Here is a 227,266-nt window from a genome sequence, read left to right on the forward strand (position 1 = left end):
AGCTAAGCCTCACAGCGCCGATGGTACTGCAGGGGGGACCCTGTGGGAGAGTAGGACACCGCCGGACTTCCTTTAACAGAAAGGCCACCCAACGCAGGGTGGCCTTTCTGCGTTAACATGCTCGAACGGAAGGAGTCACGACATGGCCGATGACGGCAAGCCCTCGCGCGACCGCAAGGACGGGAACGCGGAGCGTCCCCGTCGCTATGTCGATGGCGACCGTTCTGAGCGCGGCTTCCGTCGCGACTCGAGTCGGGACGACCGTCCGCGTCGTGATGGTGACCGCCCGTTCCGTGGCAATGACGAGCGCCCGCGCCGCGACGGCGACCGCCCCTACCGTGGCAATGACGACCGTCCCCGTCGTGACGGCGACCGCCCCTACCGTGGCAATGACGACCGTCCTCGTCGTGATGGTGACCGCCCGTACCGTCCCGCCGGCGAGCGGACCGACCGTCCTCGTCGTGACGGCGACCGCCCGTATCGTCCTGCGGGTGAGCGGACCGACCGTCCTCGTCGTGACGGCGACCGCCCGTATCGTCCTGCGGGTGAGCGGACCGACCGTCCTCGTCGTGACGGTGACCGCCCCTACCGTCCCGCCGATGAGCGCAGCGACCGTCCGCGTCGCGAGGGTGACCGGCCGTACCGTCCCACGGGCGAGCGCAGCGACCGCCCCTATCGCGGCAATGACGACCGTCCGCGTCGCGACGGTGACCGGCCGTACCGTCCCGCGGGCGAGCGGACCGACCGCCCCTACCGTGGCAATGACGACCGTCCGCGTCGCGATGGCGACCGACCCTATCGTCCCGCTGGAGAGCGCAGCGACCGGCCGTACCGTCCCGCGGGCGAGCGTAGCGACCGCCCGTACCGCGGCAACGAAGACCGCCCGCGCCGTGACGGCGACCGTCCGTACCGTCCCGCGGGGGAGCGGACCGACCGTCCTCGTCGTGACGGCGACCGCCCCTACCGTCCCGCCGGAGAGCGCAGCGACCGTCCGTACCGTCCCGCCGGAGAGCGCAGCGACCGTCCGTACCGTCCCGCCGGAGAGCGCAGCGACCGTCCGTACCGTCCCGCGGGTGAGCGTACCGACCGCCCGCGTCGCGATGGAGACCGCCCCTACCGGAGCAACGATGACCGGCCCCGTCGCGATCTCCGTGCGAGCGATCGTCCGCGTGATCCGGAGCTTCCCGACGAGATCACGGCTCGTGACCTTCATCCCTCGGCGCGGAACGAGCTGAAGACCCTCAGCAAGGAGAACGCCGAGCAGGTGGCGCGCCACCTCGCCATGGCGGCGCAGCTCATCGACGAGGATCCGGAGCGCGCCCATCTGCACGCTCTGGCGGCCTCGCGCCGCGCGGGTCGGGTCGCGGTCGTCCGCGAGTCCGTCGCCATCACGGCCTACGCCATGGGCGACTTCGCCCTCGCACTGCGCGAGCTGCGCACCTACCGCCGGATCTCCGGGAACGACGACCAGATCGCGCTCATCGTCGACAGCGAGCGCGGTATGGGGCGTCCCGACCGCGCGCTGGAGGAGGCGCGCTCGGTCGACCGGGCGGCGCTGCCGACCGCGACGCGCGTGGCCCTTGCGATCGCGATGTCCGGTGCTCGCCTGGACCGCGGCGAGACCGAACTGGCGCTCGGAGAACTCGAGATCCCCGAGCTCAACCCCGACCTGGCGTTCGATTGGAGCCCGGCGCTCTTCTTTGCCCGCGCCGCAGTGCTCGAGGATCTCGGGCGTGCGGAGGAGGCGGCGTTCTGGCAGGAGCGCGCCGAGGTCGCCGCGGCGGCGCTGGGTCATGGCGACGACGAGGAACTGATCATCGAGGACGCCTACGAGGAACTGGCCCAGGAGCCGGACCGCATCGAGCTCGCAGAGTCGGAGCTCGCCGAGCCGGAGACCCCCGAGCCGGAAGACATCGCGCTCGCAGAGTCGGAGACCGTAGTGTCGGAAACTCCCGAGCCGGAAGATATCGAGCTCGTAGAATCGGCGACGGCCGGCTCGGGGACCGCAGAGCTTCCGGAGCCGCCGGAGAATCCCGAGCAGCCGGAGGACGCGGAGAAGTCCGAGTGAGCCTGTTCTCCCGGGACAAGCGCACGCCGCTGACCGATGTCGACGTCGTGCTCGCCGACCTCGACGGCGTCGTGTACGCCGGTGCGGGGGCGCTCCCGCACGCGATCGAGAGCCTGAAGAAGGTCGAGGCGTCCCGTCGTCTCGGCTACATCACGAACAACGCGTCCCGCACCGATGCCTCGGTGGCTGCGCACCTGACGGAGCTCGGCCTCACGGTCGCCCCGGACGAGGTCGTCACCAGCCCGCAAGCGGCGATGCGTCTCGTGAGCGGCCTGATCCCCGCCGGATCCACGATCCTGGTCGTGGGAGGGGAGGGGCTCGTCCATGAGGTGCACAAGGCCGGGTTCCGGGTCACGCGCAGCGCCGACGACGCTCCCGCAGCCGTCGTGCAGGGATTCGCGCCCGAGGTGGGCTGGAAGGATCTCGCGGAGGCGGCGTTCGCGCTGAAGGTGCCCGAGGACGAGGGCGGGATCCCCTGGATCGCGACCAACACCGACTGGACGATCCCGCAGTCGCGGGGCGTCGCGCCGGGCAACGGGACCCTGGTCTCCGCCGTGCACACCGCGATCGGCCGGCTCGCGACCGTCGCGGGCAAGCCGGAGACTCCGATCTTCGAGGAGGCCGTCGCGCGGTTCGGCGCGAAGCACCCTCTCTTCATCGGCGACCGCCTCGACACAGACATCGCCGGGGCATCCCGCGCGGGCATCGAGTCGGCCCTGGTGCTGACGGGCATCGACCGGCCCAAGCACGTTCTCGCGGCCGCCGAGGGCTCGCGCCCGACGTACATCCTCGGCGATCTGCGGGAGCTGGACGAGCCGTACCCGCAGACGCAGATCAAGGGCGACACGGTCACAGTGCGCGGCGCGTCCGTGCGCGTGGACGGCCCGGACGTCACGATCCTCAGCGAGGGCGACCGCCCCATCGACCTCGTCCGCGCAGGTGCCGAGGCGATCTGGCGCACCGGACGGCAGATCTTCGGCTTCCGGGTTCCAGAGCGCCTGTACGCGGATCCGTTCCATCGGCCCTGATCCCGCGGGATCGAGGTGATCCCCCGTAGGCTGGAGGGGTGAGCGAGAACACCGAACCGGACCCTGCGGACGGGCTCTGGAGCCGGCTGCGCCTCATCGAGGGACAGCCCCTGGACTCGCGCGCGGACGCCTACCAGGCGCTGCACGACGACCTCGCCCGGCGACTGGAGAGCGCCCCGAAGACCGCCGCCGACCGCGGATGACCCTCCGTCTCGATGCCGCCCTCGCGGAACGGGGCCTTGCCCGCTCCCGCACGCACGCGGCAGTGCTCATCGCCGACGGCGTGGTGACGGTCAACGGCCGGCCCGTGGTCAAGGCGTCCACGAAGATCGACGACGCCGACGAGCTCGCGGTGGAGGGCGCGGACCACTACGTGAGCCGTGGGGCGCACAAGCTCGTCGCCGCCCTCGACGGGTTCGGCATCGACGTCGACGGCTCCCTCGCGCTGGACATGGGGGCATCGACCGGCGGATTCACGCAGGTGCTGCGCGAGCGCGGGGCGCGCCGGGTGCTTGCCGTCGACGTGGGGCACGAACAGCTCGCGCCGTCCGTCCGCGCGGATCCCGGGGTCGTGGCCGTCGAGGGCTTCAACGTCCGGAACATGGACGCGCAGATCCTCGCCGATGCCACGGGGGAGGGCGAGCGGCCCGAGCTTGTCGTGGGCGACCTCTCCTTCATCTCGCTCGCCCTCGTGCTCCCCGCGGTCGCGGCGACCGCGGCCGAGGGCGCCGACGTCGTCCTGCTCGTCAAGCCGCAGTTCGAGGTCGGGCGCACCGCGGTGCGCGGCGGGCTCGTGACCAATCCCACGATCCGCGCCGACGCGGTGGCGCGGGTGCTGTGGAGCGCCTGGGATCAGGGCTTCGGGGTGCTCGGGATCCTGCCCTCGCCGATCCTCGGCACGCACGGCAATGCGGAGTACCTGGTGCACCTCGCCCGCGGGCGGGGAAGCAATCCGACAGAATGGTTGAGCACGATCGATCAGTTGGCAGGAGGCCGATGAACGAGCGCAGGATCCTCGTCGTCGCACACGCGCGCCGGGACGAGACCGTGCAGGCCGCCCATCGGGTGGTCGCCGCACTGCGTGCGGCCGGCGCGGTCCCGGTGCTCGCGGCGGACGATCGCGACGAGCTCGCCGCTGCGGACGCGCTCTTCACCGACGTCGACGTGCTGGCCGAACGCCCCGGCGACGCCGGCATCCCGGTCGAGGACATCGAGCTCGCGATCGTGCTCGGCGGCGACGGCACGATCCTGCGCGCCGCGGAGCTCGTCCGTGACGGGACCGCCCCGATCCTCGGCATCAACATGGGCCACGTCGGCTTCCTGGCCGAGATCGAACGCGACGACATGGACGCCGCCGTCGCCCGCGTCATCGATCGCGACTACTCGGTCGAGGAGCGCATGGCTCTCGCGGTGCGGGTGAAGGATTCCGACGGCGCGGTCGTCTACAGCACCTGGGCGCTGAACGAGGTGACCGTCGAGAAGGCGAGCCGGGAGCGCATGATCGAGGTGGTCGTCGAGATCGACGGGCGTCCGCTCACGAGCTTCGGCTGCGACGGCATGGTGGTGTCCACCCCGACGGGCGCGACCGCCTACAACTTCTCCGCCGGCGGTCCGGTGATCTGGCCGGGGGTCGAGGCCATCGCGGTCGTGCCCCTGTCGGCGCACGCCCTGTTCGCCCGCCCTCTCGTCGTCGCCCCCGGCGCGCCGGTCGCGATCGAACTGCTGGACCGCAACGACGGCAACGCCATCCTGTGGTGCGACGGCCGCCGCTCGCACGACCTGCCGCGCGGAGCGAGGGTCGTGGTGCGCCGCTCGTCGCGCCCGGTGCGCCTCGCGCGGCTGCACCCCAGCGTCTTCACCGACCGCCTGGTCCGCAAGTTCCACCTTCCGGTCTCCGGGTGGCGAGGAGCCGACGCATGATCGAGGAGATGCGCCTGCGCGATCTCGGTGTGATCGCCGAGGCCGTGCTGCCGATCGGACCCGGGTTCACCGCGATCACCGGCGAGACCGGCGCGGGCAAGACGATGGTCGTGACCGGCCTCGGTCTGCTGCTGGGCGCGCGTGCCGACTCCGGCGCCGTGCGGGCGGGTGCCGCCCAGGCCTCGGTCGCCGGGGTATGGATCGTGCCGAGCACGGGATCCGTGGCCGACACCGTGGCCGATGCCGGCGGTGAACTCGAGCCCTACGACGACGCGCGCGGAGAGCTCTACGTCTCCCGCACGCTCACCGCCGAGGGGCGCAGCCGTGCGAGCGTCGGCGGCCGTGCCGCGCCGGCCGGCGTGCTGGCAGACCTGGCCGACGACCTCGTGGTCGTGCACGGGCAGTCCGAGCAGCTGCGGCTGCGGTCCGCGGCCGCTCAGCGCGATGCGCTCGACCGGTTCGGCGGATCCGTGATCACCCTCGCCCGCTCTCAGTACGAGGCGGCATGGGAGGGCTGGCGCGCCCTGTCCGCCGAGCTGGAGGAAATCTCGGGAAACCGGGAACGCCGCCAGGCCGAGGCCGAGGACCTGCGGCAGGCGCTCGCGCTCATCGAGGCGACCGATCCGCAGCCGGGGGAGGACGACGCCCTCACCGAGCGCGCGGAGCGCCTCGCGAACGCGGAGGAGCTGCGCCAGGCCGCGGCGATCGCACGGTCGGCGCTGTCGGACGAGGACGGCGGCAACGACGTCTCGAGCCTGGCCGCCGAGGCACGGCGTGCGCTCGAGCGGGCGAGCGATCCCCAGCTCGCCGGCATCGCCGAGAGCATCGCCGAGATCGGCTACCGCGCCACCGACATCGCCGCCGAGCTGAGCGGCTATCTCGCCGATCTGGACGAGTCGGGCCCGCATGAGCTCGCGGCGGTGGAGGAACGCCGATCCGCGCTGGCGGCCCTCGTCCGCGCCCACGGGACGCTCGATGCCGCCCTCGAGCTCTGGAACACGGGATCCGCGCGCCTCGCCGAGCTCGACGACGACTCCGACCACATCGAGCGGCTCGCGGTCGAACGAGATGCCGCCCGTGCCGTGCTGGACGAGGCCGCCGCCGCGCTCACCGCGATCCGGACGGAGGCCGCCGGCCGGCTCGGCGCCGCGGTCACCGAGGAGCTGCACGCCCTGGCCATGCCCGATGCCCGTCTCGTGGTCTCGGTCGCCGAGGGCGTCGAGAGCGCGCACGGACGCGACGACGTCGCGATCCTGCTCGCCCCGCACCCCGGTGCGGAGCCGCGTTCCGTCGCCAAGGGCGCCTCGGGCGGCGAGCTGTCGCGCGTGATGCTCGCGATCGAGGTCGTCATCGCCGGTACGGATCCCGTTCCGACCTTCGTGTTCGACGAGGTCGATGCGGGCATCGGCGGCGCCGCCGCGATCGAGGTGGGCCGCCGGCTGGCGCGGCTGGCGCGCACCTCGCAGGTCATCGCCGTGACGCACCTCGCCCAGGTGGCCGCGTTCGCGAACAACCACCTCAGCGTCGTGAAGGCGAACGACGGACAGGTGACCGCGTCGAGCGTCCGCCGGCTGGACGGCGAGGACCGCGAGGCCGAGATGGCGCGGCTGCTCTCCGGCCTCGCCGACTCCGGCGCTGCCCTCGAGCACGCGAGGGAGCTGCTCGCGCTGCGGGAGGACTGAGTCCGCCGGCGCCGATCCCGGCGCGTCAGCGCAGGTCGCGGACCGATTCCCGCACGATCACGGGCATGGGCACGAGCTCATGGGCCAGGTCGCGCTCGCCGAGGAGCATCTCCACGCCGACGCGTGCCATGTGCTCGTAGGGCAGCCGGGCGGTGGTGAGACCGGGCCGGACGAGTTCGGCGAGGTCCTCGTCGTCGAAGGAGACGACGGAGATGTCGGCGGGGATGCGCAGGCCGCGCTCGCCGAGGGCCTGATAGATGCCGAACGCGACGCCGTCGGTCGCGGCGATGAGGGCCGTCAGCTCGGGATGCTCGTCCAGCAGCCGCTGGCTCTGCACGAACCCGATCGCCGTCTTCCAGTCCTCGACCACGACCTCGATCGGGCCCGGGATGCCGCGCTCGGCGAAGGCGTCGCGCATGCCGGCGAGACGTCGCGCGATCGTGACCGAGCGCCGCGGATCCCCGGCGATGTGCGGGATGTCGCCGATGAATCCCACGTGCGAGTGACCGGCGTCCAGCAGGACCGAGGCCATCGCGTGGCCGGCGGCATACTCGTCGGGGAGCACGCTGGGCAGGTCGTCCGGGGTGCAGCCGTTGACGATCACGACGGGGACACCGCGGGGCGCGGCGGGGAGGTCGACCATGCGCGCCGCCATGAGGCCGACGATCACGCCGTCGACGCGTCGGCCGATGAGCTCGTCGAAGGCCGCAGCCAGTTGTGCGGGGTCGTCGCCGGTCTCGGTGATGAGCACGGTGTGATCGAGTTCCTTCGCGGCGCGCAAGGTCCCGCGCACCATCGCCGACGCGAACCGGGTGATCGTGACCTGATCCGAGATGAACCCGATCGTGCGGGTCTTTCCGAAGCGCAGACTCTGCGCGGCCGGATTCGGCTTGTAGCCGAGCTGCGCCGCTGCGGTGCGAATGCGTTCCGCCGCCTCCGCGGACAGACGCGATGGTCGGTCGTTGAGGACGAGGCTGACGGCCGTCTTGGACATGCCGGACAGCTCGGCCACGTCGGCCAGCGTCGGTCTCGAGGTGTCGGCCATCCTGCGCCCTTTTCTCTTCGTCTCCAACGTATCGTGTCGATCCTCATGCTGAATCAATTTATCGTGCACGCTTGTGCGCTCATTCATCCCCCTGCTACGATCTGATAAATCGGTTCATCATCGGTTGGACGACCAACGGAGGTCTTTTCTCGATGGCAATCAACTTCAGGCTGTTCCGCAACGGCGCCTACCTGCAGAGCTCGGTGACGCTGTTCGTCTTCTTCGCCGGGTGGGGCATCTGGTGGTCGTTCTTCTCCACGTGGCTGGATAAGACCCTCCACCTCAGCGGCGAGCAGATCGGCACCGTGTATTCCGTGAACTCGCTCACCACGATCGCGGTGATGATCGCCTACGGTCTGATCCAGGATCGGATCGGTCTGAAGCGGTACGTCGTCATCCTGTCTTCGGCCGTCATGGCGTGCCTGGCTCCGTTCGTGATCTTCGTCTACCAGCCGCTCCTGACCGGCGCGTTCGGGTGGGGAGTCTTGCTCGGAGCCGTCTATCTGCCCTTCGGCTATACCGCCGCCGTGGGTCTCCTCGAAGCGTTCTCAGAGCGCATGAGTCGCACCTACGGCTTCGAGTACGGCCAGGCGCGCGGCTGGGGTTCCCTCGGTTATGGTGTCGCAGCGCTGTTCACCGGATTCATCTTCACGATCAATCCGCAGATCAACTTCTTCGTCGGCTCGGCGCTGGGCGCCATCTGCCTCGTGGTGCAGGTCTTCTGGAAGACGGACAAGGTCCCGCTCGCGCCGGGGCACACTTCCCACCCGCACACGCCGAGCCTGCGTGAGATGGCGTCTGTTCTGAAGCTGAAGAGCCTCTGGGTGGTCATCGGCTTCGTTATCTTCAGCTGGACCTTCTACAACCTGTACGACGGCCAGATGTTCCCGAACTTCTACCGGAGCCTGTTCCCGAACGAGGACATCGGTCTGCACACCTATGGCGTCCTCAACTCCGTGCAGGTGTTCGCCGAGGCCATCTGCATGATGCTCGTCCCGATCCTCATGCGCCGGATCGGCGTGCGGAACATCCTGCTGCTCGGCGTCACGGTGATGACGTTCCGGATCCTGGGCGCCGCGGTCTTCAGCGATCCGGTCATCGTCTCGGTTGTGAAGATGTTCCACGCCATCGAGGTGCCGCTGTTCATCCTCGGCATCTTCCGCTACCTCACCCTGCACTTCAATTCCGCTGTGTCGGCCACGCTGTACCTGGTCGGGTTCGAAGTCGCGGCGCAGGTCGGAAACACGCTCTTCGCCATTCCGTTCGGTGCGCTGCGCGACCACATCGGGTATCAGCCCACGTTCTACGTGATCGCCGGAGTGGTGGCCTGTGCAGGGATCTGGGGCTTCTTCGCGCTGAAGAAGGATGATCAGGACGTCCAGGGGGATCCGTTCATCCGCTCCGGCCGGTCCGGCGTGACGGGCCTGGTGAGGACGGCCAGGTCGTGAGATACGCACCCGCTCGCGCTGCGGGAGGGCGGGGTTCCCTCTCGTCGGCCGATCCGCGGCGCGTCAGCGCAGGTCCCGCACGGAGTCTCGCACGATCAGGGGCATGGGGATCCGCTCGTGCGCCAGGTCGCGCTCGCCGACGAGCATCTCCACGCCGCGGCGCGCCATCTCCTCGTAGGGGAGATGCGCGGTGGTCAAGCCGGGACGCTGGTAGGACGCGAGCTCCTCGTCGTCGAACGAGATGACGGAGACGTCGTCGGCGACACGGAGACCGCGCTCGGCCATCGCCTGGTAGACGCCGAAGGCGACGTTGTCGTTGCCGGCGATGATCGCCGTGACCCCCGGATGCGCATCGAGAAGCCGATGCGTGTACTCGTAGCCGATCTCCGGCCGCCATTGCGGAACGGCAAGCCGCACGACGTCGACATCCGCGGTGGACAGGACCTCGTCCAAGCCGGCGAAGCGCTCCGCGATCGTGGCGGAACGCCGCGGGTCGGCTGCGATGTCGCGCACCTCGCCGATCACTCCGATCCGGTGGTGTCCGCGTTCCACGAGGTGGCCGGCTACCTGCGCTCCTGCCGCCCTCTCGCTGGGGAGCACACTCGGGTGATCCGCGCTGGAGACGCCGTTCACCAGCACCACGGGCACGCCGTGCGGCACGGCGGGGACATCGATCTCGCGTGCGGCCATCAGGCCGATGATCAGCCCATCGACGCGCCGATCGGTCAGCTCCTGCACCGCGCCGGCAAGATCCCGGTTCCCCATCTCGTTCATGAGCACGGTGTGTCCGTGCTCGCGCGCGCTCTCCAGGACGCCCTTGATCATCCCTGAGGCGTATCTGGTCAGCGTGACCTGGTCCGAGATGAAGCCGATCGTGCGCGTCTTGCCCAGGCGGAGGCTCTGCGCGGCCGGGTTGGGGCGATAGCCGAGTTCGTCCGCAGCGGCGCGGACGCGTTCGGCGGCATCGGCGGAGAGACGGGATCCCGGGCGGTCGTTCAGGATCATGCTGACTGCAGCCTTGGACATGCCGGAGAGCTCCGCGACATCGGCGAGCGTGGGTCTGCGACGAGCGATCACAGCTGTCCTCCGTTCCAGCAGGCGAAACCCCACAGTAGCGCGTGAGGTCGGGTGGGGCGCCCTGACGATGCTGAATTGGTTCAGCAAAAGTCTTGCTGTGGGATTCTGCGTGTGCTTTACTGTGCTGAATCAATTCAGCACCACGGTTATCCGGGTCGGCTGAACCCACCGCCGCAACAGCGGCATCAGACTCATCGGGAGAGCTTCAATGAGGAAGAAATCGGTACTGACGGTTGCCGTCGCGGCCGTGGCCATCGGGTCCGTGCTCGGGCTCGCAGGGTGCAGCAAGGGCGGCGCGTCCGCCGGGGAGTCGGACGGACAGGTGACGCTCTGGACCCACAACGCAGGCAACCCGGGTGAGCTCGAGGCCGTGAACGAGGTCGTCGACGCGTTCAACAAGAGCCAGAGCAAGGTCAAAGTCAAGGTCCAGGCCTTCCCCCAGGACTCGTACAACCAGTCCGTGACCGCGGCGGCCGCGTCGAAGAAGCTGCCCTGCATCATGGACATCGACGGTCCGAACGTGCCGAACTGGGCCTGGGCGGGCTACCTCGCGCCGATCACCGGCATGGACGACACCCTCTCGAAGTTCCTGCCTTCGACGGTCGGGAAGTATGAGGACAAGACCTACTCCTTCGGTCTCTACGATGTCTCCCTCGTCATGATCGCTCGTAAGAGCGTGCTCGACGAGAACGGCATCCGGATTCCGACGATCCAGCAGCCCTGGACGGCCTCGGAGTACGAGGAAGCGCTGGCCAAGCTCAAGGCCACCGGCAAGTTCGAGCAGGCGGGGGACCTCGGCACGGGGCAGACCGGAGAGTGGTGGCCCTACGCGTACTCGCCGTTCCTGCAGAGCTTCGGCGGAGACTTGATCAACCGGTCGGACTACAAGACCGCGGACGGCGCGCTCAACGGTCCGGCGGCGGTCGCCTGGGCGAACTGGTTCCACGGGCTCGTCGACAAGGGATACGTGTCGGCGAAGTCCGGTGCCGACCCGGTCGCCGACTTCGTGAACGGCAAGACGGGCATCGTCTATTCGGGAAGCTGGGCGGCGCAGCCGGCCCGCGACAAGTTCGGGGACGACGCCCTGTTCCTGCCGTCGGTCGACCTGGGCAAGGGCCCGAAGGTCGGCGGCGCGTCCTGGCAGTGGGGTATGTCCAAGACCTGCGCGAACCCGGACGGAGCGGCGGCCTTCCTGAAGTTCCTCGCGTCCGACGACAACATCGCACTGATGGCCAAGGCCACGAAGACCATCCCGACCACGGCGGCGGCCGCGGCCAAGGTGCCGGGATACGAGACCGGGGGGCAGGACGACATCTTCCGGCAGTACTCGAAGGACTACGCAGTGCTCCGGCCGGTCACGCCCGGGTACCCGTTCATCGCCACGACCTTCGGCAAGGCGGCGCAGGACATCATCAACGGGGCCGACCCGAAGCAGACCCTCGACCAGGCGGTCAAGGACATCGACGCGAACCAGAAGCAGAACAACTACTTCCAGTGAGCGTCCGCGGGGCCGGCCGACCGGCCGGCCCCGCCCTCCCCATCTCCCTACAGACACCACCGGTCCTCAGATACAAAGGAGTATTCCGTGACGACGCAGACATCGATCGCGCATCACAGGATGCAGGGGCAGGGGCGGGAGAAGGCCATGGCCGTGGCGATGTTCGTCCCGGCCGGCGTCCTCATCCTGACCTTCCTCATCGTGCCCGTCCTGCTCACCTTCTGGCTCGCCTTCACGAACACGAGGCTCGTCTCGCCGGATCCGCCGCAGTTCATCGGACTCGACAACTTCGCCAACCTGTTCACCGACGACACGTTCTGGGCGTCGCTGCGCAACACCATCGTTTTCACGATCGTGATCGTGCCGCTGCAGTCCGGCCTCGCGCTCCTCCTCGCGGTGCTCGTGAACGGCCGTGCCCGGGGCACGACGTTCTTCCGCACGGTGTACTTCCTTCCCGTCGTCACGTCGATGGTCGTCGTGTCGATGCTCTGGCTGTTCATGTATCAGAAGGACGGTCTCATCAACGTGCTGCTCGCGAAGGTCGGGATCACGGGACCGGACTGGCTCGGCGACCCGCACTGGTCGCTGATCGCGATCATCGTGATGTCGGCGTGGCAGGCGATGGGCTTCCACATGATCATCTGGCTGTCGGGGCTCCAGACCATCCCCGCCGAGCTGTACGAGGCGGCCTCGCTCGATGGGGCGAGTACGTGGCAGAAGTTCGCGAACGTCACGTGGCCGGGGCTGCGGGCGACGCGCACGTTCATTCTCATCACCATCACCATCGCCGCGTTCGGTCTGTTCACCCAGATCAACGTGATGACCCAGGGCGGGCCGCTCAACTCGACGACCACGCTCGTCTTCCAGGCCGTGAGATCCGGATTCCAGCAGCAGCAGACCGGTTACGCGTCCGCGATCTCACTGGTGTTCTTCGTCCTGGTGCTGATCGTCACCATCATCCAGACCCTGCTCACTCGAGACAAGGAGGCGCGTCGATGACCACCGAAGCCGTCGTCACGGGGCGAACCGCCTCGTTCGACCAGAAGAAGGCCTCGTTCGACCAGAAGAAGAAGGGCCGGGGCACCCGGATCGTGCTGCTGGTCTGCAAGATCCTGCTCGCACTCGTGTTCGGGCTGCCGCTCGTCTTCATGATCGTCTCGAGCTTCAAGCCCGATCTGCAGATCTTCTCCGATCTCGGGGGGCCGCAGGCCTTCCTCCCGGTCGGGGATCTGACGCTCGACAACTACACCGGCGTGTTCGACCGCGTGCCGTTCTGGCAGTTCATGATCAACTCCATCCTGATCTCGGTCGTCACGGTCGGGCTCGGTCTCATCGTCAACTCGATGGCGGCCTTCGCGCTCTCGCGGATGCAGCTCCCGGGGCGGCGGATCCTCCTCGCCGTAGTGCTCGCGACCCTCATCGTGCCCTTCGAGGTGATGGCGCTGCCGATGCTGTGGGAGGTCAACCAGCTGCCCTACATCGACGGATCGCAGGGATGGCTCGACACCTACGCGGTGCAGATCGTGCCGTTCATCGCCAACGCGTTCTCGATCTACCTCTTCTACACCTACTTCGATTCGATCCCGAAGGAACTCGATGAAGCGGCCAGGGTGGACGGAGCCGGCTGGTTCCGCATCTACCGCTCGATCGTGATGCCCCTCGCGGGCCCCGCGATCGCAACGGTCGCGATCCTCACGTTCCTGCCCGCCTGGAACCAGTACCTGTGGCCGCTGATGGTGACCCAGAGCGAATCCGTTCGTCCGGTGATGGTCGGCATGGGGTACTTCCATCAGCTCGGGAAGGTTTCCTGGGGGCAGATCATGGCCTACGCCAGCCTGATCACGATTCCGGTGCTCGCGCTGTTCATCGCCTTCCAGCGGTCGTTCGTGAACTCGATCGCCTCGTCCGGGGTGAAGGGGTGACGGACGCGCTCTCGGGCGGGCCGTTCCGGCTCGGGCCGTGAGGCCGCGGAGATCATCCATGTCGCCGAACAACGTTTGAAGGAATCACTGCACATGACCAGGGTGCCGATGCACTTTCGACCCGCTCGCAACTGGATGAACGATCCGAACGGACTCGTCTTCCACGATGGCAGCTACCACCTGTTCTTCCAGTACAACCCGCACGGCGCCGACCACGCGCACATGAGCTGGGGCCACGCCACGAGCGCAGACCTGCTGCACTGGGACGAGCAGCCCATCGCGCTCCGGCACACCGACCGACATGAGATCTTCTCCGGATCCATCGTCGTCGACGAGGGCGACACAAGCCGGTTGGGGGACGGGGGAAGGGCACCCCTCGTGGCTGTGTTCACCCTCGCGGACCAGCCGGGGCGGCACCAGTCCCAGGGGATCGCCTCGAGTGTCGACGACGGAATGACCTGGCGGTTCTTCCCCGGGAACCCCGTGCTCGATCGCGGCTCGGAGCATTTCCGCGATCCGAAGGTGTTCCGATACCGCGGCGCAGAGGGGGAGTGGTGGGTGATGGTCGCCGTCGAGGCGGCCGATCGCCGCGTGGTGATGTACCGCTCCGATGACCTGCGCACCTGGACGTTGCTGTCCGACTACGGTCAGCGCGGTGCGGTGGGCGGCGTCTGGGAATGCCCCGACCTGTTCCCGCTCGCCCTGGACGGGGACCCGGACGACATGCGCTGGGTACTGCTCATCAGCCTCTACCCGGGTGGGATCGCCGGTGGATCCGGGACTCAGTACGTCATCGGATCCTTCGACGGGGAGCGGTTCGTCCCCGCCGAGCCGGCTCCGTCGATGCACCCCATCGGTTCGGGGGAGCAGAGCCGCGCCGACCTCGAGCAGTTCGACTGGCTGGACTATGGCAGGGACTGCTACGCGGGGGTGACGTTCTCCGGGCTCCCCGACGACGAACGGATCCTCATCGCATGGATGAGCAACTGGGACTACGCGGGTGCGATGCCCCCGGCAGGAGGCGATGATCCGCAGCGGGGGGCGATGACACTGCCTCGCCGGCTCTCTCTGGTCACCTCCGACGGACGGATCAGGCTGCGCCAAGAGCCGATCGCGCCCGAGCATTCGGCGGTGAGCGCCGTCGAGGATCTCGAGCTGCGCCAGGATGAGCCGGTGGCGCTCGACGTGCCGGAGCAGGTGCGGATCCGGATCCGCCTGCGTCTGAGCGAAGGTGCGTCAGCCCAACTGAGCCTGGGGCCGGAGGAGACGCCCGCGGCCGTGCTTCGCGTCTGCGACGGAGAGGTGTCCGTGGATCGGCGGGTCGGCGCCGCGGGGCTTCCCGACGCATTCGCCAGCGTCCAGCATCTCTCCGTGCGCGGAGGCGGACTGGACGCCGTCCTCTGGCTCGACGACGGATCCCTCGAGCTCTTCGCCGACGACGGCACCGCTGTGCTCACCGACCGGATCCCGACGCGCACGTCTCCGCAGATCGTACTCCGGGCGACGGACGGTAACGTACGTCTCGACGAGTTGACGATCGCCGTTCCCGTCGATGCGCTCGCGGTGGCGGGAGAGGGGCTCCAGGTATGAACCAGGCGCGGATCGTGGTGATCGGGGAGGCGCTCGTCGACATCGTCGTGGGCGGCGAGCCCCACGCGGGCGGATCGCCGATGAATGTAGCGGTCGGTCTCGCGCGGCTCGGCCGGCCTCCCGTGCTGCACTCCAGGATCGGCGACGACGCGCACGGGGACCTGATCCGCGCACATCTCGGTGCGGACCGCGTCGGCATCGGTGCGCGCACGCTCGTGGAGGGTCCCTCGTGGACCGCGACGGCGACCATCGCCGAGGACGGCGGCGCCGAGTACGAGTTCGCACTGGCGGGCGAGATCGCGGTGCCGGAGCTGGACGAGCTCGCCCTCGTGCACACCGGATCGATCGGGGCCTTGCGGGAGCCGGGTTCGAGCGCGCTGCTCACGGCCTTCCGCGGCGCTCCCGCCGGAACTCTGCGCTCCTTCGACCCGAACATCCGTGCCGACGTCATCGGTCCGGCAGACGCAGCGCGGCGACGGGTGTTCGAGCTCGCCGCGGCGTCGCACGTCGTCAAACTCAGTGACGAGGACGCCGCGTGGCTGCGCCCGGACGCGAGCCTGGACGACGTCCTGGACGCGCTCGCTGCGGGGGGCACGCGGTTCGTCGTCATCACGCGCGGCGCGCAGGGCGCCGTCGCCCTCGTCGACGGCACCCGGTACGAGCGTCCCGCCGTGAGGGTCGACGTCGTCGACACGATCGGCGCCGGCGACGCGTTCATGTCCGGGCTGCTGTTCGGCCTGCTCCGCGATGGCGCGGACCGCCTCATCGTCGAGGGTGCGCCGATCCCGGCGGAGGACGTCGAGGCGGCCCTGGACACCGCGCTCGTGTCCGGAGCGATCACGGTGTCGCGCGCGGGGGCCAACCCGCCCGGGCTGACCGAGCTCGAGGAACGTCTCGAGGCGGCACGCGCCGTGTCCGACGATGACGGCCGGCGATCCGGCTGATAGGATAAAAGCCCGTGATGCAGAACTCAGCCGCGCGGACAGACAACGACACCACCAAGCACATCTTCGTGACGGGCGGTGTCGTTTCCTCGTTGGGCAAGGGGCTGACGGCGGCCAGCCTCGGCAACCTGCTCACCGCCCGCGGACTGCGCGTCGTGATGCAGAAGCTCGATCCCTATCTGAACGTGGATCCGGGCACGATGAACCCTTTCCAGCACGGCGAGGTCTTCGTCACGGACGACGGCGCCGAGACCGACCTCGACATCGGCCACTACGAGCGCTTCCTCGACATCGAGCTGAGTCAGGCCGCCAACGTCACGACCGGCCAGATCTACTCGCAGGTCATCGCCAAGGAGCGCCGCGGCGAGTACCTCGGCGACACCGTGCAGGTGATCCCGCACATCACCGACGAGATCAAGCGCCGCATGCGCCTGCAGGCCGACGAGACCCCGCGGCCCGACGTCATCATCACCGAGATCGGCGGCACGGTCGGCGACATCGAGTCGCAGCCGTTCATCGAGTCCGCGCGCCAGATCCGGCACGAGCTGGGCCGCAAGAACGTGTTCTTCGTGCACGTCTCGCTCGTTCCGTTCATGGGCGCCTCGGGTGAGCAGAAGACCAAGCCGACCCAGCACTCCGTCGCGGCGCTGCGCTCGATCGGCATCCAGCCGGACGCGCTCGTGCTGCGCAGCGACCGGCCGGTCACCGAGTCGAACAAGCGCAAGATCGCGCTCATGTGCGACGTGGACGAGGACGCCGTCGTCAACGCGGTCGACGTGCCCAGCATCTACGACATCCCGACCATGCTGCACGACCAGGGCCTGGACGACTACATCGTCGACGCGCTCGGGCTGGACAAGGCCGACGACGTCGACTGGTCCCGCTGGCAGAAGGTCCTGCAGGCGGTGCACAACCCGAAGCACGAGGTCACGATCGGCCTCGTCGGCAAGTACATCGACCTGCCCGACGCCTACCTCTCGGTCACCGAGGCGCTCAAGGCCGGTGGCTTCGCGCACGAGGTGGCCGTCAAGATCCGCTGGATCCCGTCCGACTCCTGCGAGACCCCCGAGGGCGCCGCGAAGGCGCTCGCCGACGTCGACGGCATCTGCGTTCCCGGCGGCTTCGGGATCCGCGGCATCGAGGGCAAGCTGGGAGCGCTCCGCTTCGCCCGCGAACAGGGCATCCCCACCCTCGGCCTGTGCCTCGGCCTGCAGTGCATGGTCATCGAGTACGCGCGCAACGTCGCCGGGATCGACGGGGCCTCGTCGAGCGAGTTCGACCCCGACACCGCCGAGCCGGTCATCGCGACCATGGCGGAGCAGGTCGAGATCCTCGACGGCGGCGACCTGGGCGGCACCATGCGCCTCGGCCTGTACAAGGCCGCGCTCGGCGCCGGATCGCTCGCCGAGGAGCTGTACGGCGCTCCCGAGGCCTCGGAGCGGCACCGCCACCGCTACGAGGTGAACAACGCCTACCGCGACCGTCTCGCGGACGCCGGCCTGTCGTTCTCCGGTCTCAACCCGGAGCTCGACCTCGTCGAGTACGTCGAGCTGCCGCGCGATGTGCACCCGTTCTACATCGCGACCCAGGCGCACCCCGAGCTGCGTTCGCGGCCGACCGAGCCGCACCCGCTGTTCCGCGGGCTCGTGGGCGCGGCCATCGAGCGGCACCGCTCCAGCGAGCTGTTCGACGACGAGGACTGACGTGACGCACTCCACCACCGCGCCGCGCGACGAGCCCTTCTCCCCGGAGGTGCTCGAGAGCCGTGAGGTCTACCGCGGCGCGGTGTGGGGGATCCGCGAGGACCGCGTCCGCTACGGCGACGGCGAGATCGTGCGCCAGTACCTCGACCACACCGGCGCGGCGGCCGTCGTGGCGGTGGACGAGGAGAGGCGCGTGCTGCTCATCCAGCAGTACCGCCATCCCATCCGGCAGCGCGACTGGGAGCTCCCCGCGGGACTGCTCGACGTCGCCGGCGAGGATCCGATGGACGCCGCCCGCCGGGAGCTCGCCGAGGAGGCCGACCTCACCGCCGAAGGCTGGGAGCCGTTGGTCTCGACCTACACGACCCCCGGCAGCAACTCCGAGATCATCCACATCTACCTCGCGACGGGGCTGAGCCCCGCCGCGGAGTCGTTCGCACGCACCGACGAGGAGGCCGACATCCGTCTCGCCTGGGTGCCGCTCGACGAGGCCGCGGACGGCGTGCTCGCCGGAAGACTGCGCAACGGGATCCTCGCCGTGGGCGTGCTCGCGGCCGAACGGCGTCTGCGCGGCGCCTGACATGCGGCGGGCCTGACGTGCAGCTGGACCGGGCGCTCGACGCCTATCTCCGGCATGTGACGATCGAGCGCGGGCTCGCCGAGCACACCCTCTCGGCGTACCGGCGCGATCTCGGCGGGTATGTCGCCTGGCTGGGCGAGCACGGCATCGACGACACCGACGCGATCACCGCGGCGATCGTCGCCGAGTTCGCTGCGGAGCGCGCGGCCGCGGTGCCGCCGCCCGCCGCCTCGAGCCTGGCCCGGCTGCAGTCGTCGGTGCGCGGCTGGCATCGGTTCCTCGCGCGCGAGGGCATCGCAGAGGCGGATCCGAGCGCGCGGCTGCGTCCGCCCCGGCAGCCGCGGCGGCTGCCCAAGGCGCTCACGATCGACCAGGTCGAGCGCCTGCTCGCCGCGCCCTCGGCGGAGGAGCCGCTCGGAATCCGGGACCGCGCGCTGCTCGAGCTGCTCTACGCCACGGGCGCCCGTGTCTCCGAGGCGGTGTCGCTCGACGTCGACGACCTCGCGCTGGGCGACGTGCTGCGGCTGCGCGGCAAGGGATCCAAGGAGCGCATCGTGCCGGTCGGCTCCTACGCGCGCGCCGCGATCGACGCCTACCTGACCCGGGTGCGCCCGACACTCGCCAGCACCGGGCGGGCCTCGGCGAAGCTGTTCCTCGGCGCGCGGGGCGCTCCGCTCAGCCGGCAGAGCGCCTGGCTGATCATCCGCGCGGCCGCCGAGCACGCGCAGATCACCGCGGAGGTCTCTCCGCACACGCTGCGGCACTCCTTCGCGACCCATCTGCTGCAGGGCGGTGCCGACGTGCGCGTCGTGCAGGAGCTGCTCGGGCACGCGTCGGTCGCGACGACGCAGATCTACACGCACGTCTCGGTGGACACGCTCCGCGACGTCTACGTGACGGCGCATCCCCGGGCTCGATAATGGTTTGAAGTCAGACCATTGACAGTTGGTCTTCCGCATTGCGAGAATCGCTGCACACGCTCCCTCCACTGAAAGCAGGCAGCACTCCATGAGCGAATCGACAAAGGCGAAGGGCACGCAGGCGATCGACGATGACGCCGCAGCCCTGGCCGCCCTGGGCTACAAGCAGGAACTGCACCGGGGGATGTCGGGGTTCAGCAACTTCGCCGTCTCCTTCTCGATCATCTCCATCCTCGCGGGATGCATCACCTCGTACGCCATCGCCCTGAACTCGGGCGGCCCCTCGGCGATCACGATCGGCTGGCCGCTCGTCGGCGTCTTCGTGCTCATGGTCGCGCTCGCCATGGCGGAGGTGTGCTCGAAGTACCCGACCGCCGGCGGTCTCTACTTCTGGGCCGGCCGCCTCGCCAAGCGCAACAAGCGGCAGTGGGCGTGGGGGGTCGGCTGGTTCAACTTCCTCGGCGAGGTCGCAGTCACCGCGGCGATCGACTTCGGCGCCGCGACCACGATGATGGCATTCGCGAACCTCGTGTGGGGGATCGAGCCGACCAAGGCCAGCACCTTCGGCCTCTTCGTCGTGCTGATCGTGGTCCACGGCCTGCTGAACACCTTCGGCGTCAACATCGTGAGCCTGCTCTCGAACGTGTCCGCCTGGTGGCACATCGTCGGCGTGCTCGTGATCGTCGGCGCGCTGTGGATCATGCCCACCCAGCACCAGGACGTGGGCTGGACGTTCACGCACTGGTACAACGGCACCGGCTGGTCGTTCGGCCCGTACGTGTTCCTCATGGGCCTGCTCATGGCGCAGTACACCTACACCGGGTACGACGCCTCCGCCCACGTCGCCGAGGAGACCAAGAACGCCTCCGTCGCCGCGCCCAAGGGCATCGTGATGAGCGTCGTGATCTCGATCATCGGCGGCTGGATCCTGCTCTTCTCGATCACCGCGGCGATCCAGGACGGCAGCGACAAGGGGATCGCGGGCCTGCTCGGATCCGAGACCGGTCTGCCGCCGGCCCAGATCTTCCTGGACGCGCTGAACAACCCGACGATGGCGAAGTTCCTGCTGTTCATCGTCTGCGGCGCGCAGTTCTTCTGCGGCATGGCCTCGGTCACGGCGAACTCCCGGATGAGCTACGCCTTCTCCCGCGACAACGCGATCCCCGGGTCGCGGCTGTGGGCGAAGGTCAACAAGCGCACCGGCACTCCGACCAACTCGATCTGGCTGTGCGTCGTGCTCTCGATCATCCTGACCACGCCCGCGCTCTTCAACACCACCGCCTACCTCGCCGTCACCTCGGTCGCGGTGATCGGACTGTACATCGCGTACGTCACGCCGGTGTTCCTGCGCCGGCTGGACAAGGGCTTCACGCCCGGGCCGTGGCACCTCGGCAAATGGAGCGCGATCGTGGGATGGATCGCCGTGGTCTGGGTGATCTTCATCATCATCCTGTTCGTGCTCCCGCCGGTGAACCCGATCACCATCGACACGTTCAACTATGCGCCGATCGCCGTCGCCGTGGTCGCGATCCTCTCGATCGTGCTGTGGTACGCCTACGGGAAGCGGGACTTCATGGCCTCCAGCGCCGAGGCCGAGCATCTGACGATGGCGCCGGACAAGCTCCTGGAGGAATGATCCGAGCATGACGGACGCGATGGACTCTCCTCTGGTGGACGCCGCACTGCACCCGGTCCGGGGGCACATGGCCTTCGAGAGCTGCGTGGAGCAGCTGGGCTCGGCCATCAGGCTCGGGATCTTCCGGGTGGGGACGAAGCTGCCGGGCGAGCGCGAGCTCGCCGAGAAGCTCAACGTCTCCCGCGCCACCCTGAGGGAGGCCATCAGCGCCCTCCGCGCCGCCGGGCTCGTCACCACGACCCGGGGGCGCGGAGGGGGCACCGTCGTCCAGCCGGCCACCGAGCAGTGGCCCGTGGACCAGGCACCGCCCCGCCGTGCCGAGATCGACGACGTCATCGTGTTCCGCTCCGTCATCGAACCCGGCGCCGCCTACCGTGCGGCGTCGACGCCGCTCGACGACGCGCAGCGCGCGCTGCTCTCCGACAGCCTCGCCGACCTCGCGGCGGCCGAGACGCCGGCGGACTACCGCCAGGCCGACGCCCGCCTCCACCTCGCGATCGCGACCGTGTGCGGATCCGACGAGCTCTCGCGCTCCTGCAGCGAGGTGCAGGTGCGGATCCACCAGCTCCTCGCCGAGATCCCGTTCCTCAAGACCAACATCGACCATTCCGAGACCGAGCACCGCGCGATCGTCGCCGCGATCCTGGACGGCGACGCCGCCCGGGCCCGCGACATCATGACCGCGCACTGCGACGCCACCGCGGCGCTCTTGAAAGGACTTCTGAAATGACTCGCAACGACCGCATGCTCACCGTGGAGCAGCTGCGCGGACTGATCACGGACGGCTCCGTCGACACCGTGGTGCTCGCGTTCACCGACATGCAGGGCCGGCTGCAGGGCAAGCTCCTGCACGCGCACTTCTTCCTGGACTCGGTGCTCGGCCACGGCACCGAGGGGTGCAACTACCTGCTCGCGGTCGACGTCGACATGAACACCGTCGACGGCTACGCGCACGCCTCCTGGGCGGACGGCTACGGCGACATGGAGTTCGAGCTCGATCTCGCGACCATCCGCCTCCTGCCGCACCGGCCGGGCACGGTCATGATCCAATGCGACCTGGCCGGCACGAACGGCGCCCCGGTGCGGGTCTCGCCGCGGGAGATCCTGCGCGCGCAGACCGAGCGCGCGGCCTCGCACGGATGGAAGGCCCTGGCCGGCACCGAGCTGGAGTTCGTGATCTTCAACACGCCCTACGACCGCGCCTGGGACAGCGGCTACCGTGATCTGGAGCCGGCGAACCGCTACAACGTCGACTACTCGATCCTGGGGTCCACCCTCGTCGAGCCGCTGCTGCGGGAGATCCGCAACACGATGTACGCCTCCGGCCTGAACGTCGAGTCGGCCAAGGGGGAGTGCAACTTCGGCCAGCACGAGATCGCGTTCCTCTACGACGAGGTCATCACCACGGCCGACAACCACGCGTACTACAAGACGGCCTCGAAGGACATCGCGCGTCAGCACGGGCAGTCGATCACCTTCATGGCCAAGCCCAACCAGCGCGAGGGCAACTCCTGCCACGTGCACATGTCGCTGCGCGGCAAGGACGACGACGCGCTGGTGTTCTGGGACGCCGACCGCGGCGAGCGCTCGGCGCTCTACGACCACTTCATCGCCGGCGTGCTGGCGACGATGCGGGACTTCACGCTCTTCTACGCGCCCAACATCAACTCGTACAAGCGCTTCGTCAAAGGCTCCTTCGCACCGACCGCGATCGCGTGGGGCATCGACAACCGCACGAGCTCGGTGCGCCTGGTCGGACGCGGCGCGGGCGCGCGCATGGAGAACCGCCTCCCCGGCGGCGACATGAACCCGTACCTCGGTCTCGCCGCGATGCTCGCCGGCGGCCTGTACGGCATCGAGCACGAGCTGTCGCTGGAGCCGGAGACGAAGGGCAACGCCTACGAGTCCGGTGCGCCGACCGTCCCCTCCACGATGCACGAGGCGCGCGAGGCGCTCGCCCAGTCGGCGATCGCGAACGAGGTCTTCGGCGAGGACGTCGTGCGCCACTACGTGAACTACGCGGACGTCGAGATCGCGGCGTTCGACGCGGCCGTCACCGACTGGGAGCTGCGGCGCGGCTTCGAGCGGCTGTGAACGGATTCATCGGAGAGATCGAGAGGCTGTGGGCATGAGGATCCCTTCTTCCCGGTACGGCGCGGGCGGCGCCTTCACCGTTCTCAACCCGGCGACGGGCCGGACGGTCGCCGACGTGGGGCTTGCCGATCTCGGCGAGACCGATGCGGCGATCGAGCGCGCGCACCGCGCCTACCCGGCCTGGAGCGCGATCACCCCGGGGGAGCGGGCGCGGCTGCTGCGCTCCTTCGCGAGCGTCGTGGACGCCCACATCGAGGAGCTCGCTGCGCTCGAGGTCGCGAACGCCGGGCACACGATCGGCAATGCGCGCTGGGAGGCCGGCAACGTCCGCGACGTGCTCAACTACTACAGTGCGAGCCCGGAGCGGCATTTCGGGAAGCAGATCCCGGTACCGGGCGGCATCGACATCACCTTCCACGAGCCGCTCGGCGTCGTCGGGATCATCGTGCCGTGGAACTTCCCGATGCCGATCGCGGGATGGGGCTTCGCCCCCGCGCTCGCCGCGGGCAACACCGTGGTCCTGAAGCCTGCCGAGCTCACCCCGCTCACCGCGATGCGCCTCGGCGAGCTCGCCCTCGAGGCCGGGCTGCCGGAGGGCGTCTTCACGGTCATCACGGGCAAGGGCAGCGTGGTCGGGGATCGCTTCGTGACGCACCCGCTCGTGCGCAAGGTGTGCTTCACCGGGTCCACCGAGGTGGGCAAGGGGATCATGCGGGGCTGCGCCGACCAGGTCAAGCGCCTCACCCTCGAACTCGGCGGCAAGAACGCGAACATCGTGTTCGACGATGCCGACCTCGAGGCGGCGGCTGCGGCCGCCCCGGGCGGAGGACTCGACAACGCCGGGCAGGACTGCTGCGCCCGCTCCCGCATCCTCGTGCAGGAAAACGTCTACGAGCGGTTCCTCGAACTGCTGCAGCCTGCGGTCGAGGCTTTCCGCGTGAAGGACCCCGCCGCGGAAGATGCGGAGATGGGACCGATGGTCTCGGCGCGACAGCGCGATGCCGTCGCGGCGCACCTGGACGACGCCGACGTCGCGTTCCGCGGGCAGAACGCCGTGGGCGCCGACTGGGACGGCGGATTCTGGCTCGCGCCGGCCGTGGTGCTGCCGCGCGGCGCGGACGATCCGGTGTGGTCCCAGGAGCTCTTCGGCCCGGTGCTCGCCGTGATGCCGTTCCGCGACGAGGCCGACGCGATCGCGAAGGCGAACGACACGGAGTACGGGCTGAGCGGATCCATCTTCAGCCGCGACATCGGTCGGGCTCTCCGCGTGGCCCGCGGGGTCGAGAGCGGCAACCTGTCGATCAACTCGCACTCGTCGGTGCGGTACTGGACCCCCTTCGGCGGGTTCAAGCAGTCCGGGCTCGGGCGCGAGCTCGGACCGGACGCACCGGACTCCTTCTCCGAGGTGAAGAACGTCTTCATCTCGACGACGTATTGACACCTTCTCGCCGAGGTGAGGCAGGCTGCAGAACAGCACCTCTTCATCTCGACGACGTACTGACACTTCCTCCCCACACAGCGAAAGGCACCACAGGAATGGGAAAGCTCGAAGGCAAGGTCGGCGTCATCACCGGCGGCTGCAGCGGCATCGGACTGGCGACGGCGAAGAAGTTCGTGGCGGAGGGCGCGAAGGTCGTCATCGGCGACCTCGACGAGGCGAATGGCCCCCGCATCGCGGAGGAGCTCGGCGGCACGTTCGTGACCGTGAACGTGACCGACCAGGCGCAGGTGGAGAACCTCTTCAAGGTCGCGCACGACACCTACGGCCGCATCGACATCGCCTTCAACAACGCGGGGATCTCGCCCGCCTCGGACGACTCGATCCTGAAGACCGGCATCGAGGCATGGAACCTGGTGCAGGACGTCAACCTCACCAGCGTCTACTACTGCTGCAAGGCGGTCCTCCCGTACATGCTCGAGCAGGGCAGCGGATCCATCATCAACACGGCCTCGTTCGTCGCGATCATGGGTGCGGCGACCTCGCAGATCTCGTACACGGCCTCCAAGGGCGGCGTTCTCGCGATGACCCGCGAGCTCGGCGTGCAGTTCGCGCGCAAGGGCATCCGCGTCAACGCGCTCTGCCCCGGTCCGGTGAACACGCCGCTGCTGCAGGAGCTGTTCGCGAAGGACCCGGAGCGTGCCGCGCGCCGGCTCGTGCACGTGCCGATGGGGCGCTTCGCGGAGCCCGAGGAGATCGCGAACGCGGTCGCCTTCCTCGGCAGCGACGAGTCGAGCTTCATCACGGCGATGGACTTCCTCGTCGACGGCGGCCTCTCGAACGCGTACGTGACCCCGCTGGATTCCGACTTTGACTGACCCGCGCCCGGTCATCGGGATCACGACCTACCGCCAGGCCGCCGACTGGGGCACGTGGCGGCAGGTCGAGGCCGACCTGCTCCCGGCCGACTACGCGCGATCGATCGAACGCGCGGGCGGCGTCCCGGTGCTGCTGCCGCCGATCGAGGCGCCCGGTGCGGCCGCGGCCGTGCTCGGCCGCCTGGACGGCATCCTCATCGCGGGCGGCGCCGACGTCAACCCCGGCCGGTACGGGCAGGATCCCGACCCGAACACGGTGCGCTGGTACGACGACCGGGACGCCTGGGAGCTCGCGCTGTTGCAGGAGGCGGAGCGGATCCGGCTCCCGCTGCTCGGCATCTGCCGGGGCATGCAGCTCATGGCCGTCGCCGCAGGCGGGGCGCTGGTGCAGCATCTGCCGGATGTGGTCGGCCACGACCGGCATGCGGGCGGGCCGACGTCCTACGGCTCGGCAGACGTGCGCGTCGACGCCGACGGACGGGTCGCCGATCTCGTCGCGCCGGAGCTCACCGTTCCCGTGCACCATCACCAGGCGGTCGCCGAGCATCCGGGCTACCGGGCCGTCGCGCACGACGCAGACGGCGTGCTGCAGGCGATGGAGGCGGAGGGGGACCGCTTCGCGGTCGGGGTGCAGTGGCACCCCGAGACCGACGACGATCCTGCGCTGTTCGACGGATTGGTCGCCGCGGCGCGGGAGCGCATGCGGGACCGGGGGCACGGCTAGACTCTTCCGAGCACGACCGAGCAGGAGAGACGTGGCGAAGAAGACGAAGGACGACACCCCGATCGGGCCGACCGGCCGTCCCTACCAGGGATTCCCCATCCCCGCCCCGCTGAAGGCGCATGGCCCTGCGCGCATCATCGCGCTCTGCAACCAGAAGGGCGGCGTCGGCAAGACGACCACCTCGATCAACCTCGCCGCCTCGCTCGCCGAGTACGGGCGCAAGGTGCTCGCCGTCGACTTCGACCCGCAGGGAGCACTGTCGGCCGGTCTCGGCATCCCCACCCACGACATCCCCACGGTCTACGACCTGCTGCTGGACACCAAGCGCGATGCGCACGAGGCGATCGTGCACACGGGCGTCGAGGGCCTCGACCTCATTCCGGCGAACATCGACCTCTCCGCCGCCGAGGTGCACCTCGTGAACGAGGTCGCCCGGGAGACGATCCTGTCCCGGGTGCTGCGCCAGGTCGCGGGGGAGTACGACGTCATCCTCATCGACTGCCAGCCGTCGCTCGGCCTGCTCACCGTCAACGCGCTCACCGCGGCGCACGGCGTGCTGATCCCGCTCGAGTGCGAGTTCTTCGCGCTGCGCGGCGTGGCGCTGCTCATCGAGACCATCGACAAGGTGCGCGACCGGCTCAACCCGTCGATCACGCTCGACGGCCTGCTCGCGACGATGTACGACGCACGCACCCTGCACTCCCGCGAGGTGCTGGAGCGCGTCGTCGAGGCCTTCGGCGACGACGTGCTGGAGACCGTGATCGGCCGCACCGTCAAGTTCCCCGACGCCTCGGTGTCGGGCGTGCCCATCACCGAGTTCGCGCCGGAGCATCCCGCCGCGCAGGCGTACCTGCGACTGGCCCGGGAGCTGGTCGCCCGTGGCGCCGTCGCATAGCGAGGACCCCTCGGCCGGAGACTCCTCCGACGCCTCGGCGCCGGAGGAGGATGCTCCTCAGGAGGTCGTCGACGTCGGCTTCCGCGTGTCCCTGTCGAACTTCGACGGACCGTTCGACCTGCTGCTGAACCTCATCTCGAAGCACGAGATGGACATCACCGAGGTGTCGCTGAGCAAGGTCACCGACGAGTTCATCGCCTACCTGCGCGAGCTCGGCCCGGACGAGGACCTCGACGAGACCAGCGAGTTCCTCGTGGTCGCCGCGACGCTGCTCGACATGAAGGTGGCCGGCCTGTTGCCGCAGGGCGAGCTCGTGGACGCCGAATCCGTCGCGCTGCTGGAGGCCAGGGACCTGCTCTTCGCGAGGCTCCTGCAGTACCGCGCGTTCAAGGAGGTCTCCGCCTGGTTCTCGCGCAGCCTGCAGTACGAGGACCGGCGGCACGCGAGGGCGGTGCGCCTGGACGAGAAGCACCGCGCGCGCACCCCCGAACTGGTGTGGACCCTCAGCGCCTCCGATTTCGCGACGCTCGCCCTCATGGCGTTCGCGCCCAAGGAGATCCCCACGGTCGGCCTGGACCACCTGCACGCGCCGCTCGTGAGCATCCGCGAACAGGCGGCGATCGTGGTCACCCTGCTGCGCAGCGCCGAGTCCGTGACCTTCCGGGAGATCGTGGCGGGCGCAGCCGAGCCCGGGATCGTGGTGGCGCGGTTCCTGTCCGTGCTCGAGCTGTACCGGCACGCGGCGCTGAGCTTCGAGCAACTGGAGCCGCTCGGCGAGCTGACCCTGCGGTGGTCGGCCGAGCACTGGACCGACGAGATGCTGGCGACGTTGGGAGCCGACTATGACCGATGACACCGTGACAGATGCTGACGTGACCGACGCCGCCGGGACGGGAGCCGCCGCGACCGCGGAGCTGCCGATCACCGAGAAGCTCGAGGCGATCCTGCTCATCATCGACGAGCCGCACAGCCTCGTCTCGCTCGCCGCGGCCGTCGGCGCGCCCGTGCCGGCGGTGCGGCAGGCGATCGAGTCCCTCGTCGACGAGTACGACGGCCGGGGGCAGGGTCCGCGGCGCGGCTTCGAACTGCGCGAGGTCGGTGGCGGGTGGCGGCTCTACGTGCGCGAGGACTACGACGACCTGGTGGCCGAGTTCATCGGCGGACAGGCTCCGGCGCGACTGTCGCAGGCCGCGCTCGAGACCCTCTCCGTGATCGCCTACAAGCAGCCGGTGACCCGCAGCCAGGTCGCGTCGATCCGTGCGGTGAACGTCGACTCCGTGGTGCGCACCCTGCTCGGGCGCGGCCTCATCACCGAGCTCTTCCAGGACTCCGAGACCGGAGCGATCAACTACGGCACGACCGATCTGCTGCTGCAGAACCTCGGGATCAACTCGCTCGACGAGCTGCCCCCGATCTCCCCGCTGCTCGACGACGGTGCAGACGGCTTCGACGAGAGGACCGCCCGATGACCCCCGCCCCCGTGGACCCGTTCGCCGCACCGGAGGGCGTGCGCCTGCAGAAGGTGCTCGCGAACGCGGGCGTCGCGTCGCGGCGCGTGATCGAGCAGTACATCGTCGAGGGACGGATCCGCGTGAACGGATCCGTCGTCACCGAGCTCGGGCGGCGGATCGATCCGGAGAACGACCTCGTCGACGTGGACGGCACCGCGGTGCAGCTGGACACCGGCAAGCGCTACGTCATGCTGAACAAGCCCACCGGGGTGGTCTCCTCGATGAAGGACGAGAAGGGGCGCCCGGATCTGCGCCGCTTCACGAAGGAGTACGAGGAGCGCCTCTACAACGTCGGCCGTCTGGACGCCGAGACCAGCGGGCTGCTGATCCTCACGAACGACGGAGACCTCGCCCACGTGCTCGCGCATCCGTCGTTCGGGGTGACCAAGGTCTACATCGCCAAGGTCGAGGGCGTGGTGACCGCGCAGACGATCGCGAAGCTCACGCGCGGTGTCGAGCTCGAGGACGGTCCGATCGCGGCCGACAAGGCCCGCCTGCTGGATGCGTCGTCGGGCTCCGCGAGCAGGACCGGATCCAGTCTCGTCGAGCTCACCCTGCACTCCGGGCGCAACCGGATCGTGCGCCGGATGCTCGCCGCCGTCGGACATCCGGTCACCGAGCTCGTGCGCCGCCAGTTCGGCCCGCTGCACCTGGGAACCCTCCCGGCAGGGAAGTCCCGCGAACTGACTAAAATCGAACTCGGCGCGCTTCTGACCCTGTCGCGCCAGGAGAAGATCGATTGAGCACCCAGAGCAGACTGTCCGGCACCGTCCGGATCGTCGGAGCGGGACTTCTCGGCGCCAGCATCGGTCACGCCCTGACCGCGAAGGGCGTCGACGTCGCCCTCGCCGATACCTCGCCGGCGCAGCTGCGCCTCGCGATCGACTACGGCGCGGGCCGTGCCGCGCAGCCGGAGGACGCCCCGGCGCTCGTCGTGGTCGCCGTGCCGCCGGACGTGACGGCCGACGTCATCGAGGCGGAGCTCTCCCGATTCCCCGAGGCCGTCGTCACCGACGTCGCGAGCGTCAAGCTCGAGCCGCTGCGCGCCCTGCGCGAACGGGGCGTCGACCTCACGCGTTACATCGGATCCCACCCGCTCGCCGGCCGTGAGCGCGGGGGAGCGATCTCGGCGCGCGCCGACATCTTCATCGGCCGCCCCTGGGTGGTCTGCCGCGACGAGGAGACCCGGGCGGCCGACCTCGCGCTCGTCGAGGGGCTGGCCCTCGACCTCGAGGCGATGCCGCTCGAGATGACGCCCGAAGAGCACGACCGCGCCGTCGCGCTCACCTCGCACGTGCCCCAGGTCGTGGCGAGCCTGCTCGCCGCCCGGCTCGCCGACGCCGAGGACGGCTCGCTGCGCCTCGCCGGCCAGGGCGTGCGCGACACGACCCGCATCGCCGCCTCCGCGCCCGAGCTGTGGGTGCAGATCCTCGGCGCGAACGCCGCCCCGGTGGTGTCGGTGCTCGACGCGCTCGCCGCCGACCTCGCCGAGGTCGCCGATGCGCTGCGCGACCCGGATCGCACCGGATCCCGGCGCACGGTCGCCGAAGCGATCCGGCACGGCAACGAGGGCGTGGAGCGCCTGCCCGGCAAGCACGGCCAGAACCGCCGCTTCGAGTCCTTCGTCGTGATGATCGACGACACCGCGGGTCAGCTCGGCCGCCTCTTCGGCGAGCTCGGAGAGCTCGAGGTGAACGTCGAGGACCTGCGTCTGGAGCACTCGCCGGGCGCGCAGTTCGGCCTGGCCGAGATCAGCGTGACCCCCGCCGCGCTCCGCGGCGCGGTCGAAGGACTCGAGGCCAGGGGATGGCGGATTGCGAGCATGCCCGATGACTGAGAGCCCGTTCGTCGTCGCGATCGACGGCCCCGCCGGTTCCGGCAAGTCCAGCGTGTCCAAGGCCGTCGCCCGGCGCCTCGGCTACGGCTTCCTGGACACCGGGGCCGCATACCGCGCCCTGGCCTGGCATGTGCTGGACCGCGGCGACGACACCGCCGACGAGGCCGCCGTGCTCGCGGCCGCCGCCGACTTCCCGTTCTCGCAGGGGCTCGACCCCGACGACCGCGTCGTGCACGTGGGCGCGACGGACGTGACCGAGGCCATCCGCGAGCCGCGCGTCTCGAGCGCCGTGAGCGGTGTGGCCCGGGTTCCGGCCGTGCGCGTGCAGGTGAACGACGCGTTCCGCCGGATCGCGCGGGAGGCGGCGTATCCGGCCGTCGTGATCGAGGGGCGCGACATCACCACCGTGGTGGCCCCGGACGCCCCGGTGCGGATCCTGCTCACCGCGGCGCCCGAGGTGCGTGCCGCGCGGCGGGCCGCGGAGCTCGACACGGAGGACGCCGGCGCCGTCGCGGATGCCCTGCACCGCCGGGACGCCAAAGACAGTGCGGTGGTGGACTTCCTCACCGCCGCAGAGGGAGTGGAGGTCGTGGATTCGACCGACCTCGACTTCGAGGAGACCATCGACGCCGTGATCGCGGTGATCGAGCGACGTGCGCCCGGAGCGCAGCGAGGAGCCGACCATGGCTGACGAAGAAGAATACGAGGGCGGCGAAGACCGTCTCGCGGAGAAGCTGGACGCGATGGACGAGGAGCTCGTCGAGTCGCGCGCCGCGACACTGCGCGCCGGTCTCGACGACTACGACCTGGACGACGAGGACGCCGAGCTGCTCGCCGGCCTCGTCGCCGGCGAGGACGGGATCGAATTCCTGCCCGCGCTGCCCGTGGTGGCGATCGTCGGTCGCCCGAACGTCGGCAAGTCCGCGCTCGTGAACCGGATCCTGGGCCGCCGTGAGGCGGTCGTCGAGGACACCCCCGGCGTCACCCGCGACCGCGTCACCTACAAGGCCGAGTGGATGGACCGGCGCTTCACGCTGGTCGACACCGGCGGCTGGGAGCCCGACGCCAAGGGCATCGACCGCTCGGTCGCCGCGCAGGCCGAGGTCGCTATCGACCTCAGCGACGTGGTGCTGTTCGTCGTCGACGCGATGGTCGGGGCGACCTCGACCGACGAGCACGTCGTGAAGCTGCTGCGCAAGAGCGGCAAGCCCGTCTTCCTCGTTGCGAACAAGATCGACGACGCCCGGCAGGAGCCCGAGGCTGCGGCGCTGTGGAACCTCGGTCTCGGCGAGCCGTATCCGGTCTCCGCGATCCATGGCCGCGGTGTCGCCGACCTCCTGGACGCGATCATGGAGAAGCTCCCGGAGATCTCGGCGGTCGCCAAGGCGGAGATCGGCGGACCGCGCCGGGTGGCCATCCTCGGCCGTCCGAACGTCGGCAAGTCGTCGCTGCTGAACAAGGCCGCGGGGGAGGAGCGCGTGGTCGTCAACGACCTCGCCGGCACCACCCGTGACCCGGTGGACGAGATCGTCGAGCTCGGTGGCAAGATGTGGCGCTTCGTCGACACCGCCGGCATCCGCCGCCGCGTGCATCTTCAGCAGGGGGCGGACTTCTACGCCTCGCTGCGCACCTCGGCCGCGCTGGAGAAGGCGGAGGTCGCTGTCGTCGTCCTCGACGTCAGCCAGCCGATCAGCGTGCAGGACCTCAACATCATCGACCTGGTGCTCGAGTCGGGCCGCGCGCTCGTGCTCGCGTTCAACAAGTGGGATCGCCTCTTCGACGACGACATGGAGAACCAGGACCGCCGCCGGTATCTGGAGCGCGAGATCGAGCAGGACCTCGCGCATGTCGCGTGGGCGCCGCGCGTGAACATCTCGGCCAAGACCGGACGGCACCTGGACAAGCTCGTCCCCGCGCTGGAGACGGCGCTGGAGAACTGGGACCGCCGCATCCCGACCGGCAAGTTCAACGCGTTCCTCACCGAGCTCGTCGCCGCCCACCCGCACCCGCTGCGGGGCGGCAAGCAGCCCAGGATCCTGTTCGGCACGCAGGCGTCGACGCGTCCGCCGACCTTCGTGCTGTTCACCACCGGGTTCCTGGATCCGGGCTACCGCCGGTTCATCCAGCGGCGCCTGCGCGAGCTGTACGACTTCGAGGGCACCCCGATCGTGATCAACATGCGGGTGCGCGAGCGCCGGCAGCGCTGAGGACACGGCGCCGACCTCCGGGTCGGCGCCGTTCCTGTATCTTCAGGCCGTTCCGGTGTGCTCAGGCTGTTCCCGTGTGCTCGGGCTGTTCCGGTGTGCTCGGGCTGTTCCTGTGTGCTCAGGCTGTTCCGGCGTGCTCAGGCTGTTCCTGTGTCCTCAGACCGGGCGGGGCGGGTGCACCATCGCGGGTGTCGTCATGCGGTCCGGTCAGACGGAGCGGGGCGGGCGCACCATCGCGGTGCGGTCGGGCTCGCTGAACCCGAACTGGCGATAGAGGCCATGCGCGTCGCTCGTGAACAGCGTCCAGCGCATGTCGGGGCCGGGGCCGTCGTCGATCATGAGCCGCATCAGGCGCTTGCCGAGACCGTGGCCGCGGTGCTCGGCGCTCACGTAGACGTCGGCGAGGTAGGCGAAGCCCACGCCGTCCGAGACGGCCCGGGCGAATCCCACCTGCTCTCCCGTGTCGGAGCGATAGACGCCGACGACGCGCCACGCGTTCGCGATCTGCGTCTCCACGTCGGTGCGGGAGCGCCAGCGGCCCCAGTACGCCTCGGTCGACAGCCAGTGCCACACCGTGTCGAGCTGGATCCGGGCGGGGTCGTCGTCGAGTTCGTAGGCGTCGTTCATGTCGCCATTCTCGCAACACCGGGTGCAACCCGCCGACGTACAGGGCCGTGCCGCGGCGGCGTGTGAAAGGCTGGACGGGTGACGATCGTTCCTCCTGCCCCCGGTGAGCCGCGGCGCCCGTTCGGACCGCTCGACTCCGGCGACGCCTGGGTCGTGGCACCGACCGGGGAGCGGTACTGGGGGCGGTACGGCGCTGCAGGACTGCTCGCCTATGACCCCGCCCGGGGCGTCCTGCTGCAGCATCGGGTCGCGTGGTCGCACCACGGCGGCACGTGGGCGCTCCCGGGTGGCGCGCTGCACGCCGGCGAGAGCGCCCGTGAGGGAGCGATCCGCGAGGCGCAGGAGGAGGCGGGCGTCCCGCAGGGCGCGGTGCGCGCGCGGTTCGAGAGCGTGCTGGATCTGGGCATCTGGAGCTACACCACGGTCGTCGCCGATGTCGTCGTGCCCTTCGAGCCGGTGATCAGCGACCCCGAGAGCCTCGCGCTGGAGTGGGTGCCCGTCGACGAGGTCGATGCCCGTCCGCTGCATCCCGGATTCGCGGAGGCCTGGCCCGAGCTGCGGGGATTGCTGGAGGTGCGACCCGCGGTGATCGTCGACGCCGCGAACGTTGTCGGATCCGTTCCGGACGGCTGGTGGAAGGATCGTGCCGGCGCGACGGCACGCCTGCGTGACCGGCTGGACGCCTGGGCGCGGCGAGGTGTGGAGGCCGAGCAGGTCGCCCTGGATTCGACGCGCTGGCATCCGCGCGTCGTGCTCGTCGCGGAAGGGGCGGCGCGCGACGTCGCGGATCCCGAGGACAGCGCCGACGTTTCATGCGCCGTGGAGATCGTGCGAGCGCCGGGATCCGGAGACGACGCGATCGTCGACGTCGCCCGCGCGCGCGTGGCGGTGGGGGATCGCGTCTTCGTCGTCACGAGTGATCGCGGACTGTCCTTGCGGATCGAGGCGCTGGCCGGGGCAGGGGGTCCGGCTGAGGTGAGGCCGGTGCGCTGGCTGCTCGATCAGCTGGGCGACGGCGCCCCGAGCGCGGACTGAGCGAGGTCCGAGCACGGGCTGAGCGAGCCGGACGCCGAGATTCGTCTCGTTTGCGCGGCTCTCGGAGTGCTCGCCAGTGGTACCCGGGCTTGCCGTCAGCGATGCTCAGACTCGCGTCATCCGCTCTCGGGTTGCCGTCCGTGATGCTCGGGCTGACGTCAGCGACCCCCGGGGTTCCCGTCAGCGATGCTCGGGCTGGAGTCAGCGATGCTCGGTCTGACGTCAGCGACCCCCGGAGTTCCCGTCAGCGGCTCTCGAGCTTCCCGTCAGCCGCTCTCGGGCTTCCCGTCAGACGAACATGACCCGTCGTGGCGGATGGTCGTCGTAACTGCGACCGAGGGGACTCGTCCATCGCAGGGTGCCGTCGGCGAGCTGATGCGCCGTCCAGCGCACGATGTCGTCGAGATCGGGATGCTTGAGCGGATGGTGCCCCGGGCAGAAGTCGGCCAGGTTCGAGAGCTCGGTCGGTCCGCCCTTGGCATGGTCGAGGTTGTGGTCGATCTCGCACCGAGCGGCCGGCGTGTGGCACCCGGGAAAACGGCAGCGCTGATCCCTCGCGCGGAGGAACCGCTTCATCGCGTCCGTCGGGGTGTAGCGATCTGTGCGGGTGACCATGCCGGTGGGGTCCAGGAAGAGCCGGTTCCATCCGGTGGCCGTGCGTGCGAGCTCCCGGGCGACGTCGGGGTCCAGAGGGCCGCGCCCGTCGAGCTCGGCGAGCCGGTCGTCCTCTCCGGCCAGCGTCGTGGCTGCCACCGTGACCTGCACGGTGGCCCGGATGCTGTCCAGCCCCGTGCCGTGCACCTCCGAGAGACCGGCGGCGAGCAGGAGATCGACGAGGGCGTCCGCCTCGATCTGGGCGCGGGTACGGCCGTCGGCGGTGACCGCGTGCTCGGTCTCGTCGTCGTCCTCCGGGCGACTGATTCCGGGGTCGATGGCGTAGGTGTCGTCTGTGACGATGAGGTCGTGCGCATCCAGCCGCGGGTCATCGGGGAAGAGGTCAGCGGTCTCGGATCCGTCCGTATCCGAGTCCCGGGCGGATGAACGGGAGGTCTGCGCGATCGCCTTCGCGAGGCTGCGCAGGCGGTCCTTGATGGCGACCGCGTACACCTCGGGCAGGACGGCCGTGAGCAGCGCCATGCCCTCGTCCAGGATCCGCACAGTCACGCATCGCTCATCGACCGCGCGACGGTGCCGCTCCTTCACGGATTCGCCCGCGATGACCGCCGCGATCTGACGAGCGGCGACTCGGGTGCGCGTGGGGGAGTCCTGCTCCGCCACCGCGATGCTCGCCTGCTCGTAGGCGGCGAAGGACTCGGCGGGGATGCGCCCGTTGCGGACGGCATCCCGGATCGGATCGGCCGCCGAGATGATGGCCCGCACGTGCTGCACGGAGACCGTTCCCTCGCGAAGCGCCTGGTGGAGGCCGGCGAAGTGCATCGAGAGTGCGTCGGCGTCGGCGAATGCGTTCTCCACGGCTCCGGACCCGATGTGGCCCGCGGCCGAGTACTCGGCGATCATCGAGCGGCGGGCCATGTCTCGATGCACCGGGTGCGCCAGCACATCCTGGTCGAACAACGCGGCCCGCGTGGCCAGCAGGTCGGCGGCCCCAGCTTCGAGCCGGGCGATCTGCGCGCGCTTGGCCACCCACGCGTCCAGCACCACCTCGCGGTCTGCGAGTGGGGGACGGGTGAGGCTGTTCATGTCCCAATTTTAGAACAAAGCTACGACATTCATGGGGGCCTGTGGATAAGTCGCAGCGGGAATCATGGGGTGTCGCGACCCCGGAGGCGATCGATGTCGCGGCGCTCACGCTTGGTCGGACGGCCCGCGCCGCGGTCGCGCAGACCGGCTGCGGCCACGGGCTCGCGGGGTGGCGTGCGGTCTTCGGCGGCGACGGCGGCCAGCGGGGCGCCGACCCGCTTGACGAGGGTCTGGCGGACGATGAGGATCCGGTCGAAGCCGCTGATGCGGATCCGCAGTTCGTCGCCGATCTTCACGGTCTGCGCCGCCTTCACCCGCTCGCCGTTGAGGCGTACGTGCCCGGCGCGGCAGGCGGTGGTCGCGGCGGAGCGGGTCTTGAACGCGCGCACCGCCCAGAGCCAGCTGTCGATGCGCACGGGGCCGCTCGCCCAGGGCTCGTTCATGGGCGGGCTCCCTGGGTGCGGTCGAACGGCGTGGGCTCGACGGCGGTGGTCTCGGCACGGCGACGCAGTGCGAGCAGTGCTCCGGCCACGATGAGGCCCTGTCCGATCGTGTAGGTGGCCATCACCGCGGGGCTCGTCCAGTCGGGCATCGCATCGGACAGGAACAGGCGGAAGGCGAGGATCGAGTCGCTGGTGAGGAAGAACACGCCGCCCCAGGCGACCATCGGGCGGCAGCGGGCGGAGGTCGCCGCGGTGCCCGCGAGGACGAAGCCGTAGGCGCCGACGGCGACGAGCAGGGATCCGGTGTGCGGTCCGAGGATCATGATCATGAAGAGCCACCAGAGCACGAAGACGACGGTCCACATCGGCAGCCGACGCACGCGCAAGTGGCGCAGGAACAGCAGGATGTACGCGACGTGCGCGAGGCCGAAGAACCCCAGCATGAGGGGCAGCTCCGGGACGAACGGGAAGAACAGACCGGCCTCGTCGCCGAGCCAGGAGGAGACCAGCGCCACGATCAGCAGGACCGCGGCCGCGCGCGGCGCGAGCGTCTTCCACGCCAGCAGGACGGGCAGAGCCAGCAGCGGCATGAGCAACGCCTTGGTCGGCGTCGTGATCGGGCTGTGCGTCGCGTTCGCCAGCACGTGGATCACGGAGACGACGATGTAGGGAGCGAACGGCCACAGGGCGCGAAGTCGGGTGCGGCTCTGCATCCCTCCATCGTAGGAGTGCGGTGACGCGCGAGCGGTCGGCTCCGGATCCGTCGGTCTCACTAGGCGGCGAGACTCAGGCTCACCAGCGGCCGCCCCGAGCGCAGCTCGCCGACGACCGAGAACCCCGCGGTGAGGAAGGTCGACAGCGCCCCGTGGAAGAGCTCGTTCGACGACACCTTCACGGCGGCGGTGTCGACCGGATATCCCTCGACGACACGTGCTCCGGACTCACGGGCGTATTCGACCGCCGCCGCGAGAAGCGCCGCGTTGAGCCCCTGGCCGCGCTGATCGCGGCGCACCGAGAAGCAGGACACCGCCCACACATCGCCGTCGTCGAGCGGTTCCTGCGTCGCGGCGACGATGGCTCGCGTGTATCCGAGCCGGGCCTGCGCCGGCCGAGGACCGATGCGGATCCACCCCGCGGCCTCGCCGTCGACGTACGCCACGATGCCCGGCGGGGGTCCCGCGGCGATCTCATCCCGCAGGATCTCGACCCGCTGATCCTTCGTGGTGGCGTTCCAGTCCTTGTTGCGCAGCACGGGCCACACGCACTGGCAGGACGCACCGTCGCCGCCTCCGGTGAGCGTGCGCTGCACGTCATCCCACTCCGTGGGCGTCGCTGCCTTCGTCGTGATCGTGGTCATGCCCCGACCCTACGCGCGGCTGCGGACATCCGCGCCGCGCCCGGACCGCGCCCGGTTTCGCGGAGGCCTCGGGAGTCGGCTACGATAAGGGAGTTGCCCGCGCTCCGGCGCGGTCGTCCACGGGCTGTGGCGCAGCTTGGTAGCGCACTTGACTGGGGGTCAAGGGGTCGCAGGTTCAAATCCTGTCAGCCCGACAGAAAAGCCCTGACGGGATCTAATTCTCGTCAGGGCTTCTTTCGTTTCCGAGACCTCCGCCGGAGGGACGGATCCAACGGGCGGTCACAGGGCCGATGGGAGCTTCGCCCCGTCGCCGGCCTCTGCGAGTCTCGTGGTTCGGGCGGCCTCGTAGCGGCGCGGAGATATCAAGCCACCCGCTAGCAGCACCGGCACAGCCGACCCTCGTGCGACCCGCCCGTCGTCACACTTCGTGATCGAGTGCCGAGCAGGCCGCAACCAGCCCGTTCAGGCGAAGGCGGGTTCCGCCGACGAGGTGCTTCACGTCGTCGGATCCGTCGGGCGTGCTGAGGTTCGCGAAGCTGTACTGCTCCGTCCACCCGAGGCGGGTGCCGCCTTCCGAGGCAGCGAGATCGACGGTGACCAGCGATACCCAGCGGAGCGAGCCGGCGACGAACGCGGTGTACGTGGAGATGATCCGCTCGTTCGGAACGATGTCGAGGAACGTCGTGCGGTTCTCCAGGTGCTCGCGTATGTCGCCCGAGACGAACGTGTTGGTCAGTCGCTCCTCGCCTCCCGCTCGGAAGTCGAGTTCGTGCGTGACGGTGCTCGACGGTCCGGGCATCCGCACCCAGGTGCGTCGCAGGGGGAGTTCGGCGAACAGGCGCCACACCTGTTCGGGCGGCGCGGTGAGTTCGAGCGGGATCGTGAATGATCCAGTGAGAGTGAACACGCCGCCAGGCTCCGCGTCGTTCACCGGTCGCGGACGTCGTCGGTCGTGAAGCCTTCCCGCGCTGCCCGCTCCTCGAGCGTCTCCAGCTCCTGGAAGAACGTCACCTGCCAGCCGGCGGGGCCCTGCACGCGGGCGTTGAGGCTCTGGAAGGGCGTCTTCACGGGCGGGGCGATCACCTCTGCGCCGCCGTCGCGTGCGGCCGCGACGGCCTGCTCGGTGTCGTCGACCTCCAGGGCGATCCGCAGCGCTCCCGGTGTGTGCGGCGCGCCCTCGACCTCGTCGATGTTCTTCGCGTGCGTGGGCGTCGCCAGCTCGATCGTCGCGATGCCGGCGTGCAGGATCGCCACGCGATCGTCGCCCTCGGTGGCGAAGGCGAGCTGTTCCGGCATCCCGAGCACGTCGCGATAGAACCGGATCGCGCTGTCGAAGTCGTCGGTCTCGATGATCAGCCGCAGTTGCTGGGGGGAGGGAGTGTGCGAAGTCATGCCCTCATCCTGCCCGCCCGGTGCGACGCCGGGTAGGTTCGTCGCCCGGGGGAGCGAGGGCGTGCCGAGGGGTTGTCCTGACCCGAGATGAGGGCCAGGCTCGGGAGCATGTGGATCTCCGGACGGCTGCCGGCCGACGCGCCCGATCCGCGGGTCGGGCTCGCAGAGCGTGTGCGTGACCTTCCGTTCGCCGTCTACGGTCTCGTGCCGCAGTCGACACTCGAGGATCTCGACAGCCTGGGGCTCACGGTGGTCGGCGGCGCCGCTCCGACACAGGTGACCGTCGCCGTCACCTACACGCTGTGGCGCAATCCGGACGACCACGACGACCCGGTGAACCTCGCCGAGCTCGACGAGAACACCCGGGCGGCACTCGATCAGAAGCCGCCGTGGCGCCGTCCCCGATGGCTCGTCGAGGCGGCCGAGCGGATGCGGTATCCGATGATCTCGGAGGCGGTGCGAACGACCTGGACTCAGGATCCGGGGGAGTACGAGACCCTCCCGCAGCAGCTGGTGCAGCAAGTGAACCACATCCTGATGAACCACTTCCGCAGCGAACTGGGCATCCCGGACGGACCGCCGAGCGGGCCCCCGAGCTTCGACGAGCCCTGGCGTGCACGGCTGTCCGGAGTGAACCCGCGGTCGCATCTGGAGATCGATGGAGTGGAGGTCGACGCCGTCGAGATCGACACGGATCCGTTCGTCTTCGGCATCGGCGCACAGCTCTCGCCCGAGATCGTGGTCACGGTCGTGATCCCGCGCGCGGATCTGCCCCTCGTACGGCTCGGGCTCGCGACCCGCCCGGACCGCGGAGCGTCGTCCGCCCGGCCATGAGCCTGCCCGCTCTTCCGCACTCCTCGCGGCGGTGGGACCATGGATCATGGCGACGGATGCCGGCGACGGTGCCACCGACGCGGCACTCGCGCGTCGGCTGCAGATCCTCGCGACCGAGCACTGGGGGCTGCTGGCCGCGCGCAGCACGGCGCAGAGCGAGGTGCTCACCCGTATCACCCTCCACCTGACGCTCGTCTCGGCCGGACTGGTCACGATCGGGCTCCTCGGCCAGGCTTCGCACTTCGCGTCCTGGTTCCCGCCCGCGGCCCTCGGCATCCTCGGGTTCCTCGCCGCGGTCGGACTGCTCACGCTGATGCGCGTGCTGGTGGTCTCCGAAGAGGACTTCATGTACGTCACCGCGATGAATCGCATCCGCGCCGGCTATGCGGAGGTGGATCCGGTGGCCGCCGGCTACTTCCTCGCGTCGACGCACGACGACGAGCTCGGGATGCGCGTGACCTACTCGTTCTTCCGGCATCGCAGCGGAGTCGAGCAGATCCTGGGATCCTCGACGCTGCTCAGCGTCCTCGTGAACGCGACGGTGACCGGGATGTTCGTCGGGGGCGTATGCACCGCCCTCGGCGCACCGGTGGGCGCCGCGGTCGTGGCAGGCGTGCTGATCGGACTCTGTGTCGTGGTGCTGGCCGTCTGGTACGCGGGGTTCCGCTACGTCTCGGCCTGGCGACGGTACGTTCCGCTCAGCCCGAGCGAGGCGCCTCCGGCGCATTGGGGGCCCTGGGATCCGCGCCGCCGGCCCGGCGGATACCCGCGAGACGCCTCATCCTCAGCCCGGGGCTGAGCCTGGTCTGTCCGGCACCACGGGCAAGATGGGCCTGGAAGCCCTGCAAGACGCGCGCGCCCGCGGCACGCCGTCGCTGCCGCACGACAGCCGGAGCGCGGCCGCGGCGCCGGGACTCGATAGGGTGGCGCGGTGACGAGCACTGAGGAACCGGAGGACACCGTGCGGATCGCGGACCCGGCACGGCCGCCGTGGCGCGAGCCCGGCATGCCCGCGTTGCTGGCGATGACGACGTTCGCGTTCGCCGGATTCGCGGTGATGCTGCCGGTCGCGCCGATGCACATGGTCGCGCTCGGCGGGGACGAGTTCCTCGCCGGGCTCGTCAACGCGGTGCTCATGCTCGCCACGATCCTCACTCAGCTCGTCGTGGAGCGGATGCGCACCTGGATGGGCTGGCGGGTCAGCCTCGCTCTCGCCTGCGTGCTGCTCGGCCTGCCCGCGATCGGCGAGATCTTCGCGACGACACCGGGGCAGATCCTGGCCCTCGCCGCCGTGCGCGGGATCGGCTTCGGCATCGTCACCGTGAGCGGATCCTCTGCGGTCGGCGCGCTGTTCCCGCCCGAGCGGCGCGGTCGGGCGATCGGCGCCTACGGACTCGCGGTCGCCGGCGCGCAGCTCGTGCTCACCCCGATCTCGCCTTGGATCGCCGATCAGTCGGGCCTCCCGGTCGCCTTGGCCGTCGCGGCGCTGCCCCTCGCCGGGATCCCGTTCGCGCTCGCCGCGGGCAGCGCGATCGCGAAGCATGCCCGTGCCACGGCCGCCCTCTTGGGCGGCGCCGGACCGGTGCGCGATCCGCTGGAGACCCCGCGCGAGGAGCGCCGCGCGCTCGTGAGGCTCTGGCCGCCGATCCTCGCGCTCACCGTCGTCACCTGCGCGGGCGGCGCCATCACCACCTTCACCCCGCAGTTCGTGCCCGATGCGGTGCTCACGGTCGTCGCTCTGTTCCTCTACACCGCCGCGGCAGCGTTCGCGCGCTGGGCGGTCGGTGGCCCCGCCGACCGCCTCGGCGCGCGAAGGTTCGTCCTCCCGGGGCTTGCGATCGCGGCTCTCGGGCTGGCGGCGATCGCGGCGAGCATCGCGGGGATCGCCGGGCCGGCGGCTCCCGCGCTGCTCATCGTCGGCGCGATCCTCGTCGGCACCGCATTCGGCACCATGCAGAACGTGACCCTGGTGCGGGCGTTCGAGGTCGCGGGCGAGCACGCGAAGGGCGTCGCCAGCACCGCCTGGAACGTCGCGTTCGATGCCGGCACCGGGATCGGCGCGCTCGCGATCGGCGCCCTGGCTGCCGGGACGTCGTTCGCGCTGTCGTTCGCGGCGCTGTCGGCGCTGTGCCTGCTCGCCGGCCTTCTGCTCCTGCTCATCGGCCAGAGGGAGCGTTCCGCGGCGGCGTGACCCGACGCCGGCCGCCGTCGGCGCCGGGTCACGAAGACGGTGGTGCTACTCGTACCGGAGGGCTTCGATCGGATCCTGTCGCGAGGCTCGGCGGGCCGGCAGCGTCCCGGCGAGGAAGCTGATCGCCATCACCACGAGCACGATGCTCGTCACCGACACCGCGGAGAACTGCAGTAGATGCAGGCCGGGAAGGTCGGAGAGGAGCGTCGCGGAGAGCCGGTCGCTGATCAGGGTGCCGAGCCCGATCGCGGCCAGCGCGCCGATGGCGCTCCCGAGGAAGCCGATGAACACCGCCTCCAGGCTGAACAGGGCGAACACCCGGCCGTTGCCCATGCCCATCGCCTTCATCAGGCCGATCTCACGGGTGCGCTCCTGGACGCTCATGAGCAGGGTGTTGACGATTCCGAATCCGGCGGCGATCAGGGCGATCACCGCGAACGCGTCGAGCACGCCGACGATCCCGTTGACGACCGTGAGCACGCTCCCGAGCTGATCGGCGACGGTCATCCCCGTGAAGCCGGCCTTCGTCAGATCCGCCTTGACGGCGCGGATCTGCTGCGGTGTGGCGTTCGCGGCGAAGGTCGCCGTCGCGCTTCCGTATCCCGTCACCACCGTCGCGGGGCGGCCGGTGGCCTGAGCGGTCTGCAGCGCGGAGCGCAGCGCGTCGTTGAGCGCGGCGCCCGAGGAGAAGAGCGTCGCGTTCTGGATGCCGACGACGGTGGCGGTGACCTCGTGCATGGCACCGAGGTAGTCCTTGATGCCGATCGTGACCGTCTTGCCGATCGCGCTCTTCGCGGATCCGAGGCCCAGGTTTCCGAGATAGGTCGTGGGGAGCACGATCTGGTTCTCGTCCGACGTGCTGTCGAGCTGCGCTCCTGCGGCGAGGTCGGCCTTGACGCCGCGCACCGCGTTCACGGTGAGCACCCACTGCCCATGGTCGGCGTAGCCGATCCAGGACGGCGTGACCGCCGTGTTGCCGCTCGCGCCGGTGATGCCGTCGATGCCCTTGATGGTCGTGATGTCCTCGGCCGTCAGCGCGCTCTCGCTTCCACCGCCGCGAGCGAGTGGGCCGCCGCCGACGGCGGTGGCGGCGTTCGGGTCGTACTTCTGCGGCCCGGATCCCGTCGATGAGGGCGCGCTCGCCGCCTTCGTGACGGTGAGCGTGTCGGTCGCGCCGATCGACGAGACCTGGGTGCCGATGTAGGAGGACACACCCGTGCCGATGGCCGAGGTGAGGGTGAGGGTGAACGCTCCGATGAAGATCGCGATGACGGTGAGCGTCGTGCGCAGCTTGCTGCGGAAGGTGTTCGCGACGGCCGAGGCGATGAGGTCCGCGGTCTTCATGCCGCCACCTCCGAGACATCCGAGATCAGTCCGTCCCGCATCGTGATGCTGCGTCCGCAGCGGGAAGCCAGGTCGGCGTCGTGCGTGACGACGACGAGCGTGATGCCCTGCGTGCGGTTGAGATCGAAGAGCATGCCCTCCACCTCCGCGCCGGTGGCGGAGTCGAGATTGCCGGTCGGCTCGTCCGCGAAGATGATCTTCGGATCGTTCACGAGCGCCCGCGCGATCACGACCCGCTGCTTCTGCCCGCCGGACAGGTCGTTGGCACGATTGCGCGCCTTGTCGGCGAGACCCAGCCGGTCGAGCGCCTCCAGCGCGCGCCGCCGTCGCTCCGCCCGAGGGATCCCCGCGATGACGAGCGGCAGCGAGACGTTGTCCAACACGCTCGCGTGCGCGTTGAGGAAGAACTGCTGGAACACGAATCCGAACTGCTCGTTGCGTAGCCGGTTGAGCTCGCGTCCGCGCACCTGCTCCGCGTCGGCACCGTCGACGAACACACTCCCGGAGTTCGGACGGTCGAGCAGCGCGAGCAGATGCATGAGGGTCGACTTCCCGGATCCGCTCTTGCCGACGATGGCGAGGCTCTCACCCGCCATCACGTTTACCGACACGCCCCGAAGGGCCTCGAAGCGATCGGAACCGCTCCCATACGCCCGACGCAGATCGCGGGCCTCCAGCACCGATGGCATTCCTCGTCCTCTCCTCGCCGTCGCCCGCACGGACGCGGCTTTCGCGGCGCTGTGCGCGCCGTGCTCTCCAGTCTCGGGACCGTCTCGCTCCGCCGCGTCCTCCGGACGCGGTCGAAGAAGTACCGCAGCCGCGGTACGCGGGCGCACCGGGCGGAGGATGCCCCGGCGCGCTCCATGCGCGATGCTTGTCGGTGCGGCTCGCTCACCGCGCGGGCGTGGCCGGCCGGCGCCGGTCGTCGGATCTCGCCGGAGCCGGGGGAGAGGAGGACGGATGCGCGCACTGCCGGGCGGCCTCCGCGTCCGCGACGTCGTGATCGACGTCGGGGTGCTCCTTCTCGTGAGCCTCGCGGCCTTCGCCCCGTTCTCCCGCGAGCCGTCGGCGCCGCACGGCTGGACGGTGCTGCCCGGGATGGTCCTGGCCGGGGTGGTGCTGCTCGCGCGCCGGCGCCTCCCTCTCACCGTGCTCGTCGTCTGCGTCGCGATCGGTCCCGCCGCGATGCTGCTCGGACAGCCCTACACACCGGCGTTCGTGCTGCCGGTCGCGATCGCGATGTACACCGTGGCGCGCCATCGCTCCCGTGCGGTCACGGTCACCGCGGCGGCGGCGCTGGTCGTGCTGCTGCCGATCGAGGAGCTCGTGGGGCGCGGCCTCGACGCCGCCGAGCTCACCTCGCCCGCGACGCTGCAGCCGGCGGTGCTGATCGCCTTCGCGGCCGCGCTGGGATCCGCGATCCGCTCCTACTTCGACGCGCTGGAATCGGCGCGGGAACGCGCGCGCAAGGCGGAGGAGTCGCGCGAGTCGGAGGCACGCCGGCGGGTCGCGGAGGACCGCCTCGCCATCGCCCGGGACCTGCACGATTCCGTCGCGCACCGGATCGCCGTCATCAACCTGCAGACCGGGGTCGCGGCCCGGACGCTGCGCAGCGACCCGGCCGAGGCCGAGGAGGCGATCACGATCGTCGGGGACGCCGCGCGCAGCGTGCTGACCGAGCTCAACGACATGCTCGGCCTGCTGCGCACGACGGCCGGCCGGGACATCGTGGACGAGCCCGATTTCGGACGGATCGAGGGGCTGCTCGCGCTCTTCGCCCGCAGCGGGCTGAAGGTGCACGTGCGCGTGGACGGCACGCCCCGCCCGCTCGACGGACGGCTCGGAGCGATCGCGTACCGCGTGGTGCAGGAGGGGCTCACGAACGCCTACAAGCACGGGGCCGACCGCACCGCGGAGCTGCAGCTCGACTACGCCGAGGAGGGACTCATCATCCGCATCACGAACCCGCTCTCGGATCCGCCGGCGCCGACCGGAGCAGACGGACACGGTCTCGTCGGGATGCGCGAACGTCTTGAGGAGGTCGACGGCGGCCTCGCGCTGGACACCACAGAGGGGCGCTTCCGCGTGGTCGCCACTCTTCCCGGGGGCGCCGCATGATCCGGGTGCTCATCGCGGACGACCAGCCGCTCATCCGCTCCGCCGTCGCGGGCCTGCTGCGGCACGAGGAGGACATCGAGGTGGTCGGCGAGGCCGCGGACGGGGCGGAAGCCGTCGGCCTCGCGCGGACGGCACGTCCCGACGTCGTGGTGATGGATCTGCGCATGCCGGGCACCGACGGGATCGCGGCGACCGGGCTGCTCCGCGCCGACCCCGGCCTGGAGGGGACCCGCGTGCTCGTGCTGACGACCTTCGAGGACGAGGAGAACGTCCTGGCGGCGCTCCGCGCAGGGGCATCCGGGTTCCTCGGGAAGGGCGTGGATCCGGCCGAGATCGTGCGCGCGGTGCGCACGGTGCATGCGGGGGAGGAGCTGCTCTCGCCGGCCGCCACCCGCGCGCTGATCCGCCGGTCCCTCGATGCCGGGCCGGCTCACTCCCCTCGCCTGCTCCCCGCGGAGCTCACCGAACGCGAGATCGAGATCCTGGGGCTCGTGGGCCGCGGCCTCTCCAACGAGCAGATCGGCGCGGCCCTGTTCATCTCGCCCGCGACTGCGAAGACGCATGTCAACCGGACGATGGTCAAGCTGGATGCGCACGACCGCGCCCAGCTCGTGATCGCCGCGTACGAGTCGGGACTCATCGCCCCGGGTGCCGAGTGACCGGCGGAGCCTGCAGGGCGGAGCTCAGCTCGGGGCTCGTCCGGAAACTCACAGTCGGCGCACAGGTTGACGGGACCAAATCCTCCTCGGCCGTGGTTCTTCTTGATGACGCCGCAGCCAGCGGCGTCAGAGGAGGAGCACCACGATGAACCCCACCGACTACCGCCGCACGACCGAGGCGCTGAACGCCCTGACCGCGCACCAGTACCGGGTCACGCAGGAAGGCGGCACGGAGCCGGCGTTCCGCAACGAGTACTGGGACAACCACGCGCCGGGCATCTACGTCGACGTCGTCTCGGGGCAGCCGCTGTTCTCGTCCACGGACAAGTTCGACAGCGGAACCGGCTGGCCGAGCTTCACCCGGCCGATCGACGACGGATCCGTCACGACCCGCACCGACCGCACGTTCGGGATGGTGCGGACCGAGGCCCTGTCGTCCGGTGCCGAGAGCCACCTGGGCCACGTCTTCGACGACGGCCCGCGTGATGCCGGCGGCCTGAGATACTGCATGAACTCGGCGGCGCTGCGCTTCGTCCCCGCGGCCGAGCTCGAGGAGCAGGGCTACGGCGCGTACCGTGGACTGTTCGAGACCATCGCCCCGCACACTTCTGAGGAGAACGCATCATGACCAGCGGACCCGCCGACACCGGATCCATCGCCCGCGTCCCGGGCGCCGAGACCGCCGTCCTCGCAGGCGGATGCTTCTGGGGCGTGGAGGATCTCATCCGCCGTCAGCCCGGGGTGCTCGGCACCCGCGTCGGCTACACCGGCGGCAGCAACGACCACGCGACGTACCGGAACCACCCGGGACACGCGGAGGCCGTCGAGATCGTCTTCGACCCGTCGAAGACGACGTATCGCGACATCCTCGCGTTCTTCTTCCAGATCCACGATCCGTCGACGCTGAACCGGCAGGGCAACGACATCGGATCGAGCTACCGCTCGGCGATCTTCCCGCTCAGCCCCGAGCAGGAGCGCGTCGCGCGCGACACCATCGCCGATGTGGACGCCTCCGGCCTGTGGCCGGGCAAGGCGGTCACCACGATCGAGCCGGAGGGCCCGTTCTGGGAGGCCGAGCCCGAGCACCAGGACTACCTGGTGCGCTACCCGGACGGCTACACGTGCCACTTCCCACGGGCGGGCTGGGTACTGCCGCGTCGGAGCGAGGCCGCCGCGCAGTAGTCGCCTTTCCCTGCGGGCCCGTCGGATCGCTCCGGCGGGCCCGAAGTCGTCCCCGGTTTGCCGCGGAGCTGCACCGGGCCGGAGGATGGACCGGTGCGAGTGAGCGGAGCGGAAGCATGAGAGCGGTCTCCCGGCGCGGGGTCGTGCTCTCCCTCGCGCTCAGCGCCGTCGCCGGATACGTCGATGCGGTCGGCTTCATCGAGACCGGCGGACTGTTCGTCTCGTTCATGAGCGGCAACTCCACCCAGGCCGGAGTCGAGATCTGGACGGATCCGGCCCGTGCCCTGCTGCCGCTCGCGCTCGTCGTCGCCTTCGTGATCGGGGTCGCGGCCGGTGGGGTCGCCGTGGGCCACCACGTCCGGCGTCGGAGTCTCGTGGTCGCGGCGAGCGCGATCGCCGTGGCCGCGTGCGCGGCCGTGGGATTCGCGTTCCCGCACGCCGCGTGGCGCTTCGCGCTGCTGGCCTGTGCGATGGGCGCGTTGAACACCCTCTACCTGGCCGACGGGAGGGCGCGGATCGCGATCACCTACGCCACGGGGACTCTCGTGAGCCTCGGCCTGGCACTCGCGGACCTCGTCACGGGCCGCTCCGCCACGGCCTGGCGCCGCCCGCTGCTGCTCTGGGCATCGCTCGCCGCCGGAGCGGTCGCCGGTGCGGCCGCGCATCGATGGCTCGGCGACGGCGCGCTGCTCGGTGCGGCCGTCGTGCTCGCCGCACTCGCGGTGGCGATCAGCGTGGTGTCACGGCGCTGACGGGTACGGCGCTGATCAGCGGACGAGGGCACCCTCGGCATCGCGCGGGCGCACGGGGTGCTCGCTGAGGATCGAGAGGCGGTTGAACATGTTGATGGTCAGCGCCACCCACTCGGCGGCGGCGAAGACGTCGTCGCCCAGCAGCCCGCGGGCGGCGGCGAGATCGGCCTTCGCCTCCTCGCCCAGCGGCATCCGGGTCGCGGCCTCGGCGATCGCCAGCATCGCCTTCTCCCGCTCGGTGAAGAGGTCGGATTCGCGCCACGCGGGCAGCACGTCGAGCTTCTGCTGGGGGATGCCGGCCGCTCGCGCCTCGCGGGAGTGCAGGTCGAGGCAGAACGCGCATGCGTTCAGCTGCGACGCGCGCACCTTGATGAACTCGGCCTCGGCGGTGGTGAGGCCCTGCTCGGCGGTGGCCCTGGCGACCGCGTCGGAGTACGCGGAGGCGGCCTTCCACGCGTCCGGGATCACCTTGTCCAGGTAGGGGCGCATGCTGTTCCTCTCGTGCGGATCGATCTGCTCGACGACATCAACGTACCGCGCGCCGGGATGTTCCCCGCCGACGCCCCGGCCATGACCGCGGGCGGGTGCGGCAGCGGGCCGACATAGGATCCGACCATGCCCTCCTATTTCGAACGCGTCGACACGTCCGCCTTCCGACCGACCTCTGCGGTCGAGGGGGCGTGGAGCACGCAGGAGCAGCACGTCGCGCCGGCACTCGGACTCATCGCGCACGCGATCGAGCGGGATCACGCCGACCGCCGCGGTGCCGAGCTGCAGCTCGGCAGGATCTCGTACGACATCCTCGGGACGATCCCGCTCGAGCGCGTCGACCTCGAGATCAGGATCCTGCGTCCCGGCCGCACGATCGAGCTCGTGGAGGCAGTGCTGAGCCACGACGGACGCGCCGCGGTGATCGCGCGGGCCTGGTTCCTGCAGGCCGCGGACACCCGCGAGCTGGCCGGCAGCGCCCTGAACGCGATGCCGGGCCGCGACCAACTCGCTCCGTGGGCGATGGGCGATCACTGGCAGGGCGGCGCCGTCCGCAGCGTGGACTTCCACCGGGGGCAGCGGGAACCGGGGCATGCGTGGGCCTGGCTGAAGCCGCGCATCCCGCTCGTGGAGGGGGAGCCGGTCGGCCGGATCCCGCGCCTGCTGGGCATAGTCGACTTCGCGAACGGCCTGACCCTGCGTCTGGCGCCGACGGAGGTCGCGTTCCCGAACGTCGATCTCACCTGTCATCTGTTCGCCGAGCCGGAGGGGGACTGGATCGGCTTCGACACGACGGTGTCGATCGGGCCGACCGGCCTAGGCCTGACCGAGACCGTGCTGCACGACGAGCGGGGTCCGGTCGGGACGGTGCAGCAGATCCTCACGGTGCGCCCGATGCGCGGCTGAGGCGATCAGGCGGGCGCCACGGGCTGGCGCAGGATCGTGCGGCGGCGCTCCGGAGGGACCCGGCGGGCGTCGCTGAGATAGATCTCGTGGTGCAGACCCGCGAGGCGCAGGCCGTGCTCGGGGATCACCTCGTCGTGCAGGCGCTCCAGGAGCGGGGCCTCGTCATCGAAGGATCCGACGTGCAGCGTCTGCATGCACGTCCCCTCCGAGAGGGGGAGGATCCGGAGCGCATCGATCCGCGCCGGCGACTTCTTCTCCCGCACGGTCGCGATCGCGGCGTGCACGAGCGGATCCTCGACCCAGTCCGGGATGAGGATCATCATCGTCCAGTCCCAGCGGGTCTTGTCGCGGGCGGTCGTGAACGCGTCCATGTCGTCCGCCCACCACAGTCCCTCCAGGGGCGGGACGACGTAGTCCCGGTCGAGTTCGCGCCGACTCGCGAACTTCAGCGCATAGGCGACCGGGTACAGCGCCTCCAGGGCCTCGGCATAGGCGGGGGCCGTGTTCGGATCCCCGTGGCCGTCGATCGCGAGGTAGCGGCTCGGAGGCAGCTCGAGAAGGCGGAACTCGTCGATGCGCGCGCGATAGCCGTCCAGGATCTTGGTGAGATCGGTCTTGGTCCCCGTCGTCATGGAGGCATTCCAGCACAGGGCACCGACACCGGCCATGACGGAGTGAGGCGGGAACGGAGCCGATGCTCCCGGATCGGGCATACCGTTGAGTGCGGGCGTGAACTCTGCGCCCGCGGCACGACGACAGAGAGAAGCAGGATGAGCACCCCCGGTCTGGAAGAGGACGTCACCGAGAAGTTCAAGGGGGCGTTCCGGCACCATCCGGCCGGCGTCGCCCTGGTGACGGGAGTCGCCCCCGACGGCCCCGTCGGGCTCACGCTGTCGAGCGTCGCCTCGGTGAGCGCCGACCCGGCGGTGCTCGTGTTCTCGGTCACCCGGGCGACCGGCAGCGCGGGCGGGATCCTCAGCGCACCCAGCGCGCTGGTGCACTTCCTCGTCGCGGGGCAGGAGCCGATCGCCGACGCGTTCGCCCGCTCGGGCCAGCCCCGTTTCACCGCGGAGCAGGGCTTCCGCACCCTGCCCACAGGCGAGCCCTTCCTGCCCTCGGCCCGGGTCGCCGTGCGCGGCACGATCCGGGAGACGCATCCGGTCGGACCGTCCTCGCTCGTGCTGCTCGACGTGCTCGACGTGATCGAGGGCACGCCCGGCGCACCCCTTCTCTACGTCGACCGGCACTACGACAGCCTGGTCTCGTCACGGGAGCAGGCTCCGGCCCCGCAGAGCTGAGCAGGGCCGGCGGCGCATTGCTTGCCCGTACGGCCGTTCTGAACGAAGGTGGAGGCATGGCCGTCACACTGATCCTTCCCCTCGCCGCCCCGCTCGGCGTCGGGCGCATCGTCTCGGTCGATGAGAAGGCCGGGGCGGTGCAGATCCGCGATCTGACGACGGGCGTCGTGTACCGCGTGCCCGGCTCCGTCCTGGCGGAGTTCGGCGCGCTGCCGTGGCGGGGACGGGTGCAGGGCTGCACCGTGGAGGCCTCGGCGGAGGGCACCCTCACGGAGCTCGTGCTCGATGCGAACCCGGTGGGGGCCGAGCGCCGGGGCGCCGCCGACGCCCTGCGCGGCGCTCAGCAGGCGGCGGACGACGCGCGGGATCAGGCCGCGAACTGGGGCGGCACCGATCGCCGGGCGCACGAGGTCCCGGAGCGCTTCTGGTGAGAGCGGCGCATACCGCCGAGGGCGCGACGACGCCCGGCCCTGGGGTCACTGGAAGTCCCGCGAATGATGGGGCACGCCCACCTGCAGCGTCTCGAACGCATCCGCGAGCAGGTTGGTGACGCCCTCGGGAGAGCGCTCCAGCATGCCGCGCACGATCAGCGCGGGCGACTCCCGGGCGATCCGGCGGTAGCGCAGCCAGACGCCCTGCGTGCAGATGACGTTCACCAGGCCGTGCTCGTCCTCGAGGTTGAGGAAGGTCACCCCGCCCGCCGTGGAGGGGCGCTGCCGATGGGTCACGAGACCCGCCGCCTCGACCCGTCGGCCGCTCTCGTGCGTGCGCAGCGCGACGGAGGTCAGCACTCCGCGCGCATCGAGACCGGGCCGGAAGTGCGCGAGCGGATGGTCGTCGGTGGACACCCCCGTCGCCCAGAGGTCGGCGGTGAGGAGCTCGTAGCTGGTCTGGTCGCCGAACAGCGGGGGCTGCACCGCGACCACCGTGTCGGGCAGATAGCGCGCGCGGTCCTCCGCCGCGGAGCCCGCCAGCCAGATCGCCTCCCGGCGCTGCAGCCCGAGCGAGTCGAAGACGCCGGCGGTGGCGAGGGACTCCACCTGGGACGCGGTGAGGTCGGTGCGGCGCACGAGGTCGTTCAGATCCCGGTAGGGGCCTCGGGCATCGCGTTCGGTGACGATCCGCTCGGCCGTCTTCTCGCCGATCCCCGTGACGCCGGCGAGTCCCAGCCGTACGGCGAAGCGGCCGTCCCTGCGGTGCGCCGCGGTCTCGTCGGGGGCCTTCGGATCGAAGGGATCCGGATCCACGCCGTCCGGACGGTCCGGGAGCTGATGCGCGCACGACTCCCGCCCGGTGACCCCCGTCCTCTCCGGGCCCACGGGCTCCAGGGTCTCCGTCGCCCCGGACCGCGCGATGTCCGGACGGCGCACCTCGACGCCGTGCCGCCGGGCGTCGCCGGTGAGCGTCGAGGCGGAGTAGAACCCCATCGGCTGGGAGCGCAGGAGCCCGGCGAGGAAGGCGGCGGGGTAGTGCAGCTTGAGCCAGGAGCTGGCGTACACGAGCAGAGCGAACGAGAGCGAGTGCGACTCCGCGAAGCCGAAATCGGAGAACGCCTGGATCTGCGCGTAGATGCGGTCCGCGGTCTCCTCGTCCAGCCCGTGCCGGCGCATGCCCGTGTACAGGCTCTGCTTGACCCGGTCGATCTTCTCCAGCCCCCGCTTGGATCCCATCGCGCGGCGCAGCAGATCCGCCTCGTCCGCGGTGCAGTCGCCGAGGGTGGTGGCCATCTGGATGAGCTGCTCCTGGAAGACGGGGATCCCCAGGGTGCGGCGCAGGATCGGCTCCAGATCCGGATGCGCATAGGTCACGGTCTCCTGGCCGAGCTTTCGGCGGACGAAGGGGTGCACCGCACCGCCCTGGATCGGGCCCGGGCGGATGAGCGCGATCTGGACGGCGAGCTCGTAGAACTCCCGCGGCTGCAGTCGGGGGAGCAGCCCCATCTGCGCGCGGGACTCGACCTGGAACACCCCGATCGTGTCGGCGCGGCAGAGCATGTCGTAGACCGCGGGCTCCTCCTTCGGCAGGGAGTCCAGCGTCCACTCCTCACCGGTGGCCTCGCGGACCAGGTCGAAGCAGTGCCGCAGGGCGGAGAGCATCCCGAGCCCGAGCAGGTCGAACTTCACCAGCCCCATCCAGCGCGCGGCGTCCTTGTCCCACTGAATGACGGTGCGCTTGTCCATCCGGGCGTGCTCGACCGGCACCACCTCGCCGACCGGGCGCTGGGTGAGCACCATGCCGCCGGAGTGGATGCCCAGATGGCGCGGTGCGCTCATCAGCCTGTCGGCGAGATCGATGACGGGCAGCGGGATGTCGTGGTCGGGGACGGGGCTCAGATCCAGCCCCCAGCGCTCCACCTGACGCGACCAGGCGTCCTGCTGGCCGGGGGAGTGCCCGAGCGCCCTGGCCATGTCGCGCACCGCGTTCTTCGGCCGGTACTGGATGACGTTCGCGACCTGCGCCGCGTTCTCCCGGCCGTACTCGTCGTAGACCCACTGGATGATCTCCTCCCTGCGCCCGGAGTCGAAGTCGACGTCGATGTCCGGCTCCTCGGTGCGGGTCGTGGCGAGGAACCGCTCGAAGGGAAGGCGGTATCTGATCGGATCCACCGCGGTGATGCCGAGCAGGTAGCAGACCACGCTCGCGGCGGCGGATCCCCGGCCCTGGCAGAGGATCCCGCGGTCCCTCGCCTCCTTCACGATGCCGTGCACGATGAGGAAGTAGCCGGGGAAGTCCTTCTCCTCGATCACCGCGAGCTCCCGCTCGATCCGGGCCCGGCCGCCTTCGTCGAGCGTCGGGTACTTCTCCGGAGCGGCCGCCCAGACCAGGTCGCGCAGATGGCTCATCGGCGTCTCTCCGGGGGCCACCCGCATCGTCGGCAGCGCGGGCTTGGCGCTGCGCAGCGGGAAGGCGCAGGCCTCGGCGATCTCCAGGCCGTGCGCGACCGCCCCCGGATACCGGGCGAAGCGGGCGGTCATCTCCGCGCCGGAGCGCAGATGCGCCGCACCGTGGGAGGGCAGCCATCCCTCCAGCTCCCGCATGCTGCGGGTGGCGCGCACCGCGGCGATCGCCTCGGCGAGGCGGGCGTGCTCGGGGCGGGCGTAGTGCACGTTGTTCGTGCACACCACCGGCAGCCCGTGCTCGGCGGCGAGGCGGGCGAGCACGTCGTTGCGGCGGGTGTCGAGCGGGTCGCCGTGGTCGATCAGCTCGACCGCCACGCCGTCGGTCCCGAACAGGTCGACGAGCGTGCGCAGCGCCCGCTTCGCCCCCTCCGGCCCCTCCCGCTCCAGGGCGGAGCGGACGGCCCCCTTGCGGCAGCCGGTGAGGATCGTCCAGTGGCCCTCCGCCGTGTTCGCGAGGGACTCGATCTCATAGAACGGCCGCCCCTTCTCGCCGCCGCGCAGCTGCGCGTGCGTGATCGCGGAGGAGAGCCGGTGATAGCCCTCCTCCCCGCGGGCGAGGACCAGCAGATGCTCGCCGAGCGGATCCGCGGCCCCGCGCCGCTCCGGAGTGGGGGCGGTGCTCGCGTTCCCGCGCGGGTCGGGGCCGGTGAGGGACAGCTCGGCGCCGTACACCGTCTGCAGCCCGGCGGCCTCCTCGGCGACCTCGCCGAAGTGCGCGGCGCCGTAGAAGCCGTCGTGGTCCGTGAGGGCCAGCGCCTTCAGGCCCAGCCGCTGCGCCTCCATGAGCAGCTCCTCGGGGGAGGAGGCGCCGTCGAGGAAGGAGTACGAGGAGTGCATGTGCAGCTCGGCGTAGGGCACGGCGTCCCGGGGGCGTTCGACCTCGGCGAGCGAGATCGGAGGGCGCTTCTTGTGCATGCGGGAGGGGGCGTCGATCGGCAGCTCCTGGTGCAACGGCCTCTCGCCGCTGAGGGTGCGCTCGAGCTCCGACCAGGACATGCTCGGATTGTGGAAGCCCATCAGTGGTACCTCCCCTCGGCGAGCCAGCGGTCCTCGCCCTCGACGTGCAGCACGAGCCAGGCCCTGTCCTGCTCGTCGACGAGCTGCAGGCGCTCGCCGCGGAGCGCCCCGGCCGGATCCCCGCGCCGGTCCCGGACCGGCCACGGTCCCGCCCAGGACCGCACCGCGCACGCGTCCACCGCCGCGGGGGCCGCGCTGAGCAGCCCCCGTGCATCGACGGAGACCGGGGCGCCGTCGGCGTCCGTGACCGCGATCGGCCGGGCCGGTGCGAACACCTCGGCCGGGAGCGGGTCCGGCAGCCGCCCCGGCCAGGGCTGATCGGCGGCGCGCGCCGGCACCGCCCGCTCGCCCCAGGGGGTGAGCTGCTGCCGGTCGGTGAGGAGCCGCCCGCCCGCGACGACGGCGGTGACCACACCCTCATGCCCGAGCAGGGTCTGCACCCGGGAGACGGCGTGGTGCAGCCGCTCGTCGGTGCCGGATCCGAACAGGCCCGGCTGATGATGGGCGGCGTCGTCCACGGCGACGGGGGCGATGCGTGCCCGGACGATGCCGCGGAAGCGGTGCGCCTCGTCGTCGTCGCCGGCGGAGGCCGCGGCCAGGGACTCCAGCTGCCAGCGGACCCGGTCGACGAGGTCTGCGGCCTCGAAGCAGGTGGGATGCAGCCAGGTGCGCGAGGTCACCTGCTCGTCGTCGTCGGTGAGATCGATCCGCACCTCGGTGCACACCAGCGAGGCCTTCGCGAGGGCGAGGATCACCGCATCGGCGCTCTGCCGCACGGCGAAGGCGATCTGATCGGACTGGGCCAGCGGAGCCTCGAACTCGACCTCCGCCGCGAGCTCCGGATCCGGTGGGCGCGGCACCACCGGACGGGAGTCCGCCCCCGCCGCCAGGGCGTGCAGGCGTGCCCCGTGCTCGCCGAAGCGGTCTCGCAGGCGCGCCGCGCCCAGGGTCGCGAGCTCGCCGAGGGTGCGCACGCCGAGACGGAGCAGCAGCCCCGTCACCTCCGGATCCTGCAGGGCCTGCACGGGCAGCGGGGCGAGGAAGGCGGCGGACGCCCCCGCACCCACCACGAGCGTCGGATCCGCACCCCGCGCCGCCAGCTCGGCGGTGAACGGGCCGTCCGCGATCCCGATCCGCACCTCCGGGTGCCCCTCGGCGGAAAGCAGGGCGTGCAGGGCGCGGGCGGCCTCCTCCTCGCCACCGTGGAAGCGGGCGACCCCGCGGGCGCGGAGCAGGGCGAGCCCGGGGCGGAGCAGCTGCGCGCCGGGCGCCTGAGCCTCGATCAGACGCAGCACGGGGAGGAACGCGCGTTCGTCCCGCGCCGGGTCCGCGGGCAGGATGCGCAGGTTCGGCAGCAGCCCCTGCGCCTCGCGGCGGCGCTGCCCGATCCGCACCCCCTGGGCGCGCGCCGCCGCGCTGCAGACGACGACCCGGTTCGCGTGCAGGATCGCCGCCGGCTCCGCGGCCTCGGCCCCCGCGGCGCGCAGCGGCCAGTCGGGGAACCACAGCACGATCACCCGGACCGGTTCCTGCCTCGGGGCGCTCATCCGGCCACCGCCAGGAGCGCGGGCGACTCGGAGGACGGGCGCGCATCGATCGCGGTGACCGGGCGTGCCTCGGCCGCGGCGGACGGGAGCGGGAAGAGCCGCGGCAGGGCGGGAGCGGCGGCTTCGACCGTTTCGTGGATCCGGCCATGGACGTCGGGCAGACGCACCCGCACGCTCTGCGGCACGGGCGAGCGCCGGGTGCGCGCGGTGACCGTCACCTCGCACTCCTCCAGGGCGCCCCAGCCGTCGCCGAGGCCCTGCCAGCGCGGGTCGTGCACGCGGATCGATCCCTCGCTCTGCGGCCAGGCCTGACTCCCGGGGCCGGGCACGACCAGGAGCGTGCAGCCGCGGTCGCGCAGCCGGGCGCTCAGCCGGCTCAGCTCGGCCTCCCGGGCGGAGGTGGCGGGGCGGATCGCGATCAGCGGGATCACCTCGCTCAGCGCGGAGACGACCGAGAGCCAGCGCGGGCCGGGGGCCGGGACCAGGAGGAGCCGATCCAGATCCACCCCGTGGCCGGCCAGCGCCTCCACGCCCAGGGTGGGCATGCCGACGGCGGCGCACCATGCCCCCGTCCGGGAGGCGCCGGCGAGCAGCGCGCCGATGAGGCCGGGGGAGGAGGAGAGGGAATACGTGGTCCCGACCTGCAGGCCGCCCTCGGGGAGGATCGACTCGAGGGCGGGCAGCACCGGGATCAGGGGCAGATCGCTCCGCCGACGCTGCATCCGCGTGATCTCGCGGCGGAGGCGCAGCACATCCGAGACCCGGTCGTCGGTGTCGGCGGCGGGGGCGATCATGGAACCGAGAGCCATCCCCATGCACTCCATTCTCGAATATCTCTTCGAATACTGCAACAACAGAGACGACGATAATCCGTACATCCGACATGGTCGAATCGGGTGGGAGCGTCGGTAGGCGACGGCGGCTCGGACCGGGCGGCTCGGATCGCGCGGGCGCCTCGGTCCTCTCCGCGGCGGCTCGACGTCCTGGCGCCCACGGGTGCGGCGCGCGACGCCGAGGGCATCGGCGAGGGCGCACGCTCGGAGAGCCGGATCCTCGTTCTCCGCCCGCTCAGGCGGTCGGGCCGGCCTCCTGGCGGACGTCCTCGTGCAGATGCGCGATGCGCAGTGCCGCGTCCTCTCCGCGGCGCAGGACCGCCGTGTTGCGGGAGAGCTCGGGGGAGACCGCGACCCCCTGCGGATCCGTTCCGTCCACCCGCAGCCACCAGGTCGCGACGACGACGTCGCCGATCTCGCGCACCCCCAGGTCGGCGATCGTGAGAGCCGTCTCCGTCCAGGCCGGCGAGGACGACGCCGACGGGCTCGATGCCCTGCTCCGGCGCAGCGCGGCGAGCTCGTCCAGACCGGTCACCAGGGCGTCCGCGGCGGAGTCGAAGATCGTCACGTCCTCGGCGAGGCGGGCATCGATCGCCGCAGGGTCGCCGCGCAGATAGTCCTCGTACATCGCGGACAGCAGTCGGTGCACATCCGCGTGCAGGGCGGCGGGGGAGAGCGGATCCATCGAGCGCGAGGCTACCACCTGCACTCGCGCGCCCGTCTGTCAACCCTTTGACCCCTGTCGGATGCGCGGGTAGACAGGAGGCTCCGGCGACGCGATGCGGAGGAGAGATCCCATGCGGGTGAAAGCAGCGATGCAGTCCCTGATCCGGACGATCGGGAAGACCAAGGAACTCGATCCGGCGGCGGAGAAGCTCAGCGGCTGGGTGGACGAGGCCACCCGTTCCCCGGCCGTGAAGAACGCGCTCTCGGGTGCCTGGCTCGGTCATCAGGTGCATCCGATGCTCACCGACCTGCCGATCGGCGCCTGGGGCGCGGCCACCGTGCTCGACCTCACGGGCGCGGATCCCGCCGCGGCGCGCCGCCTCGTCGGACTCGGCATCCTCGCGTCCGCGCCGACGGCGGCCGCGGGCGCCTCGGACTGGTCGACCACGATCGGGGCCGCCAAACGGGTCGGACTCGTGCACGCCGCCGCGAACGCGACCGCCTCCGTCCTGCAGATCACGTCGTGGCTCCTGCGCCGTCGCGGGCACCACGGAGCCGGGAAGGCGCTCAGCCTGCTGGGGCTCGGGCTCACCCTGGGGTCGTCCTATCTCGGCGGTCACCTGTCGTTCGTGCGCGGCACCGGCGTCAACCACACGGCGTTCCAGCCGGCGGTGCGGCGCTGGACCGACGTGGGCGCCGACGCCGACCTCGCCGAAGGGGCGCGGACACGGGTCATGGTCGGCGACGTCCCGGTGCTGCTCGTGCGCCTCGACTCCCGGCTGCACGCGATCTCGGCCGTCTGCACGCACGCCGGCGGCCCTCTGGACGAGGGTGAGCTCGGCGCGGACGGATGCATCACCTGCCCGTGGCACGGCAGCCGGTTCCGCATCGACGACGGGGAGGTGCGGCGCGGACCGGCGAGCGTGCCCCAGCCGTGCTGGGAGGCGAAGGTCGAGGACGGACGGATCCTGCTCCGCTCCGCCTGACGGCGATCAGGCGGTTCCGCTGCGCACCGCACCGGCGCCGCGCGGTTCTCCACAGGCCCGGAACGCAGCCCCGGCGGATCTGGGAGGGTGGCCTGCATGGAACCCGCAGGCGTCGTCACCGTCCTGGCGCACATCGGCCTGCTCGGGATCGGCGCCTGGCTGACCGCGATCGACGTCGGCACGCACCGGCTCCCCGACCGGATCGTGCTGCCCGCGCTCGCCGGGGCGCTCCTGCTCGCGCTCGCCGGGGCCCTGCTCGCGCGGATGGGCGGGCGGCTGCTCGGCGCGCTGTGGGGCCTGCTGCTGCTCGGCGGCTTCTACGCGCTGCTGCGCGCCCTCAGCCGGGGCGGCCTGGGCGGCGGGGACGTGAAGCTCGCCGGGCTCGTCGGCCTGGTGCTCGGCTGGCACGGGTGGACGGCGCTCGTCGTCGGCGCCGCCGCGGCGTTCGTCCTCGGTGCGGGGTACGCGCTCGGCCTCGTCCTCCTCCGCCGTGCCACGAGGACGACCCGCATCGCGTTCGGGCCGTGGATGATCGTCGGCGCCGTGCTGGGCATCTCCGCGGCGTGATCGCCCTCCTCGACGGCGCCGGGGGATTAGGGTGAGCACATGGCACTCGCACGGCTTCACGGCGGCCCGCTCGACGGGCAGATCATCCCCCTCGGATCCGCGGACGACGAGATCGCGGTCCCCTACAGCGAGACGCTCCTCGTCTACAACAAGCGGGGAGAGCCGACGCACACGGGGGAGCACGACGGGCCCACCGAGTTCGAGTACTGGTACCAGGGATCCCAGGACGACCTCAACCCCGCGGATGTCTGAGCCGTCCCGCACGGTCGAGGTCGAGCGCAAGTACGACGTGGACGGCAGCACCCCGCTGCCGTCGTGGGACGCGATCCCCGGGGTCGACGCGGTCACCGAGGGCGAGCACCGTGCGCTGGACGCACGCTATTTCGACACCGCCTCGGGAGACCTCGCGCGCGCCGGCGTCGCGCTGCGGCGCCGCACCGGGGGTCCGGACGAAGGCTGGCACGTCAAGGGCCCCCGGACCGGCGACGGCCGCATCGAGCTCGGCTGGCCGCTCGGGGAGTCGGACGACCTGCCGCCGCAGGTCGCGGAGTTCGTCGCCCAGTGGACCACGGCACCGCTGATCCCGCTCGCCCGCATCGAGAACGCGCGCACCGCCTACCTCCTCACCGGTCCCGACGGCGTGGTCGCGGAGTTCGTGGACGACCGCGTCCGCGGCACGGACCTGCGCCTTCCGGCCGGCCTGCCCGCCCCCGCGCCGCGCGAATGGCGCGAATGGGAGATGGAGCTGGGGCCCGCGGCTCCCGCCGATGAGGCGGGCCGGAGCGCCTTCTTCCTGGCGGTGGAGCGGGCCGTCGCCGCTGCCGGGGGACGCGTCTCCCCGTCCGGCTCGAAGCTCGGCCGCGCGCTCGGGTTCTGAGCCGCACGGCGAACCCTACCGTGCCCGACGAGGTTCCGCCCGGGGGTTCCGAGGACGCTGCCGGCGTGCTTGAGTGACAGCATGAGCAGCCCCGCGGTGCTGAGGTCCCTGCAGACGGTCGTCCCGGAGACGGTCCTGCATCAGAACGAGGTGCGCGACGTGTTCGCCGCGCAACCGGAGCTGTCCCGCCTCGCGCGGCGCCTCGTGACCGCCTCCTTCGACGGCTCGGGCATCGACACCCGGCGCACGGTGCTCGATGAGCTCACCCTGGCCGATACGGGGGCGGACCCCGTCTTCTTCGACCGGTCCACGGGAACGCTGCTGTCGCCGGGCACCGGGGTGCGCAACGACGTCTACGTGCGGGAGGGGCGTCGGCTGTTCGTCGCGGCCGCCCGCGCTGCGCTCGAGGCGGATCCGGAGATCTCGCCGGCCGACATCACGCATGTGATCACGGTCTCGTGCACCGGGTTCCACGCCCCGGGGCCGGAGTACGAGATCGTCAGCGCGCTCGGGCTCGCGGATTCGGTGCAGCGCTTCCACCTCGGCTTCATGGGCTGCTACGCGTCGATGCCGGCGCTGCGGGCGGCGAGCCAGTTCTGCGCGGCCGATCCGGACGCGGTGGTGCTGGTGGTGAGCGTCGAGCTGTGCACGCTGCATCTGCGCTCCTCGGAGGATCCGGATGTGATCGTCGCCTCCTCGCTGTTCGCCGACGGCGCGGCCGCGGGCATCGTCACCGCGCGTCCGTCCGCGGCACCGGGCCTGAGGCTCGACCGCTTCCACACGGCCATCGCCCCCGAAGGGGAGAAGGACATGGCGTGGACGATCGGCGACCGCGGCTTCGAGATGATCCTCTCCACCGGCGTTCCCCAGATCATCGGGGCGACCATCGTCGAGGCGCTGCGCCCGCTGTACGCGGGAGAGCTGAGCGCGCCGTTCGACGGCGGCGCGATCGGCGAGCACGTGCGGCACTGGGCGATCCATCCCGGCGGCCGCAGCATCCTCGACCGGGTGCAGGATCGGCTCGGCCTGAGCGATGCGCAGCTGCACCCCGCCCGGGAGACGCTGCGGACGCAGGGGAACATGTCGAGCGCGACCGTGCTGTTCGTCCTGCGCCGGATCCTCGAACAGGAGGACGCGCGCGACGGCGACAGGGTGTCCGCGATGGCGTTCGGCCCCGGCCTGACGGCGGAGAGCGCGCTGATGACCGTGGTCGGCGCGGAAGCGGATGGGCGCTGACCTCTCGACGCGGGCCGTCGGCGTGCGCGAGCTCATGGACGACCCGTCCGCGGATCCCGGGATGCTGGAGCGCACCTACCGGCGCTTCGGCGCGGTGAACGCGGTGGTGTCGCGGCCCGGCTCGGTCTACCGCGCGGACGTGCGTCCGCGCGCTCGCCGCCGGCGCGCCCTGGGCGGTGCTCCGGTGCGCATCCTCGACGTGGGCGCCGGGGGCGGCGATCTGTGCCGGGCGCTCGCCGTGCGTCTGCGGCGCGACCGCCTGGATGCGGAGATCACCGCCCTCGACGTCGATCCCCGCGCCGTGGCCTGGGCGTCCGCGCACGACGGGGGTGCCGGCGCGGTCTACCGATGTGCCTCGTCGTCGGATCTGGTCCGCGCCGGTGAGAGATTCGACATCGTGCTGTCGAACCACGTGCTGCACCATCTGGACGGGGCGGGTCTCGCGGGGATGCTCGAGGACACCCGCCGCCTCGTGCCGGAGGACGGGGTCGTCGCGCACCACGACATCGCCCGGAGTCGTCTCGCGAGCGCGGCGTTCGCGGCGGGCACCTGGCCCTTCTCGGGCAATCTGCTGGCCGGATCCTTCATCCGTGCCGACGGGCTGACCAGCATCCGCCGTTCCTACACGGCCGCCGAGCTGGCCGCCGCGGCGCCTCCGGGATGGGTGGTCCGCCGCGGCTTCCCCTCCCGGCTGCAGCTGCGCTGGGAGCCTGCCGATGCCGCCGGCTGAGCCGAGGCTCGATCACAGTGTCGTCATCGTGGGAGCCGGTCCCGTGGGGCTGCTGCTCGGCTGCCTCCTCGCCCAGGGCGGCGTGGACGTCGCGCTCTGCGAGCAGCGCGACGGCGACGACGTCCGCAGCCGGGCGATCGGGATCCATCCGCCGGGACTCGCGATGCTCGACCGCGCCGGGGCCGGTGCCGCGGTGCGGGCGGAGGCTCTCGCCCTCGCCGGCGGCGAGGTGCTCAGCCGCGGGCGGGTGCTGGCATCGCTCGCCTTCCCGGCCGATCGCCCGGTGCTCGTGCTGCCGCAGCGCCGCACCCACGCCCTGCTGAGCCAGCGGCTGGATCGGCTGTCGCCGGGGGCGCTCCGGGCCGGCTGCTCGGTGAGCGGGGTGCGCGACGAGGGCGGTTTCGTACGGGTCCGTCTCGACGCCGAGGGGAGGCGGAGGGAGCTCACCGCCGCCTTCGCGGTGATCGCGGACGGCGTGCACAGCGGACTGCGCACCGGGCTCGGCCTGGGCTGGCGGCGGCGGGCCGGCAGCGCGCGGTACGCGATGGCCGATGTGCCGGACCCGGATGCCGGCGCCACGGCTTTGCTCCATTGCGGACCCGGCGGACTCGTGGAGTCGTTCCCGCTGCCGGGCGGGTTGCGGCGCTGGGTGGTGCGCGCCGCAGAGGACGAGGACGTCGGCACCGCGGCCGGCTTCCGGGCGGCGATCCGGGTGCGCACCGGGGCGGATCCGGCGATCGGATCCGATGTCGTGCCGGTCGCGTTCACGGCGAGGCAGCACGTCGCGCGTGCTCCTGCGCGCGGACGGATCGCGCTGCTGGGCGACGCCGCGCATGAGATCAGCCCGATCGGCGGACAGGGCATGAACCTCGGCTGGGCCGACGCCGGGAGGCTGGACGCCGCACTGCGCTTCGCCCTGGCCGACGGCGGGGCGGACCTCGGCGACTACGGGCGCCGGACCCTGCGCGCCGCCCGGGGCGCACAGCGTCGCAGCGCCTTCTACATGGCGATGGGCGCGCCGGCGCGGCACGGGCTTCCGCTCCTCGCGCGGGAGCTCCTCATCCGCTCGCTGGGATCCGCGCCGCTGCGCCCGTGGGCGGCCGGACTGGTGACGATGCGCGGCCTGTGAGCGCTCTCGGACGCACCGAGGGCCGGCCACGCACGAGGCGTGACCGGCCCTCGGCCGATCGGATCCGATCAGAGGTTGATCATGTGGCCCGCGAGGCCGTGGAACGCCTCCTGCAGCGCCTCCGACAGCGTCGGGTGGGTGTGCACGTTGCGCGCGGCCTCGAGGGCGGTGAGGTCCCACTTCTGGGCCAGGGTCAGCTCGGGCAGCAGCTCCGAGACGTCGGGGCCGATCAGGTGACCGCCGATGAGCTCGAGGTGCTCCGCGTCCGCGATCAGCTTGACGAAGCCCACGGGCTCGCCCAGGCCGTTCGCCTTGCCGTTCGCGCTGAACGGGAACTTCGCGACCTTGATCTCGCGGCCCTCGGCGCGCGCCTGCTCCTCGGTGAGACCGAAGCTGGCGACCTGCGGCTGGCAGAACGTCGCGCGCGGCATCATCCGGTAATCGCCCAGTGTCATGGTCTCGGCCTTGCCGATGGTCTCCGCGGCGACCACGGCCTGCGCCTCGGCCACGTGGGCGAGCTGCAGCTTGGCGGTCACGTCGCCGATCGCGTAGATGCCCTCGACGTTCGTGCGCATGTGGTCGTCGATGTCGATCGCGCCGCGCTCGGTGAGCTTCACGCCGGTCTTGTCCAGGCCGTAGCCGTCGACGTTCGGGGCGAAGCCGACCGACATCAGCACCTTGCCGGCGGTGATCTCGCCGGGCTGGCCGTCGCGGGTCTCGTAGGTGACGTGCACGGACGAGCCGTTGTCGGTGACGGTCTTCACCGCGGTCGAGGTGAGGATGTCGATGCCGAGCTTCTTGTACTGCTTCTGGATCTCCTTGGAGACCTCGACGTCCTCGTTGGGCAGGGCACGGTCGAGGAACTCGATGATGGTGACCTTGACGCCGTAGTTCGCCATCACGTAGCCGAACTCCATGCCGATGGCGCCGGCGCCGACGATGACGATCGACTCGGGAAGGTCGCGGGTGAGGATCTGCTCCTCGAAGGTGACGACGTTGTCGCTGAGCTGGACGCCGGGCAGCAGGCGGACGGTGGATCCCGTCGCGATGATGACGTTGTCGAACGTCACCTCCTCGGTCGTGCCGTCCGACTTGGCGACCGAGATCGCCTTCGGGCCGGTGAAGGTGCCGCGTCCGTCGTACTCGGTGACCTTGTTCTTCTTCATGAGGAAGTGGATGCCCTTGACGTGGGTCTCCGCGACCTTGCGGCTGCGATCGAACGCCGCTCCGAAGTCGAAGTGCACGTCACCCGAGATGCCGAAGAACTCGGCCTTGTGGGTGACGGTGTGCGCGATCTCCGCGTTCTTGAGGAGCGACTTCGAGGGGATGCACCCCACGTTGAGGCAGATGCCGCCCCAGTACTTCTCCTCGATGATCGCGGTGGAAAGGCCGAGCTGGGCGCTGCGGACGGCGGCGACGTAGCCGCCGGGGCCAGCGCCGAGGATGACGACGTCGTAGTGTGGCATGCCCTCAGCCTACCGTTCGGCGACACCGCTCCGGGCGGAGGTTGCGGGCCGGATCCTGCTCCCGATGGCGGCGGGCTTCCGATAGGCTGGAACGCCAGAGGAGGGGTGCACAGTGACTGAGAACGACGTTCCCGAAGGCGCCGTCCGCCGCGGCGGAGAACCCGCGCACGACACCACGCAGACGTTCGGACACGACTCCGACCTGTCGTTCGTCCCGTTCGGCGCCGAGCTGACGGAGGTCGAGCAGGCGGCGATCGCCGCGCTCCCTTCCGGTTCCGCGCTGCTGCTGGTCCGCTCCGGCGCTCTCGCCGGAGCCCGGTACCTGCTGGACACGGCGGTCACCACGGTCGGCCGGCACCCGGAGGCGGACATCTTCTTCGACGATGTCACGGTCTCGCGCCGTCACGCCGAGGTCATCCGCACCGGCACCGCGTTCGAGATCATCGATCAGCGGTCGCTGAACGGCACCTACGTGAACGGCGAGCGCGTCGACCGCAGCCCGCTGGGCAACGGCTACGAGGTGCGCGTCGGCAAGTTCCGGCTGAACTTCTTCGCCTCGCCTGTGGATCTCGCGCAGGCGAACTCCTGATGGCGGCGTCGGCCGCCGAGCGCACCGCCCCGACCGGGCTGCTGAGCATCGGCCAGGTCCTCGCGCGCCTGACGCCCGAGTTCCCCGACGTGCGCGCCTCGAAGCTCCGCTTCCTCGAGGAGAAGGGGATCGTGAACCCGGTGCGCACCGCGTCCGGGTACCGCAAGTTCTCCGCCGCCGACCTCGAGCGGATCCGCGTCGCCCTCACCCTGCAGCGTGATCAGTACCTGCCGCTCAAGGTGATCCGCGAGCATCTCGACGCGCTCGAGGCGTCGGGCGGCGCCCCGGTCCTGCCGGCGTCGATCGTGCAGGGGCCGCGCCGCTACCGCCGTGACGAGCTCGTCAGCGCGGCCGGCGCGACGCACGCCCTGCTCGGCGACGCGGTGTCCAGCGGCATGCTGCCGGCCGCCGAGGCGTACCCCGAGTCCGCGGTGTCGCTCCTGCGCGCCCTAGTCGCCCTGGACGGGCACGGGATCGGACCGCGCCACCTGCGGCCGCTGCGGCAGAGCGCCGAGCGCGACGTCGCTCTGGTGCAGTCGGCGCTGTCCGCGCTGCTGCGGCGCACCGACACCCCGTCGCGTGCCAGGGCCAGCGAGATGGCTCCCGAGCTGGCATCCCGGCTGGACGAGGTGCGCGCACTCCTCGTCAAGGACGGCATCGGCCGGCTGCTGTCGTAACGAACTGGTTGCGACACACCCCTCGCTCCGCCCGGATGTCGTTGTCGCCGGAGACCTGCTGTTCTAGCGTGGAGTCATCGACTTTCAGGTTGTGGTTGAAGGATTGTGTGCCTTCAGGATGAGGAGGAAGCCATGAGCGCCGACGAACGGGGCGACGCACCGTCGTTCGGGGACGACCTCCTCTTCACCGACGGCCTCCCGGCGATGGACGACGAGGTGGGGTACCGCGGAGCGGTCGCCGCCCGTGCGGCCGGCATCACCTATCGTCAGCTGGATTACTGGGCGCGCACCGAGCTCGTCGTCCCCACCGTCCGCGGGGCGAGCGGTTCCGGATCCCAGCGCCTGTACGGCTTCCGGGACATCCTCGTCCTCAAGCTCGTCAAGGAGCTGCTGAACACCGGGATCTCGCTGCAGCAGATCCGCACCGCGGTGGACCAGCTCCGCGCGGCGGGCATCCGGGACCTGGCCGGGACGACGCTCATGAGCGACGGGGCCTCGGTGTACCTCTGCACCTCGAACGACGAGGTGATCGACCTCCTCAGCCGCGGTCAGGGCGTCTTCGGCATCGCCGTGGGCAAGGTGTTCCACGAGGTCGAGGCGACGCTCGTCGAGTTCGACGCGCTGGTGCCCGACCCGATGGACGATCTCGCCGCACGCCGCGCCCGCCGCTCCGCCTGAGCCGCTCCCGCGACGAGAAGAGCCGGTCCCCGAGGGGAACCGGCTCTCGTCGTCTCAGGGGCGCCCGGCGCTCAGGCGCGGGTGTCCTCCGGCAGTGCGATGCGTCCGGTGCGGATGACCCGGTCCAGCAGGGTGTCGAAGTCGGCCGCGAGCTCCTGCGCGGAGTCGCCGGGCCAGATGTGCAGCGGCTTCGCGGCGCCCTGCGCCTGCTGCAGGGAGGTGCGCTCGGGGAGCTGGGGGCTCAGCACCAGCGGGCCGAACATGTCGCGCAGCTCCTTGATGCGGAACTGGTGCTCGATCGACTGGGGGCGCACGCGGTTGACCACGATGCCGAGCGGCTGCAGCCGCGGGGAGAGGCCGCGGCGGATCTCCTCGATCGCGCGCAGGGCGCGGTCGGCGGCGGCGACGGAGAACAGGCCCGGCTCGGTGACGACCATGACGCGGTCGCTCGCGGCCCACGCGGTGCGGGTGAGCGCGTTCAGTGACGGCGCGCAGTCGATGAGGACGAGGTCGTAGTCGGCCTCGACGGCGGCGAGCGCCTCCTCGAGCTTCCAGACGTCGCGCACGCTCGGGTGCGGCCCGTCGAAGTTGATCGCGGACGGGCTGCCGATGAGCACGTCGATGGTTCCCGGATGCACCTTCGCCCAGCCGGAGGACGTGATGGCTTGACGGACCACCTTCTCCTTGGGGTTGGCGAGGACGTCGGCGATGTTGAGCCGCCCGGCGACCTGGATGTCCATGCCCGTCGAGACGTCGGACTGCGGGTCGAGGTCGACCACGAGGGTCCGGACGCCGCGGGCGAACGCCGCCGAAGCGAGGCCGAGGGTCACGGTCGTCTTTCCGACACCGCCCTTGAGGGAACTGACGCTGAGTACGTGCACGGAGACCACGTTACCTTCCTCTAGGCTGAGGACACACTCAGCCCCCCGATGCGCGTCGTCGCGCAGAACAGTGTTCGAGGTGCCATGTTCCAGAAGATCCTTGTGGCCAATCGTGGTGAGATCGCCATCCGCGCGTTCCGAGCCGCATTCGAGGTGGGAGCGAAGACGGTCGCCGTCTTCCCCTGGGAGGACCGTGGATCCCTCCACCGTCAGAAGGCGGACGAGTCCTACCAGATCGGCGAGGTCGGGCACCCGGTGCGCGCCTATCTCGATGTGGACGAGATCATCCGGGTGGCGCTGTCCAGCGGTGCGGACGCGATCTACCCGGGGTACGGCTTCCTCTCGGAGAACCCGCAGCTGGCCGCCCGCGCGGCGGAGAACGGCATCGCCTTCATCGGGCCTCCGGCGCACGTGCTGGAGATGGCCGGCAACAAGGTGACCGCGAAGCAGCATGCGGTCGCGGCGGGCGTGCCGGTGCTGCGGTCGACCGATGCCTCCGACGACGTCGACGCACTCGTCGCGCAGGCCGAGGCCATCGGCTTCCCGATCTTCGTCAAGGCGGTCGCGGGCGGCGGCGGACGCGGGATGCGCCGGGTCGAGTCGCTGGGCGATCTGGCCCCGGCGCTGGCCGAGGCCATGCGCGAGGCGGGGAGCGCGTTCGGCGACCCCCGGGTCTTCCTCGAGCAGGCGGTGCAGCGGCCCCGCCACATCGAGGTGCAGATCCTCGCCGACGGCGCCGGGAACACGGTGCATCTGTTCGAGCGGGACTGCTCCGTGCAGCGGCGGCATCAGAAGGTGGTCGAGATCGCGCCGGCGCCGAACCTCGACGACGAGACCCGCAACGCCCTGCACGGATACGCGGTCGCCTTCGCCCGGTCGATCGGCTACGAGAACGCCGGCACGGTCGAGTTCCTGCTGGAGACCGCGGGGGAGCGCGCGGGCGAGGTCGTGTTCATCGAGATGAACCCGCGCATCCAGGTCGAGCACACGGTCACCGAGGAGGTCACCGACGTCGACCTCGTGCAGTCGCAGATCCGGATCGCCGCGGGCGAGACGCTCGCGGACCTCGGGCTGGAGCAGGACGACATCCAGCTGCGGGGTGCGGCGCTGCAGTGCCGCATCACGACCGAGGACCCGGCCCAGGGCTTCCGTCCCGACACCGGTCGCATCACGACGTACCGCTCGCCGGGAGGGGCCGGCATCCGCCTCGACGGCGGCACCACGGCCGCGGGATCCCAGATCAGCCCGCACTTCGACTCGATGCTCGCCAAGCTCACCTGCCGAGGCCGCGACTTCCCGGCCGCGGTGGCGCGGGCCAAGCGCGCGCTCGCGGAGTTCCGGATCCGCGGGGTCTCCACCAACATCCCCTTCCTTCGTGCGGTGCTCGACGACCCGGCGTTCGTCGTCGGCGACCTGTCCACGCTGTTCATCGAGGAGCGGCCGGGGCTGGTCACCAGCAACCCCTCGAGGGACCGCGCGACCCGTCTGCTGAACTGGCTCGCCGATGTCACGGTGAACCGGCCCTACGGGGACAAGCCGCTGTCGCCGTCGCCGGGCAGCAAGCTCCCCGCGATCGACCTGAGCGCGGCGCCGCCGGCGGGCGCCCGGGATCGGCTGCTCCAGCTCGGCCCGGCGGGCTTCGCCCGTGCGCTGCGCGAGCAGACCGCTCTCGCCGTGACCGAGACGACCTTCCGCGATGCGCACCAGTCCCTGCTCGCCACGCGGGTGCGCACCCGCGACCTGGTGCGCGTCGCGCCGCATGTGGCGCGCATGACCCCGCAGCTCCTCTCGATGGAGGCCTGGGGCGGTGCGACCTACGACGTCGCCCTGCGCTTCCTCGCCGAGGATCCGTGGGAGCGCCTGGAGGCGCTGCGGGCCGCGATGCCCAACATCCCGCTGCAGATGCTGCTGCGCGGACGCAACACCGTCGGGTACACGCCGCGTCCCGTCGGGGTGACGAACGCGTTCGTGCGCGAGGCCGCGGCGACCGGCGTGGACATCTTCCGCATCTTCGACGCCCTCAACGACGTGTCGCAGATGCGCCCGGCGATCGACGCGGTGCTGGAGACCGGAACCGCCGTCGCCGAGGTCGCGCTCTGCTACACGGGCGACCTGCTGGATCCGGCGGAGGACCTGTACACCCTGGACTACTACCTGCGCCTCGCGGAGCAGATCGTCGAATCGGGTGCGCACATCCTCGCCATCAAGGACATGGCGGGGCTGCTGCGGCCCGCCGCGGCGGCACGGCTCGTCGCCGCCCTGCGGGAGCGCTTCGACCTTCCGGTCCAGGTGCACACGCACGACACCGCGGGCGGTCAGCTCGCGACGCTGCTGGCCGCCAGCGCGGCCGGCGCCGACGCAGTCGACGCGGCCGCGGCGCCGATGTCGGGCACCACCAGCCAGCCGTCGCTGTCCGCGCTCGTGGCGGCCCTCGCCCACACCGAGCGGGACACCGGGCTGGACCTGCAGGCCGTCGGCGACCTCGAGCCCTACTGGGAGGGCGTGCGCCAGCTCTACCGTCCCTTCGAGTCCGGGCTGACAGCCCCGACCGGACGGGTCTACCATCACGAGATCCCGGGCGGGCAGCTGTCCAACCTGCGCCAGCAGGCGATCGCGCTCGGCATGGCCGACGACTTCGAGCGGATCGAGGACATGTACGCCGCCGCAGACCGGATCCTGGGCCGGATCCCCAAGGTCACCCCGTCGTCGAAGGTCGTCGGCGACCTGGCCCTGGCGCTCGTCGCGGCGGGGGCGGACCCCGCGGACTTCGAGGAGAACCCGCAGAACTACGACATCCCCGATTCCGTGATCGGCTTCATGGCCGGTGAGCTGGGCGATCTCCCCGGCGGATGGCCGGAGCCGTTCCGCACCAAGGCGCTCGCCGGCCGGACGGTGTCGATCGATGTCGTCCCGATTACCGCGGAGGAGCAGCAGGCCCTCGACGGCGAGAGCCGCGAGCGTCGGCAGACCCTCAACCGCGTGCTGTTCCCGGGACCGGCGGCGGAGTTCGAGCGCACCCGTGCGGCGTTCGGGGATCTGTCCGCCCTCGGGACCCCGGACTACCTCTACGGACTGGTGCCGGGCGAGGAGCACGTGGCGGAGATCGACCCGGGTGTGCAGCTCTACGTCGGCCTCGAGGCGATCGGCGAGGCGGACGAGAAGGGCATCCGCACCGTCATGACGACGCTGAACGGACAACTGAGGCCCGTGTTCGTGCGGGACCGCTCCGTCGCGGTCGACGCGCGCGAGGTCGAGAAGGCCGACACCTCGAAGCCGGGCCAGGTGGCCGCACCGTTCTCGGGCGTCGTCACGGTCAAGGCCGAGGTCGGCGACGCCGTTCGCGCCGGGGAGCCGGTCGCCTCGATCGAGGCGATGAAGATGGAGGCGGCGATCACCGCACCCGTCGACGGCGTCATCGAGAGGCTCGCGATCGGCGCCACGCAGCAGGTCGAGGCAGGGGACCTGATCGTCGTCATCCGGCCGTCGCAGCCGGCGTGAGGAGTCCGGAGGGCGGCAGCGCGATGCCGCCCTCCGGAACCCGCCGTCGTGTGCGCCCCCGTCGCCGTGCACTAATCTTGTGCGGGCGATGCGCTCCCCACCGGGGCGCGCCGCGGGGGAGAGACAGACCAGCATGAGCACAGAACGCAGGAACACGCAGGGCGAAGACGCCGAGGAGACGCTCGGCGTGCTCGACAGCACGGGCGCCATCAGCACCGCCGGCATCGGATTGCTCGGCGGGGCGACGGCGCAGGTCCCGGTGACGCTGCCCTCGGCCGACGACGAGGACCTCGTCGATGACGACGTCACCGAGGGCGAAGCCTTCACCGATCTCGTCCTCGAGGCCGATCCCGCAGCCTTCGTCCGCGAGGACGACGGCATCGGGCGGATCCATCAGGGCACCGGCGTCCCGGACATCGTGATCGAGATCCCGGCGCCTGCCGCCGAGGAGACCGTGGTCGTCGCTGAGCTCGTCGAGGGGGACGAGACGGATGAGGCCGACGACGAGCCGACGGCCGCCGCCGAGCAGGCCGACGCCGCCGAGCAGATGACGGACTCCGAGGTCGACGACGAGCTCGCCGAAGCCGCTGACGATCTAGCCGAAGCCACTGACGAGCCCGCCGCGGCCGAAGCCGATGACGATCTCGCCGAAGCCGAAGCCGAAGCCGAAGCCGAAGCCGAAGCCGAAGCCGAAGCCGAAGCCGAAGCCGAGGGTCATGTGGACCCGGACGCCGCGGAGGCGCCGTACGACGCCGTCGCGACCGATGCGCCCGTGCCGGAGGACTCGAGCACGGCGCAGGAGTCGCACCCGAGCGCGCCGCGCTCGCCCGACGGCGAACAGCCGGAGCGCCCGGGGTACGGCGCGCAGGCCCCGTCCCAGGACGAGGCCGGCACCGCTGCCGTCGAGCCGCGGGACGAGTCGGAGACGGACGCCCCCGAGGAGCCCGCGCGCGTGGAGCCCGCGCGCGTGGAGCCCGCGGCCGCGGCAGCCGAGAGCCCCATGACGGAACCCGCGGCGGCCCCGGTCCGCGCTCCCTGGCCGGCGCCGTCGCCGATGACGCTCCGCCCGGTCGAGCCGCGTCCGACGCCGGCGACACCTCCCGCATCCGTCCCCCGAGCCGAGGAGCAGACCGTGAACGGAGACGCCGCCCCCGCGCCGGAGACGGAGCTCGCCTCGCGCCGTCTCGACCAGCTGGGCGACCGCGAGCGCGAGAGCGCCGATCTGCTGACGGCGGACCGGCTGCTCGACACCTCGCGGCTCGCGGGGCCCGAGCCCGAGGGCCTGTGGAGCCATCTGCTGTACACGATCTCCGGTCGTCGCATCAACCTCGGCGACGGCAAGCGCGCCCAGCAGCGGAAGGCGCTGAGCGCGCGCATCGCCGCGCCCCTTCCCGGCACGGCGCGCTTCGTGCCGGTGCTGAGCCGCAAGGGCGGGGTCGGCAAGACCACGGTGACCGCGCTGCTCGGCATGGCCCTCGCCGACGCGCGCGAGGACCGTGTCATCGCCGTCGACGCGAACCCCGACCGCGGGACGCTCGCCGACCGCATCGCGCGCACGAACAGCAAGACCGTGCGGGACCTGGTGCGCATCCACGATCAGGTCACCGGCTACCACGACATCTCGGCGGTGGTGTCCCGTGACGCGACCCGCCTGGACGTGCTGGCATCGGACACGGACCCGCGCGTCTCGGAGGCGTTCAACGACGAGGACTACGACCAGGTCGCGTCCGTGGCCGCGCACTACTACTCGCTCGTGCTGACCGACACGGGCACCGGCATCGTGCACTCCGTCATGGCCGCCACGCTGGACCGCGCCGACACGATCGTGATCGTCACCGGTCTCAGCGTCGACGAGGCGCGCCTCGCCTCCGAGACGCTCACCTGGCTCGAGACGAACGGATACGCGGACAAGGTGCGGGAGGCGGTCGTCGTCCTCAACCAGTCCAGCCCGGGATCCCCGATCGTCCGGCTGAGCGAGCTCGAGGCGCATTTCCGCACCCGCGTGGCGCACGTGCTGCGCGTGCCGTACGACGCGCGGATCGCCGCGGGCAGCGCCATCTCCTTCGCCGCACTCCAGCCCGAGACCCGGCAGGCGGCGCGCGAGCTGGCCGCCGTCGTGGTCGAGGGCCTGAGAGCGCAGGCCGCCTGATGACGGTCCGCGAGATCCGCCTCTTCGGAGACCCGGTGCTGCGCACGGTGTGCGCGGAGATCGAGACCATCGACGACGGCGTGCGCGCCCTCGTCGCCGACCTCGTCGACAGCGTCGAGCTGCCCGGCCGAGCCGGCGTCGCGGCGCCGCAGATCGGCGTGGCGCTGCGCGCCTTCAGCTACAACATCGACGGAGACATCGGCTATGTGCTGAACCCGGTGCTGGTCGAGGTGCGCGGGGAGCCCGTGCCCACCGGCGAGGGCTGTCTGTCGGTGCCCGGCCTGTGGCACGACGCGCTGCGCCACCCCTGGGCGCGGGTCGAGGGGATCGACCTCGACGGCGAGCCCGTGGTGCTGGAGGGGGAGGGCCTGCTCGCTCAGGCGCTCCAGCACGAGACCGACCACCTGGACGGCAAGGTCTATCTCTCCCGGCTGGATCCCGAGACCCGGAAGGTCGCGATGCGCGAGGTGCGCGAGAGCTCCTGGTTCTGATGCGGGAGGGATCGGCATGACGGTTCCGGCGGCGCAGCGCGCCCGGGCGGACGGGTTCCGCTCGCTCCACGTCCCGGGGGATCCGCTCGTCCTCGTCAACGCCTGGGATCCCGTGTCGGCCAGGATCACCGAGCAGGCCGGCCTCCGTGCGATCGCGACGACGAGCGCCGGGATCGCCTGGGCGAACGGCAGCGCCGACGGGCACCGCCTCGACCGCGACACCGCGCTGCGCGCCCTGCAGCGGATCGTCGTCGCGGTGGACGGCAGGCTTCCGGTGACGGCGGATCTGGAGGACGGCTTCGGAGCCGGGCCGGCGGCCGTCGCCGAGACCGTCGCGGAGGCCGTCGCCCTGGGCGTCGTGGGCGTCAACCTCGAGGACTCCCTCCGTGCGCCGGGCGAGCAGGCGGAGCGAGTCGCCGCGGCACGCGCCGCAGCGGACGCGTCGGGGTGCAACCCCTTCATCAACGCGCGGATCGACACGCATTCCCTGCTCGGCGACGCCGAGCGGTGGATGAGCGAGACCGTGCTTCGCGCTCGCGCGTACGCCGAGGCGGGCGCCGACGGGATCCTCGTGCTCGGCGCGGTGTCCGCGACGGCGCTGCGAGCGCTGGTCGGTGCGGTGGAGGTGCCCGTGAACGTGGCTCTCGACGCGACCACGCTCCCGGTCGCAGAGCTCGCCGAGGCGGGCGCCGCGCGGATCAGTGTGGGATCCGCGGTCGCGGAGGCCGTTCATGCGGCGACTCTCCGCATGGCGCAGGAGGTCGTGAACGCGGGCGTCGCGACCGAGACGGCGCAGCGGCTGTCGTGGAGCAGGCTCAACGACCTGTTCTGACGCAGCCGCGGATTCGGGCAGGAGGAAGGGCCCCGGGGAATCCCCGGGGCCCTTCCTCCTGCTCGCGCGATCAGCCGAGCGGCACCGTGGTGGTGGCGGTGGTCTCGTTGTAGATCTCGGCGACCTGCGGCGCGAAGTCCTTCATGATCACGTTGCGCTTGATCGAGAGCTTGGGCGTGAGGTGCCCGCTCGCCTCGGTCCACTCCGACGGCAGGATGGTGAACTTGCGGATCGATTCGGCGCGCGAGACCCGGGTGTTGGCGACGTCGATCGCCCGCTGCACCTCGGCGCGCACGGCGTCGTTCTTCGCCGCGTCGGCGAGGGACATGTCGGCGGGAAGGCCGTTGTTCGCCAGCCAGGTCGGCAGCATCTCCGGGTCGAGCGTCACGAGCGCCGCGATGAAGGGCTTCTGGTCGCCGACGACGACCACCTGGCCGACGATCGGGTTCGCCCGGATCGGGTCCTCGAGCGCCGCGGGGGAGACGTTCTTGCCGCCGGCGGTGACGATGATCTCCTTCTTGCGGCCGGTGATCGTGAGGAAGCCCTCGTCGTCGAAGGAGCCGAGGTCGCCGGTGCGGAACCAGCCCTCGTCGAACGCGGCCTCGGTCGCCTCCGGGTTGTTCCAGTACTCCTTGAACACGTTGATGCCGCGCACCTCGATCTCGCCGTCCTCGGCCAGGCGGATGCCCACTCCGGGGAGGGCAGGGCCGACGGTGCCGATCTTCGACTTGTGCGCCGTGTTCACGGTGGCCGGAGCGGTGGTCTCGGTGAGGCCGTAGCCCTCCAGGATCGTGATCCCGAGGCTGTGGAAGAAGTGGCCGAGCCGGGCGCCCAGCGGCGCGGATCCGGAGATCGCGTACTGCACGTTCCCGCCCATCGCCTCGCGCAGCTTCGCGTAGACGAGCCGGTCGAACAGGGCGAACTTGATCCTCATGCCGAGCGGGATCCTCGCCCCTTCCTCGACCAGGCGCGAGTGCTCGATCGCGGTCGCGGCGGCGGCGCGGAAGATCTTTCCCTTGCCGCCGGCCTCGGCCTTCTGCTCCGCGGAGTTGTAGACCTTCTCGAACACGCGGGGCACGGCGAGCAGGAAGGTCGGCTTGAAGGATCCGAGCGCGGGGAGCAGCTGCTTCGTGTCGGGCTGGTGGCCGGTGCGCACGCCCGCGTGGATGTCGAGGATCGAGATGAACCGCGCGAAGACGTGCGCCGTGGTGATGAACAGCACGGTGGACGCGCCCTGGATGGACACGACGTCGTCGAGCGACTTCGCGGCGTTGCGGGAGAGCTCCACGAAGTTGCTGTGCGTGAGCACGCAGCCCTTGGGTCGGCCCGTGGACCCGGAGGTGTAGATGAGGGTGGCGATGTCCGCCGCGTTCGCGATCGTGCGCCGGCGCTCGATCTCCTCGTCGGCCACCTCCGCCCCCTGGGCGGTGAGCTGGGCGATCGCGCCGAGGTGCATCTGCCAGACGTCGCGGACGAGCGGGAGGTCGCCGCGCACCTCGTCGAAGCGCGTGAAGTGCTCCGGGGACTCGACCATGAGCGCGATCGCTCCCGAGTCCTCCAGGATCCACTGGATCTGCGTGGGGGAGCTGGTCTCGTAGATCGGAACCATGACCGCGCCCGCATAGAACAGCGCGAAGTCGACCAGGGTCCACTCGTAGGTCGTGCGGGCCAGGAAGCCGACCTTCTCGCCGGGCTGGATCCCCGCGGCGGCGAAGCCCTTCGCGAGCGCGATCACCGCGGCACGGAAGTCCGCGGCGCTGATGTCGCGCCACCCGGCGCCGTCTGGCACCGAGAACAGCGCGAGATGGGGGGTCTTCTGCACCCGCTGCTCGAGGAGGTCGGTGATGTTGTCCTCGGGGGCGGCTTTGACGATCGCGGGGACTTCGAACTGGACCACGGCAACTCCTTCGGGGCCGGACGGGTACATGCTTCCCAGGAGTCTATGCCATGGGACGCCTGGGGAGAGGGCGACCAGGATGAGATTGAGTCGCATGATCGGTGAAACTGCGTCGCAGGATCCGAACCGCCTCTCGTCCTCGTCGCGGCGGCGGGATAGACTGCGGGCGATGATCTACTGGTTCATGAAGTACATCGCCATCGGCCCGCTGGTGAAGGCGATCTTCCGCCCGTGGATCGTGGGCCGTCAGCACGTGCCCGTCACGGGCGCCGCGATCATGGCGAGCAACCATCTGTCCTTCTCGGACTCGATCTTCCTGCCGCTCATGCTGGACCGGAAGATGTCCTTCCTCGCCAAGAGCGACTACTTCACCGGCCGGGGCATCAAGGGCTGGGCCACGCGGATGTTCATGAAGGGCACCGGGCAGCTGCCCATCGACCGCTCGGGCGGGAAGGCCTCCGAGGCCTCCCTGAACACCGGTCTCGGCGTGCTCGGGCGGGGCGACCTGCTCGGCATCTACCCCGAGGGCACGCGCAGCCCCGACGGCAAGCTGTACCGGGGCCGCACCGGCATCGCGCGGATGGCCCTGGAGGCGAAGGTCCCCGTCATCCCCGTCGTGATGGTCGACACCGACATCGCGATGCCCACCGGGCAGCGCATCCCGCGCATCATGCGGGTCGGGATGGTGATCGGCGAGCCGCTCGACTTCTCCCGTTATGCGGGCATGGAGAACGACCGCTACATCCTGCGCTCCGTGACCGACGAGATCATGGTCGCGCTGCAGCGTCTGGGGGAGCAGCACTACGAGGACGTCTACGCCTCCACGGTCAAGGAGCGCCTGGCCGCGCAGGCTTCATAGAGCGATCCGCACCCTTTCCGGCACCCTAGGATGGGGGGATGCCTCAGCCTCTCGATCTCGACTCGTGGCGCGCCCTCCCGATCAAGCAGCAGCCGCAGTGGCCCGACGCCGAGCGCGTCGCCGAGGTCTCCTCGCAGATCGCCGCGCTGCCTCCCCTCGTCTTCGCCGGTGAGGTGGACAACCTCCGCGAGCGCCTCGCGCGCGCTGCGAGCGGGAACGCCTTCTTGCTCCAGGGAGGCGACTGCGCCGAGACCTTCGCCGGAGCCACGGCCGACCAGATCCGCAACCGGATCAAGACGGTGCTGCAGATGGCGGTCGTGCTCACGTACGGCGCGTCCATGCCCGTGGTGAAGATGGGGCGCATGGCCGGGCAGTTCGCCAAGCCGCGCTCGAGCGACACGGAGACCCGCGGCGACGTGACGCTGCCGGCCTACCGCGGCGACATCGTCAACGGCTACGACTTCACCGAGGGATCCCGCGAGGCGAACCCCGGTCGTCTGCTGCAGGGGTACCACACCGCCGCGTCGACGCTGAACCTCATCCGCGCCTTCACCCAGGGCGGCTTCGCGGATCTCCGCGAGGTGCACTCCTGGAACAAGGGCTTCGCGCAGAACCCGGCCAACCAGCGCTACGAGCGCATGGCCGCCGAGATCGACCGCGCCATCAAGTTCATGGAGGCCGCCGGTGCGGACTTCGACGAGCTCAAGCGCGTGGAGTTCTTCACCGGGCACGAGGGCCTGCTGATGGACTACGAGCGTCCGATGACCCGCATCGACTCGCGGACGCTCACGCCGTACAACACGTCCGCGCACTTCCTCTGGATCGGCGAGCGCACCCGCGAGCTCGACGGCGCGCACGTCGACTACTTCGCGAAGATCCGCAACCCGATCGGTGTGAAGCTCGGTCCGACCACGAGCCCCGAGACGGCGCTCGCGCTCATCGACAAGCTCGACCCGAACCGCGAGCCGGGGCGCCTCACCTTCATCACCCGCATGGGCGCCGGGAAGATCCGCGACGCGCTGCCGCCGCTGCTGCAGGCCGTGAAGGACTCCGGGGCGCAGCCGCTGTGGGTCACCGACCCCATGCACGGCAACGGCATCACGACGCCCACCGGGTACAAGACCCGCCGGTTCGACGACGTCGTCGAGGAGGTGCGCGGCTTCTTCGAGGCGCACCGTGCCGTCGGCACCTTCCCGGGCGGCATCCACGTGGAGCTCACCGGCGACGACGTCACCGAGTGCCTGGGCGGATCCGAGCAGATCGACGAGGCGGCGCTCGCGACCCGGTACGAGTCGCTGTGCGACCCGCGACTGAACCACATGCAGTCGCTCGAACTCGCCTTCCTCGTCGCCGAGGAGCTCGAGAAGCGCTGACGCGCGGATCCCCCCGGGTCGTCGAGCGAGGACGCGGGGAGCGCGACCGAGACGAAACGCGGTGCTCTTGCGAGAGCGCCGCGTTTCGCGTCGCTCTGCCTTCGGCAGCGCGCTCGACGCCCCGGGAACGGGGCGGGAGCGCTCCGGGTCAGCCGCTGACCTTGACGCGGATCGTGGAGTTCTTGTCCACGCTGTCGCCGGCCTTCGGATCCGTGGACGTGACCTGGAACAGGCTCCACGCGATATCGGGAACGCTCGTCTGCGGGTTGAGCCCGGCGTCGCTCAGCGTCTTCATCGCATCCGCGAGGTTCGCGCCGACCACGTTCGGCACCGTGATCGGCTCCGGTCCCTTGGAGACGTTCAGCGTGATGGTGTCGTCGGGACGCCAGTTCCCGCCGCCCTCGCGGTCGCCGTAGCCGATCACGCGATCCTTGGGCACGGAGTCGCTGTACGAGTAATTGGAGTCGGGGTTCACCTTGAGGCGCACGGCGGTGAGCTTGCTCGTCGCGTCGCCGACCGTCATGCCCGAGACGTCCGGCACCGCACCCAGCGACACCAGGAGACGGATCTGGTCTCCCTCGAAGACGCTGCATCCCTCGCCGCACTCGTATCCGGCGGCCCCGGAGCGCGGGGTGATCTCGGCGTTGATCACGATCCCGCTGTCGGCGCCCGAGAACAGGGCCACGGAGTCCTGCATCTCCAGGTGGAAGGGCGCCAGCGCCTTCTTCGCCTGGTCCTCGGTCATCGCGTCGAGCCGGGGAAGATCGTGCTTCGCGGGGCCGGCCGAGATCATCACGGTGATCCTGGCCTTCCGGTCGACGCGGGCGCCCGCGCCGGGATCGGTGCGGATCGCCTGACCCGCAGGGACCGTGATCGAGTTCTCGTTGCCCTGGACGGGCGTCATCCCGTCCTTCGTGATCGCGGCGGCCGCGACCTCCCAGGTCTTGCCCGCGACGTCGGGGACGGACAGCTTGGACCCGGGACCGGATCCGAACCACCAGCCGGTGCCGCCGGCCGCCACGGCGAGCAGCAGCACGAGCACGAGCAGCAGCGCCCCGCGCGATCGTCGATGCGCGGTGCGACGCCGCAGCAGCGTCGCATTGTCCAGCGGGGTCTCCGCGACGGGCGCGGCCGCCGTCGCGGACGCGGGCCCGGGCAGTACGAGGGTCTGATCCGCGGTGTCGCGCAGCGGCAGGGCCGTGGTCTTCGCCGTCGTCGCGGTCGGCGTGGGGGTGACGCCGAGCTCGCGTTCGATGACGCGCAGCCGGTCGAGCATCTCCTGCGCGTCGGCGGGACGCTCGTCGGGGGTCTTCTCGGTGGCCCAGAGCACGAGCTCGTCGAGCTGCTCGGGGACGCCGGGATTGCGGACGCTCGGGCGCGGCACGGAGTCGGTCGCGTGCTGGAAGGCGATCTGCATCGGCTGCTCGCCCTTGTAGGGCTGCTCTCCGGTGAGCATCTCGTACAGCATGATGCCGAGGGCGTAGATATCGCTGCGGGCGTCCGCCGTGCCGCGGGTGACGAGCTCGGGCGCGAGGTAGGCGATCGTCCCCATGAGCTGCGCGCCCGAGGCGGTGTTCGCCGTGGTCGCGCGGGCGAGGCCGAAGTCGCCGATCTTGATCCGCCCGTCCTCGGCGAGGAGCACGTTCTCCGGCTTGACGTCGCGGTGCACGATGCCGGCGCGATGCGCGGCGGCGAGACCCGACAGCACGGCGTCCATGATCGTGACCGTCTGCGCGACGGTGAGGCGGCGCTGCTCCCGCATCAGCTCACGCAGGGTGATCCCGGGCAGGTACTCCATGACGAGGTAGGCGAGCTCGCCGTCCTGACCCTGGTCGAACACGTTGACGACGTGCGGATCGGCCAGTCGTGCGGCCGCCCTGGCCTCCTGGATGAACCGGCTCTGGAACACCGAGTCGTCGCTGAGGTGGCCGTGCATGACCTTGAGCGCGATCCGGCGCTCCAGGCGCAGGTCTGTCGCGACGTAGACGGTGGCCATGCCGCCGCGCGCGATCCGCGCGCGGACGCGGTAGCGACCGTCGACGAGCCGCCCGATGAGGGGATCGGCTTGTTGGCTGGTCGTCACGACAAGATTCTAGGGAGAACTCGCTGAGAGCCCCGGGAGCGGCTCGCGTGCAGGCTCGTTTCCATCATGCGGATCCGGAATCCGTCCGGTCGCCGGTGGTGCCCCGAGCAGGCGCGGACCCCGGATTCCCGGGGCGGTCGACGACCGATCACGGGGTGCGCAGGCCCGGGACGTGCGGTCCTGAGGATCAGCCGAGAGCCGCGAGCCAGGCCTCGGCCTGCGGCTGCCACAGGTCGTAGCGTCCGGGGAACGCCGAGACCTGCACCTCCTGCGCGGCGGCGCCGAAGCCCAGATCCTCCCACCCCGGGATGTCGAGGAGGCCGTTCGTGTGCGCGGCGCCGGTGAAGAAGGTGCGGGCGGCGTACGACGGGTCGGCGATCTGCTCCGGCGTGCCCCACCCCGTGCTCGGACGCTGCTGGAACAGCCCGATCGAGTCGCGGTCGCCGCCGGGGGCGTTCGTGAGGCCGGACTCGACCATGGCGGTCGCCAGGGCGATCGCGATGCCGCGTGCGGGCACGCCGAGCTCGCGTCCGGTCCGGATGATGAGCAGCGCGTTCGCCGTCTGCTCGTCGTCGAGCACGACCGGGGGAGCGGAGTAGGTGTCGAGCGCGGTGGGCGTCGGGGCATCGGGCGCGGCGGACGCGGAGGCGGGAGCCGGGGCGGACGCGGGAGCCGGTGCGGACAGCCGCAGCGTCTGCCCGGGATAGATGATCGAGTCGGGGGACAGGCCGTTCGCCGCGAAGAGGTCGGCCAGGGCAATCCCGTGCCGTTCCGCGATCGACCACAGAGTGTCGCCGGCGGCGACCGTGCACTCCGAGGCCGGCGCAGCGGCGACGGGAGCTGCCGGAGCCGGGGCCGGAGCGGGCGCGGCCTCGACGAGGGAGAGGGTCTGCCCCGGATGGATGATCGAGTCGGCCCCCAGGCCGTTGGCCTGGTAGAGGGCGGCGACCGTGGTGCCGTGCGCCCGGGCGATGTCCCAGAGGGTGTCGCCGTCCTGCACCGTGTACTCGGTGGCCGGGGCGACCTCGGCGGGCACGCTGCGCGACGCGAGTGCGGCCAGCGCCGCTCCGGTCGGCAGAGCGCTCAGCGGCGGCAGTGCGGAGAACGTCTGCGCCTGTGCGGGTGCCGACACGAGCGCACTCGCCACGGCCGTCAGCAGCACCGTCGGAGCGGCGACGCCGAGAGCGCGTCGCTGGGTCGTTGTGGTCGTCATGGATCCCCCGATTCTGACGTTCTCGCAGAGGCGCAGCGGTGCGCGTCGGCCCCTCGACGCTGGCACGGAAGTCATCGCAAGTCAACACAAGTGACAGATGTGAAGGGAGTGATCGTCCGGCGAGGAGCCCGCCGACGACCGTGCCGGGCCGCCGGGATGAGAGCATTGCAGGGTGTCTGAATCAGAGATCCCGACCTCCGAGGTCGAATGGCTGACCCTTCCCGACCTCGTCGAGCTCCTGGGCGAGTCGCTCGGTCGCGTGCATCGCCTCTTCGACGAGCAGCACCTCGTCGGGTCGCGGCGCAACGGGGCGCTGGCCGTCCCCGCGCTCTTCCTCAAGGACGGTCAGCCGCTCGGTTCCCTGCGCGGCACGATCATCGCCCTGAAGGACGCCGGTTTCAGCGATGACGAGGTCATCGACTGGCTCCTCGCCGACGAGGAGTCCATCGGCCGGTCGCCGATCGCCGCACTGCGGGATGGGCACAAGAGCGAGGTGCGCCGGGTCGCCCGGACCCTCGCCTGAGCCGTCCTCGACGGTCCCGGGACGGGCTCCGCGGCCGGTCAGGCCGTGCGCTGGGTCGCGTCCCGGGCGAGTCCCCGCAGCAGCTCGAGCGCGCCGGCGTCGAGGGGGGCGCCCTGGAGCGCCTCCTCGCCGGCGGACGCGTACTCGGAGATGAGCTGCTCCATCCGGTGCAGCGCCCCGGATTCCGAGATGATCGCCTGCAGGCTCGCGATCTGGTCGGCGGTCAGTTGCGGGTCGCCCAGAAGCTCGTCGACGACGCGGCGTCCCTGCGGCGCCAGCGCCTGGCGCGTCCAGGCGATGAGCAGGGTGCGCTTGCCCTCGCGCAGGTCGTCGCCGGCGGGCTTGCCCGTGAGCCGCTCGTCGCCGAAGACGCCGAGCACATCGTCCCTGAGCTGGAACGCCATGCCGAGCGGGTGCCCGAAGGCGCGCAGCGCCTCCTGCTGAGCCTCGTCGGCGCCCGCGATCGCCGCGCCGATGAGGAGGGGCTGCTCGACGCTGTACCGGGCGGCCTTGAGGGAGACGACTCGCAGCGCGCGTTCGGCATGGTCGTCGTCGTCGTTGACGCTCCAGGCGGACTCCTCGGCGATGTCGAGGAACTGCCCGATGGTCACGTCCCGTCGCATCCGGGCGTACTCGGCGCGGACGGCCGCGGCGTGCGCGCTGGCAGCGATGCCGGCTTCGAGCAGATCATCGCTCCAGGCCACGAGCAGGTCGCCGAGGAGGACGGCGGCCGCACGGCCGAATTCGCCGGCACTGCCGCTCCAGCCCTGCCCGCCGTGCGAGGCCTCGAAGGCGCGGTGGGCCGAGGGGCGGCCCCGGCGGGTGTCGGAGTTGTCGATCAGGTCGTCGTGCACGAGCGCCGCGGACTGGAAGACCTCGAGCGCGGCGCAGGCGTCCCAGAGCGCGGCCGGCTCCTGGTCGATCCCCTGGAGGCCGGCGACCGAGGCCCATCCGGCGTGACAGAACCGGGCGCGCAGGCGCTTGCCGCCGCGCAGCGTGGCCTCCGCCGCAGAGACGAACGCCGAGGCGTCCGGCCCGTAGGATGCGGTCTCCTCGCGCATCCGGACGAGCCAGGCGTCGAGACGGGTGGAGACCTGGTCGATCACGGAGGAGGAAGCCACGGCATCAGCCTACCGAGCGGCGTGCGCGCCGGGTGGGCCGCCCGTGCGGCGAGGTGATGACCAACTCCCAGCGGAATCCCTACCCTGGTGCATCCACACACGCGTAGACTGAGCGGAAGACCACCCGAGGGGGACGAAATGCCACTCTCCGAACAGGAGCAGCGCCTGCTCGATGAGATGGAACGCCATCTCATGCAGAACGACGCCGACGTCGTTTCCGCGCACGCCGGAGACCGCGCGCTCAGCTATCGCAATCTGATCTACGGAGCCCTGTTGCTGCTGGCCGGCGTCGGTGGCCTGATCGTGGGCGTCGTGGTGGGCAACATCGGCGGGATCATCATCGGGGTCGTCGCGTTCGCGGCGATGCTCGGCGGACTGATGCTCGCCCTCACTCCCGTCCGACGCTCGGGCGACCGCGATGCCGCTGCCGGCTCGACCTCGAAGGAGTCATCCCCGTCCTTCATGGACCGGATGAACGATCGCTGGGATCGGCGCCACGAGGAGCACTGACCTCCGCACTCCGACCTTCTGAGGGCCCGGGACGCTTCGGCGACCGGGCCCTCGGTCTGTTCCGCGGGCCCGCGCCGCCGGGATCCTCCCTTTTCCTCCCTCAGCCCCTCCACCTTCCTCCACCGGCCCCCGTTCCGCGTGATTCCGCGGAACGGGGGCCTTCGTCATGCCCGCTCGGGTCGCCCTGGGGACACGAGAAGGTATCGATTTGGAGGGAAGTGGAGTAAAGTGGAGGAAACGGCGGCGAAAGGGGGAGAGGCGCATGTTGCTCGGCACGCATTCCCCCAAGCTCGACGACAAGGGCCGCGTCATCCTCCCCGCCAAGTTCCGCGAGGATCTCGCCGGCGGCATCGTCGTCACCCGCGGACAGGACCGCTGCCTGTACGTGTTCAGCACCGCCGAGTTCGAGAGCGTGCACGAGCGCATCCGCCAGGCCCCGCTGGCGAACAAGGAGGCGCGGGCGTTCCTGCGCATGTTCCTCTCCGGGGCGAGCGCCGAGATGCCCGACAGCCAGAACCGGATCACGATCCCCGCCCACCTCCGCGCCTACGCGGGACTGGGCAAGGAACTCATCGTCACCGGCGTCGGCGCCCACGCCGAGATCTGGGACGCGGCGGCGTGGAACGCGTACGCCGAAGGACACGAGGACGCCTTCGCCGAGCTTGAGGAGGAGGTGATCCCCGGCCTGTTCTAGACGGCCCCTGACTGTGACTCCCAGCCGCTCCCACCCCGGCGCACCTTCCCCGGTGCCGGGTCGAGCGGATGGGGATCAGGGTCAGGGACCGGAAGGCCGAAGGAAATCATGGACATCCGTCGCATACACACCCCCGTGATGCTCGAGCGCTGCGTCGAGCTGCTGGCCCCTGCGCTGCAGCACGACGGCGCGATCCTCGTCGACGCCACGCTCGGCATGGGCGGGCACTCCGAGGCGTTCCTCGAGCGCCTCCCGAACATCCGCCTGGTCGGCCTCGACCGCGACACCGATGCGCTGCGGATCGCGGGGGAGCGGCTCGCCCGCTTCGGCGACCGCGTGACGCTCGTGCACACCGTCTACGACGCGATCGGCGAGCACGCCAGGGGGGCGTCCGGGATCCTGTTCGACCTGGGCGTCTCCTCGCTGCAGCTGGATGAGGCCGATCGCGGCTTCGCGTACGCCAAGGACGCGCCGCTCGACATGCGCATGGACCAGTCCAGCGGCGTCACCGCCGCGGAGGTGCTCGCCACCTACAGCGAGGGCCAGCTGCGCCGCATCTTCGAGCGCTACGGCGAGGAGAAGCTCGCCGGGCGCTACGCCCGCGCGATCGTGCAGGCCAGGGGGGAGGAGTCGTTGGAGCGCTCCGGCCGTCTCGTGGAGGTGCTGCAGGCGGCGACTCCCGCCGCCGTGGCCCGGGCCGGGCATCCCGCCAAGCGGGTGTTCCAGGCGCTGCGGATCGAGGTCAACCGCGAGCTCAACGTGCTCGCGGACGCGATCCCCGCCGCGATGGGGGCGCTCACGGTCGGCGGACGCATCGTCGTGATGTCGTACCAGTCGCTGGAGGATCGGCTCGTCAAGCAGGCCTTCGCGGCGGCATCCGCATCCACCGCACCGGCGGGACTGCCCGTCGAGCTGCCAGAGCACGCGCCGCGATTCCGGACGCTGACCAAGGGGGCGGAGCTCGCGGACGAGGCGGAGCGCGCCGCCAACCCGCGGGCCATCCCGGTGCGCCTGCGTGCCGCCGAACGCGTGAGAGAAGATCAGAGGAGCGCCGCGCGATGAGCCTGGCACAGAACGCCCTGCAGCGGCCCCGCACGGTCGAGGCCGCGCCCGAGCGCCACCTGCACGCCGTCGAGCGGTCCGCGCGGCGTCGCCGTCCGCGGATGGCCTACGCCGTCGTCGCGCTGGCGGGCGCCGCCCTCATCGGCGGAGCCCAGATCGCCCTGACGATCGCGACCACGCAGGACTCCTTCGTCGTCGCGAAGCTCAGCCAGCAGAACAGGCAGCTGACCTGGCAGGCGCAGGCGGCGGCCCAGGATCTGGACGGCATCAGCTCCCCGCAGGCGCTCGCGACCGCCGCCTCGAAGCTGGGCCTGGTCGTCGGCGGCAGCGCGAGCTACCTGCGCCTCAGCGACGGCAGCGTGATCGGAGCGCAGGGCGCCGCGCCGACGACGTCGACGGTCAACCCGACCGGCGCCGACGGCGTGCCGAACGCGCTGGTCCGCGACACGCCGCCGCCGGCCGCGGCCCACACCGGTGCCGCGGGCGTAGAACCGAAGACACAGGAGCAGGCGCCGGAGACGGTCGTCCCGCCGACGGCCGAGGGATTGCCGACGCCGACCATCCGCTGACGCGGGCCTCCGACACGACAGCCGAGAAGATGACCGACCGCGAGCCCCGGATGGAGATCCGATGACACCCCGAGCCAGCCGGACCTCGCGTCGGCGGACCGTCCTGGCGACCGCGGCGATCCTCCTCGTCATGGGCGGCTTCGTGGTTCGCCTCGTCGACGTGCAGGTCGTCAGCGCCTCGGCCAACGTCAAGCAGTCCGAGAAGCTGAGCCTCGGGTACGCGAAGGACATCGACGGCGCGCGGGGCAAGATCGTGGACTCCAGCGGAACCGTGCTCGCCGAGAGCCAGCTGGTCTACGACCTGCAGATGGATCCCGCGGTGATGAAGGGCCTCGAGGACGACAAGAACAACAAGCCGAAGCTCCCGTGGGCGAAGGCCTCGAACGAGATCGCCGCGATCACGGGGCTGACCGGTGACGAGGTGCGCAAGATCGCCTCGGACGCGCTGGCGGAGGATCCCGGCTCGCACTACGCGATGATCAAGACGGGTCTGAGCACCGATCAGTTCCTGAAGATCCGTGCGCTCGGCCTCGCCTATCTGTGGCCGCTGCCGCGGTCGGTCCGGGTCTACCCGAACGGCGCCGTCGCCGGCAACCTCATCGGCTTCATCGCCGGCAACGGCGACAAGGAAGGGCTCGAGGAGATGCAGAACTCCTGCCTGAGCGCGACCAAGGGCAAGGAGAGCTACCTCGTCGGCAAGGACGGCGTCGTGATCCCGGGGAGCCAGAGCGAGCAGCCCGCCGTGGACGGCGGCACCGTGACGCTGACCATCAACACGGAGCTGCAGTGGTACCTGCAGCAGATGATCTCCGAGGAGGTCAAGGCGCAGGGCGCGAAGGCGGGCACGGTCACCGTCGTCGAGGTCGGCACCGGCAAGATCCGGGCCGCGGCCGAGTACCCCACCGTCGACCCCAACGACCCGGGAGCCGCCGATCCGCAGGACCGCGGATCGCGCATCTTCAGCACGAGCTTCGAGCCGGGCTCCACGTTCAAGGCCATCACGGCGGCGTCGGTGATGGAGTACGCGAACGCGAACGCGTCGACGGTGGTGACCGGCGCATCCAGCCACGAGGAGTTCCCGAACGGAGCCGTCATCAACGACGCGTTCGACCACCCCGCCTACGACTACACGCTCGCGGGTGCCCTCATCGACTCCTCGAACGTCGCGCTCTCCAAGTTCGGCGACATGGTGAGCGACCAGCAGCGCTACGACGAGCTGATCAAGTTCGGCGTCGGGAGCAAGACCGCGATCGACTTCCCCGGCGAGGCGTCCGGGATCATCCACCCGGTGAAGGACTGGGACTACCAGTCGCACTACACGACCACGTTCGGCCAGTACTACACCGTGACCGCGCCGCAGGTGGCCAGCGCCTATCAGGCCATCGCGAACGGCGGCGTGAAGATCCCGCTGTCCCTGGTGGAGTCGTGCACGAGCGCCGACGGCAAGGTCACCGATGCGCCTGCGGCGAAGCCGCAGCGCGTGTTCGACGCGACCAAGGACGCCGAGCTCAGCCGGATGATCGAGAACGTGGCCGTGCAGGGCAGCGTGTCCGACCAGATCAAGGTGCCCGGCTACCGCATCGCGGCGAAGACCGGAACGGCGCAGAAGCCGGATCCCACCACGGGTGCGTACAAGGAGGGGATCTACTTCACCAGCATGGTCGGGTACGCCCCGGCCGACCATCCCGAGTACGTCGTCGTGGTCACCCTGGACGAGCCCACTAGGGTAACGTCGTCTGCGGCCACCGCGCCCGCCTTCCAGAAGGCCATGACGCAGGTGCTGAAGACCTATCGCGTGCAGCCGTCCACCACCCCTATGGAACCGCTGCTGCCCAAGTACCAGTGATGACCGCCGTCATCCGACCCGGCGGTACCGCCCGGAGGATCCTTTTCCCATGATCGCTCTGTCCCTCGCGGAGATCGCCGAGATCGTCGGCGGAGAACTTCGTCCTGCTGCGGGTCACGATCCCGCATCGATCGTCTCCGGTGTCGTCGACACCGACTCGCGGCAGATGTCGGCCGGCGGAATCTTCGTCGCCAAGCCCGGAGAGCACACCGACGGGCACCGGTTCGTCGGCGCGGCGCTCGAGAACGGCGCGGTCCTGGCGCTCGTCGAGCATCCCGTCGACGACGTGATCTCGCAGATCGTGGTGGCCGACGTCATCGATGCGATCGCCGAGCTCGCCCGCGCCGTGGTGGCACGCGTCCGCGCGGCCGGCGATCTGCGCATCGTCGGGGTCACCGGATCCAACGGCAAGACGACCACCAAGAACTTCCTCGCGCGGATCCTGCAGGACGAGGGGGAGACGGTCGCGCCGATCGCCTCCTACAACAACGAGGTGGGCGCCCCGCTCACCATGCTGCGGATCTCCGACACGACCCGCTTCCTGGTGTGCGAGTTCGGCGCGAGCGCGCCGGGGGAGATCGCGCGCCTGGCGGGTCTGGTGAACCCTGATGTGGTCATCGAGCTCATGGTCGGTCTCGCGCACGCCGGCGGCTTCGGCGGCATCGAGGAGACCGCCCACGCCAAGGCCGAGCTGCTCGACGCCGCGCGGATCGGGGGCACGGCAGTGCTGAACCTGGACGATGCGCGCGTCGTCGGCATGACCCCGCGAGCCGAGGCGCGAGACCTGCGGATCGTCGGATTCGGGCAGACGCCCGCGGCCGAGGTCCGTGCCCGCGACATCGACGTGACGGCCTCTGGCACGTCGTGCACGATCGTGATCGCCGGGGAAGCGCCCGCGGAGGAGCGCGCGCTGCCGCTGCGCCTGCAGGTGCTCGGCGCGCACCACGTGAACAACGCCCTCGCCGCGGTCGCCGCGACGCGCGCCCTCGGCGTGGACCCGGCCGACGCGATCGCGCGCCTGGAGACGGTCCGGATCGCCGAGCGGTGGCGGATGCAGCCGATGGGCGGCGACGAGGTGCGCATCATCAACGACGCCTACAACGCCAGTCCCGACTCGATGGCCGCGGCGCTGCGCACGCTGGCTCAGATCACCGGCCCCGGCGAGCGGACCGTGGCCGTGCTGGGCGCCATGAGCGAGCTCGGCGAGACGGCGGGGGATGAGCACGACCGCATCGGCCTGCTCGCCGTGCGCCTCAACATCCAGAGGATCGTCGTCGTGGGCGCCGATGCCCGTCGCCTCTTCCTCGCCGCCGTGGGCGAAGGGTCGTGGGACGGCGAGGCCGTGCACCTGCCCGACGCCGACGCCGCCTTCGAATACCTCCAGGGCGAACTGCGTCCCGGCGACCGGGTGCTCGTGAAGTCGTCCAACTCCGCCGGGCTCCGATTCCTCGGCGATCGTCTGGGAGAATCGTTCTCGTGAGATCTCTGCTGACCGCCGCCGCGATCTCCCTCGCGTTCACCCTCCTGCTCACGCCGGTCTTCCTCCGGCTGTTCCGGAAATGGGGCTGGGGACAGGTCATCCGCACGCCCGAGTCGATCGCGAACCCGAGCCACCAGGCCAAGCGCGGCACCCCCACGATGGGCGGTGTCATCTTCATCCTTGGCACCATCGTCGGATACGGCATCGGCACCTTCACCGGCGGCAGCTACCCGACGGCTTCCGGTCTGCTGGTGATCTGGCTGATGGTCGGCTTCGGAGCGGTCGGCTTCATCGACGACCACATGAAACTGCGCCAGCAGCAGAGCGCGGGCCTGTCGGGCTGGCGCAAGATCATCGGCCAGGTGCTGGTCATGGTCCCCTTCGGCGTGGTGGCGCTCCTGGTGCGCAGCCCCGCCGGCACGACGCCGGCGAGCGGCTTCATCTCCCTCTTCCGCGACATCCCGGTGCTGTGGCTGTTCGCCCTCGGGCCCATCGTCGGCTGGCTGCTGTACCTGCTGTGGATCTCGGTGATCGGCATCGCGACCTCCAACAGCGTCAACCTCACGGACGGGCTCGACGGCCTCGCCGCGGGCTGCGCCGTCTTCGTGATCGGCGCCTACAGCCTCATCTCTTTCTGGCAGTTCAAGCAGTCCTGCGCGGTGGAGTCGCTCTCCCCGTCGTCGCTCAAGGGCTGCTACGACGTGGCGCACCCCTTCGACCTCGCGGTGATATCGGCGTCGTTCGTCGGCGCGCTGATCGGCTTCCTCTGGTGGAACGCCCCCAAGGCGAAGGTCTTCATGGGGGATGTGGGATCCATGTCGATCGGCGGCGTGATCACCGCCCTCGCGATCCTCACCCGCACCGAGCTGCTGCTGGTCCTTCTCGCGGGCGTGTTCATCATCGCCTCCGGCTCGGTGATCGTGCAGCTCGCGTACTTCAAGCTCACCCGCGGCAAGCGCCTGTTCCTGCAGAGCCCGTTCCACCATCATCTCGAGATGCGCGGCTGGCCCGAGGCGACGATCGTGGTGCGGATGTGGATCATCGCGGGGCTGCTCTCGGTCTCGGCGTTCGGGCTGTTCTACGTCGAGTGGCTGCGGCAGACCAGCTCATGAGCCGCGATCTGGATGCCCTGACCAGCTGGCACGCGGACTGGCGGGGGCTGCGGGTCGCCGTGCTCGGCCTGTCCGTCACCGGGTTCTCGGTCGCCGACACCCTCGCCGAGCTCGGCGCCGAGGTGCTGGTGCTGTCCGAGAGCGCCACCGAGGAGTACGAGCGGCTGGTGCCGCTGATCGGCGCGCAGCTGTGGATCGGCGATCTCGGATCCGTGCCGGATCGCCTCGTGGAGTTCGCCCCGGAGGTGGTCATCGCGTCGCCCGGGTTCGCCCCGGCCCACCCGGTGATCGCGTGGATCCGCGCGCAGCGGATCGCTCTCTGGGGTGACATCGAGCTGGCGTGGCGGGTACGGGACAAGGTCGTCCGTGAGGACGGCACCCCCGCGGAGTGGGTGCTGATCACCGGCACGAACGGCAAGACGACCACGACGCAGCTCACCGCGACCATGCTGGTCGCCGGCGGGCTGCGCGCGGCGCCGTGCGGCAACATCGGCGTCCCGGTGCTCGACGCGGTGCGCGATCCCGGCGGCTTCGACGTCCTCGTGGTGGAGCTGTCCAGCCATCAGCTCTGGTACCTCGGCCTCTCCACGGCTGCGGGGCAGCCCGTGCCGTGGGCGACCACGTGCCTCAACCTCGCCGACGACCACCTGATCTGGCACGGCAGTGCGCAGGCCTACCGCGACGCCAAGGCCCTCGTCTACCGCAACACGCGCGTGGCGTGCGTGTACAACAAGGCCGACGAGGCGACGCAGCGCATGGTCGAGGACGCGGACGTGATCGAGGGCGCGAGGGCGATCGGATTCGGGCTCGGGATCCCCGGTCCGAGCGATGTCGGCGTCGTCGAGGGCATCCTCGCCGACCGGGCGTTCCTCGACGATCGTCGCAACACGGCCCTCGAGATCACGACGGTAGCGGATCTCGCCGCCCGCGGCCTCGACGCGCCCCACATCGTGCAGAACATCCTCGCGGCGTCGGCCCTGTCCCGCTCGCTCGGTGTGGAGCCCGCCGCCATCGCGGCCGCGCTCGACGGCTTCCGCCTGGACGCGCACCGCATCGAGGTCGTCGCCCGCGCCGGCGGCATCACCTGGGTGGACGACTCCAAGGCGACCAACCCGCACGCCGCGCAGTCGTCGCTGCAGGCGTATCCCGGCGCGATCTGGATCGTCGGCGGAGACCTGAAGGGCGTGGATCTGTCCGAGCTCGTCGCCGGGGCGGGCGCGACCGCCCGTGCGGCCGTCGTGATCGGCGTCGATCGCGGGCACCTTCTCGAGGCGTTCGCACGACACGCGCCCGAGGTGCAGGTGGTGGAGGTCGTCCCCGGCGACACTGAAGAGGTCATGACCCGCGTCGTCGAACTGGCGGCGGGCATCGCCCAGGACGGAGACACCGTGCTCCTCGCTCCGGCGGCGGCGTCCTTCGACCAGTTCGCCAGCTACGCGGATCGGGGCCATCGCTTCGCCGAGGCGGTGCGGCAGTGGATCGACCAGGGGAGCGCCGGTGACGCAGGTGGGAGCACGCCCGACGCCGACGCCTGAGCCCCGCGTCGACGGACTCGCCGCCCGGGTCCGACTGGGCCGCGTGTTCCGCCCGGTGTCGACCGAGTTCACGCTGATCGCCTCGACGTCGCTCCTGCTGACGGTGTTCGGCCTCGTGATGATCCTCTCCGCGTCCAGCGCGAACGCGGTCGAGAACGGACAGGATCCGTTCGCGATCGTCATGACCCAGGCGCTCGTCGCCGCCATCGGCATCCCGGCCATGTTCCTGATGAGCCGGTTCCCCGTCAAGTTCTGGAAGCGCACGGCCTGGTTCGTCCTCATCGGCGCGGTCGGCCTGCAGATGCTCGTCTACACGCCCCTCGGATACGAGAACGACGGGAACACGAACTGGCTGCGGATCGCGGGTCAGGTGGTGCAGCCCTCCGAGTTCATCAAGCTCGCCCTGGCCGTGTGGGCGGGGTTCATCCTGTGGCGGAAGCAGGACCTGCTCGGGCGCTGGAAGCATGTCTTCATCCCCTTGATCCCGGTCGGCTTCCTGGCGATCGCCGCGGTGCTCGGGGGCAAGGACCTCGGGACCTCGATGATCCTCTTCCTCATCATCCTGGGAGCGCTGTTCTTCTCCGGCGTGCGGCTTCGGATCTTCGTCCTGCCGCTGCTCATCTCGCTCGTCGCCGTGCTCGGCTTCGCGTTCGCCGACGAGCGCCGGCGCGCCCTGATCCTCGGGGCGCTCGACCACTCGAACGACACGAGCTGCTACCTCGACAGCTGCTATCAGCAGGTGCACGCGATCTGGGGCATGGCCAACGGCGGCATCTTCGGGCTCGGCCTGGGCAACTCGCGGCAGAAGTACGGGTGGCTGCCCGCGGCGTCCAACGACTACATCTTCGCGATCGTGGGAGAGGAGCTCGGCCTGATCGGCTGCGCCCTGGTGCTCGCGCTCTTCGCGCTGTTCGCGGTCGCCGTGTTCCGGATGATCCGCCGCACGGACGATCTGTTCGTGCGCGTCACCTCCGGCGGCATCGTCGTATGGATCCTCGCCCAGGCGCTCATCAACATCGGCGTCGTCCTCCGGGTCGTCCCCGTGCTCGGCGTGCCCTTGCCGTTCATGTCGCAGGGCGGCACCTCGCTGCTGTCGGTGCTGCTCGCCTGCGGGGTGCTGCTGTCGTTCGCGCGCACGCTCCCGGCACCCTCCCCGGCGGTTCCGGTACGCTCCTGAAGTGACCACGTACCTTCTGGCCGGCGGGGGAACCGCAGGCCACGTCAACCCGCTGCTCGCCGTCGCCGACGGCCTGCGCGCCCGCGATCCCGAGACGGGCGTGCTCGTCCTCGGCACCCGGGAGGGGCTCGAGTCGAGGCTCGTCCCGCAGCGCGGCTACGAGCTCCTCACCGTCGACAAGGTGCCGTTCCCCCGGCGCCCGAACGGGGCCGCCCTCGCCTTCCCCGCACGGTTCTCCCGTGCCGTGAAGCAGGTGCGCGCCTACATCCGCGAGCACGGCGTGGACGAGGTCATCGGCTTCGGGGGCTACGCGGCAGCGCCGGCGTACGTCGCCGCCCGCCGCGAGGGCGTTCCCTTCGTCGTCCACGAGGCCAACGCGCGCCCCGGAATGGCGAACGTGCTGGGAGCCCGATCGGCGGCGGCCGTGGGCGTCGCGTTCCCCGGCACCCCGTTGCGCGGCGGCGAGGTCGTCGGCATGCCGCTGCGCCGCGAGATCGTCGACCTCGACCGCGCGGCTCTGCGTGCGGACGCGGCGGCCGAGTTCGGCCTGGATCCGGACCGTCCCGTGCTGCTCGTGTTCGGGGGCTCTCTCGGCGCGCAGCGCTTGAACGAGGCGATCGCCGGATCCTGGCAGAGCATCCTCGACGCAGGATGGCAGATCCTGCATGCGACGGGCGACCGCTCCGAGATGCCCGACCCCGGGGCCGCCGGGTATGCGGTGCGCCGCTACCTGGACCGGATGGACCTCGCCTTCGCGCTGGCGGATCTGGTGCTCTCGCGCTCGGGCTCGGCCACCGTCAGCGAGATCAGCGCGCTCGGCATCCCCGCGATCTACGTGCCCTATGCGGTGGGCAACGGCGAGCAGCGCCTCAACGCCGCTGCCGCCATCGATGCCGGGGCCGCGCTCCTCATCGACGATGCGCGACTCACCCCCGAACAGGTGCGCGACGAGGTGGTGCCCCTGCTCCGCGACGCATCCCGGCGGGCCGCGATGCAGCGCGCGGCGGAGCAGGTCGGATCCCGCACCGGGACCGAGGACCTCATCGCCCTCGCCGACCGCGCGCTCGCGCGCTGAGCGCCGGCACGCGCGCCGGGGCGGAACGCCCGACCGGCGAGCCAGGCCCTCGGCGGGTGCGCCCCGACTTAGGATGATTCAGCCCTTAAGGACGAAAGAGCAATGATCAGACCCGACCTCTCCCTGCCGATCCCCGACGACATCTCCGCCGCGCACTTCATCGGCATCGGCGGCTCCGGCATGTCGGGGCTCGCGCGCATGTTCCTCGACGCGGGCATCCGCGTCTCCGGAAGCGATCGCGCCGACAGCGACAACCTGCGGGCGCTCGCCGCGCTCGGCGCCGAGGTGCACGTCGGACACGACGCCGCGCACCTCGGCGACGCCGACACCGTCGTGCACACCGGCGCGATCTGGCCGGAGAACCCCGAGTTCGTGCTCGCCAAGGAGCGCGGACTGCACGTCATCCACCGGTCCCAGGCCCTGCACTGGCTGATCGGCGGTCGTCGCCTCGTGTCGGTGGCGGGAGCCCACGGCAAGACGAGCTCGACGGGCATGATCGTCACCGCCCTGCGCGAGCTCGGCGCCGACCCCAACTTCGTCAACGGAGGCGTGATCGAGCAGCTCGGCACGTCGAGCTCCTCCGGGGCCGATGACCTCTTCGTGATCGAGGCCGACGAATCGGACGGCACGTTCCTGCTCTACGACACCTCCGTCGCGCTGATCACGAACGTGGACCCCGATCATCTGGATCACTACGGATCCGACGAGGCCTTCCACGACGCGTTCGTCACGTTCGCGAACGGGGCGAGCGAGGCCGTCGTGATCTCCAGCGACGACCCGGGCGCGCTGCGCGTACGCGCCGGCATCACCCATCCGAATGTGATCTCCTTCGGCTTCGCGGACGACGCGGACCTGCGGATCACCGACGTCGTCACCGACGGCGCGGTCGCCGCGACGCTGACGATGCACGGCGAGTCCGCGCGCATGCAGCTGTCGGTGCCCGGCGTGCACAATGCGATCAACGCCGCGGGCGCGGTGGCCGTCCTGACCGCGCTCGGTCATCCCCTGGCGGACGCGACCCGCGCGGTGCAGGGCTTCGCCGGTACCGTGCGGCGTCTCGAGCTGCACGGCGTCGAGCGGGGCGTGAGCGTCTACGACGACTACTCGCACCACCCGACCGAGGTGCGCGCGGCGCTCGAGGCGATGCGCACGATCGTCGGCGGCGGACGCATCATCGCGATCCAGCAGCCGCACACCTACTCGCGGACCCAGCACATGTACCGCGAGTTCGCCGAGGTGCTGGAGACCTACGCCGACCACACCGTGATGCTCGACGTCTACGGCGCCCGCGAGGACCCGGTGCCCGGTGTGACGGGCGAGCTGGTCAGCGGCGCATTCGCGGATCCGAGCCACGTGCATTACGTCGCAGACTGGCAGCAGGCCGCGGACTACACGGCGACGGTGGCACGCGACGGCGACTACGTGATCACGCTCGGCTGCGGCAACGTCTACCAGATCATCCCGCAGGTGCTGGACGCGCTGCGCACCACCGCCGAGGGCTGATCGTGCGCCGGCCGTCCGCGATCCCCGTCTCCGCGCCAGCGGTCGAGCACGATGGCTCGACTGCTGGCGAGGGCGAGACGGGGCGCCTCGGACGCCGGCGGAACCCCGCGCCCGAGGCGGACGCTGCGGGCTCCGGCCCTGCCGGGACGGATCCCGCGGTTTCCGGCCCGGAGGGGAGCGGAGCGCCGATCGCGTTCGAGAGTCGACGGCCCCTGGACTCCTCCGCGATCGTCGAGGACGACGACAGGGCCCCGGCCGGCTCCGCCCTCACGGCGCGCGACCTGTGGCAGGCGACGAGGGCGCGCCGCCGGGCCCTGCGCGGCGAGATCCGCCGCTTCACGCAGCGGTCCCGTCGCCGCAGGATCGCCTGGATCGTCGGCGCCGCCCTCACCGTCCTCGTCGTCGGCGGAAGCGTCGGCGCCGCGTACAGTCCGCTGTTCGCGGTGCAGACCATCACGGTCGAGGGGGCGAGCGCGATCAAGCCCGCCGAGGTGCAGAAGGCGCTCGCCGATCAGCTCGGGCGCCCGCTCGCGCTCGTGGATGCCAGCGCCGTCAAGGCCGCGCTCGTGCGCTTCCCCTTGATCGAGACCTACCGGCTCGAGGCCCATCCGCCGCACGACCTCGTGGTGCGTCTCGTCGAGCGCACGCCTGTCGGGGTAATCCAGCAGAGCGACGGGCGCTTCACGGTCGTCGATGCCGCCGGTGTCGTCCTCTCCACCGCCGAGGCCCAGCCTCCCGGGTACGCCCTGATCGAGGTCGCCGGAGGGACCGGCACCGCGGCCTTCGCCGCGGCGGGCACGGCTCTGCGCACCCTCCCCGCCGAGCTGCGCGCGCAGGTAGGCAGCGTGACGGCGTCCACGCCGGATGACATCGTGCTCACGCTGACGAGCGGCACCACGGTGACCTGGGGGAGTGCGGACCAGTCGGCGCAGAAGGCACTCGTGCTGCAAAGGCTGATGGGCGCCAATCCGGGCGCGACGAGCTTCGACGTCTCCTCGCCGGGCGTCGGCATCGCCGGCTGAGCACGAATATCCGAGGCGATCGCGCTCAGGCGCGTGTCGCTTGGCTTCTGCGCGGCATGCGCCGCTTACCTTCGATCCAGAGAAAGCAATACCGGGAAATACTTTAACCTTCTGCTTGAGGTTTAAGGTTGCCCTCGGCTCGAGGCTCGAAATACATCGGAGGACGGGATGAGCCAGAACCAGAACTACCTCGCCGTGATCAAGGTCGTCGGTGTCGGCGGTGGTGGCGTCAATGCTGTCAACCGCATGATCGAGCTCGGCCTGCGCGGCGTCGAGTTCATCGCCATCAACACCGATGCGCAGGCGCTGCTCATGAGCGACGCCGACGTCAAGCTCGACGTCGGTCGCGACCTCACCCGCGGTCTCGGCGCGGGTGCGGACCCCGAGGTCGGCCGGCGTGCCGCCGAGGATCACGCGGAGGAGATCGAGCAGGCGCTGACGGGCGCAGACATGGTCTTCGTGACCGCGGGCGAGGGCGGTGGGACCGGCACCGGCGGAGCGCCGATCGTGGCGCGGATCGCCAAGTCGATCGGCGCCCTGACTATCGGCGTCGTCACCCGGCCGTTCTCGTTCGAGGGTCGCCGCAGGCAGAGCCAGGCCGACGCCGGCGTGGCGAAGCTGAAGGAAGAGGTCGACACCCTCATCGTGGTGCCCAACGACCGTCTGCTCGAGATCAGCGACCGCGGCATCTCCATGATCGAGGCGTTCGCCACGGCGGACCAGGTGCTCCTCGCCGGTGTGCAGGGCATCACCGACCTGATCACCACGCCCGGTCTGATCAACCTCGACTTCAACGACGTCAAGTCCGTCATGCAGGGCGCCGGATCCGCGCTCATGGGCATCGGATCCGCGCGTGGCGCGGATCGCGCGATCAAGGCGGCCGAGCTCGCCGTCGAGTCGCCGCTGCTCGAGGCCTCGATCGAGGGCGCGCACGGCGTGCTCCTCTCGATCCAGGGTGGATCGAACCTCGGCATCTTCGAGATCCACGACGCGGCCGACCTCGTCAAGGAGGCCGCGCACCCCGAGGCGAACATCATCTTCGGAACGGTGATCGACGACACGCTCGGCGACGAGGTGCGCGTCACGGTGATCGCTGCGGGCTTCGACAGCGGAGAGCCCACGCTGCGCCTGGACCCGCAGATCTTCTCGCGCACGTCGGCTCCGGCCGTCGCCGAGAAGCCCGCCGCCGAAGAGGACCCCGAGGCGTCCTCCGACGAGGCGGCGCCGCGGGAGACCGCCCCCGTCACGGTGCCGTCGATCCCGCCGGTGCACACCAGCATCGAGCCGGGCTTCGACGAGAGCGACCTCGACATCCCCGAGTTCCTCAAGTGACCTCGGTCGCCGAGCGGCTGTCCGCGATCGATGCAGCGATCGCGGACGCCGCGCGGCGCGCGGGACGCGACCCCGCGGGGATCACCCGCATCGTGGTCACGAAGTTCCATCCCGCCTCCCTCGTGCGGGAGCTCTACAGCCTCGGAGTCCGCGAGGTCGGCGAGAACCGTCAGCAGGAGCTCTCCTCGAAGTCCCAGGAGCTCGCCGATCTGGGGGAGCTGCGCTGGCACTTCATCGGTCAGGCGCAGACGAACAAGGCGGGCCTGATCCGGCGTGCAGCTCAGGCCGTCCACTCGGTCGACCGGCCGCGCATCGCCGACGCCCTCGACCGTGCCGGGGCGGACGCGCCGCCGCTGGACGTGCTGCTGCAGATCAACCTCACCGACGATCCGGGTCGCGGGGGCGTCGCTCCCGCGGACCTCGAAGGGCTCGCCGAGCACGTGCTCGCCCTGCCCACGCTGAGACTGCGCGGAGTCATGGCGGTCGCCCCTCTCGATGAGGAGCCGGCCGCCGCCTTCGCGCGCGTGCACGAGTACGCCGCCCGTCTGCGCGCGATCGCGCCGGAGGCGGACTGGATCTCGGCCGGGATGACCGGCGACTTCGCCGAGGCGATCGCCGCAGGCGCGACACACCTTCGCATCGGCTCCGCAATCACGGGACCGCGACCCGCCCAGGGTTAGCCTCGAAGCAGAACCACCCCTACACGTTCGGAGGACACGATGGGGAACCCGCTGAAGAAGACCATGGTGTACCTCGGCCTCGCCGATGAGGAGGAGACCTACGACGAGGTCCCCGCCGCGCACGCCACGCGTCAGGAGCACGAGCCGAGCCGGCGCGAGGAGATCCGTCGCGAGCGCGAAGAGGTCAAGGCCGCTCCGGTGACGCCGCTGCGGCGTCCCACCGCGGTCCGTCAGCCTTCGGCGGGAGCGGTGAACGAGATCCTCACGGTGCACCCCAAGCAGTACCGCGACGCGCAGGTCATCGCCGAGAGCTTCCGGGACGGCATCCCCGTGATCATCAACCTGTCTCAGATGAGCGACGCCGACGCGCGTCGGCTGATCGACTTCGCGAGCGGCCTCTCCCTCGGCCTCTACGGCCGCATCGAGCGCGTGACCAGCAAGGTCTTCCTGCTGTCGCCGGAGAGCATCGCGGTGTCGGGGCAGGGCGGGATCGCCGGGGGCGACGAACCCGCGCTCGCGCACTCCTGACACGTGACGGTCGCGTCCGCGGTCTCGATGATCGCAGCGATCCTCAACATCCTGCTTCTGCTCTATCTGCTGACGCTGTTCGCCCGCGTGATCCTGGAATGGATCCCGATCTTCAACCGATCGTGGCGCCCGCGCGGTGCGGGGCTGATCGCCGCCGAGATCGTCTACACGATCACGGATCCGCCGATCAGGATGTTCCGACGCCTCATTCCTCCGTTGAGGATCGGACCCGTCGCATTGGACATGGGCCTCACCCTGACGATGATCGTCGTGCTGATCCTGATGTCGATCGCCCGATCCTTCATCTGATCGTCCCCGCGTCTCACCGTCCGTTCCGCGCCGTCTTCGCGGCGCCGGGATCGGACGGCTATGCTTTTCTGAAGGTGCTGACCGCGAGGTCGGCACCGTGTGTCCACCGGCCACCGAGAACTCATCGAAAGAGGAGCCACCAATGGCACTGACCCCGGATGACGTCGTCACCAAGCAGTTCCAGCACGTCCGTTTCAAGGACGGCTTCGACCCGGACGAGGTCGACGACTTCCTCGACGAGGTCGTGCTCGAGTGGCGCAAGGCGCTCGAAGAGAACGCCGAGCTGAAGGCCAAGCTGGCCGCCTACGAGTCGGGGGAGAAGGCCGCCGCTCCGGTCGCCGAGGCCCCGGCCGCGCCGGCGCCCGTCGCCGCACCCGCACCGGCAGCCGAGGGCGGGGCTCCGGCCGCCGCGACCGCAGGCATCATCGAGCTCGCACAGCGTCTGCACGACGAGCACGTCGCGGAGGGCAAGTCGCAGCGCGACCAGCTCATCGCCGACGCCAAGGCCCAGGCCTCGAAGATCCTCGCCGACGCCGAGCAGAAGCAGCGCGAGGAGACCGCCCGTCTCGAGCGCGAGCGCACGGTGCTCGAGGGCAAGATCACCGAGCTGCACGACTTCGAGCGCTCGTACCGCACGCAGCTGCGCAGCTACATCGAGGGTCAGCTCCGCGACCTCGACGAGAAGGGCGGCCCCACGGGGGACGCCTCCGCGCAGTAAGCAGTAAGGAGCCCCGTTGACCCGGCGTCAACCGCTTCCTGGTTCGGCGGCCGGCACGATCATTGCGATCCTCGCAGTGCTCGTGCTGGCCGCCGACCAGTTTGTGAAGTACCTCACCATCACGTACCTCCCCGAGCAGAAGGTCGTCCCGGTCATCGGGGAGTTCCTGCAGCTGTTCTCCATCCGCAACTCCGGAGCGGCGTTCTCGATCGGTGTGGGATACACCTGGATCTTCACGATCGCCCTCGCCGTCGTCGCGTGCGTGATCGTCTGGAAGTCCGTCTCCGTGCGCTCGCGCCTGTGGGCGGTCGTGCTCGGCGCGCTGCTCGGGGGAGTCCTCGGCAACCTGTCGGACCGCCTGTTCCGCGCGCCGGGGTTCGGCGTCGGCCACGTCGTCGACATGATCTCGATGCCGTGGATGCTTCCGGCGATCTTCAACGTCGCGGACATCTTCATCGTCACCGGGATGATCTCGATCGCCCTGCTGATCATCGCCGGTCTGCGACTGGACGGTTCGCGCGAGCGCGACCACAAGGAGACCGAGGCCGTGCCCGCGGGCGACGACTCCGGATCTGCAGAGGGGTCAGAGGCGGCCGACGCCGACGCCGACCACCGGCATCCGACCGGGACAGGGAGCTGACGGTGCAGTCCCGTGCGCTGCCCGTGCCGGACGGCCTGGACGGCGTGCGCGTCGACGCGGCGCTGGCCAAGATGCTCGGCTTCTCGCGCACGTTCGCCGCAGAGATCGCCGAGGCCGGGGGAGTGTCGCTCGACGGCGTCACGCTCGGCAAGTCCGACAAACTGCGTGCCGGCGGATGGCTCGACGTCGAGTGGGCGCCCAAGCAGGAGCCCCGCATCGAACCGATCGCCGTGCCGGAGCTCGGCATCGTGTACGACGACGACGACATCGTCGTGGTCGACAAGCCCACCGGCGTCGCGGCCCACCCCTCGCTCGGATGGGAGGGGCCCACCGTCGTCGGCGCCCTCGCGGCGGCGGGATTCCGCATCGCGACGAGCGGGGCCCCGGAACGGCAGGGCGTGGTGCACCGGCTCGACGTGGGAACCAGCGGCCTCATGGTGGTCGCGAAGACGGAGGCCGCGTACTCCGCCCTCAAGCGCGCCTTCAAGGAGCGCACAGTGGAGAAGATCTACCACGCCGTCGTGCAGGGGCATCCGGATCCGCTCGCCGGCACGATCGACGCGCCCATCGGGCGCCATCCGAACCACTCGTGGAAGTTCGCGGTGACGCCGGACGGAAAGCCGTCCGTCACCCACTACGAGACGCTCGAAGCCTTCCGCGGCGCCTCCCTGCTGGAGATCCACCTGGAGACGGGCCGCACCCACCAGATCCGCGTGCACATGGCCGCGCATCGGCACCCGTGCGTCGGAGACCCGCTGTACGGCGCCGACCCCACGCTGTCCGCGCGGCTCGGGCTCACCCGGCAGTGGCTGCACGCCCACAAGCTGGGGTTCGCGCATCCGGTGACCGGGGAATGGGTGCAGACGGAGTCGCCCTACCCCGCCGACTTCCAGCATGCGCTGGACGTGCTCCGCGGCGAAGCCTGAGCGGCAGACCCCGCGGGAGGGCGGCGCTCAGAGGCGCAGCTCGCCGGTCGCGGCGATGACGCCGTCCAGGGTCGTCTCGAGGAAGCGCACGACGCGCTCCGGATCCTCGTCGCGTTCGATGACCAGACTGATCAGACTCTCCTCAGTGAAGGAGACCCAGGAGCGCAGCGCGACGCGCAGGGCGGGCGTGTCGGCGACGCCGAGCTCGCCGAAGGCGTCGATGAGCCGCTGAGCGTTGAGATCGCGGGACTCGTCCACGACCCGGCGCACGGCGGGGTCGCCGCTCGCGATGCCGCGCACGAGCGAGTGGAAAGTGCTCTGATGCTGGCGCACGAACTCCGTGATGCGCAGCAGCGTGTCGCGGATGCGGGCCCGCGGCTCCAGATCATCGCGCGGCTCGGAGGCCAGCAGGAGGCTGTCCCTCGCCATGGTCACCACGGCGAGGTGCATGCCCTGCCGGGTGTCGAAGTAATGGAACAGCAGGGGGCGCGACACCCCGGCGCGCTGGGCCAGGACGTCCATGGTGAGCTCGTCGAGGGAATGCTCCGCAAGGAAGTTGACCCCGGTGGCCACGAGCTGCGCCCGTCGCTCCTCGGGGGTCAGTCTGGCGCGTCGCACGTCGGGCATGCCCCGAGCCTAGCGGGGCGAAGGTACAGGATTCCGCATGGTATTGACTCTGAGTCAACGGGCAATATACTCGACCAGGGAGCGCCGCCATCGCAGCCGGCGCCCTGGAGGAGGATCGATGAAGTTCCCGAAGTCCGACCGTGTCCGCAAGCTCGGCTCGTCTCACGCCGGCCGCATCGCCCTGGTCGCGATTCCCGCCGGAGTGGTGGCCGCGGCCCTCATGGGCGGTGTCGCCCAGGGAGCCGTCCCGGTGTCGTTCGCGGTGTCGGGGAGCCAGTTCCAGATCAGCGCGTCCCAGCTCGAAGGGACCGGATTCTCGCAGTACGCCGGGGTCGCCAAGGACACCGAGGGCATGGAGCACACCGTCGCGATCGCGAACATCAAGAGCGCGACCCTCGCAGATCTCTGCCAGTCCGTCATCACCGACACGCCGCTCGGCAAGGTGGGCGTGCTCATCAAAGCGGGCGGCAACGGCAACCCCGCGTCCGCGAGCGACCTGCAGATCGGCATGACGGGCCTCAAGGGCGATGCTTCGTTCGGCGCGATCCGCATCGGTGTGGACGCCTCGACGGTCAACACCGACGCGAAGGGCAGCGCGGGCGACTTCGCTCAGGACGCCGACACGGTGTCGATCAAGAACCTGCAGCAGACGGCCTGGAGCACCCAGGCCTCCGTGTTCACCCTGACGGGCATGACGCTGGAGCTGACGGACGGTTCGCAGGGATGCTTCTGAGGGACGACACCACGATGACCGAGGAGACGGGGGAGCGGGGAACCGCGCGACGCCAGCACCGGCCCGGCGGGGCGGATCCGCTGTCGCCCGTGCGTGACGAGTCCGATCCCTCCGCCATGTCGGTCCCGGAGACCGGCGCAGAGAGCGCCTCCGTCCCGGGGTCCGCCCGCGGATTCCGGCACTGGCGCCGTCAGCGTCCGTTCGTCGGCGGCCTGCTGGTCGCCCTCGGCGGCGTGGAGATGTTCTTCTCGGGACAGCTCGACATCGGGCATCTGCATGTGCAGCTCGGGATCGAGGGGCTGCAGGCGACGGTCATCCCGATCGCGCTGCTGCTGCTCGGAATCCTCGCCGTCGCCATGCCCGCGCACCATGTGTTCTACGGGATCATCGCCCTGGTCGTGGCGATCTATTCGCTGATCGGGGTGAACCTCGGCGGATTCATCGTGGGGATGCTGCTCGCCGGCACCGGAGCCGTGCTCGTCGTGGCCTGGATGGGACCGCGCCCCGCATCGCCTGTCGGCGGAGTCGAGGAGGCGGCAGCGTGAAGTCGCAGCGGCGCCCCGGCGCTGGCCTTCTGGCCGCGCTCGCGCTCGTGGCGCCGCTGACCCTCGGAGCGGCGCTCGCCCCGGCGTCGCAGCCGACCGGGCTGTGCATCCCGTTGATCTGGTGCCCCGCACCGACTCCGACCCCGACGACGCCCCCGCCGACGTCGGGCACGCCCGGACCCTCGACGCCGGGACTGCCCGCGCTGCCCGGCACGCCGTCGACGCCGGCCACCACGGCGCCGCCCGCTCCAGGAGATCCCGCGCCGACGCCCGCGCCGGCCCCGGTCGCCGCGACGAGGGACGAGAGCGCGCCCGTCTTCACGAAGACCCCCGCCTCGATGGGGTCGCAGGGGCTGTCCTTCACCGGATTGAGCGGGATCTCGATCGTCGACGTGCCGACCATCGACGGCGGCACCGTCCGCGCCCTGAAGATCTCGGCCGACTCCATCACGATCTCGGGGTTCTCGCTCACCGTCCGCCCGCCGGACAAGGCGGGTCTCGTGACCAACGCCGACACCATGACGCTCACCGGGCATGTGAGCGTGTACCTCGGCTCGGTCACCGCCACCACGCAGGACGGTCGTGCATTGACGCTGGGGACGGACACGCCCCCGCCCCTGGACGACGTCAAGCCGGGCCTGCTGCGCGTCACGATGGGGCTCGTCGGCACGATCGCCGACTCGATCAGCTACACGAACACGGATCAGCGCATCGTCGAGCCGTGATGTCGGCGCCCGGGGGCAGACTGGACGCATGAGCATCGAGGTGCGGCCGGCGAGCGTCTTCGACGACGTCGCGACGCTCGTGGGGCCCAAGAACCCCACGGCGCAGTCCTGCTTCTGCCTGAGTTACCGGATCCCGAGCAAGGAGAGCCAGGCGCTGCGCGGCGAGGCCAGGGCGGAGCGCGTGCGCGGGCTCTGCGCGGAGGATCCGCCTCCCGGCGTGATCGCGTATCTCGATGGCGAACCCGTCGGCTGGGCGGCGGTCCATCCTCGCGGCGACACGTCCTTCGCCCGCAATCGGCTGATCCCGCACGTCGACGACCTCGACGTCTGGTCGCTGTGGTGTCTCCGCGTGCGCCCGGGATTCCGCAAGCAGGGCATCACGCACACGCTCGTCGACGGCGCCGTCGCCTTCGCACGTGAGCGCGGGGCCCCGGCGATCGAGGCGTACCCCGTGGACAACCGCGGCGCGAAGGTGGACCTGACGATGGCGTACGTCGGCACGCGCGGACTGTTCGAGTCCGCGGGCTTCACGAAGGCCTCGGACACCGGATCCGTGATCAACGGTTTCCCCCGGGTGCTGATGCGATTGGACCTGCGCTGAGCGCTGCCGAAAATACCGTGAACCGGGCGGACGCGCTTGGACAATACACAGCGTGAGCACAGACAGCGAGATCATCCAGAGGTCTCTCGACCAACCGGCCGCGTTCGCCGAGCTCTTCGATCGGCACGCCCGGAGCGTGAACGCCTTCGCCACCTACCGGGTCGGTCGCGCCGCAGCCGAGGACATCCTGAGCGAGACGTTCCTCACGGCGTTCCGTCGTCGCGCCGACTTCGACCTCGCCGCGGAGTCGAGCGCGCCCTGGCTGCTCGGCATCGCGGCGAGGCTCATCCGCAGGCATCGGGCGGTGGAGGCGAGGCATTGGCGATCCTTCGTCGCGTCGATGGGCAGTGAGGAGATCTCGTCGGCCGGGGGCGTGGATGAGGCGCTTGCGCGCGTCGATGCGGAACGCGAGGTGGCCGCGCTGAGGATGCGGATCGCGGCGCTCGGGCCGAAGGACAGGGAGACGCTCCTGCTCTATGCCTGGCACGGACTCAGTTATGACGAGGTGGCAGAAGCTCTCGGCGTGCCGGTGGGAACGGTGAGATCGCGGCTCCATCGCGTGCGCCGACGTCTGGATCCGGACCGCCGCATCGAGGCTTTCGAGAAGAAGCAGCAGAAGGGAGAGAGCGTTGGACGTGTGTGAGAAGGTCGCAGAGATCAGACCCGAGATCGAGGGCGCAGAGGCGAATCTCGCGACCGCCCGGCTTCGCCTGATGGCGGAGATCAGCGGCGCGCAGGCGCCGAAGCGTGTCCCGTCGACGAGGTCGCCGTGGTACTTCGTCGCGGGAGGCGTCGGCGCCGTGGCGGCGGCCGCCGCCACGGCGATCCTCATCGGGAACCTGACGGCGCCCGGGCCGGAGCCGACGGCGGTGGCGCATCCGACCTCACTCCCGACTCAGACCGCGCGCCCGGTGCCGGCGCCGGATCCGACGGCCCCGGCGGTGCCGGAGACGGCCTCGTCGGTGCTCCGGGCAGCCGCAGCGTCGGCGATCCACGGAGGGCTCGCCCCTCGGTCCGATCAGTATCTGCGCATCGCGTGGACCGCGGACGTCGTGTTCCTCAGCGACGGCACCACCATCGCGTCGCCGAATCAGGGGCTGTCCGCGTCGATGGCGACACGCGCCTGGGTGGTCCGGAGCAGCGGGGTCTTCTACGTCCCCGCGGATCCGACCGCTGACTGGTACTTCGCCCCTGCCGCCGCCCCGACGCTGGCGGCCGCCTATGGTCCGGATGAGGCTGCCGACGCGCTCATGCGGGCGTTCCTCGACCGTTGGGCATCCGCGGGGGAAGCCGGTGGTTTCCGCGAGGGCGGGGGCTCCCTGCCCGAGGGGGACGGAACCCGCTACGGCGACTACCTGACATCCCTGCCCGGTGACGCTGACGGGATCCTCGGGCAGCTCCTCGCCACGCAGAACGGCAGCTCCGACTACCACCTCCGAGCGATGGCCGGCTGGAAGCTGATGACCCTGCTCGCCTCCAACGCAGGAGGCGGCGACGTGCGCGCGGCCATGCTGCAGGCGCTGGGGCAGCTCCCCGGATCGTCGATCATCGACAGCCACGGCTCGGTGCGCACGATCGCGTTCGACTCGACGTACGGGGAGGCGCCGGACGAGTCCGGAGATGTCCAACGCCATCAGACGCTCACGGTCGACGTCTCGACCGGTCGGGTGACGGGGATCTCGGACAGCACCGATCCGGGAACCGGTGTCGTCCCCGCAGGCGTCGCCGATGAGCAGCGGAGCTACGTCGTCGATCTCGTGGACGGGCTCCCGGGCTGAGGCGCCCGCGGCGGGCGTCCGCCCCGGAAGTGCGCGGGATCGTCCTCGGCTACGGCGAGGGCGATCTTGCGCACATGGGCGTCGTCGACGTCGCCCATGGCGGCCAGGTCGTAGAAGCCGACCTCGGTGAGCTCTCCGTCCGCGGGGTGAGGGTCGCCGGAGACCCACGAGCAGCGGAACACGAGGTCGAGGTAGTCCACCTCGTCCCCGTTGGCGTACGTCACGCGGGGAAGCTGCTGCACGAGCGCGAGCCGCTCGACCTTGACGGTCACGCCGGCCTCCTCGAGGCACTCGCGCACCGCGGCGTCGGCGGGTTCCTCGCGGGGCTCGACGATGCCGGAGATCGCCTGCCACCCGCCGTTGTCGGCGCGTCTGCCGAGCAGCACCTTCTCCTCGCGGAACACGATCGCCGTCACGCCCACCAGGTTCAGCGGAGCGTGGCCGATGTGCTCGCGGAGGGCGACGACGAAGTCGGGGGTGGTCATGGTCCCAGGGTATCGGCGGCGGATCGCGAGGCCTCCGTGTCCCACCCTGAAACGTAGACTCGATGCATGGCCTCAGACTCCTTCGTCCACCTGCACGTGCACAGCGAGTACTCGATGCTGGACGGGGCCGCGCGCATCCAGCCGCTGGTGCAGGAGGCGGTCGCACAGGGCATGCCGGCGGTGGCCGTGACCGACCACGGCAACACGTTCGCGGCCTTCGAGTTCTACAAGGCGGCGACCGCCGCGGGCGTCAAGCCGATCATCGGCATCGAGGCCTACGTCACACCCGGAACGCACCGCAGCGACAAGTCGCGCGTGCAGTGGGGATCCCCCGAGCAGCGCCGCGACGACGTGTCCGGATCCGGCGCCTACACACACATGACGCTGCTGTCCGAGACGACCGAGGGCATGCACAACCTGTTCCGGCTCTCCTCGACCTCGAGCCTGGAGGGCTACTACTTCAAGCCCCGCATGGACCGCGAGATCCTGCAGAAGTACTCCAAGGGCCTGATCGCCACCACCGGATGCCCCTCCGGAGAGATCCAGACCCGGCTGCGCCTGGGGCAGTACGACGCCGCCCGCGCGGCGGCGGCCGAATTCCAGGACATCTTCGGCAAGGAGAACTACTTCGCCGAGATCATGGATCACGGTCTGGAGATCGAGCGGCGCGTCACCGGCGACCTGCTGAAGATCGCGAAGGACCTCGGGATCCCGCTCGTCGGTACGAACGATCTGCACTACACGCACCAGCACGACGCGACCAGCCACGCGGCGCTGCTCTGCGTGCAGTCCGGCTCGACCCTCGACGACCCGAACCGGTTCAAGTTCGACGGCGACGGCTACTACGTGAAATCGGCTGCGGAGATGCGCCAGGTGTTCCGAGAGCACCCCGAAGCGTGCGACAACACGCTGCTCATCGCCGAGCGCTGTGACGTCTCCTTCAACACGAGTGCCAACTTCATGCCGCGCTTCCCCGTCCCGCCGGGCGAGACGGAGGAGAGCTGGTTCATCAAGGAGGTCGAGAAGGGCCTGCAGCTCCGCTACCCGGGCGGGATCTCCGATGCGGTGCGCAAGCAGGCGAACTACGAGGTCGAGGTCATCTCGTCCATGGGGTTCCCCGGCTACTTCCTCGTCGTCGCCGACTTCATCAACTGGGCCAAGGACAACGGCGTGCGGGTCGGCCCCGGCCGCGGTTCCGGCGCCGGATCCATGGCGGCCTACGCCATGAAGATCACGGATCTGGATCCGCTCGAGCACGGCCTCATCTTCGAGCGCTTCCTCAACCCCGACCGCGTCTCTATGCCCGACTTCGACGTCGACTTCGACGACCGCCGTCGTGGCGAGGTGATCCAGTACGTCACGGAGAAGTACGGCGACGAGCGTGTCGCGCAGATCGTCACCTACGGCACGATCAAGGCCAAGCAGGCGCTGAAGGACGCCGGACGCGTGCTCGGCTTCCCCTTCAGCATGGGGGAGAAGCTCACCAAGGCGATGCCGCCCGCGGTGATGGGCAAGGACATGCCGCTGGACGGCATGTTCGATCCAGAGCACCCGCGGTACAAGGAGGCCAGCGAGTTCCGCGTCGTGATCGAGTCGGATCCCGAGGCGAAGACCGTGTTCGACACGGCGCTGGGTCTGGAGAACCTGAAGCGCCAGTGGGGCGTGCACGCGGCCGGCGTCATCATGTCCTCGCATCCGCTGATCGACATCATCCCGATCATGAAGCGCGAGCAGGACGGCCAGATCGTCACGCAGTTCGACTATCCGTCCTGCGAGTCGCTCGGTCTCATCAAGATGGACTTCCTGGGGCTGCGCAACCTCACGATCATCTCGGACGCCCTCGCCAACATCCGGATGAACCGGGGCGAGGAGCTCGTCCTGGAGGATCTGGCGCTCGACGACCGTCCGTCGTACGACCTGCTCACCCGCGGCGACTCGCTCGGCGTGTTCCAGCTCGACGGCGGGCCGATGCGTGCGCTCATGCGCCTCATGAAGCCGGACAACTTCGGCGACATCTCGGCGCTCATCGCGCTGTACCGGCCGGGCCCGATGGGCGCGAACTCGCACACGAACTACGCGCTCCGCAAGAACGGGCTCCAGGAGATCACGCCGATCCACCCGGAGTTCGCGGAATCGCTCAAGGACATCCTGGAGGAGAGCTACGGCCTCATCATCTACCAGGAGCAGGTGATGGCGATCGCCCAGCGCGTGGCCGGGTTCTCGCTCGGTCAGGCCGACATCCTCCGCCGTGCGATGGGTAAGAAGAAGAAGTCCGAGCTGGACAAGCAGTTCGAGGGCTTCCAGGCGGGCATGCACGCCAACGGCTACTCCGACGGCGCGGTGAACGCGCTCTGGGAGATCCTGCTGCCGTTCTCCGACTACGCGTTCAACAAAGCCCACTCGGCCGCCTACGGCGTGATCTCCTACTGGACCGCGTACCTGAAGGCGCATTACCCCGCCGAGTACATGGCGGCGCTGCTGACCAGCGTCGGCGACTCCAAGGACAAGATGGCGCTGTACCTCAACGAGTGCCGCCGCATGGGCATCAAGGTGCTTCCGCCGGATGTGCGCGAGTCGATCAACTTCTTCGCGGCCGTCGGCGAGGACATCCGCTTCGGGCTCGGAGCCGTCCGCAACGTCGGATCCAATGTCGTCGACGGCATCGTGAAGTCGCGCCAGGAGGAGAACTTCACCTCGTTCCACGACTTCCTCAAGAAGGTCCCGCTGCACGTCGCCAACAAGCGCACGGTCGAGTCGCTGATCAAGGCCGGCGCCTTCGACTCCATGGGCGACACCCGCCGTGCGCTCGTCGAGATCCACGAGGACGCCGTCGAGGCCTCGGTCGACCAGAAGCGCAACGAGGCCCAGGGCGCCATCGGCTTCGACTTCGACAGCCTCTACGACGAGGTCGAGGAGGTCGCGCCGCCCAAGGTGCCGAACCGGCCCGAGTGGACCAAGAAGGACAAACTCGCGTTCGAGCGCGACATGCTGGGCCTGTACGTGTCCGACCATCCGCTGGCAGGGCTCGAGGTGCCGCTCGCCAAGCACGCGTCGATCGCGATCAACGCGCTGCTCGAGTCGGAGGACCTGCAGGACGGCGATCAGGTGACGGTGGCGGGACTCGTGACGAGCGTGCAGCATCGCGTCGCGAAGGCGAGCGGGAACCCGTACGGCATGATCACGATCGAGGACTTCCACGGCGAGATCACGATCATGTTCATGGGCAAGACCTACCTCGAGTTCCAGAGCACGCTGCAGCAGGATGCGATCCTCGCCGTGCGCGGACGGATCTCGCGTCGCGACGACGGCATGAACCTGCATGCGCAGTCGGCGTTCACGCCCGACGTCGGCGCCTTCGATGCGGCAGGGCCGCTGTCGCTGATCGTGCCGGAGCAGCGCGCCACCGAGCGCGTCATCGAGGATCTCGCCGAGGTGCTGCGACGCCACGCGGGGGAGACCGAGGTGATGCTGAAGATGCACCGCGGCGGACGCGCGAAGGTCTTCGAGGTGCCCATGCCCGTCACCGTCACCGCGGATCTGTTCGGCGATCTGAAGTCGCTGCTCGGCCCGCAATGCCTGGGCTGACCGTTCCCCGCCGGGTCGACCCACGGGGGCATCCGTCGCCGGAGCCCGCTCAGGAGGTCTCCAAACCTGCCCGGTAGTATCGGGTCCCGTCCGACGGCCGCCCCCCAGACGGCCGCACGACGAAAGGAAGCACTGATGACCGGCGACGTCCCTTTCGCTGCGATGTCGCAGGGCGAAGAGAGCCCGACATCGACCCCGGAGGCCCGCCCCGACGAGGCCGTCCCGGAGGACTCCTTCCCTGCGGCGGCGCCTCAGCACGGCTATGTGGGGTTCACCCTGCGTGAGCTGATCATGGCAGGTCTGTGGCTGATCGCCTTCGTGCTCTCGTTCGTCCCCGCAGCGGGCAGCGTGCTCGACAGCTCGGCGACCGTGTGGACGATGAACGGCGCCTGGCTGCTCACGATCGGCGTGCCCACGGCGGCCGTCTTCCTCGTGGTGCTGCGGCGCCTGTCGCCGGAGGGGATCCGCCGCGTCGGCTCTCTCGGCATCGATCAGTTCGCCTCGGTGGCGTTCAGCGTCGCCCTGGTAAGCTGGGCCGTGCTGCTGTGGCAGCAGCTCGACCTGGTCGCCGCGATGCGCCGCAGCGCGCTCGCCACCTGGCCGCTCTGGCTGGAGGTCGCCTCCCTGCTGGGCCTCGTGGTGGTCTCGGTGTTCGCGGTCCTCATCCCGGGGCTGCGCGAGGACTTCGAGGGGCGCACCGACACCCTGGCGCACCGCAATGCGAACCCGGTGCGCCCGGTGTTCACCCGACCGCGGCCGGTGCGTGCGCGGGGGAGCGTGTCCGATCCTCAGAACGAGGACGACGTCGATCCCGGGCTGCTGCACGAGAACGAGGTCGACGCCGGGGCGCACCTCTCCGCCGGTGCCACGGGCACGGCAATCCTCGGCGGAGCCGGCTACGTGCCCGACCACCACCGCGAGTCGTTCGTCGCCTCCGAGGCGGGGGCGGAAGACGCGGGGGTCCGAGCGGACGAGTCGACCGCGCGCACCGCCGAGAGCGGCGTTGCCGAATCAGCCGCAGGCGAGGACGCGGGGGACGCCCCCACGGCGGGCGCGGCTGCGGCCGAGGCCCTGACGGAGGCGATCCCCGAGGCGGAGGAGCCGGCACCCGTCGGCGCCGACCCGGGGACGACGCGGCAGGAGCTCCGCGAGGACGACCGGACCACGGGGGCGGATTCCCGGCGCGATGCGGAGGCGTCCGAGACGACGCAGGCGTCCGCTCCGACGGAGTCGTCCGAGGCGGAGCCGAGCCCTTCCGCCCCGTCGGAGGACGACCCTGCGGACGCCGGTGACCGGTCGCCGGTCTCGCACGACCTGTCCGACACCATGACCGAAGTGCTCGGCGACCTGCTGGTGCCTTCGCCCGAGGACGAGGTCGCCACGCACGCGGTCGACGTGGTGGCGGAGGAGCGGCGGGGATCCGAGCCGGCCCAGCCCTTCTGGGCGCTGGCGCCGGAGACCCGGCCGGTTCATGACGCGCGGGGTGACGAGATTTTCACGATCGGGCCCGATGCGTGGATCCTTGTTCTCGAGGACCGCGGCGGCGCCTTCGTCGTGCGGCACGACGACGGCCGCGTGGGCTACCTGCACGACACCGACAACATGACCCGAGGCTGAGGACGCATGCAGACGATCGACCTGAGGGGACGCACCCTCTCCACCGCCGAGATGCTCGCGGCCGTACCGCGTGCCACCGCCGCGCGCGCCGAGGCGCTGGCCACCGCGACCGCGATCGTGGAGGACGTGCGCGTGCGCGGCGAGGAGGCGCTGCGCGAGCAGGCCGATCGCTTCGACCGGGTCAGCGGGCACGCGATCCGGGTTCCCCGCGAGCACCTCGACGAGGCCCTCGCGTCGGTCGCCCCCGACGTGCGCACGGCGCTGGAGGCGGCGATCGACCGGGTGCGCCGCGGCTCCGCCGCCCAGGTGCCGGAGGACCGCGAGACCCGGATCGGGTCCGGCGCGCGCATCGTGCAGCGCTGGCAGCCCGTGGGCCGGGTCGGCGTCTACATCCCGGGCGGCAAGGCGCCGCTCGCCTCGAGCGTCGTGATGAACGTCGTGCCCGCGCAGGTCGCCGGAGTCCGCAGCATCGCGCTCGCCTCGCCGCCGCAGCAGGGCGAGGACGGGCGCATCCACCCGACCATCCTCGCCGCGGCGGCACTGCTGGGCGTGGAGGAGGTGTACGCGATCGGCGGCGCCGGAGCCGTCGGTGCCTTCGCCTACGGCGTGCCGGGGGTCGGACTCGACCCCGTCGACGTGATCTCCGGGCCGGGCAACAACTTCGTCGCCTCCGCGAAGCGCGCCGTCGCCGGGGTGGTCGGCACCGATTCCGAGGCCGGTGCCACCGAGATCCTCATCGTCGCCGACGGCGACGCCGACCCCCGCCTGATCGCGGCCGATCTCATCAGCCAGGCGGAGCACGACGAGCAGGCCTCGGCGGTGTTCGTGACCGATGCGGCGGAGCTCGCCGAGCGCGTCGCCGCCGAGGTCGCGACCCAGGCGGCGCGCACCCGGCACAGCGAGCGCGTGCAGGCGGCGCTGAACGGACCGCAGTCGGCGATCGTCCTCGTCGACGACCGGGCCGCGGCGGTCGCGTTCAGCAACGCCTATGCGCCGGAGCACCTCGAACTGCACCTGGCGGATGCGGAGGCCGCGGCCCCGTCGTTCACGAGCGCCGGGGCGGTCTTCGTCGGCGACCAGACGCCGGTCAGCCTCGGGGACTACATGGCGGGCAGCAACCACGTGCTCCCGACCGGGGGTCAGGCGCGCTACGCGTCGGGGCTCGGCGCCTACACCTTCCTGCGCCCCCAGCAGGTCGTCTCCTACGACCACGCGGCGCTCACCGAGGCGCGCGCGGGCGTCGCAGCCCTTGCGGCGGCAGAGCTGCTGCCGGCGCACGGCGAAGCAGTCGAGGCCCGATTCGCGGCCGAACAGGACTCCGGGGCGTAGGCTTTCACGAATGCACTGCCCGTTCTGCCGTCATCCGGACTCCCGCGTCATCGACTCCCGCACGAGCGACGACGGATTGTCGATCCGGCGCCGCCGCCAGTGCCCCGAGTGCGGGGGGCGGTTCTCGACGACCGAGACCGCGAGCCTCAACGTGATCAAGAGAAGCGGCGTGATGGAGCCCTTCAGCCGCGAGAAGGTGATCTCTGGCGTCCGCAAGGCCTGTCAGGGGCGCCCGGTGACCGAGGCGGATCTCGCGATCCTCGCGCAGCGCGTCGAGGAGGCGGTGCGTCAGACGGGCGTCTCGCAGCTGGACACCAACGAGATCGGGCTGGCGATCCTGGGGCCCCTGCGGGATCTGGACGAAGTCGCCTACCTGCGCTTCGCGAGCGTCTATCAGGCGTTCGACTCCCTCGAGGACTTCGAGGCCTCGATCGCCGAGCTCCGCGCCGACCATCATGCGGCGGCGGAGCAGACCGCGCTCTGAGCCCGGCCCCGACGTCGGTCGGATCCGCATCCGCCGACCGGTAGCCTGGCAGGGATGTATGCGCTGCTCTTCCGTCTCGTCCTCGCGCGTTTCGATCCCGAGTTCGCCCACCATGCCGGCATGGCGGTGGTGCGGGTGCTCGGCGCGCCCCCGTTCTCCTGGATCGCCCGTGCACTGACGCGTCCCGAGCCGCGGGACGAGGTGCGCGCCCTCGGGCTCGTCTTCCCCTCGCCGTTCGGCATCGCCGCGGGCTTCGACAAGAACGCGGTCGGGGTGCGCGGCCTGTCCGCGCTCGGATTCGGGCACGTCGAGGTGGGCACGATCACCGCGATCCCGCAACCGGGCAACCCCAAGCCGCGGCTGTTCCGGCTCATCCCGGATCGCGCCGTGGTGAACCGCATGGGCTTCAACAACGCCGGTGCGGAGGCCGCGGAGAAGCGGCTGTGGAAGCTCCGCCGCCGCCGTCCCGCGGCCGTGATCGGCGTCAACATCGGCAAGAGCCGAGTCGTCGCGGTCGAGGACGCGACCGCCGACTACGTCGCGTCGGCGGTGCGTCTCGCGCCCCTCGCCGACTATCTCGCGATCAACGTCTCGTCCCCGAACACGCCGGGACTGCGCGGCCTGCAGGCCGTGGAGACGCTCGCTCCGCTGCTGCGAGCCGTGAAGGCGGCCGCCGGCGCCACACCGCTGCTGGTGAAGATTGCACCCGATCTTCCGGACGACGAGGTCGCCGCGATCGCGGAGCTCGCCGTCGAGGAGGGACTGGACGGCCTGATCGCGACGAACACGACGATCTCGCGCGAGGGGCTGATCACGGATCCCGCGAAGGTCGCCGCGGCAGGCGAGGGGGGCCTGTCCGGCGCCCCGCTCAAGGAGCGCTCGCTCGCGGTCCTCCGGATCGTGCGGGCCGCCGTCCCCGCCGATTTCTGCGTCATCTCCGTGGGAGGCGTCGAGACCGGTGCCGAGGTGCGCGAGCGTCTCGACGCCGGTGCGACCCTGGTCCAGGGATACACGGCGTTCCTCTACCGCGGGCCGTTCTGGGCGCGGCAGATCCGCGCGGGGCTGCACGCGCGCTGATCCGCGTACGACGCAGAAGGTCCCGGGCGCTCGCAGCGCACCGGGACCTTCTCGTCTGTCGGGGATCCGGGTCAGTCCGGGTACTGACCGCGCTTGACCTGGGGCTTCGGCAGCCGCATGAAGCGCATCTGCAGCGACCGCATGGCCGCGTACCACGCGAGACCGCGCTCGCGCTTGTCCTTGCCGTACTTCTCGGCGATCCGGCGGTTCACGCGGATGCCGAGGAAGACCATGTCGATGATCGCGATCGCGATGAAGCCCCAGAGGCCGATGAAGGCCCAGTAGGCCACGAGGGTGTTCGGGATGAGCGACACGACGATCACCACGACCATGAGGGCCATGATCCACTCGCTGACGTGCCATCCCGCGTCGACGTAGTCGCGCACCCAGCGGCGCTGCGGGCCGCGGTCGCGCACCGGGAGGTACTTCTCCTCGCCGTTCGCCATGCCGATGCGCTGACGCTCCTGGCGCTGGCGCAGGTCGGCGCGGGCCCGGGCCTTCGCCTCCTTGGTGTCGGGCACCAGCGGGCGGCGCCGGGCGGCCTCCTGCTCCGCGCGGGTCGGCGTGCGGCGTCCCTTGCCGCTCGTCGCCTCGTCGGAGGCGTCGTCGGGTGCGGGGGTGGGAGTGCTGGGCACGAAGGCTCCTGGAAGTCGAGAGAGGAGGAAACGGGTGTTCTCTAAGATTACCTGCATGACTTCTCCCTCCTCCTCGGTCACCGCTTCCGGTGACGTCGAAGCCGCCGTCGCCGCCGCCGTCGCCACCGGGATCCCGGCCGCGCTGAGCGATCTCGGCGCCCTGGTGCGCATTCCGGGAATCGCGTGGCCGGCGTTCGATCAGACCCAGCTCGTCCGCAGCGCCGCCTCCGTCGCCGAGCTGGCGGAGGGCACCGGCGTGTTCGACAGCGTGCGGGTGCTGCGGGCCGCGATCCCGGGGACGGACGAGGTCGGCCAGCCCGCGATCCTCGCCCGCCGCGCCGCCCGCAACGGCAAGCCGACGATCCTGCTGTACGCCCACCATGACGTGCAGCCTCCGGGAGCCGACGAGCTCTGGGAGACCCCGCCGTTCGAGCCGACCGTCCGCGACGGCCGCCTGTACGGTCGTGGCGCCGCCGACGACAAGGCCGGGATCATGGCGCACATCGCGTCGATCCGCGCCGTGGCGGAGGCGCTCGGAGACGACCTCGATCTGGGCATCGCGATGTTCATCGAGGGGGAGGAGGAGTACGGCTCCCGCTCCTTCGCCCAGTTCCTCACCGACAACGAGGACGCCCTCCGCGCAGACGCGATCGTCGTCGCCGACTCCGGCAACTGGGATTCGTCCACGCCGGGTCTGACCGTCTCGCTGCGCGGCGCGGTGCGCTTCACCCTCACGGTGCGCACGCTCGACCACGCCTCGCACTCGGGCATGTTCGGGGGAGCGGTGCCCGACGCGATGCTCGCGACGATCCGACTGCTGAACACGCTCTGGGACGAGAACGGATCCGTGGCCGTCGAGGGGCTCGCCGTGCGCGAGGCGGAGACGCCGGAGTACAGCGAGGCGACCCTCCGCGACGAGACCGGGCTCCTCCCCGGCGTCACGCCGATCGGCGACGGCACGATCCTCAGCCGCATCTGGAACAAGCCGTCCGTCACGGTCATCGGCGTCGATGCGACCTCGGTGGCCGCGGCGTCGAACACGCTCGCCCCTGAGGCGACGGTCGTGCTGAGCTGCCGGATCGCACCGGGGCAGAGCGCCGACGACGCCTACGCCGCGCTCGAGGCGCACCTGCGGGCGCACGCGCCGTTCGGCGCCGAGCTCGCCTTCTCGGACCTCGACCTGGGCAACCCGTTCCTCGTCGACACGAGCGGCTGGGCGGTCGGCCTGGTGCGCGGGGCGATGGCCGACGGATACGGCAAGGACCCGGTCGACCTCGGCATCGGGGGATCCATCCCCTTCATCGCCGATCTGGTCGAGCGCTTCCCCGGCGCCGAGATCCTCGTGACCGGAGTCGAGGACCCGCACGCGCGGGCGCACAGCCCCAACGAGTCTCTGCACCTGGACACGTTCCGGCACGCGGTGGCGACCGAGGCGCTGCTGCTCACCCGGATGAACGAGATCACGCTCTGACGCGCCAGGGCGGCATCGAGACCCGGTCGTGACGGCCGGCTCGATGCCGCCCGTCCCTGCGGCGGTAGACTCGGAGGACGGGAACCGTGCCGGTGCACGGCCGATCCAAGGAGCGACATGAGCGACATCACCCTCACCCCCGAGACCACCACCGCGCACGGTGTGAAGCTCACCGACGCCGCCGCGGCGAAGGTGAAGAGCCTGCTGGAGCAGGAGGGGCGCGACGACCTCCGCCTGCGCGTCGCCGTGCAGCCCGGCGGCTGCTCCGGCCTGATCTACCAGCTCTACTTCGACGAGCGCTATCTCGAGGGCGACGAGACCGTCGACTTCGACGGCGTCGAGGTCATCGTCGACAACATGAGCGTGCCGTATCTGGACGGTGCGTCGATCGACTTCAAGGACACCATCTCGGAGCAGGGGTTCACGATCGACAACCCCAATGCGCAGGGCTCCTGCGCCTGCGGCGACAGCTTCCACTGACCCGCGGAATCCCCTCTCCCCACCCTGCGCCATCCACGCCCTACCTGCGTGGATGGCGTGAATCGGGTGTGAGGTTGCCCTAGACTGAGGTAGCCCACGTCCGTGATCTGAAAGGTGCATCGTGCCCTCGAAACGCCGCCTTCGTTGGGCCGCACTCCCCCTGGGAGTAGCGGCAGCCGTGGCCCTCGCGGGATGCTCTCCCACAGAGCTCCACGGATTCCTTCCGGGCTTCGTCGCCGACGGCACACCCGCCACCAATCAGACCGATCGCGTCGCCGCGCTCTGGGTCAACTCGTGGATCGTCCTGCTCGTCGTGGGTCTCATCACCTGGGGCCTCATGGGCTGGGCGGCCATCGCGTACCGCCGGCGCAAGGGCCAGACCGGCCTGCCGGTGCAGCTGCGCTACAACATGCCGATCGAGATCTTCTACACGATCGTCCCGCTGATCCTGATCTTCGGCATGTTCGCCTTCACGGCTCGCGACCAGACGATCATCGAGACCCAGTACGGCGCACCGGGCCAGCCCGCGCCCGACGTGTCGATCACCGCGATCGGCAAGCAGTGGGCCTGGGACTTCCAGTACGACGGCAAGGAGAAGGACAACTCCGACGCGGTCTGGACCATGGGCGTCCAGGCCCAGCCCGACAAGGCCGGGAACATCGACCAGGCCGCCCTCCCGACGCTGTACCTGCCGGTGAACAAGAAGGTCCACATCACGCTGCAGTCGCGTGACGTGATCCACTCCTTCTGGATCATCGACTTCCTATACAAGAAGGACATGTACATCGGCAAGGACAACTCCTGGTCCTTCACGCCGACGCGCGAGGGCACCTATCAGGGCAAGTGCGCGGAGCTCTGCGGCGAGTACCACTCGATGATGCTCTTCAACGTGAAGGTCGTCAGCGACGCCGATTACCAGGCCTACCTGACCAAGCTGAAGAACGAGGGCAACACGGGCGACATCACCGACGCCTACGACCGCCTCACCAACTTCCCCGGCACCGGGAAGCCCACGACCGACTCGGAAGCGAAGTAAGCAGAATGACGAGCACTCTTCCCGACACGTCCGAGGTCGGCGCGCGTCCGACGACGATCCCGCCGCGCCAGGCGGCGCTGCTCAGCTCGACCCGCGTCGAGCAGAAGGGCAACATCGTCGTCAAGTGGATCACCTCCACGGACCACAAGACGATCGGGTACATGTATCTGATCGCCTCGGTGCTGTTCTTCCTCCTCGGCGGCGTGATGGCCCTGATCATCCGCGCCGAGCTGTTCTCGCCGGGCATGCAGATCATCCCGACGAAGGAGCAGTACAACCAGCTGTTCACGATGCACGGCACGATCATGCTGCTGATGTTCGCGACGCCGCTGTTCGCCGGTTTCGCGAACGCGATCCTGCCGCTGCAGATCGGTGCGCCGGATGTCGCGTTCCCGCGTCTGAACGCCTTCGCCTTCTGGCTGTTCCTCTTCGGCTCGACCATCGCGGTCGCCGGCTTCCTCACCCCACAGGGTGCGGCCTCGTTCGGCTGGTTCGCCTACCAGCCCCTCGCGAGCGCCTCGTTCACGCCCGGTGCGGGCGGCAACCTCTGGATGCTCGGCCTCGGCATGTCCGGTTTCGGTACCATCCTGGGTGCGGTGAACTTCATCACCACGATCATCACGATGCGGGCCCCCGGCATGACGATGTGGCGCATGCCGATCTTCTCGTGGAACACGCTGATCACCAGCCTGCTGATCCTGATGGCGTTCCCGGTGCTGGCCGCCGCGATGCTGGCCGCCGCGGCGGACCGCGTCCTCGGCGCCCACATCTACGACCCGGCCAACGGCGGCGTCCTGCTCTGGCAGCACCTGTTCTGGTTCTTCGGCCACCCCGAGGTGTACATCATCGCGCTGCCGTTCTTCGGCATCGTCTCGGAGATCTTCCCGGTGTTCAGCCGGAAGCCGATCTTCGGATACAAGACCCTCGTCTACGCGACGATCGCGATCGCGGCCCTCTCCGTGGCGGTGTGGGCGCACCACATGTACGTCACCGGCGGTGTGCTGCTGCCGTTCTTCGCGCTCATGACGATGCTCATCGCGGTCCCGACCGGCGTCAAGATCTTCAACTGGATCGGCACGCTGTGGCGAGGATCCGTGACCTTCGAGACGCCGATGGTGTTCTCGCTCGGCTTCCTGGTCTCGTTCGTCTTCGGTGGTCTGACCGGTGTGATCCTGGCCTCCCCGCCGCTGGACTTCTTCCTCTCGGACTCCTACTTCGTGGTGGCGCACTTCCACTACGTGGTGTTCGGCACGGTCGTGTTCGCGATGTTCGCCGGGTTCTACTTCTGGTGGCCGAAGTGGACGGGTCGCATGCTCAACGAGCGCCTCGGTTACGTTCACTTCTGGATGCTCTTCATCGGCTTCCACATGACCTTCCTCATCCAGCACTGGCTGGGCGTCGACGGCATGCCGCGTCGTTACGCCGACTACTCGGCCTACGACAACTGGACGTGGGAGAACCAGGTCTCGACGATCGGCGCCATCATCCTGGGCGCCTCGATGCTGCCGTTCTTCCTGAACGTCTGGCTCACGTCGCGCAAGGCTCCGAAGGTCACGGTCAACGACCCCTGGGGCTATGGCGCTTCGCTCGAGTGGGCGACGTCGTGCCCGCCGCCGCGGCACAACTTCACCTCGATCCCGCGCATCCGCAGTGAGCGTCCCGCGTTCGACCTGAACCACCCGGAGGCGGCCGAGCACCCGGTCGCTGCTGCCGCCGACGGAAAGGGCCACTGACCCATGCGCGACAACATCGTCCTCTGGTGGATCCTCACCGCGTTCTTCGCCCTGATGGGTGTGACCTACACGGTCTGGAACCTCGTCGCCCACGCGGGCGAGCCGCCCGTCCGGGCGATCGAGTGGGTCGGCACCGTCGCCCTGTTCTTCGCGGCCTTCATGGGCGCGATGGTCGCCTTCTACCTGGACCGCACGCACAAGGCGCAGGGCGGGACGCTCCCCGAGGACATCCTCACCAGCGACATCGATGACGGCGACCCGGAACTCGGCGAGTTCAGCCCGTGGTCCTGGTGGCCGATCGTGCTCGCCGGCGCAGCTGCGGTGGGCATGATCGCCCTGGCCGTCGGGGTGTTCCTCTTCCCGGTGGCGCTGGCGATCTTCGTCGTCGCGATCGTCGGCTGGGTCTACGAGTACTACCGCGGCCACTTCGCCCGCTGAGTCCTTCCGCACGAGGCCCCTGGAGCTCCTGGCTCCGGGGGCCTCGTCGTCTTGTGCCTGTGGATCGCGTGACGGTCACGGTGGGAGAGGGCTATCATCCCGATGGACGGCATGATCGGACGCCGTGAGGCATCGAGGGAGGCCACCGATGGACGGAGGCGATCTGGCGTCGCTCGGACAGGTGTCGCGCCGCGTCCGTGACATCGATGTCGCCGTCAGCTGGTACCGCGATGTCCTCGGCCTGCCGCACCTGTACACCTACGGCGACCTCGCATTCTTCGACCTGAACGGCACGCGGCTGTTCCTGAGCGCGGCGGACGACGGTGCGGGCGAGAGAGGCGAGTCGGTGCTGTACTTCCGCGTCGAGGACATCCACGCCGCCCACGAGGCCCTGACGGCGAAAGGTGTGGTCTTCCTCGACGCTCCGCACCTGATCCATCGTCATGACTCGGGTGTCGAGGAATGGATGGCGTTCTTCGCCGACCCCGACGGGCGCACCCTCGCGGTGATGGCGCAGACAGCACCCGTGGATTCCTCAGAGCCGGCGTCCTGAGCCGCTGCACGCCGCTGCGATGGCGCTCCACGTGACCTCTCTCCGAGGCGCGGGGGAGCGCGGGCGCTCAGGCCGTTGTGCGGATGCGCGGGATCCCGGTGAGCGGGTCCACCGGTCGACGATGGATCCCGTCCGCATTCTCGACGGGGTATCCCTCGCGCACCCAGTACTCGAAGCCGCCGATCATGAGCTTCACGTCGTAGCCGAGCTTGGCGAACTCCCGCGCGCCCTTGTCGCCGGCGTTGCACCCGGGGCTCCAGCAGTAGACCACCACGGGGGTGCCCTGAGGGATCTCCTGAGGCGCCCGGGCGGCGATCTCGCTGTAGTGCATATGGATCGCGTCGACGACACGCCCCTGAGCCCACGCCTCGTCGCTGCGCACGTCCACCACGGCGATGCGCTCACCGGACGTGCGGGCGGCGTGCAGGTCGCTCGCATCGGTCTCGAAGGCGAGCTTGGTGGCGAAGTGTTCGGCGGCAGAAGTCATGACGCCAGGCTACCGCGGGGGGCGCGATGGCAACGACGAAGGCCCCGTCAGATGACGGGGCCTTCGTCGTGCGGGGGAGGGTTACTCGCCCTGCTCCTTCTTGGGCAGCGACTCCGGCGCGAGCGCGGAGCTCGGCGTGTTCGGCGTCTCGCTGACGTGCGTGGTGTCGACCGGCGCGATCTGGTCCTCGCTCACACCCGCGCGGGCGTGGGAGGCCACGATCTCGTCGTGCGCGCCCTCGTTGACGTCGTGCAGCGCGTGGCGCTGGTGGGCGTCCGCCGCAGCGACCTCGGCCTGCGTGAGCGGGGAGAGGCGGTCCTCGAAGAACCAGCGCGACATCGACGAGCGCAGGTTCTGCGTCCAGGGGATGCGGCCCTTCGCGTTGGGGCGGACGACGAGCGGCTCGTACACCTCGGTGTCGATGAGCTTCCAGCGGTCGTACACGTCGACCGGCTTGTGCACCTCGATGAACTCGCCACCCGGGAGGCGGACGATGCGTCCGGACTCGTAGCCGTGCAGGACGATCTCACGATCCTTCTTCTGCAGGGCGATGCAGATCCGCTTCGTGACGAAGTAGCTGAGCACCGGGCCGATGAACAGCAGCGCCTGGAGCGTGTGGATCACGCCCTCCATCGTCAGCGAGAAGTGCGTCGCGATCAGGTCGGAGGATGCCGCCGCCCACAGGGTGGCGTAGAAGACCACGCCGGCGACGCCGATCGCGGTGCGGGTCGCCGCGGTACGGGGACGCTGTGCGATGTGGTGCTCGCGCTTGTCGCCGGTGAGCCACGCCTCGATGAAGGGGTAGACGGCGACGAGCACGATGAACAGGCCGAGCACGAGCACGGGGATGATGATCCCGAACGACCAGGTGTGGTCGAGGAACACCACGTCGAGGTTCGACGGCGCCAGGCGGAGCGCCCCGTCGGCGAAGCCGATGTACCAGTCGGGCTGCGTACCCGCCGAGACCGGGGAGGGGTCGTAGGGGCCGTAGTTCCAGATCGGGTTGATCTGGAAGAGCGAGGCGATCAGCACGATCACACCGAACGTGATGAACAGGAAGCCGCCCATCTTGGACATGTAGATCGGCATCATCGGGTAGCCCACGACGTTGTCCTCGGAGCGACCGGGGCCCGCGAACTGGGTGTGCTTGTTGATGACCATGAGCATCAGGTGCAGCACGACCAGGCCGATGACCAGCAGCGGCAGGATCAGGATGTGGAGCGTGTACAGGCGTCCGACGATCTGATCGCCCGGGAACTCGCCGCCGAAGAGCATGAACGAGGTCCAGGTGCCGATCAGGGGGAGACCCTTGATCATGCCGTCGATGATGCGCAGACCGTTGCCCGAGAGCAGGTCGTCGGGGAGCGAGTAGCCGGTGAAGCCCTCGGCCATCGCGAGGACGAACAGCACGAAGCCGATCACCCAGTTCAGCTCGCGCGGCTTGCGGAACGCACCGGTGAAGAAGACACGGAGCATGTGCACGCCGATGCCGGCCACGAACGTCAGCGCCGCCCAGTGGTGGATCTGACGGACCAGCAGGCCGCCGCGGATGTCGAACGAGATGCGCAGGGTGGAGTCGAGCGCGGCCGACATCTCCACGCCCCGCATCGGGGGGTAGGCGCCGGAGTAGTGCGTGGGCACCATCGAGGCCTGGAAGAAGAACGTCAGGAACGTGCCGGACAGCAGCACGACGACGAAGCTCCACAGCGCGATCTCGCCGAGCATGAACGACCAGTGATCCGGGAAGATCTTGCGGCCGAGCTCCTTGACGAAGCCGGAGAGGCTCGTCCGCTCATCGATGTAGTTCGAGAGGCCGCCGACGAATCGGCCGCCCAGAGGCGCCTCCGAGGGCTTCTCCGAGGACTTCGGCTCGGTAACAGTTGCGGTGCTCAATGGCGCTCCCAGAAGCTCGGACCGACGGGTTCGTGGAAATCGCTCTGCGCGACGAGGTAGCCCTCGTCATCGACCGTGATCGGCAGCTGCGGCAGCGGACGCGCGGCCGGGCCGAAGATGACCTTGGCGTGCTCCGTGACGTCGAACTGCGACTGGTGGCACGGGCAGAGCAGGTGGTGGGTCTGCTGCTCGTAGAGCGCGACCGGGCAGCCGACGTGGGTGCAGACCTTGGAGTACGCGACGATGCCGTTGTACGACCAGCTCTTGCGCTCCTCGGACTCGATGAGCTGCTCGGGGAGCAGGCGCATGAGCAGCACGATCGCCTTGGCCTTCTCCTCGAGGTAGCCGTCCTCGTGGCCGATCTTCCCGAGCGGCTCGGGGATCACGTGCACGGCCGAGCCGATCGTGATGTCCGCGGCGCGGATCGGGGTGCCGTCGGGGTCGTGCGCCAGGCGCATGCCCTTCTCCCACATCGTGTGCTGCAGGAGCTTGACCGGCTGGCCCGCGATCGGGTTCTCCGGGGTGTCCTGGGGCGCGAGACCGCGGAACAGGGCCAGGCCGGGAACGACGGACGCCACGACGGCGGCGATGAGGGAGTTGCGGATCATGACGCGACGCCCGAAGCCGGACTCCTCGTTCGCGTCGGCGAACGCCTGGATGGCCGCCTCGCGGGTCGAGTCGCGACCGCGCGTCGGGTGGCGGTACTCGACGTGCTCCTTGTCGGCCATGATCGCCTTCGACCAGTGGATCGCGCCGATGCCGAGGGCCAGCAGGGCGAGGGCGATGCCGAGGCCGATGAACAGGTTGTTGTAGCGCACGTCGATGAGCGAGCCGCTCTCGATCGGGAACAGCATGTAGGCGGCGACCGCCCAGATGCTGCCCGCGAGGGAGAGGTAGAAGAGCGTGTAGACCGTGCGGACGGCGGTCTTCATCGCCTTCGGATCCTGGTCGGTGATGCGCTCGCGGTGCGGGGGCAGTCCCGGGTTCTGCGCGGGATCGCTGACGTCGACGCTCAGCCCGGCCGGTGCCTGATAGGTCCGGTCAAGAGCGTGCGGGTCGTCGTGTGCCATGGTTCTCCTCGTACGTTCTTCGATATGCCGGCGTCAGTTGGACTTCGCCGTGATCCACACGGTGATGGCGACGAGTGCGCCGATTCCGAAGATCCAGATGAACAGGCCCTCCGAGACGGGGCCGAGGGATCCGAGATCCATGCCGCCGACCTGGGTCGCCTTCTGCTGGAAGAGCAGCGCGGAGATGATGTCGCGCTTGTCCTCGGGCGTCAGGTTCATGTCGCCGAAGACCGGCATGTTCTGCGGGCCGGTGACCATCGCCGCGTACATGTGCAGCGCGCTGGTCTTCATGAGGCCGGGAGCGTACTTGCCCTCCGTGAGGGCTCCACCGGCGCCGGCGACGTTGTGGCACATCGCGCAGTTGATCCGGAACAGCTCGGCGCCGTGGGCGACGTCGCCCTTGCCGTCGATGATCTTCTCGTCCGGGTAGGTCGGGCCGGGAGCGACCGACTGGACCCAGGCCGCGACGTTCTTGATCTGCTCCTCGGTGAACTGCGGGTGCTTCTGCGGGGCCTGCGGTCCCTGCATCTGCAGCGGCATGCGGCCCGTGGACATCTGGAACTCGACGGCCAGCTCGCCGACGCCGTAGAGGCTCGGGCCGGTCGCGGTGCCCTGCAGGTTCATGCCGTGGCAGGTCGCGCAGTTCGCCTGGAACAGCTTCTGGCCGTCCTCAGTCGACACCGCGGCGGTGACGGACGCCGGCTCGGTGGCGGCGAACGCCGCGCTCGCACCGGCGTAGACGCCGCCGGTGATCATCAGGCCTGCACCGATCAGCGCCGCTGCTGCCAGGGGGCTGCGACGGCCGGAACGGCGCTTCTTCTCACGTGCCATGTCGGGGATCCGCTCCGCTTCTTACTTGAGGAAATAGATGACGAAGAACAGCACGATCCAGACGACGTCGACGAAGTGCCAGTAGTAGGACACCACGATCGCGGTCGTCGCCTCCTTGTGCGTGAAGTTCTTGACGGCGAAGGCGCGGCCGAGGGTCAGCAGGAACGCGACCAGACCGCCCGTGACGTGCAGGGCGTGGAAGCCGGTGGTGATGTAGAACGCGGACGCGTACGAGTCGGCCGAGATCGGCATGCCCTCGGCGACGAGCTGCGAGTACTCCCACACCTGGCCGGACACGAAGAACGCGCCCATGATGAAGGTCACCCAGAACCAGGGGACCATGCCCCAGCGCTTGCGGCCCTTGTCGTTCACCGCCGTGTACGGCTGCATGCGCTCCGCGGCGAACACGCCCATCTGGCAGGTGAACGAGGACGCCACCAGGACCAGGGTGTTGATCGCGGCGAACGGCACGTTCAGGTGCTCGGTGCGCGAGGCCCAGAGCTCCGGAGAGGTGCTGCGCAGGGTGAAGTAGATCGCGAAGAGTCCCGCGAAGAACATCACTTCACTGCCGAGCCAGACAATGGTTCCCACAGCCACCGGGTTGGGGCGCTTGATCGTTCTCGCCGCCGGGGCATACGTCGCTGAGGTCGTCACCCGTCCATTATGGCCGATCCGGGAGGCCGATTGTCGCACCGGCCGCGGCGGTTCAGCCCGTCGCAGGCTCGGTGCGACCTCGGAACCCGCCGCGAATCCCCTGAGAGCCGCGGCGTTGCGCGGGAGGGCGCGGATCCGCGACGGCGATCACGACTGCATCACATCGATAGGATCGCTGGCATGGCGGAAGCTCTGACCTGGCCCGATGTCCTCTCCACCCTCCTCGCCGGACGCGATCTCAGCGTCTACGAGTCCACCTGGGCCATGCGCCAGGTGATGCGCGGCCAGGCGACCGAGGCGCAGCTCGCGGGGTTCCTCGTCGGCCTGCGCGCGAAGGGGGAGACGATCGACGAGGTCGTCGGCTTCCGCGACGCGATCCTCGAGGCGGCCGTGCCGCTCCCGGTCTCCTCGGACGTCCTCGACATCGTCGGCACGGGCGGCGACCGCGTCGGCACCGTGAACGTGTCGACGACGGCCGCGATCATCATCGGTGCCACCGGGGTGCCGGTCGTCAAGCACGGCAACCGCGCGGCGAGCTCGTCGTCGGGTTCGTCCGACGTCCTCGGCGCGCTGGGTCTGCAGCTCACCCTCGACCCGCGGGCCGTCGCCGAGATCCTGGACCGCACCGGCATCACGTTCGCCTGGGCGGGGGCGTTCCACCCCGGCTTCAAGAACGCCGGCGCCGTCCGCGCCGAGCTCGGGGTGCCGACGGTCTTCAACATGCTCGGCCCGCTCTGCAACCCCGCACGCGCCGAGGCGAACGCCGTCGGCGTGGCCCAGCTGGACCGCGTGCCCCTCATCACGGGCGTGTTCCGCACGCGCGGCGCCACGGCGCTCGTGTTCCGCGGCGACGACGGACTGGACGAGCTGACGACCACCGGTCACAGCAGGATCTGGGAGGTCACCCGCGGCGACATCCACGAGCACGACCTGGATCCCCGGGACCTGGGCATCCCGCTCGCCGACCTCGCGGACCTCATCGGGGGATCCCCGGAGCACAACGCCGGAGTACTGCGGCGCACGCTCGAGGGAGAGAAGGGGGCGGTGCGCGACATCGTGCTGCTGAACGCCGCGGCCGGGATCGTCGCCTACGAGCTGTCGCACGACGCGGCGCAGGCGCAGGTGCCGATCGTGCAGCGGCTGCGCGACGCGTACGGCCGGGCCGAGGCGGCCGTCGACGACGGCCGCGCCGTCGCGAAGCTGGACGCCTGGGTCGCGGCGTCGCGGGAGCTCGCGGCGGACTGAGCGCAGGAGGCAGGCATGGATCCCCAGGAGGCGCTGCTCGAGATCGCCCGGCTGCTCGAGCGGGAGCGGGCGTCGCGGTACCGCGCCAAGGCGTTCCGCGCCGCGGCCGAGACCTACGCGGGCCTTCCGGAGGACGCGCGACGGGATCCGGGCCGGATCCAGCAGGCGAAGGGGATCGGATCCTCCACGTTCGAGGTGATCCGCCAGGCGCTCGCGGGCGAGACGCCGTCCTATCTCGTCGAGCTGCGCGGCGAGGTCGAGCCGGAGATCGTCTCGGAGCTGCGCACGCGCCTGCGCGGCGACCTGCACGCGCACACCGAGTGGTCGGACGGGACGACGCCGATCGCGGCGATGGCCGACGCGGCGCGCGCGCTGGGGCACGAGTACCTCGCGATCACCGATCACTCGCCGCGGCTGCGCGTGGCGCGCGGCCTGACCGCGGAGCGCCTGCGGACCCAGCTGCCGCAGGTGCGGGCGCTCAGCGGGGACGGGCTCACGATGCTCACCGGCATCGAGGTCGACATCCTCGACGACGGGCGCCTGGACCAGGAGGATCGGCTGCTCGGCGAGCTCGACATCGTGGTCGCCTCGGTGCATTCCAAGCTGGCCATGGAACCCGCGCCGATGACCCGGCGCATGGTCGCCGCGGTCTCGAACCCGCGCGTCAGCGTGCTCGGACACGTCACCGGCCAGCTCGTGCAGGGGGATCGGGGCACGCGGCCGCCCTCGCGATTCGACGGCCGTGCCGTCTTCGAGGCGTGCGCCGAGCACGGCGTCGCCGTGGAGATCAACTCCCGTCCCGAGCGGCACGACCCGCCCGACGCGCTGCTCGCGCTCGCGCTCGAGATCGGGTGCCTGTTCTCGATCGACTCCGACGCGCACGCCCCCGGCCAGCTGTCGCTGCTGGACCACGGCGCCGAACGCGCCGAGCGTGCCGGGGTGCCCGCGGAGCGGATCGTGACGACGTGGGGGCTCGAGCGCCTGCTGCGCTGGGCCGGCTGAGGGGCCGGGTCAGGCCGTGCGGCTGAGCGCCTCCAGCGCGCGGGCCATCGACGTGCCCAGGTTCCAACGCTCCGCGACGCCGACCGCGGCCGCGGTCTCCGCGGGGTCGAGCGGTCGCAGGGGCTCGTCGGGGACGGCGATGGGAAGCGCGGTCGCGACGCGCACCACGATCGGGGCGACGTCGAGGTAGTCGGAGGCGGCGAGGATCTTCTTCGCGACGCCGGCCGACATGCCCTCCGCAGCCTCGGCGGCGGCACGGATCGCCGGGAGGTCGCCGTGCACGGCGAGCAGGTTCGCGGCCGTCTTCTCGCCGACCCCGGCCACGCCGGGGAGCCCGTCGGACGCGTCGCCGCGCATCGTCGCGAAGTCGGCGTACTGGCTCGGGAGCACTCCGTACTTGCGCACCACCGCCTCCTCGGTGAGGTCCTCGAGGTTGCTCATGCCGCGGCCGGTGTAGACCACCCTGACTCCGCGGGCGTCGTCCACGAGCTGGAACAGGTCCCGGTCGCCCGTGATGATGTCGACGGGCATGTCCGCGCCGGTCGCGAGGGTCCCGATCACGTCGTCGGCCTCGTGCTCCGCCACTCCGACGACCGGGATCCGCAGCGCCGCGAGCGCTTCGCGGATGATCGGGATCTGCGCTTCGAGCGGGTCGGGCACCTCTTCGACGTCCGCGCCGCCGGGCACGACCTCGACCACGCGGTGCGCCTTGTAGCTCGGGATGAGGTCGACCCGCCACTGCGGACGCCAGTCGTCGTCCCAGCAGGCGACGAGGTGCGTGGGCCGATAGGACGACACGAGCTTGGCGATCATGTCGAGGAGGCCGCGGGCCGCGTTGACCGAGGTGCCGTCCGGCGCCTTGACCGTGTCCGGCACGCCGTAGAACGCGCGGAAGTACAGGCTGGCGGTGTCGAGGAGGAGCAGCTTCGGCGCGGCGTCGGTCATCCCCACAGTCTGCCAGTGCTCGGCCGGTCCTGCGGGGGAGCGGGCGTGCGGGAACACGGCGCCGGTCAGCGGCGTTGTTCCCCGGGTGCGGGGAGGCGGTCCCGCGTCCCCGCGCCGGCTGCGAATGCGGTTTCCCGAGCCCGGGCGACCTGATAGCATGAAGTGTCACCCGCGGGGGCTTCCTCGCGCGTGCGTGACGAACAACACACATCCATTCCGCTGCGATGCGATCCTGTGCCCCTTCGAGGGCGTGCATCGCGGCCCGAGTATCCATCAACAAGGACAACCCACTACATGACTACCGCAACGGCCGCTCCGGCCACCAAGCAGGTCGCGATCAACGACATCGGATCTGCCGAGGACTTCCTGGCTGCGGTCGAGAAGACCCTGAAGTTCTTCAACGACGGCGACATCATCGAGGGCACGATCGTCAAGATCGACCGCGACGAGGTGCTGCTGGACGTCGGCTACAAGACCGAGGGCGTCATCCCCTCGCGCGAGCTGAGCATCAAGCACGACGTCGACCCCAACGAGGTCGTCTCCGTCGGCGACCAGGTCGAGGCCCTCGTCCTCCAGAAGGAGGACAAGGAAGGCCGTCTGATCCTGTCCAAGAAGCGCGCCCAGTACGAGCGCGCCTGGGGCGACGTGGAGAAGATCAAGGAGAACGACGGCGTCGTCACCGGTCAGGTCATCGAGGTCGTCAAGGGTGGACTCATCGTCGACATCGGCCTCCGCGGCTTCCTGCCGGCGTCGCTCATCGAGCTGCGCCGCGTCCGCGACCTCACGCCGTACCTCGGCCAGGAGCTCGAGGCCAAGATCCTCGAGCTCGACAAGAACCGCAACAACGTGGTCCTGTCGCGCCGCGCCCTGCTCGAGCAGACGCAGTCCGAGTCGCGCACCACGTTCCTCAACAACCTGCACAAGGGCCAGGTCCGCAAGGGCGTCGTGTCGTCGATCGTGAACTTCGGTGCGTTCGTCGACCTCGGCGGCGTGGACGGCCTCGTGCACGTCTCCGAGCTGTCCTGGAAGCACATCGAGCACGCCTCCGAGGTCGTCGAGGTGGGCCAGGAGGTCACCGTCGAGATCCTCGAGGTCGACCTCGACCGCGAGCGCGTCTCCCTGTCGCTGAAGGCGACGCAGGAGGACCCGTGGCAGGTCTTCGCCCGCACCCACGCCATCGGCCAGGTCACCCCGGGCAAGGTCACCAAGCTCGTTCCGTTCGGTGCGTTCGTGCGCGTCGCGGACGGCATCGAGGGCCTCGTGCACATCTCGGAGCTGTCCAGCAAGCACGTCGAGCTGGCCGAGCAGGTCGTCTCGGTGGGCGAAGAGGTCTTCGTCAAGGTCATCGACATCGACCTCGAGCGTCGCCGCATCTCGCTGTCGCTGAAGCAGGCCAACGAGTCGGTCGACCCCTACGGCACCGAGTTCGACCCGGCCCTGTACGGCATGCTCGCCGAGTACGACGAGAACGGCGAGTACAAGTACCCGGAGGGCTTCGACGCCGAGACCGGCGCCTGGAAGGAAGGCTTCGACGCTCAGCGCGAGGCTTGGGAGCAGGAGTACGCGGCTGCCCAGGCTCGCTGGGAGGCGCACAAGGCCCAGGTGCTCAAGGCCGCCGAGGCCGAGGCCGCCGCGGGCGACGACTTCGGGGGCGCGCAGTCGTTCTCGAGCGACTCCGCCGGTGCCGGCACGCTGGCCGACGACGAGGCTCTCGCGGCTCTCCGCGAGAAGCTCTCTGGCGGCAACGCGTAAGCAGCCGATCCACGCAACGGGCCGTCACCTCGCCTTCGGGCGGGTGGCGGCCCGTTCCGCGTCTGAGTCCGGCCCGCCGGGTGCGGTCGGCTCGGACGCGTGGGGCGTGTGAGGATGAAGGACATGGATCCTCTCGCATCGCACCCGCGCGCCGGCGCAGGAGCGCGGATCCGGATCCCGTGAGCTTCCCCGGCCACGCCCCCGGTTCCCCGCAGTACCGGAGACTCATCCTCGGCCTCTTCTTCGCCGGAATCGCGACCTTCGCGCAGCTGTACGCGCCGCAGGCGGTGCTGCCGCAGCTGGCCGCCGATCTGGGGGTCTCCCCGGCGACGGCCGCGCTGAGCGTCTCCGCGGCGACGCTGGGGCTCGCCGCCTCCGTGATCGGCTGGTCGGTGGTCGCCGATCGCATCGGGCGGGTGCCCGCGATGGCGATCGGGGTGATCGCGGCGACGGCGCTCGGTCTGGCCGCCCCCTTCGGCGGGAGCATCGTCCTGCTCCTCGCGCTCCGATGCGCCGAGGGCGTCGCGCTCGGCGCGGTCCCCGCCGTCGCCCTGGCGTATCTCGCCGAGGAGGTGGGGCCGCGGTATGCGGCAGCCGCGGCGGGAAGCTACATCGCGGGGACGACCGTCGGCGGGCTCGCCGGGCGGATCGTGTCCGGGCTGGTGGCCGAGGGGGCGGGGTGGCGGGCCGGCGTGTGGACGGCGACGGGCCTCTGCGCGGTGGCGACAGCGCTGTTCCTCTGGCTCGCGCCGCGCTCGCAGGGCTTCGTGCCCGTCCGTGCCCGGACTGGACGGCGGGCGGGCGTCGCCACGCGCCTGCGGCGGCTGCTGGCCTCGCCTCGCCAGCTCGCGCTGTACGCTCAGGGGTTTCTGCTCATGGGCGCCTTCGTGGCGGTCTACAACTATCTGGGCTTCCACCTCGCGGCGCCCCCGTTCGCGCTTCCCGCATGGCTAGTGACCCTGCTGTTCGTCGCCTACCTCGCGGGAACGATCGCCTCGCCCTGGGCGGGTGTGCTCGCGTCGCGCGGCGGGAGGTATCCGGTACTGCTGGGCTCGATCGCGGTGATGGCGGGCGGTGCGCTGCTCATGCTGACCGCGAGCACGGTCGTCGTGATCGCCGGTCTTCTGCTCTTCACCGCGGGATTCTTCGGGGCGCATGCCGTGGCGTCGGGGTGGACCTCGGCCGCCGCCGAGCCCGAGAGCCGCGCTCAGGCGTCGTCGTTGTACTACTTCGCGTACTACGCCGGCTCGAGCCTGTTCGGGTGGGCACTCGGCATCGCGTTCGGAGCCTGGGGGTGGAGCTGGTTCGCGGCGATCGTGATCGCGATGTGCGGTCTCGCCGCAGCCGCGGCGGGGACCGCGCTGCGCGGTGCCGATCCCTCCGCCCGCTGAGCCGCAGCCGTCGCCGCGCCGGCGGCGATCGCCCGCGTGCCAGACTGGCCTCATGCCCCTCATCGCACTCACCGGCGGCATCGCGTCGGGCAAGTCCACGATCGCGGCCCGGCTCGCGGAGCACGGCGCGGTCATCGTCGACGCGGATCGGATCGTGCGCGAGGTGCAGACGCCGGGATCCCCGGTGCTCGCGCGCATCGCAGCGGAGTTCGGCGACGAGATGATCGCCCCCGACGGTCAGCTGGACCGTGCCGCCCTCGGCGCCCGGGTGTTCGGCGACGCGGAGGCGCTCGGCCGGCTGAACGCCATCGTGCACCCCGCGGTGAAGGGGGAGTCCCAGCGTCGCTTCGCGGCCGCGAAGGAGGCGGATCCGGAGGCGGTCGTCGTGTACGACGTGCCGCTGCTCGTCGAGGCGCGCGCGGACGACCCCTGGGACCTCATCGTCGTCGCCGATGCGCCCGCCGCGCTGCGCGAGGACCGGCTCGTGCGGCAGCGGGGGCTGGACCGCGCCGAGGCGGCCAAGCGCATCGCCTCGCAGGTGCCGGACGAGCGACGGCGCGAGATCGCCGATGTGCTGATCGACACCTCGGGCGACCTCGCCGACACGATCCGGCAGACGGATGCGCTCTGGCGGACGCTGACCGGGGCCGCGCCCCGATGACCGGTCTCCTGTCCGCCTACGACGAGCAGCTGCGCGGAGAGGCTGAGCTGCGCGGCGCGGCCGACGTGCGCACGATCGGGCCGGTCGTCGTCGGGGTGTTCCCCGGAGGAACCGGGTTCGCGAGCTATCGCGATCTCGCCGGTCTCGGAGAGCGGCGGATCCGGTCTCTCGTCGGCGAGGTGCGCGCGCACTTCGCCGGATCGCCGGAGGTCGGGACCGCCGAGTGGAAGACCCGCGGTCATGACATCGCCCCCGGGCTCGACGCCGCCCTGCGGGATGCCGGCTTCGTGCCGGAGGAGGCGGAGTCGGTGATGCTCGGCGAGGCGGTCGCGCTCTCCGTCGACGTGCCGATTCCCGACGGCATCGTGCTCCGGGAGGTCCGCGACGCGGACGGCATCCGGGCGATGGAGCGGATGCAGGCGGAGGTCTTCGGGCAGGGCGACGGCGACGCGCGGGCTGCGCACATGATCGCACGCATCGCGGCGGGCGACGACGTCGTGCTCTGGATCGCGGAGGCAGAGGGACAGGTGATCAGCGCCGGAAGGCTGGAGCCGGTGCCGGGCACCGACTTCGCGGGGATCTGGGGCGGAGCGACGGTCGGGGAGTGGCGCGGACTCGGTGTCTATCGGGCGCTGACCGCGAAGCGGGCTCAGGCGGCCCTCGCTCGCGGCCTGCGTCTCCTGCACTCCGATTCGACGGAGTTCTCCCGTCCCATCCTGGAACGCGCCGGGATGCGCAAGGTCACCACGACGACGCCGTATGTGTGGGCCAGGGCGGACGGCTGAATCGGCGCATCACGGGGCGATTCTGCGCCGTCGGTTTGTTCACCTGCTTTGCACTATGTTGTCGACCGGTATATTCTGAAGGTTCGGGCAGTGCGGGGAAGCGCCGGGGGACGCCGGGGAGAGCCCGGGAATCCGGCCATCCGCTGCGCCGCGTCTCCGTCGCGCATCGAACCCGCGAGGTGCGCGATCTCGGTTCCCGAGCCCTTCGGCTCGACCGATCTCTGGAGTGCACCATGACCGACGTCAAGAGCGGCTTCTCCCGCCGCACCATGATCAAGGGCGCCGCCTGGTCCGTGCCCGTCGTCGCCGCCGCGTTCGCCGCGCCGATGGCGGCAGCCAGCGCCAGCCCCCAGGCCGAGCTGCGCTTCTTCCTCACGGCAGGGGAGGTGATCGGGCAGGGCGCCTCCACCGGTCAGATCCGCTCGAACGGCGTGCGCATCTCTCCGGCTGACCCGAGCGCGCCCAAGGTGGTCGCGGCGGGGACCGTCTTCGAGATCACCATCGAATACCACGGGACGAACCCGGCGTTCGACTTCCTGAAGACGCCCTACGGGGTCGACTGGAACAAGCAGCAGAGCCAGGGCTGGACCTTCACGACGATCAGCTCGACCAAGCTCGTGCTGTCGTACGTGACGAGCGCCGACTCGACGGAGCCGACCGGTACCTCGTTCTCGTGGGTGCTCGATCCTTCCGTGCGCCCCGAGGACGGATCCATCACCTTCTCCGGTGTCGCCTCGATCGCGCGCGGCGGGGACTACCCGGACGGAGGCGTGATCCCGAACCTCATCGTGGATCCGAACGGCGGCACCGGCTCGCTGAGCGGTCCGACGGCGGGGTCCTGGCCCGTCTGAGCCTTCGCTTCGACCAGGGGCCTCCCGCCCGGTGCGGGAGGCCCCTGGTCGTCCTCCGCGTCCGATCCGGGAATCCGGGCGCGCCTCTCCTCAGCGGGGATTCCGCTGGACGCGGATCCCGGCCCCGATGTCGGAGGGGCCGCCTACCCTGGAAGCATGCAACCCACACGTTCGGTCCGGCCGTTCGAAGTCGTCTCGGAGTACGTGCCCGCCGGTGATCAGCCGCAGGCGATCGCCGAGCTCGCGGCACGCATCAACGCGGGCGAGACCGACGTCGTCCTGCTCGGCGCCACCGGTACGGGCAAGTCGGCGACCACGGCGTGGCTCATCGAGCAGGTGCAGCGCCCCACGCTCGTGCTCGCGCACAACAAGACCCTCGCGGCCCAGCTCGCGAACGAGTTCCGCGATCTCATGCCGAACAACGCCGTCGAGTACTTCGTCTCGTACTACGACTACTACCAGCCCGAGGCCTACGTGCCGCAGACGGACACCTTCATCGAGAAGGACTCGTCCGTCAACGCGGAGGTCGAGCGCCTGCGGCACTCCACGACGAACTCCCTGCTCAGCAGGCGAGACGTCGTCGTCGTCTCGACCGTCTCCTGCATCTACGGCCTCGGCGCGCCGGAGGAGTACCTGCGCGCGATGGTCGCTCTGCAGGTCGGGGAGCGCTACGACCGCGATGCGCTCATCCGGCAGTTCATCGCCATGCAGTACAACCGCAACGACGTCGACTTCTCCCGGGGCAACTTCCGTGTGCGCGGCGACACGATCGAGATCATCCCGGTCTACGAAGAGCATGCGATCCGCATCGAGCTCTTCGGGGACGAGATCGAGGCGCTGTACTCGCTGCATCCCCTGACGGGAGAGGTGATCGCGCGGCTCGATTCGGTGCCGATCTTCCCGGCCTCGCATTACGTGGCGGGAACCGACGTGGTGCAGCGCGCCATCGGGCAGATCGAGGACGAGCTGACCGAGCGCCTCACCGAGCTCGAGCGCCAGGGTAAGCTTCTGGAGGCACAGCGCCTGCGCATGCGCACGACGTTCGATCTCGAGATGCTGCAGCAGCTCGGGTTCTGCTCGGGCATCGAGAACTACTCGCGGCACATGGACGGCCGAGAGGCCGGAGAGCCCCCGCACACCCTCCTCGACTTCTTCCCCGATGACTTCCTGCTCGTCATCGACGAGTCCCACGTCACCGTGCCGCAGATCGGCGCGATGTACGAGGGCGACGCCTCGCGCAAGCGCACCCTCGTCGATCACGGGTTCCGGCTGCCGAGCGCGCTGGACAACCGCCCGCTGCGGTGGGACGAGTTCACGAAGCGCATCGGGCAGACCGTCTACCTGTCCGCGACCCCCGGCAAGTACGAGATGGGCATCGCCGACGGCGTGGTCGAGCAGATCATCCGGCCGACGGGACTCGTCGATCCGGAGATCGTCGTGAAGCCGTCGAAGGGGCAGATCGACGATCTGCTCGAGGAGATCCGGATCCGCGTCGCCCGCGACGAGCGCGTCCTCGTCACCACGCTCACCAAGAAGATGGCGGAGGAGCTCACCGACTTCCTCGGCGAGCACGGTGTCAGGGTGCGCTACCTGCACTCCGACGTCGACACTCTGCGCCGCGTCGAGCTGCTCACCGAATTGCGGGCCGGTGTCTACGACGTGCTCGTCGGCATCAACCTGCTCCGGGAGGGACTCGACCTCCCCGAGGTCTCGCTGGTCGCGATCCTCGACGCCGACAAGGAAGGGTTCCTGCGCAGCGGCACGTCGCTCATCCAGACCATCGGCCGCGCGGCGCGCAACGTCTCGGGGCAGGTGCACATGTACGCCGACACGGTCACCGATTCGATGGCGAAGGCGATCGAGGAGACCGAGCGGCGCCGTGAGAAGCAGATCGCCTACAACACGGCGAACGGCATCGACCCGCAGCCTCTGCGCAAGCGCATCGCGGACATCACCGACGTGCTGGCGCGCGAAGGCGCCGACACCGCGGAGCTGCTGTCCAAGCGCACGAAGTCGGGGCGGGGCAAGTCGCCCACGCCGAACCTGCGCCGCGAAGGCATCGCCGCGGAAGGGGCGGTGCAGCTCGAGGAGACGATCGCGGACCTGTCGTCGCAGATGCTCGCCGCGGCAGGGGAGCTCAAGTTCGAGCTCGCGGCCCGACTGCGCGACGAGGTGCAGGACCTGAAGAAGGAGCTGCGGGCGATGGAGCGGGCAGGGCACGCCTGAGCCGCGGCGCGAAGAGGCGGAGGCCGGCGGATGGCGGATGCGGCGGTGATGGAGCTGGCGGACCGGATCCGCGCGCTCCTCGGCGGCGACGGCGAGATCGAGGAGCGGACGATGTTCGGCAGCCGCGCGTTCCTGAGCGGCGGACGGATCCTGGTCGGCGCCCGTGCGGGCGGGACCCTGCTGGTGCGCGTGGCGTCGGAACGGGCGGCTGTGCTGCTCACCGAGCACGGCGTGTCCCGGGCGGTGATGGGGGCGCGGACGATGAGCGACAACTGGCTCGACGTCGCCGCCGAGGTCGTCGCGGACGATGCGGCGCTCATGGAGTGGATCGACATCTCCCAGGAGGACGCGGACGACGACGGGCGCAACGGGTGATGCGGCGCCGTTGACGGGCTGTGTGCTCGTCAGGGGCAGTGCATCAGCGGCTTCGGTCCGCTGCGGTCGATCTCGTGCTCCGTCATCGGCGCGCCGCACAGCGGGCAGCCGCGTTGCGCGCGCTCCGCGGCAGAGGGCGGCGGGGTCGCCTCGTACGGGCCCACGGAGGCGGGGCCGGCGAACCGGATGAGGTTCGTGTTGATCCAGGCGTACAAGCCGCCCGCCTCGCGGATGCGCTGGCGGAGCGGCGGATGCTCGGTCGGAGAGTTCACCATAACCCTTAGTGTACTAATGATTAGGGCATTTGGTACCATCGGGTCGTGACCGAGACGATGACCGACGATCTGCTCCGGCTGGACAGTCAGCTCTGCTTCGCGCTGGTGACGGCGGCGCGCAACGTCGTCGCGATCTACCGGCCGATCCTCGAGCCGCTCGGGCTCACCCACCCGCAGTACCTCGCCATGCTGGCGCTGTGGGAGCAGTCTCCCCGGTCGCTCGGCGATCTCGCCACGGCCCTGGCCATGGACCCCGCCACCGCCTCGCCCCTGGTGAAACGGCTGGAGGCGGACGGCCTGATCGAACGGCGTCGCAGCACCTCGGACGAGCGTCGGCTCGATATCGCCCTCACGGAGAAGGGGGCGGGACTGCGCCGGAAGGCGCTGGACGTGCCGCAGCAGGTGATGGCGCGACTGGGCATGACGGTGGCCGAGGTCGAAGCCGTCCGCGATGCGCTCACCCGGTTCGCGGGGGCCGTGGAGCTCTGACGCGCCGCGGGACGGCGGCACCGCGGACGCCGGTGCGGCACCGCATAGGGTGAGGGCATGGTCCGCGCCGACCCGCGTCATCGTACGCTCCCGCTACCGGGAGCGCTGGCGATCGTGGTGCTGGTGGCGGTGCTGCTCATGGCCGTCGCATCGCTGCAGGGCGTGCCGAGGTTCGGCGAGATCGGACTCGGCGGGCCGATCCCGCAGCCTGCGCACACCGCGGGTCCGCAGGCTTCGGGGGCACCGATCCCGCAGGAGCTGCCCGGGAACCCGGTCTGGGCGACCATCGCCTCGGTGATCGCGGTCCTCGTCGCGCTGGCCGGGCTGGCGGCGCTCGGCTGGTTGCTCTGGCGTGCGATCCGGGCGCTCTGGTCGGCACGCCCGCTGAACCGTCGAGCCGGCGGCGACGTCGGCCTCGGCCGGAGCACGGCGGCCGCGGAGGAGGCGGTCGATGCGGAGAAGATCCGCGATGCGGCGGCGGACGCGCAGGGGGTGATCGAGGCCCACCGCGATCCTGGCGATGCGATCATCGCGGCCTGGGTGAGCCTGGAGGAGGCCTCCGCGCGCTCGGGCCGCCGAAGGGCGGACTCGGAGACGCCCGGAGAGTTCACCGTGAGGATCCTGAGTGGCAGGCCCGGTCTCGATGCCGAGCTGCGCACGTTGCTCGGACTCTACGAATCCGTGCGCTTCGGCGGCTGGTCGGCGGACGAGGACGCACGGGGGGCGGCGCGACGCTGCCTCGCCGCGATCGAGGAGGGGTGGCGATGAGAGGCCGGGTCCTGATCGTCGTCGTCTGGATCGCGCTCGGCATCCCCGTCGCCCTGCTGCTCGCGTTCCTCGGCGTCCCGCTCGAGTTCGCGGTCGCCTGGATCCTCGTCTTCGCCGCGGCGCTCCTCATCGCCCGGCAGAACTTCCTCGACGAGTCCGGCCCGTGGCCGCCCGCGCCTCCGGACGTCCCTCGCCGGGGTTCGGACGTGTCCCGCCTCGCCTGGTCGATCGACTCCCGCACCGGCGCGGTGGGACCCTCGCTGCGACAGCGGATCACCGCGATCGCCGACCGGCGCCTCCGTGCGCACGGCGTGCGACTCGACACGGCGGAGGCGAGCGCCGTCGACGCCGTCCTCGGCCCGGGGGTGCACGCGGCGCTCACCGGGCCGGTCCTGCGGCGCGCAGAACTCGAACGGCTCCTGCAGGCGCTGGAGCACGACCCCGTCCCCTCGACCCTGGAGAGACCATGATCCCGGAGCAGACGAACGGCGACGTCGCCTCGATCACGCAGACGGCCGCACGCGTCCTCGAGGGCGTGCGCGCCGCGGTGGTCGGCATGGACGAGCCGCTCACGCTCGCCCTCGCTACGATCCTCGCCGGCGGGCACGTGCTGTTCGAAGACGTCCCGGGCCTCGGGAAGACGCTCGCCGCCCGCAGCCTCGCCTCCGCGCTCGGGCTGGAGTTCCGCCGGCTGCAGTGCACCCCGGACATGCTTCCGGGGGACGTCACCGGCTCCTTCGTCTACGCCCCGGACACCGGCGAGTTCCGGTTCCGTCCGGGGCCGATCTTCACCGGACTGCTGCTGGCGGACGAGATCAACCGGACCACTCCCAAGACGCAGTCGGCGATGCTCGAGGCCATGGCGGAGCGCCAGGTGACCGTCGAGGGGCGGCGCTATCCGCTGCCGGAGCCCTTCCACGTGATCGCGACCTCGAACCCGATCGAGTACGAGGGCACATATGCGCTGCCCGAAGCTCAGCTCGACCGGTTCATGGTGCGTCTCGCGGTGGGGTATCCGGACCAGGACGACGAGGCCGGCATCGTCGCTCAACGGGTCCGACGGCAGCGCGAGCTCGCCGAAGTGGCGGCGGTCATCGATGCGGCCGAGCTGACCCGGATCCAGGCCGAGGTCGAGCGGATCCACGTCGAGCCGGATCTCATCCGCTACGCCGTCGCGCTCACCCGCGGCACCCGCACGGCTCCGAACGTCGCCGTCGGGGCCTCGCCGCGCGGATCCCAGGCGCTGATCCTGCTCGCGCGGGCCGTCGCCGCCGTCGAGGGGCGCGGCTACGTGCGCCCCGACGATCTGAAGCGCATCGCTGTCCCGGTGCTCGCGCACCGGCTCACTCTCACGCCCCAGGCCTGGGCGCAGGGAGTGGATCCGGCGGCGGTCGTCGCCGCCGTCGTCGGCGCGACCCCGGTCCCGCCCACGGTCGCGGGGGAGAGCGCGATCCGCGCATGACCGAGGACCGCCGCGTGCAGAGCGCTCCGCTGCGCTGGTACAGGACGCCGGTGCTCGCCTGCGCGCTCGCCGGGGGCGTGCTCCTCGCCGGTGCCGGGCTCGTGCTGGGCCGGCCGGATGTGATCGCGACCGGCCTGCCGCTCGCCCTCGCCGGCGTGTGGGCCCTGCTGCGGCCGCCGAGGGCCGGATCGGTGGGAGTGGCGCTGAGCGTGGATGCCGAGGCCGACCCCGGCACCGTGGCGGGGCGGGTCGACGTGTCCGGCGCGGCGGAGTGGTTCCAGCTCGTGATCGATCAGGGCGGCGACCGCACCGGGGCGGTCGAGACGACGGCGGGCACGGCGGCGACGACCCGCACCCGGCTCCTGCACTCGGGTCCGGCGGAGGCACTCGCGGTGACGGCTCGCACCCTGCACGCGGACGCCTGCTGGGCGAGCGCGGCGGCCCTTCGGGCGGACGCGATCTGGAACGCCGCTCCTCGCGTGCGTCCGGCGGCGGAGCTCCCGCTCTCGCCGCGTCTGCTCGGCCTGCACGGCGGGCACGAGGGGCGTCGCGGCGGCACCGGCGGGGACTTCCGCGACATCCATCCGTTCGCGCCGGGCGATGAGCTTCGCCGCGTGGACTGGCGCGCCACGGCACGCATGGCGAGGCGTCCAGGCGACCTCCTGGTGCGGAGGACGAACGCCCTCAGCGACAGCGCGGTCGTGATCGCCCTGGACGCGGCCGACGACCTGGGCGCCGTCGTGGCGACCTGGGGGAGCGGCGCCACCGCGCGCAGCGGACCGACCTCGATGGATCTCGGGCGGGAGGCGGCGCTGTCCGTCGCGACTTCGGCCATCGGCGACGGCGACCGGGTGGCGTTCCATGCCCTGACGCCGGGCGGACGCTCGCTGCGCAGCGGTTCCGGCGCGCGCCATCTCGAGCGGCTGCGCGGCGTGATCGCCGGCACCGGGCCGGACGGCGACGGCACGCGCTTTCGGCGCACGCCGCCGGTGCCGCCGGGATCCATCGTGTTCGTGCTGTCCACGTTCTTCGACGGGGCGGCGGCGGATCTCGCGCTGCGGTGGAGCGCCGGAGGCCAGTCGGTGGTCGCGGTCGACGTGCTGCCGCAGCCGCAGACGGACCGCTTGACCCCCGCTCAGAACCTCGCGATGCGGACCCTCCTGCTCGAGCGGACGGGAGTGCTGCAGGATCTGCGCGGCGCCGGGGTCGAGGTCGTCTCCTGGGCGGCCGACGATGCCGTGACCGAACTGCGGGTCGCGGCGCGCCGCGCGCGTCGGACGCACGGACGAGGGGCGCGGCAATGATGCGACGGCACGGGATGCGGGTGCCGGGAGCCGTGCCCGGCGCGGTGCTGCGCCTCGGGGCCGCCGCGGTCGTCCTGGGCGGCGTGCTGCTGCTGAACCCCTATCCGATGTGGCGCGCGATCGCGACCATCGCCGTGGTGGTGGCGGTGCTGCTCCCGCGGTCCCTGGCGTCCTGGGCCGGGATCGCGTGCCTGGCCCTGGGGGTGATCCTGGTCGAGCCGTCGCCGGGGCGGACCGCGATCGCCGTGCTGCTCATCCATCTCGCGCACGTGCTGTCCGCCTGGGCCTGGGCCGTGCCCTGGCGCTCGCGGATCCGGCTCGTCGTGCTGATCCCGGGCATCCGTCGCCTGCTGGTGATCCAGGCGATCGCGCAGTCGGTCGCGCTGCTCGTGGTCCTCGCCGTCCCGCCCCTGCACGGCCCGGGCTTCGCCTGGCTCGCACCGCTCGGAGCGGCCGTGCTGACGGCGGCCAGCGCCCTCGCCCTGCATCTGTCGTGGGGGAGGGCTCCGGAGCGGCTGACCTCGTCCGGCACCCCCGCAGGCCTCGACGAGCCGCCGGTACCCGGGGCTCCCGGAGCCAATGTCGGTGGCCGCTCCTAGACTTGACGGGTGCCGATCGTACCCGTAACCAGCCCCGGAAGACTCAGCGTCCGTGGCGCTCGTGTCCACAACCTCCGCAACGTCGACCTCGAGATCCCGCGCGATTCCCTCGTGGTCTTCACCGGCCTCTCCGGGTCCGGGAAGTCGAGCCTCGCCTTCGACACGATCTTCGCCGAGGGGCAGCGCCGATACGTCGAGTCACTCAGCGCCTACGCCCGGCAGTTCCTCGGCCAGGTCGACCGGCCCGACGTCGACTTCATCGAGGGACTCAGCCCTGCGGTGTCGATCGATCAGAAGTCGACCAACCGCAACCCGCGCTCGACGGTGGGCACGATCACCGAGATCTACGACTACATGCGCCTGCTCTGGGCGCGCATCGGCGTGCCGCACTGCCCGCAGTGCGGCGAGCGCATCCAGCGTCAGACCGTGCAGCAGATCGCGGATCAGCTCATGGAGCTGCCCGAGCGCACCCGGTATCAGATCGTCGCGCCCGTCGTGAGCCAGAAGAAGGGTGAGTTCGTCGACCTGTTCCGCGAGCTCGGAGCCAAGGGCTACGCGCGGGCGATCGTCGACGGCGAGCTCATCCAGCTCGCCGAGCCGCCCGTGCTCAAGAAGAGCTACAAGCACGACATCGGCGTGGTGGTCGACCGGCTCGTCGCCGCTCCCGACCTCCTGGGCCGGGTCACGGACTCTGTGGAGACCGCGCTCGGACTGGCCGGGGGCGTCATCCAGGTCAACTTCGTGGACGAGGAGGGCGACGACGCCTGGCAGTCGTTCTCCGAGAAGCTGGCCTGTCCCAACGGGCACGCGATCACCCTCACCGAGATCGAGCCGCGCACCTTCTCGTTCAACGCGCCGTTCGGCGCCTGCCCCGCCTGCTCCGGACTCGGCACCCGGATGTCGGTCGACCCCGACCTCATGCTCGGCGACGAGTCGCTGTCGATCCGCGAGGGCGCGATCATCCCCTGGACGACGCAGGGCAAGGGACTGTTCCAGTACTACGAGCGCCTGCTCGAGGGGCTCGCCGTCGATCTCGACTTCTCGCTCGACACGCCCTGGCAGGACCTGCACTCCGATGTGAAGGAGGCGGTGCTGCACGGCGAGAACTACAAGGTCACCGTCAAGTGGAAGAACCGGTATGGCCGCGAGATGCGGTACTCGTCCGGCTTCGAGGGTGTGGTGCCGTACATCGAGCGCCAGTACCAGCAGGCCGAGAGCGACACCCAGCGCAGCCGCTGGGGCGAGTACCTGCGCGAGGTGCCCTGCCCGGTGTGCGACGGCGACCGGCTCAAGCCCGAGGTGCTCGCCGTGCAGGTGCACGGGCACTCGATCGCCGAGGTGTCCCACAAGAGCCTCGCCGAGGCGCAGGACTTCATGCAGCGTCTCGAGCTCAGCCCGCGCGAGGCCAAGATCGCCGCGCAGGTGCTGCGCGAGATCCGCCTCCGTCTCGACTTCCTGCTGCAGGTCGGCCTGTCCTACCTGAATCTCAGCCGCTCCGCCGGATCGCTCTCCGGCGGCGAGGCCCAGCGCATCCGTCTCGCGACCCAGATCGGATCGGGACTCACGGGCGTGCTGTACGTGCTCGACGAGCCGTCGATCGGCCTGCACCAGCGCGACAACCGTCGTCTCATCGAGACCCTTCTCACGCTGCGCGATCTGGGGAACACGCTGATCGTCGTCGAGCACGATGAGGAGACGATCGAGGCCGCGGACTGGGTGGTCGACATCGGCCCCGGCGCGGGCGTGAACGGCGGACTCGTCGTGCACTCCGGTCCCTATGAGGCTCTGCTGCGCGAGAAGTCCTCGATGACGGGCGACTACCTGGCGGGGCGCCGCGAGATCCTCACGCCGAAGAAGCGGCGCCGCATCGACCGCAAGCGCATGCTCAGCGTGGTCGGTGCGAAGGAGAACAACCTCCGCAACGTCACGGCGGACTTCCCGCTCGGCGTGCTGACGGCCGTCACGGGCGTGAGCGGATCGGGCAAGTCGTCGCTCGTGAACGACATCCTCTACCGGGTGCTCGCCTCGCGGCTGAACGGTGCGCGCACCGTGCCGGGCAAGCACACCAGGGTCACGGGGCTGGACAACCTCGACAAGGTCGTGCACGTCGACCAGGCCCCGATCGGCCGCACCCCGCGGTCCAACCCCGCGACCTACACGGGCGTGTTCGACCGGATCCGCACGCTGTTCAGCGAGACGCCGGAGGCCAAGGTCCGCGGCTATCAGCCGGGGCGGTTCAGCTTCAACGTCAAGGGCGGCCGCTGCGAGGCGTGCTCCGGTGACGGCACGATCAAGATCGAGATGAACTTCCTGCCCGACGTCTACGTGGACTGCGAGGTATGCCACGGCAAGCGGTACAACCGCGACACGCTGGCGGTGCACTACAAGGGCAAGAACATCGCCGAGGTGCTGGAGATGCCGATCGAGGAGGCTGCGGAGTTCTTCGAGCCGATCCAGGCGATCCACCGCTACATGAAGACCCTCGTCGACGTGGGTCTGGGCTACGTGCGGCTCGGCCAGTCGGCGACCACGCTGTCCGGCGGCGAGGCGCAGCGCGTCAAGCTCGCCACCGAGCTCCAGCGCCGCAGCAACGGCCGCTCGATCTACGTGCTCGACGAGCCGACGACCGGTCTGCACTTCGAAGACGTGCGCAAGCTGCTCGAGGTGCTGAACGGACTCGTGGACAAGGGCAACACGGTCATCGTGATCGAGCACAACCTCGACGTGATCAAGTCGGCGGACTGGGTGATCGATCTCGGTCCCGAGGGCGGGTCCGGCGGAGGCCAGGTCATCGCGACGGGCACGCCGGAGCAGGTCGCGCGCAACGCCGACAGCCACACCGGCGCGTTCCTCGCGGAGATCCTCGACGCCTCCGTCGCCGCCGGGCGGCCCGGTGCGCGGCGGGCGCTCGAGCGCAAGGCGGGCTGATGGCCGCAGAGCTTCCGTACAAGCCGAGGCCCGGAGAGATCCCGACCGATCCCGGCGTGTACCGGTTCCGCGACGCGCAGGGGAGGGTGCTCTACGTCGGGAAGGCGAAGAACCTCCGTCAGCGGCTGTCCAACTACTTCGCTCCGCTGCGCACTCTGCACGAGCGCACGCGGCGGATGGTCACCACGGCGGCGTCCGTGGAGTGGACGGTCGTGCCCACCGATGTGGACTCGCTGCAGCTCGAGTACATGTGGATCAAGGAGTTCGATCCGCCTTTCAATGTGCGCTACAAGGACGACAAGTCCTATCCGTTCATGGCGATCACGCTCGCCGACGAGGCTCCGCGCGTCATCGTGACGCGCAATCGGCGGATCCCGGGCGCGAAGTACTTCGGCCCCTATCCGAAGGTGTGGACCGTCCACGACACGATCGACCAGATGATCAAGGTCTTCCCGATCCGCACCTGCAGCGACGCCAGCTATCGCAAGGCGATGGCGACCGGCCGGCCGTGCTTCCCCGGTCAGATCGGCAAATGCGGCGGCCCCTGCTCGATGACCGTGACGATCGCGGAGCACCGTGCGATGGTCGACGACTTCATCGCGTTCATGGAGGGCGGCGACGAGCGCTTCACGCGGGACCTCACGCGGCGGATGCAGGAGGCGTCGGCGGCGATGGACTACGAGAGCGCGGCGAAGTACCGGGATCGGCTCGCGTCGATCGACGCGGTGCTGGGGCGTAGCGCCCTCGTGCTGCCGCAGGACGAGGATGCGGATCTGTTCGGCATCGCCGAGGACGAGCTGTCGGCTGCGATCCAGCACTTCGTGATCCGCGGCGGACGCGTCCGCGGTGTGCGCGCCTCGACGCTCGACAAGGAGATCGACATCGCAGGCGCCGATCTGGTCGACCAGATCCTGCAGCGGGTCTACGGGGAGGCGAACGGCGAGCAGGTCCCGCGAAGGGTGCTCGTGCCGGCGCTGCCCGACGACTCGGCGGAGCTGGAGGAGTGGCTGCGGGAGCGCCGCGGGAAGAAGGTCGAGATCGCTGTCGCCCAGCGCGGACAGCGTGCCGAGCTGATGCGGAATGCAACCCTCAACGCCCAGCAGGCCCTGATCCGCCACAAGACGCGCCGATCGAGCGACTACACGACGCGCACCCAGGCGCTCACCGATCTGCAGGAGGCGCTGGGGCTCGACGAGGCACCGCTGCGCATCGAGTGCTACGACATCTCGCACCTGGGCGGAACGAACGTCGTGGCCTCCATGGTCGTGTTCGAGGACGGCCTGCCGCGCAAGGACCAGTACCGCTCGTTCAACATCGCGGAGACCACCGACGACACCGACTCGATGTACCAGGTGCTGCGCCGCAGGCTCGCGCACATCGACGCTCCCGAGGAGGCCGAGGAGGCTCCCCTGATCGGCGAAGACGGCGAGGAGCTGGTGGTCTCCGAGCGACGTCGGCCACGGTTCGCGTATCCGCCCCAGCTGCTCATCGTCGACGGAGGCAAGCCCCAGGTCGAAGCGGCCGCGCGTGCCCTCCGGGATGCCGGACGAGCCGACATCGCCCTCTGCGGCATCGCCAAGCGGCTCGAGGAGCTCTGGCTCCCCGGCGAGGACTACCCCGTGATCCTGCCGCGGACCAGCGAAGCGCTCTACCTCGTGCAGCGCCTGCGCGACGAGGCCCACCGGTTCGCGATCACGCACCAGCGCAAGCGGCGCAGGCGCGACATCGCCTCGATCCTCGGTGAGGTCCCCGGTCTCGGAGCGGCGCGGATCAAGGCCCTGCTGCGGCACTTCGGCTCCGTGGCGGCGCTGCGACGCGCGACGACGGCGGAGATCCAGGAGGTGCAGGGCATCGGGCCCGCTCTCGCCGACGCCATCCGCGCGCATCTCGCGGGCTCCGCCGGAGAACCCGTGCCGGTGACGGCGGGAGACGGCGTCGGATCCGCTTCCGGTGCGTCGTCGACCCCGGCTTCTGGCTAGGCTGGAGAAGAGCGAGGAGGAGAGCAGATGAGCGCCGACCAGGGGGAGTTCCTGATCGTCACCGGAATGTCGGGCGCGGGCCGCTCGACCGTCGCGAACGCGCTCGAGGATCTCGGCTGGTACGTCGTCGACAACCTGCCTCCGCAGATGCTCCGCCCGCTCCTCGATCTCGCCAATCTCGGCGGGGCCGCGCTTCCCAAGGTCGCCGCCGTGGTCGACGTGCGCGGTCGCGATCTGTTCGACGGCTTCCCCGGCGTCGCCCGGGCCCTGCGTGAGCACGGATCCGTGCAGGTCGTGTTCCTCGACGCCTCGGACGATGTCCTCGTGCGCCGCTTCGAGTCGGTCCGGCGCCCGCACCCGCTGCAGGGCGGCGGCACCCTGCTCGACGGCATCCGCACGGAGCGCACCAGGGTGGCACCGCTGCGCGAGGCCGCCGACATCGTCATCGACACGTCGAGCTTCAACGTGCACCAGCTCGCCACCAAGGTCAACGAGGTGTTCGCCGAGGAAGGCGCGGCGCGGCACAAGGTCACCGTCATGAGCTTCGGCTTCAAGTACGGGCTGCCGTCGGACGCCGATCTGGTCGCGGACATGCGGTTCCTGCCGAATCCGTTCTGGATCGACGACCTGCGCGGGTCGACCGGGCTCGATGCCGAGGTGCGGGACTACGTACTGAGCCGGGAGGGCGCCCAGGAGTTCCTGGACGCGTACACCGCCGCGCTCCGTCCGATCCTGGAGGGCTACCAGCGCGAGAACAAGAGCCACTCCACGGTCGCGATCGGCTGCACGGGCGGCAAGCACCGCTCGGTGGCGATGGTGGAGGAGCTCGCGGCGCGCCTGGGTCAGATCCCCGGCGTCGCCGTGACGGTCCGGCACCGAGACCTCGGGCGCGAGTGAGGCGCCCCCGGCGGGTGCGGAGCGCTTCGGCCGGGTAAGCTGATCCCTTGCGCCGAGATCCGGCGCCGCCCGTGAGAAGGAGACCCGTGGCACTCACCACCGACGTCAAGGCCGAGCTCGTCAGCATCCGGAACGCACCGCCGTCGGTGCGCGTCGCGGAGGTGACAGCGGTGCTGAGGTTCGCCGGGGGGCTGCACCAGATCGCCAACCGCATCGCGGTCGAGGCGGAGGTGGACGCGGAGCTGCTGGCTCGACGGGTGGCGCGCGACCTCGCCGAGCTCTTCGGGGTGCGGCCGGAGATCGCCCCGATCCAGGGCGCCTCCAGCCACGACGGTGCCAAGTACGCCGTGCGCGTGATCGCCGCCGGTGAGACTCTCGCCCGCCAGACGGGCCTGCTCGACCAGCGCCGCCGTCCCGTGCGCGGCCTGCCCAATCGCCTCACCACGGGGTCGCGGGAAGAGCTCGCCGGCCTCTGGCGCGGCGCCTTCCTCGCCGCCGGATCCCTCAGCGAGCCGGGGCGCTCCGCCGTCCTCGAGGTCGCGTGCCCCTCATCCGAGGCGGCGATGGCGCTCGTCGGCGCCGCGCATCGCATCGGCATCGCCGCGAAGGCGCGCGAGGTGCGCGGGATGCCGCGGGTGGTTATCCGCGAGCCCGAGGGCATCCGTGCCGTGCTCGCCCTGATGGGAGCCGCCAAGACCGCCGCCGCGTGGGAGGAGATGCGCCAGCGCCGCGAGGTGCGCGCCGGCGTCAACCGTCTCGTCAACTTCGACGACGCGAACCTGCGCCGTTCCGCGCAGGCCGCCGTCGCCGCCTGCGCCCGGGTCGAGCGCGCGCTCGAGATCCTCGGCGATGACGTCCCCGAGCACCTGCGCACGGCCGGCGCACTGCGCCTCGCGCACCGGGATGCGAGCCTCGACGAGCTCGGCCACCACGCCGACCCGCCGCTCACCAAGGACGCCGTCGCGGGCCGCATCCGGCGTCTGCTCGCGATGGCCGACAAGCGGGCGCAGACCGAGGGGATCCCCGGAACCGAATCGGCCGTTCCCGTCGGTCTCGACGTCTGAGACACCTCATCGGGGGCCTGCGTTCCGGTCTGTGGAAACACGCCGGGACGCAGGCCCTCGTCGTGTCACATCCGGAAGGTTCCGGGCTGCCCGCGCGTTGCCGTCAGTAGGATGAGAGACGTCCGCCCCGTGCGCACCACCGCGCTTCGGGGGACCGGCAAGCGCCGCGAGCGCGGCGCGGATTGGATGACATCGACATGGCGATCTACACGCTGCCCGACCTTCCCTACGACTTCGCGGCACTCGAGCCGCACATCAGCGGCAAGATCATGGAGCTGCACCATGACAAGCACCACGCCGCCTACGTCGCCGGAGCGAACGCGGCGCTCGAGTCCCTCGCCGAGGCCCGCGAGAGCGGCAACCTCGCGAACGTGAACAAGCTCGAGAAGGACCTCGCGTTCAACCTCGGCGGTCACGTCAACCACTCGATCTTCTGGACCAACCTGTCGCCGAACGGCGGGGGCGAGCCCGAGGGCGAGCTGAAGGCGGCGATCGACGAGTTCTTCGGCTCTTTCGAGAAGTTCCAGGCGCACTTCACCGCCGCGGCCATGGGCATCCAGGGCTCCGGCTGGTCCGTCCTCAGCTGGGACCCGATCGGCGCCCGCCTCATCATCCAGCAGCTGTTCGACCAGCAGGGCAACACCGCGCAGGGCACGGTGCCGCTGTTCCAGCTGGACATGTGGGAGCACGCGTTCTACCTGGACTACCTGAACGTGAAGGCGGATTACGTCAAGGCGGCGTGGAACATCGCGAACTGGGAGAACGTCGCCCAGCGCTTCGCGGCCGCGCGTGAGAAGACCAACGGACTGCTGGTACTGTCGTAAAAGATGGGCGTCCTGATGGGCGAAAAACCCATCAGGACGCCGTTGTCCGCGCAATCTGCAAGAATCACGCTTTTCCTTGAGTAAGAACCAGGAGACTTTCGTGTCTGTCAAGATCGGTATCAACGGCTTCGGCCGAATCGGACGCAACTACTTCCGCGCAGCCCTCGAGCAGGGTGCCGACCTCGAGATCGTCGCGGTCAACGACCTCACCGACAACAAGACCCTCGCGCACCTGCTGAAGTACGACTCCGTCGGCGGCGTGCTCAAGGCGGACGTGAGCTACGACGACGAGAGCATCACCGTCGACGGCCACCACATCAAGGCGTTCGCGGAGCGCGACCCCGCGAACCTGCCGTGGGGCGAGCTGGGCGTCGACATCGTCATCGAGTCCACCGGGTTCTTCACCAAGGCCGAGCTCGCGAAGAAGCACATCGAGGCCGGCGCCAAGAAGGTGCTGATCTCCGCTCCCGCGACCGGGGACGACGCGACCATCGTCATGGGCGTCAACGAGGAGACGTACAACCCGGAGACCGACCACATCATCTCCAACGCCTCCTGCACGACCAACTGCCTCGCGCCGCTGGCCAAGGTGTTCAACGACGAGTTCGGCATCGTCCGCGGCTTCATGATGACCGCGCACGCCTACACCGCGGACCAGAACCTGCAGGACGGCCCGCACAGCGACCTGCGCCGCGCCCGCGCCGCCGCGATCAACATCGTCCCGGCCTCGACCGGCGCCGCCAAGGCGATCGGCCTCGTGCTGCCGGAGCTGAACGGCAAGCTCAGCGGTTCCTCGTACCGCGTGCCCGTTCCCACCGGCTCCATCGTCGACCTGACCCTCATCACCGAGCGTGAGGACCTGACGGCCGACGAGGTCAACGCCGCATACGCGAAGGCCGCCGCCGAGGGGCGTCTCAACGGCTACCTGCAGTACAACGAGGACCAGATCGTCTCCAGCGACATCCAGGGCAACCCGTTCTCGTCGATCTTCGACTCGACCCTCACGAACGTCTCCGGCAACCTGGTCAAGGTCTCCAGCTGGTACGACAACGAGTGGGGCTACTCGAACCGTCTCGTCGACCTCACCGAGTACGTCGCCGAGCGGCTCTAAGCTCATATCCATGACTCTGCGCACCCTCGAATCCCTGAAGGAATCGGTCGGGTCGCTCGACGGAGCACGCGTCATCGTCCGTTGTGACCTCAATGTCCCCCTGCGGGACGGGGTCATCACGGACGATGGCCGTGTTCGAGCGTCGGTGCCGACCCTCAAGGCCCTCATCGACCAGGGGGCCCGCGTGATCGTGGTCTCCCACCTCGGTCGCCCGGACGGCGCTCCGGACCCGCAGTACAGCCTGGCGCCCGTCGCGGTGCGTCTGGGTGAGCTGCTCGGCCGCCCCGTCGCGTTCGCGGCCGACACCGTCGGAGCTGCGGCGCAGGACGCCGTCGCCGCGCTGCCGGCCGGTGGTGTCGTCGTGCTGGAGAACCTGCGGTTCAACCCGGGGGAGACCTCGAAGGACGACGCCGAGCGCCGCGCCTTCGCCGAGCAGCTGGCCGCCCTCGGCGACGCGCTCGTCTCGGACGGCTTCGGTGTCGTGCACCGCAAGCAGGCCAGTGTCTACGACCTCGCGCAGATCCTGCCGTCCGCGGCCGGCCTGCTCATCGAGGCCGAGCTGACGGTGCTGGACCGCCTCACCGAGAACCCCGAGCGCCCCTACACCGTGGTGCTCGGCGGATCGAAGGTCTCCGACAAGCTCGGCGTGATCTCTCACCTGCTCCCGCGGGTGGATCGCCTCCTCGTCGGCGGCGGGATGCTGTTCACGTTCCTCGCGGCTCAGGGGCACGCCGTCGCCTCCAGCCTGCTGGAGAAGGACCAGCTCGACACCGTCCGCGGCTACATCGCCGAGGCGGCCGAGCGCGGCGTGGAGCTCGTGCTCCCGACCGACGTGGTGGTCGCGGCCTCGTTCTCCGCGGACGCGGCTCATGAGATCGCGGCGGCCGACGAGATCGAGGCGACGTCCTTCGGCGCCTCGGGCATCGGACTCGACATCGGGCCGGACACCGCGGCGCGCTTCGCGGAGGCGATCCGCGGATCCAAGACGGTGTTCTGGAACGGCCCGATGGGCGTGTTCGAGTTCCCGGCCTTCGCGGCAGGCACCAAGGCCGTCGCGCAGGCGCTGACGGAGACCGACGGGTTGAGCGTCGTCGGCGGCGGCGATTCCGCCGCGGCCGTGCGCCAGCTCGGCTTCGCGGACGACCAGTTCGGTCACATCTCGACGGGCGGGGGCGCGAGCCTCGAGTTCCTCGAGGGCAAGAAGCTTCCCGGACTGGAGGTCCTCGGATGGGTGTGAACAGCAGAACCCCGCTGATCGCGGGCAACTGGAAGATGAACCTCGACCACCTGCAGGCGGTCGCGTTCGTGCAGAAGCTGCACTGGACGCTCAAGGACGCCAAGCACGAGGACGGCACGGTCGAGGTGGCGGTCTTCCCGCCCTTCACCGATCTGCGCAGCGTCCAGACGCTGATCGACGCGGACAAGATCCCGTTCGCGTTCGGCGCCCAGGATCTGTCCGAGCACGACTCCGGGGCGTACACCGGCGAGATCTCGGGCGCGTTCCTCGCCAAGCTCGACGCGAGCTACGTCATCATCGGCCACTCCGAGCGGCGCGAGTACCACGCGGAGAGCGATGAGGTCGTGGCGGCGAAGACCCGGGCGGCGCTCAAGCACGGCCTGGTGCCCGTGATCTGCGTCGGCGAGACCGCGGAGGATCTGGAGAAGTTCGGCGCGAGCGCGGTTCCCGCCGGTCAGCTCGAGGCGGCGCTGCAGGGGCTGGACGCGAAGGCGGACATCGTCGTCGCGTACGAGCCGGTCTGGGCCATCGGCTCGGGCCAGGCCGCGACCCCGCAGCAGGCGCAGGACGTGTGCGCCGTGCTGCGCGGGGTGATCGCGAAGGTCCTCGGCGACGAGGCGGCCGCGCGCACCAGGATCCTGTACGGCGGATCGGTGAAGTCCGCGAACATCGCCGGCTTCATGCGCGAGCCCGATGTCGACGGCGCGCTGGTGGGCGGCGCGAGCCTGGTCGTCGACGAGTTCGCCGCGATCGTGCGCTATCAGAAGCACGTCGGAGTGTGACACGCGTCCCCGCCCCGAGGGGCGGGGACGTCCCGACGTATAATTGACCGTTACCCGGGATCCCGCACGCCCGTGCGGGCCCGAGCGAAAGGCCGATCCGTGGATATTCTCCAGTTCATCCTGCAGGTGCTGCTGGGCATCACCAGCGTCCTGCTGACCCTTCTGATCCTGCTCCACAAGGGGCGCGGCGGAGGCCTCTCCGACATGTTCGGCGGCGGTATGTCCTCTGCCGTCGGGTCCAGCGGTCTCGCCGAGCGGAACCTCAACCGGTTCACCGTCGTGCTGGCGCTGGTCTGGTTCGTCGCGGTCGTGGGTCTCGGCCTCATCACGAAGTTCGAGGCCATCTGATGGCGACCGGCGGCAACGCGATCCGCGGCACGCGGGTCGGATCCGGCCCCATGGGGGAGCAGGACCACGGCTACCACGCCGATCGCATCGCGATCTCGTACTGGGACGGGCTCGGCAACGAGACCGTGCGGTATTTCGCGGCGGGCCTGCCCGAAGAGGAGATCCCGGACATCATCGATCACCCGCACTCCGGTCTGCCGGCCGGGCGCGACAAGGAGAACCCGCCGGAGATCGCGAAGGCGGAGCCCTACAAGACGCACCTCGCGTACGTGAAGGAGCGTCGCACCGACGAAGAGGCCGAACAGCTGCTCGGCGACGCGCTCACTCAGCTGCGCGAACGTCGCGGCCAGGCGTGACCGCCTGACGCCTCCGACGAGAAGAGCCCCTGCATCGCAGGGGCTCTTCTCGTCCGCGAGGTGGGTGATCAGATGAACGGGACGAAGCTCCTCGGGACCGTCACGTGGGGGCGGGACGCCGGCGAACAGGGGCGCCACCTGCTCCGGCCGGTATCCGGCGATCCCGCAGCCGACCGGCGTGAGAAGGAACCGCAGTCCGGGGTGGGCGACGGCGTACCCGATGAAGGTCCCGGCCTCGGCGGCGAGGACATCGAGCCCGCTCATCGTGTCGATGGCGTAGGTGCTGCCGTGGTGCCCGTGGCCCTCGCCCCAGATCGCGCCGAACTCGCGGTAGGCGACGAGAGCGGCTCCGCCGCCGTGCCTGCCTTCGGCGTTGGAGCCGAAGACGAACACCTCGTTCGGCGCGAGAGCGGCGACGTGATGTCCATGGATCCCCTCTCGACGCAGCGAACTCTACGCCGCGGAGCGGGGAGGAAGGGGAGGGGGTGACGGGAATCGAACCCGCGCAATCAGTTTGGAAGACTGAGACTCTACCATTGAGCTACACCCCCGGACCCGGAGCACGAGGCGCCGGGGCGGGCCCGGTGGAACACCGGGACTCCACGAGCATACCTGACAGACGGACGTGCTCCGTTCCGTTAGACTCGTGAAGGCCGTTCCCGCGCGCGCGGGTCCTACCCGGGGCGTAGCTCAGCTTGGTAGAGCGCCCGCTTTGGGAGCGGGAGGTCGCAGGTTCAAATCCTGTCGCCCCGACGTTCATACACGTCGCACTCGCGTGGATCTCCGCGCGGGACATTCACAAGGAGAACACACCAGCATGGCGAACAGCACCGTCGAGAAGCTGGCCCCGACCCGGGTCAAGCTGCACATCACGGTCACCCCCGAGGACCTCAAGCCCAGCATCGCGCACGCCTACGAGCACATCGCGCAGGACGTGCAGATCCCCGGCTTCCGCAAGGGCAAGGTGCCCGCGCCGATCATCGACCAGCGCGTCGGCCGCGGCGCCGTCATCGAGCACGCCGTCAACGAGGGGCTCGACACCTTCTTCCGCGAGGCGTCGCTCGAGCACAACCTCCGCATCGTCGGCCGCCCGTCGGCCGAGGTCGTGGAGTGGCCGAACGAGAAGGACTTCTCCGGCGACCTCAAGGTCGAGGTCGAGGTCGACGTGCGTCCCGAGATCGAGGTCCCGTCGCTCGACGGCATCACGCTGACGGTCGACGCCGTCGAGGCGGATGACGCCGCACTGGACGCCGAGCTCGACCGCCTGCGCGCGCGCTTCGGGACGCTCGTGCCCGTCGACCGTCCCGCCAAGGCCGGCGACTTCGTCGAGCTCGACCTGGTCGCCGCGATCGACGGCGCCGAGATCGACCGCGCCGAGGGCGTCTCCTACGAGGTGGGCTCGGGCGAGCTGCTCGAGGGCATCGACGACGCGATCGACTCGCTCACCGCCGGCGAGGACACCACGTTCCGCTCGAAGCTGGTCGGCGGCGACCACGCCGGCGAGGAGGCCGAGGTCTCCGTGACCGTCAAGGCCGTCAAGGAGCGCGAGCTGCCCGAGGCGGACGACGACTTCGCGCAGATCGCGAGCGAGTTCGACACCATCGGCGAGCTGCGCGACAGCCTGCGCGAGTCCGTCTCGCAGCAGGGCGTGTTCACGCAGGCCTCCGCGGCCCGCGACAAGCTCGTCGAGACGCTGCTCGAGCAGATCGACATCCCCGTCCCGCCGCAGCTCATCGAGGACGAGGTGCACAACCACCTCGAGGGCGAAGGCCGTCTCGAGGACGACGAGCACCGCGCCGAGGTCACCGAGGCCAGCACCAAGCAGTTCAAGACCCAGGTGCTGCTCGACACGATCGCCGAGAACGCGAACGTCCAGGTCTCGCAGGACGAGCTCAGCCAGTACCTGATCCAGTCCGCCGCGCAGTACGGCATGGCTCCGCAGGAGTTCGTCGAGGCGCTGCAGTCGTCGGGCCAGCTCCCCGTGCTCGTCGGCGAGGTCGCCCGCAACAAGGCCCTGGCCGTCGCGCTGGGCAAGGTCACCGTCGTGGACTCCGAGGGCAAGGCCGTCGACCTGACGGGCTTCGTCGCCACGGAGGACGAGGCGGAGGAGGCCGCCGAGGCTCCTGCCAAGAAGGCCCCGGCGAAGAAGGCTCCCGCGAAGAAGGCCCCGGCCAAGAAGGCTGCCGCGAAGGACGAGGAGCCCGCCGAGGCTCCGGCCGAGGAGAAGCCCGCGGCCAAGAAGCCGGCCGCACGCAAGGCTCCGGCCAAGAAGGCCGCCGACAAGGCCGCCGACGCCGAGTAAGCATCGGATCCACGATCCGGAGGAGGGCGGGTGCATCATGCACCCGCCCTCTTCGCATCCGCACGGGACGAGGTAGGACATGGACGACTGGCAGGAGCGCATCGACGCGGTCTGGGACGCCGCGGCCGGCGGGCTCGTCGACGAAGAGGTGATCGCACGGATCGACGCGATCGCGGCGGAGCGAGGGCCGGACGATGCCGAGGCCGCGTTCGAGCGCGCGGGTGCGCGCGATTCCGCGGGACGGCCCGACGAGGCCGTGCCGCTCTACCGCCGGGCTCTGGAGATCGGCCTGGACGACGATCGGCGCGCTCAGGCGACGATCCAGCTGGCGAGCTCGCTGCGCAATCTCGGCGACGTGGACGGGGCGCTCGAGCTGATCGAGGCCGAGCGTGCGGCGCATCCCGAATCGGTCTACCGCGAGGCGATCGCCGCCCTGCACGCCCTCGCCCTCGCCAGTGCCGGCCAGCCGGAACGCGGGCTGAGCGTGGCCGTCCTCGCCCTCGTGCCGCACATGCCCCGCTACCACCGCTCGATGACCGCCTACGCCCACGAGATCGCGGGCGACGACGCCTGATATGCCGACGGCGAACACGGCCGGGCGCGTGCGTTGTCGCCGGTAGATTCGAAACACCGAACACGGAAACAGGAGCGGAAATGGCTGAACCCCTGGTCGCGACGAGCGTCTTCGACAGGCTGCTCAAGGATCGCATCATCTGGCTGGGATCCGAGGTGCGGGACGAGAACGCCAACGAGATCTGCGCCAAGATCCTCCTTCTCGCCGCCGAGGACCCCGAGAAGGACATCTACCTCTACATCAACTCACCCGGCGGATCCATCACGGCCGGCATGGCGATCTACGACACGATGCAGTTCGTGCCGAACGACATCGTCACCGTCGGCATCGGGATGGCGGCCTCGATGGGCCAGCTGCTGCTGACCAGCGGCACCAAGGGCAAGCGCTACATCACGCCGAACGCGCGCGTGCTGCTGCACCAGCCGCACGGCGGCTTCGGCGGCACCTCGAGCGACATCCAGACCCAGGCGCAGCTCATCCTCGACATGAAGCGGCGTCTCGCCGAGATCACCGCATCGCAGACCGGCAAGTCGGTCGAGCAGATCAACGAGGACGGCGACCGGGACCGCTGGTTCTCGGCGCAGGAGGCGCTCGAATACGGCTTCGTCGACCACATGCGCGAGCACGCCAGTGACGTGCACGGCGGCGGCGGCACGGGCGCGGACAAGTAAGGCTGGAGAGGACACCCATGTACACACCCACGTTCCGCTCCGCCGGCACCCTGCCCTCGAGCCGCTACGTCCTTCCTCAGTTCGAGGAGCGCACCGCCTACGGCTTCAAGCGCCAGGACCCGTACAACAAGCTGTTCGAGGATCGTGTGATCTTCCTCGGCGTGCAGGTCGACGACGCATCCGCCGACGACGTGATGGCGCAGCTGCTGGTCCTGGAGAGCCAGGACTCCGAGCGCGACATCACGATGTACATCAACTCGCCCGGTGGATCCTTCACCGCGATGACGGCCATCTACGACACGATGCAGTACGTCGCGCCGCAGATCCAGACGGTCGTCCTCGGCCAGGCGGCCTCTGCGGCGTCCGTGCTGCTCGCGGCCGGCGCCCCCGGCAAGCGGCTGGCGCTGCCCAACGCCCGCGTGCTGATGCACCAGCCGGCGATGGGCGAGGCCGGTCACGGCCAGGCCTCCGACATCGAGATCCAGGCGGCGGAGATCCTCCGCATGCGCATCTGGCTCGAGGAGACCATGGCCAGGCACACCGGCAAGCCCGTCGAGCAGGTGCACCGCGACATCGACCGGGACAAGATCCTCTCGGCCGAGGAGTCGCGGGAGTACGGCATCGTCGACCAGGTGCTGACGAGCCGCAAGCGCCAGTCGCTGAGCTGACGCGCTGACGCACTCGTCGAGGGCGGTCCGGATCCGGTTCCGGGCCGCCCTCGCGCGTACCCGCTCCCGTTGCGCGGGTGAGCGAACTCCCATGCTCATATGAGCAGATCCGTGCGCGTGCGCGTGGTGAAGGGTACTCTCGGAGCATGCCCCGCTCCGCCATCGACGACGACGAACTGCTCGCCGTCCGCGTCGCGGAGCTCTATTACGACGAGGACAAGACGCAGGACGAGATCGGCGGGCTGCTCGGCATCTCGCGGTGGAAGGTCGGGCGCCTCCTCCAGCAGGCCAGGACCGACGGGATCGTGCGGATCGAGATCGTGCATCCGCGCGCGCGGAAGCTCGGCATCGAGCGCGAGCTGCGCGAGCGCTTCGGCCTCGCCGACGCCGTCGTGGTGCCGAACGGACCGAGCGACACCGAGACCCTCGGACGGGTCGCGCAGGGCGCCGCCGACCATCTCGCCGCTCTCCGCCCCGTGCCGAAGACGCTCGCCGTCAGCTGGGGACGCACGCTCACCGCGATCGCCGACCGCATGGCGGAGGGGTGGGCGCGCGGCGTGACCGTCGTGCAGATGAACGGCGGCGTGAGCGTGAACCGGCGCCCCGGTGGCGCCGCGTCCCTCGCCGCCACGATCGCGCAGCGCGCGTCCGGCCATGTGGCGCTGCTGCCGAGCCCTGCGATCCTGGAGCGGCTGGAGACCAAGCAGGCGATCGAGCGCGACCGCACTGTGGCGGGCGTGCTCGAGCAGGCCGCTCTGGCCGATGCCTACCTGTTCACGGCGGGCGTGTGCGACGCCGGATCCGCGCATGTCGAGAACGGCTACCTGACTGCGCGCGACATCGACGAGCTCGCCCGTCGGGGCGCGGTCGGCGACGTGCTCGGCCGCTACATCGACGCGGACGGCAACATCGTCGACCCCGAGCTCGACGCCCGAACGGTCGGGCTCAGCCTCGAACGGCTGCGCGAAGCGCGCACCGCCGTCTTTGTCACGGCGGGAGAGGCGAAGCACGACATCGCCCGCACCGTCGTGACGGCGAACCTGTGCACGATGGTGGTCACCGACGAGGAGACCGCCCTGACTCTGCTGGAGCTGGAAAAGTGACCGGAACTGCGACCACGACCGAACTCGCGCGGCGCACCGCGCTCGAGGTGCTCGGGGGCGAACCCGACGACCTCACGCTGCGCCGCTTCCTGCACGGACTGCCCGGTGTGGACGCGGTGGGCCTCGAGCAGCGCTCCGCCGCGCTCGGCACGCGATCCATCAAGACGACGTCGAAGGCCTGGGCGCTGGACACGATCATCCGTCTGATCGACCTCACCACGCTCGAGGGCGCGGACACGCCCGGCAAGGTGCGTTCGCTGGTCTCCAAGGCCAAGCTCCCCGACGCGTCGGATCCCTCGTGCCCCTCGGTCGCGGCCGTGTGCGTGTACGGCGACATGGTGCCCTACGCCGTCGAGGCTCTCGGCGCCCGGCACGGCGACCCCGACGAGGGCGGCATCTCGGTCGCCGCGGTCGCCACGGCGTTCCCGAGCGGCCGGGCGGCGCTGGCGATCAAGCTCGCCGACACCCGGGACGCGGTCGACGCCGGCGCCGACGAGATCGACATGGTCATCGACCGGGGCGCCTTCCTCGCCGGCCGCTACGGGCAGGTCTTCGACCAGATCGTCGCGGTCAAGGACGCATGCCGCCGTGCCGACGGATCCTCTGCCTCGCTGAAGATCATCCTGGAGACCGGCGAGCTGAACACCTACGACAACATCAAGCGCGCGTCCTGGCTGGGCATGCTCGCCGGCGGCGACTTCATCAAGACCTCCACCGGCAAGGTCGCCCCGGCGGCCACGCTGCCGGTCACGCTGCTCATGCTCGAAGCCGTGCGCGACTGGCACCGGCTCACCGGCGAGAAGATCGGCGTCAAGCCCGCGGGCGGGATCCGCTCCTCGAAGGATGCGGTGAAGTACCTCGTGCACGTCGCCGAGACCGTGGGGGAGGACTGGCTGCAGCCGCACCTGTTCCGCTTCGGCGCCTCCAGCCTGCTCAACGACGTGCTGCTGCAGCGGCAGAAGCTGACCACCGGCCACTACTCCGGCCCCGACTACGTCACGATCGACTGACGAAGGACTGTTCATGGGATTCCTGGAATACGCACCCGCGCCCGAGTCGCGGAGCATCCTCAACCTGAAGGACGAGTACGGGCTGTTCATCGACGGCGAGTTCGTCGAGGGACACGGCGCCCCGTTCGCCACCATCTCGCCGGCGGACGAGTCGCGCATCGCCACGATCGCGCACGCCTCGGACGAGGACGTCGATCGCGCCGTCGCCGCCGCGCGCCGCGCCTACACCAGGGTGTGGTCGAAGATGAGCGGCCGGGATCGCGGCAAGTACCTGTTCCGCATCGCCCGCCTCGTGCAGGAGCGCGCCCGCGAGCTCGCCGTGGCCGAGAGTCTCGACAACGGCAAGCCGATCAAGGAGTCCCGCGACGTCGATGTGCCGCTCGTGGCCTCGTGGTTCTTCTACTACGCGGGCTGGGCGGACAAGCTCGACTACGCGGGTGCGGGCCCCGACCCGAAGGCGCACGGCGTGGCGGGCCAGGTCATCCCCTGGAACTTCCCGCTGCTGATGCTGGCGTGGAAGGTGGCCCCGGCGCTGGCGGCGGGCAACACCGTGGTGCTGAAGCCCGCGGAGACCACGCCGCTCACCGCGCTGATCTTCGCCGAGATCCTGCAGCAGGCCGACCTGCCGGCGGGTGTCGTGAACATCGTCACGGGCGCCGGTGCGACCGGGGCCGCGGTCGTGCGGCATCCCGACGTCGACAAGGTCGCCTTCACCGGATCCACGGGCGTGGGGCGCGAGATCGCGCGCTCGATCGCCGGATCGGGCAAGGCGCTGACGCTCGAGCTCGGCGGCAAGGCGGCGAACATCGTCTTCGACGACGCTCCGATCGATCAGGCCATCGAGGGGATCGTCAACGGCATCTTCTTCAACCAGGGGCACGTGTGCTGCGCCGGCAGCCGCCTGCTCGTGCAGGAGTCCATCCACGACGAGGTGATCGACCGGCTGAAGTCGCGCCTGTCGACGCTGCGCCTCGGCGACCCGCTCGACAAGAACACCGACATCGGTGCGATCAACTCCGCGGAGCAGCTGGCACGCATCCGCGAGCTCAGCCAGGTCGGCGAGGGCGAGGGCGCGGAGCGCTGGACCGCCGACTGCGTCATCCCGGAGAAGGGGTTCTGGTTCGCGCCGACGATCTTCACCGGTGTCGAGGCCTCGCACCGGATCGCCCGCGAGGAGGTGTTCGGCCCGGTCCTGTCGGTGCTGACCTTCCGTACCCCCGCCGAGGCGATCGCGAAGGCCAACAACACCCCGTACGGTCTCTCCGCCGGAATCTGGAGCGACAAGGGCTCCCGGATCCTCGCCGTCGCCGACCGCCTTCGCGCAGGCGTCGTCTGGGCAAACACGTTCAACCGTTTCGACCCCTCCAGCCCCTTCGGCGGCTACAAGGAGTCCGGCTACGGGCGTGAGGGCGGCAAGCAGGGCCTCGCGGCGTACCTGCGTCCGGCCGGCACGGCTCCCCGGCGATCCCTGAACGAGGGGAGCGACGCGAAGAGCGAAGCCAAGGCGCCGAAGAAGGGAGCCGCGGCATGAGCGCGCGTCTGACCGTCCCCAAGACCTACAAGCTCGCGATCGGCGGCGCGTTCCCGCGCAGCGAGTCGGGACGCACCTACGAGGTGACCACCCCGAAGGGGGCCTTCCTCGCGAACGCGGCCCAGGCGTCGCGCAAGGACGCCCGCGATGCGGTCAAGGCCGCGCGCACCGCGCAGCCCGGCTGGGCGAAGGCGACCGCGTACAACCGCGGTCAGGTGCTGTACCGCGTCGCCGAGGTGCTCGAGGGACGCCGCGCCCAGTTCGTCGACGAGATCATGGCGCAGCAGGGCGTGTCCGCGGCCGCCGCCGGCGCGCAGGTCGACGAGGCGATCGACCTGTGGGTCTGGTACGCCGGCTGGTGCGACAAGTACGCACAGGTCGCGGGCAACCTGAACCCGGTGGCCGGTGCCTACTTCAACATCTCCGCTCCCGAGCCGACCGGTGTGGTCGCGATCATCGCCCCGCAGGAGGACGCGCTGCGGGGCCTCGTCTCGGTCGTCGCGCCGGCGCTCGTCGCGGGCAACGCGGTGGTCGTCGTGGGCAGCGAGCGGTTCCCGCTCTCGGCGATCAGTCTCGCCGAGGTGCTCGCCACGAGCGACGTCCCCGGCGGCGTGGTGAACGTGCTCACCGGATCCCCGGCGGAGCTCGCGCCCTGGCTGGCCTCGCACGCCGACGTGAACGCCCTGGACCTGGCCGGCGCCGGCGGGATCGACTGGGTCGACCTGCAGATCGCCGCCGCCGACACGCTCAAGCGCGTGCTTCCTCCGGGCGAGGTCGTCGCCTCCCCGCAGCGGATCGCCGCGTTCACCGAGGTGAAGACCGTCTGGCACCCGAAGAGCATGGTCTGAGCGCTCGGGCTCTGAGCCTGTCGAACGGCCGAGGGGCCCGTCCCGCTCTGCGCGGGGCGGGCCCCTCGTCATGAAAGGCCGGATCCGGGCGTGTTCGCCGTGCGCGGAGCGACGTGCAGCGGGGGATCCGTGGCGATGCGGCTGGATGTCGGATGCAGCGGTTAGGCTCGAACAGCGGCATCGCCGCACGGTGATCCCACGCCGTGATCGCCCTCGTGTCCGCACGAGGCGACCGCGGACCACGTCTCGAAGGAGGACGCACATGGCACGCATCGGTGAGAGCGCCGACCTGTTCAAGTGCTCGTTCTGCGGCAAGAGTCAGAAGCAGGTGCAGCAGCTCATCGCCGGGCCCGGCGTGTACATCTGCGACGAGTGCGTCGAGCTCTGCAACGAGATCATCGAAGAGCGCATGGCGGAGTCCGCGAACGGCGAGGTCGCCGAGTTCGATCTGCCGAAGCCCCGAGAGATCTTCTCCTTCCTCGAGGAGTACGTCGTCGGTCAGGAGCCGGCCAAGAAGGCCCTCGCCGTCGCGGTCTACAACCACTACAAGCGGGTGCGCGCCCGCGGCACCCTGCAGCCGGCCGAGCAGAAGGCCGAAGACATCGAGATCGCCAAGAGCAACATCCTGATGATCGGCCCGACCGGGTGCGGCAAGACCTATCTGGCGCAGACGCTCGCGAAGCGGCTGAACGTCCCGTTCGCCGTCGCCGATGCGACCGCGCTCACCGAGGCGGGCTACGTCGGCGAAGACGTCGAGAACATCCTGCTCAAGCTGATCCAGGCCGCCGATTACGACGTCAAGCGCGCCGAGCAGGGGATCATCTACATCGACGAGATCGACAAGATCGCGCGCAAGGCGGAGAACCCGTCGATCACCCGCGACGTGTCCGGCGAGGGCGTGCAGCAGGCGCTGCTGAAGATCCTCGAGGGCACGGTCGCGTCGGTGCCCCCTCAGGGCGGTCGCAAGCACCCGCACCAGGAGTTCCTGCAGATCGACACCACGAACGTGCTGTTCATCGTCGCGGGCGCGTTCGCAGGCCTCGAGGACATCGTCTCCTCCCGCGTCGGCAAGCACGGCGTCGGATTCGGCGCCCCGCTGCACGACAAGGGCAAGGATCTGGATCTGTTCAGCGAGGTGCTGCCGGAGGATCTGCACAAGTTCGGTCTGATCCCCGAGTTCATCGGCCGGCTGCCGGTGGTCGCCTCGGTCTCGCCGCTCGATCAGGCCGCCCTCATCGACATCCTCACCGGGCCGCGCAACGCCCTGGTCAAGCAGTACCAGCGCATGTTCCAGCTCGACGGCGTGGAGCTGGAGTTCGACGACGATGCGCTCAAGTCGATCGCCGACCTCGCCGTGCTGCGCAAGACCGGCGCACGCGGACTCCGCGCCATCCTGGAGGACGTGCTCGGGCCGATCATGTTCGAGATCCCCTCGGCGGAAGACGTGCAGAAGGTCGTCGTCACCCGCGCCGCCGTGGAGGAGGGCGCCGCGCCCACGCTGGTGCTCGCGCGCAAGCGCAAGAGCGCGTAATCCCTCGCTTCTCGCACGCGGACCCTTCCCGCAGCGGGCCGAGCCGACGGGCTCAGACGTCGGGGGAAGCGGGAGCCTCGGTGCAGAGCACGAGGTCGGTGCGCAGATCCGTCTCCGCCGTCGTACGGGGATCCGATACGTAGATCTCGATCCAGTCGCCGGAGCGCTCGAGTCCGCGTGACGCGGCCTCGCCGTACAGGCCCGCCCACGCGGCGCCGAGGCCTTCGAATCCGCCGATGTGGGTGGTGGCCAGGGCGGATCCGCCGGGGAGCGCCGATGCCGAGATCTCGATGCCGTCCACCGTCAGCGGGGCGGACGGTGCGGCCTCCACGGGGAAGCCGATCTCCAGGTCGAACTCGGCCATCGCGTCTCCGTGGTAGACGGCGAGCGCCGGACCCGCCGGAACCAGCGCCCCCTCGGCGAAGGCCCGGGCCAGCGCGGTGTAGGCAGGATCGAACACGCGGGCGAGGTCGCTCAGCCGCAGCCCGACGTGCCGCACCACCGCGATCGGGGTGGGCTCGACAGTGATCTGCTCGATGCCGTCGAACGGCTCGGCGGGAAACACGGACATGGATCTCCTTCGTGCGGGTGCAGAGGCGAACGGCGTGCTCCGCCCAGCTTCGCGGTGCGTGCGGCCCGCGCGCAAGAGCGAGGGCGGTCCGATCCGACCGATCAGCCGTCCAGCCCGCGCCGCGTGAGCAGCGGCGCGATGTCGGCGTCCCTGCCGCGGAAGTCCCGATACGCCTCGAGCGGATCCTTCGATCCGCCGACGCCGAGCAGTCGCCGCCGGAAACGCTCACCGTTGGCGCGCGTGAGCCCGCCGTTCTCGCGGAACCACTCGACCGTGTCGGCGTCGAGCACCTCGCTCCAGATGTAGGAGTAGTAGCCCGCGCTGTAGCCGCCGGAGAAGACATGCGCGAAGTAGGGGGAGGAGTAGCGCGTGGGCACGGCCGGGTCGGCCAGGCCGATATCGGCGAGCGCAGCGGCCTCGAACGCGGCGACGTCGTCGATCGTCCCGCCCGCGGGCACGCGATGCAGCGCCTGGTCCAGCCACGCGGCTGCGAGGTACTCGCTCGTCTCGAAGCCCTGGTTGAACGTCTCGGTCGCCTGCAGGCGCGCGATCAGCTCGCTCGGGAGAGGCTCGCCGGTCTCGTGGTGGCGGGCGTAGCCGGGGAGCACGTCGGGCCAGAGCATCCACATCTCGTTCACCTGACTGGGGAACTCCACGAAGTCGCGGAAGACCTCGGTTCCGGAGAAGTGGGGATAGGTCACGTCCGAGAACAGGCCGTGCAGCGCGTGACCGAACTCGTGGAACAGCGTGTTCACCTCGTCGAAGGTGAGCAGGGTGGGCTCGCCGTCCGCCGGCTGCGCGACGTTGAGGTTGTTCGCGACGACGGGCAGCGTGCCGCGCAGCGCCGACTGGCTGACGATCTCGTTCATCCAGGCTCCGCCGCGCTTGCTGTCGCGCGTGTAGAGGTCGAGCACGTACAGACCCAGCGGGGACCCGTCCTCCTCGAAGACCTCGAACGTGCGGGCGCCGGGGTGGTAGACGGGAAGGTCGGGGCGCTCCGAGAAGGAGAGACCGTACAGGCGCCCGGCGGCGGCGAACACGCCATCCTGCAGCACGCGCTCGGCGTCGAACCAGGCGCGCAGCACCGCCGTGTCGATGTCGTAGCGTGCGGCGCGCAGCTTCTCCGTGTAGAACGCCCAGTCGTGCGCCTCGAGGGGGAACGGCGCGCTCTCGGTCTCGTCGATGAGTTGCTGCAAGGCGACGCGCTCGGCGACGGCATTGCGTGCGGCGGGGACCGCGAGGTCGCGGAGCATCCGCTCCACGGCTTCGGGGGTGCCGGCGGTCTCGCCGGCGGTCACCGCGGCGGCATGGTTCGGGTAGCCGAGGAGCGCAGCGCGCTCGGCGCGGAGCGACACGATCTCGGCGAGGATCGCACGGTTGTCGTAGGCGCCGCCACGGGATCCGCGCGATCGCGACGCCTCCATGAGCCGACGTCGGCTCTCGCGGTTCGTGAGCACGGCGAGCGCGGGATGCCCGGTGAAGAGGGGGAGCGCGAGCAGGTGCTTGCCGTCGAGGCCGCGATCGGCGGCGGCGCGCGCCGCCGCCGAGAGTTCGCCCGAGCTCAGCCCGTCGAGCTCCGCCGGGTCGTCGAAGATCACGGCCAGCTCGTTGGTGTCGGCGAGCAGGTTCTTCTCGAAGGTGGCGCTGAGGGAGGAGATCAGCTGGTTCACCTCGGTGAGGCGGCGCTTCGCGTCCTCGTCGAGCGCGGCGCCCGCGAGGGTCATCTCGCGATGACGGCGCTCGACGAGGCGACGCTGCTCGGGTTCCAGGGGCAGCGCGTCGAGCTGCTCGTGCAGCTGCGTGACGCGCCAGTACAGGGCGGCGTCCAGGAGGACGGCGTCCTGATGGGCCGCCATCAGGGGCGCGAGCTCCTCGTCGATCGCCTGGATCTCCGCGGTCGCGTCGGCAGAGCTCACGGTGTAGAAGGCGTGCGCGATCCGGTCGAGCAGTTCGCCGCTGCGCTCCAGCGCCTCCAGGGTGTTCTCGAACGTCGGCATCGAGCGCACCATCGTGATCCGGCGGATCTCGGCCAGCTGCTCATCGAAGCCCTGCCGGAACGCGGGCAGGTAGTGCTCCGCACGGATGCGGCCGAAGTCGGGCAGGGCATACGGGAGCGTCGATGGGCTGAGGAGGGGATTCGTCTCGACCGTCATGCTCCGAGCCTAGGAGACGGCGGCGGCGTGACGGCGATACGGATCCCGCCGATGGCGCCGCGACGGCGTCTCATCGGGCGAGCTGTGCCATCACCCGGCTGAGCGCGTCGGCGACGAGGCGCACGGATCGTCGCCGGAGGTTCTCGGGACGAGCCAGGACGTCGATCATCCTGTTCGTGCTGACGTACTGCAGTGGTCGCCGCACGACGGCCCCCGTACCGGGAGCGGTGTAGCGCGGGAGCACGCCGATCGCATCGCCCGTCGCGATCACCGACGCGGCCACTCCGTAGTCGTTGATGCGGTGCACGATCTCGGCGGGACGATTGGTGACGGCGGAGATCGTGCGCAGGACGTCATCGGGGGAGTAGCCGGCGCGGCTCGTGACCCAGCGCTCTCCCACGACGTCGGCCGGCCGCAGGGACGCCCGCTGCGCGAGCGGGTGCTCCGGTGCGAGAGCGACGTCGAGGGGCTCGGTGGCGAGGGTGAGCACCCGGATCCCGGTCTTGGGCCAGGGAGCACTGTGCTCCATGCGGTGTGCGAGCACGAGATCATAACGGGCGGTCAGGGCGGGGAAGTCGCTCTGCGCGACGTCCTCATCCGTGAACCGGATGGCGGGGGCGCCGGTACCGGATCCCACCTCCCGGATGAGCGGACCGAACAGCGCCTGAGCGGCGCTGAGGAAGCCGCTGATCGTGACGATGCCGTTCTCTGCCGCCTCGAACTCGTCGACGGCCGACCGCGCGGCCGCCATCGCGTCGAGCGCGGCCGCGCCGGCCTCGGCGAGGGCCTCACCCGCAGGAGTGAGCACGAGCGTGCGGCCCTGCTTGCGGGTCAGCGGCGCGCGCACCCCGCGCTGCAGGGCGGCGAGCTGCTGCGAGACGGCGGACGGCGTCACCCGCAGGGCGTCGGCCACGGCGGTCACGCTGCCGAGCGCACCGAGCTCACGCAGGATCTGAAGCTGCTCGAGTTGCACATGTCCAGTCAAGCATGTAGCGATGCTTAAGGATTACTCCAGACAGTGGGGATTGATCTACATCGTCGTTCGCGGTGGGATCGAAGCATGAAGGCTCTCTACAAGGACGGCCCGCACGCGGGCCTCGAGCTCGTCGACCGGCCGGACCCCGTGGCCGGACCCGACGAGGTGGTCATCCGCGTGCTGCGCACCGGCATCTGCGGCACGGATCTGCACATCCAGCGCTGGGACGACTGGGCCGCCTCCGCGGTGAAGGCGCCGCTGATCCCGGGCCACGAGTTCTACGGCGAGGTCGTCGAAGTCGGTCCGCTCGTGCACGACATCTCGGTCGGCGATCGGGTCTCCGGAGAGGGGCACATCGTCTGTGGGATGTGCCGCAACTGCCGTGCCGGCCGCCGCCAGATGTGCATCCGCACGATCGGCCTCGGCGTGCAGCGCGACGGGGCCTATGCCGAGTACCTCACGCTGCCGGCGACGAACGTCTGGGTCCACCACGCCGACGTGACGCCCGAACTGGGCGCGATCTTCGACCCGCTCGGCAACGCCGTGCGCACCGCGCTCGCCTTCCCCCTGGTCGGCGAGGACGTGCTCGTCACCGGCTGCGGCCCGATCGGTCTCATGGCCATCGCGATCGCCCGCCATGTGGGCGCGCGCTTCATCGCCGCGACGGACGTGAGCGCGCCGCGGCTCGCACTGGCGAGTCGGATGGGCGCCGATGCGGTCGTCGACGTGTCCCGCGAGGACATCGCCGACGCGCAGCGTGCACTGGGCATGCGCGAGGGCTTCGACATCGGCTTCGAGATGAGCGGGGCGCCGAGCGCGCTGCCCGCGATGATCGACAACATGAACCACGGCGGACGGATCGCGATGCTCGGCCTGCCGACCGGCCCGTTCGGCGTGGACTGGGGCAAGATCGTCACGCACATGCTCACGGTGAAGGGGATCTACGGACGCGAGATGTTCGAGACCTGGAACGCGATGGGGGCGATGCTGCAGACCAGTCCCGTGCTGCGCGAGTCCATCACCCGCATCATCGCCGAGGTCCTCCCGGCGCGCGACTGGGAGAAGGGCTTCGCGGCCGCGGCCTCCGCGGGCACGGGCAAGATCATCCTCGACTGGACCGAACTGTAGGAGACGACCATGTACGGAGCATTCCAGCAGCACCTCGCGAGCGAGCTCGCCGGGATCGACGAGGCGGGCCTCACCAAGCACGAGCGCGGGATCCGCGGACCGCAGCGCGCCGAGATCGTCGCCGACGGCGCCGAGGTGCTGAACTTCTGCGCCAACAACTACCTGGGCCTCGCCGACGACGAGCGCCTCGTGGACGCGGCGAAGGGCGCGCTCGACGAGTGGGGCTACGGCCTCGCGAGCGTGCGGTTCATCTGCGGAACGCAGGAGCAGCACCTCGAGCTCGAGCGGCGGCTGTCGGCGTTCCTGGGCACGGACGACGCGATCCTGTTCTCCTCGTGCTTCGACGCGAACGGCGGCGTCTTCGAGACCCTGTTCTCGGCCGAGGACGCGATCATCTCGGACGAGCTCAACCACGCGTCGATCATCGACGGGATCCGCCTGTCCAAGGCCCGTCGCCTGCGCTACCGGAACCGCGACATGGCGGACCTCGAGGAGCAGCTGAAGGCCGCGGCCGATGCCCGCTTCCGGGTGATCGTCACGGACGGCGTGTTCTCGATGGACGGCTACATCGCCCCCCTCGCGGACATCTGCGACCTCGCGGAGCGCTACGACGCCCTGGTCTTCGTGGACGACTCTCACGCCGTCGGGTTCATCGGCGAGCACGGGCGCGGCACGCCCGAGCTGTGCGGAGTCGAAGGCCGCGTGGACATCTACACGGGCACCTTCGGCAAGGCTCTCGGCGGCGCGAGCGGCGGCTACGTCGCGGGGCATCGCGACATCGTCGCCCTGTTGCGCCAGCGGGCCCGGCCGTACCTGTTCTCCAACACGCTCGCCCCGTCGATCGTCGCGGGCACCCTGCGCGCGCTCGACCTCGTGGAGGGATCCGGATCCCTGCGCGCGCAGCTGCAGTCCAACGCCGCGCTGTTCCGCCGCCGCATGACGGAGGAGGGCTTCGAGCTGCTTCCGGGGGAGCACCCCATCGTGCCCGTGATGTTCGGCGATGCCGCGCTCACCGCGCGGATCGCCGCCGAGATGCAGAAGCAGGGCGTGTACGTGACCGCGTTCAGCTTCCCGGTGGTGCCGCGCGGCCTCGCGCGCATCCGAGTGCAGCTCTCCGCCGCGCACACCCCGGAGCAGGTCGAGCGCTGCGTCGCCGCGTTCGTGGCCGCGCGCGCCGCCGCCTGACAGATCCCTCGACGCCCCCTCGCAGCACCGGTGCCCCCTCGGGGTGCCGCTCCTGCGAGGGGGCGTCGACGCGCAGCGGGGGCGTCGACGAGAAGGTGTCCGCTCGCGGGCGGAGGATCCGCAGAGAACATTTTGCAAAGAAGTGCTTGCAAAGATGGTCTTGCAAAGGTATCTTTGCAAGCATGACGGAGAACGAAGCATCCCGAACGGACGAGACGTCCGAGGAGCGCACGCTCGACGCGGGCGCCCTGAAGGCGCTGGCGCACCCGCTGCGCGTGCGGATCCTGGATCTGCTCGCGGAGCGCGGCCCGCAGACGGCGAGCTCGCTCGCGACGCTGATCGGGGAGAGCTCGGGCGTCACCAGCTATCACCTGCGGGCGCTCGCCGCCCGCGACCTCATCCACGAGGTCGCCGACCTCGGCACCGCGCGCGAGCGCTGGTGGGAGCGCCCCCGCGGACGCATGTCGTTCTCCGGACCCACCGATGAGATGACGCCGTCCGGGCGCGCGGCGGCGCAGATCGTGGAGGACGAGTTCTTCCGCAACCGTCATCAGCGACTCATGGACCATCTGCACCGGCCGCAGTCGCAGGTGCCGCAGGAGTGGCGCGACGCCGCGCATCACGTGACGACGATGCTCGACATGACCGCGGCGCAACTGCAGGAGCTCGGGGAGCGCATCGATGCGGTCATCGACGAGGCCGTGCAGCTCTACCGCGACCAGTCCGGACCCGACGTGCGCCGCGTCACCATCCGCGCCGACCTGTTCGACCTGCCCGACGCCCGCCCCCGGGCTGCGGCGCAGCACCGCACCACCGAGACCGAGGAGCTGTCATGACCGCCGCAACGCTGCACATCGCCGCCCCGACCTTCGTCGAGCGCGCGGGGCTTCGCATCGCCGATGCGATCACCGCGCGTGTGCGCGAGCGCATGGAGCGCCGCGCCGAGCGTCGTGCGCTCGCTCTGGACCTGCTCCGCGAGCAGCAGGCGCGCAAGGCGGTGGATCCGTTCGTCCTCGAGCACGCGCTGCAGATGCTCGGATCCCGCTCGCGCTGAGAGCGCCGCCGGCCGCCTCGCGCCGGCGTCCGTTCGAGAATCAGTCGTCGAACGGACGGACCACGACCTCGCCGGACGCGGTGCGCGAGACCTCCCAGCCGGTGTCGAGCTCGGCGATCGGCCGGCCCTCCAGCCAGGTGAGCGTCCACGTGCCGCGGAGCAGGTTCAGCGCTCCGGTCTGCAGGCTCAGCGTTCCGCCGGCCACGCTCCGGGCCTCGGCGTCGGCGATCGCCGGACGCAGGGCCGCGGGTACCGAAGCCGGCGGCTCGGATCCGGCGGCCCAGCGCGTCCCGAGCTGCATCACGCCCCCTCGGTCTGCGCCACGGAGTCAGCGGAGTCCAGCTCGATCGCGGTGACGAGGAGCTCCTCGGCCTCCACGAAACCGAGCTCCGCGATGCGCCCCACGGCGCGCAGATCGTCGGCGGCCGCCTCGAGCGCCGCGATCTCCGCGGCCGGAGCGGCAATGGTCGCGGACGACACCGGGGTCTTCTGCGAGGCCTTCGCCTCCGTCTTCGCACGGCGGATGCCGATCAGCGCCTTGCTCGCCGTCGCGAGCACGGCGGGATCGCCCGCGTCGCCCCGCGGCTCCGGCCAGGCCGCGGTGTGCACCGAGCCGTCCTCGAACCAGCTCCAGGCCTCCTCGGTCGCGAACGAGACGATGGGAGCGAGCAGGCGCAGCAGCGTCGACAGCGCGAGGCGCAGGGCGAGGGCCGCCGAGGCCTGACCCACGTTCGTGCGGTCGTAGGCGCGCTCCTTGACCAGCTCGAGGTAGTCGTCGCAGAACGTCCAGAAGAACGCCTCGGTGATCTCCAGCGCGCGGGCCTGATCGTAGTTCTCGAACGCCGTGGTCGCGTCGCGCACCACACCGTCCAGGGTGGCGAGCATGGACGCGTCCAGCGCGTGCGTGATCTCCGCACCCTCCGGAACGGGGAAGGACAGCACGAACTTCGCCGCGTTGAGGATCTTGATCGCGAGGCGGCGGCCGATCTTCACCTGCGTCGGGTTCTGCGGGTCGAACGCGGCGTCCGCGCCGAGGCGGCTGGAGGCCGACCAGTAGCGGACCGCGTCGGATCCGTGTGCATCGAGGATGTCGGCCGGAGTGACCACGTTGCCCTTGGACTTGGACATCTTCTTGCGGTCGGGGTCGACGATGAAGCCGCTGATCGCGGCGTTGCGCCAGGGGGAGCGGCCGTCCTCGAGCGTCGAGCGCAGCATCGTCGAGAACAGCCAGGTGCGGATGATGTCCTGCCCCTGCGGGCGCAGATCCATCGGCGCCACGAGCTCCCAGAGCTCGGCGTCCCGTTCCCAGCCGCCCGCGAGCTGCGGGGTGAGCGAAGAGGTCGCCCAGGTGTCGAGGATGTCGGCCTCGGCGTCGAAGCCGCCCGGGACGCCGCGCTGCTCGGCGGTGTAGCCGTCCGGCACGTCGGTGGTCGGGTCGATCGGGAGTGCGGCGAGATCGGGCTGGAGCACGCGGTCGTAGTCGCGCTCGCCGTTCTCGTCGAGCGCGTACCAGAGCGGGATCGGCACGCCGAAGAAGCGCTGCCGGGAGACCAGCCAGTCGCCGGTGAGGCCGCCCACCCAGTTCTCGTAGCGCACCCGCATGAACTCCGGGTGCCAGTTCAGCTCCGCGCCGTGCGCGAGCAGCTGGTCGCGGAGCTCGGTGTCGCGGGCGCCGTTGCGGATGTACCACTGGCGGGTCGACACGATCTCGAGCGGGCGGTCGCCCTTCTCGAAGAACTTCACCGCGTGGTTGAACGGCTTGCCGACCGCCGTCATCGCGCCGGTCTCCTGCAGTTTCTCCACGAGCGCCTTGCGGGCGGAGAAGACGGTCTTGCCCGCCATGTTCTCCCCGTACCAGGCGGCGGCGTCGGCGTCGCGCACCGAGCCCGGGGCGTCGGGCAGGAAGCGCCCGTCGAGGCCGATCGTGGTCATGTTCGGCAGGTCGCGGCCGTCCGTGGTGCGCAGCTCGCGCCACCACACGATGTCGGTCACGTCGCCGAAGGTGCAGACCATCGCCGCTCCCGTGCCCTTGTCGGGCTGGGCGAGGTGGTGGCCGTGGATCTCGATGTCTGCGTCGAAGAAGGGGGTCCGGACCTTCGTCCCGATGAGGTGCTTGTGCGGGCCCTCCGGGTGGGTCACGATCGCGACGCACGCGGGGAGCAGCTCGGGGCGGGTCGTCTCGATCGTGATGTGGCCGGATCCGTCCGCGAACGGGAAGTCGATGGTGTGGTACGAGGCCTGCTGATCGCGATCCTCGAGCTCGGCCTGGGCGATCGCGGAGCGGAAGTCCACGTCCCACAGGGTCGGCGCGAGGGACTGGTAGGCCTCGCCGCGCTCGATGTTGCGCAGGAAGGCCAGCTGGCTCTGCCGGATCGAGTCGTCCGAGATCGTGCGATAGGTCTGCGTCCAGTCGACGCTGAGGCCGAGCTGGCGGAACAGCGCCTCGAACTGCTTCTCGTCCTCGACGGTGAGCTTCTCGCAGAGCTCGATGAAGTTGCGACGGCTGATCGGGAGCTGGTCCGCGGCGCGGGACGACTTGTTGTCGCCGCCCTCGAACGGCGGCGTGAAGTCGGCGTCATAGGGGAGCGACGGATCGCAGCGCACACCGTAGTAGTTCTGCACGCGGCGTTCGGTGGGCAGGCCGTTGTCGTCCCACCCCATCGGGTAGAACACGTTCTTGCCGCGCATGCGCTCGAAGCGCGCCTTGATGTCGGTGTGCGTGTAGCTGAACACATGCCCGATGTGCAGGCTGCCGCTCGCGGTCGGCGGGGGAGTGTCGATCGAGTAGATGCCCTCGCGACCGGTCTGGGCGGCGCGGATCCGGTCGAACAGGAACGTGCCGGACGTGCTCCACCGCTCACCCCACTTCGCTTCGAGGCCTTCCAGCGCGGGCTTGTCCGGAATCGGGTTCGTCGACATGGGTGTCTCCTCGTGCGATGTGTGCGGCACCGTGTGAGCGTGCCTGAGTGTGGGGTGTGCCGACAGTCTACCGGTCGCTCCGCCGCCCTCGATCCGGCCGCGGCCCCGCCCGCCCCTCAGAGGATCGCGAGCAGCTCCGGGGCCGCGCCCGCGCGCACCGCGTCGCGCGCCTCGACCGCCGTCGCGGCGTCCCGTGCCGCGGCCGCGAGCCGCTGGCAGTCGAGCTGCGTGTGGTGGGTGAGCGCCACGCGCACCGCGGGCACCTTGCCCGGTGCCATCGACAGGCTGCTGACGCCCAGCCCCACGAGCACGAGCGCGAGGAGCGGGTCGCCCGCCGACTCGCCGCACACGCCGAGCGGCTTGCCCGCGGTCCGGGCGCCGTCGGCCGCCGCCGCGATCATGTCGAGCACCGCGGGCTGCCAGGGGTCGAGGAGATCGGCGAGCTCGCCCTGCATCCGGTCGGCCGCCATGGTGTACTGCGCGAGGTCGTTCGTGCCGAGGCTGCCGAAGTCGACGGCGCCCAGCACGTGCGACGCGCGCAGGGCCGCCGCGGGGACCTCGATCATCACGCCGGCCCGGGGCAGGCCGTTCTCGTAGACGCGCCGCGCGAACCAGGCGGCCTCCTCGACGGTCGCGACCATCGGCGCCATCACGCGCACGTCGGCGCCGGTCTGCCTCGCGGCGGCGGCGAGCGCCTCCAGCTGGGCGTCGAGCAGTTCCGGTCGCTCCGCCGACAGGCGCAGGCCGCGCCTTCCCAGCGCCGGGTTCTCCTCGGGGCCGAGGTCGGCGAACCTCAGCGGCTTGTCCGCGCCCGCGTCGAGCGTGCGCACGACGACGCGGCGCCCGCCGAACGGCTCGAACACGCGCTGGTACACCTCGGTCTGCTCGGCGACGGTGGGCGCGGTCTCGGCGGAGAGGAAGACGAACTCGGTGCGGAACAGCCCCACGCCCTCGAGATCCTGCGCGCCGGCGAGGACCGCGTCCTCGACACCGCCGATGTTGGCGAGCAGGGCGATCTCGAGACCGTCCTTGGTCCGGCCGGGCCCGGAGGATCCGGCCAGAGCCGCAGCCCGACGTTCGCGGCGGGCCTGCTGCTCGGCGACGAGGGCCGGATCCGGGGCGACGACGACCTCACCGGTGTCGCCGTCCACGGCGATGAAGGTGCCCGGGGGGAGCTGCGTCGCTCCGGGCAGCTGCACGACGGCCGGGATGCCCATCTGCGCGGCCAGGATCGCGGTGTGGCTCGTCCGTCCGCCCGCCCGCGTGACGATCCCCGCGACGAGCGCGCGATCGAGGGTGGCGGTCTCCGCCGGCGCCAGGTCCTCGGCGACGACGATGCTCGGCACGGTGAAATCCGGGACGCCGGGGGCCGGCACGCCGAGCACCGCGGCGACGGCCCGGGATCCCACGTCGCGGAGGTCCGCGACCCGTTCGGCGAAGTAGCCGCCGAGGGCCTCGAACTTGACGACGAACTCCTCGACTGCGGCCGAGACCGCGGTCGCGGGGCCGACGCCGGCCCGCACGCCCGCCTGGGCCGCCTTGAGCAGCGACTTGTCGCGCGCCATCATCGCCGTGGCCTTCAGGATCGCCTGCGCGGTGTCCACGACGTGCTCCGCCTTGGCGTCCAGTGCGGCGGCGACGTCGGCGAAGGCCCGGGCGACGTCCGCCGCGGCCTGCTCGGCATCGGCGGGGGCCGGCTCGTCCTGCGGCGGCTGGACCGGCGGTGCGACCTGCACCACCGGACCGTACGCCGTTCCCGGGCTGACGCCGATTCCCTGCCGGACCTCGCCGGCGTGCTGCGTGGTCATCTCACTGCGCATCCAGGTCGGTGGACAGCAGCGCCACGAGACGGTCGAGCACGGCGTCCGCGTCGGCGCCCTCGGCGGTCAGGACGACCTCTTCGCCGTGCTTGGCGCCCAGGGCGATGACGCCCAGGATGCTGGTCGCGTCGACGGCGTCCTCTCCGGGGCGGCCGATCTCGACGTCGAGCCCCGAGTCCGCCGCCGCTTCGACGAAGAGCGAGGCGGGACGGGCGTGGAGGCCGACGGACGAGGCGATGGTGACGGTACGGGTGGCCATGATGTTCTCCTTCGAAGGGGTGGGTGTTCAGACGGCGACGGGTTGGGCGGGAGCGGCTTCGGACTGCTCGACGCGCCTCTTCAGCGACAGGGTCTTCAGCAGGGTGATGATGAGCGCCATCACGACGACGCCGATGACCAGCGCGAGCAGGAAGAGCAGGGGAGCGCCGATCAGGGGGAGGACCCAGATCCCACCGTGCGGCGCGCGGAGCGTGACGCCGAACACCATGCACAGGCCGCCCGTGACCGCCGATCCGATGACCGACGAGACGATCACCCGGATGGGGTCCGCGGCCGCGAACGGGATCGCACCCTCGGAGATGAACGACAGCCCGAGCAGCCAGGCCGCCTTGCCGTTCTCGCGCTCCGGCTCGGTGAAGAGCTTCGGACGCACGACGGTGGCGAGGGCCATCGCCAGCGGCGCCACCATGCCGGCCGCCATGACCGCGGCCATGATCTTCAGCTGTGGGGCATCGGTGGCCGCTCCGGCGGCGGCGAGACCGGTGGTCGCGAACGCGTACGCGGTCTTGTTGACCGGACCGCCGAGGTCGAAGCCCATCATCGCGCCGAGCACGATGCCGAGCACGAGCGCCCCTGCGCCGGTCATCCCGTTCAGCCACCCGTTGAGCTGGGTCATGAGCCAGACGATCGGACGGCCGAGGATCGTGATGAACAGACCGGCGGTGATCAGCGTCGAGAGCAACGGGATCACGACGACCGGCATGACACCGCGGACGCCCTTGTGCACGGGCCAGCGCGAGATCCAGCGCGCGATGAATCCGGCGAGGAAACCGGTGACGAGGCCGCCGAGGAATCCGGCGTTCATGGTGGCCGCGATCGCGCCGCCGACGATGCCGGGGACGAGTCCGGGGCGGTCCGCGATCGCGAAGGCGATGAATCCCGAGAGGATCGGGACCAGGAAGCCGAACGACGCGGCTCCCATCACGAACAGCAGCCCGCCCCAGGACATCAGGCTCAGCGGGTCGAAGTGCTGGGCGATGTTCGTCGCGTCGGCCGCCGTGAGGTTGAACTTCACGACCTCGAGCGCCCCGGACTCGCCGACCGCGATCTGCGCGATCATGAACGAGAGTGCGATGAGGATGCCTCCGGCCGCGACGAACGGGATCATGTACGACACGCCGGTCATCAGCCACTGCCGGACCTTCGTTCCGATCCTGGCGTCGGCCTCCACCTTCGTGGTGAGGCCTCCGGCCGCGGGACCGGCGGCGGCCGCCGCAGCGGCCTTGCTCGGGTCGGCCGCCCACTCCTCGGCGAGGGCCGCAGCACGCTCGATGAGCTCGGGGCCGTCGGAGATCGCCTTCTTGACGGGGACGTCGACGGTGGGCTTGCCCGCGAAGCGTCCCGCGTCCTTCACCGCCAGGTCGTGCGCGAACACGACGGCGTCGGCTGCGGCGATCTGGGCGGCGGTGAGCGGTGTGGATCCTGCCGAGCCCTGGGTCTCCACGGTGATCGTGTGCCCCGCGGCCTTGGCAGCCCGTTCCAGGGCTTCGGCGGCCATGTAGGTGTGCGCGATGCCGGTCGGGCACGAGGTCACGCCGACGAGGGTGAGCGAGCGACCGGGGGCGATCGGGGACGGACCCGGCTCTGCGGCGGGCGCCGGTGCGGGGGCGTCGGCGGGCGCGGGGGTCGTGGCCGAGGCAGGCGGGGTCGCCGGCGCCTCGTCGAGCTGCACATGCTCGCCGACGATCGCGACCACCTCGGCGGGGGTCGTCGCCGACAGCAGCGCCTCCCGGAACTCCGAGCGCATCAGCGCCCTGGCGAGCTTCGGCAGCATCTGCATGTGGGCGTCGCCGCCGGCCTCGGGCGCGGCGATGAGGAACACGAGGCGCGCAGGGCCGTCCTTGGCGCCCCAGTCGATCCCGTCCCGGGTGCGGCCGAAGACGAGCGAGGGCTCCGTGATCGCGGCGCTGCGGGCGTGCGGGATGCCGATGCCGCCGGGGAGCCCGGTGGCCATCTTCGACTCGCGCTCGCGGACGTCGGCCAGGAACCGGTCGAGGTCTGTGCAGCGGCCCGTGGCGACGAGCCGCGACGCGAGGGCGGCGGTCGCCTCGTGCCGGTCGGCGCCGGTGAGATCGAGCACGACCTGTTCTTCGTTGATCAGTGCCATGAGGGATTCCTTCCGTGGAGGAGGTCAGTCCGCGAGGGGGAGTTCGCGGTCGGGGGAGGAGGACACCGTGACGCGGACGTCGCGGACATCGGCGGGGGCCGGAACCTGGCTGCCGGGCAGGGCCACGGCGGCGGTGCCCCAGCGGACGCCCTCGGCGAGGGCGTCCTGGGGAGCCCGGCCCGCGCCGAGCGCGAACAGGAATCCCGCGAGCATGCAGTCGCCGGCGGCGACCGTGGACACGACCTCGGCCGCGGCGGCGGTCGCGTGCCACGTGCCGGTCTCGGCGACGAGCAGGGCGCCGTCCCGGCCGAGGCTCACGGCGACCAGGTCGACGCCGCCGCGCTGCAGCGCCTGCGCCGCGTCGAGCACGGCGCCGAGCGTGAGCAGATCTCGGCCGACCAGCTCTCCGAGCTCATCCCGATTCGGCTTGATGAGCGTCGGCTGCGCGTCGACGGCGGCGGCGAGCGGAGACCCGGAGGTGTCGATCGCGACGCGGATGCCCCGCTCGTGCGCGCCGCGGACCAGGCGGCCGTAGAAGTCCTCCGGAGCCCCGAGGGGGAGGCTGCCGCCGCCGGACAGCCAGCCGCCGGAGGGAACGTCCGCGAGCGCGTTCTCGATGAGCGCGTCGACCTCGGCCGGATCCAGCAGCGGTCCGGGCTCGTTGAGTTTGGTGGTGGTGCCGTCCGGCTCGAGCACGCTGATGTTCATGCGCACGCTGCCGTGGATCGGCACGGCCACGACGGGCACGGAAGCCGCGCGGCAGAGCGCTTCGAGCAGTCCGCCCTCGAGCCCGCCCGAGGGGAGCACCGCGCGGGTCGCGCCGCCCATCGCGGCGACGGCGCGGGAGACGTTGAGTCCCTTGCCGCCGGGGTCGACCCGGCTGGACGTCGCCCGGAGCACCTCGCCGCGGGTGAGCGCGTCGATCGTGATCGCGCGGTCGATGCTCGGATTGGGGGTGAGGGTGACGATCACGCGAGCACGACCTTCGGTCCTGCGGCGCGCAGCGCCTCGACGGCGTCGGAGTCCGCCCCGGTGTCGGTGAGGATCGCATGGAGCTCGTCGACGCGCGCGAAGCGCTGGAGGTGGACGGCGCCGAGCTTGCTGGAGTCGGCGACGAGGATGCGGGTGCGCGCGGCCTCGAGCATCGCGCGCTTCACGGCCGCCTCGTCCTGATCCGGCGTCGAGAGCCCGTGGTCGGCGTCGAAGCCGTTGGTGCCCAGGAAGGCGACGTCCACGGCGAGCTCGGAGAGCGCGCCGATCGCCCAGGGGCCGACTGCCGCGCCGGTCACGGTGCGCACCCGGCCGCCGATCAGCAGGAGCGTGATGTTGCGCTGACCGGCGAGGGCGCCGGCGATGAGGGTGTTGTTGGTCACGACCGTCAGCTGCGTGTCGGCGGGGATGAGCTCGGCGATGGCGAGGGTGGTGGATCCGGAGTCGAGGAGGATCGTGCCGCCATCGGGCAGCTCCTGCAGTGCGCGCGTCGCAATGCGCAGCTTCTCCTCCGAATGCTGGCCGACGCGGGCGGCGAGGGTGAGCTCGGGGAGGGACGGCTGTGCCGGGAGCGCGCCGCCGTGGACGCGGCGGATGAGACCCTGCTGCTCCAGCACGGCGAGATCCCTCCGGACGGTCTCCGTCGTGACGTCCAGGAACTCGGCGAGGCCGGCGACGTCGACGCGCCCGTCCTGCTGCGCGCGCTCGTGGATGCGCTGCTGCCGCTCCGCTGCGTACATCGGGCTCCCTCGCCGTCTTCCGACCGCCTCGATCGAGGCGTTGAGCCACTTTCCCACACAAAGCGACAGAAAACAACACAAACAAAGAAGAAGACCACAATCCACCGGATCCTGAGGCGCGCGATAGATCCACCCCGTCCACAAACCGCTAGCCTGGAGTCTCCCGATCCCCGCCCACAGCACTCCCGAGGAACACCCATGCCTGCTCCGCTCCGGCGCCGACTTCTGCCGCTCGCCGCTCTCGCCGCGGTCGCCGCCCTCGCCCTCACCGCCTGCTCGGGGTCGTCCGGCTCCGGTTCGTCCGACGCGAACGGCGAGATCGTCTGGGGCGTCGACGGCAGCCTGCTCTCGAGCGGGAAGATGGATCCGCAGACCAGCCAGCTCGACGTGACCGCCATGGTGCAGCGTGCCGTGCTCGACTCGCTCGTCTTCCAGAAGGCGGACGGCACCTTCGTGCCGTGGCTCGCGAAGAAGTGGGAGGTCTCCGCGGACGGAACCGCCTACACGTTCCACCTGCGCGACGATGTCACCTTCACCGACGGCGAGAAGTTCGACGCGGCCGCCGTGAAGGCGAACTTCGATCGGATCGCCGATCCCGCGACCAAATCCGCCCAGGCCGCGAGCATGCTCGGTGGCGACCTGTATCAGGGCACCGAGGTGGTCGACCCCACCACCGTGAAGGTGACGTTCTCGCAGCCCTACGCGCCGTTCCTGCAGGCGGCGAGCACCGCGCAGCTCGGCTTCTACGCGCCGAAGGTGCTCGCCGAGCACTCCGCGGACCTCGCCGCGGGCGGCAAGGGCATCACGGTCGGCACCGGGCCGTTCGAGCTCACCTCCTACACGCCGGATCAGGAGATCGTCTACACCCGCAACACGAAGTACGCGTGGGCGCCCGAGGGCGAGAAGGCGCCGGCCTTCAAGACCCTGCGCGTGCAGATCCTTCCCGAGGCCTCGGTCCGCAGCGGCTCCGTGTCGTCGGGCGAGATCGACCTCGCCTCGCAGCTGCCCCCGAACCTGGTCTCCCAGGTCAAGGGCTCCGCGTCCGTGAAGTCGGTGCAGGTGCCCGGGCTTCCGTACTCGCTGTTCCTCAACGAGCGCAACGGCGTGTTCGCCGACCAGAAGGTGCGCGAGGCCTTCACCCGCGCGATCGACGTCGACACTGCGGTGGACAAGATCTTCTTCGGGCAGTTCCCCCGCGCATGGAGCATCCTCGGACCGACCACCCCGGGTTACGACAAGAGCCTCGAGAAGAGCTGGCCCTTCGACAAGGACCTGGCGAACAGCCTGCTCGACGAGGCGGGCTGGACCCAGCGCGGCGCCGACGGCATCCGCACCAAGAACGGCCAGCGGCTGACGGCGAACTGGATCGCCTGGACCCCGGTGTCCGACGACCACGCCGCGCTCGCGAACGCGATCCAGTCCGACCTCAAGTCGGTCGGCTTCGAGGTCACCCGCGAGACGCTCGAGCCGGGCGCGTACAACGAGAAGTACGGCCCGAAGACCTTCGACATCACGGATTGGGACTTCTCCGGCGTCGATCCGGATCTGCTGCGCAGCCACCTGGCGACCGACGGCTTCCAGAACGCCTCCTCGGTGAGCGACCCGAAGCTCGACCAGCTCCTGAAGGACGGCATCGCGACGACCGACGCCGCGGCGCGCGCGAAGGTCTACGCGCAGATCCAGCAGTGGAACGCGAAGGACGACGCGATCGTGCCGCTCTACGTGACCTCGGCCATCACGGCGGTGGGCGACACGGTGACGGGCCTCGGCTTCGACATCTACGGGCGGCCGCTGTTCTTCGGCACCGGCGTGAAGTGAGCGCGGTTCGCGGTATCGTCCGCTCGTGACCGATCGTCCTGCCCGGCCGAGAGCGGCTGTCCCGCCGCGTGCCGGCGCGCTCCTGCGCCGGATCGGCGGGGCGGCGCTGTCGGTCGTGCTCGTCCTCTCGGGGGCGGCGACGCTGTCGTTCCTCGCGTTCCGCGTGCTGCCCGGCGATCCGGTGAGCGTCATGCTCGGCCCTCAGGCCCAGGTGAGCGAGGCGGTCAAGGACCGGATCCGGGCGGAGCTCGGGCTCGATCGCCCGCTCTGGCAGCAGTACCTGTCGATGCTGGGTGATCTGCTGCGCGGGGATCTCGGAACGTCCTATCAGCTGCGCATGCCGGTGAGCGAGGTGATCGGACGGCAGCTCGGCGCGACGCTGCAGCTCACGGCCGGGGCCCTCGCGATCGCCGTGCTTCTCGCGCTCGCCGGAGTGCTGATCGCGCGACGGCCGTTCGCCCGCGGCCTCCTCGCGGCGGGAGAGCTGATCGTCCTGTCCTCGCCCGTGTTCTGGATCGGCCTGCTGCTGCTCACGGTGTTCGCGTTCGGCCTGGGCTGGTTCCCCGTGGCGGGCTCGCGGACCGGGGCGAGCCTCGTGCTGCCCGCGGTCACCCTGGCGCTGCCCGTCGCGGCGTTGCTGGGCCAGGTGCTGCGCGACGGCGTGGAGGCGGCCGAGCGACAGCCCTGGGCGCTGACCGTGCGCGCCCGCGGTGCCGACCACGCGCGGCTCACGCTGCGGCACACCCTCCGGCACGGCTCCCTCGGGGCAGTGACGCTGAGCGCGTACCTCGTGGGCTCGCTGCTGGGCGGTGCGGTGCTCGTGGAGACGGTGTTCGCCCGTCCGGGGCTCGGACGGGTGACGCTGGCGGCGATCACGGGGCGGGATCTGCCGGTGGTCACCGGGATCATCCTCTTCAGCGCCCTCGTGTTCGTCGTCGTGAACACGGTGGTGGAGCTGGTGGCACCCGTCCTGGACCCCCGGCTGCGCGTCTCTTCCGCCGTCGGCGACGTCTCCGCGCCTTCGGAGGCCGGACGATGATGCTGCTGCGCCGGATCCTGCTCGCGCTCGCCGTGCTCGTGCTGACGACGGTCGTGATCGCCGCCGTCGTGCCCGCACTGCTGGCCCCCGTCGATCCGCTGCAGACCCACGTCCGTGATGCGCTGCTGCCGCCCGGACCCGGGCACCCGTTCGGCACCGACCAGAGCGGGCGCGACGTGTACGCCCGGGTCGTGCACGGCGCAGGACGCTCGCTCGGCATCGGCGTCCTCGCGACCGGCCTGGCGCTCCTGGCCGGCCTGATCGTCGGCGCGCTCGCCGGCGTCTCGCCGCGCCCGGTCGATGCGGTGCTCATGCGCACCAACGACGTGCTGATGGCGTTCCCGGAATTCCTGCTGGCACTGGTCGTCGTCGCGATCCTCGGCCCCGGTGCCGCGAACGTCGCGATCGGGGTGACCCTGGCCGCGATCCCGGTGTACGTGCGGCTCGCTCGAGCCCAGACGCAGGTGCTGCGCCGGGCCGAGCACGTGGAGGCGGCTCGGATCCTCGGGGTCGGGCCGTTCACGGCGTTCCGCCGGCACGTCGCCCCCGGCGTCCTCGGGGCGCTCAGCGTGCTCGCCACGATCGGTCTCGGATCCAGCATCCTTGCCGCCGCCGGTCTCAGCTTCCTCGGCCTCGGCCCCGCCGAGCCCTCGCCCGAGTGGGGGCTCATGCTCGCGGGCGGGCGCAATGTGCTGGGGCAGGCGTGGTGGATCGCGGTGTTCCCCGGGCTCGCGATCACGCTGACCGTGCTGTCGGCGACGTTCCTCGGCCGCACGCTGCGCGCCCGGGCCGAGGGGAGGCGCGCATGAGCGGCGCGGGTTCCGTGTCCGGCGCCCCGCCCGCACTCCAGGTGCAGGGACTGCGGATCGGCATCGAGGGACGGACGCTCGTCGACGGCGTCTCCTTCGCGGTCGCCCCCGGGGAGTGCGTCGCGCTCGTCGGCGAATCGGGGGCGGGGAAGTCCCTCACCGTACGCGCGCTGCTCGGCCTGCTGCCGGAGCGGGCCGCGGTCTCGGCGACGAGGCTCGAGGTCGGCGGTGTCGACACCACGGCGCTGTCCGAACGCGGCTGGCGCGCGCTCCGCGGGGCGCGGATCGCCCTGGTCTCGCAGGATGCCCTGGTCTCCCTGGATCCGCTGCGCCGCATCGGCGCGGAGGTCGCGGAGCCGCTGGAGATCCACAGGTCCCTTCCGCGCGCCGCGCGGGAAGCCCGCGTGCGGAAGCTGCTCGTCGACGTCGCGATGCCGGAGCCGGAGCGGCGCGCCCGGCAGCGCCCGCACGAGCTGTCCGGCGGACTGCGTCAGCGCGCTCTCATCGCCAGCGCGCTCGCGGCCGATCCCACGGTGCTCATCGCGGACGAGCCGACCACCGCCCTCGACGCGACCGTGCAGGCCAGAGTCCTGGCGCTGCTGCGCCGGATCGCGGACGACGGCACCGCGGTCGTCTTCGTCAGCCACGACATGGCCGCCGTGCGCCGGATCGCCGACCGCGTCGTGGTGCTGCGCGACGGGCGCGTGGTCGAGCACGGGCCCGCGGCGGACGTGCTCGCAGCGCCGCACGAGGAGTACACGCGGGAACTGGTGCTCGCCTCGTCGCGAACACCGCGGATCCCACCCCCGGGCGATGCGCCGGTGCTGGCCGAGGTGGTCGGGATCGGCAAGAGCTTCGACCGCCCGGTGCTGCACGGGGTGTCGTTCGCACTGCACCGCGGTCGCACCCTCGGCGTGGTGGGGGAGTCGGGATCCGGGAAGACGACCCTGGCCCGCATCCTGCTCGGCGTCGAGCGCGCCGACACCGGGGCCGTCACGTGGGCGGGCGGTGTGCGACCGCGGATCCAGCTGGTGCACCAGAACCCGCTGGGGGCGTTCGATCCGCGCTGGACGATCGGTCGTTCGCTGGGGGAGGCGCTCGCCGCCGGCGGCGTTCCGCGTGCGCAACGGGCGGTGCGCACGATCGACCTGCTGCGCGAGGTGGGACTGGATCCCGCGCTCGCGGCACGGCGTCCGGCCGCGCTCTCGGGAGGGCAGCGCCAGCGCGCGGCCATCGCGCGCGCCCTCGCGGCGGAGCCCGAGGTGCTCGTGCTCGACGAGCCGGTGTCGGCGCTGGACGCGACCGTGCGGGCGCGGATCCTGGCGCTGCTGGATCGCCTGCAACGCGAGCGCGGGCTGACGATGCTCCTCGTCTCGCACGATCTCGGCGTGATCGCGTCGGTGGCCGACGACCTGATCGTGATGCAGGACGGCGCGATCGTCGAACAGGGTCCCGCCGCGGGAGTGCTGGAGTCGCCCCGGCATCCGTTCACCCGCGATCTGCTCGCCGCGTCCGCTCCGTAGCGCGGCGCTGCGCGCGCGGTGCGGTGCGGGCGGTGCGTGCGGTGCGCGTGGTGCGTGCGGTGCGGGCGCGCGTGCTGTGCTCTGCTTGCGCGCGTGCGCGGCACCACGCGGCCGTTCGCCAGCCGCGGAGATGTGCGAGATCTTCGGAGGGATCCGGGGGATTCGTCCGAAGTTGGGGGACATCTCCGAGTCAGAGGTACGCCACGGGGCCGCCGAACGCCCGAGGAGCCGCGTGCGATTGTCCTGCACAGGAGCATCGGCGGGGGAGTTGTCCACCAGAACCGTGGATCGCACTCTCCATCGCTTTCGTCCGGAGAAGAGTGGGCGCATGAGCCCCCGTCGCATCCTGGATCCGATCGACCTCGTCGCCGACCGCGGCGGTGTCGTGCGCGTCGCCGTCCTGACGGAGGCGGGTATCGGACGGCGCGCGCTCGAGCGCGCGCTGCGGTCCGGTCGGCTGCTCCGCGTGCGCCGGGGCTGGGTGGTGACGAACGATGCGGATCCGGTGCTGGTGGCGGCGGCGCGCGAGGGAGTGGTGATCACCTGCATCTCACAGGCGTCGCGGCTCGGCCTCTGGGTGCATGAGGCCGACTCGCGGCAGCATGTCGGAGCGGATCCGAAGTCTGCGGGCCGGAAGACGAGACGCGCGCACGTGCACTGGTTCACGCCGATCGTGCCGCGTCCTCCCGACCTGCTCGAGGATCCGATCGAGAACGTGCTGGCCGCCGTGGCCTCCTGCGAGCCGTTCGAGCGGGCCCTCGCGACCTGGGAGTCGGCGTTGAACAAGGGACTCGTGACTCTCGAAGGTCTCGCCGGCTACTCCTGGAAGCCGACGGCGCGCCGCATCCTCGCAGAGGCGACGCCCTTCGCCGACGCCGGCCTGGAGACCTATCTGCGGCCTCGGCTCGCCTGGCTGCGGCTGCCGATCCGGATCCAGAGCTGGATCGCGGGCCATCGCGTGGATGTGCTCATCGGCGACCGTCTCGTCCTGCAGATCGACGGCGCGCATCACGTCGGCGCGCAGCGCAGCGAGGATATCCGGCACGACGCCGAGTTGCGCCTCATGGGCTATCACGTGATCCGCGTGAGCTACGCGCAGATGATGCACGCGTGGCCCGTCGTGCAGGATCTCGTCATGCGCGCCGTCGCACAGGGGTTGCACCGTGCCGCGTGATCCCGGCGTGCCAGGCCGCCCACCCGGCCCCGGACCTCCCCGCGGACGTCCCGAGCCCCGGACACCCCGGGCCCCGGACATCTCGGGCCCCGGACTTCTCGGGCCCCGGACATCTCGGGCCCCGGACATCTCGAGCCTCCGGACCTCCCGACCGCGCAGACGCCCCGACCGCGCGGACGCCCCGAGCCCTCGGACCTCCCGCGCTCGCAGACGTCTCGCGCGGAGAAGTACGCGTATTTCGGAGGGATTCGGCCGAGAACTCCGAGGATCCTGCTCTTCTCCGCGGATGCTGCACGGAAGGGACGGTTTTCCGGCGGTGCTGTGCGGAGGGGTCGGTTCTCCGCGGGTGCTTCACGGAGGGGTCGGTTCTCCGGCGGTGATGCGTGAAGAGGGCGGTTCTCCGGGGTGCTGTGCGGAGGGCGGGTCTCCGGGGGGCTGTGCGGAGGGCGGTTCTCCGGGGGGCTGTGCGGAGGGCGGTTCTCCGGGGGTGCTGCGCGGAGCGGTCGGTTCTGGACGTCGCCGCTGCGCGGGGCGGTCAGTCCTGGACGTCGATGCCGGCGGCTCGGGCGAAGACGGGCGCGAGGAGTTCGACCTGCCGCGCGGTGAGGGTGGCGCCGCGCAGCGCCGTCACGTCGAGGAACGCGAGCGCATCCAGTCCGCGCAGGTCGAGGCCGTCCGCGCGCAGTCCGCGGGTGTCGACCTCGTCCGCGCTGCAGCGCTCGAACCGCACCCGGGTGGCCGTGGCGGCGGGCAGGTCGACCGTCGCGAGGGTGCAGTCCGTGATGACCGAGTCCTGGATCTTGGCGGCGGCGAGGGACAGGTAGTCGACCCTGGCGTGCTCGAGGATCAGCTCCGCCACGTGGGCGCCGGAGAGATCCAGCGTGCCGATCCGCCCGCCGGAGATGCGCAGCCTGCGGATCGTGGCGTCCTTGAGTGAGAGGACCGGCGTGCGGGCATCCACGATCTCGACGTCCAGAAGGGTCGCTCCGGTCAGGTCGACGCCGTCCGCGGTGCCGGACAGCGAGCACTGCTCGAACTGCGCGTGCGCGAGATCCGCGGAGAGCGGGATCCGCTGGCCCACGTGGTCGCCGTGACGGCGACCGACGGCATCGTCGAGATCGTCCGGCAGATCGGGCGGCGAGACGCGGGGCGGCTGAGGGCGTTCGGTGCTGCGGGCCATGTCACGACCCTAGGGCCCGTCGCCGACAGCGGCTCATCGCGTGATGCCCTACCCGGCCGGCAGGGCCGGCTGTCTCGGTGCGGGCGACATCCACGGAGATGGACGCCAAGTTCGGACGGATCCGTCGGATTCCTCCGAGGAACGCGCACATCTCCGCGCGAAGCGCCCGCGGTGCGGGCGGGGAAGGGGGCCGAGGCGCGGCACCGGCCACGGCGGCGTTAGACTGGTCGGCACGAGCATCGATCCGGCAATCACCGGGGAGCTCTCGGAAGAACGTCCCGCCCTGCGGTCGCTGAGCCAGTCGAAGCGCCGGAGACGGGGTCAGTAGAACCGAGCGGGGCAGGCCCGTAACAGCCGCAGTGAGAGTGGCGGTTCGGCCCTTCGGCAGGCTCGGAGGACCGGACGGCAATGCAGGGTGGTACCGCGGTCCGCAGGATCGTCCCGGCGCGCAGCTCCCGCCCGCCACCGACACTGCGAGACACGATGACCTACCCGCGCACCTCTCCCACCGGATCCTCCTTCGGTCCGGCCGCCGTCACGCCGAGCCCGCGCTTCCCCGAGATCGAGCGCGAGGTGCTCGCGTTCTGGGAGGCCGACGACACCTTCCGTGCGTCGATCGCGCAGCGCGAGGGCGCCGAGGAGTGGGTCTTCTACGACGGCCCGCCGTTCGCCAACGGCCTGCCGCACTACGGTCACCTGCTCACGGGCTACGCGAAGGACCTGTTCCCGCGCTTCCAGACCATGCTGGGCAAGAAGGTCGACCGTGTGTTCGGGTGGGACACGCACGGCCTTCCCGCCGAGCTCGAGGCGATGAAGCAGCTCGGGATCACCGAGAAGGACGAGATCGAGCAGATGGGGATCGACGTCTTCAACGCGAAGGCGCGGGAGTCCGTGCTCGCCTACACGCACGAGTGGCAGGACTACGTCACCCGCCAGGCGCGCTGGGTCGACTTCGAGCGCGGCTACAAGACGCTCGACCTGAGCTACATGGAGAGCGTGCTCTGGGCCTTCAAGACCCTGCACGACAAGGGCCTCGCCTACGAGGGGTACCGTGTGCTCCCGTACTGCTGGCGCGATGAGACGCCGCTGAGCGCGCACGAGCTGCGCATGGACGACGACGTCTACAAGGAGCGTCAGGATCCCTCGGTCACGGTGAGCTTCCCGCTCTCTGGGGAGAAGGCGGCGGCCCTGGGCCTCGAGGGCGTCCGGGCGCTGGCCTGGACCACGACCCCCTGGACCCTGCCGACCAACCTCGCGCTCGCCGTGGGGCCCGAGATCGTCTACGCCGTGCTGCCGGTCGGGCCGAACGGCGCGTCCGAGGGCGCGCAGGGCGACCGCTTCCTGCTCGCGCGGGACCTGCTCGGCGGCTACGCGAAGGACCTCGGCTACGACAGCGCGGAGGACGTGCTCGCCGCGGTCTCCGCGACGGTGACCGGGGCCGAGCTCGGCGGCGTGACGTACGACCGCCTCTTCGACTACTACGCCGATGCCGAGACCTGGGGCACCGAGAACGCCTGGCAGATCCTCGTCGACGACTACGTCACGACCAGCGACGGCACGGGCATCGTGCACCAGGCCCCCGCCTATGGTGAGGACGACCAGCGCGTCGCCGGCGCCGCGGGGATCCCCACGATCCTGTCGCTCGACGAGGGCGGGCGCTTCCTGCCGAACGTGACGGACGTCGCGGGCGAGCTCTGGATGGACGCGAACACGCCGCTCGTGCGCCTGCTGCGCGGGAACGGCCGCCTGCTGCGCCTGCAGAGCTACCTGCACTCCTACCCGCACTGCTGGCGCTGCCGGAACCCCCTCATCTACAAGGCGGTCTCCAGCTGGTTCGTGCGCGTCACGGACTTCAAGGACGACATGCTCGCGAACAACGAGCAGATCACCTGGGTGCCGGAGAACGTCAAGCACGGCCAGTTCGGCAAGTGGCTCGAGGGCGCGCGCGACTGGTCGATCAGCCGCAACCGGTACTGGGGATCCCCGATCCCGATCTGGAAAAGCGACGACCCGGAGCACCCGCGCGTCGACGCCTACGGATCCCTCGCCGAGCTGGAGCGCGACTTCGGCCGCCTCCCGCGCAACGCCGAGGGCGAGGTGGATCTGCACCGCCCGTTCATCGACGAGCTCACCCGCCCGAACCCCGACGACCCCACCGGCAAGAGCACGATGCGCCGCATCGAGGACGTCTTCGACGTGTGGTTCGACTCCGGATCCATGCCGTTCGCGCAGGTGCACTATCCCTTCGAGAACCAGGAGTGGTTCGACTCGCACTCGCCGGCCGACTTCATCGTCGAGTACATCGGGCAGACCCGCGGCTGGTTCTACCTCATGCACGTGCTGTCGACCGCGCTCTTCGACCGCCCCGCGTTCACCGGCGTGAGCTGCCACGGCATCGTGCTCGGATCCGACGGCTACAAGATGTCGAAGTCGCTGCGCAACTACCCGGACGTCTCCGAGGTCTTCGACCGCGACGGATCCGACGCGATGCGCTGGTTCCTCATGTCGAGCTCGGTGCTGCGCGGCGGCAACCTGTCCGTGACGGAGGAGGGGATCCGGGCCGGCGTGCGCGAGTTCATCCTGCCGCTGTGGAACTCGTGGTACTTCTTCGCCACCTACGCGAACGCCGCCGCTGGGCCCGACGGCTCCGGCTACGAGGCGCGCTGGCGCACGGACTCGACCGACGTGCTGGACCGGTACATCCTGGCGCGCACGGGCGACCTCGTCCGCGGCGTGCAGGAGGACCTGGAGGGGCTCGACTCGACCACTGCGGCGTCGCGCCTGCGCGACTTCGCCGAGGTGCTCACGAACTGGTACATCCGGCGCTCCCGCGACCGGTTCTGGGTGGGCGTCGATCCGTCCGACCCCGCGACGACCGAGGCCTTCGACACGCTCTACACCGTGCTCGAGACGCTGACCCGCGTCGCGGCTCCGCTCGTGCCGCTCATCGGCGAGCGCGTGTGGCAGGGCCTCACCGGCGGGCGCAGCGTGCACCTGACCGACTGGCCCGATGCCGAGCTGTTCCCGCACGCCGACGACGTGCGCGATGCGATGGACGCCGTGCGCGAGCTGTCCAGCGTCGGCAACGCGCTGCGCAAGAAGGAGAAGCTGCGGGTGCGCCTGCCCCTGGCCCGGTTCACCGTCGTGTCCCCGAACGCGGCGACGCTCGCGCCCTTCGAGGAGATCCTCCGCGACGAGCTCAACGTCAAGGCGGTCGAGCTCGTCGCCCAGGGCGAGGGCACGGCGGCGGAGTACGGCATCAGCCACCGCCTCAGCGTCAACGCCCGCGCAGCCGGACCGCGGCTCGGCAAGGACGTGCAGCGCGTGATCCGCGCCGCGAAGGACGGCTTCTGGACCGAGGAGGACGGGGTGGTGACGGCCGACGGCATCGCCCTGGAGCCGCACGAGTACGAGCTCGCCCTGGAGACCACGGGACGCCCGGAAGGGGAGGCGCTCGCCGTCGTCCCCACCGGCGGGTTCGTGCTGCTTGACACCGCGACCACGCCCGAGCTGGAGGCGGAGGGCCTCGCGCGCGACGTGATCCGCGCCGTGCAGGACACCCGCAAGAACGCCGGCTTCGATGTGAGCGACCGCATCCGCCTGCAGCTGCGCTTCGCCGACGCGGACGACGCCGCGGCGGTCCGCTCGGCGTTCGCCGCGGCCGCGGTGGCAGAGGAGACGCTCGCGGTCGAGGCGGACGTGCTCGACGCGGAGGCCGAGTTCGCCACGGCCGAGTTCGTGGCGGACATCGAGAAGGGCACCTACGCGAACCGCGGCGCCTTCGCCGTCGCCGTGAGCCGGATCGGAGATGCATCATGACCGATGACCGTGAGCGCGCCGACGCCGTGAACTCCGCGCTGCTGGAGCGCGCGGGGGAGCGGTGGGTCCAGCCCCGCAAGGAGCGCACCGCCCGCCTCCTCGAGCTCATGGACGACCCGCAGAAGACGTACCGGGTCGTGCACCTCACCGGCACGAACGGCAAGACCTCGACCGCACGGATGATCGAGAGCCTGCTGCGGGCGCACGGGCTGCGCACCGGCCTGTTCACGAGCCCGCATCTGGAGCGCTTCACCGAGCGGATCATGATCGACGGCGAGCCGATCGCCGACGCCGCCGTGGCCGACGCCTGGGACGAGGTGGAGCCCTTCGTCGGGATCGTGGACGCCGAGCTCGAGGCCGCGGGCGATGCGCCGCTCACCTTCTTCGAGCTGCTCACCGTGCTGGCCTTCGTGGCCTGCGCCGACGCCCCCATCGACGTCCTCGTGCTCGAGGTCGGGATGGGCGGATCCTGGGACTCCACGAACACGGCGGACGGCGACGTCGCGGTGTTCACCCCGATCGACCTCGACCACGCCGATCGCCTGGGCGACACGATCGCGAAGATCGCGGAGGTGAAGGCCGGGATCATCAAGGACGGCGCCGCCGTGGTCTCCTCGCGGCAGACGCCCGAGGCCGAAGCCGTGCTGCGCCGGGTCGCGGCGGAACGCGGGGCGAGCATCGCGTTCGAAGGCCAGGACTTCGCCCTCGTCGAGCAGCGGCTCGCCGTCGGCGGCCAGCAGATCACCGTACGGGGTCTTGCCGGGCAGTACTCCGAGGAGTACCTGCCGCTGTACGGCGAGCACCAGGGCTTCAATGCCGCGCTCGCGATCGCCGCCGTCGAGTCGCTCATCGGCGGTGCGCAGCACGCGATCGTGGGCGACGTCCTCGCCGAGGGACTGCAGGGCGCGACCTCGCCGGGCCGCCTGCAGCTGCTCGGCATCGCCCCGACCGTGGTCGTGGACGCGGCCCACAACCCGCACGGCGCGCGCGCCCTCGCCGCTGCCCTGAAGGACAGCTTCGACTTCGACGAGTGGGGCCTCGTGCTCGGCGTGCTCGGCGACAAGGACGCAGCCGGCATCGTCGAGACGCTGCTGCCGTCGGTCGAGCACGTGTTCGCGACCGCCCCCGACTCCGATCGCGCGAGCGATCCCGACGCGATCGCGGATCTCGTGGAGCGCGCCGGCGGCCGGGCCACGGTGCACCCGACCCTGGCCGACGCCGCGGACGCGGCACGCGAATGGGCCGCATCCGCCGAGCGCCGCGCGGTGATCATCGCCGGATCCGTCGTGCTCGCGGGCGAGGCGATCTCGCTGGCGGCGGATGAGGACTGGAAGAGCGGATGGCGCGCGTGACCGACGAGACCACCCCCGGATCCGCCGCCGTGAAGCCTCGCCGGGCCCGTCCGCCGCGAGGCCTCGCCCAGAAGCTCGGGTCGATCATCCTCGCCTTCGAAGCGATCGTGGTCGGCCTCGCCGGCCTCACGATCTTCGGCCTGAAGGCGCTGGGGCCCGACATCGAGCCGTGGTGGGGCATCGTCGGCGGCGCCGTGGTGGGTGTCGCCATGCTCGTCGCGGCAGGTCTCATGGGCAGCAGGGCGGGAATCGTGATGGGATGGATCCTGCAGGTCATCGTCCTGCTGTCCGCCATCCTGGTGCCCGCGATCCTGCTGGTCGTGATCGTCTTCGGCGGCATGTGGGCCTATGCGATGATCGTCGGCGGACGCGCGGATCGCGCCGCTCGCGCGGCAGGCTCCGCGACCCGTCCGGCAGACCCCGCCGCGCACAGCTCCACCGACCCCGCTGGAAACGACAGAGAGTGACTGACATGCCCACCGAAGAGACCCTCGTCCTGGTCAAGCCCGACGGAGTCGCACGCGGCCTCACCGGCGCGATCCTCGCCCGCATCGAGGCCAAGGGCTATGCGCTGGTCGACATCCGTCTCGTCGACCCCGATCGCGACCTCCTCGCCGCGCACTACGCCGAGCACGAGGGCAAGCCGTTCTACGAGCCGCTGCTCGAGTTCATGCTCTCGGGCCCGTCCGTGGCGATCCGCCTGGCGGGCAACCGCGTCATCGAGGGCTTCCGCTCGCTGGCCGGCACCACCGACCCGACCACGGCCGCACCCGGCACGATCCGCGGCGACTTCGGCCGCGACTGGGGGCTGAAGGTGCAGCAGAACCTCGTGCACGGCTCGGACTCGCCCGAGTCCGCCGCGCGCGAGCTCGGCATCTGGTTCGGCTGAGCCGAAGCGCGCCACGAGGCCCCGTGCTCCTGAGGGAGCACGGGGCCTTCTGCGTGGAGTTGTGCGCTCCGGCGCAATGCCCCTACTGTCGCTTGCATGTCGACGACGCCGATCCATCTGGGCAACCCCGAGGGCAAGGGACTGGCAGCGGGGACGCTGGGGCTGTGGGGGTCGACGGTCATCGGGCTCGCGTCCACCGCACCGGTGTACTCGCTGGTCGCGTCACTGGGGTGGGTGGTGATCGCCGTCGGGGCTCAGGCTCCCATCGCGTTCGTCCTCGCCTTCGTGCCGATGCTGCTGATCGCGTTCGCCTATCGCGAGCTGAACAACGCCGTGCCCGACTGCGGCACGACCTTCACCTGGGGGACCAAGGCGTTCGGGCCCGTCGTCGGGTGGATGGGCGGATGGGGCGTCGCGGTCGCCGGCATGGTGGTGCTCGCGAACCTCGCCCAGATCGCCTCCGTCTACTTCTGGTCCCTGCTCGGCCAGGACGTGACCAACAACGACCTGCGGGTCATCCTCGTCGCCGTGCTCTTCATCGCCGCGATGACGTGGGTGAGCTGGCGCGGCGTCGAGATCGGCGAGCGCGTCCAGAACGTGCTCCTGGGCATCCAGTACCTGGCCCTCGCCGTCTTCCTCGTCGCGGCCGTATGGCAGTTCGCCACGGGAACCGCACCCGGGGCGACGCCGTTCTCCTGGGAGTGGCTGAACCCGTTCGCGTTCACCTCCTGGTCCGGGTTCACCCAGGCGATCCTGCTCGCGCTCTTCATCTACTGGGGCTGGGACACCTGTCTCGCACTGAACGAGGAGACGAAGGATCCGAAGCGGATCCCCGGTCGCGCGGCGCTGCTGACCACGGTCATCCTGCTCGTCACCTACGTGTCGGTGACCATCGCGGCGATGATGTACGCGGGCCTCGGGACCGAGGGGACGGGCCTGGGGAACGAGGCCAACGCCGACGACTTCTTCCTCGCGATCAAGGACGGGCTGCTGGGTCCGTTCGGATGGGTGCTCGTCGTCGCCGTCGTCATCTCCGCGATCTCCTCGACGCAGACGACGATCCTGCCGACCGCGCGGGGCACGCTCGCGATGGGCGTCTACCGCGCGCTGCCGGCCCGGTTCAAGGACGTGCACCCCGTGTACAAGACCCCGTCGTTCTCGACCCTCGTCATGGGCGTGGTGGCGATCGCGTACTACGTGGGGATGACGCTGATCAGCGACAACATCCTGCAGGACTCGATCCTGTCGCTCGGCCTCGCCATCGCCTTCTACTACGCCATCACCGGATTCGCGTGCGTGTGGTACTTCCGCGCGGAGCTCACCCGCTCCGCCCGGGACTTCTTCTTCAAGGGTCTCTTCCCGCTCCTGGGCGGCATCATGCTCGCGGCGGCGTTCGTGCAGTCGGCGATGGACATGTGGCAGCCCGACTACGGCAACACCGTGATCTGGGGCATCGGCGGGACGTTCGTCGTGGGCATCGGCTCTCTCGGGATCGGACTGGTGCTGATGTTCCTCTGGTACCTCTTCCCGCGGTCCAAGAGGTTCTTCCGCGGGGAGAGCCTGAACCGCGAGACCGAGGTCATGGTGCCCGAGGAGCCCGCCGACTTCCCGCGCTCCATCGACGGCGGAATGTGAGCGAGGTCGTCGTGACGGAGCGCTGCGATGTCGTGGTGGTCGGGGCCGGAGTGGCGGGCCTGACCGCGGCCCGGCTGCTCGCCCGCGCCGGCAGGAAGGTCATCGTCCTCGAAGCACGTGATCGCGTCGGCGGGCGGGTGCACACGGATCGCACCGGGTCGCCCACCGATCTCGGCGCATCCTGGATCCACGGGATCGACGGCAGTGCCGTCGCCGCGGCCGCGACGGCCTTCGGCATGCGCATGCACGAGTTCACGGTCGGCGGCTACCAGGCCGACAGCCGGCCGATCGCGTACCACGGGCCGGACGGACGCCGCTTGCCGGACGGGGCCGCCGCCGCGTTCGTCGCAGACATCCACCGGGTGGACGACCTTCTGGCTGAGGAGATCGCGGGCTCGGCGCCGGACGCCTCCTACCGCGATGTCACCGAGGCGGTGCTGGAGAGGCAGGGGTGGGATCCGGAGCGCACGCAGCGGGTCCGCGAGTACCTCGCCCATCGCTCAGAGGAGCAGTACGGCGCGGTCATCGGCGAGCTCGCAGCGCACGGCCTCGACGACGACGCGATCGACGGCGACGAGGTCGTCTTCCCCGACGGGTACGACGTGCTCCCGATGCGGCTGGCCGAGGGGCTCGACGTCCGTCTGAACCAGGTGGCCACCGGGATCGACTGGTCGAACGGCGTCCGCGTCACGACCGAGCGGGGCGACTTCCTCGCACAGGAGGCCGTCGTCACGCTGCCGGTGGGCGTGCTCCGCAGCGGGAGCGTGAGGTTCACGCCGCCCCTGCCCGCGGTCAACCGGGACGCCCTGAGCCGGCTCCGCATGAACGCGTTCGAGAAGGTGTTCCTCCGGTTCCCGGTGCGGTTCTGGGAGGACGACGTCTACGCCATCCGGCAGCAGGGCTCCGCGGGGGACTGGTGGCACTCCTGGTACGACCTCACCGGCCTGCACGGCGAGCCGACCCTGCTGACCTTCGCGGCGGGGCGCGCGGCCCATGCCACACGGACCTGGGACGACGACCGGGTCGTCGAGTCGGTGATGGCGCAGCTGCGACGCCTCTACGGCGATCGTGCGGTCCCGCCGGCTCAGGTGCACCGCACGGCCTGGCAGGACGATCCCTTCTCGCGCGGGGCCTACGCCTACATGGCCCTCGGATCGACGACGTCCGACCACGACGATCTCGCCACCCCGGTCGGCGACCGGCTCCACATCGCGGGCGAAGCGACCTGGACGGACGATCCGGCCACCGTCACCGCCGCCCTGCTCTCCGGCCACCGCGCGGCGGAGCGCATCCTCGGCGCGGCGATCGGCATCGAGACGCTCTGGGCGACGGACTGAGGCCGGCGTCCCGGATCCGCCTCAGAACATCCGCACGACCTCGCCGATCAGGTCGACGCCGGCGATCTGGGCGAGCATCACCACGATCGCGAACCCCAGGATCGACGCGAGCGGCACCCACGCGCCGAGGCGGCGCGCCGCCTGCTGGGCGCCCTTGCCCACGGGGAACGTCCCGTTCGCGAACAGCTGCTGCACGGTCGCCAGGAATGTCGGGATGACGACGAGGTAGGTCAGCCCGCACCAGGGGCACAGCGTGTGCAGGTCGAAGAAGCTCTGCCAGATCAGCCAGGCGATGAACACGAACGCGCCGGTGATCCCGAGGCCGAAGAGCGCCCAGAACCAGCGCGGGAAGCGCGCACCGGCGAGGATCGCCACGCCGACGACGAGCGGCGCCATCCAGCCGGTGAGGCCGATCAGCGGGTTCGGGAAGCCGAACACCGAGCCCTGCCAGGAGTCCAGGTTCTTGCCGCACTGCACGAACACGCTGACGTTGCAGCTGAGATCCGCGGTCGGGTTCTCCAGGGTGGCGAACTTGTCGAGTGTGAGCTGGAAGGCCGCCCACCACCCGACGACGCTCGCCACGATGAGCCAGATGGCGTAGCCGACGGGCCTGGTTCCCGCGAGGTTGCGCTGTGCAGACATGCCGCGATTATCGCAGTCGCGCTTCTGCGCGGGATCCATCCGCGCGCATCGGAACGCGTCGAGGCGGGCATCCTGCCCCGATGGTGCGATAATGGACGGGTCGCACCGCCATGACGACGGACGACGGATACAGACTTCGGGGGCTCCGGCCCCCAGCGATCAGAGCACACGCCGATCGCAGACCGATTGAGTTCGCGGTGCCGAGCGCATCGCACGAGAGAATTCACGACGGCTCGCCCGTCGTGCAGGGAGTACGCCAGAGATGGCCGACGAGAACAATGACAACGCCCCTACCCTCGACATCGACGCGCTGCTGCCGGTAGCGCCGGGTTCCGCGGAGCCCCCGGCGGTCGAGGACACGGCACCCGCCGAGGTCCAGGACGCCCCGGAGGCGCCCGTCGAGACCCCCGATGCGCCCGTCGGGGACGCTGCGGCATCCACCGAGGACGAGAGCATCGGCGATCCCGCGGCTGAGATCGAGCCCGCCGTCGAGGCCGAGCCCATCGCCGAGCCCGAGCCGGCGCCCGCCGTCGAGGCCGAGCCCACGGCCGAGGCCGAGCCCGTCGCTGCCGAGCCTGAGCCGGCCGAGCCCGTCGTCGAGGCCGAGGTCCCCGCGGAGTCTGAGGCCGAGGCGGCCCCGGAGAGCGAGCCGGCCGCGGAGACCGCAGCCGAGTCCGCTCCCGAGGCGGAGCCCGTGGCGGCCACCGCCGTGAGCCTGGGGCTACTGCCGGAGATCTTCGTGTCGCGCGTCTCGACGCAGCTGCATTTCCACGCCCCCGCGTTCGTCCCGCTTCCGGCGCGCACGCGCGACACCGGCCGCGACGCCGAGGACGGCCGCCGCACCCGCGGGCGCGGCGGCGACGCCGAGCAGCCGCGCCAGCGCCAGCGCGTCGTCGAGTACATCACCGAGCCGAAGGCGATCAAGGGATCCACGCGGCTCGAGGCCAAGAAGCAGCGCCGCCGCGACGGCCGCGACGCCGGCCGCCGCCGCCCCGTGGTCACCGAGGCCGAGTTCCTCGCCCGTCGCGAGGCGGTCGACCGCGAGATGATCGTGCGCTCGAAGAACGGCCGCACCCAGATCGCGGTGCTCGAGGACAACGTCCTCGTCGAGCACTACGTCGCCCGCAACCAGGACGCGTCGCTCATCGGCAACGTGTACCTGGGGCGCGTGCAGAACGTGCTCCCCAGCATGGAGGCCGCGTTCGTCGACATCGGCCGCGGCCGCAACGCCGTCCTGTACTCCGGTGAGGTGGACTGGGACGGCGTCGAGACCGGCAACCAGCCCCGGCGCATCGAGCTCGCGCTCAAGGCCGGCGACCGCGTGCTCGTGCAGGTCACCAAGGACCCGGTGGGTCACAAGGGCGCCCGCCTGACCAGCCAGATCTCGTTGCCCGGCCGCTACCTCGTGTACGTGCCGAACGGATCCATGAACGGCATCTCGCGCAAGCTGCCCGACACCGAGCGCGCGCGCCTGAAGCGGATCCTCAAGGAGGTGCTCCCGGAGTCCAGCGGCGTGATCGTGCGCACGGCGGCCGAGGGCGCGACCGAGGAGCAGCTGACCAACGACGTGCAGCGCCTCACGGCGCAGTGGAGCTACATCCAGAAGCAGGTCGAGACCCAGCAGGCGCCCGCGCTGCTGCACGCCGAGCCCGACCTGCTCGTCAAGATCGTCCGTGACGTCTTCAACGAGGACTTCACCCGGATGCGGATCCAGGGCGCCGACGCCGGCCGCACGATCCGCTCCTACCTGGAGAGCGTCGCCCCCGACCTGCTCGACCGGGTCGAGGCGTACGAGGACGAGCGCGACCCGTTCGACGCCTACCGGGTCACCGAGCAGATCGAGAAGGCCCTGGACCGCAAGGTCTGGCTGCCGTCGGGCGGATCCCTCGTGATCGACCGCACCGAGGCCATGACGGTCGTCGACGTCAACACCGGGAAGTTCGTGGGCTCGGGCGGGAACCTCGAGGAGACCGTCACCAAGAACAACCTCGAGGCCGCGGAGGAGATCGTCCGCCAGCTGCGTCTGCGCGACATCGGCGGCATCATCGTCGTCGACTTCATCGACATGGTGCTCGAGTCCAACCGCGATCTCGTGCTGCGCCGACTCGTGGAGTGCCTGAGCCGCGACCGCACCAAGCACCAGGTCGCCGAGGTCACCTCGCTCGGGCTCGTGCAGATGACCCGCAAGAAGCTGGGTCTCGGCCTGCTCGAGACCTTCAGCGAGCCCTGCGAGGTGTGCGCGGGCCGTGGCGTGATCGTGCATCACGATCCCGTCGTCAAGCACCGCGCGGCCGCGCCGCAGCAGACGTCCAACCGGCGCCAGCGCGGCGGCGGGAACGGCGGTTCGCCGTCCAACGGCGCGGCGAACGGTGCGCCCGCGCCCGCCGCCGCCAACGGCGGCACGCACAGCATCCCCGAGGGCGCCAAGTCGGCGCTCGCGCAGATCGCCGCCTCCAGCCGGCCCGCGGGAGAGGCTCCGGTCTCCGCGGAGACACCGGTCGACGCCGCTGCCGAGGCGCCCGTCGCCGAGCGGCCCAAGAAGCAGCGCAAGAAGCGCGGATCCGACCGCGGCAAGGGCCCGAAGACCGAGGCCGAGCAGCTGCTCGACTCCGTGCTGGACGCGCTGCCCGAGCCCAAGGCCCCGGGTCAGGGCCGCAATCGTCGTCGGGTGACGACGGCGGCGCTCTCCGCGGGGACGGCCGTCGTGCACACGACCGAGGCGGCGCCGCGGGGCGAGCAGGCCTGAGACCCGCACGCGTCGTCGGGAGACGCATGTCGCGATCGGCACACAGTGTCACGATCGGCACACGGATCCTGCGGGATCCTGTGCTGATCGTCACATGATGTGCTGATCGTCGCGACGACCGTCGGAGAGCGACGATCCTTCGGGGAGTGCGGAGGGGCGGGTCGATCAGCGGTCGCGGGCAGGGACGCGCAGCCCTGAGGCGATGAGACGGCGGGTGAGCTCCTTGCCGCCGACGTGCTCCGCACCGCCGGCGATGAGCCGGGGGAGTGCGTCCTCCGGCACGTCGTAGTGGTCGAGGTCGAAGGCCCGCGGCGGGATCTCGTGCGCGGCGGCGAAGGCGTGCAGCTCGTCGACGTCGGAGTCGCTGACCAGATGCGCCCAGAGCCGGCCGTGCGCCGGCCAGATCGGGTCGTCCACGAGGATCGCCATTCCGCGATCCTAGGACGCCGTGCCGGCCGCGCGGCCGAATCGGAGCGGATCGGATCCGGGATCCCGACACGGCCGCGCTCGCTTTGCGAGGGGACGGCGCTTCCGGTAAAGTAGCTCCTTGGTGCACCGCGCCGGACGCCCCACTCGGCCGCCGCGGGATCATGCAACTCGCGCCCGCCACTGCGGATCCCTCTGCTGTGGCGCGATGCACGCACAGTCTTCCCGTGAGATTACGGAGCGGTCCCGCTCCCCAACGAAACAGGTATGAAGTGGTTTACGCAGTAGTGCGCGCCGGTGGACGCCAGGAGAAGGTCGAGGTCGGCACGATCGTTCAGCTCGACCGTCTGAAGGCGGCCCAGGGCGACAAGGTCGAGCTCGCCGCGGTGCTCCTCGTCGACGGTGACAAGATCACCACCGACGCCGACAAGCTCGCGAAGGTCAAGGTCACGGCAGAGGTCGTGAGCCACCTCCGCGGCCCGAAGATCGTCATCCAGAAGTTCAAGAACAAGACCGGCTACAAGAAGCGCCAGGGGCACCGTCAGGACCTCACGCGCGTCAAGATCACCGGCATCAAGTAAGCACGAAGAGGAGCTGAGAAATGGCACACAAAAAGGGTGCGAGCTCGACCCGCAACGGTCGTGACTCCAACGCACAGCGACTCGGCGTGAAGCGCTTCGGCGGCCAGACCGTCAACGCCGGCGAGATCCTCGTCCGCCAGCGCGGCACGCACTTCCACCCCGGCGTGAACGTCGGCCGTGGCGGCGACGACACGCTGTTCGCCCTCGCCGCCGGTGCGGTCGAGTTCGGCGCGAAGGGCGGCCGCAAGGTCATCAACATCGTCGCAGCTGCCGAGTAAGGCTTCGACGGCTCGGCCATCGGCTGAGCGTTCGGAAACGGGGCGGGCTTCGGCTCGCCCCGTTTCCCTATTCCCGGCACGATCAACAGGGCCCACCGCCCGCCAACCCAGGAGGATCCCCGCATGGTCACGTTCGTCGACAGGGTGACGCTGCACCTGCGCGCGGGCAAGGGCGGCAACGGCTGCGTGTCCGTGCACCGGGAGAAGTTCAAGCCCCTGGGCGGGCCCGACGGCGGCAAGGGCGGTGACGGCGGCGACATCGTGCTCGTCGCCGACCCGCAGACCGGCACCCTGCTCTCGTACCACCACTCGCCGCACCGGACGTCGCAGAACGGCGGCTTCGGCATGGGCGACCACCGCTCCGGCTACGACGGCGAGGACCTCGAGCTCCCGGTGCCGGTGGGCACCGTCGTGAAGACCACGGACGGCCAGATCCTCGCCGACATGGTCACGCCCGGCGAGCGGTACATCGTCGCCGCGGGCGGCCACGGGGGCCTCGGCAACGCCGCACTGGCGACTCCGAAGCGCAAGGCCCCCGGCTTCGCGCTGCTCGGCACGCCCGGCTTCGAGGGCGATGTCGTGCTCGAGCTCAAGACGGTCGCCGACGTCGCGCTGGTCGGCTTCCCGTCGGCCGGCAAGTCGAGCCTGATCGCCGCGATCTCCTCGGCCCGTCCCAAGATCGCCGACTACCCGTTCACCACGCTGCACCCGAACCTCGGCGTCGTGCAGGCCGGGGACTCGCGGTACACCGTCGCCGACGTCCCCGGACTCATCGAGGGCGCGAGCGAGGGCCGCGGACTCGGCCTCCAGTTCCTCCGGCACGTGGAGCGCTGCTCCGCGCTGCTGCACGTGCTCGACTGCGCGACCCTCGAGCCGGGCCGCGATCCGATCAGCGATCTCGACGTGATCCTCGCCGAGCTCGCCGCCTACGAGGTGCCCGAGGGGCAGGTGCCGCTGCTCGAGCGTCCCCAGCTGATCGCCCTGAACAAGATCGACGTTCCCGAGGCGCGCGAGCTCGCCGACTTCGTGCGCCCTGAGCTCGAGGCGCGCGGCTTCCGCGTGTTCGAGATCTCCACGGTCGCCCACGAGGGGCTGCGCCCGCTGACCTTCGCGCTCGGCGAGATCGTCGACGCCCACCGCGCCGAGCTCGCCGCGGCCGCCGAAGCGCCCAAGGAGCGCGTGGTCATCCGCCCGAAGGGCGCGAAGCGCGACTTCGAGATCCGGGTCGAGGGCGGCAGCTACGGCAACATCTACAGGATCCTGGGCGAGAAGCCCGTGCGCTGGGTGCAGCAGACCGACTTCCAGAACGAGGAGGCCGTGGGCTACCTCGCCGACCGTCTGGAGAAGCTGGGCGTCGAGGACGAGCTGTTCCGCCTCGGTGCGGTGCGCGGATCCACCGTCGTCATCGGCCCGGGCGAGAGCATCGTGTTCGACTGGGAGCCGCAGCTGAGCTCCGCGGCCGAGCTGATCACGTCGCCGCGCGGCCTCGACTCCCGCTTCGACCCGAACACGCGCCGCACCACGAGCGAGCGTCGCGAGCGGTACCACGAGCGCATGGACGCGAAGGCCGCAGCACGCGCCGAGCTCGAGGAGCAGCGCCTCGCGACCCGCGCCGCCACGGGGGAGGACGTCGAGGAGTCCGGCGAGGACGCGCGGTGACGGCATTCACCCGGGCGGACCTGCCCGGAGCCGCGCGCATCGTCGTCAAGGTCGGATCCTCGTCTATCAGCGGCGACGCCGCCTGGCGGATCCCCCTGCTGGTCGAGGCGCTGGCAGCGGCGCACGCGCGCGGCGCGGAGATCGTGCTGGTCTCCTCGGGGGCCATCGCCACCGGCATCCCGTTCCTGCAGCTGGAGGCCCGCCCCACCGACCTCGCGACGCAGCAGGCGGCGGCCGCGGTCGGCCAGAACGTGCTCGTCTACCGCTATCAGGAGGCGCTGCGCCCGCACGGCATCGTGGCGGGACAGGTGCTGCTGACGACCGGCGACCTCGAGCACCCCACGTCGCGCAGCAACGCGCGACGGGCGATGGAGCGGCTGCTCGGACTGCGGGTGCTGCCGATCGTCAACGAGAACGACACCGTGGCCACGCAGGAGATCCGCTTCGGCGACAACGACCGGCTCGGCGCCCTCGTCGCGCAGCTCGTCGGGGCCGATGCGCTCGTGCTGCTCAGCGACGTGGAGTCGCTGTACACGCGGCCGCCGTCCGATCCGGCCGCCGAGCCGCTCGACGTGGTGGCCGCCGGTGCGGATCTCTCGGGTCTGGAGTTCGGTGCGACGGTCGTCAACGGCGTGGGCACCGGCGGCGCCGCGACGAAGGTCTCGGCGGCACGCCTCGCCGCGGCCAGCGGGATCGGCGTGCTGGTGACCAGTGCGGATCTCGTCGCCGAGGCGCTCTCCGGAGCCGAGATCGGCACCTGGTTCGAACCCGCGGTCTGATCCGTCATCCCGCGTCCGGGTGGCGCGCGGCGTGGGTACACTGACCGCATGTCCACGATGATCGCCGATACGACCGCGCCCGCCGACGTCTCCGCCGGTCACGACTCCCCGGAAACGCGCATGCGCGCGGCGAAGGACGCCTCGCGCGAGACCGCGCGGCTCACCAGCGACGGCAAGGCGAAGGCGCTCGAGGCGATCGCCGCTGCGCTCACGGCGGCGTCGGACGACATCATCGCCGCGAACGCACGGGATCTCGAGCGAGGCGCCGAGGAGGGGATCGGCGACGGTCTGCTGGATCGGCTGCGCCTGGACGACAAGCGGATCCAGGCGCTGGCCGCCGCCGTGCGCGAGGTCGCAGCGCTGCCGGATCCGGTCGGGCGCGTGGTCGGCGGGCATCGGATGCCCAACGGGGTCGCCCTGGAGCAGGTGCGCGTGCCGTTCGGGGTGGTCGGGGCGATCTACGAGGCGCGGCCGAACGTCACGGTCGACATCGCCGCCCTGGCTCTGAGGTCGGGCAACGCGGCCGTGCTGCGCGGAGGCAGCGCCGCGCGCGAGAGCAACACGGTGCTCGTGCAGGTGATGCGCGACGCGCTGGCCTCGGCCGGGGTGAGCGCCGAGGCGATCCAGACGGTCGACGACTTCGGGCGGGCCGGCGCCACCGCGATGATGCACGGCCGCGGACTCATCGACGTGCTCGTCCCGCGGGGGAGCGCCGGGCTGATCGAGACCGTCGTCACCGAGTCGACGGTGCCCGTGATCGAGACCGGTGCGGGCGTCGTGCACATCGTGCTCGACGAGTCGGCGCCGCGGGACTGGGCGCGGGACATCGTCGTGAACGCCAAGGTGCAGCGCCCGAGCGTCTGCAATGCGGTGGAGACGGTGCTCGTGCTGCGCGGTGCGGCCGACCGCCTCGTGCCCGAGGTCGCAGAGGCGCTCATCGCGCAGGGGGTCACCATCCACGGCGACGACGACATCCGCCGTCTCGTCCCGGACGCCGTCCCTGCCACCGAGGAGGACTGGGGGCTGGAGCACATGAGCCTCGACCTCTCGATGCGCGTCGTGGACGACCTCGATGAGGCGCTCGCGCACATCCGGCGGTACAGCACGGGTCACACCGAGTCGATCATCAGCACCGACGCGCTCGCGATCGAGCGCTTCCTCGCCGAGGTCGATTCCGCGGTGGTGATGGCGAACGCATCGACGCGCTTCACCGACGGCGGCGAGTTCGGCTTCGGCGCCGAGGTGGGCATCTCGACGCAGAAGCTGCACGCGCGGGGCCCGATGGGCCTCGCGGAGCTGACCAGCACCAAGTGGCTCGCGCGCGGAGCGGGGCAGACGCGCGGCTGAGGGCTAGACTGAGGAGCTGAGATCCACCCTGATCACTCTGGAGAATCGATGAACCTCGTCGCACAGCTCGTGCAGGCCGCCGCTGAGAACACCGAGCAGAGCGGCAACGTGATGCTGGAGACGCTCCCGTTCTTCTTCATCGCCGGCGGCGTGTTCGCGCTTCTCGGGCTCGTCGCGCTCTCCTACCGCAACGTCGCCAACCGCCACGCCGCGAAGGCGGACGCCTGGGCCGCGGAGCACGGTCACGAGGGACACGGGGCCGGCCACGGTCACTGAGCTGAGCCGATGACGACCACTCCGGCGCCGCGGATCGGCGTGATGGGCGGGACGTTCGACCCCATCCATCACGGGCACCTCGTGGCCGCGAGCGAGGTCGCGCACTCCTTCGGGCTCGACGAGGTGGTCTTCGTGCCCACGGGGGAGCCGTGGCAGAAGAGCGGCGTCACGCCGAGCGAGCACCGCTACCTCATGACGGTGATCGCCACGGCCTCGAACCCGTCGTTCACGGTCAGCCGCGTCGACATCGATCGGCACGGTCCGACGTACACGATCGACACGCTCCGGGATCTGAAGGCGCAGCGCCCCGACGCCGAGTTCTTCTTCATCACCGGTGCGGACGCCGTGGCGCAGATTCTCAGCTGGAGGGATCATGATGAACTGTGGGATCTGGCCCACTTCGTCGCGGTATCCCGACCCGGTCACGTGCTGAGCACGGACGGTCTGCCGCCCGGCGACGTCAGCCAGCTGGAGGTCCCCGCCCTTGCGATCTCCTCGACCGATTGCCGTTCCCGCGTCCGCGAGGGAGACCCGGTCTGGTATCTCGTACCGGATGGGGTGGTTCAGTACATCGCGAAGCATCATCTTTATCGGAGCACGTCATGAGCACATGGGATCAGCGCCCCGCTGATCAGTCGGCCGACAGCAGCACGCACGGTGCTGACCCGTCATCGGGTGGCGGTCAGCTGACCCGGAAGCAGCTGCGGGAGTCCCGCCTCACCGGCTCGACCCCGATCGTCACGGAGGAGGAGGCCGCGGCCGCGCGTCTCCAGGATGCCGTGAGCGTGCCTCCGGTCGCAGCGCCCGAGACGAGCCCCGACCCCGTCGCAGAGGACGACGCCGAGGAGCCGCTGACCCGCCGTCAGATCCGCGAGCAGGAGCGGATCCGCACGGGCTCTGTCCCGGTGCACGACCCCGCAGCGTCGGTCGCTCCGGCACCGACCGCCCCGGTCGCGCCGTCCGCGGCCGCCCCAGCGCCGACCGCGCCGTCCGCCGCCGCGCCGATGACGATCCCGGAGCGGCCCGCCGCGCCGGCTCCCGCGGCGTCGAGCGCCCCCGCGGCGGAAGGGATGATCACCGACGTCCCGCGTCCTGCCTACCCGAGTCGCCGTCGGTCCTACGAGCCGGCCGTCGACGCGGCACCGGCACCGGCACCGTCCGGGTCCGACGAGGAGCAGGAGGGCGTCGACGACGCCGAGCAGGCCGTCGCGCCGGTGTCGGTCTCGGCGGTCATGCGCGCCGAGGAGGAGACCGGGCGCACCTGGCATGCCGCCGCGGCGACGACTCCCGCGACCGCTCCGGCCGCGCCGTCGTCGGATCCGGCCGCTGCGCCCGCCGCAGCGCCCCTGCGGCCCGCCGCGCCGATGTCCGATGCGATCGAGGAGCCCGGACAGTCCGCGCTGTGGTCGGAGCTCGTCGCCGAGTCCGACGCGACGCCCGAGCCCGCCCCGGCCGCGCCCGCCGCCCCGACCGGATCCTCCGTCAACCCGGCCTTCGGCGCCCGGGTGCTCTCGGAGCAGTCGGTCCCGACCGCGCCGGGGATCGACTCCTTCGACACGCTGATCGGGGATTCCACCGGATCGCACCACGCGGCGCCGAACGCCCTGATCTTCCAGCAGGCTCCTGCGGGGCCCTCGCTCTCCGGCCCGGTCGCCTCGACCGGCGAGATCCTCGTCACCGGCAGCTACGAGCTGCCCGCGGGGCTCGGCTCGCGCGGCCACGCCGACGGTGTCGCCGACGGCAAGGAGATCGATGCGGTCCTGCTCGACGGAGAGCTCGCGCCGTCGTCGTCGCCCACTCCGATCGCGGCCAGCGCCGCCATCGGCACCATCAAGCCCGCCGGCGAGGTCATCCGACCGCCGGAGCCCGAGAAGGGCAACAAGCTCATGCTCGCCCTCACCATCACCGCCGGCGCCCTCGCCGTCGCACTGGTCGGGGCACTCATCGTCGCCATCGCCACAGGAGCGTTCTCTTCATGATGCAGTCACCCTCCGCCGCAGAGATGCTGCAGATCGCCGCCGACGCGGCCCGTGCCAAGGGCGGGGAGGATCTGCTGGCGCTGAACGTGTCGGAGCCCCTTCCGCTCGTCGACATCTTCCTGCTCGTCACCGGAAACAGCGAGCGCAACGTCGCCGCGATCGCCGACGAGATCGAGGACCGCATGATCGAGGCGGGATACAAGCGTGTGCGCCGCGAGGGCCGCAGCGAGGCCCGCTGGGTGCTGCTCGACTTCGGCGACCTCATCGTGCACGTCTTCCACGAGGAGGAGCGCACGTACTACGGTCTCGAGCGCCTGTGGAAGGACTGCCCGGTCGTCCCCATCGCCGAGCCGGCGCCGCTGCGCGTGGCCGCCGACCAGGACTGAGCCCCGCCTCGGGGCAGGAGGCCTCAGAGCAGGAACAGCGTCGCGCACAGCAGGGCGATCGCGACCGCCAGCAGCCCTGCGCGCAGCGGGATGATCGACTCCCACCGCGCCTGCAGGGCCCGCGCGTCCTCAGGGACCTCGCCGGCCGCTGCTGCCGCGGTGAAGCGGGCGTTGATGGGCTTCGCGACCCGGACGAACAGCAGCAGCCACACGATGACCAGGATGAGCGCCGCGGCAGCGAGCGGTCCGGCGAGCGGGGCGCCCCCGAGGAACGCCAGCAGCGCGGTCGCCGCCGTGGCGACGGTGCCGCCGATGCCGATCACGGGGAACCGGCGGTCGCCGTAGTAGTGGCCGCGGCCGATGATCCGCACCAGGGTGGGGTCGTCCAGTTCCGCGTAGACGGCGCGCTGCACGACGGCGACGCTCAGATCGGTGCCGAAGATGCCGGCGAGTCCGAGCACGGCGAGGACGGCGGTGATGCCGATGATGAGGGACATTGCTTCTCCGATCGGGAATGCACGTGTTAGCGGCGCTAACTGTTAGCACTGCTAAGGTAATCCCATGGCCCGATCAGCGCAAGATGCCGAAAGAGTCCGCGAACGCGAGTCGCGGATCATCCGCAGCGCCCGGGAGCTCGCCGAGAGCGAGGGATGGCCGGCGGTCACGGTGCGCCGCCTGGCCGCCGCGGTTGGCGTCAGCCAGCCGATCCTGTACCGGCATTTCCCGGGTGGACGCGAGGACATCGTCGGTCGGGTCGTCGTCGAGGGATACGCCGAGCTGGCGGCGGCGATGGATGTCCCGGACGACCGGGGGAGCATCCTTCCGGCCCTGGTCTCGGCCTATCTCGACTTCGCACGTGAACATCCGGCCGTGTACGAGGCCATGGCGTCGGCGCGCAGCAGCGTCGTCTTCGCCGCCGAGGAGACACCCGAGGAGCTCCGTCGCGGATTCCGGATGCTGGAGCTCGCCGTCGGCGGGACGGACGCCCGCGACCGCGCGGTGCGCGCGGAGCTCCTCTGGAGCACGTTGCACGGCCTGAGCCAGCTGGACGCGCATGCTCGTCTGGATGCGGCGCTCGAGGACGACCGGACTGCGGCGATCGTCGCGCTGTTCGATCGACGCAGCTGACATCCGGCTCGCGGCGGTGCCGTGCGAGCGCGTTCTTTGTCCTCGCTGACAAAGACGGTCGGGTCGACCTGTCCGCGGGTGATCGACGGGTAGGGTCGAGCCGTGGGACGGATCACGACTCTGCGGCCGGTCACTCGGATCGCCCTGGGCGAGGGCGTTCGTCGCCGCGCCGACGCCCTCTCGGTCGAGGAGCCGCTGGAGATCCGCATCGGCGGAACCCCGCTGGCCGTCACGATGCGCACGCCGGGGCACGACGTCGAGCTGGCGATCGGATTCCTCGTCTCCGAAGGCGTGATCACAGACCGCTCCGACTTCCGGTCCGCCATCCACTGCGGCGGGCCCGGCACCGGCGGCGCGGAGAACACGTACAACGTGCTCGACGCCACGCTCGCACCAGGGGTCCGGATCCCCGGTGCCGATGAGACGCGGCGCTTCTACACGACGAGCTCGTGCGGGGTCTGCGGCAAGGCCAGCATCGACGCGGTGCGGACGACCTCGCATCATGACGTGACGCACGACGACGTCACCGTCGACGCGGAGTGGATCTCCGAGCTGCCGGATCGTCTCCGCGCCGGGCAGGCGGCATTCGCCAAGACCGGGGGACTGCATGCGGCCGGCCTCTTCGACGTCGCGACCGGCGAGCAGCTGGTGATCCGAGAGGACGTCGGCCGGCATAACGCCGTCGACAAGGTGGTCGGCTGGGCGCTGCAGGAGGGACGGCTGCCGCTGCGCGGGACCGTGCTGCAGGTCTCCGGACGCGCCAGTTTCGAGCTCGTGCAGAAGGCCGTGATGGCGGGGATCCCGATCCTCTCCGCGGTGTCGGCGCCGTCGTCGCTGGCGGCGGAGCTCGCCGAGGAGTCCGGGCTGACCCTGCTCGGCTTCGTCCGGGGCCGAACCATGAACGTGTACGCGCACGAGCATCGTGTGCTGATCGATGCGGTGACGCGGGGCGATGCGCCCGTGCAGGAAGGACGAGCACGACGATGAGCGACGACGTGGACGCACGCGGAGGCACGGCCTTCGGCCTGATGCCCGAGGAACCCCGCCAGGGCGGCTACGGGCCGCGCACGACGGCGGCCTGGTCGCGCAAGCCGTACCATCACCCGGCAGCCGGCTGGGGAGCGGCGATGTCGGTGGGGAAGGTGCTGCTGCGCGAGCGCGAGCCGATCGCCGGATCCGAGGCGATGCTCATCATGAACCACGGGCGTTCGGGTTTCGACTGCCCCGGCTGCGCGTGGCCGGACGACCTCGGCAATCTGCGGCTCGACATCTGCGAGAACGGCATCAAGCACGTCACCTGGGAGATGACGCACAAGCGCGTCGACCGCCAGTTCTTCGCCCAGCACACCGTCGCCGAGCTCGCGCAGTGGACCGACTTCGACCTCGAGGACCAGGGCCGGCTCACCGAGCCGATGAGCTACGACCCCGTCACCGACCGCTATGTGCCCATCTCGTGGGATGACGCGTTCGCCCTCATCGGCGCGGAGCTGCAGGCGCTGGACAGCCCCGACGAGGCGAGCTTCTACACCTCGGGACGCTTGAGCAACGAGGCCACCTTCCTGTACCAGCTGATGGTGCGCGAGTACGGGACGAACAACCTCCCGGACTGCTCCAACATGTGCCACGAGGCCTCCGGACGAGCCCTGAAGGCGTCCCTGGCCACGGGCAAGGGCACAGCCGACCTGCGCGACTGGGAGGAGTGCGACGCACTGTTCATCCTCGGCGTGAACGCGGCCTCGAACGCACCCCGGATGCTGACGGCGCTGTCGGACGCGGTCCGCCGCGGAGCCCAGGTCGTGCATGTGAACCCGCTGGTCGAGGCCGGAGCGACTCGCACGATCGTGCCGCACGAGTTCGTGGACATGGCGCTGTTCAAGAGCACCGACACGAGCACCATGGACCTGCAGGTGCGCATCGGCGGCGACCTCGCACTGATCCGCGGTATGGCCAAGGTCGTGTTCGAGGAGGCGCGGACGGATCCGACGGTGCTGGACACCGCCTTCCTCCGCGAATACACGAACGGGGTCGAGGAGTACCGGACGCTCGTCGAGGCGACGCCCTGGGCCGAGCTGGTGCGCCAGTCCGGCCTCACCGAGGAGCAGATCCGCAGGGCTGCGGCGATCTACCTCGGCTCGGAGCGCACCATCATCAGCTGGTGCCTCGGCGTCAGCCAACACGAGCACGGCGTCGACACGGTGCGCGAGATCGTGAACCTGCTGCTGCTGCGTGGCAACATCGGGCGGCCGGGCACCGGACCGTCGCCCGTGCGCGGGCACAGCAACGTGCAGGGCAACCGCACCTGCGGCATCGATCACCGGCCGCCGGCGTGGACCGACCGGCTGGCCGAGGTCTGCCGCATCGACCCGCCCCGCCGGGAGGGCCTGGACACGGTGAAGACGATCCGCGGCATGCACGACGGCACCGTGAAGGTGTTCGTCGGCATGGGCGGCAACTTCGTGCTCGCCGCACCGGACACCCCGTACACCGCCGAAGGGCTCAGTCGCTGCCGCCTCACGGTGCAGGTGAGCACCAAGCTCAACCGCAGCCACCTCGTGCACGGCGAGAAGGCGGTGATCCTGCCGTGCCTCGGGCGCACCGAGCGGGATCAGCAGGAGGCCGGGCCGCAGGGCGTCACCGTCGAGGACGCGATGAGCATGGTGCATCTCTCGATCGGCCGCAAGCGGCCGGCATCGGCCTACCTGCGCTCGGAGCCCGCGATCATCGCCGGCATCGCGAAGGCGACGCTCCCGCAGACGCAGACGCCGTGGGACGACTACATCGCCGACTACGACCGCATCCGCGACGTGATGGCCCAGGTGCTGCCCGGATTCGAGGGCTTCAACCAGCGGATCCAGAGCCGGCACGGCTTCCGCATCCCGCAGCCCGCGCGCGAGCGCGTGTTCGAGACCGAGTCGGGTCTCGCGGAGTTCTCGCTGGCGCCGATGCCCGACGTCATCCCGGCGTCGGACGAGACCCTGGTGCTGCAGACGATGCGCTCGCACGACCAGTGGAACACCACGATCTACTCCAACAACGATCGCTATCGGGGCGTCAAGAACCTGCGCGAGCTGATCTTCCTGCACACCGACGACATGCGTGCCAGAGGGATCGTCGAGGGCGACCTGGTCGACATCCGCTCGACGTCGAAGGACGGGTCGACGCGGATCGCGCGCGCCTTCCGCGCGGTGCCGTACGACCTGCCCCGAGGCAACGCCGCGGGGTACATGCCCGAGCTCAACGTGCTCATCGGGCACGCCGACTTCAGCGTGCAGAGCGATCAGCCGCTCATGAAGAGCATCCAGGTGACGGTGAGCCGCTCCGCGGCCTGAGGCCCCCACGGCGCGGGCTGCCTGGCGTGATGCCGTGCATCTTGCTCGGAGATGTGCGCTTCGATCGGACGTCTTCGCTCATCGCGTCCGAAGCAAGCGCACATCTCCGAGCGAGGCGCACGGTGAACCGAGCGAGGCGCACGGTGAATCGAGCGACCGCTGCGGCGGGCTCAGAGATCGCGGTCGAAGAGGTCGTCCCAGGTCTCGCGGCGGATGACGGCGCGGGCCTCGCCGTCGCGCACGAAGACCACGGGCGGGCGCCGGTAGCCGTTGTAATTGTTCGCCATGGTGTGCGTGTACGCGCCCGTCGCGGGGACGGCGAGGAGGTCGCCGACCCGCGGCGCGGGCACCCGCAGCGGGTCGATCAGCACATCGCCGGACTCGCAGTGCCGCCCGACGACGAGCACGTCCTCCTCGGGCTCCTCGTTCATGCGGGCTGCGAGAGCCGCCTCGTAGCGCTGCGCGAACAGCGCCACCTCGAGGTTGTCGCCCATCCCGCCGTCCACCGCGACGAAGGTCCGCGCATCGCGCTTGACGGTCGTCACGGTGTAGAGCGTCATCGCCGAGCCGTTCACCATGCTGCGGCCGGGCTCGATGATGAGCTCCGCCTCCGCGGGGAGGTGCTCCCGCGCGGCGGCGAGCAGCGCCTCGACGTACTCGGCGACGCTCGCCGGGTGCTCGTCGTAGGTGTAGCGCGCGCCGAGCCCGCCGCCGAGGTCGTACACCGGGAAGGTGCCGAGCTCGGCGAGCGGGGCGACGGCGGCCGCCAGCTCGGACGGATCCATGATCTGCGATCCGACGTGGGCGTGCACGCCGCGCATCGAGAGCTTCGGGCTCGCCTCGATCCGTGCGATGAGCTCCTTCGCGACCGGGATGGTGAGGCCGAACTTGGATCCGACCTGCCCGGTCTGCACGTGCGGGTGGGTCGACGACTCGACCTCGGGGATGATCCGCACGAGCACGTCCTGCGTGCGGCCCTCCGGCACGAGCTGCTCGAGCCGGTCCACGTCGTCCGCGTTGTCGACCACGACCAGGCCGAGGCCGGCGTCCACCGCGATCTGCAGCTCCTCGGTCGACTTGGCGTTGCCGTGCAGCACGAGCAGAGCCGGATCCACCCCCGCGCGGAGGGCGCTGAGGATCTCGCCGCCGCCCGCGACGTCGAGCCCCAGACCCTCCTCGACCATCACGCGCTGCACCGCGGTCGCCGGGAACGACTTGGACGCGAACACGACGCGCGCGTTCGGCCACCGCGAGGTCAGCTCGGTGCGGTACTCCCTGGCCCGCGCCCGCAGAGCGGTCTCGTCGACGACGATCGCCGGAGTGCCGAACTCCCGCGCCAGGTCGTCGACGCGGCAGCCGCCGAACCGCAGCGTGCCGTCGGGGTCGACGGTGGTCCCGGCGGGGAACAGGTCGAGGATCGGGTGCGGCATGGTCACATCCTTCGGGTCGGTGCGGTCACTTCGGGGGTGCGGTCAGCGTCTCACAGGGCGCGGCGCGGGACGACCACGACGGGCACGGGGGAGTGCCGGACGACCTTGGTCGCGTTCGAGCCGAGGAAGACCCGGGCGAGGGGCCCGAGACTGCTCGATCCTACGACCAGGACCTCGTCCGGGTCCCACTCCACGTCGTCGACCGCGGCTTCCCAGGTGTCGGCCAGGCCGATCACCGTGCCCGCGAGCTCGGGCGGGTCGGCCAGCGTGGACACCTCGGAGAGGAGTCGCGCGACGTCCGCCTGGATGTCCTCTGCCCACTTCTCGGCGATGCCCCGCTCCGCGTCGAGCCCGGCGCCCGCCGTGCCGGAGGTGCGCGGGACCACGGCGAAGGACGCGATCCGCAAGGACGCGCCCACCGCGGCCGCGACCGTGGCCGCATCGAGCACGAGGGTCGAGGACGAGTCCGTGCCCCGGTACGCGGCGGTGACCCGACCGACCCTGGCGTCGCCCTTCGTGCGGAAGCCGCGGGGCGCGATCGCCACAGGGACGGGGGAGGCGTGCAGCAGTGCGTCGCTCTCGGATCCCAGGGCGATCCGCCCGAGCGGGGCGGCGGAGGAGGATCCGATCACGATCATGCCGACATCGCGCAGCTCGGCGAGCTCGAGCAGCCCGCGCCGGGCGGAGGCCGCCTCGTGCAGCACGAACTCCGCCCGCACGGACCCGCCCAGCACCGCGGCGGCGTGGTCGAGCACCGCGTTCGCGGTCTCGTGGGTGTAGGCCTGCCACTCGGCGTCGTCTCGGGCGGCGGCCGCGCGCGGCCAGGTCTCCGGGATCACCGTCGTGACGATCAGATCGGTGTCCGCGGAGCGCGCCAGCATCGCCGCGAGGTGCAGCACCGACGCCGAGCGGCTGGCGGGGTTCAGGCCGACGAGCAGGCTCATCGCTCGCCGTCCGTCCGGCGTTCAGCGGCGGCCCGGCGCACCTCGCCGGTGCTCGGCTGGGCGACGGCGCTGGTGTAGGGGACGTCCGGGGCGGCGACGACCGGGTGGCCGGCCCCCAGCGCCGAGTGCTTGCGCCCGTAGAACCAGTAGAAGACGAGGAACACGGCCGCCCAGGCGACGAACACGAAGATCGTGATCGGACGCAGCTGGGTGATGATCGCGATGCAGCCGATGATCGAGAGGATCGGGATCGTCCAGCCGAGCGGCAGACGGAAGCCGCGCTCCAGCTCGGGTTCGCGCACGCGCAGGATGATCACGCCGATCGACACCACGAGGAAGGCGACGAGGGTGCCGATGCTGGTCATCTCGGCGAGGAAGTTGATCGGCACGACGGCGGCGAGGACGCTCGTCGCGATGACCACGATGATCGTGTTGTTCACGGGGGAGAGGGTGCGCGGGTCGACCTTCGCGAACACCGGCGGGATCATGCCGTCGCGCGACATCGCGAAGAGGATCCGGGTCTGGCCGTAGAGGCAGACCAGGGTCACCGAGAAGATCGAGATGATCGCGCCGATCGCCACGACCGTGCCCGGCCAGGTGGATCCGATGATGTTCTGCAGGATCGCGGACAGGCCCGCATCCTGGTTCTCGAACTTCTCCGGGGCCTGCGCGCCGAGCGCGGCGAGGCAGGTGAGCACGTAGAGGGTGATGATGATGCCGAGGGCGAAGATGATCGCGAGCGGCAGGTTGCGCTTCGGGTTCTTCGCCTCGTCGCCTGCGGTCGAGACGGCGTCCAGACCGACGAACGAGAAGAAGATGATCCCCGCGCCGCCGACGATGCCGGCGAAGCCCGCGGGGGCGAAGTTCTGGAAGTGGTCGGCGTTCCAGCCGGTGAAGGCGACCGCGCAGAAGAACAGCACGACCGAGATCTTGATCACGACCATGATGCTGTTGACGAGGGTCGACTCGCGGGCGCCCCGCATCAGGAGCAGGCCGCAGAGCACGATCACGATGACGGCGGGGACGTTGATGATGCCGCCCTGCTCCGGAGCCTGCGACAACTGCACCGGGATCTGCCAGCCGAACAGGTTCTGCAGCAGCTGGTTGACGTACTGCGACCAGCCGACCGCGACCGCTGCCGTGGAGACGCCGTACTCGAGGAGCAGACACGCGCCGACCGCCATCGCGGTCCCTTCGCCGAGTGTGGCGTAGGCGTAGGAGTAGGTGGATCCGGACACCGGCACGGCGCCCGCCATCTCGGCGTAGCAGAGGGCGGTCAGCCCGGCCACGACGCCTCCGATCACGAACGACCAGATCACGGCCGGGCCGGCGACGGGTACGGCCTGCGAGAGGATGAAGAAGATTCCCGTGCCGAGCGTGCCGCCCACGCCGATCATGGTCAGCGAGAACAGTCCGATGCTGCGTTTCAGGTGCACCTCGCCGGCGCCGACCGGTGTGGTCGGCTTCCGGCGCAGCAGCTGCTGGGCGATGGTGGTCATTCCAGTCTCCTTCGATTGGATGTGTGATCCTGCGCGGTCCGGATCGGCAGGATCGGGTGTCAGTCTTCTCTCGTCACCCGGAATCGCGCTACGTCGGGATCGACCGCACCGCGGACGTATCCGCTCGGTGACGCGGCCACGGCCTGGAGGAACGCCACGGTCTGCGCCGTGATCTCCTCGCCCGGGATGACGTTCGGGATCCCCGGAGGGTACGCGGCGAGGGTGTCGGCCGAGACGCGGCCGACCGCCTGCGCGGCGGGGACGAGCTCTGTGCCCGCGAAGTAGGCGTCGCGGGGGAGCATGCGCAGCGCGCCGGAGGGCGGCAGCGCGGGGAAGTCGGCGGTGTCGGCCTGCGCGCGCTCAGCGTGCGCCTCATCGGAGTCGACCGCCGCGGACAGCACGCGGTGCACGTGCTCGAGGTCCGGCGTCTTGCCGGCGCCGATGAGCGCGACGAGTGCGGTCGCCGTCGAGATCTCGAAGTAGATGCCCTCGACCTCGAGCAGGTGCTGGCGCAGCCAATGGCCGCTCACCCCGGTGGCCGAGACGTCGATCGGCACGCGGAGCGGGTCGGTCGCGACGATGTCGTCGAAGGCGCCGAAGCCGTCGTCGAGGACGGCGAAGCGGGGATCCTCGCGCAGTGCGGCGCGGAACGCGTTCGCGGCGACGATCGAGCGGCCGATCTCCTCGGCGCCCGTCATGAGCGAGTGCCGCGCGATGTCGAGCGAGGCGGTGAGCAGAGCCGAGGAGGACGTCGATGACGTCGTGGACACGGCGCGCTCGATCAGGGGCTCCAGGCGGTCGGCGAACGGGCCGTCGCCGAGGTGCAGCATCGCGGACTGGGTGAGGGACCCGGCGAGCTTGTGCGTGCTCGAGACCACGAGGTCCGCGCCGAGGCGGGCGGGCGACTCCGGGAGGTCGGGGTGGAAGCCGAAGTGCGGCCCCCAGGCCCCGTCCACGATCAGCGGGGCGCCGTGCGCATGCGCGACTGCGGCGAGACCGGCGACATCGGCCACGGATCCGAAGTAGCTCGGCGAGACGATGTAGACGGCGCTCGCCGCCTGGCCCCGTGCGGCCGCCGCGGTCAGCGCGTCGTCGAGAGCTGCGGGGGAGACGCCGTGTGCGACGCCGTGACGGCGGTCGACCGAGGGCAGCACGAACGACGGCGTGAGACCGGCCGTGAGCACGCCGTCGCTGAAGCTCGAGTGCGCGCTGCGCTGCGACAGGATGTTCGCGCCGAGGCCGCGCACGGCGAGCGCGGCGATCCGGTTGGCCTGAGAGGCGCCGCCGGCGAGGAACCAGGTGCGCCGCGCGCCCCAGGCGTCAGCGGCGAGCTCGAGCGCCCGGGAGAGGGGGGAGTCCTCGCCCAGGTCGATGTCGTCGAGGAGCATCGGCACGTCGAGCTGCAGCACGCGCTCGCCGAAGTACTCCGCCAGGCGGGCGCTGATGCCGCGGCCGTTGCCGCTGTGGCCGGGCACCATGAGCTGGATCGGCGATCGGCTCGCGTGGCGCTCGAGCGCGTCGGCGTAGGGGGTCGCTGCGTGGCGGAGGTCTCGGGTGATCGAGGACCCGCTGGACGCGACGGGTGCGGCCGCGACGAGGGACTCGGTGAAAGGCATTCCCCCATGGTGAGGGCGGAGCCGGCGGGAAGGAATCCCTCGAACTTCATCCGCCTCACATATCCTGTATGTGACTGGACGGTCCGAAACGGCCTGATCCCACATAGGAGGTTGGTGTCATGGTCGATCTGCGGCAGCTCGAGGCGCTCCGAGCGGTGCATGCCGAGGGTTCCGTGACCGCGGCCGCGCGCCGTCTCGGCTGGGGGCAGCCGACCGTCGACTACCACCTGAAGAACCTCGAGCGCCTGGTCGGATCCCCGGTGCTGCTGCGCTCGCCGCGGGGCAGCCGGCTCACGCCCGTCGGAATGCTCCTGCTCGACAGGGCCCAGGAGATCCTGACCCTGAGCGAACGCGCGATCCGCGACGCGAGGGAGCTCACCCAGATGGGCCGGGTGAGGCTGCGGTTCGGGACGTTCCCGACAGCCGCGGCGAAGATCCTGCCGGCGGTCGTCTCCCGCGTGAACGACTTCGGGATCGAGATCGACGCGGTGCTCGAAGAGGTGCCCACGCTCGTCGAACGGATCAACCGCGGTGGGCTGGATGCCGCCCTCGTCTACACCGTGCCCGGGTACGAGCTGCCGTTCCGGCCGCACGTGGCGGCGGTCGAGGTCCATCGGGATCCGCTCCTGCTGGCGCTGCCGTCCGGCCACCCGCTCGCCACGCCCGGCCCGATCGACCTGCCGACGATGCTCACGCTGTGGCAGGAGCGCTGGCTCTTCGCCGCGGCGGGGGACGATCCGATGGACACGATCGTGGTCGACGCGTTCGCCGCCGAGGGGCACGCGCTCGAGGTCGCGATCAGGACGGACGACTTCCAGGTCATGCTCGGGATGATCGCGGCGCGCCTGGCCGTCGGACTGCTCCCGAGGCTCGCGGTCGGCAATGCGCATCCGGGCATCGTCCTGCGCCCGATCGAGGATCCGGCGTTCGCGCGCTCGGTGCTCGTGGCGACCTCGGCCGAGGGCTCGCCGCGCGGCCCGTCGACCGCGGTGCGGCAGCTGGTCCTGGCGATCCGCGACGGCTTCGCCGCGCTGTCCTTCGACTGAGGGCTTCCGCGGTTCGCCGAGGGACACGCCCGGCGTCCGGGATTCGCCGCACCGATTCGCATCCGATCGAAACGGTGTTGTAAGCTGAGTGAGTTGTCGCGGGAAGCCGCGAACAGCGTCTGGGCCTGTGGCGCAGCTGGTAGCGCACCTGCATGGCATGCAGGGGGTCAGGGGTTCGAGTCCCCTCAGGTCCACACTTCAACACGACGAAGCCCCCGAGAGATCGGGGGCTTCGTCGTTCCCGGCGCGCGGATGTCCTGGTCCGCCGGCCTGTCGCCGCCGGTTCGACGGCACCACCCCGGCGCTCAGTCCTCCTGCTTGTCGTGCTTCTCCTCGTGCCTCTCGTGCCGCACGATGAGGACGGGGCAGTGCGCGTGCGACGCGCAGGTCGCACTCACGGATCCGAGCAGCAGTCCGGTGAATCCTCCGCGGCCCCGGCTGCCCATCACCAGCATCTCCGCGCCACGGCTCTGCTCGATGAGCACGGGCGCGGCGGGGCCGGCCAGCACCGACGCCGAGAGATCCGCCGGCGGGTCCCCGGCGAACACGTCCTTGATCGCGGCGTCGAGGACGACCGCCGCGTCCTTGTCCGGCGTCCAGCCCGCGCTCGGATACAGGTCGATGAGGGCCGGGTAGTCCCACGTCGTCACCGCACGCAGCGGGATGCCGAGGGCGGCGGAGAGCTTCGCCGCATAGCGGAGGGCGTCGAGCGACGAGTCGGAGCCGTCGACGCCGACGAGGATGGGGGCGTTCGCAGAGGTGTTCATGCGCTCAGCCTCCTCCGGCAGCGCGGCCGCGACCGGGACGAAAGTCACTTGCGCACGACGGGAGCGCGCGGAAGGGTGAGAGCAGGAGCGGATCCGCGCGCCACCGGAGAGGAGATCCCCGAGGACATGGCAGTGCTGAAGGCGATGAGACGCCAGCCGACGATCCCCCTCGCCCTCCTCACCCTCGTCGTGGTCCTCGTGCTCGACACGACCGGCCAGCATCTCGCGGCGCGCTGGCTCGCCACGGTCGTCGTCGGGGCGTTCGTGGTCTGGACGCTCGTGCAGATGATCCGCGAGATGCTGCACGGCCGGTTCGGGCTCGATGTCCTCGCGATCGTGGCCATGGTGGCGACCCTCGCCGTGGGGGAGTACGTCGCGGCGCTCATCATCGTGCTGATGCTGTCCGGCGGAGAGGCGCTGGAGGACTTCGCCGCGCGACGCGCCAAGCGCGAGCTCACCGCGCTGCTGGAGCGCTCGCCGCAGACCGCTCACATCGTCGAGGCCGATGACGTCGAAGGGGAGCGGGTGCGCGACGTTCCCGTCGACGACGTCGCCGTGGGCGATCTCCTGCTCGTGCGTCCCTCGGAGATCGTGCCGGTCGACGGCGCACTCCTCACCGACGAGGCCTCCTTCGACGAGTCGTCGCTCACCGGTGAGAGCCTGCCCGTGGCACGCAGCGCCGGCGACGCCGTGCTCTCCGGCGCCGTCAACGGCAGCCGTGTCGTGCGGATGCGGGCTCTGCGCCGCAGTGCCGACAGCCAGTACCAGCAGATCCTGCTGCTGGTGCGTCAGGCGCAGGAGTCGCGTGCGCCCGTGGTGAGGCTCGCCGACCGGTTCGCGATCCCGTTCACCGCGGTGTCGTTGCTGCTCGCGGGCCTGGCCTGGGCGCTCTCCGGCGAAGCCGTGCGGTTCGCCGAGGTGCTCGTGCTCGCGACGCCGTGCCCCCTGCTGATCGCGGCCCCCGTCGCCTTCCTCGGCGGCCTGTCGCGCTCGGCGCGGGCGGGCATCGTGCTCAAGGGCGGCGCGGTGATCGAGACGCTGTCCCGGGTGCGCTCGGCCGCGTTCGACAAGACCGGCACGCTCACCCGCGGTCGCCCCGCGCTGGTCGCCGTGCGGCCCGCAGGAGGATTCTCTGCGGACGAGGTGCTGCATCTGGCCGCTTCCGCGGAGCAGTACTCCTCGCATGCGCTCGCGGAAGGGATCCGTGCCGCAGCGCGGCAGCGCGGTCTCGCGCTCGCCGCGGCGGAGGACGCGGGCGAGGTCGCCACGAACGGCGTCATGGCGCGCATCGGCGGGCGGACAGTGGTCGTGGGCAAACCCGCGTACGTCGCCTCGCTCGTGCCGGAGTTCGCGCGCACCGACCTCGCGCCGGGCGAGGCCGCAGCCTACGTCGCCATCGACGGCCGGCACGCCGGAGCGCTGGTGCTCGCCGACGCGCCACGCGCCGAATCCCCTGGCGTCGTCGCGTGGCTGAGCGCCCACGGGGTCGAGCGCGTGGTCATGCTGACCGGCGATGCCGAGGCCACCGCGACGTCGATCGCGCAGACGGTCGGGATCACCGGTGTGCATGCCGAGCTCCTGCCGGACGACAAGGTCCGCCTCGCCCGTGATCTGCGGCCGCGCCCCCTGATGATGGTCGGCGACGGGGTCAACGACGCCCCCGTCCTCGCCGCCTCCGACGTGGGGATCGCGATGGGGGCGAAGGGGGCGACGGCGGCGGGTGAGGCGGCGGACGCGGTGATCCTTGTCGACTCCCTGGCCAAGGTCGTGCACGCGGTCGAGATCGGCCGGCACACCGTCCGGGTGGCGCTGACGGCGATCTGGATCGGGATCGCACTGAGCATCGCGCTCATGATCGTCGCCATGACCGGTGTCATCCCCGCCGTCGCAGGCGCTCTGATCCAGGAGCTCGTGGATCTCGCGACGATCCTCTACGCGCTCCGGGCGCTGCGGGGCCCGCTGACCCCGGAGAGCGACATCGCGGCAGAGCATCCCGAGGCGGGACCAAAGGCCCGTCGTGATCACGAGGAGAGGACCAGGCTGTGAGCATGACCGAGACGCCCCCGATGACACCCGCCACGACCCCGGGGAGCGTCGGCGACGCGGACCTCGCGAGCATCGACGCCTGGTGGCGCGCGGCGAACTACCTCAGCGTCGGGCAGATCTACCTCCTGAACGACCCGCTGCTGCGCCGGCCGCTCGTGCCGGAGGACGTCAAGCCCCGACTGCTCGGGCACTGGGGGACCACCCCCGGGCTGAACTTCCTCTACGCGCACCTCAACCGCGTCATCCGGGATCGTGCGCTCAGCTCGATCTTCGTCACCGGCCCGGGGCACGGCGGCCCCGGCATGGTCGCCAACGCCTACCTGGACGGCACCTACTCCGAGGTGTATCCGGACATCGCCCGGGACGAGGACGGCGTGCGCCGGCTGTTCCGGCAGTTCTCGTTCCCGGGCGGGATCCCGAGCCACGTCGCCCCGGAGACGCCGGGATCCATCCACGAGGGCGGCGAACTCGGGTACTCGCTCAGCCATGCCTTCGGCGCCGCGTTCGACAACCCCGACCTCGTGGTGACCTGCGTCGTGGGCGACGGCGAGGCCGAGACCGGGCCCGCCGCGACCGGGTGGCACTCGAACAAGTTCCTGGATCCCGTGCAGGACGGCACGGTGCTGCCGATCCTGCACCTGAACGGCTACAAGATCGCCAACCCCACCGTGCTCGCCCGGATCCCGGAGCGTCGCCTCGTCGAGCTCTTCCGCGGCTACGGCTACGCGCCCTACGTGTTCACGGCGGGGTTCGACGGCGAGGATCCGCTCAGCATCCACCGCCGCTTCGCCGAGCTGCTCGAGGAGGTGTTCGACGAGATCGCGCGGATCCGCACGGAGGCGCGCGCCGGCCGTTACCACTCGGACGATCCCGTGATGGCGACCCCGGAGTGGCCGATGATCATCCTGCGCTCGCCGAAGGGATGGACCGGGCCCCACGAGGTCGACGGCGTGCTCGTGGAGGGCACCTATCGCGCCCACCAGGTCCCGCTCGCCAGCGCGCGGGACACTCCCGAGCACCTGCGCATCCTCGAGGACTGGATGCGCCGGTATCGCCCGGAGGAGCTCTTCGACGATGCGGGCGCACCCGTCGCCCTCATCGAGCGGCTCGCCCCTCGCGGAGAGCACCGGATGAGCGCGAACCCCGTCGCGAACGGCGGGCTGCTGCGCACGCCGCTGTCGCTGCCCGACTTCCGCGACTTCGCCGTGGACGTGCCGGCGCCCGGTGCCACCACGGCCGAGGCGACCCGGGTCCTGGGCACCTGGCTGGCGGAGGTGATCCGGCGCAATCCCGAGGACTTCCGGATCTTCGGGCCGGACGAGACGGCGTCGAATCGCCTCGCGCCCGCGGTCTACGAGGCCACGGACAAGCAGTGGACCGCCCAGATCCTGGCCACGGACGACCACCTCGCCCGCGTCGGCCGGGTCATGGAGATGCTCAGCGAGCACCAGTGCCAGGGCTGGCTGGAAGGGTATCTGCTCACCGGCCGGCACGGTCTGTTCACCTGTTACGAGGCCTTCATCCACATCGTCGACTCGATGTTCAACCAGCATGCGAAGTGGCTCAAGGTCACCAGGGAGATCCCGTGGCGGCGTCCGATCTCGAGCCTGAACTACCTCCTCACCAGCCATGTCTGGAGGCAGGACCACAACGGGTTCAGCCACCAGGATCCGGGATTCATCGACCATGTCGTCAACAAGAGCGCCGAGGTGGTGCGGGTCTACCTCCCGTTCGACGCGAACACGCTGCTGTCGACCTACGATCACTGCCTGCGCTCCGTGGACTACGTCAACGTCGTCGTCGCCGGGAAGCAGCCGGCCGCGAACTGGCTCACCATGGACGAGGCCGTGCAGCACTGCACGCGCGGGCTCGGGATCCTGGAATGGGCGGGCACCGAGGTGACGGGGGAGGACCCGGACGTGGTCCTGGCCGCGGCGGGCGACATCCCGACGCTCGAAGTGCTCGCCGCCGCGCAGATCCTGCGCTCGGCCCTTCCCGACCTGCGGGTCCGGGTGGTCAATGTGGTCGATCTGATGCGGCTGCAGTCGGAGAGCGAGCATCCGCACGGGCTCTCCGACCGCGAGTACGACGCGATCTTCACCGTCGACCGCCCCGTCGTGTTCGCGTACCACGGCTATCCCTGGCTCATCCACCGCCTCGCGTACAAGCGGCACGGCCACGACAACTTGCACGTGCGCGGCTACAAGGAGAACGGCACCACCACGACGCCCTTCGACATGGTCATGCTCAACGACCTCGACCGCTATCAGCTCGCGATCGACGCGATCGACCGGGTCCCCGGCCTCGCCCAGCGCTGCGCCGGACTGCGTCAGGACCTGCAGGACGCCCGGCTGCGCGCTCGCGCCTACACCCGCGCGCACGGCGAGGACATCCCCGAAGTGGCCGAGTGGGCCTGGGATCGTGGTCGCTGAGGACCCGGCGAGCAGCTCAGCCGTACCGGTCGACCGCGGAGCGCGGGTTTCCGGCGCCGAGGCGCCGAGCCCGGTCCGTCGAGTCGCGGCACAGGAGGCGGACCAGGTGCTGCGCGAGCTCGGATCCGGACTCTCGGGCCTGGATCCCGCCGGCGCGGCGGCGCGTCTCGCCGCGGACGGGCCGAATGCGATCCGCATGCACCGCGCCCGCCCCTGGCGGGTGCTGGGAACACAGCTGCGCAGCCCGATCGTGCTGATGCTGTTCGGCACGGCGTTCGTCGCGGGTCTCGTGGGGGACGCGACCGACGCCGGGGTGATCGGCGCGATCCTGCTGCTCAGCGTCGGACTCGGCTTCGTCAACGAGTTCCGCGCCGAGCGCGCCGCCGATGCGATGCACGATCGGATGCGGCACGTGGCGATCGTGCACCGCTCCGGGGCGACCCTGCGGGTGGATGTGACCGAACTCGTCGTGGGGGATCTCGTCGCCCTGTCCGTGGGATCCGTGGTGCCGGCCGATCTGCGCCTAGTCCGCGCGGAAGGCCTCGAATGCGACGAGAGCATCCTCACCGGCGAGTCCGTCCCCGCGGTCAAAGGCGTGGCGCCGGTGCCGGCGGGGACCGGGGTCGGCGAGCTCTCCTGCTGCGCGCTCATGGGCACCGTCGTGCATGCCGGCACCGCGCTGGGCGTGGTGGTCGCGACCGGGCGCGACGCGGAGTTCGGGCGGATCGCCGCGGGGCTCGCGGCGCAGGAGCCGCAGACCGAGTTCCAGCGCGGCCTGGGCAGGTTCTCGTCCTTCCTGCTGATCGTCGCCCTGGTGCTCACCACGAGCATCTTCGCGGTGGCCGTCGCGCTGGGGCGGCCCCTGATCGAATCGCTGCTGTTCTCGCTGGCCATCGCAGTCGGAATCACGCCGCAGCTCCTGCCGGCCGTCGTGAGCACGAGCCTCGCGGCAGGCTCGCGCGCGATGGCCCGGCGTCGCGTGCTGGTCAAGCGCATGGTGTGCATCGAGGACCTCGGCGACCTCGACCTGCTCGTCACCGACAAGACCGGCACGCTCACGAGCGGCGAGATCACGTTCCGCGAGGCCGTCCCGGTGTCCGGCGGCACGGCTCAGGCGCTCGCGGAGCGCGGCCTGCTGGCCTCGGACGCGGACCTCGCCGCTCTCTCCGGCATCGGCCTGAACGCGCTCGATGCCGCGCTGCTCGCCGGGGTCGCCGATCGCAGCGGGCTGGTCGGCTGGCGCCGGCTGGACGCGATCCCGTTCGATCATGAGCGCCGCACGACGACCGTGCTCGCCCGGCGGGACGGCGAGGATCCGACGATCATCGTGAAGGGCGCGGCCGAGTCGGTCCTGCCGCGGTGCGAGGGGGTGCCGGCTGCTGCATCGGCTCGACTGGACGACCTGTACCGGGAGGGATTCCGGGTCGTGGCGGTGGCAGGGCGCCGGGCTCCCGGTGCGGAGACGCTCGCCGTCGCAGCGGAGGGGAGCGACGGGAGGCTGACCCTCGACGGGTTCCTGGTGTTCACGGACGAGATCAAGCCCGGCGCGAGAGCATCCCTGCTGCGACTCGCAGACCTCGGCATCTCGGTCAAGGTCTGCACCGGCGACGGCGCGGTGGTCGCGACCCGCACCTGCGCCGACCTCGGCATGACCATCCAGGGCACGCTCACCGGGGATCAGATCGACGAGCTCGACGACGGGCGGCTCATCGAGCTCGCCGAGCGCACGACCGTCTTCGCCCGGGTGTCGCCCGAGCAGAAGGCGCGCGTGGTGCGGGCGCTGCGTCACCAGGGCCGGGCCGTGGGCTTCCTCGGCGACGGCGTCAACGACGCCCTCGCGCTGCACGGAGCCGACGTCGGCATCTCCGTGGACTCGGCGGTCGACGTCGCGAAGGATGCGGCCGATGTCCTCCTGCTCGACAAGGACCTCGAAGTGCTCGCCGACGGCGTGACCGAGGGGCGGCGCATCTTCGCGAACACGATCAAGTACGTGATGATGGGCACGTCCAGCAACTTCGGCAACATGTTCAGCGCCTCGGCCGCCTCGATCGTGCTGCCGTTCCTGCCGATGCTGCCCGGTCAGATCCTGCTCAACAACCTGCTCTACGACGCGAGCCAGCTCGTGATCCCCGCCGACCGGGTGGATCCGGAGCAGCTGCGCGC

212 protein-coding genes, 4 tRNA genes, 1 rRNA gene and 1 pseudogene (1 of these 218 cut by a window edge) are annotated in these 227,266 nt (G+C 70.7%); 163 read left to right on the top strand and 55 right to left on the bottom strand.

All coding sequences use genetic code 11. The annotated features are described in order from the left end of the window. Positions 1-67 (top strand): 5S ribosomal RNA (rrf, locus tag WFJ17_RS18720); the annotation flags it as partial. Positions 68-112: 45 nt separating this feature from the next. Here the strand turns inward: rrf and WFJ17_RS16025 are convergent. Then, the gene (locus WFJ17_RS16025; protein ID WP_336648938.1) at positions 113-1,324 is read right to left on the bottom strand and encodes a hypothetical protein; all 1,212 of its coding nucleotides are present in this window, start codon (positions 1,322-1,324) and stop codon (positions 113-115) included. On the opposite strand from WFJ17_RS16025, the gene WFJ17_RS16030 reads away from it, so the two are divergent. The 6 genes from WFJ17_RS16030 to recN are packed head-to-tail and all read left to right on the top strand — an operon-like array spanning position 1,265 to position 6,698. Next, positions 1,265-2,068: a hypothetical protein gene (locus WFJ17_RS16030; protein WP_336648939.1), complete on the top strand. Its 804-nt coding sequence runs from the start codon at positions 1,265-1,267 to the stop codon at positions 2,066-2,068. The two genes, WFJ17_RS16025 and WFJ17_RS16030, sit on opposite strands and share 60 nt — an antisense overlap. Beyond that, the gene (locus WFJ17_RS16035; RefSeq protein WP_251442257.1) at positions 2,065-3,096 is read left to right on the top strand and encodes an HAD-IIA family hydrolase; all 1,032 of its coding nucleotides are present in this window, start codon (positions 2,065-2,067) and stop codon (positions 3,094-3,096) included. Before WFJ17_RS16030 ends, WFJ17_RS16035 begins: the two co-directional genes overlap by 4 nt. A 38-nt stretch (positions 3,097-3,134) precedes the next feature. Further along, the gene (locus tag WFJ17_RS16040) at positions 3,135-3,299 is read left to right on the top strand and encodes a hypothetical protein (RefSeq protein WP_336648940.1); all 165 of its coding nucleotides are present in this window, start codon (positions 3,135-3,137) and stop codon (positions 3,297-3,299) included. After that, the gene (locus WFJ17_RS16045) at positions 3,296-4,096 is read left to right on the top strand and encodes a TlyA family RNA methyltransferase (protein WP_251442253.1); all 801 of its coding nucleotides are present in this window, start codon (positions 3,296-3,298) and stop codon (positions 4,094-4,096) included. The genes WFJ17_RS16040 and WFJ17_RS16045 overlap by 4 nt, the downstream gene beginning before the upstream one ends. Further along, positions 4,093-5,016 carry an NAD kinase gene (locus WFJ17_RS16050; RefSeq protein WP_336648941.1) on the top strand — a complete coding sequence of 308 codons (924 nt, stop codon included), beginning with the start codon at positions 4,093-4,095 and terminating at the stop codon, positions 5,014-5,016. The genes WFJ17_RS16045 and WFJ17_RS16050 overlap by 4 nt, the downstream gene beginning before the upstream one ends. Then, entirely contained in the window at positions 5,013-6,698 is a 1,686-nt protein-coding gene (recN, locus tag WFJ17_RS16055) for a DNA repair protein RecN (RefSeq protein WP_336648942.1), read from the top strand. Before WFJ17_RS16050 ends, recN begins: the two co-directional genes overlap by 4 nt. A 25-nt stretch (positions 6,699-6,723) precedes the next feature. Here recN and WFJ17_RS16060 read toward each other — a convergent pair whose 3' ends face one another. Further along, positions 6,724-7,743: a LacI family DNA-binding transcriptional regulator gene (locus WFJ17_RS16060; protein ID WP_336648943.1), complete on the bottom strand. Its 1,020-nt coding sequence runs from the start codon at positions 7,741-7,743 to the stop codon at positions 6,724-6,726. Between the two features lie 152 nt (positions 7,744-7,895). Between WFJ17_RS16060 and WFJ17_RS16065 the strand changes: the two genes are divergently transcribed. After that, positions 7,896-9,191 (top strand): oligosaccharide MFS transporter, encoded by a 1,296-nt coding sequence (locus WFJ17_RS16065; RefSeq protein ID WP_336648944.1) that lies wholly within the window; start codon positions 7,896-7,898, stop codon positions 9,189-9,191. Between the two features lie 63 nt (positions 9,192-9,254). Here the strand turns inward: WFJ17_RS16065 and WFJ17_RS16070 are convergent, their stop codons facing one another. Then, entirely contained in the window at positions 9,255-10,268 is a 1,014-nt protein-coding gene (locus WFJ17_RS16070) for a LacI family DNA-binding transcriptional regulator (RefSeq protein WP_336648945.1), read from the bottom strand. Positions 10,269-10,515: 247 nt separating this feature from the next. On the opposite strand from WFJ17_RS16070, the gene WFJ17_RS16075 reads away from it, so the two are divergent. From WFJ17_RS16075 to der, 21 genes are all read left to right on the top strand, one after another. Next, positions 10,516-11,766 (top strand): ABC transporter substrate-binding protein, encoded by a 1,251-nt coding sequence (locus WFJ17_RS16075; RefSeq protein ID WP_336648946.1) that lies wholly within the window; start codon positions 10,516-10,518, stop codon positions 11,764-11,766. A gap of 87 nt (positions 11,767-11,853) precedes the next feature. Then, on the top strand, positions 11,854-12,765 hold the full coding sequence (locus WFJ17_RS16080) for a carbohydrate ABC transporter permease (RefSeq protein WP_336648947.1): 912 nt from the start codon (positions 11,854-11,856) through the stop codon (positions 12,763-12,765). Next, a complete protein-coding gene (locus tag WFJ17_RS16085) occupies positions 12,762-13,688 on the top strand; it encodes a carbohydrate ABC transporter permease (protein WP_442927996.1) in 927 nt (308 codons plus the stop codon). Before WFJ17_RS16080 ends, WFJ17_RS16085 begins: the two co-directional genes overlap by 4 nt. Positions 13,689-13,796: 108 nt before the next feature. Continuing rightward, positions 13,797-15,278: a glycoside hydrolase family 32 protein gene (locus WFJ17_RS16090; RefSeq protein WP_336649144.1), complete on the top strand. Its 1,482-nt coding sequence runs from the start codon at positions 13,797-13,799 to the stop codon at positions 15,276-15,278. Then, positions 15,275-16,222, top strand: a complete 948-nt coding sequence (locus WFJ17_RS16095) for a carbohydrate kinase family protein (protein WP_336648948.1) — start codon at positions 15,275-15,277, stop codon at positions 16,220-16,222. The genes WFJ17_RS16090 and WFJ17_RS16095 overlap by 4 nt, the downstream gene beginning before the upstream one ends. A 17-nt stretch (positions 16,223-16,239) precedes the next feature. Then, entirely contained in the window at positions 16,240-17,925 is a 1,686-nt protein-coding gene (locus WFJ17_RS16100; protein WP_336649145.1) for a CTP synthase, read from the top strand. Position 17,926: 1 nt separating this feature from the next. Next, positions 17,927-18,505: an NUDIX domain-containing protein gene (locus tag WFJ17_RS16105; RefSeq protein ID WP_251442220.1), complete on the top strand. Its 579-nt coding sequence runs from the start codon at positions 17,927-17,929 to the stop codon at positions 18,503-18,505. 17 nt (positions 18,506-18,522) lie between these two features. Continuing rightward, entirely contained in the window at positions 18,523-19,425 is a 903-nt protein-coding gene (gene xerD / locus WFJ17_RS16110; RefSeq protein WP_251442217.1) for a site-specific tyrosine recombinase XerD, read from the top strand. 88 nt (positions 19,426-19,513) lie between these two features. Further along, complete coding sequence (locus WFJ17_RS16115) at positions 19,514-21,061, top strand: amino acid permease (protein WP_251442214.1); 1,548 nt, start codon at positions 19,514-19,516, stop codon at positions 21,059-21,061. Positions 21,062-21,068: 7 nt separating this feature from the next. After that, positions 21,069-21,791 (top strand): FadR/GntR family transcriptional regulator, encoded by a 723-nt coding sequence (locus WFJ17_RS16120; protein WP_251442212.1) that lies wholly within the window; start codon positions 21,069-21,071, stop codon positions 21,789-21,791. Then, positions 21,788-23,155 (top strand): glutamine synthetase family protein, encoded by a 1,368-nt coding sequence (locus tag WFJ17_RS16125; RefSeq protein WP_251442205.1) that lies wholly within the window; start codon positions 21,788-21,790, stop codon positions 23,153-23,155. Before WFJ17_RS16120 ends, WFJ17_RS16125 begins: the two co-directional genes overlap by 4 nt. 34 nt (positions 23,156-23,189) lie before the next feature. Beyond that, positions 23,190-24,593 (top strand): aldehyde dehydrogenase family protein, encoded by a 1,404-nt coding sequence (locus WFJ17_RS16130; protein WP_336648949.1) that lies wholly within the window; start codon positions 23,190-23,192, stop codon positions 24,591-24,593. A 98-nt stretch (positions 24,594-24,691) separates the two neighbouring features. Further along, entirely contained in the window at positions 24,692-25,471 is a 780-nt protein-coding gene (locus WFJ17_RS16135) for a 3-oxoacyl-ACP reductase (protein ID WP_292886291.1), read from the top strand. Further along, positions 25,464-26,195: a gamma-glutamyl-gamma-aminobutyrate hydrolase family protein gene (locus tag WFJ17_RS16140; RefSeq protein ID WP_336648950.1), complete on the top strand. Its 732-nt coding sequence runs from the start codon at positions 25,464-25,466 to the stop codon at positions 26,193-26,195. Before WFJ17_RS16135 ends, WFJ17_RS16140 begins: the two co-directional genes overlap by 8 nt. A gap of 31 nt (positions 26,196-26,226) precedes the next feature. Continuing rightward, positions 26,227-27,090: a ParA family protein gene (locus WFJ17_RS16145; RefSeq protein WP_251442197.1), complete on the top strand. Its 864-nt coding sequence runs from the start codon at positions 26,227-26,229 to the stop codon at positions 27,088-27,090. Next, a complete protein-coding gene (locus WFJ17_RS16150) occupies positions 27,074-27,943 on the top strand; it encodes a segregation and condensation protein A (RefSeq protein WP_442927997.1) in 870 nt (289 codons plus the stop codon). Before WFJ17_RS16145 ends, WFJ17_RS16150 begins: the two co-directional genes overlap by 17 nt. Further along, complete coding sequence (gene scpB / locus WFJ17_RS16155) at positions 27,933-28,559, top strand: SMC-Scp complex subunit ScpB (RefSeq protein WP_251442195.1); 627 nt, start codon at positions 27,933-27,935, stop codon at positions 28,557-28,559. Before WFJ17_RS16150 ends, scpB begins: the two co-directional genes overlap by 11 nt. Next, the gene (locus tag WFJ17_RS16160; protein WP_251442193.1) at positions 28,556-29,344 is read left to right on the top strand and encodes a pseudouridine synthase; all 789 of its coding nucleotides are present in this window, start codon (positions 28,556-28,558) and stop codon (positions 29,342-29,344) included. Before scpB ends, WFJ17_RS16160 begins: the two co-directional genes overlap by 4 nt. Continuing rightward, on the top strand, positions 29,341-30,438 hold the full coding sequence (locus tag WFJ17_RS16165; RefSeq protein WP_251442191.1) for a prephenate dehydrogenase: 1,098 nt from the start codon (positions 29,341-29,343) through the stop codon (positions 30,436-30,438). Before WFJ17_RS16160 ends, WFJ17_RS16165 begins: the two co-directional genes overlap by 4 nt. Then, positions 30,431-31,129, top strand: coding sequence for a (d)CMP kinase (gene cmk, locus WFJ17_RS16170; RefSeq protein WP_251442189.1), 699 nt, complete (start codon positions 30,431-30,433; stop codon positions 31,127-31,129). The genes WFJ17_RS16165 and cmk overlap by 8 nt, the downstream gene beginning before the upstream one ends. Then, complete coding sequence (der, locus tag WFJ17_RS16175) at positions 31,122-32,645, top strand: ribosome biogenesis GTPase Der (protein ID WP_251442186.1); 1,524 nt, start codon at positions 31,122-31,124, stop codon at positions 32,643-32,645. The genes cmk and der overlap by 8 nt, the downstream gene beginning before the upstream one ends. Positions 32,646-32,852: 207 nt before the next feature. Here der and WFJ17_RS16180 read toward each other — a convergent pair whose 3' ends face one another. Next, positions 32,853-33,272, bottom strand: coding sequence for a GNAT family N-acetyltransferase (locus tag WFJ17_RS16180; protein WP_251442183.1), 420 nt, complete (start codon positions 33,270-33,272; stop codon positions 32,853-32,855). Between the two features lie 78 nt (positions 33,273-33,350). Here WFJ17_RS16180 and WFJ17_RS16185 point away from each other — a divergent pair, with 78 nt between their 5' ends. Further along, complete coding sequence (locus WFJ17_RS16185; protein ID WP_336648951.1) at positions 33,351-34,307, top strand: NUDIX hydrolase; 957 nt, start codon at positions 33,351-33,353, stop codon at positions 34,305-34,307. A gap of 288 nt (positions 34,308-34,595) precedes the next feature. Here WFJ17_RS16185 and WFJ17_RS16190 read toward each other — a convergent pair whose 3' ends face one another. The 4 genes from WFJ17_RS16190 to WFJ17_RS16205 form a co-directional block, all read right to left on the bottom strand. Then, entirely contained in the window at positions 34,596-36,008 is a 1,413-nt protein-coding gene (locus WFJ17_RS16190) for an HNH endonuclease signature motif containing protein (RefSeq protein WP_336648952.1), read from the bottom strand. Positions 36,009-36,070: 62 nt separating this feature from the next. Next, positions 36,071-36,451 (bottom strand): RNA-binding S4 domain-containing protein, encoded by a 381-nt coding sequence (locus WFJ17_RS16195; RefSeq protein WP_336629842.1) that lies wholly within the window; start codon positions 36,449-36,451, stop codon positions 36,071-36,073. Continuing rightward, positions 36,448-37,164: a lysoplasmalogenase gene (locus tag WFJ17_RS16200; RefSeq protein WP_336648953.1), complete on the bottom strand. Its 717-nt coding sequence runs from the start codon at positions 37,162-37,164 to the stop codon at positions 36,448-36,450. The genes WFJ17_RS16195 and WFJ17_RS16200 overlap by 4 nt, the downstream gene beginning before the upstream one ends. Before the next feature lie 59 nt (positions 37,165-37,223). Continuing rightward, positions 37,224-37,808 (bottom strand): GNAT family N-acetyltransferase, encoded by a 585-nt coding sequence (locus WFJ17_RS16205; protein ID WP_336648954.1) that lies wholly within the window; start codon positions 37,806-37,808, stop codon positions 37,224-37,226. Positions 37,809-37,928: 120 nt separating this feature from the next. On the opposite strand from WFJ17_RS16205, the gene WFJ17_RS16210 reads away from it, so the two are divergent. Then, a tRNA-Pro gene (locus WFJ17_RS16210) sits at positions 37,929-38,002 on the top strand. Between the two features lie 224 nt (positions 38,003-38,226). Here WFJ17_RS16210 and WFJ17_RS16215 read toward each other — a convergent pair. Together WFJ17_RS16215 and WFJ17_RS16220 are read right to left on the bottom strand one after the other, a co-directional pair. After that, positions 38,227-38,715 carry an SRPBCC domain-containing protein gene (locus WFJ17_RS16215; protein ID WP_336648955.1) on the bottom strand — a complete coding sequence of 163 codons (489 nt, stop codon included), beginning with the start codon at positions 38,713-38,715 and terminating at the stop codon, positions 38,227-38,229. 20 nt (positions 38,716-38,735) lie between these two features. Further along, on the bottom strand, positions 38,736-39,200 hold the full coding sequence (locus WFJ17_RS16220; protein ID WP_336648956.1) for a VOC family protein: 465 nt from the start codon (positions 39,198-39,200) through the stop codon (positions 38,736-38,738). A gap of 108 nt (positions 39,201-39,308) precedes the next feature. Between WFJ17_RS16220 and WFJ17_RS16225 the strand changes: the two genes are divergently transcribed. The 3 genes from WFJ17_RS16225 to WFJ17_RS16235 all read left to right on the top strand — a co-directional run bounded on the left by WFJ17_RS16225 (position 39,309) and on the right by WFJ17_RS16235 (position 42,225). Beyond that, complete coding sequence (locus WFJ17_RS16225; protein WP_336648957.1) at positions 39,309-40,034, top strand: hypothetical protein; 726 nt, start codon at positions 39,309-39,311, stop codon at positions 40,032-40,034. A gap of 46 nt (positions 40,035-40,080) precedes the next feature. Beyond that, positions 40,081-40,833 (top strand): hypothetical protein, encoded by a 753-nt coding sequence (locus WFJ17_RS16230; protein ID WP_251442151.1) that lies wholly within the window; start codon positions 40,081-40,083, stop codon positions 40,831-40,833. A 132-nt stretch (positions 40,834-40,965) separates the two neighbouring features. Continuing rightward, positions 40,966-42,225 carry an MFS transporter gene (locus tag WFJ17_RS16235; RefSeq protein ID WP_336648958.1) on the top strand — a complete coding sequence of 420 codons (1,260 nt, stop codon included), beginning with the start codon at positions 40,966-40,968 and terminating at the stop codon, positions 42,223-42,225. 45 nt (positions 42,226-42,270) lie between these two features. On the opposite strand, the gene WFJ17_RS16240 is transcribed toward WFJ17_RS16235, so the two are convergent. Together WFJ17_RS16240 and WFJ17_RS16245 are read right to left on the bottom strand one after the other, a co-directional pair. Beyond that, a complete protein-coding gene (locus tag WFJ17_RS16240; RefSeq protein ID WP_336648959.1) occupies positions 42,271-43,569 on the bottom strand; it encodes an ABC transporter permease in 1,299 nt (432 codons plus the stop codon). Continuing rightward, a complete protein-coding gene (locus tag WFJ17_RS16245; protein ID WP_336648960.1) occupies positions 43,566-44,258 on the bottom strand; it encodes an ABC transporter ATP-binding protein in 693 nt (230 codons plus the stop codon). The genes WFJ17_RS16240 and WFJ17_RS16245 overlap by 4 nt, the downstream gene beginning before the upstream one ends. A gap of 271 nt (positions 44,259-44,529) precedes the next feature. Between WFJ17_RS16245 and WFJ17_RS16250 the strand changes: the two genes are divergently transcribed. The 5 genes from WFJ17_RS16250 (at position 44,530) to WFJ17_RS16270 (ending at position 48,280) form a co-directional block, all read left to right on the top strand. After that, positions 44,530-45,687, top strand: a complete 1,158-nt coding sequence (locus tag WFJ17_RS16250) for a sensor histidine kinase (RefSeq protein WP_251442144.1) — start codon at positions 44,530-44,532, stop codon at positions 45,685-45,687. Beyond that, positions 45,684-46,346 (top strand): response regulator transcription factor, encoded by a 663-nt coding sequence (locus WFJ17_RS16255; RefSeq protein WP_251442142.1) that lies wholly within the window; start codon positions 45,684-45,686, stop codon positions 46,344-46,346. The genes WFJ17_RS16250 and WFJ17_RS16255 overlap by 4 nt, the downstream gene beginning before the upstream one ends. A gap of 145 nt (positions 46,347-46,491) precedes the next feature. Next, positions 46,492-46,974 carry a peptide-methionine (R)-S-oxide reductase MsrB gene (gene msrB / locus WFJ17_RS16260; protein ID WP_292886228.1) on the top strand — a complete coding sequence of 161 codons (483 nt, stop codon included), beginning with the start codon at positions 46,492-46,494 and terminating at the stop codon, positions 46,972-46,974. Further along, positions 46,971-47,528 (top strand): peptide-methionine (S)-S-oxide reductase MsrA, encoded by a 558-nt coding sequence (msrA, locus tag WFJ17_RS16265; RefSeq protein ID WP_251442138.1) that lies wholly within the window; start codon positions 46,971-46,973, stop codon positions 47,526-47,528. The genes msrB and msrA overlap by 4 nt, the downstream gene beginning before the upstream one ends. Positions 47,529-47,644: 116 nt before the next feature. Then, positions 47,645-48,280, top strand: coding sequence for a YoaK family protein (locus WFJ17_RS16270; protein WP_251442120.1), 636 nt, complete (start codon positions 47,645-47,647; stop codon positions 48,278-48,280). A gap of 15 nt (positions 48,281-48,295) precedes the next feature. On the opposite strand, the gene WFJ17_RS16275 is transcribed toward WFJ17_RS16270, so the two are convergent. Beyond that, positions 48,296-48,769 carry a carboxymuconolactone decarboxylase family protein gene (locus WFJ17_RS16275; RefSeq protein ID WP_336648961.1) on the bottom strand — a complete coding sequence of 158 codons (474 nt, stop codon included), beginning with the start codon at positions 48,767-48,769 and terminating at the stop codon, positions 48,296-48,298. Positions 48,770-48,895: 126 nt separating this feature from the next. Here WFJ17_RS16275 and WFJ17_RS16280 point away from each other — a divergent pair, with 126 nt between their 5' ends. After that, positions 48,896-49,675 (top strand): thioesterase family protein, encoded by a 780-nt coding sequence (locus WFJ17_RS16280; RefSeq protein ID WP_336648962.1) that lies wholly within the window; start codon positions 48,896-48,898, stop codon positions 49,673-49,675. Positions 49,676-49,680: 5 nt separating this feature from the next. Here the strand turns inward: WFJ17_RS16280 and WFJ17_RS16285 are convergent, their stop codons facing one another. Next, positions 49,681-50,307 (bottom strand): GyrI-like domain-containing protein, encoded by a 627-nt coding sequence (locus WFJ17_RS16285; protein WP_336648963.1) that lies wholly within the window; start codon positions 50,305-50,307, stop codon positions 49,681-49,683. A 138-nt stretch (positions 50,308-50,445) separates the two neighbouring features. On the opposite strand from WFJ17_RS16285, the gene WFJ17_RS16290 reads away from it, so the two are divergent. Both WFJ17_RS16290 and WFJ17_RS16295 read left to right on the top strand, forming a co-directional pair. Continuing rightward, positions 50,446-50,973, top strand: coding sequence for a flavin reductase family protein (locus WFJ17_RS16290; protein ID WP_251442100.1), 528 nt, complete (start codon positions 50,446-50,448; stop codon positions 50,971-50,973). Between the two features lie 56 nt (positions 50,974-51,029). Next, complete coding sequence (locus WFJ17_RS16295) at positions 51,030-51,404, top strand: hypothetical protein (RefSeq protein WP_251442098.1); 375 nt, start codon at positions 51,030-51,032, stop codon at positions 51,402-51,404. Between the two features lie 45 nt (positions 51,405-51,449). Here the strand turns inward: WFJ17_RS16295 and WFJ17_RS16300 are convergent, their stop codons facing one another. The 4 genes from WFJ17_RS16300 to WFJ17_RS16315 all read right to left on the bottom strand — a co-directional run bounded on the left by WFJ17_RS16300 (position 51,450) and on the right by WFJ17_RS16315 (position 57,955). Then, a complete protein-coding gene (locus WFJ17_RS16300) occupies positions 51,450-54,890 on the bottom strand; it encodes an error-prone DNA polymerase (protein WP_336648964.1) in 3,441 nt (1,146 codons plus the stop codon). Further along, positions 54,890-56,437 carry a DNA polymerase Y family protein gene (locus WFJ17_RS16305; protein WP_336648965.1) on the bottom strand — a complete coding sequence of 516 codons (1,548 nt, stop codon included), beginning with the start codon at positions 56,435-56,437 and terminating at the stop codon, positions 54,890-54,892. Before WFJ17_RS16305 ends, WFJ17_RS16300 begins: the two co-directional genes overlap by 1 nt. After that, positions 56,434-57,252 carry a hypothetical protein gene (locus tag WFJ17_RS16310; protein WP_336648966.1) on the bottom strand — a complete coding sequence of 273 codons (819 nt, stop codon included), beginning with the start codon at positions 57,250-57,252 and terminating at the stop codon, positions 56,434-56,436. Before WFJ17_RS16310 ends, WFJ17_RS16305 begins: the two co-directional genes overlap by 4 nt. 253 nt (positions 57,253-57,505) lie before the next feature. Beyond that, the gene (locus tag WFJ17_RS16315; RefSeq protein WP_251442087.1) at positions 57,506-57,955 is read right to left on the bottom strand and encodes a YybH family protein; all 450 of its coding nucleotides are present in this window, start codon (positions 57,953-57,955) and stop codon (positions 57,506-57,508) included. Between the two features lie 112 nt (positions 57,956-58,067). Here WFJ17_RS16315 and WFJ17_RS16320 point away from each other — a divergent pair, with 112 nt between their 5' ends. The 7 genes from WFJ17_RS16320 to WFJ17_RS16350 all read left to right on the top strand — a co-directional run bounded on the left by WFJ17_RS16320 (position 58,068) and on the right by WFJ17_RS16350 (position 63,461). Further along, entirely contained in the window at positions 58,068-58,922 is an 855-nt protein-coding gene (locus WFJ17_RS16320) for a Rieske 2Fe-2S domain-containing protein (protein WP_292886203.1), read from the top strand. Between the two features lie 96 nt (positions 58,923-59,018). Continuing rightward, positions 59,019-59,489: an A24 family peptidase gene (locus WFJ17_RS16325; protein WP_336648967.1), complete on the top strand. Its 471-nt coding sequence runs from the start codon at positions 59,019-59,021 to the stop codon at positions 59,487-59,489. Between the two features lie 39 nt (positions 59,490-59,528). Beyond that, complete coding sequence (locus WFJ17_RS16330) at positions 59,529-59,741, top strand: response regulator (protein WP_251442078.1); 213 nt, start codon at positions 59,529-59,531, stop codon at positions 59,739-59,741. After that, entirely contained in the window at positions 59,734-60,366 is a 633-nt protein-coding gene (locus WFJ17_RS16335; RefSeq protein ID WP_336648968.1) for a CYTH domain-containing protein, read from the top strand. Before WFJ17_RS16330 ends, WFJ17_RS16335 begins: the two co-directional genes overlap by 8 nt. An 81-nt stretch (positions 60,367-60,447) precedes the next feature. After that, entirely contained in the window at positions 60,448-61,602 is a 1,155-nt protein-coding gene (locus WFJ17_RS16340; RefSeq protein ID WP_336648969.1) for a type III polyketide synthase, read from the top strand. After that, positions 61,592-62,332, top strand: coding sequence for a methyltransferase domain-containing protein (locus WFJ17_RS16345; RefSeq protein ID WP_336648970.1), 741 nt, complete (start codon positions 61,592-61,594; stop codon positions 62,330-62,332). Before WFJ17_RS16340 ends, WFJ17_RS16345 begins: the two co-directional genes overlap by 11 nt. Positions 62,333-62,360: 28 nt before the next feature. Then, positions 62,361-63,461, top strand: coding sequence for an FAD-dependent oxidoreductase (locus WFJ17_RS16350; protein ID WP_251442065.1), 1,101 nt, complete (start codon positions 62,361-62,363; stop codon positions 63,459-63,461). Between the two features lie 68 nt (positions 63,462-63,529). Here WFJ17_RS16350 and lpdA read toward each other — a convergent pair whose 3' ends face one another. Beyond that, positions 63,530-64,927: a dihydrolipoyl dehydrogenase gene (lpdA, locus tag WFJ17_RS16355; protein ID WP_336648971.1), complete on the bottom strand. Its 1,398-nt coding sequence runs from the start codon at positions 64,925-64,927 to the stop codon at positions 63,530-63,532. 112 nt (positions 64,928-65,039) lie between these two features. On the opposite strand from lpdA, the gene WFJ17_RS16360 reads away from it, so the two are divergent. The 3 genes from WFJ17_RS16360 (at position 65,040) to WFJ17_RS16370 (ending at position 66,871) form a co-directional block, all read left to right on the top strand. Beyond that, positions 65,040-65,516, top strand: coding sequence for an FHA domain-containing protein (locus WFJ17_RS16360; RefSeq protein WP_251442059.1), 477 nt, complete (start codon positions 65,040-65,042; stop codon positions 65,514-65,516). Continuing rightward, the gene (gene ftsR / locus WFJ17_RS16365; protein WP_251442055.1) at positions 65,516-66,193 is read left to right on the top strand and encodes a transcriptional regulator FtsR; all 678 of its coding nucleotides are present in this window, start codon (positions 65,516-65,518) and stop codon (positions 66,191-66,193) included. Before WFJ17_RS16360 ends, ftsR begins: the two co-directional genes overlap by 1 nt. Positions 66,194-66,325: 132 nt before the next feature. After that, entirely contained in the window at positions 66,326-66,871 is a 546-nt protein-coding gene (locus tag WFJ17_RS16370; protein ID WP_251442052.1) for a MerR family transcriptional regulator, read from the top strand. 71 nt (positions 66,872-66,942) lie between these two features. Here WFJ17_RS16370 and WFJ17_RS16375 read toward each other — a convergent pair whose 3' ends face one another. Beyond that, positions 66,943-67,752, bottom strand: a complete 810-nt coding sequence (locus tag WFJ17_RS16375; RefSeq protein ID WP_251442406.1) for a ParA family protein — start codon at positions 67,750-67,752, stop codon at positions 66,943-66,945. An 84-nt stretch (positions 67,753-67,836) separates the two neighbouring features. On the opposite strand from WFJ17_RS16375, the gene WFJ17_RS16380 reads away from it, so the two are divergent. From WFJ17_RS16380 to WFJ17_RS16395, 4 genes are all read left to right on the top strand, one after another. Beyond that, positions 67,837-71,250: a pyruvate carboxylase gene (locus tag WFJ17_RS16380; protein ID WP_251442049.1), complete on the top strand. Its 3,414-nt coding sequence runs from the start codon at positions 67,837-67,839 to the stop codon at positions 71,248-71,250. A 133-nt stretch (positions 71,251-71,383) separates the two neighbouring features. Next, positions 71,384-73,399 carry a MinD/ParA family ATP-binding protein gene (locus tag WFJ17_RS16385; RefSeq protein ID WP_336648972.1) on the top strand — a complete coding sequence of 672 codons (2,016 nt, stop codon included), beginning with the start codon at positions 71,384-71,386 and terminating at the stop codon, positions 73,397-73,399. Next, on the top strand, positions 73,399-73,890 hold the full coding sequence (locus tag WFJ17_RS16390) for a peptide deformylase (protein ID WP_251442043.1): 492 nt from the start codon (positions 73,399-73,401) through the stop codon (positions 73,888-73,890). The genes WFJ17_RS16385 and WFJ17_RS16390 overlap by 1 nt, the downstream gene beginning before the upstream one ends. 16 nt (positions 73,891-73,906) lie before the next feature. Then, positions 73,907-74,722: an isocitrate lyase/PEP mutase family protein gene (locus WFJ17_RS16395; RefSeq protein WP_336648973.1), complete on the top strand. Its 816-nt coding sequence runs from the start codon at positions 73,907-73,909 to the stop codon at positions 74,720-74,722. A gap of 70 nt (positions 74,723-74,792) precedes the next feature. Here WFJ17_RS16395 and WFJ17_RS16400 read toward each other — a convergent pair whose 3' ends face one another. Next, positions 74,793-76,619: an AMP-dependent synthetase/ligase gene (locus WFJ17_RS16400; RefSeq protein WP_292886171.1), complete on the bottom strand. Its 1,827-nt coding sequence runs from the start codon at positions 76,617-76,619 to the stop codon at positions 74,793-74,795. Positions 76,620-76,788: 169 nt separating this feature from the next. On the opposite strand from WFJ17_RS16400, the gene WFJ17_RS16405 reads away from it, so the two are divergent. Next, on the top strand, positions 76,789-77,478 hold the full coding sequence (locus tag WFJ17_RS16405) for a lysophospholipid acyltransferase family protein (RefSeq protein ID WP_251442033.1): 690 nt from the start codon (positions 76,789-76,791) through the stop codon (positions 77,476-77,478). A 38-nt stretch (positions 77,479-77,516) separates the two neighbouring features. Further along, the gene (locus WFJ17_RS16410) at positions 77,517-78,851 is read left to right on the top strand and encodes a class II 3-deoxy-7-phosphoheptulonate synthase (protein ID WP_251442030.1); all 1,335 of its coding nucleotides are present in this window, start codon (positions 77,517-77,519) and stop codon (positions 78,849-78,851) included. A gap of 148 nt (positions 78,852-78,999) precedes the next feature. On the opposite strand, the gene pknB is transcribed toward WFJ17_RS16410, so the two are convergent. Together pknB and WFJ17_RS16420 are read right to left on the bottom strand one after the other, a co-directional pair. After that, complete coding sequence (gene pknB, locus WFJ17_RS16415) at positions 79,000-80,934, bottom strand: Stk1 family PASTA domain-containing Ser/Thr kinase (protein ID WP_336648974.1); 1,935 nt, start codon at positions 80,932-80,934, stop codon at positions 79,000-79,002. 187 nt (positions 80,935-81,121) lie between these two features. Continuing rightward, complete coding sequence (locus WFJ17_RS16420; protein ID WP_336648975.1) at positions 81,122-82,147, bottom strand: LysM peptidoglycan-binding domain-containing protein; 1,026 nt, start codon at positions 82,145-82,147, stop codon at positions 81,122-81,124. Positions 82,148-82,319: 172 nt separating this feature from the next. Here WFJ17_RS16420 and WFJ17_RS16425 point away from each other — a divergent pair, with 172 nt between their 5' ends. Next, positions 82,320-82,670, top strand: coding sequence for an Rv2175c family DNA-binding protein (locus WFJ17_RS16425; RefSeq protein WP_251442022.1), 351 nt, complete (start codon positions 82,320-82,322; stop codon positions 82,668-82,670). A gap of 38 nt (positions 82,671-82,708) precedes the next feature. Here WFJ17_RS16425 and WFJ17_RS16430 read toward each other — a convergent pair whose 3' ends face one another. Then, positions 82,709-83,731, bottom strand: coding sequence for a polyprenyl synthetase family protein (locus tag WFJ17_RS16430; protein WP_442928001.1), 1,023 nt, complete (start codon positions 83,729-83,731; stop codon positions 82,709-82,711). Positions 83,732-83,929: 198 nt separating this feature from the next. Between WFJ17_RS16430 and WFJ17_RS16435 the strand changes: the two genes are divergently transcribed. From WFJ17_RS16435 to WFJ17_RS16525, 19 genes are all read left to right on the top strand, one after another. After that, the gene (locus WFJ17_RS16435) at positions 83,930-84,301 is read left to right on the top strand and encodes a DUF3040 domain-containing protein (protein WP_251442020.1); all 372 of its coding nucleotides are present in this window, start codon (positions 83,930-83,932) and stop codon (positions 84,299-84,301) included. 262 nt (positions 84,302-84,563) lie between these two features. Continuing rightward, the gene (gene mraZ / locus WFJ17_RS16440; RefSeq protein WP_251442017.1) at positions 84,564-84,995 is read left to right on the top strand and encodes a division/cell wall cluster transcriptional repressor MraZ; all 432 of its coding nucleotides are present in this window, start codon (positions 84,564-84,566) and stop codon (positions 84,993-84,995) included. A 108-nt stretch (positions 84,996-85,103) separates the two neighbouring features. Next, on the top strand, positions 85,104-86,057 hold the full coding sequence (gene rsmH, locus WFJ17_RS16445; protein WP_336648977.1) for a 16S rRNA (cytosine(1402)-N(4))-methyltransferase RsmH: 954 nt from the start codon (positions 85,104-85,106) through the stop codon (positions 86,055-86,057). Then, positions 86,054-86,626: a hypothetical protein gene (locus tag WFJ17_RS16450; RefSeq protein WP_251442013.1), complete on the top strand. Its 573-nt coding sequence runs from the start codon at positions 86,054-86,056 to the stop codon at positions 86,624-86,626. Before rsmH ends, WFJ17_RS16450 begins: the two co-directional genes overlap by 4 nt. Before the next feature lie 61 nt (positions 86,627-86,687). Next, positions 86,688-88,472: a peptidoglycan D,D-transpeptidase FtsI family protein gene (locus tag WFJ17_RS16455; protein WP_336648978.1), complete on the top strand. Its 1,785-nt coding sequence runs from the start codon at positions 86,688-86,690 to the stop codon at positions 88,470-88,472. A 49-nt stretch (positions 88,473-88,521) separates the two neighbouring features. After that, positions 88,522-89,952, top strand: a complete 1,431-nt coding sequence (locus WFJ17_RS16460; RefSeq protein ID WP_251442009.1) for a UDP-N-acetylmuramoyl-tripeptide--D-alanyl-D-alanine ligase — start codon at positions 88,522-88,524, stop codon at positions 89,950-89,952. Then, positions 89,949-91,064 (top strand): phospho-N-acetylmuramoyl-pentapeptide-transferase, encoded by a 1,116-nt coding sequence (gene mraY, locus WFJ17_RS16465; protein ID WP_251442007.1) that lies wholly within the window; start codon positions 89,949-89,951, stop codon positions 91,062-91,064. The genes WFJ17_RS16460 and mraY overlap by 4 nt, the downstream gene beginning before the upstream one ends. Next, on the top strand, positions 91,061-92,599 hold the full coding sequence (gene murD, locus WFJ17_RS16470) for a UDP-N-acetylmuramoyl-L-alanine--D-glutamate ligase (RefSeq protein ID WP_336649146.1): 1,539 nt from the start codon (positions 91,061-91,063) through the stop codon (positions 92,597-92,599). The genes mraY and murD overlap by 4 nt, the downstream gene beginning before the upstream one ends. Further along, positions 92,562-93,776: a peptidoglycan glycosyltransferase FtsW gene (locus WFJ17_RS16475; RefSeq protein WP_251442005.1), complete on the top strand. Its 1,215-nt coding sequence runs from the start codon at positions 92,562-92,564 to the stop codon at positions 93,774-93,776. Before murD ends, WFJ17_RS16475 begins: the two co-directional genes overlap by 38 nt. A gap of 1 nt (position 93,777) precedes the next feature. Next, on the top strand, positions 93,778-94,851 hold the full coding sequence (locus WFJ17_RS16480) for a UDP-N-acetylglucosamine--N-acetylmuramyl-(pentapeptide) pyrophosphoryl-undecaprenol N-acetylglucosamine transferase (protein WP_292886141.1): 1,074 nt from the start codon (positions 93,778-93,780) through the stop codon (positions 94,849-94,851). A gap of 102 nt (positions 94,852-94,953) precedes the next feature. Next, positions 94,954-96,354: a UDP-N-acetylmuramate--L-alanine ligase gene (gene murC / locus WFJ17_RS16485; RefSeq protein WP_251442000.1), complete on the top strand. Its 1,401-nt coding sequence runs from the start codon at positions 94,954-94,956 to the stop codon at positions 96,352-96,354. A 2-nt stretch (positions 96,355-96,356) separates the two neighbouring features. Continuing rightward, positions 96,357-97,376, top strand: coding sequence for an FtsQ-type POTRA domain-containing protein (locus tag WFJ17_RS16490; protein ID WP_336648979.1), 1,020 nt, complete (start codon positions 96,357-96,359; stop codon positions 97,374-97,376). A 168-nt stretch (positions 97,377-97,544) separates the two neighbouring features. Beyond that, positions 97,545-98,708, top strand: a complete 1,164-nt coding sequence (ftsZ, locus tag WFJ17_RS16495; RefSeq protein ID WP_251441994.1) for a cell division protein FtsZ — start codon at positions 97,545-97,547, stop codon at positions 98,706-98,708. After that, positions 98,705-99,388: a YggS family pyridoxal phosphate-dependent enzyme gene (locus tag WFJ17_RS16500; protein ID WP_251441990.1), complete on the top strand. Its 684-nt coding sequence runs from the start codon at positions 98,705-98,707 to the stop codon at positions 99,386-99,388. The genes ftsZ and WFJ17_RS16500 overlap by 4 nt, the downstream gene beginning before the upstream one ends. A gap of 39 nt (positions 99,389-99,427) precedes the next feature. Continuing rightward, the gene (locus WFJ17_RS16505) at positions 99,428-99,916 is read left to right on the top strand and encodes a cell division protein SepF (RefSeq protein WP_251441988.1); all 489 of its coding nucleotides are present in this window, start codon (positions 99,428-99,430) and stop codon (positions 99,914-99,916) included. A gap of 27 nt (positions 99,917-99,943) precedes the next feature. Continuing rightward, positions 99,944-100,225 carry a YggT family protein gene (locus WFJ17_RS16510; RefSeq protein ID WP_251442400.1) on the top strand — a complete coding sequence of 94 codons (282 nt, stop codon included), beginning with the start codon at positions 99,944-99,946 and terminating at the stop codon, positions 100,223-100,225. 142 nt (positions 100,226-100,367) lie between these two features. Further along, positions 100,368-100,943, top strand: a complete 576-nt coding sequence (locus WFJ17_RS16515; protein WP_251441986.1) for a DivIVA domain-containing protein — start codon at positions 100,368-100,370, stop codon at positions 100,941-100,943. A 16-nt stretch (positions 100,944-100,959) separates the two neighbouring features. Next, positions 100,960-101,583: a signal peptidase II gene (lspA, locus tag WFJ17_RS16520; RefSeq protein ID WP_336648980.1), complete on the top strand. Its 624-nt coding sequence runs from the start codon at positions 100,960-100,962 to the stop codon at positions 101,581-101,583. Positions 101,584-101,585: 2 nt separating this feature from the next. Continuing rightward, complete coding sequence (locus WFJ17_RS16525) at positions 101,586-102,509, top strand: RluA family pseudouridine synthase (RefSeq protein ID WP_295032582.1); 924 nt, start codon at positions 101,586-101,588, stop codon at positions 102,507-102,509. Between the two features lie 27 nt (positions 102,510-102,536). Here WFJ17_RS16525 and WFJ17_RS16530 read toward each other — a convergent pair whose 3' ends face one another. Next, positions 102,537-103,136 carry a TetR/AcrR family transcriptional regulator gene (locus tag WFJ17_RS16530; protein WP_251441980.1) on the bottom strand — a complete coding sequence of 200 codons (600 nt, stop codon included), beginning with the start codon at positions 103,134-103,136 and terminating at the stop codon, positions 102,537-102,539. A gap of 118 nt (positions 103,137-103,254) precedes the next feature. Here WFJ17_RS16530 and WFJ17_RS16535 point away from each other — a divergent pair, with 118 nt between their 5' ends. The 6 genes from WFJ17_RS16535 to WFJ17_RS16560 are packed head-to-tail and all read left to right on the top strand — an operon-like array spanning position 103,255 to position 107,518. Then, positions 103,255-103,869: a DUF6230 family protein gene (locus WFJ17_RS16535; RefSeq protein ID WP_336648981.1), complete on the top strand. Its 615-nt coding sequence runs from the start codon at positions 103,255-103,257 to the stop codon at positions 103,867-103,869. Beyond that, on the top strand, positions 103,860-104,414 hold the full coding sequence (locus WFJ17_RS16540) for a DUF6114 domain-containing protein (protein WP_336648982.1): 555 nt from the start codon (positions 103,860-103,862) through the stop codon (positions 104,412-104,414). Before WFJ17_RS16535 ends, WFJ17_RS16540 begins: the two co-directional genes overlap by 10 nt. Further along, positions 104,411-105,139 carry a hypothetical protein gene (locus tag WFJ17_RS16545; protein ID WP_251441965.1) on the top strand — a complete coding sequence of 243 codons (729 nt, stop codon included), beginning with the start codon at positions 104,411-104,413 and terminating at the stop codon, positions 105,137-105,139. Before WFJ17_RS16540 ends, WFJ17_RS16545 begins: the two co-directional genes overlap by 4 nt. 28 nt (positions 105,140-105,167) lie before the next feature. After that, a complete protein-coding gene (locus WFJ17_RS16550; RefSeq protein WP_336648983.1) occupies positions 105,168-105,740 on the top strand; it encodes a GNAT family N-acetyltransferase in 573 nt (190 codons plus the stop codon). A gap of 52 nt (positions 105,741-105,792) precedes the next feature. Next, positions 105,793-106,383: an RNA polymerase sigma factor gene (locus tag WFJ17_RS16555; protein ID WP_251441952.1), complete on the top strand. Its 591-nt coding sequence runs from the start codon at positions 105,793-105,795 to the stop codon at positions 106,381-106,383. After that, positions 106,376-107,518, top strand: a complete 1,143-nt coding sequence (locus WFJ17_RS16560; RefSeq protein ID WP_336648984.1) for a hypothetical protein — start codon at positions 106,376-106,378, stop codon at positions 107,516-107,518. The genes WFJ17_RS16555 and WFJ17_RS16560 overlap by 8 nt, the downstream gene beginning before the upstream one ends. Here the strand turns inward: WFJ17_RS16560 and WFJ17_RS16565 are convergent. Next, positions 107,482-108,003: an NUDIX hydrolase gene (locus WFJ17_RS16565; protein WP_336648985.1), complete on the bottom strand. Its 522-nt coding sequence runs from the start codon at positions 108,001-108,003 to the stop codon at positions 107,482-107,484. The genes WFJ17_RS16560 and WFJ17_RS16565 overlap by 37 nt on opposite strands. Before the next feature lie 66 nt (positions 108,004-108,069). Here WFJ17_RS16565 and dnaE point away from each other — a divergent pair, with 66 nt between their 5' ends. The 5 genes from dnaE (at position 108,070) to WFJ17_RS16590 (ending at position 116,095) form a co-directional block, all read left to right on the top strand. After that, entirely contained in the window at positions 108,070-111,588 is a 3,519-nt protein-coding gene (gene dnaE, locus WFJ17_RS16570) for a DNA polymerase III subunit alpha (RefSeq protein ID WP_251441939.1), read from the top strand. A 135-nt stretch (positions 111,589-111,723) separates the two neighbouring features. Beyond that, positions 111,724-113,205 carry a hypothetical protein gene (locus WFJ17_RS16575; protein ID WP_336648986.1) on the top strand — a complete coding sequence of 494 codons (1,482 nt, stop codon included), beginning with the start codon at positions 111,724-111,726 and terminating at the stop codon, positions 113,203-113,205. Positions 113,206-113,211: 6 nt separating this feature from the next. Then, complete coding sequence (gene hisD / locus WFJ17_RS16580; protein WP_336648987.1) at positions 113,212-114,534, top strand: histidinol dehydrogenase; 1,323 nt, start codon at positions 113,212-113,214, stop codon at positions 114,532-114,534. 10 nt (positions 114,535-114,544) lie between these two features. After that, the gene (gene nrdR / locus WFJ17_RS16585; RefSeq protein ID WP_292886097.1) at positions 114,545-115,018 is read left to right on the top strand and encodes a transcriptional regulator NrdR; all 474 of its coding nucleotides are present in this window, start codon (positions 114,545-114,547) and stop codon (positions 115,016-115,018) included. Positions 115,019-115,072: 54 nt separating this feature from the next. After that, positions 115,073-116,095, top strand: coding sequence for a quinone-dependent dihydroorotate dehydrogenase (locus WFJ17_RS16590; protein ID WP_336648988.1), 1,023 nt, complete (start codon positions 115,073-115,075; stop codon positions 116,093-116,095). 71 nt (positions 116,096-116,166) lie between these two features. On the opposite strand, the gene WFJ17_RS16595 is transcribed toward WFJ17_RS16590, so the two are convergent. Further along, positions 116,167-116,730 carry a DUF3043 domain-containing protein gene (locus WFJ17_RS16595; protein WP_336648989.1) on the bottom strand — a complete coding sequence of 188 codons (564 nt, stop codon included), beginning with the start codon at positions 116,728-116,730 and terminating at the stop codon, positions 116,167-116,169. Positions 116,731-116,785: 55 nt separating this feature from the next. On the opposite strand from WFJ17_RS16595, the gene WFJ17_RS16600 reads away from it, so the two are divergent. The 6 genes from WFJ17_RS16600 to WFJ17_RS16625 all read left to right on the top strand — a co-directional run bounded on the left by WFJ17_RS16600 (position 116,786) and on the right by WFJ17_RS16625 (position 122,441). Then, positions 116,786-118,201 (top strand): dipeptidase, encoded by a 1,416-nt coding sequence (locus tag WFJ17_RS16600; RefSeq protein WP_336648990.1) that lies wholly within the window; start codon positions 116,786-116,788, stop codon positions 118,199-118,201. A gap of 117 nt (positions 118,202-118,318) precedes the next feature. Further along, a complete protein-coding gene (erpA, locus tag WFJ17_RS16605) occupies positions 118,319-118,681 on the top strand; it encodes an iron-sulfur cluster insertion protein ErpA (protein ID WP_045252341.1) in 363 nt (120 codons plus the stop codon). Positions 118,682-118,802: 121 nt separating this feature from the next. Then, complete coding sequence (gene ctaC / locus WFJ17_RS16610) at positions 118,803-119,717, top strand: aa3-type cytochrome oxidase subunit II (protein ID WP_251441917.1); 915 nt, start codon at positions 118,803-118,805, stop codon at positions 119,715-119,717. A 5-nt stretch (positions 119,718-119,722) separates the two neighbouring features. After that, a complete protein-coding gene (ctaD, locus tag WFJ17_RS16615) occupies positions 119,723-121,450 on the top strand; it encodes an aa3-type cytochrome oxidase subunit I (RefSeq protein WP_251441914.1) in 1,728 nt (575 codons plus the stop codon). Positions 121,451-121,453: 3 nt separating this feature from the next. Then, a complete protein-coding gene (locus tag WFJ17_RS16620; RefSeq protein ID WP_251441911.1) occupies positions 121,454-121,888 on the top strand; it encodes a cytochrome c oxidase subunit 4 in 435 nt (144 codons plus the stop codon). A gap of 148 nt (positions 121,889-122,036) precedes the next feature. Continuing rightward, positions 122,037-122,441, top strand: a complete 405-nt coding sequence (locus WFJ17_RS16625) for a VOC family protein (RefSeq protein ID WP_336648991.1) — start codon at positions 122,037-122,039, stop codon at positions 122,439-122,441. 67 nt (positions 122,442-122,508) lie between these two features. On the opposite strand, the gene WFJ17_RS16630 is transcribed toward WFJ17_RS16625, so the two are convergent. From WFJ17_RS16630 to ctaE, 5 genes are all read right to left on the bottom strand, one after another. Then, positions 122,509-122,928 carry a rhodanese-like domain-containing protein gene (locus WFJ17_RS16630; RefSeq protein WP_336648992.1) on the bottom strand — a complete coding sequence of 140 codons (420 nt, stop codon included), beginning with the start codon at positions 122,926-122,928 and terminating at the stop codon, positions 122,509-122,511. 81 nt (positions 122,929-123,009) lie between these two features. Continuing rightward, on the bottom strand, positions 123,010-124,821 hold the full coding sequence (qcrB, locus tag WFJ17_RS16635; RefSeq protein WP_251441904.1) for a cytochrome bc1 complex cytochrome b subunit: 1,812 nt from the start codon (positions 124,819-124,821) through the stop codon (positions 123,010-123,012). Continuing rightward, positions 124,818-125,891 carry a cytochrome bc1 complex Rieske iron-sulfur subunit gene (gene qcrA / locus WFJ17_RS16640; RefSeq protein WP_251441894.1) on the bottom strand — a complete coding sequence of 358 codons (1,074 nt, stop codon included), beginning with the start codon at positions 125,889-125,891 and terminating at the stop codon, positions 124,818-124,820. The genes qcrB and qcrA overlap by 4 nt, the downstream gene beginning before the upstream one ends. Positions 125,892-125,924: 33 nt before the next feature. Continuing rightward, a complete protein-coding gene (qcrC, locus tag WFJ17_RS16645; protein WP_251441891.1) occupies positions 125,925-126,722 on the bottom strand; it encodes a cytochrome bc1 complex diheme cytochrome c subunit in 798 nt (265 codons plus the stop codon). 21 nt (positions 126,723-126,743) lie between these two features. After that, the gene (gene ctaE / locus WFJ17_RS16650) at positions 126,744-127,376 is read right to left on the bottom strand and encodes an aa3-type cytochrome oxidase subunit III (protein ID WP_442927998.1); all 633 of its coding nucleotides are present in this window, start codon (positions 127,374-127,376) and stop codon (positions 126,744-126,746) included. 180 nt (positions 127,377-127,556) lie between these two features. Between ctaE and trpD the strand changes: the two genes are divergently transcribed. Both trpD and WFJ17_RS16660 read left to right on the top strand, forming a co-directional pair. Next, the gene (trpD, locus tag WFJ17_RS16655) at positions 127,557-128,621 is read left to right on the top strand and encodes an anthranilate phosphoribosyltransferase (protein ID WP_251441888.1); all 1,065 of its coding nucleotides are present in this window, start codon (positions 127,557-127,559) and stop codon (positions 128,619-128,621) included. 15 nt (positions 128,622-128,636) lie between these two features. Beyond that, a complete protein-coding gene (locus WFJ17_RS16660; RefSeq protein WP_292886074.1) occupies positions 128,637-129,623 on the top strand; it encodes a PHP domain-containing protein in 987 nt (328 codons plus the stop codon). Positions 129,624-129,632: 9 nt separating this feature from the next. Here WFJ17_RS16660 and WFJ17_RS16665 read toward each other — a convergent pair whose 3' ends face one another. After that, complete coding sequence (locus WFJ17_RS16665) at positions 129,633-130,568, bottom strand: 5'-3' exonuclease (protein WP_336648993.1); 936 nt, start codon at positions 130,566-130,568, stop codon at positions 129,633-129,635. A gap of 294 nt (positions 130,569-130,862) precedes the next feature. Between WFJ17_RS16665 and rpsA the strand changes: the two genes are divergently transcribed. The 7 genes from rpsA (at position 130,863) to WFJ17_RS16700 (ending at position 138,609) form a co-directional block, all read left to right on the top strand. Continuing rightward, positions 130,863-132,320, top strand: coding sequence for a 30S ribosomal protein S1 (gene rpsA, locus WFJ17_RS16670; protein WP_251441879.1), 1,458 nt, complete (start codon positions 130,863-130,865; stop codon positions 132,318-132,320). A gap of 179 nt (positions 132,321-132,499) precedes the next feature. Beyond that, the gene (locus WFJ17_RS16675) at positions 132,500-133,711 is read left to right on the top strand and encodes an MFS transporter (RefSeq protein ID WP_251441875.1); all 1,212 of its coding nucleotides are present in this window, start codon (positions 132,500-132,502) and stop codon (positions 133,709-133,711) included. A 52-nt stretch (positions 133,712-133,763) separates the two neighbouring features. Then, positions 133,764-134,372, top strand: coding sequence for a dephospho-CoA kinase (coaE, locus tag WFJ17_RS16680; protein ID WP_336648994.1), 609 nt, complete (start codon positions 133,764-133,766; stop codon positions 134,370-134,372). Next, positions 134,369-135,157, top strand: coding sequence for a GNAT family N-acetyltransferase (locus WFJ17_RS16685; protein ID WP_336648995.1), 789 nt, complete (start codon positions 134,369-134,371; stop codon positions 135,155-135,157). Before coaE ends, WFJ17_RS16685 begins: the two co-directional genes overlap by 4 nt. A gap of 233 nt (positions 135,158-135,390) precedes the next feature. Next, positions 135,391-136,008, top strand: coding sequence for a hypothetical protein (locus WFJ17_RS16690; protein ID WP_251441867.1), 618 nt, complete (start codon positions 135,391-135,393; stop codon positions 136,006-136,008). Positions 136,009-136,164: 156 nt separating this feature from the next. Beyond that, a complete protein-coding gene (uvrB, locus tag WFJ17_RS16695) occupies positions 136,165-138,234 on the top strand; it encodes an excinuclease ABC subunit UvrB (RefSeq protein ID WP_251441864.1) in 2,070 nt (689 codons plus the stop codon). A gap of 30 nt (positions 138,235-138,264) precedes the next feature. Next, positions 138,265-138,609, top strand: a complete 345-nt coding sequence (locus tag WFJ17_RS16700) for a TfoX/Sxy family protein (protein ID WP_336648996.1) — start codon at positions 138,265-138,267, stop codon at positions 138,607-138,609. Between the two features lie 29 nt (positions 138,610-138,638). Here WFJ17_RS16700 and WFJ17_RS16705 read toward each other — a convergent pair whose 3' ends face one another. Continuing rightward, positions 138,639-138,884, bottom strand: a complete 246-nt coding sequence (locus WFJ17_RS16705; RefSeq protein ID WP_292886054.1) for a hypothetical protein — start codon at positions 138,882-138,884, stop codon at positions 138,639-138,641. A 57-nt stretch (positions 138,885-138,941) separates the two neighbouring features. Here WFJ17_RS16705 and WFJ17_RS16710 point away from each other — a divergent pair, with 57 nt between their 5' ends. The 16 genes from WFJ17_RS16710 (at position 138,942) to WFJ17_RS16785 (ending at position 155,032) form a co-directional block, all read left to right on the top strand. Further along, positions 138,942-139,373 (top strand): MarR family winged helix-turn-helix transcriptional regulator, encoded by a 432-nt coding sequence (locus tag WFJ17_RS16710; RefSeq protein WP_336649147.1) that lies wholly within the window; start codon positions 138,942-138,944, stop codon positions 139,371-139,373. 57 nt (positions 139,374-139,430) lie between these two features. After that, entirely contained in the window at positions 139,431-140,141 is a 711-nt protein-coding gene (locus tag WFJ17_RS16715; protein WP_336648997.1) for a DUF4129 domain-containing protein, read from the top strand. Then, positions 140,138-140,611 carry a hypothetical protein gene (locus WFJ17_RS16720; RefSeq protein ID WP_251441851.1) on the top strand — a complete coding sequence of 158 codons (474 nt, stop codon included), beginning with the start codon at positions 140,138-140,140 and terminating at the stop codon, positions 140,609-140,611. The genes WFJ17_RS16715 and WFJ17_RS16720 overlap by 4 nt, the downstream gene beginning before the upstream one ends. Beyond that, positions 140,608-141,603 carry an AAA family ATPase gene (locus WFJ17_RS16725; protein WP_251441840.1) on the top strand — a complete coding sequence of 332 codons (996 nt, stop codon included), beginning with the start codon at positions 140,608-140,610 and terminating at the stop codon, positions 141,601-141,603. The genes WFJ17_RS16720 and WFJ17_RS16725 overlap by 4 nt, the downstream gene beginning before the upstream one ends. Beyond that, entirely contained in the window at positions 141,600-142,907 is a 1,308-nt protein-coding gene (locus WFJ17_RS16730) for a DUF58 domain-containing protein (protein WP_336648998.1), read from the top strand. The genes WFJ17_RS16725 and WFJ17_RS16730 overlap by 4 nt, the downstream gene beginning before the upstream one ends. Continuing rightward, positions 142,904-143,506 carry a hypothetical protein gene (locus WFJ17_RS16735; RefSeq protein ID WP_336648999.1) on the top strand — a complete coding sequence of 201 codons (603 nt, stop codon included), beginning with the start codon at positions 142,904-142,906 and terminating at the stop codon, positions 143,504-143,506. The genes WFJ17_RS16730 and WFJ17_RS16735 overlap by 4 nt, the downstream gene beginning before the upstream one ends. A gap of 9 nt (positions 143,507-143,515) precedes the next feature. Continuing rightward, entirely contained in the window at positions 143,516-146,434 is a 2,919-nt protein-coding gene (gene uvrA / locus WFJ17_RS16740; protein WP_251441823.1) for an excinuclease ABC subunit UvrA, read from the top strand. After that, on the top strand, positions 146,434-148,413 hold the full coding sequence (gene uvrC / locus WFJ17_RS16745) for an excinuclease ABC subunit UvrC (RefSeq protein WP_336649000.1): 1,980 nt from the start codon (positions 146,434-146,436) through the stop codon (positions 148,411-148,413). Before uvrA ends, uvrC begins: the two co-directional genes overlap by 1 nt. A 27-nt stretch (positions 148,414-148,440) precedes the next feature. Next, positions 148,441-149,310: an RNase adapter RapZ gene (rapZ, locus tag WFJ17_RS16750; protein WP_251441819.1), complete on the top strand. Its 870-nt coding sequence runs from the start codon at positions 148,441-148,443 to the stop codon at positions 149,308-149,310. An 86-nt stretch (positions 149,311-149,396) separates the two neighbouring features. Further along, positions 149,397-150,374, top strand: coding sequence for a DNA-binding protein WhiA (whiA, locus tag WFJ17_RS16755; protein ID WP_251441818.1), 978 nt, complete (start codon positions 149,397-149,399; stop codon positions 150,372-150,374). 197 nt (positions 150,375-150,571) lie between these two features. Continuing rightward, complete coding sequence (locus WFJ17_RS16760) at positions 150,572-151,198, top strand: superoxide dismutase (RefSeq protein ID WP_251441816.1); 627 nt, start codon at positions 150,572-150,574, stop codon at positions 151,196-151,198. Between the two features lie 100 nt (positions 151,199-151,298). Continuing rightward, positions 151,299-152,309: a type I glyceraldehyde-3-phosphate dehydrogenase gene (gap, locus tag WFJ17_RS16765; protein ID WP_045252312.1), complete on the top strand. Its 1,011-nt coding sequence runs from the start codon at positions 151,299-151,301 to the stop codon at positions 152,307-152,309. A 10-nt stretch (positions 152,310-152,319) separates the two neighbouring features. Then, the gene (locus WFJ17_RS16770; RefSeq protein WP_336628547.1) at positions 152,320-153,546 is read left to right on the top strand and encodes a phosphoglycerate kinase; all 1,227 of its coding nucleotides are present in this window, start codon (positions 152,320-152,322) and stop codon (positions 153,544-153,546) included. Continuing rightward, a complete protein-coding gene (gene tpiA, locus WFJ17_RS16775) occupies positions 153,537-154,328 on the top strand; it encodes a triose-phosphate isomerase (RefSeq protein WP_251441810.1) in 792 nt (263 codons plus the stop codon). The genes WFJ17_RS16770 and tpiA overlap by 10 nt, the downstream gene beginning before the upstream one ends. Positions 154,329-154,427: 99 nt before the next feature. After that, positions 154,428-154,676 carry a preprotein translocase subunit SecG gene (gene secG, locus WFJ17_RS16780; RefSeq protein WP_251441808.1) on the top strand — a complete coding sequence of 83 codons (249 nt, stop codon included), beginning with the start codon at positions 154,428-154,430 and terminating at the stop codon, positions 154,674-154,676. After that, positions 154,676-155,032 (top strand): RNA polymerase-binding protein RbpA, encoded by a 357-nt coding sequence (locus WFJ17_RS16785; RefSeq protein ID WP_251441805.1) that lies wholly within the window; start codon positions 154,676-154,678, stop codon positions 155,030-155,032. The genes secG and WFJ17_RS16785 overlap by 1 nt, the downstream gene beginning before the upstream one ends. Positions 155,033-155,203: 171 nt before the next feature. On the opposite strand, the pseudogene WFJ17_RS18725 reads toward WFJ17_RS16785, so the two are convergent. Next, positions 155,204-155,425, bottom strand: a pseudogene (locus WFJ17_RS18725) (A1S_2505 family phage non-structural protein); the annotation flags it as partial. A gap of 87 nt (positions 155,426-155,512) precedes the next feature. Then, positions 155,513-155,583, bottom strand: a tRNA-Gly gene (locus WFJ17_RS16795). Between the two features lie 128 nt (positions 155,584-155,711). On the opposite strand from WFJ17_RS16795, the gene WFJ17_RS16800 reads away from it, so the two are divergent. The 10 genes from WFJ17_RS16800 to clpX all read left to right on the top strand — a co-directional run bounded on the left by WFJ17_RS16800 (position 155,712) and on the right by clpX (position 165,270). Next, positions 155,712-155,785, top strand: a tRNA-Pro gene (locus WFJ17_RS16800). A gap of 64 nt (positions 155,786-155,849) precedes the next feature. After that, complete coding sequence (gene tig / locus WFJ17_RS16805) at positions 155,850-157,334, top strand: trigger factor (protein WP_251441798.1); 1,485 nt, start codon at positions 155,850-155,852, stop codon at positions 157,332-157,334. 79 nt (positions 157,335-157,413) lie between these two features. After that, positions 157,414-157,908, top strand: a complete 495-nt coding sequence (locus WFJ17_RS16810) for a tetratricopeptide repeat protein (RefSeq protein WP_251441793.1) — start codon at positions 157,414-157,416, stop codon at positions 157,906-157,908. A gap of 80 nt (positions 157,909-157,988) precedes the next feature. Further along, a complete protein-coding gene (locus tag WFJ17_RS16815; RefSeq protein ID WP_251441790.1) occupies positions 157,989-158,579 on the top strand; it encodes an ATP-dependent Clp protease proteolytic subunit in 591 nt (196 codons plus the stop codon). A gap of 17 nt (positions 158,580-158,596) precedes the next feature. Beyond that, complete coding sequence (locus WFJ17_RS16820) at positions 158,597-159,247, top strand: ATP-dependent Clp protease proteolytic subunit (RefSeq protein ID WP_336649002.1); 651 nt, start codon at positions 158,597-158,599, stop codon at positions 159,245-159,247. A 146-nt stretch (positions 159,248-159,393) separates the two neighbouring features. Further along, a complete protein-coding gene (locus tag WFJ17_RS16825; protein ID WP_251441785.1) occupies positions 159,394-160,350 on the top strand; it encodes a sugar-binding transcriptional regulator in 957 nt (318 codons plus the stop codon). 47 nt (positions 160,351-160,397) lie between these two features. Beyond that, positions 160,398-161,360, top strand: coding sequence for a deoxyribose-phosphate aldolase (deoC, locus tag WFJ17_RS16830; protein ID WP_336628614.1), 963 nt, complete (start codon positions 160,398-160,400; stop codon positions 161,358-161,360). A gap of 13 nt (positions 161,361-161,373) precedes the next feature. Beyond that, the gene (locus WFJ17_RS16835) at positions 161,374-162,891 is read left to right on the top strand and encodes an aldehyde dehydrogenase family protein (RefSeq protein WP_336649003.1); all 1,518 of its coding nucleotides are present in this window, start codon (positions 161,374-161,376) and stop codon (positions 162,889-162,891) included. Next, entirely contained in the window at positions 162,888-163,739 is an 852-nt protein-coding gene (locus WFJ17_RS16840; protein ID WP_336649004.1) for an aldehyde dehydrogenase family protein, read from the top strand. Before WFJ17_RS16835 ends, WFJ17_RS16840 begins: the two co-directional genes overlap by 4 nt. Before the next feature lie 262 nt (positions 163,740-164,001). Continuing rightward, positions 164,002-165,270, top strand: coding sequence for an ATP-dependent Clp protease ATP-binding subunit ClpX (clpX, locus tag WFJ17_RS16845; RefSeq protein ID WP_251441767.1), 1,269 nt, complete (start codon positions 164,002-164,004; stop codon positions 165,268-165,270). A gap of 52 nt (positions 165,271-165,322) precedes the next feature. Here clpX and WFJ17_RS16850 read toward each other — a convergent pair whose 3' ends face one another. From WFJ17_RS16850 to WFJ17_RS16860, 3 genes are all read right to left on the bottom strand, one after another. Continuing rightward, the gene (locus WFJ17_RS16850) at positions 165,323-165,841 is read right to left on the bottom strand and encodes a GyrI-like domain-containing protein (protein WP_292885995.1); all 519 of its coding nucleotides are present in this window, start codon (positions 165,839-165,841) and stop codon (positions 165,323-165,325) included. Positions 165,842-165,942: 101 nt separating this feature from the next. After that, positions 165,943-167,994: a M3 family metallopeptidase gene (locus tag WFJ17_RS16855; RefSeq protein WP_336649005.1), complete on the bottom strand. Its 2,052-nt coding sequence runs from the start codon at positions 167,992-167,994 to the stop codon at positions 165,943-165,945. Positions 167,995-168,064: 70 nt separating this feature from the next. Further along, positions 168,065-168,967, bottom strand: coding sequence for a LysR family transcriptional regulator (locus tag WFJ17_RS16860; RefSeq protein ID WP_336649006.1), 903 nt, complete (start codon positions 168,965-168,967; stop codon positions 168,065-168,067). Positions 168,968-169,054: 87 nt separating this feature from the next. Between WFJ17_RS16860 and tdh the strand changes: the two genes are divergently transcribed. The 4 genes from tdh (at position 169,055) to WFJ17_RS16880 (ending at position 172,337) form a co-directional block, all read left to right on the top strand. Continuing rightward, positions 169,055-170,098 carry an L-threonine 3-dehydrogenase gene (tdh, locus tag WFJ17_RS16865; RefSeq protein ID WP_336649007.1) on the top strand — a complete coding sequence of 348 codons (1,044 nt, stop codon included), beginning with the start codon at positions 169,055-169,057 and terminating at the stop codon, positions 170,096-170,098. Between the two features lie 9 nt (positions 170,099-170,107). Then, positions 170,108-171,283, top strand: a complete 1,176-nt coding sequence (locus WFJ17_RS16870) for a glycine C-acetyltransferase (RefSeq protein ID WP_251441753.1) — start codon at positions 170,108-170,110, stop codon at positions 171,281-171,283. A 182-nt stretch (positions 171,284-171,465) separates the two neighbouring features. Beyond that, entirely contained in the window at positions 171,466-172,119 is a 654-nt protein-coding gene (locus WFJ17_RS16875; RefSeq protein WP_292885983.1) for a winged helix-turn-helix domain-containing protein, read from the top strand. Beyond that, the gene (locus WFJ17_RS16880; protein ID WP_251441751.1) at positions 172,116-172,337 is read left to right on the top strand and encodes a hypothetical protein; all 222 of its coding nucleotides are present in this window, start codon (positions 172,116-172,118) and stop codon (positions 172,335-172,337) included. The genes WFJ17_RS16875 and WFJ17_RS16880 overlap by 4 nt, the downstream gene beginning before the upstream one ends. Positions 172,338-172,377: 40 nt before the next feature. Here the strand turns inward: WFJ17_RS16880 and WFJ17_RS16885 are convergent, their stop codons facing one another. The 7 genes from WFJ17_RS16885 to WFJ17_RS16915 form a co-directional block, all read right to left on the bottom strand. After that, complete coding sequence (locus WFJ17_RS16885; RefSeq protein ID WP_251442396.1) at positions 172,378-172,638, bottom strand: hypothetical protein; 261 nt, start codon at positions 172,636-172,638, stop codon at positions 172,378-172,380. After that, complete coding sequence (gene valS / locus WFJ17_RS16890) at positions 172,638-175,256, bottom strand: valine--tRNA ligase (protein ID WP_336649008.1); 2,619 nt, start codon at positions 175,254-175,256, stop codon at positions 172,638-172,640. Before valS ends, WFJ17_RS16885 begins: the two co-directional genes overlap by 1 nt. A 116-nt stretch (positions 175,257-175,372) precedes the next feature. Continuing rightward, positions 175,373-177,064 carry a phosphoenolpyruvate--protein phosphotransferase gene (ptsP, locus tag WFJ17_RS16895; RefSeq protein WP_336649009.1) on the bottom strand — a complete coding sequence of 564 codons (1,692 nt, stop codon included), beginning with the start codon at positions 177,062-177,064 and terminating at the stop codon, positions 175,373-175,375. 1 nt (position 177,065) lies between these two features. After that, positions 177,066-177,335, bottom strand: a complete 270-nt coding sequence (locus WFJ17_RS16900; protein ID WP_251441740.1) for an HPr family phosphocarrier protein — start codon at positions 177,333-177,335, stop codon at positions 177,066-177,068. Between the two features lie 27 nt (positions 177,336-177,362). Next, positions 177,363-179,462 carry a PTS fructose transporter subunit IIABC gene (locus WFJ17_RS16905; protein ID WP_336649010.1) on the bottom strand — a complete coding sequence of 700 codons (2,100 nt, stop codon included), beginning with the start codon at positions 179,460-179,462 and terminating at the stop codon, positions 177,363-177,365. Between the two features lie 24 nt (positions 179,463-179,486). Next, the gene (pfkB, locus tag WFJ17_RS16910) at positions 179,487-180,434 is read right to left on the bottom strand and encodes a 1-phosphofructokinase (RefSeq protein WP_251441736.1); all 948 of its coding nucleotides are present in this window, start codon (positions 180,432-180,434) and stop codon (positions 179,487-179,489) included. Then, complete coding sequence (locus WFJ17_RS16915) at positions 180,431-181,192, bottom strand: DeoR/GlpR family DNA-binding transcription regulator (RefSeq protein ID WP_292885963.1); 762 nt, start codon at positions 181,190-181,192, stop codon at positions 180,431-180,433. The genes pfkB and WFJ17_RS16915 overlap by 4 nt, the downstream gene beginning before the upstream one ends. A gap of 198 nt (positions 181,193-181,390) precedes the next feature. Between WFJ17_RS16915 and WFJ17_RS16920 the strand changes: the two genes are divergently transcribed. The 5 genes from WFJ17_RS16920 (at position 181,391) to WFJ17_RS16940 (ending at position 187,555) form a co-directional block, all read left to right on the top strand. Then, entirely contained in the window at positions 181,391-183,010 is a 1,620-nt protein-coding gene (locus WFJ17_RS16920) for an ABC transporter substrate-binding protein (protein WP_336649011.1), read from the top strand. A gap of 25 nt (positions 183,011-183,035) precedes the next feature. Further along, entirely contained in the window at positions 183,036-184,049 is a 1,014-nt protein-coding gene (locus WFJ17_RS16925) for an ABC transporter permease (RefSeq protein WP_336649012.1), read from the top strand. Next, positions 184,046-184,858, top strand: a complete 813-nt coding sequence (locus WFJ17_RS16930) for an ABC transporter permease (protein WP_336649013.1) — start codon at positions 184,046-184,048, stop codon at positions 184,856-184,858. Before WFJ17_RS16925 ends, WFJ17_RS16930 begins: the two co-directional genes overlap by 4 nt. After that, positions 184,855-186,381, top strand: coding sequence for an ATP-binding cassette domain-containing protein (locus WFJ17_RS16935; protein WP_251441729.1), 1,527 nt, complete (start codon positions 184,855-184,857; stop codon positions 186,379-186,381). The genes WFJ17_RS16930 and WFJ17_RS16935 overlap by 4 nt, the downstream gene beginning before the upstream one ends. Before the next feature lie 328 nt (positions 186,382-186,709). Further along, positions 186,710-187,555 carry a type IV toxin-antitoxin system AbiEi family antitoxin domain-containing protein gene (locus WFJ17_RS16940; RefSeq protein WP_336649014.1) on the top strand — a complete coding sequence of 282 codons (846 nt, stop codon included), beginning with the start codon at positions 186,710-186,712 and terminating at the stop codon, positions 187,553-187,555. Positions 187,556-188,090: 535 nt separating this feature from the next. Here WFJ17_RS16940 and WFJ17_RS16945 read toward each other — a convergent pair. Then, positions 188,091-188,735, bottom strand: coding sequence for a pentapeptide repeat-containing protein (locus WFJ17_RS16945; RefSeq protein WP_336649015.1), 645 nt, complete (start codon positions 188,733-188,735; stop codon positions 188,091-188,093). A gap of 483 nt (positions 188,736-189,218) precedes the next feature. Between WFJ17_RS16945 and ileS the strand changes: the two genes are divergently transcribed. The 6 genes from ileS to WFJ17_RS16975 all read left to right on the top strand — a co-directional run bounded on the left by ileS (position 189,219) and on the right by WFJ17_RS16975 (position 197,767). Next, positions 189,219-192,554 carry an isoleucine--tRNA ligase gene (ileS, locus tag WFJ17_RS16950; RefSeq protein ID WP_336649016.1) on the top strand — a complete coding sequence of 1,112 codons (3,336 nt, stop codon included), beginning with the start codon at positions 189,219-189,221 and terminating at the stop codon, positions 192,552-192,554. Beyond that, complete coding sequence (locus WFJ17_RS16955) at positions 192,551-193,906, top strand: bifunctional folylpolyglutamate synthase/dihydrofolate synthase (protein WP_336649017.1); 1,356 nt, start codon at positions 192,551-192,553, stop codon at positions 193,904-193,906. Before ileS ends, WFJ17_RS16955 begins: the two co-directional genes overlap by 4 nt. Continuing rightward, complete coding sequence (locus tag WFJ17_RS16960) at positions 193,894-194,373, top strand: DUF4233 domain-containing protein (RefSeq protein ID WP_336628529.1); 480 nt, start codon at positions 193,894-193,896, stop codon at positions 194,371-194,373. Before WFJ17_RS16955 ends, WFJ17_RS16960 begins: the two co-directional genes overlap by 13 nt. A gap of 5 nt (positions 194,374-194,378) precedes the next feature. Then, entirely contained in the window at positions 194,379-194,795 is a 417-nt protein-coding gene (gene ndk / locus WFJ17_RS16965) for a nucleoside-diphosphate kinase (protein WP_045272553.1), read from the top strand. Positions 194,796-194,891: 96 nt separating this feature from the next. After that, positions 194,892-196,430: an APC family permease gene (locus WFJ17_RS16970; RefSeq protein WP_292885935.1), complete on the top strand. Its 1,539-nt coding sequence runs from the start codon at positions 194,892-194,894 to the stop codon at positions 196,428-196,430. Then, a complete protein-coding gene (locus WFJ17_RS16975; RefSeq protein ID WP_336649018.1) occupies positions 196,427-197,767 on the top strand; it encodes a flavin monoamine oxidase family protein in 1,341 nt (446 codons plus the stop codon). Before WFJ17_RS16970 ends, WFJ17_RS16975 begins: the two co-directional genes overlap by 4 nt. A gap of 21 nt (positions 197,768-197,788) precedes the next feature. Here WFJ17_RS16975 and WFJ17_RS16980 read toward each other — a convergent pair whose 3' ends face one another. Continuing rightward, on the bottom strand, positions 197,789-198,409 hold the full coding sequence (locus WFJ17_RS16980; protein WP_251441718.1) for a vitamin K epoxide reductase family protein: 621 nt from the start codon (positions 198,407-198,409) through the stop codon (positions 197,789-197,791). A 262-nt stretch (positions 198,410-198,671) separates the two neighbouring features. On the opposite strand from WFJ17_RS16980, the gene WFJ17_RS16985 reads away from it, so the two are divergent. Continuing rightward, on the top strand, positions 198,672-201,155 hold the full coding sequence (locus WFJ17_RS16985) for an Rne/Rng family ribonuclease (protein ID WP_336649019.1): 2,484 nt from the start codon (positions 198,672-198,674) through the stop codon (positions 201,153-201,155). A gap of 165 nt (positions 201,156-201,320) precedes the next feature. Here the strand turns inward: WFJ17_RS16985 and WFJ17_RS16990 are convergent, their stop codons facing one another. Continuing rightward, on the bottom strand, positions 201,321-201,584 hold the full coding sequence (locus WFJ17_RS16990; RefSeq protein WP_251441715.1) for a DUF4031 domain-containing protein: 264 nt from the start codon (positions 201,582-201,584) through the stop codon (positions 201,321-201,323). A 269-nt stretch (positions 201,585-201,853) separates the two neighbouring features. Between WFJ17_RS16990 and rplU the strand changes: the two genes are divergently transcribed. The 9 genes from rplU (at position 201,854) to rsfS (ending at position 208,866) form a co-directional block, all read left to right on the top strand. Beyond that, positions 201,854-202,162, top strand: a complete 309-nt coding sequence (gene rplU / locus WFJ17_RS16995; RefSeq protein WP_233309240.1) for a 50S ribosomal protein L21 — start codon at positions 201,854-201,856, stop codon at positions 202,160-202,162. Between the two features lie 20 nt (positions 202,163-202,182). Then, positions 202,183-202,440: a 50S ribosomal protein L27 gene (gene rpmA / locus WFJ17_RS17000; RefSeq protein ID WP_251441714.1), complete on the top strand. Its 258-nt coding sequence runs from the start codon at positions 202,183-202,185 to the stop codon at positions 202,438-202,440. A gap of 123 nt (positions 202,441-202,563) precedes the next feature. Then, positions 202,564-204,099 carry a GTPase ObgE gene (obgE, locus tag WFJ17_RS17005; RefSeq protein ID WP_336649020.1) on the top strand — a complete coding sequence of 512 codons (1,536 nt, stop codon included), beginning with the start codon at positions 202,564-202,566 and terminating at the stop codon, positions 204,097-204,099. Continuing rightward, the gene (gene proB, locus WFJ17_RS17010) at positions 204,096-204,878 is read left to right on the top strand and encodes a glutamate 5-kinase (RefSeq protein ID WP_336649021.1); all 783 of its coding nucleotides are present in this window, start codon (positions 204,096-204,098) and stop codon (positions 204,876-204,878) included. Before obgE ends, proB begins: the two co-directional genes overlap by 4 nt. A 120-nt stretch (positions 204,879-204,998) precedes the next feature. Then, positions 204,999-206,225 (top strand): glutamate-5-semialdehyde dehydrogenase, encoded by a 1,227-nt coding sequence (locus WFJ17_RS17015; RefSeq protein WP_295035132.1) that lies wholly within the window; start codon positions 204,999-205,001, stop codon positions 206,223-206,225. 48 nt (positions 206,226-206,273) lie between these two features. Further along, a complete protein-coding gene (locus WFJ17_RS17020) occupies positions 206,274-206,501 on the top strand; it encodes a hypothetical protein (protein ID WP_251441706.1) in 228 nt (75 codons plus the stop codon). A 9-nt stretch (positions 206,502-206,510) separates the two neighbouring features. Continuing rightward, positions 206,511-207,107 (top strand): nicotinate-nucleotide adenylyltransferase, encoded by a 597-nt coding sequence (gene nadD, locus WFJ17_RS17025; RefSeq protein WP_251441704.1) that lies wholly within the window; start codon positions 206,511-206,513, stop codon positions 207,105-207,107. Then, complete coding sequence (locus tag WFJ17_RS17030) at positions 207,104-208,480, top strand: hypothetical protein (RefSeq protein ID WP_336649022.1); 1,377 nt, start codon at positions 207,104-207,106, stop codon at positions 208,478-208,480. The genes nadD and WFJ17_RS17030 overlap by 4 nt, the downstream gene beginning before the upstream one ends. Beyond that, positions 208,480-208,866: a ribosome silencing factor gene (gene rsfS / locus WFJ17_RS17035; protein WP_374208766.1), complete on the top strand. Its 387-nt coding sequence runs from the start codon at positions 208,480-208,482 to the stop codon at positions 208,864-208,866. Before WFJ17_RS17030 ends, rsfS begins: the two co-directional genes overlap by 1 nt. A gap of 23 nt (positions 208,867-208,889) precedes the next feature. On the opposite strand, the gene WFJ17_RS17040 is transcribed toward rsfS, so the two are convergent. Further along, positions 208,890-209,363 (bottom strand): DUF1772 domain-containing protein, encoded by a 474-nt coding sequence (locus WFJ17_RS17040; protein WP_336649023.1) that lies wholly within the window; start codon positions 209,361-209,363, stop codon positions 208,890-208,892. Between the two features lie 64 nt (positions 209,364-209,427). On the opposite strand from WFJ17_RS17040, the gene WFJ17_RS17045 reads away from it, so the two are divergent. The 3 genes from WFJ17_RS17045 (at position 209,428) to WFJ17_RS17055 (ending at position 213,323) form a co-directional block, all read left to right on the top strand. Next, positions 209,428-209,994, top strand: coding sequence for a TetR/AcrR family transcriptional regulator (locus WFJ17_RS17045; RefSeq protein WP_336649024.1), 567 nt, complete (start codon positions 209,428-209,430; stop codon positions 209,992-209,994). A gap of 102 nt (positions 209,995-210,096) precedes the next feature. Further along, on the top strand, positions 210,097-210,981 hold the full coding sequence (gene fdhD, locus WFJ17_RS17050; protein WP_336649025.1) for a formate dehydrogenase accessory sulfurtransferase FdhD: 885 nt from the start codon (positions 210,097-210,099) through the stop codon (positions 210,979-210,981). After that, a complete protein-coding gene (locus tag WFJ17_RS17055; protein WP_336649026.1) occupies positions 210,978-213,323 on the top strand; it encodes an FdhF/YdeP family oxidoreductase in 2,346 nt (781 codons plus the stop codon). The genes fdhD and WFJ17_RS17055 overlap by 4 nt, the downstream gene beginning before the upstream one ends. 170 nt (positions 213,324-213,493) lie before the next feature. On the opposite strand, the gene lysA is transcribed toward WFJ17_RS17055, so the two are convergent. From lysA to WFJ17_RS17075, 4 genes are read right to left on the bottom strand one after another with little or no spacing between them, the layout of a single operon-like run. Further along, entirely contained in the window at positions 213,494-214,753 is a 1,260-nt protein-coding gene (gene lysA / locus WFJ17_RS17060; RefSeq protein ID WP_251441686.1) for a diaminopimelate decarboxylase, read from the bottom strand. 50 nt (positions 214,754-214,803) lie between these two features. Continuing rightward, complete coding sequence (locus WFJ17_RS17065; RefSeq protein WP_336649027.1) at positions 214,804-215,697, bottom strand: universal stress protein; 894 nt, start codon at positions 215,695-215,697, stop codon at positions 214,804-214,806. Next, complete coding sequence (locus WFJ17_RS17070; protein ID WP_295034332.1) at positions 215,694-217,196, bottom strand: amino acid permease; 1,503 nt, start codon at positions 217,194-217,196, stop codon at positions 215,694-215,696. The genes WFJ17_RS17065 and WFJ17_RS17070 overlap by 4 nt, the downstream gene beginning before the upstream one ends. A 59-nt stretch (positions 217,197-217,255) precedes the next feature. Continuing rightward, positions 217,256-218,812: an aminotransferase class I/II-fold pyridoxal phosphate-dependent enzyme gene (locus WFJ17_RS17075; RefSeq protein ID WP_336649028.1), complete on the bottom strand. Its 1,557-nt coding sequence runs from the start codon at positions 218,810-218,812 to the stop codon at positions 217,256-217,258. Positions 218,813-218,931: 119 nt separating this feature from the next. Here WFJ17_RS17075 and WFJ17_RS17080 point away from each other — a divergent pair, with 119 nt between their 5' ends. Both WFJ17_RS17080 and WFJ17_RS17085 read left to right on the top strand, forming a co-directional pair. Then, positions 218,932-219,858, top strand: coding sequence for a LysR family transcriptional regulator (locus WFJ17_RS17080; protein ID WP_336628514.1), 927 nt, complete (start codon positions 218,932-218,934; stop codon positions 219,856-219,858). Positions 219,859-219,979: 121 nt separating this feature from the next. After that, positions 219,980-220,052: transfer RNA gene (locus tag WFJ17_RS17085), tRNA-Ala, on the top strand. A 111-nt stretch (positions 220,053-220,163) separates the two neighbouring features. On the opposite strand, the gene WFJ17_RS17090 is transcribed toward WFJ17_RS17085, so the two are convergent. Next, on the bottom strand, positions 220,164-220,625 hold the full coding sequence (locus WFJ17_RS17090; RefSeq protein ID WP_251441666.1) for a universal stress protein: 462 nt from the start codon (positions 220,623-220,625) through the stop codon (positions 220,164-220,166). A gap of 126 nt (positions 220,626-220,751) precedes the next feature. Between WFJ17_RS17090 and WFJ17_RS17095 the strand changes: the two genes are divergently transcribed. The 3 genes in view from WFJ17_RS17095 to mgtA are tightly spaced (at most 2 nt apart) and all read left to right on the top strand, a layout consistent with a single transcriptional unit that may run on beyond the window. Continuing rightward, positions 220,752-222,671, top strand: coding sequence for a heavy metal translocating P-type ATPase (locus WFJ17_RS17095; RefSeq protein WP_336649029.1), 1,920 nt, complete (start codon positions 220,752-220,754; stop codon positions 222,669-222,671). Positions 222,672-222,673: 2 nt separating this feature from the next. After that, entirely contained in the window at positions 222,674-225,103 is a 2,430-nt protein-coding gene (locus WFJ17_RS17100) for a phosphoketolase family protein (protein WP_374208761.1), read from the top strand. Continuing rightward, a protein-coding gene (gene mgtA, locus WFJ17_RS17105; RefSeq protein WP_336649030.1) for a magnesium-translocating P-type ATPase crosses the window boundary here: on the top strand, positions 225,093-227,266 show its 5' portion. It continues 499 nt past the right edge of the window; the window shows 2,174 of its 2,673 coding nt (coding positions 1-2,174); it begins with the start codon at positions 225,093-225,095; the stop codon falls past the right edge of the window. Before WFJ17_RS17100 ends, mgtA begins: the two co-directional genes overlap by 11 nt.

Origin of the sequence: Microbacterium sp. MMO-10 (assembly GCF_037148715.1) — a bacterium.
In the GTDB taxonomy this organism is placed as follows: Bacteria; Actinomycetota; Actinomycetes; order Actinomycetales; family Microbacteriaceae; genus Microbacterium.

Bases quoted from the DNA above. Each gene is read 5' to 3' on its own strand.
- WFJ17_RS16025 (WP_336648938.1), bottom strand. From the start codon at position 1,324: ATGGGCGCGCTCCGGATCCTCGTCGATGAGCTGCGCCGCCATGGCGAG.
- WFJ17_RS16045 (WP_251442253.1), top strand. From the start codon at position 3,296: ATGACCCTCCGTCTCGATGCCGCCCTCGCGGAACGGGGCCTTGCCCGC.
- WFJ17_RS16050 (WP_336648941.1), top strand. From the start codon at position 4,093: ATGAACGAGCGCAGGATCCTCGTCGTCGCACACGCGCGCCGGGACGAG.
- recN (WP_336648942.1), top strand. From the start codon at position 5,013: ATGATCGAGGAGATGCGCCTGCGCGATCTCGGTGTGATCGCCGAGGCC.
- WFJ17_RS16060 (WP_336648943.1), bottom strand. From the start codon at position 7,743: ATGGCCGACACCTCGAGACCGACGCTGGCCGACGTGGCCGAGCTGTCC.
- WFJ17_RS16065 (WP_336648944.1), top strand. From the start codon at position 7,896: ATGGCAATCAACTTCAGGCTGTTCCGCAACGGCGCCTACCTGCAGAGC.
- WFJ17_RS16085 (WP_442927996.1), top strand. From the start codon at position 12,762: ATGACCACCGAAGCCGTCGTCACGGGGCGAACCGCCTCGTTCGACCAG.
- WFJ17_RS16090 (WP_336649144.1), top strand. From the start codon at position 13,797: ATGCACTTTCGACCCGCTCGCAACTGGATGAACGATCCGAACGGACTC.
- WFJ17_RS16095 (WP_336648948.1), top strand. From the start codon at position 15,275: ATGAACCAGGCGCGGATCGTGGTGATCGGGGAGGCGCTCGTCGACATC.
- WFJ17_RS16100 (WP_336649145.1), top strand. From the start codon at position 16,240: ATGCAGAACTCAGCCGCGCGGACAGACAACGACACCACCAAGCACATC.
- WFJ17_RS16115 (WP_251442214.1), top strand. From the start codon at position 19,514: ATGAGCGAATCGACAAAGGCGAAGGGCACGCAGGCGATCGACGATGAC.
- WFJ17_RS16120 (WP_251442212.1), top strand. From the start codon at position 21,069: ATGACGGACGCGATGGACTCTCCTCTGGTGGACGCCGCACTGCACCCG.
- WFJ17_RS16125 (WP_251442205.1), top strand. From the start codon at position 21,788: ATGACTCGCAACGACCGCATGCTCACCGTGGAGCAGCTGCGCGGACTG.
- WFJ17_RS16130 (WP_336648949.1), top strand. From the start codon at position 23,190: ATGAGGATCCCTTCTTCCCGGTACGGCGCGGGCGGCGCCTTCACCGTT.
- WFJ17_RS16135 (WP_292886291.1), top strand. From the start codon at position 24,692: ATGGGAAAGCTCGAAGGCAAGGTCGGCGTCATCACCGGCGGCTGCAGC.
- scpB (WP_251442195.1), top strand. From the start codon at position 27,933: ATGACCGATGACACCGTGACAGATGCTGACGTGACCGACGCCGCCGGG.
- WFJ17_RS16160 (WP_251442193.1), top strand. From the start codon at position 28,556: ATGACCCCCGCCCCCGTGGACCCGTTCGCCGCACCGGAGGGCGTGCGC.
- cmk (WP_251442189.1), top strand. From the start codon at position 30,431: ATGACTGAGAGCCCGTTCGTCGTCGCGATCGACGGCCCCGCCGGTTCC.
- der (WP_251442186.1), top strand. From the start codon at position 31,122: ATGGCTGACGAAGAAGAATACGAGGGCGGCGAAGACCGTCTCGCGGAG.
- WFJ17_RS16180 (WP_251442183.1), bottom strand. From the start codon at position 33,272: ATGAACGACGCCTACGAACTCGACGACGACCCCGCCCGGATCCAGCTC.
- WFJ17_RS16190 (WP_336648952.1), bottom strand. From the start codon at position 36,008: ATGAACAGCCTCACCCGTCCCCCACTCGCAGACCGCGAGGTGGTGCTG.
- WFJ17_RS16195 (WP_336629842.1), bottom strand. From the start codon at position 36,451: ATGAACGAGCCCTGGGCGAGCGGCCCCGTGCGCATCGACAGCTGGCTC.
- WFJ17_RS16200 (WP_336648953.1), bottom strand. From the start codon at position 37,164: ATGCAGAGCCGCACCCGACTTCGCGCCCTGTGGCCGTTCGCTCCCTAC.
- WFJ17_RS16205 (WP_336648954.1), bottom strand. From the start codon at position 37,808: ATGACCACGATCACGACGAAGGCAGCGACGCCCACGGAGTGGGATGAC.
- WFJ17_RS16220 (WP_336648956.1), bottom strand. From the start codon at position 39,200: ATGACTTCGCACACTCCCTCCCCCCAGCAACTGCGGCTGATCATCGAG.
- WFJ17_RS16225 (WP_336648957.1), top strand. From the start codon at position 39,309: ATGTGGATCTCCGGACGGCTGCCGGCCGACGCGCCCGATCCGCGGGTC.
- WFJ17_RS16230 (WP_251442151.1), top strand. From the start codon at position 40,081: ATGGCGACGGATGCCGGCGACGGTGCCACCGACGCGGCACTCGCGCGT.
- WFJ17_RS16240 (WP_336648959.1), bottom strand. From the start codon at position 43,569: ATGAAGACCGCGGACCTCATCGCCTCGGCCGTCGCGAACACCTTCCGC.
- WFJ17_RS16245 (WP_336648960.1), bottom strand. From the start codon at position 44,258: ATGCCATCGGTGCTGGAGGCCCGCGATCTGCGTCGGGCGTATGGGAGC.
- WFJ17_RS16250 (WP_251442144.1), top strand. From the start codon at position 44,530: ATGCGCGCACTGCCGGGCGGCCTCCGCGTCCGCGACGTCGTGATCGAC.
- WFJ17_RS16255 (WP_251442142.1), top strand. From the start codon at position 45,684: ATGATCCGGGTGCTCATCGCGGACGACCAGCCGCTCATCCGCTCCGCC.
- msrB (WP_292886228.1), top strand. From the start codon at position 46,492: ATGAACCCCACCGACTACCGCCGCACGACCGAGGCGCTGAACGCCCTG.
- msrA (WP_251442138.1), top strand. From the start codon at position 46,971: ATGACCAGCGGACCCGCCGACACCGGATCCATCGCCCGCGTCCCGGGC.
- WFJ17_RS16270 (WP_251442120.1), top strand. From the start codon at position 47,645: ATGAGAGCGGTCTCCCGGCGCGGGGTCGTGCTCTCCCTCGCGCTCAGC.
- WFJ17_RS16275 (WP_336648961.1), bottom strand. From the start codon at position 48,769: ATGCGCCCCTACCTGGACAAGGTGATCCCGGACGCGTGGAAGGCCGCC.
- WFJ17_RS16280 (WP_336648962.1), top strand. From the start codon at position 48,896: ATGCCCTCCTATTTCGAACGCGTCGACACGTCCGCCTTCCGACCGACC.
- WFJ17_RS16285 (WP_336648963.1), bottom strand. From the start codon at position 50,307: ATGACGACGGGGACCAAGACCGATCTCACCAAGATCCTGGACGGCTAT.
- WFJ17_RS16290 (WP_251442100.1), top strand. From the start codon at position 50,446: ATGAGCACCCCCGGTCTGGAAGAGGACGTCACCGAGAAGTTCAAGGGG.
- WFJ17_RS16295 (WP_251442098.1), top strand. From the start codon at position 51,030: ATGGCCGTCACACTGATCCTTCCCCTCGCCGCCCCGCTCGGCGTCGGG.
- WFJ17_RS16300 (WP_336648964.1), bottom strand. From the start codon at position 54,890: ATGGGCTTCCACAATCCGAGCATGTCCTGGTCGGAGCTCGAGCGCACC.
- WFJ17_RS16305 (WP_336648965.1), bottom strand. From the start codon at position 56,437: ATGAGCGCCCCGAGGCAGGAACCGGTCCGGGTGATCGTGCTGTGGTTC.
- WFJ17_RS16310 (WP_336648966.1), bottom strand. From the start codon at position 57,252: ATGGGGATGGCTCTCGGTTCCATGATCGCCCCCGCCGCCGACACCGAC.
- WFJ17_RS16315 (WP_251442087.1), bottom strand. From the start codon at position 57,955: ATGGATCCGCTCTCCCCCGCCGCCCTGCACGCGGATGTGCACCGACTG.
- WFJ17_RS16320 (WP_292886203.1), top strand. From the start codon at position 58,068: ATGCGGGTGAAAGCAGCGATGCAGTCCCTGATCCGGACGATCGGGAAG.
- WFJ17_RS16325 (WP_336648967.1), top strand. From the start codon at position 59,019: ATGGAACCCGCAGGCGTCGTCACCGTCCTGGCGCACATCGGCCTGCTC.
- WFJ17_RS16330 (WP_251442078.1), top strand. From the start codon at position 59,529: ATGGCACTCGCACGGCTTCACGGCGGCCCGCTCGACGGGCAGATCATC.
- WFJ17_RS16335 (WP_336648968.1), top strand. From the start codon at position 59,734: ATGTCTGAGCCGTCCCGCACGGTCGAGGTCGAGCGCAAGTACGACGTG.
- WFJ17_RS16340 (WP_336648969.1), top strand. From the start codon at position 60,448: ATGAGCAGCCCCGCGGTGCTGAGGTCCCTGCAGACGGTCGTCCCGGAG.
- WFJ17_RS16345 (WP_336648970.1), top strand. From the start codon at position 61,592: ATGGGCGCTGACCTCTCGACGCGGGCCGTCGGCGTGCGCGAGCTCATG.
- lpdA (WP_336648971.1), bottom strand. From the start codon at position 64,927: ATGCCACACTACGACGTCGTCATCCTCGGCGCTGGCCCCGGCGGCTAC.
- ftsR (WP_251442055.1), top strand. From the start codon at position 65,516: ATGGCGGCGTCGGCCGCCGAGCGCACCGCCCCGACCGGGCTGCTGAGC.
- WFJ17_RS16370 (WP_251442052.1), top strand. From the start codon at position 66,326: ATGAGCGCCGACGAACGGGGCGACGCACCGTCGTTCGGGGACGACCTC.
- WFJ17_RS16380 (WP_251442049.1), top strand. From the start codon at position 67,837: ATGTTCCAGAAGATCCTTGTGGCCAATCGTGGTGAGATCGCCATCCGC.
- WFJ17_RS16385 (WP_336648972.1), top strand. From the start codon at position 71,384: ATGAGCACAGAACGCAGGAACACGCAGGGCGAAGACGCCGAGGAGACG.
- WFJ17_RS16390 (WP_251442043.1), top strand. From the start codon at position 73,399: ATGACGGTCCGCGAGATCCGCCTCTTCGGAGACCCGGTGCTGCGCACG.
- WFJ17_RS16395 (WP_336648973.1), top strand. From the start codon at position 73,907: ATGACGGTTCCGGCGGCGCAGCGCGCCCGGGCGGACGGGTTCCGCTCG.
- WFJ17_RS16405 (WP_251442033.1), top strand. From the start codon at position 76,789: ATGATCTACTGGTTCATGAAGTACATCGCCATCGGCCCGCTGGTGAAG.
- WFJ17_RS16410 (WP_251442030.1), top strand. From the start codon at position 77,517: ATGCCTCAGCCTCTCGATCTCGACTCGTGGCGCGCCCTCCCGATCAAG.
- WFJ17_RS16420 (WP_336648975.1), bottom strand. From the start codon at position 82,147: ATGACGACCACAACGACCCAGCGACGCGCTCTCGGCGTCGCCGCTCCG.
- WFJ17_RS16430 (WP_442928001.1), bottom strand. From the start codon at position 83,731: ATGCGCGAGGAGACCGCATCCTACGGGCCGGACGCCTCGGCGTTCGTC.
- WFJ17_RS16435 (WP_251442020.1), top strand. From the start codon at position 83,930: ATGCCACTCTCCGAACAGGAGCAGCGCCTGCTCGATGAGATGGAACGC.
- mraZ (WP_251442017.1), top strand. From the start codon at position 84,564: ATGTTGCTCGGCACGCATTCCCCCAAGCTCGACGACAAGGGCCGCGTC.
- rsmH (WP_336648977.1), top strand. From the start codon at position 85,104: ATGGACATCCGTCGCATACACACCCCCGTGATGCTCGAGCGCTGCGTC.
- WFJ17_RS16450 (WP_251442013.1), top strand. From the start codon at position 86,054: ATGAGCCTGGCACAGAACGCCCTGCAGCGGCCCCGCACGGTCGAGGCC.
- WFJ17_RS16455 (WP_336648978.1), top strand. From the start codon at position 86,688: ATGACACCCCGAGCCAGCCGGACCTCGCGTCGGCGGACCGTCCTGGCG.
- WFJ17_RS16460 (WP_251442009.1), top strand. From the start codon at position 88,522: ATGATCGCTCTGTCCCTCGCGGAGATCGCCGAGATCGTCGGCGGAGAA.
- murD (WP_336649146.1), top strand. From the start codon at position 91,061: ATGAGCCGCGATCTGGATGCCCTGACCAGCTGGCACGCGGACTGGCGG.
- murC (WP_251442000.1), top strand. From the start codon at position 94,954: ATGATCAGACCCGACCTCTCCCTGCCGATCCCCGACGACATCTCCGCC.
- ftsZ (WP_251441994.1), top strand. From the start codon at position 97,545: ATGAGCCAGAACCAGAACTACCTCGCCGTGATCAAGGTCGTCGGTGTC.
- WFJ17_RS16505 (WP_251441988.1), top strand. From the start codon at position 99,428: ATGGGGAACCCGCTGAAGAAGACCATGGTGTACCTCGGCCTCGCCGAT.
- WFJ17_RS16510 (WP_251442400.1), top strand. From the start codon at position 99,944: ATGATCGCAGCGATCCTCAACATCCTGCTTCTGCTCTATCTGCTGACG.
- WFJ17_RS16515 (WP_251441986.1), top strand. From the start codon at position 100,368: ATGGCACTGACCCCGGATGACGTCGTCACCAAGCAGTTCCAGCACGTC.
- WFJ17_RS16530 (WP_251441980.1), bottom strand. From the start codon at position 103,136: ATGCCCGACGTGCGACGCGCCAGACTGACCCCCGAGGAGCGACGGGCG.
- WFJ17_RS16535 (WP_336648981.1), top strand. From the start codon at position 103,255: ATGAAGTTCCCGAAGTCCGACCGTGTCCGCAAGCTCGGCTCGTCTCAC.
- WFJ17_RS16540 (WP_336648982.1), top strand. From the start codon at position 103,860: ATGCTTCTGAGGGACGACACCACGATGACCGAGGAGACGGGGGAGCGG.
- WFJ17_RS16550 (WP_336648983.1), top strand. From the start codon at position 105,168: ATGAGCATCGAGGTGCGGCCGGCGAGCGTCTTCGACGACGTCGCGACG.
- WFJ17_RS16565 (WP_336648985.1), bottom strand. From the start codon at position 108,003: ATGACCACCCCCGACTTCGTCGTCGCCCTCCGCGAGCACATCGGCCAC.
- dnaE (WP_251441939.1), top strand. From the start codon at position 108,070: ATGGCCTCAGACTCCTTCGTCCACCTGCACGTGCACAGCGAGTACTCG.
- WFJ17_RS16575 (WP_336648986.1), top strand. From the start codon at position 111,724: ATGACCGGCGACGTCCCTTTCGCTGCGATGTCGCAGGGCGAAGAGAGC.
- hisD (WP_336648987.1), top strand. From the start codon at position 113,212: ATGCAGACGATCGACCTGAGGGGACGCACCCTCTCCACCGCCGAGATG.
- nrdR (WP_292886097.1), top strand. From the start codon at position 114,545: ATGCACTGCCCGTTCTGCCGTCATCCGGACTCCCGCGTCATCGACTCC.
- WFJ17_RS16590 (WP_336648988.1), top strand. From the start codon at position 115,073: ATGTATGCGCTGCTCTTCCGTCTCGTCCTCGCGCGTTTCGATCCCGAG.
- WFJ17_RS16600 (WP_336648990.1), top strand. From the start codon at position 116,786: ATGACTTCTCCCTCCTCCTCGGTCACCGCTTCCGGTGACGTCGAAGCC.
- erpA (WP_045252341.1), top strand. From the start codon at position 118,319: ATGAGCGACATCACCCTCACCCCCGAGACCACCACCGCGCACGGTGTG.
- ctaD (WP_251441914.1), top strand. From the start codon at position 119,723: ATGACGAGCACTCTTCCCGACACGTCCGAGGTCGGCGCGCGTCCGACG.
- WFJ17_RS16620 (WP_251441911.1), top strand. From the start codon at position 121,454: ATGCGCGACAACATCGTCCTCTGGTGGATCCTCACCGCGTTCTTCGCC.
- WFJ17_RS16625 (WP_336648991.1), top strand. From the start codon at position 122,037: ATGGACGGAGGCGATCTGGCGTCGCTCGGACAGGTGTCGCGCCGCGTC.
- WFJ17_RS16630 (WP_336648992.1), bottom strand. From the start codon at position 122,928: ATGACTTCTGCCGCCGAACACTTCGCCACCAAGCTCGCCTTCGAGACC.
- qcrA (WP_251441894.1), bottom strand. From the start codon at position 125,891: ATGGCACACGACGACCCGCACGCTCTTGACCGGACCTATCAGGCACCG.
- qcrC (WP_251441891.1), bottom strand. From the start codon at position 126,722: ATGGCACGTGAGAAGAAGCGCCGTTCCGGCCGTCGCAGCCCCCTGGCA.
- trpD (WP_251441888.1), top strand. From the start codon at position 127,557: ATGGCGGAAGCTCTGACCTGGCCCGATGTCCTCTCCACCCTCCTCGCC.
- WFJ17_RS16660 (WP_292886074.1), top strand. From the start codon at position 128,637: ATGGATCCCCAGGAGGCGCTGCTCGAGATCGCCCGGCTGCTCGAGCGG.
- WFJ17_RS16665 (WP_336648993.1), bottom strand. From the start codon at position 130,568: ATGACCGACGCCGCGCCGAAGCTGCTCCTCCTCGACACCGCCAGCCTG.
- rpsA (WP_251441879.1), top strand. From the start codon at position 130,863: ATGACTACCGCAACGGCCGCTCCGGCCACCAAGCAGGTCGCGATCAAC.
- coaE (WP_336648994.1), top strand. From the start codon at position 133,764: ATGCCCCTCATCGCACTCACCGGCGGCATCGCGTCGGGCAAGTCCACG.
- WFJ17_RS16685 (WP_336648995.1), top strand. From the start codon at position 134,369: ATGACCGGTCTCCTGTCCGCCTACGACGAGCAGCTGCGCGGAGAGGCT.
- WFJ17_RS16690 (WP_251441867.1), top strand. From the start codon at position 135,391: ATGACCGACGTCAAGAGCGGCTTCTCCCGCCGCACCATGATCAAGGGC.
- uvrB (WP_251441864.1), top strand. From the start codon at position 136,165: ATGCAACCCACACGTTCGGTCCGGCCGTTCGAAGTCGTCTCGGAGTAC.
- WFJ17_RS16700 (WP_336648996.1), top strand. From the start codon at position 138,265: ATGGCGGATGCGGCGGTGATGGAGCTGGCGGACCGGATCCGCGCGCTC.
- WFJ17_RS16705 (WP_292886054.1), bottom strand. From the start codon at position 138,884: ATGGTGAACTCTCCGACCGAGCATCCGCCGCTCCGCCAGCGCATCCGC.
- WFJ17_RS16710 (WP_336649147.1), top strand. From the start codon at position 138,942: ATGACCGACGATCTGCTCCGGCTGGACAGTCAGCTCTGCTTCGCGCTG.
- WFJ17_RS16715 (WP_336648997.1), top strand. From the start codon at position 139,431: ATGGTCCGCGCCGACCCGCGTCATCGTACGCTCCCGCTACCGGGAGCG.
- WFJ17_RS16720 (WP_251441851.1), top strand. From the start codon at position 140,138: ATGAGAGGCCGGGTCCTGATCGTCGTCGTCTGGATCGCGCTCGGCATC.
- WFJ17_RS16725 (WP_251441840.1), top strand. From the start codon at position 140,608: ATGATCCCGGAGCAGACGAACGGCGACGTCGCCTCGATCACGCAGACG.
- WFJ17_RS16730 (WP_336648998.1), top strand. From the start codon at position 141,600: ATGACCGAGGACCGCCGCGTGCAGAGCGCTCCGCTGCGCTGGTACAGG.
- WFJ17_RS16735 (WP_336648999.1), top strand. From the start codon at position 142,904: ATGATGCGACGGCACGGGATGCGGGTGCCGGGAGCCGTGCCCGGCGCG.
- uvrC (WP_336649000.1), top strand. From the start codon at position 146,434: ATGGCCGCAGAGCTTCCGTACAAGCCGAGGCCCGGAGAGATCCCGACC.
- rapZ (WP_251441819.1), top strand. From the start codon at position 148,441: ATGAGCGCCGACCAGGGGGAGTTCCTGATCGTCACCGGAATGTCGGGC.
- WFJ17_RS16760 (WP_251441816.1), top strand. From the start codon at position 150,572: ATGGCGATCTACACGCTGCCCGACCTTCCCTACGACTTCGCGGCACTC.
- WFJ17_RS16770 (WP_336628547.1), top strand. From the start codon at position 152,320: ATGACTCTGCGCACCCTCGAATCCCTGAAGGAATCGGTCGGGTCGCTC.
- tpiA (WP_251441810.1), top strand. From the start codon at position 153,537: ATGGGTGTGAACAGCAGAACCCCGCTGATCGCGGGCAACTGGAAGATG.
- WFJ17_RS16785 (WP_251441805.1), top strand. From the start codon at position 154,676: ATGGCGACCGGCGGCAACGCGATCCGCGGCACGCGGGTCGGATCCGGC.
- tig (WP_251441798.1), top strand. From the start codon at position 155,850: ATGGCGAACAGCACCGTCGAGAAGCTGGCCCCGACCCGGGTCAAGCTG.
- WFJ17_RS16810 (WP_251441793.1), top strand. From the start codon at position 157,414: ATGGACGACTGGCAGGAGCGCATCGACGCGGTCTGGGACGCCGCGGCC.
- WFJ17_RS16815 (WP_251441790.1), top strand. From the start codon at position 157,989: ATGGCTGAACCCCTGGTCGCGACGAGCGTCTTCGACAGGCTGCTCAAG.
- WFJ17_RS16820 (WP_336649002.1), top strand. From the start codon at position 158,597: ATGTACACACCCACGTTCCGCTCCGCCGGCACCCTGCCCTCGAGCCGC.
- WFJ17_RS16825 (WP_251441785.1), top strand. From the start codon at position 159,394: ATGCCCCGCTCCGCCATCGACGACGACGAACTGCTCGCCGTCCGCGTC.
- WFJ17_RS16835 (WP_336649003.1), top strand. From the start codon at position 161,374: ATGGGATTCCTGGAATACGCACCCGCGCCCGAGTCGCGGAGCATCCTC.
- WFJ17_RS16840 (WP_336649004.1), top strand. From the start codon at position 162,888: ATGAGCGCGCGTCTGACCGTCCCCAAGACCTACAAGCTCGCGATCGGC.
- clpX (WP_251441767.1), top strand. From the start codon at position 164,002: ATGGCACGCATCGGTGAGAGCGCCGACCTGTTCAAGTGCTCGTTCTGC.
- WFJ17_RS16850 (WP_292885995.1), bottom strand. From the start codon at position 165,841: ATGTCCGTGTTTCCCGCCGAGCCGTTCGACGGCATCGAGCAGATCACT.
- WFJ17_RS16855 (WP_336649005.1), bottom strand. From the start codon at position 167,994: ATGACGGTCGAGACGAATCCCCTCCTCAGCCCATCGACGCTCCCGTAT.
- tdh (WP_336649007.1), top strand. From the start codon at position 169,055: ATGAAGGCTCTCTACAAGGACGGCCCGCACGCGGGCCTCGAGCTCGTC.
- WFJ17_RS16870 (WP_251441753.1), top strand. From the start codon at position 170,108: ATGTACGGAGCATTCCAGCAGCACCTCGCGAGCGAGCTCGCCGGGATC.
- WFJ17_RS16875 (WP_292885983.1), top strand. From the start codon at position 171,466: ATGACGGAGAACGAAGCATCCCGAACGGACGAGACGTCCGAGGAGCGC.
- WFJ17_RS16880 (WP_251441751.1), top strand. From the start codon at position 172,116: ATGACCGCCGCAACGCTGCACATCGCCGCCCCGACCTTCGTCGAGCGC.
- WFJ17_RS16885 (WP_251442396.1), bottom strand. From the start codon at position 172,638: ATGCAGCTCGGGACGCGCTGGGCCGCCGGATCCGAGCCGCCGGCTTCG.
- valS (WP_336649008.1), bottom strand. From the start codon at position 175,256: ATGTCGACGAACCCGATTCCGGACAAGCCCGCGCTGGAAGGCCTCGAA.
- ptsP (WP_336649009.1), bottom strand. From the start codon at position 177,064: ATGACCACGCAGCACGCCGGCGAGGTCCGGCAGGGAATCGGCGTCAGC.
- WFJ17_RS16900 (WP_251441740.1), bottom strand. From the start codon at position 177,335: ATGGCCACCCGTACCGTCACCATCGCCTCGTCCGTCGGCCTCCACGCC.
- WFJ17_RS16905 (WP_336649010.1), bottom strand. From the start codon at position 179,462: ATGGCACTGATCAACGAAGAACAGGTCGTGCTCGATCTCACCGGCGCC.
- WFJ17_RS16915 (WP_292885963.1), bottom strand. From the start codon at position 181,192: ATGTACGCAGCGGAGCGGCAGCAGCGCATCCACGAGCGCGCGCAGCAG.
- WFJ17_RS16920 (WP_336649011.1), top strand. From the start codon at position 181,391: ATGCCTGCTCCGCTCCGGCGCCGACTTCTGCCGCTCGCCGCTCTCGCC.
- WFJ17_RS16930 (WP_336649013.1), top strand. From the start codon at position 184,046: ATGATGCTGCTGCGCCGGATCCTGCTCGCGCTCGCCGTGCTCGTGCTG.
- WFJ17_RS16935 (WP_251441729.1), top strand. From the start codon at position 184,855: ATGAGCGGCGCGGGTTCCGTGTCCGGCGCCCCGCCCGCACTCCAGGTG.
- WFJ17_RS16940 (WP_336649014.1), top strand. From the start codon at position 186,710: ATGAGCCCCCGTCGCATCCTGGATCCGATCGACCTCGTCGCCGACCGC.
- WFJ17_RS16945 (WP_336649015.1), bottom strand. From the start codon at position 188,735: ATGGCCCGCAGCACCGAACGCCCTCAGCCGCCCCGCGTCTCGCCGCCC.
- ileS (WP_336649016.1), top strand. From the start codon at position 189,219: ATGACCTACCCGCGCACCTCTCCCACCGGATCCTCCTTCGGTCCGGCC.
- WFJ17_RS16955 (WP_336649017.1), top strand. From the start codon at position 192,551: ATGACCGATGACCGTGAGCGCGCCGACGCCGTGAACTCCGCGCTGCTG.
- WFJ17_RS16960 (WP_336628529.1), top strand. From the start codon at position 193,894: ATGGCGCGCGTGACCGACGAGACCACCCCCGGATCCGCCGCCGTGAAG.
- ndk (WP_045272553.1), top strand. From the start codon at position 194,379: ATGCCCACCGAAGAGACCCTCGTCCTGGTCAAGCCCGACGGAGTCGCA.
- WFJ17_RS16970 (WP_292885935.1), top strand. From the start codon at position 194,892: ATGTCGACGACGCCGATCCATCTGGGCAACCCCGAGGGCAAGGGACTG.
- WFJ17_RS16980 (WP_251441718.1), bottom strand. From the start codon at position 198,409: ATGTCTGCACAGCGCAACCTCGCGGGAACCAGGCCCGTCGGCTACGCC.
- WFJ17_RS16985 (WP_336649019.1), top strand. From the start codon at position 198,672: ATGGCCGACGAGAACAATGACAACGCCCCTACCCTCGACATCGACGCG.
- WFJ17_RS16990 (WP_251441715.1), bottom strand. From the start codon at position 201,584: ATGGCGATCCTCGTGGACGACCCGATCTGGCCGGCGCACGGCCGGCTC.
- rpmA (WP_251441714.1), top strand. From the start codon at position 202,183: ATGGCACACAAAAAGGGTGCGAGCTCGACCCGCAACGGTCGTGACTCC.
- obgE (WP_336649020.1), top strand. From the start codon at position 202,564: ATGGTCACGTTCGTCGACAGGGTGACGCTGCACCTGCGCGCGGGCAAG.
- WFJ17_RS17015 (WP_295035132.1), top strand. From the start codon at position 204,999: ATGCGCGCGGCGAAGGACGCCTCGCGCGAGACCGCGCGGCTCACCAGC.
- WFJ17_RS17020 (WP_251441706.1), top strand. From the start codon at position 206,274: ATGAACCTCGTCGCACAGCTCGTGCAGGCCGCCGCTGAGAACACCGAG.
- nadD (WP_251441704.1), top strand. From the start codon at position 206,511: ATGACGACCACTCCGGCGCCGCGGATCGGCGTGATGGGCGGGACGTTC.
- WFJ17_RS17030 (WP_336649022.1), top strand. From the start codon at position 207,104: ATGAGCACATGGGATCAGCGCCCCGCTGATCAGTCGGCCGACAGCAGC.
- rsfS (WP_374208766.1), top strand. From the start codon at position 208,480: ATGCAGTCACCCTCCGCCGCAGAGATGCTGCAGATCGCCGCCGACGCG.
- WFJ17_RS17040 (WP_336649023.1), bottom strand. From the start codon at position 209,363: ATGTCCCTCATCATCGGCATCACCGCCGTCCTCGCCGTGCTCGGACTC.
- WFJ17_RS17045 (WP_336649024.1), top strand. From the start codon at position 209,428: ATGGCCCGATCAGCGCAAGATGCCGAAAGAGTCCGCGAACGCGAGTCG.
- WFJ17_RS17055 (WP_336649026.1), top strand. From the start codon at position 210,978: ATGAGCGACGACGTGGACGCACGCGGAGGCACGGCCTTCGGCCTGATG.
- lysA (WP_251441686.1), bottom strand. From the start codon at position 214,753: ATGCCGCACCCGATCCTCGACCTGTTCCCCGCCGGGACCACCGTCGAC.
- WFJ17_RS17065 (WP_336649027.1), bottom strand. From the start codon at position 215,697: ATGAGCCTGCTCGTCGGCCTGAACCCCGCCAGCCGCTCGGCGTCGGTG.
- WFJ17_RS17070 (WP_295034332.1), bottom strand. From the start codon at position 217,196: ATGACCACCATCGCCCAGCAGCTGCTGCGCCGGAAGCCGACCACACCG.
- WFJ17_RS17075 (WP_336649028.1), bottom strand. From the start codon at position 218,812: ATGCCTTTCACCGAGTCCCTCGTCGCGGCCGCACCCGTCGCGTCCAGC.
- WFJ17_RS17080 (WP_336628514.1), top strand. From the start codon at position 218,932: ATGGTCGATCTGCGGCAGCTCGAGGCGCTCCGAGCGGTGCATGCCGAG.
- WFJ17_RS17090 (WP_251441666.1), bottom strand. From the start codon at position 220,625: ATGAACACCTCTGCGAACGCCCCCATCCTCGTCGGCGTCGACGGCTCC.
- WFJ17_RS17095 (WP_336649029.1), top strand. From the start codon at position 220,752: ATGGCAGTGCTGAAGGCGATGAGACGCCAGCCGACGATCCCCCTCGCC.
- WFJ17_RS17100 (WP_374208761.1), top strand. From the start codon at position 222,674: ATGACCGAGACGCCCCCGATGACACCCGCCACGACCCCGGGGAGCGTC.